220 protein-coding genes, 2 pseudogenes and 1 riboswitch (2 of these 223 only partly in view) are annotated in these 226772 nt (G+C 74.3%); of the genes and pseudogenes, 122 read left to right on the plus strand and 100 right to left on the minus strand.

Features of this window, described 5'->3' with window-relative positions:
• From sigB to DQ240_RS00320, 4 genes are all read right to left on the minus strand, one after another.
• On the minus strand, nt 1-214 hold the 5' end (the start) of the coding sequence (gene sigB / locus DQ240_RS00305; protein ID WP_113837656.1) for an RNA polymerase sigma factor SigB. 770 nt of this gene lie to the left of the window's left edge; 214 of the gene's 984 nt are visible here — the first part of the coding sequence; the start codon lies at nt 212-214; its stop codon lies off the left edge, out of view.
• Nucleotides 215-485: 271 nt separating this feature from the next.
• Complete coding sequence (gene dtd / locus DQ240_RS00310; RefSeq protein WP_113837657.1) at nt 486-917, minus strand: D-aminoacyl-tRNA deacylase; 432 nt, start codon at nt 915-917, stop codon at nt 486-488.
• A gap of 4 nt (nt 918-921) precedes the next feature.
• Nucleotides 922-1734 (minus strand): GNAT family N-acetyltransferase, encoded by an 813-nt coding sequence (locus tag DQ240_RS00315; RefSeq protein ID WP_113837658.1) that lies wholly within the window; start codon nt 1732-1734, stop codon nt 922-924.
• Nucleotides 1727-2629 (minus strand): hypothetical protein, encoded by a 903-nt coding sequence (locus tag DQ240_RS00320; RefSeq protein ID WP_113837659.1) that lies wholly within the window; start codon nt 2627-2629, stop codon nt 1727-1729. The genes DQ240_RS00315 and DQ240_RS00320 overlap by 8 nt, the downstream gene beginning before the upstream one ends.
• Before the next feature lie 122 nt (nt 2630-2751).
• Between DQ240_RS00320 and DQ240_RS00325 the strand changes: the two genes are divergently transcribed.
• Both DQ240_RS00325 and DQ240_RS00330 read left to right on the plus strand, forming a co-directional pair.
• Nucleotides 2752-3336 carry an HhH-GPD-type base excision DNA repair protein gene (locus DQ240_RS00325; RefSeq protein WP_113837660.1) on the plus strand — a complete coding sequence of 195 codons (585 nt, stop codon included), beginning with the start codon at nt 2752-2754 and terminating at the stop codon, nt 3334-3336.
• 136 nt (nt 3337-3472) lie between these two features.
• The gene (locus DQ240_RS00330) at nt 3473-3826 is read left to right on the plus strand and encodes a DUF3099 domain-containing protein (protein ID WP_113837661.1); all 354 of its coding nucleotides are present in this window, start codon (nt 3473-3475) and stop codon (nt 3824-3826) included.
• A 7-nt stretch (nt 3827-3833) separates the two neighbouring features.
• Here the strand turns inward: DQ240_RS00330 and DQ240_RS00335 are convergent, their stop codons facing one another.
• The 6 genes from DQ240_RS00335 to DQ240_RS00360 all read right to left on the minus strand — a co-directional run bounded on the left by DQ240_RS00335 (nt 3834) and on the right by DQ240_RS00360 (nt 9741).
• Nucleotides 3834-4661, minus strand: coding sequence for an ABC transporter ATP-binding protein (locus DQ240_RS00335; RefSeq protein ID WP_113837662.1), 828 nt, complete (start codon nt 4659-4661; stop codon nt 3834-3836).
• Nucleotides 4658-5713 (minus strand): iron chelate uptake ABC transporter family permease subunit, encoded by a 1056-nt coding sequence (locus DQ240_RS00340; protein WP_113837663.1) that lies wholly within the window; start codon nt 5711-5713, stop codon nt 4658-4660. Before DQ240_RS00340 ends, DQ240_RS00335 begins: the two co-directional genes overlap by 4 nt.
• Entirely contained in the window at nt 5710-6753 is a 1044-nt protein-coding gene (locus tag DQ240_RS00345; protein ID WP_113837664.1) for an iron ABC transporter permease, read from the minus strand. The genes DQ240_RS00340 and DQ240_RS00345 overlap by 4 nt, the downstream gene beginning before the upstream one ends.
• Nucleotides 6754-6790: 37 nt before the next feature.
• A complete protein-coding gene (locus DQ240_RS00350; RefSeq protein ID WP_113837665.1) occupies nt 6791-7810 on the minus strand; it encodes an iron-siderophore ABC transporter substrate-binding protein in 1020 nt (339 codons plus the stop codon).
• Between the two features lie 120 nt (nt 7811-7930).
• Nucleotides 7931-8806, minus strand: a complete 876-nt coding sequence (locus DQ240_RS00355; protein ID WP_113837666.1) for a carbohydrate kinase family protein — start codon at nt 8804-8806, stop codon at nt 7931-7933.
• A gap of 5 nt (nt 8807-8811) precedes the next feature.
• Nucleotides 8812-9741, minus strand: a complete 930-nt coding sequence (locus tag DQ240_RS00360) for a pseudouridine-5'-phosphate glycosidase (RefSeq protein ID WP_199588952.1) — start codon at nt 9739-9741, stop codon at nt 8812-8814.
• Nucleotides 9742-9808: 67 nt separating this feature from the next.
• Here DQ240_RS00360 and DQ240_RS00365 point away from each other — a divergent pair, with 67 nt between their 5' ends.
• Nucleotides 9809-10036 (plus strand): DUF3039 domain-containing protein, encoded by a 228-nt coding sequence (locus DQ240_RS00365; RefSeq protein ID WP_113837667.1) that lies wholly within the window; start codon nt 9809-9811, stop codon nt 10034-10036.
• A 119-nt stretch (nt 10037-10155) separates the two neighbouring features.
• On the opposite strand, the gene DQ240_RS00370 is transcribed toward DQ240_RS00365, so the two are convergent.
• From DQ240_RS00370 to ppgK, 5 genes are all read right to left on the minus strand, one after another.
• Nucleotides 10156-11223 (minus strand): YihY/virulence factor BrkB family protein, encoded by a 1068-nt coding sequence (locus DQ240_RS00370; RefSeq protein WP_233498371.1) that lies wholly within the window; start codon nt 11221-11223, stop codon nt 10156-10158.
• 82 nt (nt 11224-11305) lie between these two features.
• On the minus strand, nt 11306-13684 hold the full coding sequence (locus DQ240_RS00375; protein WP_233498372.1) for a VanW family protein: 2379 nt from the start codon (nt 13682-13684) through the stop codon (nt 11306-11308).
• A 158-nt stretch (nt 13685-13842) separates the two neighbouring features.
• Complete coding sequence (locus tag DQ240_RS00380; RefSeq protein WP_029430002.1) at nt 13843-14052, minus strand: hypothetical protein; 210 nt, start codon at nt 14050-14052, stop codon at nt 13843-13845.
• A gap of 436 nt (nt 14053-14488) precedes the next feature.
• Complete coding sequence (locus DQ240_RS00385; RefSeq protein WP_113837668.1) at nt 14489-15799, minus strand: RNA polymerase sigma factor; 1311 nt, start codon at nt 15797-15799, stop codon at nt 14489-14491.
• Nucleotides 15800-16067: 268 nt separating this feature from the next.
• On the minus strand, nt 16068-16811 hold the full coding sequence (gene ppgK / locus DQ240_RS00390) for a polyphosphate--glucose phosphotransferase (protein ID WP_113837669.1): 744 nt from the start codon (nt 16809-16811) through the stop codon (nt 16068-16070).
• A gap of 57 nt (nt 16812-16868) precedes the next feature.
• On the opposite strand from ppgK, the gene DQ240_RS00395 reads away from it, so the two are divergent.
• Entirely contained in the window at nt 16869-17675 is an 807-nt protein-coding gene (locus tag DQ240_RS00395) for an inositol monophosphatase family protein (protein WP_233498373.1), read from the plus strand.
• Here DQ240_RS00395 and DQ240_RS00400 read toward each other — a convergent pair.
• Together DQ240_RS00400 and DQ240_RS00405 are read right to left on the minus strand one after the other, a co-directional pair.
• Entirely contained in the window at nt 17672-18235 is a 564-nt protein-coding gene (locus DQ240_RS00400; protein ID WP_113837670.1) for a LytR C-terminal domain-containing protein, read from the minus strand. The genes DQ240_RS00395 and DQ240_RS00400 overlap by 4 nt on opposite strands.
• A 47-nt stretch (nt 18236-18282) precedes the next feature.
• On the minus strand, nt 18283-19329 hold the full coding sequence (locus tag DQ240_RS00405) for a phosphotransferase family protein (protein WP_113837671.1): 1047 nt from the start codon (nt 19327-19329) through the stop codon (nt 18283-18285).
• Between the two features lie 308 nt (nt 19330-19637).
• On the opposite strand from DQ240_RS00405, the gene DQ240_RS00410 reads away from it, so the two are divergent.
• From DQ240_RS00410 to DQ240_RS00440, 7 genes are read left to right on the plus strand one after another with little or no spacing between them, the layout of a single operon-like run.
• On the plus strand, nt 19638-19937 hold the full coding sequence (locus DQ240_RS00410) for a DUF4193 domain-containing protein (protein ID WP_113837672.1): 300 nt from the start codon (nt 19638-19640) through the stop codon (nt 19935-19937).
• A gap of 23 nt (nt 19938-19960) precedes the next feature.
• Nucleotides 19961-20833 (plus strand): hypothetical protein, encoded by an 873-nt coding sequence (locus DQ240_RS00415; RefSeq protein ID WP_113837673.1) that lies wholly within the window; start codon nt 19961-19963, stop codon nt 20831-20833.
• A gap of 10 nt (nt 20834-20843) precedes the next feature.
• Nucleotides 20844-21347 carry a dUTP diphosphatase gene (gene dut, locus DQ240_RS00420; protein ID WP_233498374.1) on the plus strand — a complete coding sequence of 168 codons (504 nt, stop codon included), beginning with the start codon at nt 20844-20846 and terminating at the stop codon, nt 21345-21347.
• A 1-nt stretch (nt 21348) separates the two neighbouring features.
• Nucleotides 21349-22065 (plus strand): DUF3710 domain-containing protein, encoded by a 717-nt coding sequence (locus DQ240_RS00425; protein WP_113837674.1) that lies wholly within the window; start codon nt 21349-21351, stop codon nt 22063-22065.
• Entirely contained in the window at nt 22062-22847 is a 786-nt protein-coding gene (locus DQ240_RS00430) for a S9 family peptidase (protein WP_113837675.1), read from the plus strand. The genes DQ240_RS00425 and DQ240_RS00430 overlap by 4 nt, the downstream gene beginning before the upstream one ends.
• Entirely contained in the window at nt 22844-23221 is a 378-nt protein-coding gene (locus tag DQ240_RS00435; RefSeq protein ID WP_113837676.1) for an OB-fold nucleic acid binding domain-containing protein, read from the plus strand. The genes DQ240_RS00430 and DQ240_RS00435 overlap by 4 nt, the downstream gene beginning before the upstream one ends.
• Nucleotides 23218-24084, plus strand: a complete 867-nt coding sequence (locus DQ240_RS00440) for a DUF3159 domain-containing protein (RefSeq protein ID WP_233498375.1) — start codon at nt 23218-23220, stop codon at nt 24082-24084. The genes DQ240_RS00435 and DQ240_RS00440 overlap by 4 nt, the downstream gene beginning before the upstream one ends.
• A 4-nt stretch (nt 24085-24088) precedes the next feature.
• Here the strand turns inward: DQ240_RS00440 and DQ240_RS00445 are convergent, their stop codons facing one another.
• Nucleotides 24089-24757, minus strand: coding sequence for a TrkA family potassium uptake protein (locus DQ240_RS00445; RefSeq protein ID WP_113837677.1), 669 nt, complete (start codon nt 24755-24757; stop codon nt 24089-24091).
• Nucleotides 24757-25425 carry a TrkA family potassium uptake protein gene (locus DQ240_RS00450; protein ID WP_113837678.1) on the minus strand — a complete coding sequence of 223 codons (669 nt, stop codon included), beginning with the start codon at nt 25423-25425 and terminating at the stop codon, nt 24757-24759. The genes DQ240_RS00445 and DQ240_RS00450 overlap by 1 nt, the downstream gene beginning before the upstream one ends.
• Nucleotides 25426-25593: 168 nt before the next feature.
• Between DQ240_RS00450 and DQ240_RS00455 the strand changes: the two genes are divergently transcribed.
• The 7 genes from DQ240_RS00455 (at nt 25594) to DQ240_RS00485 (ending at nt 32397) form a co-directional block, all read left to right on the plus strand.
• Nucleotides 25594-27639, plus strand: coding sequence for an APC family permease (locus DQ240_RS00455; protein ID WP_113837958.1), 2046 nt, complete (start codon nt 25594-25596; stop codon nt 27637-27639).
• Nucleotides 27632-29035 carry a class I SAM-dependent RNA methyltransferase gene (locus DQ240_RS00460; RefSeq protein ID WP_113837679.1) on the plus strand — a complete coding sequence of 468 codons (1404 nt, stop codon included), beginning with the start codon at nt 27632-27634 and terminating at the stop codon, nt 29033-29035. The genes DQ240_RS00455 and DQ240_RS00460 overlap by 8 nt, the downstream gene beginning before the upstream one ends.
• A complete protein-coding gene (locus tag DQ240_RS00465) occupies nt 29035-29355 on the plus strand; it encodes a hypothetical protein (protein WP_113837680.1) in 321 nt (106 codons plus the stop codon). The genes DQ240_RS00460 and DQ240_RS00465 overlap by 1 nt, the downstream gene beginning before the upstream one ends.
• Nucleotides 29356-29399: 44 nt before the next feature.
• A complete protein-coding gene (locus tag DQ240_RS00470; protein WP_113837959.1) occupies nt 29400-29627 on the plus strand; it encodes a DUF4177 domain-containing protein in 228 nt (75 codons plus the stop codon).
• A gap of 45 nt (nt 29628-29672) precedes the next feature.
• A complete protein-coding gene (locus tag DQ240_RS00475; protein WP_113837681.1) occupies nt 29673-30038 on the plus strand; it encodes a hypothetical protein in 366 nt (121 codons plus the stop codon).
• Between the two features lie 140 nt (nt 30039-30178).
• Nucleotides 30179-32098, plus strand: coding sequence for a 1-deoxy-D-xylulose-5-phosphate synthase (gene dxs, locus DQ240_RS00480; protein ID WP_113837682.1), 1920 nt, complete (start codon nt 30179-30181; stop codon nt 32096-32098).
• Nucleotides 32095-32397 carry a thiamine-binding protein gene (locus tag DQ240_RS00485; RefSeq protein ID WP_113837683.1) on the plus strand — a complete coding sequence of 101 codons (303 nt, stop codon included), beginning with the start codon at nt 32095-32097 and terminating at the stop codon, nt 32395-32397. The genes dxs and DQ240_RS00485 overlap by 4 nt, the downstream gene beginning before the upstream one ends.
• 76 nt (nt 32398-32473) lie before the next feature.
• On the opposite strand, the gene DQ240_RS00490 is transcribed toward DQ240_RS00485, so the two are convergent.
• From DQ240_RS00490 to DQ240_RS00500, 3 genes are all read right to left on the minus strand, one after another.
• Nucleotides 32474-33016: a hypothetical protein gene (locus DQ240_RS00490; protein ID WP_113837684.1), complete on the minus strand. Its 543-nt coding sequence runs from the start codon at nt 33014-33016 to the stop codon at nt 32474-32476.
• Between the two features lie 146 nt (nt 33017-33162).
• Entirely contained in the window at nt 33163-35238 is a 2076-nt protein-coding gene (locus DQ240_RS00495; protein WP_233498377.1) for a 3-hydroxyacyl-CoA dehydrogenase NAD-binding domain-containing protein, read from the minus strand.
• A gap of 5 nt (nt 35239-35243) precedes the next feature.
• A complete protein-coding gene (locus DQ240_RS00500) occupies nt 35244-36446 on the minus strand; it encodes a thiolase family protein (protein WP_199588953.1) in 1203 nt (400 codons plus the stop codon).
• Between the two features lie 307 nt (nt 36447-36753).
• Here DQ240_RS00500 and chvE point away from each other — a divergent pair, with 307 nt between their 5' ends.
• The 7 genes from chvE (at nt 36754) to araA (ending at nt 46026) form a co-directional block, all read left to right on the plus strand.
• Complete coding sequence (chvE, locus tag DQ240_RS00505; protein ID WP_113837686.1) at nt 36754-37902, plus strand: multiple monosaccharide ABC transporter substrate-binding protein; 1149 nt, start codon at nt 36754-36756, stop codon at nt 37900-37902.
• Between the two features lie 161 nt (nt 37903-38063).
• Complete coding sequence (mmsA, locus tag DQ240_RS00510; RefSeq protein WP_113837687.1) at nt 38064-39602, plus strand: multiple monosaccharide ABC transporter ATP-binding protein; 1539 nt, start codon at nt 38064-38066, stop codon at nt 39600-39602.
• Entirely contained in the window at nt 39599-40864 is a 1266-nt protein-coding gene (gene mmsB, locus DQ240_RS00515) for a multiple monosaccharide ABC transporter permease (protein WP_113837688.1), read from the plus strand. Before mmsA ends, mmsB begins: the two co-directional genes overlap by 4 nt.
• A 111-nt stretch (nt 40865-40975) precedes the next feature.
• The gene (locus tag DQ240_RS00520; RefSeq protein ID WP_113837961.1) at nt 40976-42019 is read left to right on the plus strand and encodes a LacI family DNA-binding transcriptional regulator; all 1044 of its coding nucleotides are present in this window, start codon (nt 40976-40978) and stop codon (nt 42017-42019) included.
• A 117-nt stretch (nt 42020-42136) separates the two neighbouring features.
• A complete protein-coding gene (locus DQ240_RS00525; protein WP_113837689.1) occupies nt 42137-43744 on the plus strand; it encodes a xylulokinase in 1608 nt (535 codons plus the stop codon).
• Nucleotides 43745-43813: 69 nt separating this feature from the next.
• Complete coding sequence (locus DQ240_RS00530; protein ID WP_113837690.1) at nt 43814-44494, plus strand: L-ribulose-5-phosphate 4-epimerase; 681 nt, start codon at nt 43814-43816, stop codon at nt 44492-44494.
• An 11-nt stretch (nt 44495-44505) separates the two neighbouring features.
• Nucleotides 44506-46026 carry an L-arabinose isomerase gene (gene araA / locus DQ240_RS00535; RefSeq protein ID WP_113837691.1) on the plus strand — a complete coding sequence of 507 codons (1521 nt, stop codon included), beginning with the start codon at nt 44506-44508 and terminating at the stop codon, nt 46024-46026.
• Nucleotides 46027-46041: 15 nt separating this feature from the next.
• Here the strand turns inward: araA and DQ240_RS00540 are convergent, their stop codons facing one another.
• Complete coding sequence (locus tag DQ240_RS00540; protein WP_233498378.1) at nt 46042-47202, minus strand: ribonuclease D; 1161 nt, start codon at nt 47200-47202, stop codon at nt 46042-46044.
• A gap of 141 nt (nt 47203-47343) precedes the next feature.
• The gene (locus DQ240_RS00545; RefSeq protein WP_113837693.1) at nt 47344-47982 is read right to left on the minus strand and encodes a DUF3000 domain-containing protein; all 639 of its coding nucleotides are present in this window, start codon (nt 47980-47982) and stop codon (nt 47344-47346) included.
• A 72-nt stretch (nt 47983-48054) separates the two neighbouring features.
• Between DQ240_RS00545 and hemE the strand changes: the two genes are divergently transcribed.
• The gene (hemE, locus tag DQ240_RS00550) at nt 48055-49125 is read left to right on the plus strand and encodes a uroporphyrinogen decarboxylase (RefSeq protein ID WP_113837694.1); all 1071 of its coding nucleotides are present in this window, start codon (nt 48055-48057) and stop codon (nt 49123-49125) included.
• Between the two features lie 4 nt (nt 49126-49129).
• Nucleotides 49130-50506, plus strand: coding sequence for a protoporphyrinogen oxidase (gene hemG / locus DQ240_RS00555; protein WP_113837695.1), 1377 nt, complete (start codon nt 49130-49132; stop codon nt 50504-50506).
• 16 nt (nt 50507-50522) lie between these two features.
• Here hemG and DQ240_RS00560 read toward each other — a convergent pair whose 3' ends face one another.
• From DQ240_RS00560 to DQ240_RS00570, 3 genes are all read right to left on the minus strand, one after another.
• Nucleotides 50523-50711 carry a hypothetical protein gene (locus DQ240_RS00560; protein ID WP_113837696.1) on the minus strand — a complete coding sequence of 63 codons (189 nt, stop codon included), beginning with the start codon at nt 50709-50711 and terminating at the stop codon, nt 50523-50525.
• A gap of 145 nt (nt 50712-50856) precedes the next feature.
• Nucleotides 50857-52092: a DUF222 domain-containing protein gene (locus tag DQ240_RS00565; protein WP_233498379.1), complete on the minus strand. Its 1236-nt coding sequence runs from the start codon at nt 52090-52092 to the stop codon at nt 50857-50859.
• Between the two features lie 130 nt (nt 52093-52222).
• On the minus strand, nt 52223-55036 hold the full coding sequence (locus DQ240_RS00570; protein WP_113837697.1) for an AAA family ATPase: 2814 nt from the start codon (nt 55034-55036) through the stop codon (nt 52223-52225).
• Nucleotides 55037-55202: 166 nt separating this feature from the next.
• On the opposite strand from DQ240_RS00570, the gene DQ240_RS00575 reads away from it, so the two are divergent.
• The 4 genes from DQ240_RS00575 to hemQ all read left to right on the plus strand — a co-directional run bounded on the left by DQ240_RS00575 (nt 55203) and on the right by hemQ (nt 58311).
• The gene (locus tag DQ240_RS00575; RefSeq protein WP_147261916.1) at nt 55203-55739 is read left to right on the plus strand and encodes a hypothetical protein; all 537 of its coding nucleotides are present in this window, start codon (nt 55203-55205) and stop codon (nt 55737-55739) included.
• Nucleotides 55736-56350, plus strand: coding sequence for a YceI family protein (locus DQ240_RS00580; RefSeq protein ID WP_113837699.1), 615 nt, complete (start codon nt 55736-55738; stop codon nt 56348-56350). The genes DQ240_RS00575 and DQ240_RS00580 overlap by 4 nt, the downstream gene beginning before the upstream one ends.
• Before the next feature lie 70 nt (nt 56351-56420).
• A complete protein-coding gene (locus tag DQ240_RS00585; protein ID WP_113837700.1) occupies nt 56421-57392 on the plus strand; it encodes a hypothetical protein in 972 nt (323 codons plus the stop codon).
• A gap of 202 nt (nt 57393-57594) precedes the next feature.
• Entirely contained in the window at nt 57595-58311 is a 717-nt protein-coding gene (gene hemQ, locus DQ240_RS00590) for a hydrogen peroxide-dependent heme synthase (protein ID WP_113837701.1), read from the plus strand.
• A 42-nt stretch (nt 58312-58353) separates the two neighbouring features.
• Here hemQ and msrB read toward each other — a convergent pair whose 3' ends face one another.
• From msrB to DQ240_RS00605, 3 genes are read right to left on the minus strand one after another with little or no spacing between them, the layout of a single operon-like run.
• The gene (msrB, locus tag DQ240_RS00595) at nt 58354-58773 is read right to left on the minus strand and encodes a peptide-methionine (R)-S-oxide reductase MsrB (RefSeq protein ID WP_113837702.1); all 420 of its coding nucleotides are present in this window, start codon (nt 58771-58773) and stop codon (nt 58354-58356) included.
• 33 nt (nt 58774-58806) lie between these two features.
• Nucleotides 58807-59463 (minus strand): response regulator transcription factor, encoded by a 657-nt coding sequence (locus DQ240_RS00600; protein ID WP_113837703.1) that lies wholly within the window; start codon nt 59461-59463, stop codon nt 58807-58809.
• Nucleotides 59460-61571, minus strand: coding sequence for a sensor histidine kinase (locus DQ240_RS00605; RefSeq protein ID WP_199588954.1), 2112 nt, complete (start codon nt 61569-61571; stop codon nt 59460-59462). Before DQ240_RS00605 ends, DQ240_RS00600 begins: the two co-directional genes overlap by 4 nt.
• Nucleotides 61572-61748: 177 nt before the next feature.
• Between DQ240_RS00605 and DQ240_RS00610 the strand changes: the two genes are divergently transcribed.
• Nucleotides 61749-62387 (plus strand): hypothetical protein, encoded by a 639-nt coding sequence (locus DQ240_RS00610; RefSeq protein WP_113837704.1) that lies wholly within the window; start codon nt 61749-61751, stop codon nt 62385-62387.
• Between the two features lie 25 nt (nt 62388-62412).
• Nucleotides 62413-62877: a hypothetical protein gene (locus tag DQ240_RS00615; RefSeq protein ID WP_113837705.1), complete on the plus strand. Its 465-nt coding sequence runs from the start codon at nt 62413-62415 to the stop codon at nt 62875-62877.
• Between the two features lie 81 nt (nt 62878-62958).
• Here the strand turns inward: DQ240_RS00615 and DQ240_RS00620 are convergent, their stop codons facing one another.
• Nucleotides 62959-63162 carry a cold-shock protein gene (locus DQ240_RS00620; protein WP_040339721.1) on the minus strand — a complete coding sequence of 68 codons (204 nt, stop codon included), beginning with the start codon at nt 63160-63162 and terminating at the stop codon, nt 62959-62961.
• A 218-nt stretch (nt 63163-63380) separates the two neighbouring features.
• Here DQ240_RS00620 and DQ240_RS00625 point away from each other — a divergent pair, with 218 nt between their 5' ends.
• From DQ240_RS00625 to DQ240_RS00630, 3 genes are all read left to right on the plus strand, one after another.
• Complete coding sequence (locus DQ240_RS00625) at nt 63381-63647, plus strand: hypothetical protein (RefSeq protein WP_113837706.1); 267 nt, start codon at nt 63381-63383, stop codon at nt 63645-63647.
• 227 nt (nt 63648-63874) lie between these two features.
• On the plus strand, nt 63875-64036 hold the full coding sequence (locus DQ240_RS23495) for a hypothetical protein (RefSeq protein ID WP_199588955.1): 162 nt from the start codon (nt 63875-63877) through the stop codon (nt 64034-64036).
• A gap of 27 nt (nt 64037-64063) precedes the next feature.
• Nucleotides 64064-64336 carry a GlsB/YeaQ/YmgE family stress response membrane protein gene (locus DQ240_RS00630; RefSeq protein ID WP_113837707.1) on the plus strand — a complete coding sequence of 91 codons (273 nt, stop codon included), beginning with the start codon at nt 64064-64066 and terminating at the stop codon, nt 64334-64336.
• Between the two features lie 12 nt (nt 64337-64348).
• On the opposite strand, the gene DQ240_RS00635 is transcribed toward DQ240_RS00630, so the two are convergent.
• From DQ240_RS00635 to DQ240_RS00655, 6 genes and pseudogenes are all read right to left on the minus strand, one after another.
• Entirely contained in the window at nt 64349-64615 is a 267-nt protein-coding gene (locus DQ240_RS00635) for an STAS domain-containing protein (protein WP_113837708.1), read from the minus strand.
• 81 nt (nt 64616-64696) lie between these two features.
• A complete protein-coding gene (locus tag DQ240_RS00640) occupies nt 64697-65293 on the minus strand; it encodes a GerMN domain-containing protein (RefSeq protein ID WP_158548466.1) in 597 nt (198 codons plus the stop codon).
• Nucleotides 65290-66657 (minus strand): cell wall metabolism sensor histidine kinase WalK, encoded by a 1368-nt coding sequence (locus tag DQ240_RS00645; protein WP_113837710.1) that lies wholly within the window; start codon nt 66655-66657, stop codon nt 65290-65292. The genes DQ240_RS00640 and DQ240_RS00645 overlap by 4 nt, the downstream gene beginning before the upstream one ends.
• Nucleotides 66654-66965 carry a winged helix-turn-helix domain-containing protein gene (locus DQ240_RS23810; RefSeq protein WP_233498415.1) on the minus strand — a complete coding sequence of 104 codons (312 nt, stop codon included), beginning with the start codon at nt 66963-66965 and terminating at the stop codon, nt 66654-66656. Before DQ240_RS23810 ends, DQ240_RS00645 begins: the two co-directional genes overlap by 4 nt.
• 118 nt (nt 66966-67083) lie before the next feature.
• Nucleotides 67084-67419: pseudogene (locus tag DQ240_RS23815) on the minus strand (response regulator transcription factor); the annotation flags it as partial.
• A 22-nt stretch (nt 67420-67441) separates the two neighbouring features.
• Nucleotides 67442-67861, minus strand: a complete 420-nt coding sequence (locus tag DQ240_RS00655) for a RidA family protein (RefSeq protein WP_113837711.1) — start codon at nt 67859-67861, stop codon at nt 67442-67444.
• Between the two features lie 111 nt (nt 67862-67972).
• On the opposite strand from DQ240_RS00655, the gene DQ240_RS00660 reads away from it, so the two are divergent.
• The 5 genes from DQ240_RS00660 to DQ240_RS00680 are packed head-to-tail and all read left to right on the plus strand — an operon-like array spanning nt 67973 to nt 73875.
• On the plus strand, nt 67973-68461 hold the full coding sequence (locus DQ240_RS00660) for a cupin domain-containing protein (RefSeq protein WP_113837712.1): 489 nt from the start codon (nt 67973-67975) through the stop codon (nt 68459-68461).
• The gene (locus DQ240_RS00665) at nt 68458-69375 is read left to right on the plus strand and encodes an acyl-CoA thioesterase II (protein ID WP_113837713.1); all 918 of its coding nucleotides are present in this window, start codon (nt 68458-68460) and stop codon (nt 69373-69375) included. The genes DQ240_RS00660 and DQ240_RS00665 overlap by 4 nt, the downstream gene beginning before the upstream one ends.
• 34 nt (nt 69376-69409) lie before the next feature.
• Nucleotides 69410-71068 carry an AMP-binding protein gene (locus DQ240_RS00670; RefSeq protein ID WP_113837714.1) on the plus strand — a complete coding sequence of 553 codons (1659 nt, stop codon included), beginning with the start codon at nt 69410-69412 and terminating at the stop codon, nt 71066-71068.
• 9 nt (nt 71069-71077) lie between these two features.
• Nucleotides 71078-73456, plus strand: coding sequence for a bifunctional salicylyl-CoA 5-hydroxylase/oxidoreductase (locus DQ240_RS00675; protein WP_113837715.1), 2379 nt, complete (start codon nt 71078-71080; stop codon nt 73454-73456).
• Nucleotides 73453-73875, plus strand: a complete 423-nt coding sequence (locus DQ240_RS00680; protein WP_199588956.1) for a thioesterase family protein — start codon at nt 73453-73455, stop codon at nt 73873-73875. Before DQ240_RS00675 ends, DQ240_RS00680 begins: the two co-directional genes overlap by 4 nt.
• On the opposite strand, the gene DQ240_RS00685 is transcribed toward DQ240_RS00680, so the two are convergent.
• Genes DQ240_RS00685 through DQ240_RS00695 form a run of 3 tightly spaced genes read right to left on the minus strand, consistent with a single transcriptional unit; the run spans nt 73872 to nt 76612 of the window.
• Nucleotides 73872-74723, minus strand: coding sequence for a PaaX family transcriptional regulator C-terminal domain-containing protein (locus DQ240_RS00685; protein ID WP_113837716.1), 852 nt, complete (start codon nt 74721-74723; stop codon nt 73872-73874). The genes DQ240_RS00680 and DQ240_RS00685 overlap by 4 nt on opposite strands.
• A gap of 9 nt (nt 74724-74732) precedes the next feature.
• Nucleotides 74733-75869, minus strand: a complete 1137-nt coding sequence (locus DQ240_RS00690) for a phosphotransferase family protein (RefSeq protein WP_199588957.1) — start codon at nt 75867-75869, stop codon at nt 74733-74735.
• The gene (locus tag DQ240_RS00695; RefSeq protein ID WP_113837717.1) at nt 75866-76612 is read right to left on the minus strand and encodes an SDR family oxidoreductase; all 747 of its coding nucleotides are present in this window, start codon (nt 76610-76612) and stop codon (nt 75866-75868) included. Before DQ240_RS00695 ends, DQ240_RS00690 begins: the two co-directional genes overlap by 4 nt.
• 125 nt (nt 76613-76737) lie before the next feature.
• Between DQ240_RS00695 and DQ240_RS00700 the strand changes: the two genes are divergently transcribed.
• Nucleotides 76738-77709, plus strand: a complete 972-nt coding sequence (locus tag DQ240_RS00700; protein WP_113837718.1) for an NADPH:quinone oxidoreductase family protein — start codon at nt 76738-76740, stop codon at nt 77707-77709.
• 62 nt (nt 77710-77771) lie between these two features.
• Here DQ240_RS00700 and DQ240_RS00705 read toward each other — a convergent pair whose 3' ends face one another.
• Complete coding sequence (locus DQ240_RS00705) at nt 77772-78362, minus strand: hypothetical protein (RefSeq protein WP_113837719.1); 591 nt, start codon at nt 78360-78362, stop codon at nt 77772-77774.
• A gap of 176 nt (nt 78363-78538) precedes the next feature.
• Here DQ240_RS00705 and DQ240_RS00710 point away from each other — a divergent pair, with 176 nt between their 5' ends.
• Nucleotides 78539-79837: a HupE/UreJ family protein gene (locus DQ240_RS00710; RefSeq protein WP_113837720.1), complete on the plus strand. Its 1299-nt coding sequence runs from the start codon at nt 78539-78541 to the stop codon at nt 79835-79837.
• 4 nt (nt 79838-79841) lie between these two features.
• A complete protein-coding gene (locus DQ240_RS00715; RefSeq protein WP_113837721.1) occupies nt 79842-80753 on the plus strand; it encodes a hypothetical protein in 912 nt (303 codons plus the stop codon).
• Between the two features lie 22 nt (nt 80754-80775).
• Here the strand turns inward: DQ240_RS00715 and DQ240_RS00720 are convergent, their stop codons facing one another.
• Complete coding sequence (locus DQ240_RS00720; RefSeq protein ID WP_113837722.1) at nt 80776-81423, minus strand: trimeric intracellular cation channel family protein; 648 nt, start codon at nt 81421-81423, stop codon at nt 80776-80778.
• 115 nt (nt 81424-81538) lie between these two features.
• Here DQ240_RS00720 and DQ240_RS00730 point away from each other — a divergent pair, with 115 nt between their 5' ends.
• A complete protein-coding gene (locus DQ240_RS00730) occupies nt 81539-83065 on the plus strand; it encodes an alpha/beta hydrolase domain-containing protein (protein WP_158548468.1) in 1527 nt (508 codons plus the stop codon).
• Here DQ240_RS00730 and DQ240_RS00735 read toward each other — a convergent pair.
• From DQ240_RS00735 to DQ240_RS00780, 12 genes are all read right to left on the minus strand, one after another.
• The gene (locus DQ240_RS00735; protein WP_113837725.1) at nt 83062-84354 is read right to left on the minus strand and encodes a hypothetical protein; all 1293 of its coding nucleotides are present in this window, start codon (nt 84352-84354) and stop codon (nt 83062-83064) included. The genes DQ240_RS00730 and DQ240_RS00735 overlap by 4 nt on opposite strands.
• Nucleotides 84351-85262: an SDR family NAD(P)-dependent oxidoreductase gene (locus tag DQ240_RS00740; RefSeq protein WP_113837726.1), complete on the minus strand. Its 912-nt coding sequence runs from the start codon at nt 85260-85262 to the stop codon at nt 84351-84353. The genes DQ240_RS00735 and DQ240_RS00740 overlap by 4 nt, the downstream gene beginning before the upstream one ends.
• A gap of 168 nt (nt 85263-85430) precedes the next feature.
• A complete protein-coding gene (locus tag DQ240_RS00745; RefSeq protein WP_113837965.1) occupies nt 85431-86939 on the minus strand; it encodes a methyl-accepting chemotaxis protein in 1509 nt (502 codons plus the stop codon).
• Between the two features lie 198 nt (nt 86940-87137).
• A complete protein-coding gene (locus tag DQ240_RS00750) occupies nt 87138-88004 on the minus strand; it encodes an acyl-CoA thioesterase II (protein WP_113837727.1) in 867 nt (288 codons plus the stop codon).
• A 164-nt stretch (nt 88005-88168) separates the two neighbouring features.
• Nucleotides 88169-89710, minus strand: coding sequence for a hypothetical protein (locus DQ240_RS00755; protein WP_113837728.1), 1542 nt, complete (start codon nt 89708-89710; stop codon nt 88169-88171).
• Nucleotides 89711-89806: 96 nt separating this feature from the next.
• Nucleotides 89807-89944: a hypothetical protein gene (locus tag DQ240_RS23180; protein WP_158548470.1), complete on the minus strand. Its 138-nt coding sequence runs from the start codon at nt 89942-89944 to the stop codon at nt 89807-89809.
• A gap of 163 nt (nt 89945-90107) precedes the next feature.
• Nucleotides 90108-91076, minus strand: coding sequence for a sensor histidine kinase (locus DQ240_RS00760; protein WP_233498380.1), 969 nt, complete (start codon nt 91074-91076; stop codon nt 90108-90110).
• 161 nt (nt 91077-91237) lie between these two features.
• Complete coding sequence (locus DQ240_RS00765; RefSeq protein ID WP_113837730.1) at nt 91238-92305, minus strand: DNA polymerase domain-containing protein; 1068 nt, start codon at nt 92303-92305, stop codon at nt 91238-91240.
• Nucleotides 92306-92338: 33 nt separating this feature from the next.
• The gene (locus DQ240_RS00770; RefSeq protein ID WP_113837731.1) at nt 92339-93904 is read right to left on the minus strand and encodes an alpha/beta hydrolase; all 1566 of its coding nucleotides are present in this window, start codon (nt 93902-93904) and stop codon (nt 92339-92341) included.
• Nucleotides 93905-93953: 49 nt separating this feature from the next.
• Nucleotides 93954-94109 (minus strand): hypothetical protein, encoded by a 156-nt coding sequence (locus DQ240_RS23500; protein ID WP_199588958.1) that lies wholly within the window; start codon nt 94107-94109, stop codon nt 93954-93956.
• 10 nt (nt 94110-94119) lie between these two features.
• On the minus strand, nt 94120-94854 hold the full coding sequence (locus tag DQ240_RS00775) for a class E sortase (protein WP_113837732.1): 735 nt from the start codon (nt 94852-94854) through the stop codon (nt 94120-94122).
• Complete coding sequence (locus DQ240_RS00780; RefSeq protein ID WP_113837733.1) at nt 94851-95921, minus strand: ATP-dependent DNA ligase; 1071 nt, start codon at nt 95919-95921, stop codon at nt 94851-94853. Before DQ240_RS00780 ends, DQ240_RS00775 begins: the two co-directional genes overlap by 4 nt.
• Before the next feature lie 124 nt (nt 95922-96045).
• Between DQ240_RS00780 and DQ240_RS00785 the strand changes: the two genes are divergently transcribed.
• Nucleotides 96046-97653: a serine/threonine-protein kinase gene (locus DQ240_RS00785; protein WP_233498381.1), complete on the plus strand. Its 1608-nt coding sequence runs from the start codon at nt 96046-96048 to the stop codon at nt 97651-97653.
• Nucleotides 97654-97661: 8 nt separating this feature from the next.
• Here the strand turns inward: DQ240_RS00785 and DQ240_RS00790 are convergent, their stop codons facing one another.
• From DQ240_RS00790 to glgX, 4 genes are read right to left on the minus strand one after another with little or no spacing between them, the layout of a single operon-like run.
• Nucleotides 97662-98381 carry a dihydrofolate reductase family protein gene (locus DQ240_RS00790; protein WP_113837735.1) on the minus strand — a complete coding sequence of 240 codons (720 nt, stop codon included), beginning with the start codon at nt 98379-98381 and terminating at the stop codon, nt 97662-97664.
• 1 nt (nt 98382) lies between these two features.
• Nucleotides 98383-100137 carry a malto-oligosyltrehalose trehalohydrolase gene (treZ, locus tag DQ240_RS00795; RefSeq protein ID WP_113837736.1) on the minus strand — a complete coding sequence of 585 codons (1755 nt, stop codon included), beginning with the start codon at nt 100135-100137 and terminating at the stop codon, nt 98383-98385.
• Nucleotides 100138-100186: 49 nt separating this feature from the next.
• On the minus strand, nt 100187-102526 hold the full coding sequence (gene treY, locus DQ240_RS00800; RefSeq protein WP_113837737.1) for a malto-oligosyltrehalose synthase: 2340 nt from the start codon (nt 102524-102526) through the stop codon (nt 100187-100189).
• The gene (gene glgX / locus DQ240_RS00805; protein WP_113837738.1) at nt 102523-104628 is read right to left on the minus strand and encodes a glycogen debranching protein GlgX; all 2106 of its coding nucleotides are present in this window, start codon (nt 104626-104628) and stop codon (nt 102523-102525) included. Before glgX ends, treY begins: the two co-directional genes overlap by 4 nt.
• Before the next feature lie 467 nt (nt 104629-105095).
• Here glgX and uvrB point away from each other — a divergent pair, with 467 nt between their 5' ends.
• The 7 genes from uvrB (at nt 105096) to DQ240_RS00835 (ending at nt 112240) form a co-directional block, all read left to right on the plus strand.
• The gene (uvrB, locus tag DQ240_RS00810; RefSeq protein ID WP_113837739.1) at nt 105096-107216 is read left to right on the plus strand and encodes an excinuclease ABC subunit UvrB; all 2121 of its coding nucleotides are present in this window, start codon (nt 105096-105098) and stop codon (nt 107214-107216) included.
• Nucleotides 107217-107277: 61 nt separating this feature from the next.
• Nucleotides 107278-107448: a hypothetical protein gene (locus DQ240_RS23185; protein ID WP_158548472.1), complete on the plus strand. Its 171-nt coding sequence runs from the start codon at nt 107278-107280 to the stop codon at nt 107446-107448.
• 246 nt (nt 107449-107694) lie between these two features.
• Nucleotides 107695-108813, plus strand: a complete 1119-nt coding sequence (locus DQ240_RS00815) for a TerC family protein (RefSeq protein ID WP_113837740.1) — start codon at nt 107695-107697, stop codon at nt 108811-108813.
• Nucleotides 108810-109364 (plus strand): hypothetical protein, encoded by a 555-nt coding sequence (locus tag DQ240_RS00820; protein WP_113837741.1) that lies wholly within the window; start codon nt 108810-108812, stop codon nt 109362-109364. The genes DQ240_RS00815 and DQ240_RS00820 overlap by 4 nt, the downstream gene beginning before the upstream one ends.
• 11 nt (nt 109365-109375) lie before the next feature.
• Entirely contained in the window at nt 109376-110476 is a 1101-nt protein-coding gene (locus DQ240_RS00825) for a TerC family protein (RefSeq protein WP_113837742.1), read from the plus strand.
• Between the two features lie 25 nt (nt 110477-110501).
• Nucleotides 110502-111917, plus strand: a complete 1416-nt coding sequence (locus DQ240_RS00830) for a PD40 domain-containing protein (RefSeq protein ID WP_113837743.1) — start codon at nt 110502-110504, stop codon at nt 111915-111917.
• Nucleotides 111918-111949: 32 nt separating this feature from the next.
• Nucleotides 111950-112240, plus strand: coding sequence for a hypothetical protein (locus DQ240_RS00835; RefSeq protein WP_113837744.1), 291 nt, complete (start codon nt 111950-111952; stop codon nt 112238-112240).
• A gap of 2 nt (nt 112241-112242) precedes the next feature.
• Here the strand turns inward: DQ240_RS00835 and DQ240_RS00840 are convergent, their stop codons facing one another.
• Nucleotides 112243-112911: an MBL fold metallo-hydrolase gene (locus tag DQ240_RS00840; protein WP_113837745.1), complete on the minus strand. Its 669-nt coding sequence runs from the start codon at nt 112909-112911 to the stop codon at nt 112243-112245.
• Between the two features lie 93 nt (nt 112912-113004).
• Here DQ240_RS00840 and DQ240_RS00845 point away from each other — a divergent pair, with 93 nt between their 5' ends.
• Both DQ240_RS00845 and uvrA read left to right on the plus strand, forming a co-directional pair.
• Entirely contained in the window at nt 113005-114381 is a 1377-nt protein-coding gene (locus DQ240_RS00845; protein ID WP_233498382.1) for an amidase, read from the plus strand.
• Between the two features lie 70 nt (nt 114382-114451).
• The gene (uvrA, locus tag DQ240_RS00850) at nt 114452-117343 is read left to right on the plus strand and encodes an excinuclease ABC subunit UvrA (RefSeq protein ID WP_113837747.1); all 2892 of its coding nucleotides are present in this window, start codon (nt 114452-114454) and stop codon (nt 117341-117343) included.
• A gap of 26 nt (nt 117344-117369) precedes the next feature.
• Here the strand turns inward: uvrA and DQ240_RS00855 are convergent, their stop codons facing one another.
• Both DQ240_RS00855 and DQ240_RS00860 read right to left on the minus strand, forming a co-directional pair.
• Nucleotides 117370-118047: a response regulator gene (locus tag DQ240_RS00855; protein WP_113837748.1), complete on the minus strand. Its 678-nt coding sequence runs from the start codon at nt 118045-118047 to the stop codon at nt 117370-117372.
• Complete coding sequence (locus DQ240_RS00860; protein ID WP_113837966.1) at nt 118044-120551, minus strand: ATP-binding protein; 2508 nt, start codon at nt 120549-120551, stop codon at nt 118044-118046. Before DQ240_RS00860 ends, DQ240_RS00855 begins: the two co-directional genes overlap by 4 nt.
• Before the next feature lie 290 nt (nt 120552-120841).
• Here DQ240_RS00860 and DQ240_RS00865 point away from each other — a divergent pair, with 290 nt between their 5' ends.
• The 16 genes from DQ240_RS00865 to DQ240_RS00940 all read left to right on the plus strand — a co-directional run bounded on the left by DQ240_RS00865 (nt 120842) and on the right by DQ240_RS00940 (nt 138352).
• Nucleotides 120842-120934 (plus strand): potassium-transporting ATPase subunit F, encoded by a 93-nt coding sequence (locus DQ240_RS00865; RefSeq protein WP_113837749.1) that lies wholly within the window; start codon nt 120842-120844, stop codon nt 120932-120934.
• Nucleotides 120934-122595: a potassium-transporting ATPase subunit KdpA gene (kdpA, locus tag DQ240_RS00870; RefSeq protein ID WP_113837750.1), complete on the plus strand. Its 1662-nt coding sequence runs from the start codon at nt 120934-120936 to the stop codon at nt 122593-122595. The genes DQ240_RS00865 and kdpA overlap by 1 nt, the downstream gene beginning before the upstream one ends.
• Nucleotides 122592-124646, plus strand: coding sequence for a potassium-transporting ATPase subunit KdpB (gene kdpB / locus DQ240_RS00875; protein ID WP_113837751.1), 2055 nt, complete (start codon nt 122592-122594; stop codon nt 124644-124646). Before kdpA ends, kdpB begins: the two co-directional genes overlap by 4 nt.
• The gene (gene kdpC / locus DQ240_RS00880; protein ID WP_113837752.1) at nt 124646-125248 is read left to right on the plus strand and encodes a potassium-transporting ATPase subunit KdpC; all 603 of its coding nucleotides are present in this window, start codon (nt 124646-124648) and stop codon (nt 125246-125248) included. Before kdpB ends, kdpC begins: the two co-directional genes overlap by 1 nt.
• 92 nt (nt 125249-125340) lie before the next feature.
• Nucleotides 125341-125649, plus strand: coding sequence for a hypothetical protein (locus tag DQ240_RS00885; protein ID WP_113837753.1), 309 nt, complete (start codon nt 125341-125343; stop codon nt 125647-125649).
• Nucleotides 125650-125801: 152 nt separating this feature from the next.
• A complete protein-coding gene (gene uvrC, locus DQ240_RS00890) occupies nt 125802-127865 on the plus strand; it encodes an excinuclease ABC subunit UvrC (RefSeq protein WP_113837967.1) in 2064 nt (687 codons plus the stop codon).
• A complete protein-coding gene (gene rapZ, locus DQ240_RS00895) occupies nt 127862-128794 on the plus strand; it encodes an RNase adapter RapZ (RefSeq protein WP_233498383.1) in 933 nt (310 codons plus the stop codon). Before uvrC ends, rapZ begins: the two co-directional genes overlap by 4 nt.
• Entirely contained in the window at nt 128794-129753 is a 960-nt protein-coding gene (gene yvcK, locus DQ240_RS00900; protein WP_113837754.1) for a uridine diphosphate-N-acetylglucosamine-binding protein YvcK, read from the plus strand. The genes rapZ and yvcK overlap by 1 nt, the downstream gene beginning before the upstream one ends.
• 178 nt (nt 129754-129931) lie before the next feature.
• Nucleotides 129932-130912 carry a DNA-binding protein WhiA gene (whiA, locus tag DQ240_RS00905; protein WP_113837969.1) on the plus strand — a complete coding sequence of 327 codons (981 nt, stop codon included), beginning with the start codon at nt 129932-129934 and terminating at the stop codon, nt 130910-130912.
• 111 nt (nt 130913-131023) lie between these two features.
• Nucleotides 131024-132637, plus strand: a complete 1614-nt coding sequence (locus tag DQ240_RS00910) for a diguanylate cyclase (RefSeq protein WP_113837755.1) — start codon at nt 131024-131026, stop codon at nt 132635-132637.
• Nucleotides 132638-132754: 117 nt separating this feature from the next.
• Nucleotides 132755-133759: a type I glyceraldehyde-3-phosphate dehydrogenase gene (gene gap / locus DQ240_RS00915; RefSeq protein WP_113837756.1), complete on the plus strand. Its 1005-nt coding sequence runs from the start codon at nt 132755-132757 to the stop codon at nt 133757-133759.
• Nucleotides 133760-133767: 8 nt separating this feature from the next.
• On the plus strand, nt 133768-134973 hold the full coding sequence (gene pgk / locus DQ240_RS00920) for a phosphoglycerate kinase (protein ID WP_113837757.1): 1206 nt from the start codon (nt 133768-133770) through the stop codon (nt 134971-134973).
• Nucleotides 134973-135782 (plus strand): triose-phosphate isomerase, encoded by an 810-nt coding sequence (gene tpiA / locus DQ240_RS00925; RefSeq protein WP_113837758.1) that lies wholly within the window; start codon nt 134973-134975, stop codon nt 135780-135782. The genes pgk and tpiA overlap by 1 nt, the downstream gene beginning before the upstream one ends.
• A gap of 35 nt (nt 135783-135817) precedes the next feature.
• Nucleotides 135818-137623 carry an ABC transporter substrate-binding protein gene (locus tag DQ240_RS00930; RefSeq protein ID WP_233498384.1) on the plus strand — a complete coding sequence of 602 codons (1806 nt, stop codon included), beginning with the start codon at nt 135818-135820 and terminating at the stop codon, nt 137621-137623.
• 43 nt (nt 137624-137666) lie between these two features.
• On the plus strand, nt 137667-137900 hold the full coding sequence (secG, locus tag DQ240_RS00935) for a preprotein translocase subunit SecG (RefSeq protein WP_113837759.1): 234 nt from the start codon (nt 137667-137669) through the stop codon (nt 137898-137900).
• 110 nt (nt 137901-138010) lie between these two features.
• Nucleotides 138011-138352 carry an RNA polymerase-binding protein RbpA gene (locus DQ240_RS00940; protein ID WP_113837971.1) on the plus strand — a complete coding sequence of 114 codons (342 nt, stop codon included), beginning with the start codon at nt 138011-138013 and terminating at the stop codon, nt 138350-138352.
• 32 nt (nt 138353-138384) lie between these two features.
• Here DQ240_RS00940 and pgl read toward each other — a convergent pair whose 3' ends face one another.
• From pgl to tkt, 5 genes are read right to left on the minus strand one after another with little or no spacing between them, the layout of a single operon-like run.
• Nucleotides 138385-139197, minus strand: a complete 813-nt coding sequence (gene pgl / locus DQ240_RS00945) for a 6-phosphogluconolactonase (protein ID WP_113837760.1) — start codon at nt 139195-139197, stop codon at nt 138385-138387.
• A complete protein-coding gene (locus DQ240_RS00950) occupies nt 139194-140339 on the minus strand; it encodes a glucose-6-phosphate dehydrogenase assembly protein OpcA (protein ID WP_113837761.1) in 1146 nt (381 codons plus the stop codon). The genes pgl and DQ240_RS00950 overlap by 4 nt, the downstream gene beginning before the upstream one ends.
• Nucleotides 140340-140373: 34 nt before the next feature.
• Nucleotides 140374-141891: a glucose-6-phosphate dehydrogenase gene (gene zwf / locus DQ240_RS00955; RefSeq protein WP_113837762.1), complete on the minus strand. Its 1518-nt coding sequence runs from the start codon at nt 141889-141891 to the stop codon at nt 140374-140376.
• A 43-nt stretch (nt 141892-141934) separates the two neighbouring features.
• The gene (tal, locus tag DQ240_RS00960) at nt 141935-143041 is read right to left on the minus strand and encodes a transaldolase (RefSeq protein ID WP_113837763.1); all 1107 of its coding nucleotides are present in this window, start codon (nt 143039-143041) and stop codon (nt 141935-141937) included.
• Nucleotides 143042-143074: 33 nt separating this feature from the next.
• Nucleotides 143075-145294 (minus strand): transketolase, encoded by a 2220-nt coding sequence (gene tkt, locus DQ240_RS00965; RefSeq protein ID WP_113837764.1) that lies wholly within the window; start codon nt 145292-145294, stop codon nt 143075-143077.
• Nucleotides 145295-145623: 329 nt separating this feature from the next.
• Between tkt and DQ240_RS00970 the strand changes: the two genes are divergently transcribed.
• Nucleotides 145624-146538 carry a heme o synthase gene (locus DQ240_RS00970; RefSeq protein WP_113837765.1) on the plus strand — a complete coding sequence of 305 codons (915 nt, stop codon included), beginning with the start codon at nt 145624-145626 and terminating at the stop codon, nt 146536-146538.
• A gap of 225 nt (nt 146539-146763) precedes the next feature.
• On the opposite strand, the gene DQ240_RS00975 is transcribed toward DQ240_RS00970, so the two are convergent.
• Nucleotides 146764-147735, minus strand: coding sequence for a heme A synthase (locus tag DQ240_RS00975; protein ID WP_233498386.1), 972 nt, complete (start codon nt 147733-147735; stop codon nt 146764-146766).
• A 117-nt stretch (nt 147736-147852) separates the two neighbouring features.
• Between DQ240_RS00975 and DQ240_RS00980 the strand changes: the two genes are divergently transcribed.
• From DQ240_RS00980 to DQ240_RS01015, 8 genes are read left to right on the plus strand one after another with little or no spacing between them, the layout of a single operon-like run.
• Nucleotides 147853-148662: a metalloregulator ArsR/SmtB family transcription factor gene (locus DQ240_RS00980; RefSeq protein ID WP_304548189.1), complete on the plus strand. Its 810-nt coding sequence runs from the start codon at nt 147853-147855 to the stop codon at nt 148660-148662.
• A complete protein-coding gene (gene sufB / locus DQ240_RS00985) occupies nt 148659-150092 on the plus strand; it encodes a Fe-S cluster assembly protein SufB (RefSeq protein ID WP_113837767.1) in 1434 nt (477 codons plus the stop codon). Before DQ240_RS00980 ends, sufB begins: the two co-directional genes overlap by 4 nt.
• Nucleotides 150092-151417 (plus strand): Fe-S cluster assembly protein SufD, encoded by a 1326-nt coding sequence (gene sufD, locus DQ240_RS00990; protein WP_113837768.1) that lies wholly within the window; start codon nt 150092-150094, stop codon nt 151415-151417. Before sufB ends, sufD begins: the two co-directional genes overlap by 1 nt.
• Nucleotides 151417-151755 (plus strand): non-heme iron oxygenase ferredoxin subunit, encoded by a 339-nt coding sequence (locus DQ240_RS00995; RefSeq protein ID WP_113837769.1) that lies wholly within the window; start codon nt 151417-151419, stop codon nt 151753-151755. Before sufD ends, DQ240_RS00995 begins: the two co-directional genes overlap by 1 nt.
• A 14-nt stretch (nt 151756-151769) precedes the next feature.
• Entirely contained in the window at nt 151770-152558 is a 789-nt protein-coding gene (gene sufC / locus DQ240_RS01000) for a Fe-S cluster assembly ATPase SufC (protein WP_113837770.1), read from the plus strand.
• Nucleotides 152555-153898, plus strand: coding sequence for a cysteine desulfurase (locus tag DQ240_RS01005; RefSeq protein ID WP_233498388.1), 1344 nt, complete (start codon nt 152555-152557; stop codon nt 153896-153898). Before sufC ends, DQ240_RS01005 begins: the two co-directional genes overlap by 4 nt.
• 7 nt (nt 153899-153905) lie before the next feature.
• A complete protein-coding gene (sufU, locus tag DQ240_RS01010) occupies nt 153906-154358 on the plus strand; it encodes a Fe-S cluster assembly sulfur transfer protein SufU (protein ID WP_113837771.1) in 453 nt (150 codons plus the stop codon).
• A complete protein-coding gene (locus DQ240_RS01015) occupies nt 154355-154732 on the plus strand; it encodes a metal-sulfur cluster assembly factor (RefSeq protein WP_113837772.1) in 378 nt (125 codons plus the stop codon). The genes sufU and DQ240_RS01015 overlap by 4 nt, the downstream gene beginning before the upstream one ends.
• A gap of 51 nt (nt 154733-154783) precedes the next feature.
• Here DQ240_RS01015 and DQ240_RS01020 read toward each other — a convergent pair whose 3' ends face one another.
• Complete coding sequence (locus tag DQ240_RS01020; RefSeq protein WP_147261917.1) at nt 154784-156511, minus strand: SCO7613 C-terminal domain-containing membrane protein; 1728 nt, start codon at nt 156509-156511, stop codon at nt 154784-154786.
• Nucleotides 156512-156554: 43 nt separating this feature from the next.
• Entirely contained in the window at nt 156555-158678 is a 2124-nt protein-coding gene (locus DQ240_RS01025; RefSeq protein WP_113837974.1) for a DUF2157 domain-containing protein, read from the minus strand.
• Between the two features lie 127 nt (nt 158679-158805).
• Between DQ240_RS01025 and DQ240_RS01030 the strand changes: the two genes are divergently transcribed.
• Nucleotides 158806-160407, plus strand: a complete 1602-nt coding sequence (locus tag DQ240_RS01030; protein ID WP_113837774.1) for an ABC-F family ATP-binding cassette domain-containing protein — start codon at nt 158806-158808, stop codon at nt 160405-160407.
• A 3-nt stretch (nt 160408-160410) separates the two neighbouring features.
• On the opposite strand, the gene DQ240_RS01035 is transcribed toward DQ240_RS01030, so the two are convergent.
• Nucleotides 160411-160785: a VOC family protein gene (locus DQ240_RS01035; RefSeq protein ID WP_113837775.1), complete on the minus strand. Its 375-nt coding sequence runs from the start codon at nt 160783-160785 to the stop codon at nt 160411-160413.
• A 188-nt stretch (nt 160786-160973) separates the two neighbouring features.
• On the opposite strand from DQ240_RS01035, the gene DQ240_RS01040 reads away from it, so the two are divergent.
• From DQ240_RS01040 to DQ240_RS01060, 5 genes are all read left to right on the plus strand, one after another.
• The gene (locus tag DQ240_RS01040; protein ID WP_113837776.1) at nt 160974-161219 is read left to right on the plus strand and encodes a helix-turn-helix domain-containing protein; all 246 of its coding nucleotides are present in this window, start codon (nt 160974-160976) and stop codon (nt 161217-161219) included.
• Nucleotides 161216-161986 (plus strand): enoyl-CoA hydratase/isomerase family protein, encoded by a 771-nt coding sequence (locus DQ240_RS01045; protein WP_113837777.1) that lies wholly within the window; start codon nt 161216-161218, stop codon nt 161984-161986. Before DQ240_RS01040 ends, DQ240_RS01045 begins: the two co-directional genes overlap by 4 nt.
• A 76-nt stretch (nt 161987-162062) precedes the next feature.
• Nucleotides 162063-163943 (plus strand): ABC transporter ATP-binding protein, encoded by a 1881-nt coding sequence (locus DQ240_RS01050; protein WP_113837975.1) that lies wholly within the window; start codon nt 162063-162065, stop codon nt 163941-163943.
• A 44-nt stretch (nt 163944-163987) separates the two neighbouring features.
• On the plus strand, nt 163988-164452 hold the full coding sequence (locus tag DQ240_RS01055) for an SgcJ/EcaC family oxidoreductase (RefSeq protein ID WP_113837778.1): 465 nt from the start codon (nt 163988-163990) through the stop codon (nt 164450-164452).
• Nucleotides 164449-165300: a sulfurtransferase gene (locus DQ240_RS01060; protein WP_199588959.1), complete on the plus strand. Its 852-nt coding sequence runs from the start codon at nt 164449-164451 to the stop codon at nt 165298-165300. Before DQ240_RS01055 ends, DQ240_RS01060 begins: the two co-directional genes overlap by 4 nt.
• On the opposite strand, the gene DQ240_RS01065 is transcribed toward DQ240_RS01060, so the two are convergent.
• From DQ240_RS01065 to DQ240_RS01090, 6 genes are all read right to left on the minus strand, one after another.
• A complete protein-coding gene (locus DQ240_RS01065) occupies nt 165284-165598 on the minus strand; it encodes a multidrug efflux SMR transporter (RefSeq protein WP_113837779.1) in 315 nt (104 codons plus the stop codon). The two genes, DQ240_RS01060 and DQ240_RS01065, sit on opposite strands and share 17 nt — an antisense overlap.
• Nucleotides 165599-165612: 14 nt before the next feature.
• Nucleotides 165613-165677: riboswitch (guanidine-III (ykkC-III) riboswitch) on the minus strand.
• A 24-nt stretch (nt 165678-165701) separates the two neighbouring features.
• Nucleotides 165702-166451 carry a DUF427 domain-containing protein gene (locus tag DQ240_RS01070; protein WP_113837780.1) on the minus strand — a complete coding sequence of 250 codons (750 nt, stop codon included), beginning with the start codon at nt 166449-166451 and terminating at the stop codon, nt 165702-165704.
• 17 nt (nt 166452-166468) lie between these two features.
• A complete protein-coding gene (locus DQ240_RS01075) occupies nt 166469-166960 on the minus strand; it encodes a hypothetical protein (protein WP_147261918.1) in 492 nt (163 codons plus the stop codon).
• A 36-nt stretch (nt 166961-166996) separates the two neighbouring features.
• Nucleotides 166997-167689 (minus strand): sirohydrochlorin chelatase, encoded by a 693-nt coding sequence (locus tag DQ240_RS01080; protein ID WP_113837977.1) that lies wholly within the window; start codon nt 167687-167689, stop codon nt 166997-166999.
• Complete coding sequence (locus DQ240_RS01085; RefSeq protein ID WP_113837782.1) at nt 167689-168444, minus strand: SDR family oxidoreductase; 756 nt, start codon at nt 168442-168444, stop codon at nt 167689-167691. Before DQ240_RS01085 ends, DQ240_RS01080 begins: the two co-directional genes overlap by 1 nt.
• A 7-nt stretch (nt 168445-168451) precedes the next feature.
• Nucleotides 168452-171274 (minus strand): aconitate hydratase, encoded by a 2823-nt coding sequence (locus DQ240_RS01090; protein WP_113837783.1) that lies wholly within the window; start codon nt 171272-171274, stop codon nt 168452-168454.
• Nucleotides 171275-171489: 215 nt separating this feature from the next.
• On the opposite strand from DQ240_RS01090, the gene DQ240_RS01095 reads away from it, so the two are divergent.
• From DQ240_RS01095 to DQ240_RS01105, 3 genes are read left to right on the plus strand one after another with little or no spacing between them, the layout of a single operon-like run.
• Nucleotides 171490-172497, plus strand: a complete 1008-nt coding sequence (locus DQ240_RS01095; RefSeq protein WP_113837784.1) for a phosphatase PAP2 family protein — start codon at nt 171490-171492, stop codon at nt 172495-172497.
• Nucleotides 172494-173243, plus strand: coding sequence for a Sir2 family NAD-dependent protein deacetylase (locus DQ240_RS01100; RefSeq protein ID WP_233498389.1), 750 nt, complete (start codon nt 172494-172496; stop codon nt 173241-173243). Before DQ240_RS01095 ends, DQ240_RS01100 begins: the two co-directional genes overlap by 4 nt.
• Entirely contained in the window at nt 173240-173668 is a 429-nt protein-coding gene (locus DQ240_RS01105; RefSeq protein ID WP_113837785.1) for a DUF1772 domain-containing protein, read from the plus strand. The genes DQ240_RS01100 and DQ240_RS01105 overlap by 4 nt, the downstream gene beginning before the upstream one ends.
• A gap of 49 nt (nt 173669-173717) precedes the next feature.
• Here the strand turns inward: DQ240_RS01105 and DQ240_RS01110 are convergent, their stop codons facing one another.
• The gene (locus tag DQ240_RS01110; protein ID WP_113837786.1) at nt 173718-175091 is read right to left on the minus strand and encodes an FAD-binding oxidoreductase; all 1374 of its coding nucleotides are present in this window, start codon (nt 175089-175091) and stop codon (nt 173718-173720) included.
• A gap of 44 nt (nt 175092-175135) precedes the next feature.
• Entirely contained in the window at nt 175136-175546 is a 411-nt protein-coding gene (locus DQ240_RS01115) for a RidA family protein (RefSeq protein WP_113837787.1), read from the minus strand.
• A 123-nt stretch (nt 175547-175669) separates the two neighbouring features.
• Between DQ240_RS01115 and DQ240_RS01120 the strand changes: the two genes are divergently transcribed.
• From DQ240_RS01120 to DQ240_RS01150, 7 genes and pseudogenes are all read left to right on the plus strand, one after another.
• Nucleotides 175670-176806, plus strand: coding sequence for a response regulator transcription factor (locus tag DQ240_RS01120; protein WP_113837979.1), 1137 nt, complete (start codon nt 175670-175672; stop codon nt 176804-176806).
• A 10-nt stretch (nt 176807-176816) separates the two neighbouring features.
• A complete protein-coding gene (locus DQ240_RS01125; protein WP_113837788.1) occupies nt 176817-178352 on the plus strand; it encodes an AMP-binding protein in 1536 nt (511 codons plus the stop codon).
• 490 nt (nt 178353-178842) lie between these two features.
• A complete protein-coding gene (locus DQ240_RS01130; protein ID WP_233498390.1) occupies nt 178843-180165 on the plus strand; it encodes a DUF222 domain-containing protein in 1323 nt (440 codons plus the stop codon).
• A gap of 81 nt (nt 180166-180246) precedes the next feature.
• Nucleotides 180247-181572, plus strand: coding sequence for a C40 family peptidase (locus DQ240_RS01135; protein WP_113837789.1), 1326 nt, complete (start codon nt 180247-180249; stop codon nt 181570-181572).
• 239 nt (nt 181573-181811) lie between these two features.
• Nucleotides 181812-182870 (plus strand): annotated as a pseudogene (locus DQ240_RS01140) (AAA family ATPase); the annotation flags it as partial.
• 218 nt (nt 182871-183088) lie between these two features.
• On the plus strand, nt 183089-184189 hold the full coding sequence (locus DQ240_RS01145; RefSeq protein ID WP_113837791.1) for a DUF58 domain-containing protein: 1101 nt from the start codon (nt 183089-183091) through the stop codon (nt 184187-184189).
• Nucleotides 184186-185139 carry a VWA domain-containing protein gene (locus tag DQ240_RS01150; protein WP_113837792.1) on the plus strand — a complete coding sequence of 318 codons (954 nt, stop codon included), beginning with the start codon at nt 184186-184188 and terminating at the stop codon, nt 185137-185139. The genes DQ240_RS01145 and DQ240_RS01150 overlap by 4 nt, the downstream gene beginning before the upstream one ends.
• A gap of 49 nt (nt 185140-185188) precedes the next feature.
• On the opposite strand, the gene DQ240_RS01155 is transcribed toward DQ240_RS01150, so the two are convergent.
• The 6 genes from DQ240_RS01155 to DQ240_RS01185 all read right to left on the minus strand — a co-directional run bounded on the left by DQ240_RS01155 (nt 185189) and on the right by DQ240_RS01185 (nt 191582).
• Nucleotides 185189-186670: a glycosyltransferase gene (locus DQ240_RS01155; protein ID WP_113837793.1), complete on the minus strand. Its 1482-nt coding sequence runs from the start codon at nt 186668-186670 to the stop codon at nt 185189-185191.
• A complete protein-coding gene (locus tag DQ240_RS01160; protein WP_113837794.1) occupies nt 186667-187239 on the minus strand; it encodes a hypothetical protein in 573 nt (190 codons plus the stop codon). Before DQ240_RS01160 ends, DQ240_RS01155 begins: the two co-directional genes overlap by 4 nt.
• 318 nt (nt 187240-187557) lie before the next feature.
• Nucleotides 187558-188529, minus strand: a complete 972-nt coding sequence (locus tag DQ240_RS01165; RefSeq protein ID WP_113837795.1) for a zinc-binding dehydrogenase — start codon at nt 188527-188529, stop codon at nt 187558-187560.
• A gap of 712 nt (nt 188530-189241) precedes the next feature.
• Entirely contained in the window at nt 189242-190159 is a 918-nt protein-coding gene (locus DQ240_RS01170; protein ID WP_113837796.1) for a hypothetical protein, read from the minus strand.
• Between the two features lie 101 nt (nt 190160-190260).
• Nucleotides 190261-190773: a peptide-methionine (S)-S-oxide reductase MsrA gene (msrA, locus tag DQ240_RS01175; RefSeq protein ID WP_113837980.1), complete on the minus strand. Its 513-nt coding sequence runs from the start codon at nt 190771-190773 to the stop codon at nt 190261-190263.
• A gap of 74 nt (nt 190774-190847) precedes the next feature.
• Nucleotides 190848-191582 carry an SDR family oxidoreductase gene (locus DQ240_RS01185; RefSeq protein WP_113837797.1) on the minus strand — a complete coding sequence of 245 codons (735 nt, stop codon included), beginning with the start codon at nt 191580-191582 and terminating at the stop codon, nt 190848-190850.
• A gap of 93 nt (nt 191583-191675) precedes the next feature.
• On the opposite strand from DQ240_RS01185, the gene DQ240_RS01190 reads away from it, so the two are divergent.
• Nucleotides 191676-192515, plus strand: coding sequence for a LysR family transcriptional regulator (locus DQ240_RS01190; RefSeq protein WP_113837798.1), 840 nt, complete (start codon nt 191676-191678; stop codon nt 192513-192515).
• Nucleotides 192516-192605: 90 nt separating this feature from the next.
• On the plus strand, nt 192606-193673 hold the full coding sequence (locus tag DQ240_RS24350; RefSeq protein WP_304548192.1) for a transglycosylase family protein: 1068 nt from the start codon (nt 192606-192608) through the stop codon (nt 193671-193673).
• A 42-nt stretch (nt 193674-193715) separates the two neighbouring features.
• Here the strand turns inward: DQ240_RS24350 and DQ240_RS24355 are convergent, their stop codons facing one another.
• A complete protein-coding gene (locus tag DQ240_RS24355) occupies nt 193716-193922 on the minus strand; it encodes a helix-turn-helix domain-containing protein (RefSeq protein WP_113837981.1) in 207 nt (68 codons plus the stop codon).
• 368 nt (nt 193923-194290) lie between these two features.
• On the minus strand, nt 194291-194494 hold the full coding sequence (locus DQ240_RS01205) for a zinc-ribbon domain-containing protein (protein ID WP_113837799.1): 204 nt from the start codon (nt 194492-194494) through the stop codon (nt 194291-194293).
• Nucleotides 194495-194659: 165 nt separating this feature from the next.
• Here DQ240_RS01205 and DQ240_RS01210 point away from each other — a divergent pair, with 165 nt between their 5' ends.
• Entirely contained in the window at nt 194660-195001 is a 342-nt protein-coding gene (locus DQ240_RS01210) for a hypothetical protein (protein ID WP_113837800.1), read from the plus strand.
• On the opposite strand, the gene DQ240_RS01215 is transcribed toward DQ240_RS01210, so the two are convergent.
• Nucleotides 194998-195303 carry a hypothetical protein gene (locus tag DQ240_RS01215; protein WP_113837801.1) on the minus strand — a complete coding sequence of 102 codons (306 nt, stop codon included), beginning with the start codon at nt 195301-195303 and terminating at the stop codon, nt 194998-195000. The genes DQ240_RS01210 and DQ240_RS01215 overlap by 4 nt on opposite strands.
• Before the next feature lie 10 nt (nt 195304-195313).
• A complete protein-coding gene (locus tag DQ240_RS01220; protein WP_113837802.1) occupies nt 195314-195721 on the minus strand; it encodes a RidA family protein in 408 nt (135 codons plus the stop codon).
• A 59-nt stretch (nt 195722-195780) separates the two neighbouring features.
• Between DQ240_RS01220 and DQ240_RS01225 the strand changes: the two genes are divergently transcribed.
• From DQ240_RS01225 to DQ240_RS01240, 4 genes are read left to right on the plus strand one after another with little or no spacing between them, the layout of a single operon-like run.
• Nucleotides 195781-196428, plus strand: coding sequence for a TetR/AcrR family transcriptional regulator (locus DQ240_RS01225; protein ID WP_233498392.1), 648 nt, complete (start codon nt 195781-195783; stop codon nt 196426-196428).
• A 2-nt stretch (nt 196429-196430) separates the two neighbouring features.
• Nucleotides 196431-197135 (plus strand): beta-ketoacyl-ACP reductase, encoded by a 705-nt coding sequence (gene fabG / locus DQ240_RS01230; protein ID WP_113837983.1) that lies wholly within the window; start codon nt 196431-196433, stop codon nt 197133-197135.
• The gene (fabI, locus tag DQ240_RS01235; RefSeq protein ID WP_113837804.1) at nt 197135-197914 is read left to right on the plus strand and encodes an enoyl-ACP reductase FabI; all 780 of its coding nucleotides are present in this window, start codon (nt 197135-197137) and stop codon (nt 197912-197914) included. The genes fabG (DQ240_RS01230) and fabI overlap by 1 nt, the downstream gene beginning before the upstream one ends.
• A 46-nt stretch (nt 197915-197960) precedes the next feature.
• Nucleotides 197961-199097 (plus strand): ferrochelatase, encoded by a 1137-nt coding sequence (locus tag DQ240_RS01240; protein ID WP_199588961.1) that lies wholly within the window; start codon nt 197961-197963, stop codon nt 199095-199097.
• On the opposite strand, the gene DQ240_RS01245 is transcribed toward DQ240_RS01240, so the two are convergent.
• Nucleotides 199055-199696 carry a hemerythrin domain-containing protein gene (locus DQ240_RS01245; RefSeq protein ID WP_113837806.1) on the minus strand — a complete coding sequence of 214 codons (642 nt, stop codon included), beginning with the start codon at nt 199694-199696 and terminating at the stop codon, nt 199055-199057. The genes DQ240_RS01240 and DQ240_RS01245 overlap by 43 nt on opposite strands.
• A 50-nt stretch (nt 199697-199746) precedes the next feature.
• A complete protein-coding gene (locus DQ240_RS01250; protein ID WP_113837807.1) occupies nt 199747-200478 on the minus strand; it encodes a hypothetical protein in 732 nt (243 codons plus the stop codon).
• A gap of 55 nt (nt 200479-200533) precedes the next feature.
• On the opposite strand from DQ240_RS01250, the gene DQ240_RS01255 reads away from it, so the two are divergent.
• Nucleotides 200534-200977 carry an NfeD family protein gene (locus DQ240_RS01255; protein ID WP_113837984.1) on the plus strand — a complete coding sequence of 148 codons (444 nt, stop codon included), beginning with the start codon at nt 200534-200536 and terminating at the stop codon, nt 200975-200977.
• 49 nt (nt 200978-201026) lie between these two features.
• Nucleotides 201027-202199, plus strand: a complete 1173-nt coding sequence (locus DQ240_RS01260; RefSeq protein WP_113837808.1) for an SPFH domain-containing protein — start codon at nt 201027-201029, stop codon at nt 202197-202199.
• Nucleotides 202200-202272: 73 nt separating this feature from the next.
• Here the strand turns inward: DQ240_RS01260 and DQ240_RS01265 are convergent, their stop codons facing one another.
• Complete coding sequence (locus DQ240_RS01265) at nt 202273-203178, minus strand: RNA polymerase sigma factor SigF (RefSeq protein ID WP_113837809.1); 906 nt, start codon at nt 203176-203178, stop codon at nt 202273-202275.
• The gene (locus DQ240_RS01270; protein WP_113837810.1) at nt 203175-203669 is read right to left on the minus strand and encodes an ATP-binding protein; all 495 of its coding nucleotides are present in this window, start codon (nt 203667-203669) and stop codon (nt 203175-203177) included. The genes DQ240_RS01265 and DQ240_RS01270 overlap by 4 nt, the downstream gene beginning before the upstream one ends.
• 210 nt (nt 203670-203879) lie before the next feature.
• Here DQ240_RS01270 and DQ240_RS01275 point away from each other — a divergent pair, with 210 nt between their 5' ends.
• Both DQ240_RS01275 and DQ240_RS01280 read left to right on the plus strand, forming a co-directional pair.
• Nucleotides 203880-205715: a SpoIIE family protein phosphatase gene (locus DQ240_RS01275; RefSeq protein ID WP_113837811.1), complete on the plus strand. Its 1836-nt coding sequence runs from the start codon at nt 203880-203882 to the stop codon at nt 205713-205715.
• Between the two features lie 59 nt (nt 205716-205774).
• Complete coding sequence (locus tag DQ240_RS01280) at nt 205775-206782, plus strand: DNA topoisomerase IB (protein WP_233498393.1); 1008 nt, start codon at nt 205775-205777, stop codon at nt 206780-206782.
• Between the two features lie 63 nt (nt 206783-206845).
• On the opposite strand, the gene DQ240_RS01285 is transcribed toward DQ240_RS01280, so the two are convergent.
• Both DQ240_RS01285 and DQ240_RS01290 read right to left on the minus strand, forming a co-directional pair.
• Entirely contained in the window at nt 206846-207244 is a 399-nt protein-coding gene (locus DQ240_RS01285) for an STAS domain-containing protein (protein ID WP_113837813.1), read from the minus strand.
• A gap of 267 nt (nt 207245-207511) precedes the next feature.
• Complete coding sequence (locus DQ240_RS01290; RefSeq protein WP_113837985.1) at nt 207512-207925, minus strand: hypothetical protein; 414 nt, start codon at nt 207923-207925, stop codon at nt 207512-207514.
• Nucleotides 207926-208096: 171 nt separating this feature from the next.
• On the opposite strand from DQ240_RS01290, the gene DQ240_RS01295 reads away from it, so the two are divergent.
• From DQ240_RS01295 to purU, 5 genes are all read left to right on the plus strand, one after another.
• Nucleotides 208097-208678, plus strand: coding sequence for a DUF1360 domain-containing protein (locus DQ240_RS01295; protein WP_113837814.1), 582 nt, complete (start codon nt 208097-208099; stop codon nt 208676-208678).
• Between the two features lie 104 nt (nt 208679-208782).
• Nucleotides 208783-209772, plus strand: a complete 990-nt coding sequence (locus DQ240_RS01300; RefSeq protein WP_113837815.1) for a Ku protein — start codon at nt 208783-208785, stop codon at nt 209770-209772.
• A 1-nt stretch (nt 209773) separates the two neighbouring features.
• Nucleotides 209774-210754 carry a non-homologous end-joining DNA ligase gene (gene ligD, locus DQ240_RS01305; protein ID WP_233498394.1) on the plus strand — a complete coding sequence of 327 codons (981 nt, stop codon included), beginning with the start codon at nt 209774-209776 and terminating at the stop codon, nt 210752-210754.
• Nucleotides 210751-211671 (plus strand): non-homologous end-joining DNA ligase, encoded by a 921-nt coding sequence (gene ligD, locus DQ240_RS01310; RefSeq protein ID WP_113837816.1) that lies wholly within the window; start codon nt 210751-210753, stop codon nt 211669-211671. Before ligD (DQ240_RS01305) ends, ligD (DQ240_RS01310) begins: the two co-directional genes overlap by 4 nt.
• 25 nt (nt 211672-211696) lie before the next feature.
• On the plus strand, nt 211697-212578 hold the full coding sequence (purU, locus tag DQ240_RS01315; protein ID WP_233498395.1) for a formyltetrahydrofolate deformylase: 882 nt from the start codon (nt 211697-211699) through the stop codon (nt 212576-212578).
• Nucleotides 212579-212581: 3 nt separating this feature from the next.
• Here purU and DQ240_RS01320 read toward each other — a convergent pair whose 3' ends face one another.
• Nucleotides 212582-213601 carry a proteasome assembly chaperone family protein gene (locus DQ240_RS01320; RefSeq protein WP_233498396.1) on the minus strand — a complete coding sequence of 340 codons (1020 nt, stop codon included), beginning with the start codon at nt 213599-213601 and terminating at the stop codon, nt 212582-212584.
• Nucleotides 213602-213619: 18 nt separating this feature from the next.
• Nucleotides 213620-214897, minus strand: coding sequence for an AI-2E family transporter (locus DQ240_RS01325; protein WP_233498397.1), 1278 nt, complete (start codon nt 214895-214897; stop codon nt 213620-213622).
• 73 nt (nt 214898-214970) lie between these two features.
• Here DQ240_RS01325 and DQ240_RS01330 point away from each other — a divergent pair, with 73 nt between their 5' ends.
• The 9 genes from DQ240_RS01330 to DQ240_RS01370 all read left to right on the plus strand — a co-directional run bounded on the left by DQ240_RS01330 (nt 214971) and on the right by DQ240_RS01370 (nt 220502).
• Nucleotides 214971-215438, plus strand: a complete 468-nt coding sequence (locus DQ240_RS01330; RefSeq protein WP_113837819.1) for a PPOX class F420-dependent oxidoreductase — start codon at nt 214971-214973, stop codon at nt 215436-215438.
• 22 nt (nt 215439-215460) lie between these two features.
• The gene (locus DQ240_RS01335) at nt 215461-215934 is read left to right on the plus strand and encodes a hypothetical protein (protein ID WP_113837820.1); all 474 of its coding nucleotides are present in this window, start codon (nt 215461-215463) and stop codon (nt 215932-215934) included.
• 80 nt (nt 215935-216014) lie between these two features.
• On the plus strand, nt 216015-216575 hold the full coding sequence (locus tag DQ240_RS01340) for a hypothetical protein (RefSeq protein WP_113837821.1): 561 nt from the start codon (nt 216015-216017) through the stop codon (nt 216573-216575).
• Between the two features lie 36 nt (nt 216576-216611).
• Complete coding sequence (locus DQ240_RS01345; RefSeq protein ID WP_113837822.1) at nt 216612-217373, plus strand: dienelactone hydrolase family protein; 762 nt, start codon at nt 216612-216614, stop codon at nt 217371-217373.
• A complete protein-coding gene (locus DQ240_RS01350) occupies nt 217370-217771 on the plus strand; it encodes an ankyrin repeat domain-containing protein (RefSeq protein ID WP_199588962.1) in 402 nt (133 codons plus the stop codon). Before DQ240_RS01345 ends, DQ240_RS01350 begins: the two co-directional genes overlap by 4 nt.
• A 71-nt stretch (nt 217772-217842) precedes the next feature.
• Nucleotides 217843-219252, plus strand: a complete 1410-nt coding sequence (locus DQ240_RS01355) for an AI-2E family transporter (protein WP_233498398.1) — start codon at nt 217843-217845, stop codon at nt 219250-219252.
• Between the two features lie 53 nt (nt 219253-219305).
• Nucleotides 219306-219569 (plus strand): hypothetical protein, encoded by a 264-nt coding sequence (locus tag DQ240_RS01360; protein WP_113837823.1) that lies wholly within the window; start codon nt 219306-219308, stop codon nt 219567-219569.
• A gap of 26 nt (nt 219570-219595) precedes the next feature.
• Entirely contained in the window at nt 219596-220042 is a 447-nt protein-coding gene (locus tag DQ240_RS01365; protein WP_113837990.1) for an ATP-binding protein, read from the plus strand.
• 40 nt (nt 220043-220082) lie between these two features.
• Nucleotides 220083-220502: a DUF350 domain-containing protein gene (locus DQ240_RS01370; RefSeq protein ID WP_113837824.1), complete on the plus strand. Its 420-nt coding sequence runs from the start codon at nt 220083-220085 to the stop codon at nt 220500-220502.
• A 55-nt stretch (nt 220503-220557) separates the two neighbouring features.
• Here DQ240_RS01370 and DQ240_RS01375 read toward each other — a convergent pair whose 3' ends face one another.
• From DQ240_RS01375 to DQ240_RS01390, 4 genes are all read right to left on the minus strand, one after another.
• Complete coding sequence (locus DQ240_RS01375) at nt 220558-222189, minus strand: acyltransferase family protein (protein ID WP_113837825.1); 1632 nt, start codon at nt 222187-222189, stop codon at nt 220558-220560.
• A gap of 154 nt (nt 222190-222343) precedes the next feature.
• Nucleotides 222344-223471, minus strand: coding sequence for a DUF4185 domain-containing protein (locus DQ240_RS01380; protein WP_113837826.1), 1128 nt, complete (start codon nt 223469-223471; stop codon nt 222344-222346).
• 94 nt (nt 223472-223565) lie between these two features.
• Nucleotides 223566-225017 (minus strand): glycosyltransferase family 4 protein, encoded by a 1452-nt coding sequence (locus DQ240_RS01385; RefSeq protein ID WP_233498399.1) that lies wholly within the window; start codon nt 225015-225017, stop codon nt 223566-223568.
• Complete coding sequence (locus DQ240_RS01390; protein WP_113837827.1) at nt 225014-225844, minus strand: glycosyltransferase; 831 nt, start codon at nt 225842-225844, stop codon at nt 225014-225016. The genes DQ240_RS01385 and DQ240_RS01390 overlap by 4 nt, the downstream gene beginning before the upstream one ends.
• A 630-nt stretch (nt 225845-226474) precedes the next feature.
• Between DQ240_RS01390 and fabG (DQ240_RS01395) the strand changes: the two genes are divergently transcribed.
• On the plus strand, nt 226475-226772 hold the 5' portion of the coding sequence (fabG, locus tag DQ240_RS01395; RefSeq protein ID WP_113837828.1) for a 3-oxoacyl-ACP reductase FabG. It continues 464 nt past the right edge of the window; 298 of the gene's 762 nt are visible here — the first part of the coding sequence; it begins with the start codon at nt 226475-226477; its stop codon lies beyond the right edge, outside the window.

The raw sequence follows: 226772 nt of genomic DNA on the forward strand, positions 1-226772 counted from the left end.
GCTGGCGCTCGCCCAGGAGCCGCTCGGCGTACAACCCCGCCTCGATGCGCTTGGCCAGCTCGACCTCCTGCTCGGCCGTGAGCAGGGCGGTCTTGCCGATGGTGTTCAGGTACACCCGGACGAGGTCGGTGGACACCAGGCCGCTGGTGTCGGGCTCGCGACGGGGCGAGCGGACCTCGAGGGCGTCGTCGGGGGAAGACTGCAGCAGCGTCACGATGTGTCTTCGTCCTTGCCTCTGGTTCGGATGCCCCAGCCGGACGTCGATGTCGGCGGGGCGACCGGGCGTCGATGTGAGGGTCCCGGTGCCGGCCGGCGGCCCTCGCTCTATCTCGTCTGTCTGTGTGGTACGCCCTGTCCAACGGCCACGACGGGGCCGGGTGTTCCACGTCGGGGCCCTTCACAGCCAACCCACAGGGCGTGTGTTGCGTCACCCGTCCCTACCCGGTCGCGGCCGGGTCGAACTACAGCCGTGGAAGTCCGGCGGATCAGACCTCGAGCAACAGCGTCATCGGCCCGTCGTTGACCGACGAGACGAGCATGCGGGCGCCGAACCGCCCGGTGGCGACCTCCGCGCCCCGGCGACGGAGCTCGGCCACCACCTCGTCGACCAGCGGCTCGGCCACCTCTCCCGGCGCGGCGTCGGTCCAGGACGGACGACGTCCCTTCCTCGTGTCGCCGTAGAGAGTGAACTGGCTGATCACGAGCACCGGCAGGCCGAGGTCCGCGGCCGAGGTCGCACCGTCCTCACCAGCGAAGACCCGCAGCTCGTGCACCTTGCGGGCGAGCGTGCGGGCCGCGTCGACGTCGTCCTCGCGACCCACGCCGACCAACGCCAGCAGCCCGCGGCCGATCTCGCCGACGACGACGTCGTCCACCGTTACAGCCGCTGTAGCGACCCTGCTCACGACCGCGCGCACGTGCTCAGCCCGCGCCCGGGAGGTCCCTGCGCATGTACCCGTAGGCGTAGGCGGGGGAGTAGCCCGCGCGGCGGTAGGCCCGCTTGGCCGCGTCGTTGCCCGCGCCGACCTGCAGGTAGCTCCGTGCGGCGCCGCGGGACCGGCCCCAGGCCGCGATCTCCCGGACGACGGTCCCGATCAGCCCCCGACCGCGGTACTCCACCGCGGTCGCGCAGTTGAAGACCCCCAGCAGGCCGCCGGAGGTGGTGCCGCGCCCGACGGCCGCCGGCACGCCGTCCACCCGCACCGTCACGCCGAGGCCGGGCATGGCGACCAGGTCCAGCGAGCGGCCCAGGACCGCGGTGCGCTCCTCGTCCTCCGCCGTCACCGCCCGCCAGTCCTCGAGCCACTCCGCCGTGGGGGGGCAGTCCACGCGGACCCTGGGCTCACCGGCCCGGCCGGACGCGGCCAGCTCGGCGACCTCGCCGGTGAAGACGTCCGAGGGGACGGCGAAGGTGTAGCCCCGTCCGGCCAGCAGCTCGGCCAGGTCGTCGGTGACCCCGTGGACGACCTGGACGGCCACGGGCAGGTCACGGGCCCGGTAGAACTCCTCGACCATCGCCAGGTCGGTCGCCAGCTGCTCGCCGTCGGGGGGCGGGTCCAGGGGTGGCAGTGCGGAGTTCGGCCGGGTGTTGTGGTCGCGCTCGAGGTGGCGCAGGTGCCAGCCGCGCACCGCGACCGTCTCCAGCGCCGGCCAGGACGCGTCGGCGTGGTGCTCCAGCACGGCGATCCCGGCCGGGGTCGGCGCCGGCCCGGTCACGACGTCGCGGTCAGGCATCGGCCGTCTGCGCCGCGGCGCCGGGCGCCACCCACTCGCCCCGGCGCTTCAGGCTCTCGAACCGCTCCATGGTCCTGCGGATGTCCCCTTCGTTCTCGCTGTGCACGTAGCGCGTCGTCCGGCCGTCGCGGCCGACCTGGTCGCGGTGCATCGCGCGCGACCCGGGGACCTGCCAGTCGAAGATCGTGACGTTCTCACACAGCTCGCCGGGGCAGGTGGTGCGGTCCACGAGCCAGCACTGGACGCCGATGGCGCGGTGCTCCTCGGCCAGCCGGCGCATGTCCTCCTCGCAGTGGGGGTCGGTCAGGAACACCCGCTCGACCTGGAAACCGCGCTGGATCTTCTCCTCGTGCGCCGCCAGGAACGCGCGTCCCTTCTCCGGGGTACGCCACCACTCGAGGTCCCCGCTGTCGGTGACGGCGTGCAGCGTCCGGGTCGCGGCGGCCAGCTTCTGCTTGAGCCAGGCCGGCCCCGGCTGGCTCTCGAAGCGCCCGGAGGCCAGCTCCCGGAGTTCCCGCTCCGCCTCGTGCAGGGCCGTCAGCGCGGCCTTCTGGAGCTGGGGGGAGTAGGCGCGGACGCCCTTCTGGTACTCGAGCACCCGCACCACGAGCTCGCTGACCTCGGGCCGGTGCTCGCGCGGCAGGTCGTTCAGGGCGATCTCGACGTTGCTGCGGATGTCCAGCCGCAGCACCAGCTCCAGGCACAGCCCCAGGACGACGCCCAGCAGACCCAGGCCGAGCGTCGAGAGGTTGACCAGGCCGCTGAGGTCGACCCCGTCCTGGACGGACTGCGGGGACAGCGCGGTCGTCAGGACACCCAGCCCGACACCGGAGACGGCGCCGATGCCGGTCACCATCCACGCGGCCCGGCCCTCGCGCAGGCGCAGTGTGCGCATCGTCCCCCCTCGCTCCGGTGACTCCCCGTGGTGTCCTCCTCCGTGTAACGGCACGATCCCGGCCCGCATCCATCCCTCGGAGGGGTGGTTGCCCCGACGCGGGGCTGCGGCACGATCTCCCCGTGCCCACCCTGACGCTCACCCAGGACCCCGTCGCCGACGAGCTGCTGAGCCGCGACCCGCTCGCCCTGCTGCTGGGCATGCTGTTCGACCAGCAGTTCCCGATGGAGCGCGCCTTCGCCGGCCCGCGGCTGCTGGCCGAGCGGATGGGGGTCGAGACCCTCTCGGCGGCGCAGCTGGCCGACGCCGACCCGGAGCAGGTCGCCGCGTGGTTCCAGGGGCCGCCCGCCGTCCACCGTTACCCGGGCTCGATGGCCGCACGTGCCCAGGCGGTGTGCCGGCTGCTGGTCGAGCGCTACGACGGCCGCGCCGAGGCGCTGTGGGCCGATGCCCCGGACGGGAAGACGCTGCTGGAGCGGATCGGGGAGCTGCCGGGCTTCGGCGCCCAGAAGGCGAAGATCTTCGTGGCGCTGCTCGGCAAGCAGTACGGCGTGACGCCGCCGGGCTGGCGGGAGGCCGCCGGCGAGTACGGCGAGGAGGGCTCGCGGCGGTCGGTCGCCGACATCACCGGGCCCGAGTCGCTGGCCGAGGTTCGGCGGACGAAGCAGGAGAAGAAGCAGGCCGCGAAGGCCGCCGCCGGCTCCTGAGCGGGTCCCGGCGGGTGCCTGCATCGTGCGCGATCCGGTGGCACGATGGGCGCCAGGAGCCGGGGGGCTCCGGGGGCCGACGGACCGCTCGCCGACTCCTCCCCACCACCCCCGGCCGGTCCAGGGAAGGGCACCCGTGGCCTTCAGCCAGCAGTCCGCACGATCCCGGCGAGCAGAGTCGGTCCTCATCACCGAGGCCGCGCCGAGCCTCGCCGAGCAGCACGCCGCCCGGAAACGCCGGTACGTCATCACGATGCTGATCCGCATCGTGAGCGTGGTCCTGGCGGCGGCGTTCTACCAGACCCTGTGGCTGGCGATCATCTTCGCGGTGCTCGGCACCGTGCTGCCGTGGGTCGCGGTCGTCATGGCCAACGACCGGCCGCCGAAGAAGAAGCTCGACCCGCACCGCTACCGTCCGCCGGCGCCGGACCGGATCCTCACCGAGCCGGTGCGCCGCGCGATCGAGCCCGGGCGGGTCATCGAGCACTGACCCGGGGTCAGCCGCGGGGAGCGACCTCGGCCGGTGCCGTCACGTGGTGGCGGCCCAGCGGCAGCATCAGCGGGGCGCCCGAGGTCGGGTCGACGATCACCGTGCTGTCGAGGCCGAACACCGCGCGCACGCAGTCCTCGGTGAGCACCTCGGCGGGCGTGCCGACGGCGTGCACCCGCCCCCCGGCGAGCGCCACCAGGTGGTCGGCGTAGCGCGCGGCGAGGTTCAGGTCGTGCAGCACCATCACGATCGTCGTCCCGCGGGTGCGGTTGAGGTCGGTGAGCAGGTCCAGCACCTCGACCTGGTGGGCGACGTCCAGGAACGTCGTCGGCTCGTCGAGCAGCAGCAGGTCGGTCTGCTGGGCCAGCGCCATCGCGATCCAGACCCGCTGCCGCTGCCCGCCGGAGAGCTCGTCCACGGCGCGGTCGGCGAGCTCGGTCGTGTGCGTCGCCTCCAGGGCGGCGGCCACCGCGGCGTCGTCCTCCCGGCTCCACCGGGAGAACACGCCCTGGTGCGGGTGCCGGCCACGGCCCACCAGGTCGGCGACGGTGATGCCCTCGGGGGCGATCGGGGACTGGGGGAGCAGGCCGAGCGTGCGGGCCAGCTCCTTGGCCGGCATCCGGTGCACCGCGCGGCCGTCGAGCAGGACCTGACCGGCCCGGGGGGACAGCAGCCGCGACATCGACCGCAGCAGGGTCGACTTGCCGCAGGCGTTCGCCCCCACGATCGCGGTGATCCGCCCCGCCGGGACGACCAGGTCCAGGCCCTCGATCACCGTGCGCTCGCCGTACGCGAGCGACAGCCCCTCCGCCGTCAGCGAGTGGGTCGTCGTCACAGGGAGCCTCCGGCGCGGTTTGTGCGGACGATCAGGTAGATCAGGTACGGCGCCCCGAGCACGCCCGTGACGACGCCGACGGGGTAGCGCGTCCCGAGGCCGAACTGCCCCACGAGGTCGGCGACGAGCACCAGCAGGGCGCCGACCAGGGCGGCCGGGACGAGCAGCGAGCCGTTCGGCCCGACGATGCGCGCGGCGATCGGGCCGGCGAGGAACGACACGAACGCGATCGGCCCGCAGGCCGCGGTGGCGAAGGCGACCAGGCCGACCGCGCACACGATGGCGATCAGCCGCGTGCGCTCCACCCGCACGCCCAGCGCCGCGGCGGTGTCGTCCCCGAGCTGCAGCGTCGAGAGGTTGCGGGTCTGCCCGAGCAGGACCGGCCCCAGCACGGCCAGCGCGACCAGAGCCGGCGCCACCGCCGACCAGGTGGTGCCGTTGAGGCTGCCGGTCAGCCAGCGCAGCGCCTCCTGGTAGTCCCACTGCCCGGCCTTGGTCAGGACGTACTGGATGACGCTGTTGAGCATGGCGCCGACGCCGATCCCGATGAGGATCAGCCGGGTGCCGGCCACGCCGCCCTTGTAGGCGAGGCCGTAGATGACCATCGCGACGCCCAGGGCGGCGACGACGGCGAGCGTCGAGACGGTCGCGCCGTCCAGCGACAGGACGACGATGCCGAACACCGCGGCCGCGCTGGCGCCGGAGCTGATGCCGATGACGTCCGGGCTGGCCAGCGGGTTCCGCAGCATCGTCTGGAAGGCGACACCGGCCAGGCCGAAGCTCAGCCCGGCGACGACGGCGAGCACGGCACGGGGGAGCCGCAGCCGCCCGACGGTGAACGTCGCGCCGGGCACCTGCTCGCCCAGGACGACCCGGACGACCTCGTCGATCGGGTAGAAGGTGCGCCCGATCATCAGGGAGGCGACGAACCCGGCGACGACCAGCACCGAGAGCACGGTGATCACCAGGCGCCGGCGGGTCGAGCGGCGCACGCGGTCCCGGGCGACCCGGTCGACGGTGCCTGCGGCCGGGGGCGTTCCGACGGCGGTCACAGCTCGCGCACCTTCTGCCGGCGGACGACGGCGATGAAGAACGGGGCCCCGACGAGGGCGGTGATGATGCCGACGTCGAGCTCGCTGGGGCGGGCCACGATCCGGCCGATCACGTCGGAGGCGACGAGCAGGCAGGCACCGGTCAGGGCGGAGAAGGGCAGCAGCCAGCGGTGGTCTACGCCGACCAGGAGCCGGCACAGGTGCGGCACGACGAGCCCGACGAACCAGATGGGGCCGGCGACCGCGGTGGCCGCGCCGCAGAGCAGCACCGAGCCCAGCGCCGCGAGGCCGCGGGCGAGGGCGACGCGCTCCCCGAGCCCGGCCGCGAGCTCGTCGCCCAGCGCCAGGGAGTTGAGGCTGCGCGCCGAGAGCAGGCTGATGACCAGGCCGGCGGCGAGGAAGGGCAGCACCGGCGTGATGGTCGCGAAGGTCGCGCCACCCACGCCGCCGACCTGGAACGACTGCACGCTGGCGGCGATGTCGCCGCGGGGCAGGGCGATCGCGGTGATGAACGACGTCAGCGCCGCCGACGTGGCGGCGCCGGCCAGGGCCAGCTTCAGCGGCGTCGGACCGCCGCGGCCCAGGGAGCCGACGGCGTAGACGAACACCGCGGCGAGCGCGGCTCCGAAGATCGCCGTGAAGATGATGCTGGTCGCGCTGAACAGCCCGAACCAGGCGATGCCGGCGACCACGGCCAGCGAGGCGCCCATGTTGATGCCGAGGACGCCCGGGTCGGCCAGCGGGTTGCGCGTCACGCCCTGCATCACCGCGCCGGCCAGCCCGAGTGCCGCGCCGACGAGGACGGCCAGCACGGTGCGGGGGATGCGCTTGGTGACCGCTGCCTCCTCGATGGTCTCCTCGGAGCCACCGAGGGCGGCCCAGATGTCGGACCAGCCGACGCCGCGCGAGCCGATCGCCACCGACGCGGCGAAGAGCAGCGCGAGGACCGCCAGGACCACGACCAGCCAGAGGAACCGGACCGACCCCGGACGTCGCCGCGGGGCGACGTCCGGGGTCGGGACGGGGTGGACCGAGGTCACGGGGGAGTGACCGCGGTGCCGGTGGGGGAGCCGATCGTCACGAGGCCGGGGAGCCGGCCTTGTCGGCGGCCTCGGCCAGCATGCTCACGTAGTCCTCGAGCACCCAGGAGATCGCCAGCGGGGTCGGGTTGGCCGCCGTGCCCAGCGGGGTGTCGGGCAGCAGCACGATGGCACCATTGGCCACGGCCGGCATCCGCGACAGCAGCGGGTCGGCGCTGAGCGCGTCGACGAGCTCCTGGTCGCCGTAGGTCACGATGACCTCGACGTCGTCGAGGGTGTCGATCTGCTCGGCGCTGATCGTGCCGGAGAACTGCTCCTCGTCGGTGGAGGCGTCCGCGACGCTCGGCGGGGTGGCCAGGCCGAGGTCCTCGAAGAAGGCGGCCCGGGTGTCGAAGGGTGTGTAGTAGCTGACCTCGCTGAGGTCCGTGGTGTCCACGTGGGTCAGGAACATCGTGTTCCGCCCCTCGAGCTGCGGGAACTCGCCGACCGTCTCGGCCATCTCCTGCTCGAGGTCGGCGACGAGCTGCTCGCCCTCCTCGGCCATGCCCATTCCGGCGGCGTTGATCTCGATCATCTCGCGCCACGGGGTCGCCCAGGGCGCCTCGGGGAAGGCGATGGTCGGCGCGATCTCGCTGAGGGTCTCGTAGTCCTCCTCGGTGAGACCGGAGTAGCCGGCGAGGATGACGTCGGGCTCGGTGTCGGCGACGGCCTCGAAGTCGATGCCGTCGGTCTCGTCGAACAGCACCGGCGTCTCGGCGTCGAGCTCCTCGAGCCGCTCGGAGACCCAGGGGAGCAGGCCGTCGCCGTCGTCGTCACCGAAGTTGGCCGCGGCCATGCCGACGGGGACGACGCCGAGGGCCAGCGGCACCTCGTGGTTGGCCCAGGCGACCGTGGCGACCCGCTCGGGCTTCCCCTCGATCGTCGTCGTGCCGAACGCGTGCTCGACGGTGAAGCTGTCGCCGCTCGCGCTGTCGTCGGAGTCGTCGCCGCAGGCGGCGAGGCCGCCGACGAGGAGCGCGGCGGTGGTCAGGGCGGCCAGTCGCGAGGCGCGGCGCATGGTGTCCTTCCGGTCGGGGGTGCCTCGGCGAGAGTGCCAGGTGAGGCTTGCCTTACCGAACTTAGGGTGTCCTTGCCACTTCGTTGGTCACGATCGCGTCACGGTTGCCGAGACGGCGTCTCATCGCGCGCCGGGCCGGGCCACGGCGGTGGCCGCGAGTGCCAGCCCGGCGTCCAGCAGCCCGGCGGGGGTGGGCTGCTCGTCGGCCAACCACGCGGCCAGCAGGCCGGCGGTGAAGGCGTCGCCCGCCCCGGTGGTGTCGACGACCTCGGTGGGCAGTGCCGGCCGGTGCACGAGGACGTCCCCGGAGCACCACAGCGCACCCTCGGCGCCGAGGGTGACCGCCACGGCCGGGTGGCGGGCGGCCAGCGCCCGCGCAGCGTCGGCGACGTCCGCGCAGCCGGTCAGCAGGCGGGCCTCGTCGGCGTTGGGCAGCACCAGCGTCACGCCGGCGGTGTCGGCCAGCCACCGGTCGACGCCGTAGGCGGTCAGCGGTCCGGTGGAGGCCGGGTCCAGCGAGGTGGTGGCGCCGGCTGCCGCGGCGGACGCCAGGGCGGCCAGGCCGGCGGGTCGCGGACGGGGGTCCAGCAACGTGTAGCCGGAGAGGTGGAGGTGCTCGCCGGACGCCGGCGCCGGCACGTCCCCGGGCGCGAGGTCGAGGTTGGCCCCGCGGTCGGCGAGCATGCTGCGTTGCCCGCCGGGCTCGACCAGGCTCACGATCGTGCCCGTGGCCGCGGCCGGGACGACCCGGACGGCCAGGTCCACCCCCGCTGCGGTGAGCTCACCGAGCAGGGCGGAGCCTGCGGCGTCGGCACCGATGCAGCCGGCGAAGGTCACCGGCACGCCCAGGCGCCCGAGGTGGACGGCGACGTTGGCCCCCGCCCCGCCGCCGCGCGTCCGGATGCTCGCCGGGCGGTCCGACCCGGGTGCGGGCTCCCCGGAGAGGACGGCGACGACGTCGGTGGCGAGGTCGCCGACGACCAGGACCGGCCGCACCGCGCTCAGCCGGGGAGCGCGGCCAGCGCGGCCGCGATCCGGCCGGCCAGCTCGGCGTTGCGGAGTACCAACCTCACGTTGACCTCGAGGGTCGCGCCCTCGCTGGCCCGGTGCAGGTGGTCGAGCACGAACGGGGTCACGTCCTTGCCGCGCACGCCCGCGGCGTCCGCGGCGGCGAGCGCGTCGGCGATGACCCGGTCGTGCAGGTCGGCGTCGAGCTGCTGGTCGACCGGCAGCGGGTTGGCGACGACGACCGCACCCGGGGCCAGCGCGCGGCGGGCGGCGAGGACGGCGGCGGCCTGCTCGGCGTCCTCGACCGACCAGTCCAGCGGCGAGCCGGAGTCGGCCACGTAGAAGCCGGGGAAGGTGCGGGTGCGGTACCCGATCACGGTCACCGACAGGCTCTCCAGCCGCTCGAGGGTGGCCGGGACGTCGAGGATCGACTTCACCCCGGCGCACACGACCGCCAGCGACGTCCGCGACAGCGCGGTGAGGTCGGCGGACTCGTCGAACGTGTCCACCGACTGGCGGTGGACCCCACCGAGGCCGCCGGTGGCGAACAGCCGGATGCCCGCCCGCTCGGCCAGCAACGCGGTGCTGGACACGGTGGTGGCCCCGGACAGGCGGAGGGCGGCGGCCACCGGCAGGTCACGGATGCCGAGCTTGGCGAGGTCGGGGTCGGCGCAGACGCGGTCGACCTGGGCGGGGGTCAGCCCGACGTGGGGGACGCCGTCCAGCACCGCGATCGTCGCCGGCACGGCACCGCCTGCCCGGACCGCGTCCTCGACCTCGTCGGCCGCGGCCCGGTTGTCGGGGCGGGGGAGGCCGTGGGCGAGCAGGGTGCTCTCCAGGGCGACGACGGGCGCGCCGGAGGCGAGGGCGTCGGCCACCTCGGTCGAGAGCTGCAGTGCGGGCGAGGGGGGTGCGGCAGTCACCCTGTCATCATGGACGTCGGTGTCCGGTCGTCCGGACGAGCCCCGTCCCCGATCCAGGGAGTAGCACGTGAGCAGCAGCGACGTCCTCGAGAAGCCCGACGTCCGCGAGGGCGACACCGGGAACGCCAACGAGGTCTTCCACTACGTGCGGAAGAACAAGATCGCGGAGAGCGCGGTCATGGGGACGATGGTCGAGGCGCTGTGCGGCGAGGTCTTCCCGGTGACCAAGAGCCCCAAGCCCGGCAGCCCGGTCTGCCCGGCCTGCAAGGAGATCTACGAGCAGCTCAAGAAGTAGGAGGACCCCCTCGCCCCCCACCGCTCGCGAGCTCGCGGCGGGCCCCGGCGGGTGCGACGGCGAGGCTCCGCGCAGGTCGGGACGGCACGTGGCCGCGGTGTCGTCCGGAGGACGACGGATCACAGAGTGTCGAGGCGGCGGGCGCGCTCGAGCTTCTCCGCCCGGCGCCGTTGCCGCCGCTTCTCGTGCCGGCGCAGCGGTGCGGGCCAGCGCTCCTGGACCGTCGCGTTGAGCTCGGCGCCCAGCAGGATCGCCATGCCGAAGAAGAAGCAGAACAGCAGCACCGCGATCGGGGTGGCCAGCGCGCCGTAGGGCAGCGCCGTGACCAGGATGTCGGCGATGTAGACCCGCAGCAGCGTCGCGGCCACGGAGAAGAAGGCGATCGCCAGGAGCGTGCCGGGCAGGTGCCGCCGCCACGGCAGCCGGCGCGGCAGGATCACGTGGTAGAAGCTCGTGAGCCCCAGGACCAGCCCGATCAGCACGATGGGCCCGTAGACGGCGTTCACGAGCACGGCCGCCGTGCCCTGCCAGTCGGGCGGGAAGAGGTCGACGAGCAGTCCGGGCCCGAGCACGAGCAACGGCAGGGTCAGCACCGCCAGGAGCAGTCCGACGACGAACAGCCACAGCGCCATGAGCCGGGTGGCGATCGGGCCGCGGACGTCGCGCTGGCCGTAGGCGATGACGATCGTGTTCATGAACGTCGCGGTCGCCGACGAGCCCGCCCAGAGGGTGAGCAGGAAGCCCAGGCTCACGACGTCCAGGCGGCCCGAGCCGAGGATGTCGGCCAGCGTCGGGCGGACGAGGTCGTCGACGACGTCGGCGGTCAGCGCGTTGGCCGAGGCGTCGACCAGCTGGTCCTCGATGCGGGTGACCGAGTCGCCGCCGATCCAGTCGCCGAGGTAGCCCAGCGACCCGAGCAGCGCGATCAGCAGGGGCGGGATCGCGAGGACCTGCCAGAACGCCGCCTCGCCCGACAGCCCGAGGATCCGGTCCGACCAGGCCTTGGCGACCGTGCGGCCCAGCAGCTGGAACGGCACCCGGACCGGCGCCGTCCAGCGGGCGCCACCCTCCCGTCCGCGGCCGGAGGCGGTGCTGCCACCGGCCTCCGGCCCGAACCCCACGGCCGCCGGGGCGGGGAGGGGCTCGCCGGCGCGGGCGGGGGGTCCCCCGGGCAGCACGGCGCTCACCGGCCCAGTGTGCACGTCGGCGCTGGTCCGGGCGGGACGGCGAGGGTGTCGTCGGGCACGCCGCCGTCCGCCGGCGCCGGGCTCAGCCGGCCCGGCGCCCACCCGGACGGCGTCCCGCCGGCCCGGTCCCCGGAGCGGGAGCGGGCGCCGGCGGGGGTGCGGCGGGGTCGGCGGGCACCGGCACGCACGTGATCACGGCCTCCGCCGCGTAGGACGTGCGGAAGGTCTCCCGGCGGATCTCCGCGCCGGTCTGCAGGTCCCGGAAGATCCGCGTCACGGTGACGTCGAAGCCGCGGACGCCGGACTGGGCGATGCAGGTGCCGTCGTCCGGGCGCTCGAGCACGGCCGGCTCGCGGAAGTTGGTCCGCGGCCCCTCGACGGCCTCGATCTCGTACCGCTTGGTCCCGTAGAAGGTGACCGTGAGCGATCCGCCGCCACCGGAGCGCGGCGCCCAGGCGGTGTCGACGTAGACGGCGGTGTCGGAGTCGTTGCGCCACTGGAGGTCGATCTGACCCTCGTAGACGGTCGCCTCGCGGCCGGCGGGGTAGCGGCTGATGTAGAAGCTGTGCGGCTTGTGGAAGACGTCCTCGAGCCCGGCGAAGAAGACGGCGTTGAACATCGTGGTGGCGAACTGGCTGATGCCACCGCCGACCGCCGTGGACAACCGGCCGCCGCTGATGACGTTCGCGGGCACGTACCCCTGGGCGGTGCCGCGCGGGCCGGTGAAGGTGTTGAGGCTGAACGTCTCGCCCGGCATGACCAGGGCGCCGTCGACCTCCTCGGCGACCACGCGGATGTTCGTGCCGCTGGCGGAGTTGGTCGTCGTGGTGGTGAAGGTGCTGATCTCCTCGCGGACGCCGAGGCCCTGGGCCTCCTCCGTGGTGAGCTCGGCCGGCACCGGGCCCAGCTCGGCGGTGATCGCGCGCGGGGCGGGCTGGGGGAGGACGTCGAGCAGCTGGGTGGCCAGCGCCGCGGGGTCGATCCCGGTGCCGTCCACCGACGGGACGACCTGGACCGCCCCGCCGACGAGCTCGAAGCGGGCGTCCTGGGCGGGGGTGCCGAAGGCCGTGACGTCGTCGCCCATGGCCTCGGCGAGCAGTGCGGGATCGATGCCCGCCACCAGCTCGCCGTCGTCCCGGGGGCTGAAGGTGAGCGAGGCGGCGATGGCCTCGACGGGGATCTCGACCGTGGTGCTGCCGTCGGAGCTGCTGACGGTGACCGGTGCGGCCAGGCCCGGCGTGACGACCTCGTCCAGGACGCGCTGGGCCTCCTGGACGTCCACCCGCGCCTCGGCCTCCTCGACCGGCAGCTCGATGGGCTGCGCGGGGTCGCCACCGGAGGCGAGGGCCGCGGTGACGGCCTCGGCGGCGCCCTCGCGGTCCAGCTCCCGGCCGACCTCGGCCTGGACGAGGGTGGCGGAGGTGCCGTCGATCGCGATCGTCGCGTCGACCGGCGGGCGGTCCACCTCGGCGGCGATGGTGTCGATCTGCGCGGCGAGCGCGGTCTCGTCCCCGCCGATGACCGGCTCCACCTCGCGGTCGGTGAAGAAGCTGGTGACCCGTGTCCAGGGGTTGAGCGGCTGGCCGGAGGCGGCGTCCACGGTGGCGTCGACGTCGAGGGTGATGCCGGCGGCCGCCGGGGCGAGCGGGAAGTTCTCGTCGGCGGCGACCACGGTGTGGTCGGCGGCGACCCGGGGGGCCAGTTCGCGCTCCAGGGTGGCGGCCGCCTCGTCGGGGGAGAGACCGCCGACGTCGATCCCGGCGATCACGGTGTTGCGCGGGACGTCGTCGCCGGCGACGAGCAGGTCGACGCCGTAGGCGCCGCCCAGGACGACGACCGCGGCCGCCGGGACGAGCACCGCCGGGCGTCGCCACCACGCGCGCGGGGCGGCCGGGGGCAGGTCGTCGGATCCGTGGTCACCGGGACCACGGTCGCCCGGGCCACGGTCCCCCGGGCCACGGTCGTCCGGTCCGTCGGTGCGGGGACCCGCGGGGTTCGGGGCCGGCGGAGCCGGGGTGATCGCGGCCGTCTCGTCCAGCTCGGCCGACGGGGTCGCCGCGCCGGTCACCGCGGGGGAGGTGGCGGTCACCGGAGGAGGAGGCATCTGACCCGGCGCCTGGCCGGGGGCGAAGCGGATGTCGGCGGTCTGGTCCCAGTCGTGCTCGGCCGCCGCGGGCGGGACCGACTCGGTGGTGACCGGTCCGCGGTCACGGGGGACCGGACGGGTGTCGTCGGAGAGCGGCTCCGGAGCCGGCTCCACCACGGTGGTCTGCTCGGCGGCGGGCGCCACGGCCGGCGACCCGGCTGGCGGGACCTCCTCGACCGGGGACCCCACGTCCGGGGAATCCGCAGCGGGGGTCGGGTCGGCGGGGGCCTCCGCGGCGGGCGGCGCGTCCTCCGGGCCGGGGACGGGATCCCCCAGCCGGGCGGTCTCGTCGGAGGTCACGGGGTGCTGGGGCATGGGGTGTTCCTCGGGTGGCCGTCGACCGGGGCTACCCGGGAACGACGGAGCCGCCGGGCCCTCGTCCGCGTCACGCGAACGGGGGACACCGGCGGCGGCGTCGGGTGAGGGCTTCATCGCTGTGCGCGACGATAGCGCCTCGATCAGTCGGGGCGGTGCTACTCGCCGTCGGTCTCGATGATGTCGGCGGCGATGTCACGCAGCTTGCCCTCGTACTCGCGGGCGTGGTGCCCGCAGAAGACGAGGTCGCTGCCACTGGGAAGGACGACCCGCACCTTGGCCAGGGCACCGCAACGGTCGCAGTGGAAGGGGACGACGAGGTCGTCGGCGGGGATCGTCGTCGTCAGCGTCTGGGTCATCTGGCTCATCACTCGCTCTCTGCCGCACGGACCCGCGATTGCGGATCGGCCTCCTGCACAGCGCCAGGATGGCTCCCCGTGTTCCCCGGTCCGGCGGGTCGGAGAGGTGACCCGCCGTGAGACGGGGCACCCGCGACCGGTGGTGCCGGTGGGGTCCAGCAGGGACTCATGCCTGGGTGGTGCTGGTCTGTCGTCGGTCGGTCTCTGATGGGTTCCGTGCGCCGGCCTGGATCCGGCTGGTGGGTCCGCTGCTGTCTGAACATCGCCAACGCTACGCCGGATACCCGACAGGTGTGGCCGTACACCGCCGGTCCGGCACCAGAGGGTGAGATCGTGACCTCGTCGCAACAGAGGTCCCGTCCGGCAACAGTCGCCACACGGGCCCGTCACGGGAACGACGACGGCCCGCCCCCAGCGGGGACGGGCCGTCGTTCGAGGTCCTTCGTCAGTCGAGGTAGTCGCGCAGCACCTGGGAACGGCTGGGGTGGCGCAGCTTCGACATCGTCTTCGACTCGATCTGGCGGATCCGCTCGCGGGTCACGCCGTAGACCTGGCCGATCTCGTCGAGGGTCCGCGGCTGGCCGTCGGTGAGACCGAAGCGCAGGCGGACGACGCCCGCCTCCCGCTCCGACAGCGTCTGCAGGACGCTCGTGAGCTGGTCCTGCATGAGCGTGAAGCTCACCGCGTCCACGGCGACGACGGCCTCGGAGTCCTCGATGAAGTCGCCGAGCTGGCTGTCGCCCTCGTCGCCGATCGTCTGGTCGAGGCTGATGGGCTCCCGGGCGTACTGCTGGATCTCCAACACCTTGTCCGGGGTGATGTCCATCTCCTTGGCCAGCTCCTCCGGGGTCGGCTCGCGGCCGAGGTCCTGGAGCAGCTCGCGCTGGATGCGGCCGAGCTTGTTGATGACCTCCACCATGTGCACCGGGATGCGGATGGTGCGGGCCTGGTCGGCCATGGCGCGGGTGATGGCCTGGCGGATCCACCACGTCGCGTAGGTCGAGAACTTGTAGCCCTTGGTGTAGTCGAACTTCTCGACCGCACGGATCAGACCGAGGTTGCCCTCCTGGATGAGGTCCAGGAACGCCATGCCGCGGCCGGTGTAGCGCTTGGCCAGGGAGACCACCAGGCGGAGGTTGGCCTCCAGCAGGTGGTTCTTGGCGCGCTCGCCGTCGCGGACGATCCAGTTGAGGTCGCGGCGCATCTGCGGGGAGAGCTTCTGGCCCTCCTCCTCGACCTGGCGCAGCCGCTCGGCCGCGTAGAGCCCGGCCTCGATCCGCTTGGCGAGGTCGACCTCCTCCTCGGCGTTGAGCAGCGCGACCTTGCCGATCTGCTTGAGGTAGGCCCGGACCGAGTCCGCCGAGGCGGTCATCTCGGCGTCCTTGCGGGCCTGACGGAGCGCCTCGGACTCCTCCTCGTCGTCCCACTCGAAGTCCCCGCCCTCGGCGGTGGCCTCCTCCGCGGGCTCGGCGACGGCGACGCCGTCGGGGCCGGCGACGACGGTCTCGTCCAGCTTGAGCCCCTCGCCGCCCTCGACGACGGCGACCGCGGTGTCCCCGGTGGCGACGGCGGTCAGGACGGCGCCGCCCTCACCCGCGCCGGGCGACGGCGAGATGCTGGGCTTGGTGCGGCTCTTGGTGCCGGGCTTCGCCGGGGCCTTCTTGCGGGCCGCGGGGGCGGCCTTGCCGGCGGCCGTCCTCGAGCGGGTGGCTGCGCTCGGAGCGGCGGTGTCCGGTGCGGGCGTTTCGGCGGGCACTCAGGGTTCCTTCCCGTTCTGGGTACCGTTCCCCGGGGAACCGATCGGTCCTCGGGTAGCGGCCTCGACCGTGTCGGTGTGCGCGAGATGGGGTCCCGGACCCTGCGCGGCGTTTGACCGGCGCGCGGCTGGGGGAAGCCTCTCGGCTGGTGGCGACGGGGCGGGGCTCCACCATTGTAACGACGCTGCGGCGCGGTTCCACCGGCTTCGTCCCGGCGGCCTCGCCCGGAGGGGCGAGGCGGCCCCCGGTGCGGCGCCGGGAGACGCCTCAGCTGCCGATGTGCTCGACGGCGGCGAGGGCGGCACCGACGATGCCGGCGTCGTTCAGCAGCTGCGCCGGGACCACGGGCGTGCGGGTCGACAGCAGCGGCACCCACTTCTCGGCCTTCTTGCTCACGCCGCCGCCGACGATGATCAGGTCCGGCCAGACACCGGCCTCCAGCACGTCGAGGTAGCGGTCCACCCGGCGGGCCCAGTCGGGGTAGCTCAGGTCCTCCCGCTCCCGGGCGGAGGCGGAGGCGCGCTCCTCGCCGTCCTCCCCGTCGACCTGGATGTGACCGAACTCGGTGTTGGGGACGAGGACGCCGTCGGTGAACAGGGCGCTGCCGATGCCGGTGCCGAAGGTCAGCATCAGCACCACGCCGTCGTGGCCGCGGCCGGCGCCGTAGCGCATCTCGGCGATGCCGGCGGCGTCGGCGTCGTTGAGCGTCTGCACCGTGCCCGGGATCCGCTCCTCCACCCCGACCGCCAGGTTGGTGCCGAGCCAGCTGAAGTCGACGTTGGCCGCCGTGTGCGCCACCCCCTTCTTCAGGACGCCCGGGAAGGTCACGCCCACCCGCTCGGTCCAGTCGAAGGCACGGACGATCTCGGCGACCACGTCGCACACCGGGTCGGGCAGTGCCGGCTGCGGCGTGGGGATGCGCAGGCGCTCGCCGACGAGCTCTCCGCGCTCGAGGTCGACGACGCACCCCTTGATGCCACTGCCACCGATGTCCACGCCGAAGCCCCGCACACCGTCACCCTAGTGATGCCGGCCCGGGGCGGCCGCGTACTGAGGCAGGATCGGCCCGTGACCGATCCGGACGCCCTGCTCGACCTCGCCGTCGCGACCGCCGGCGAGGCCGCGGCGCTCATCGCCCGCGAGCGCGCGGGAGCCGCTGCCGACGTGGACACCAAGTCCAGCCCGACCGACGTCGTGACCGCCGTCGACCGGGCGGCCGAGCTGCTGATCACCCGCCGGCTGCTCGACGCCCGCCCCGACGACGGGCTGCTGGGCGAGGAGGGCGCCGACCGCGCCGGGACGACGGGCGTGCGCTGGGTCGTCGACCCGGTCGACGGCACCGTGAACCTCCTCTACGGCCTGCCGGCGTTCTCGGTGTCGATCGCGGCCGAGGTGGACGGGCAGGTGGTGGCCGGCGTCGTGCACAACGTCCTGACCGGCGAGCAGTACACGGCGACGGCGGGCGGCGGCGCCTTCGCCACGTCACCGGCGCAGCCGGAGCCGGTGCGGCTGCGCGGCAGCAGCCCGGTCTCGCTGGAGCAGACGCTCGTCCTGACCGGCTTCGGCTACCGCGTGGAGCAGCGGCGGGCCCAGGGGGCGGTCGTCGCGGAGCTGCTGCCGGTCGTGCGAGACATCCGCCGGCACGGCTCCTCGGCGCTGGACCTGTGCACCGTCGCCGCCGGCCGGGTCGACGCCTACTACGAGGCGGACCTCAACCCCTGGGACCACGCCGCCGGTGCGCTGGTCGCCGCCGAGGCCGGCCTGGTGGTCACCGGTCTGCCCGGTCGCGCCTTCGCCGATCCGCTGGCGATCGCGGTGCCGGAGTCGGTCGCCGGTCCGTTCGTCGAGCTGCTGGACCGGCTGCACGCGGTCTAGGCGACGGGGGAGTCGCACTCCGCCGCGGCGCTGGAGGCCGGTTCGAGGACGGCGGCGACCTCCTCGGGGCTGGGCAGGGCGGTGAACTCGGGCCCGAGCACGAAGTCGACGCGGTCGTCGGCGCGGGTGTCCCGCCAGTCCTCGGCGCCGGGCAGGAAGACACGGGCGAAGGCGGCGGCGTCGGACCCGCGGGGGCCGTGCCGGAGCTCTCCGACGCCGGTGACCTCGCGGTCGGTGGGGTCGTTGGCGACCTCCTCGACCGCGAACCCGCGGGCGCGGAGCTCGTCGCCGACCTGCTGGGCCAGGCCCGGGGTGTCGGTGGCGTTGAAGACCCGCAGCCGCACGGTGGCGGGGTCCAGCTGCGGCGGGGCGGAGGAGGCCGCGGCGCAGGCCGCCTCCTCCCGGTCCTCCTCGGCGGCGGCGTCGCCGAAGACCTTCCACCAGACGCCCAGCGCCGCGAGCGCCAGGACGAGCAGGAAGACCAGCGGCGCGAGAGGACGGCGGTCGGTGCGGCGCGGACCGCGCGGCCGGAGCGTCGGACGATCGGTGGTCGTGCTCACCGCTGCTCCAGGCCCACGGGGCCGGAGTCTAGGGGCGCCCGGCGCCGCTAGATCGCACCGCCGTCCAGCGCGGCGCGTCCGCGCTCGACGCAGCCGTCGATCCGGTCGGCGTACCCGCTGGTGTCCTTGCCGGCCATGGCGCCGGCCTTCGAGCGGGCGACGATGCCCGCCACGATCGCGGCGAACTTGAAGTAGGCGAAGCCGACGTACCAGGAGAGCTCGCCCAGGTCCATGCCGCTGCGGTCGGCGTACCGCTCGGCGATCTCCTGCCGGGTCGGGAAGCCGGGCAGCGCCGTGACCGCGCTCTGCACCGCCGGCGGGTCCTCGCCGGCCTCGGGCCAGTAGACGAAGAGCATCCCGATGTCGGTGAGCGGGTCGCCGAGGGTGGACATCTCCCAGTCCAGGACGGCGCGGATGCGACCGGGGACGCCGGGGTCGAGCAGGCAGTTGTCCAGCCGGTAGTCGCCGTGCACGATGCCCGACCGCTGGGTGGTGGGCACGGTCTCGGCCAGGCGGGCGGCGAGCGCGTCCATGGCGGGGCGGTCGCGGTCGCGGGTGGCGTCCCACTGCTTGCTCCAGCGCCGGACCTGGCGGGCGGTGAACCCCTCCGGGCGGCCGAAGTCGGCGAGCCCGACTGAGGCGGGGTCGACCGCGTGCAGGTCGACGAGGACGTCGACGAGGCCGTCGCCGATGGCCCGGCGCTGCTCCGGCTCGTCCGCGTAGCCCGGCGGCAGCGCGTCGACGACGTGCACCCCGGTCACCTTCTCCATGACGTAGAAGGGCGCGCCCAGCACCGCGGTGTCGGTGCACAGGTGCAGCGTGCGCGGCACCGGGACGGCGGTCCCGCCGAGCGCGGAGATGACCCGGTGCTCCCGCTCCATGTCGTGGGCGGTGGCCAGCACGGCGCCGGTCGGCGGGCGGCGCAGGATCACCGCGTCGTCGGCGCTGCCACCCTCCGGCGTCACCACGTAGGTGAGGTTGGACATGCCCGCCGCGATGAGCTCGACGGTCACCTGCCGCCAGCGCTGGTCGCCCAGAGCGGTGGCGAGGTAGGGGCCGACGACGGCCGGATCAGCACCCACGGGAGTCGACACCGCCGCAGGGTAACCTCTGGCGCTCTGCGGCCTCCCGGCCCGATCCGGCGCGATGTGTCGGACGGCGACAGCCGGGCACAAACCGGGGCCGCTCGGCGTTGGGGGGCCTGCCGGTCCTCCGCCGCCGCGTACTCCGCCGGTCACGGGTGGCCCGGTGGAGGACCTCCGGTGGTCGGCGTGCACGCGCCGATCGCCGGACCAGACCATCCGGTCGCCACGAGCGGCCGGCCAGGACGGCGACGCACCGCGTCTCCGTCGACCAGGGCGGGCGACAGCCCGACGCACCCCGGAGGAGGGGCACACACACCATGGCCACCGATTACGACGCCCCGCGCCGCAACGAGGCGGACGAGCTCGGCGAGGACTCGCTCGAGGAGCTCAAGGCGCGGCGCGCCGAGGCCCAGTCCTCGTCCGTCGACGTGGACGAGACCGACTTCAACGAGAACCTCGAGCTGCCGGGTGCCGACCTGAGCAACGAGGAGCTCACCGTGCGGGTGCTGCCGAAGCAGGAGGACGAGTTCACCTGCTCGCGCTGCTTCCTGGTGCAGCACCGCACCCGCCTCGCCTCCTCGCGCGGCGACCAGCTGCTCTGCCGCGACTGCGCCTGACGAAGGACCGCGGGGAGGACGCCGTGAGCGAGCGACCCCGGACGGGGCCGGCCCGAGACGTGCCGCCCCCGCGTCCGGTCGGCGCCGCCGTCGCGGCCGAGACCGAGGGCGGGGTGGCTCGCGCGGCCCGGCTGCTCGCCGACGCGGTGACCGGCCTGCTCGGGAACGTCCCGCGGTCCTCCGCCGAGGGCGGGGCCCGCGGGACGGCCGGCGGCCTGCGCGACGTGATCGCCGCGGTCGCCGCCGCGGTGACCTCGGGCCGCGCCGGCTCCGGCGGCAGCGGTTCCGCGGCCGGTTCCCCGGACGACTCCTCGCGGGCGCCCGGCGCCGTGCTGGGCGACCTGCTCGCCGCGGCCGCCCCGCGGCTGCCGATCCGCGACGCCGCCCGGATCCGTGCCGCGTCCCCGGGCGCGACGGACGAGGAGATCGCCGACGCCCTGGTCCAGCGCGCCGCCCGGCTCACCGCCGCCGTCGGCGGGGCCACCGGTGGCCTGTCGGCCGCGCACTGGTTCGCACCCCCGTCGATGATCGCGCTCCCGCTGGAGCTCGCCGCCGAGACCGTGCTCACCGCCGCGGTGGAGATCGTCCTGCTGGGCGAGCTCCACGAGCTGTACGGCCGCGTCCCGGCCGGGGACGCCCGGGAGCGTGCGGCGGCCTACCTGGCCAGCTGGTCGGCCCAGCGCGCCGTCGACCGGACCGGCACCGCCGGTCTGGGCTCGGTGCTGGGCGCCGCGAGCTTCCGGGCGGTGCGCCGCCGGCTCGGCCGCCGGATGGCCCGCAGCGCCCCGGCCGCGGCGCCCTTCCTCGTGGGCGCCGCGCTGGGCAGTCGCGGCAACCGCCGGGCCACCGAGACGCTGGCCCGGCGCGTCCGCGACGACCTGCGCCGGTCCTCCTAGGATCGACGCCGTGGTGACGCCCCCGGTTCTCCCCGGTCCCGCCGAGGTGGAGGTGCCGGTGCGGCTGACCGGATCCGCTCCCGCGCCCCGGTACGCCCTGCCCGGCGACGCCGGCGCCGACCTGACCCTCGCCGAGGACGTCGAGCTGGCGCCCCTGCAGCGCGCGCTGGTCGGCACCGGGGTGGCCGTGGCCATCCCGGAGGGGTACGCCGGGTTCGTGCACCCGCGTTCGGGCCTGGCCCACCGGCTCGGTCTGAGCCTGGTGAACGCGCCGGGGACGATCGACGCCGGCTACCGGGGGGAGATCAAGGTGAACCTCGTCAACCTGGACCCGACGACGCCGCTGACGCTGCGGCGCGGCGACCGGGTCGCGCAGCTGGTGGTGCAGCCGGTGGTCCGCGCCCGGTTCGTGCCCGTGGAGGAGCTGCCGGGCAGCGAGCGCGGCGCCGGCGGGCACGGCTCCACGGGCGTGGGCGCCACCGACGGCACCGTCGACCAGGGCACGGGGGTCTGAGATGCCGCTCGGACGCCGTCGCAACCGCATCGACCGCAGCCTGCGCGAGCGGGGGGTGCCCCCCGAGCCGCAGGTCCGCGTCCGGGAGGTCGAGGAGACCGCCGGCCCCTACGACGAGGCCGACGCGCCCGACGACGGTCGCCCCCGCATCGACCTGGGTTCCCTGCGGCTGCCCGCGGCGGGCGGGATGGAGCTGCGGGTGGACCTGAACCAGCAGCAGAAGGTCGTCGGCGCGACGCTGCGCTACGGCGACTCGCTGCTGCAGGTCTCGGCGTTCGCCGCGCCCCGGGCGACCGGCATCTGGGACGACGTCCGCGCCGACCTCGCGCGCAGCGCCTCCGGCCAGGGCGGTTCCCTCTCCGAGGTCGAGGGCCCCTTCGGCCCCGAGCTGGCCGGCCACGTGCGAGTGACCCCACCGGCTGCGGCCGGGCAGGCGGCGCCGGCCCCCGTGCGCCGGGCCACGCGGTTCCTCGGCGTCGACGGCCCGCGGTGGTTCCTCCGCGGAATGATCAGCGGCCCCGCGGCGGAGAACCCCGAGGTCGCGGCGCCGCTCGAGGAGGTCTTCCGCGGCATCGTCGTCGTCCGGGGGACCGACCCGATGCCGGTCCGCGAGCAGCTGCCGCTCACCCTGCCGCCCGCCGCCGCGGCCCAGGTCGCGGCCCAGCAGGCCGCCCGCCAGCAGGGCGCCGCGAACCCGCCGGCCCAGCCGCCCGCGTGAGCACCGCGGTGGCCTACGGGCCGCACCCGGACCAGTTCCTGGAGCTGACCCTCCCCGAGGGCGGCGGTCCGGCGCCGGTCGTCGTGGTCCTGCACGGCGGCTTCTGGCGGGCCGCCTACGGCGTCGAGCTGGCCCGGCCGCTCGCGGCCGACCTCGCGGCCGCCGGGTTCGCGGCCGTCGCCGTGGAGTACCGCCGGGTGGGCGCCGAGGGCGGCTGGCCGCGGACCGCGGAGGACGTCGCTGCCGCCCTCGACGCCCTGCCCGGCCTGGAGGACGCCGCGCGCCTGGACCTCGACGACGTCACGGTGGTCGGCCACTCCGCCGGCGGTCACCTCGCCGCGTGGGCCGCCGGGCGGGCGCTCCTGCCCGACGGCGCCCCGGGCGCCCGCCCCCGGGTGCGGATCGCGGCCGCGGTGCTCCAGGCCGGCGTCCTCGACCTGGCGCGCGCCGACGAGCAGGGGCTGGGCCGCGGCGCGGTGCGCGAGCTGCTCGGCGGTCCGCCGACCCCGGACCTGCTCGCCCTGGCCTCGCCGGTGCAGCTGCTGCCCACCGGCGCGGAGGTGCTCTGCGTGCACGGCACCGGCGACGACGTCGTCCCCCCGGAGCAGAGCGAGCGCTACGCAGCGGCGGCCGGGCGGGCCGGGGACGCCGTGCAGGTGCGCCTGGTCGACGGCGACCACATGGTGCTGATCGACCCCGCCGGGCCGGCCTGGGCCCTGGTCCGGGAGTGGCTGCGGACACGCCGCGGTCGCGCCGCGGCCGGGACTACCCTGGTGCCGTGACAGAGACCCGGCCGGCCGGCTGGTTGACGCGGACCCTGCAGCGGCTCACCGTCGACGACCAGACCCGTGACGCCGAGCAGCTGCGCGACGACGCGGTCAGCGCCGGCTGCGAGGCGGTGAGCGCCTGCCAGAAGGGCAAGGTCGTCACCGTGACCGGCCGGCTCAAGTCGGTCGTCTACACCCCGCGGGAGACCGTGCCGACGCTGGAGGCCGAGCTGTTCGACGGCTCGGGCTCGGTCACGCTCGTCTGGCTCGGCCGCCGGCGGATCCCCGGCATCGAGCCGGGGCGCACCCTGACCGCCCGCGGGCGCTTCGGCTCCTTCGAGGGCCGCGAGGTCATCTACAACCCCTGGTACGAGCTGGGCCTCGGGTGACGGCTGCGGCCGGCAGCGAGCGCCCCGCCGAGGGCACGACGGGGGAGCAGCCCGGCCCGGACGCGGCCGCCGTGGACGAGGCCGCCGCCGGCCGGGGCACGGTGTTCGACCGGCACCTGGTGCTGGACCAGCTCGGCGGCTGGCGAGGGATGCTCGACGCCACCCTGCCGACCATCGCGTTCATCGTCGCGAACTCCCTGGGCGGGCTGCGGGTCGGGATCTGGAGCGCGCTCGGCGCGGCGCTGGCCGTGTTCGTGGTGCGCCTGGTCCGGCGGGAGAGCGTCCAGCAGGCGTTCAGCGGCCTGTTCGCCGTCGGTGTCGCCGTGGCCATCGCCGCCTACTCCGGCCAGGCCCGCGACTTCTACGTCATCGGCATCATCCGCAACGCCGCGATCGGCCTGCTGCTGCTCGGGTCGGTGGCGGTCCGCTGGCCGCTGGTCGGGGTGATCGCCGAGTTCCTCGCCCCGAGCCACCTCGGTGCCATGGCCACGCACGCGTCCCATCCGCCCGGGCTGCGCGGGCAGCTGTCCCGCGCCTCGGCGCTGCTGCGCCCGGCGGAGCGGGACCCCGAGACGGGGGAGCGGGCGGCCGATCCCGAGGCGGAGTGCCACTGGCGCGACGACCGGCGGCTGGTGCGGGCCTACGGCTGGCTGACCGTGCTGTGGGCCGTCGTCTTCCTGATCCGGGCGGCCATCACCGGCCCGCTGTACTTCCAGAGCGAGGACGGGGACGCCACCGTGCTCGGCGTCGTCTCCCTGCTGCTGGGCATCCCGGTGACCGTCGTCGAGCTCGCCATCACGCTCTGGGTGGTCGCCCGGCTGCACCGGCACCGGGCGCCGACGCCACCGCCGGCCGCGACCTGACCGCTCAGGACCGCGGAGCGGCGGAGAGGACCTCCTGCAGCTGCTCCTCGACGTCCTCGTGGGTCACGAACAGCAGTTCGTCGCCGGCCTCGAGCGGCTCGTCCGGGCTGGGTGTGATCACCCGGTCCCCGCGCAGGATCGCGGTCAGCACGGTCTCCCGGGGCAGCGGCACCTCGCGCAGCGCCTTGCCCACCCAGGGGGTGTCCTCGGCCAGCGTGATCTCGACCAGGTTGGCCGCGCCCTTGCGGAAGGTCATGAGCCGGACGACGTCGCCGACGGTCACCGCCTCCTCGACCAGCGCCGCGAGCACCCGCGGGGTGGAGACCGCGACGTCGACGCCCCAGGACTCGGTGTAGAGCCACTCGTTGCGGGGGTCCTTGACGCGGGCCACCACGCGGTTGACCGCGAACTCGGTCTTGGCCAGCAGCGAGACGACCAGGTTGGCCTTGTCGTCACCGGTGGCGGCGACGACGACGTCGCAGGTGGCCAGCTGCGCCTCCTCGAGGGAGCTGACCTCGCAGGCGTCGGCCTGCACCCACTCGGCGCCCGGGACCGCCCGCGTGCGGACCTTCTTGGGGTCCTTCTCGATGAGCATCACGCTGTGCCCGTTGCTGAGCAGCTCGGTGGCGATCGAGCGGCCGACCGCGCCGGCGCCCACGATGGCGACGCGCATCAGGCCTGCCCTCCCTCGGGGCCGCGCTCGACGACCTCGTGCACCCGCGCCGTGATCGCGTCGGTCGCGGCCAGGACGATCTGGTCGCCGTCCTGCAGCACGGTCGTGTGCGTGGCCAGCTGGGCCTCGCCGAAGCGGACCAGCCAGGCCGCCCGTGCGCCGGAGGCCTTCTCGAGCTCGGCGAGCCGGTGGCCCACCCAGACCTCGGTCACGGTGACCCGCAGCATGAGCACCTGGCCGGTGGGCTCGCGCCACAGCTCGTTGACCTTCACCGAGAGCAGCTCGCGCAGCAGGCGGTTCACCGTCCACGGCACGGTGGCCACGCTGGGGATGCCCATGCGCTCGTAGACCTCGGCCCGCTTGGAGTCGTAGATGCGGGCCACCACGTGCTGGACGCCGAACGTCTCGCGGGCCACGCGGGCGCTGATGATGTTCGAGTTGTCCCCGCTGCTGACCGCGGCGAAGGCGCCGGCGGAGTCGATGCCGGCGTCGAGCAGCGTCTGCCGGTCGAACCCGAGCCCGGTCACCTGGCGACCGCCGAAGTCGGGGCCGAGCCGGCGGAAGGCCTCGGGGTCCTGGTCGATGACCGCGACGCTGTGGCCGACCTCCTCCAGCCGCCGCGCGATGGCCGAGCCGACGCGGCCGCAGCCCATGACGACCACGTGCACGTGTCGCTCCTCGAGACCGGGTGGGCGCGGACGACGGCCGTCCGCACCGCGCGCGAAGCTACACCCGCTCCGGGCCGCGGGGTGGCGCCGCGGGAGGAGGTCCCTCTCACGGGCGGTCTGCGGCGCGGACGCGGCGCGCCCGGCCCCCGCGTCCGTACCATCGCCGCCGTGCCATCGCTGTCCGACCTCGGACAACTCCCGAAACGGCTCGTCCTGGGGCGTCCGGTCCGCAGCGACCGGTTGGGTGAGTCCCTGCTGCCCAAGCGCTACGCGCTGCCCATCTTCGCCAGCGACCCGCTCTCCTCGGTGGCCTACGCCACGCAGGAGATCCTGATCGTCCTGACGCTGGCCGGGACGGCGTTCCTCTACCTGGCCCCCTGGCTGGCCGCCGGGGTCGTCGTCCTGCTCGTCACCGTGGTCCTCAGCTACCGGCAGGTGGTCCGCGCCTACCCCTCGGGCGGCGGCGACTACGAGGTCGCGATGAAGAACCACGGGCAGTTCGCCGGGCTCACGGTGGCCAGCGCCCTGCTCGTGGACTACGTGCTCACCGTCGCCGTCTCCGTGTCCGCGGGGACCGACAACATCATCTCGGCGTTCCCGACGCTCGACGAGCACCGCGTGCTCATCGCCGTCGGCCTGGTGGCGCTGCTGGCCGCGGCGAACCTGCGCGGCCTGCGGGAGTCGGGCCGGGCGTTCGCCGTGCCGACGTACCTGTTCATCAGCGGCATCGCGGTCATGATCGTCACCGGTCTGATCCGCTGGTTCGCGACCGACGGCGGCCTGGTCGCCGAGACGGCGCAGTACACCGTCACCCCCGAGCCCGCCTACGACCAGCTCGGCGGGCTCGCGCTGCTGTTCTTCGCGCTGCGGGCGTTCGCCTCCGGGTGCACCGCCCTCACCGGGGTGGAGGCCATCGCCAACGGCGTCCCCGCCTTCAAGCCGCCGAAGAGCCGCAACGCCGCGACCACGCTCGCGCTCATGGGCGGGATCGCCGCCACCATGTTCGCCGGGGTCACCGCGCTGGCCCTGCTGGCCGACGTCAAGTACGTCGAGCACCCGTGCGACCTGGAGGGCTTCGCCAACTGCGAGACCGAGCCGCAGCGCACGGTCATCGCGCAGATCGCCGCGGCCACGTTCGGCGGCGACAGCTCGGTGGGCTTCTTCTTCATCCAGGCGGCCACCGCGCTGGTGCTGATCCTGGCGGCGAACACCGCGTTCAACGGCTTCCCGCTGCTGGGCTCGGTGCTCGCCCAGGACCGGTTCCTGCCGCGCCAGCTGCACACCCGCGGCGACAAGCTGGTCTTCAGCAACGGCATCCTGCTGCTGGCCGGCTTCGCGGTGCTGCTGATCGTCGCGTTCGACGCCGACGTCACCCGGCTGATCCAGCTCTACATCATCGGCGTCTTCACCAGCTTCACGATCGGCCAGTGGGGCATGGTGCGGCACTGGAACCGCGAGATGGGCCTGGAGCCGGACCCGGCCGCGCGCCGGCGGATGCGCCGCTCGCAGATCATCAACGCCGTCGGCGGCAGCCTGACCACCGTCGTCCTCGTGATCATCGTGATCACCAAGTTCACCCACGGCGCCTGGCTGGTGCTCGTGGCGATGCCGATCCTCTTCGTGCTCATGCGGGCGATCAACCGGCACTACTCGCACGTGTCCGAGCAGCTGGTGCCCGACACGGACTCCCGCCTGCTGCCCAGCCGGGTGCACGCGATCGTGCTGGTCTCCAAGGTGCACAAGCCGACGCTGCGGGCGCTGGCCTTCGCGCGGGCCACCCGCCCCGACGCGCTGACCGCGCTCACCGTCAACGTCGACGACGCCGACCTGAGGGGGCTGCGGGCGGACTGGGAGCGCTACGACATCCCGGTGCCCCTGACGGTGCTGGAGTCGCCGTACCGGGAGATCACCCGGCCGGTCGTGGACTACGTGAAGGCGATCCGCCGCAAGAGCCCGCGCGAGCTGGTCGTGGTGTTCGTCCCCCAGTACGTCGTCGGCCACTGGTGGGAGAACGTGCTGCACAACCAGAGCGCCCTGCGGCTGCGCGCCCGCCTGCAGTTCCAGCCCGGCGTCATGATCACCACGGTGCCCTGGCAGCTGGAGAGCTCGGTCGGCCGGGACGACGACCACCGGAACGGTCCCGCCCCGGGCGACCTCCGGCGGGGGATCACCGGCGACGCCGACGCCGACGCGGACGCCACCCCCTATGGCTGAGGAAGGGCCCCGGCCTCCTCACCCCTCGCAGGCTCGGGGCGAGCCTCGGGCCGGAGCCGACCGCCGGGCACGTGCCGGTCGTCCGTCCCGTCCCGATCGGGGCCTGGGCTGGACCGGCCGGCGCTTCGAGGTCGAGGTCGGGCCGGTGGCGCACGGCGGGCACTGCGTCGCCCGGCACGAGGGCCGGGTCGTCTTCGTCCGCCACGCGCTGCCGGGGGAGCGGGTCGTCGTCGAGGTGACCGAGGACCGGCAGCCCGGTTACTGCCGCGCCGACGCGGTCGAGGTGCTGGTGGCCTCCGACGACCGGGTGGAGCGGCGCTGCCCGTACAGCGGTCCCGGCCGCTGCGGCGGCTGCGACTGGCAGCACGTCTCGCCCGCGGGCCAGCACCGGCTCAAGGCCGCCGTCGTCCGCGAGCAGCTGGACCGGCTGGCCGGGCTGGGGGAGGACCCGGTCGTCGCGGACCTGGTGGTGGAGGAGCTGCCGGGCGGGCCGCTGCGCTGGCGGTCGCGGGCGCGCTTCGCCGTGGACCGCTCCGGGACGCCGGGGCTGCGCCGGCACCGGTCGCACGACGTCGTCCCCCTCGACGACTGCCCGATCACCCTGGAGCCGGCCGCCGCCGTGGTCCTGGGGCGTCGCTGGCCGGGCGCCGGCGCGGTCGACGTCGCGATCGACTCGACCGGCGCGGTCACCACGACCCGGCTGGACCGGCGCGGGACGCCGACGTCCTCGCGGGTGCTCCGCCCCGGCGGCGACCTCCCCGAGGAGCCGTCGGCCCGCGCCGCCCGCTCCGCCGGCGGCCGCGACTGGGAGGTCGAGGGCACCGGCTTCTGGCAGGTCCACCGGGCCGCCGCCGACGCGCTGGTGGCCGCGGTCGCCGGGTTCGCCGGCGTCGCGCCGGGGGAGACCGTGCTCGACCTCTACGCCGGGGCCGGGCTGTTCGGCGGCGCCCTTGCTCCCGCGGTCGGCCCGTCGGGCCGGGTGGTCTGCGTCGAGGCCGATGCCGGCGCCTGCGCGGCCGCCGAGGCCAACCTCGCCGGGCTGCCCCAGGCCGAGGTCTGGCAGGGCGAGGTGGACGCCGAGGGTCTCGCCGAGCTGCTCGGCGAGCTCGACGGGGCGCCCTCGGTGGTCGTGCTCGACCCGCCCCGGGCCGGAGCGGGAGCGGCGGTGAGCGGCGTGCTGGCCGGTTCCGGGGCCCGCGCCGTCGTCTACGTCGCCTGCGACCCGGCCGCGCTGGCCCGCGACGTCGCCGCGTTCGCCGGGGCCGGCTGGCGGCTGGCCGGGCTGCGGGGCTTCGACGCCTTCCCGATGACCGCGCACGTCGAGTGCGTGGCGCTGCTGGTCCCCGGCGAGCCCGGTGCCGCGGACGCCGCGCCGTCGTCGATCATGAGGGCGTGATGGGACGCGCGACCGCCGGGCTGGTGGCGGGGCTGGTGCTGCTGGCCGGGTGCGCCAGCGTCTCCGACGCCGACGCGCGCGCCTGCGACTACCTGTTCACCCAGCAGGACAGCGACCTCGACGAGGACCTCCCCGCCCTCGAGGACGTCGTCGAGGAGCTGGGGCCGGTGGCCGAGGGCGGCACCCTCTCGGCGGACCTGCAGCCGTTCATGCAGCGGGTCGTGTCCGACGCCGAGCGCCTGCTCGACGGCCGCAAGGCCCGGTACCTGAACTCGCACGTGCTCGACGCCCTGTCGGTCTGCATGGACCAGGGCTGGTAGCCGGGGTCCGACGGGCGGCGACGGCGTCCCGCTACGGTCGTGGGGTGACCTCCTGGGAGTACGCCTCGGTCATCACGGCCAACGACGCTCAGTCGCAGCGGGCAGGGGTGAGCGTCAAGCTCCCCGGCGGGACGCTGGAACGTCAGGCAGGGGACACCAGCTCGGTCCTCAACCGCCTCGGCGCCGAGGGGTGGGAGCTGGTCAGCTACCACTCCAGCGGCGCGGGCACCTGGGGCTTCGAGCAGTTCTGGTTGAAGCGCCCCGTCGAGTAGCCGCGCCGGTCGAACACCCGTTCGACGGTGTGGCACGATCCTGGGGTGGACGCGACGCCGCCGGGCTGGCCCGAGGCCGTGCGGCCGCCGGGCGCTCCCGACTGGGAGCGGACCGCGGTCGCCTGGCTGTTCGACCTCGTGCCGCCGGACTACCGCGCGCACGAGGTGCTGCGCCGGTACCCGGTCCTGCTCGCCCGGTTCGCGCGCGACCACGTCGCGGCGGGCCTGGAGGCCGCCCGCGCCGGGTGGCGGACGGTGCGCGTCGAGCTCGCCGACCACCTGCCGCCGGACGCCATGGAGGCGGCGATGACCGCCTACGAGCGGGAGGGTGCCCGCCTGGCCGCGGCGTCCCGCGGGGTGGAGGTCGTGGCCGGCGCGCTGCGCGGCGAGCGCTGGGTACCCCGGTTGTGAGCGGCACTGTGACGCGCATCCGAGTCCTCCGTTCGACCGGAAGTACCGGTCGAGCGCGGATACAGTGGACGACGGCGGCCGCTGTGTTGCCCTGACGTTGCCCTGCACCTGCCGCCGACAGAGAGGACGCTGACCACCTCGTGTCGCTCCTGCGCTCGCTCCGCGGTCCCGCCGACCTCCGGGCCCTGCCCGCCGACCAGCTCCCGGCGCTCGCCGCCGAGATCCGCGACGCGCTGGTCACCAGCGTGGCCCGCACCGGTGGCCACCTGGGCCCGAACCTCGGCGCGGTCGAGCTGACCATCGCCCTGCACCGCGTCTTCGACTCCCCGCGCGAGCCGATCGTCTTCGACACCGGTCACCAGTCCTACGTGCACAAGATGCTGACCGGGCGGGTCGAGGAGTTCGACCGGCTGCGCCAGCGCGGCGGCCTGTCCGGCTACCCGAGCCGGTCCGAGTCCGAGCACGACTGGGTGGAGAACAGCCACGCCTCCACGGCGCTGTCCTACGCCGACGGGCTGGCCAAGGCCTTCGACATCCGCGGCGACGCGCGCCCCGTGGTCGCGGTCGTCGGGGACGGCGCGCTCACCGGCGGGATGTCCTGGGAGGCGCTGAACAACATCGCGTCCGCGCGGGACCGGTCGGTCGTCATCGTCGTCAACGACAACGGCCGCTCGTACTCGCCGACCATCGGCGGCGTCGCCGACGCGCTCGCCTCGCTGCGGCTGCGCCCGGGCTACGAGCAGGCGCTCCTGCAGGTCCGTCAGGCGCTGCACCGCGCGCCGGTGCTCGGCTCGGCGCTCTACGACGCGCTGCACGCGATCAAGAAGGGCCTCAAGGACGTCCTGTCGCCGCAGGGCATGTTCGAGGACCTCGGCCTGAAGTACGTCGGCCCGGTCGACGGGCACGACATCGAGGTCATGGAGTCGGCGCTGCGCCGGGCCCGCTCGTTCGGCGGCCCGGTGATCGTGCACGCCGTCACCACCAAGGGCTACGGCTACGCGCCGGCCGAGACCGACCAGATCGACGCCTGGCACGCCACCGGGATCTTCGACCCCGACAGCGGCGCGGCCGTGCGCAAGACCGGCCTGGCCTGGACCGACGCGTTCGCCGACGAGCTGGTGCGGATCGGTGGCGAGCGGCCCGACGTCGTGGCCGTCACCGCCGCGATGCTGCACCCGACCGGGCTCGCGCCGTTCGCCGAGCGCTTCCCCGAGCGGACCTTCGACGTCGGCATCGCCGAGCAGCACGCGCTCACCTCGGCGGCGGGCATGGCGATGGCCGGCCTGCACCCCGTGGTCGCGGTCTACTCGACCTTCCTCAACCGCGCCTTCGACCAGCTGCTCATGGACGTCGCGCTGCACGGCCAGCCGGTCACCGTCGTCCTGGACCGGGCCGGGGTGACCGGCGACGACGGCGCCTCGCACAACGGCATGTGGGACATGTCGCTGATGTCGATCGTGCCGGGGCTGCGGCTGGCGGCGCCGCGCGACGAGGCGACGCTGCGCGAGGCCCTGCGCGAGGCGGTCGCGGTGACCGACGGGCCGACCGTCGTCCGCTTCCCCAAGGGCGTGCTGCCCCCGGACCTCCCGGCCCTGGAGCGCCGCGGGCCGGTGGACGTGATGCGCCGCGGCGAGCGGCGTGACGTGCTGCTGGTCGCCGTCGGGTCGATGGTGCCGATGGCCCTGGCCGTCGCCGAGCGCGCCGCCGACCACGGCGTGGACGTGACCGTCGTGGACCCGCGGTGGGTGCTCCCGGTCTCCGAGGAGCTCCAGACGCTGGCCGCCGGGTACCGCCTGGTCGTCACGCTGGAGGACGGCGGGCGGGCCGGCGGGGTCGGCACGACGCTCAGCCAGGCCCTGCAGGACCGGCAGTGCGACGTCCCGGTGCGGACGCTGGGCCTGCCGCAGCGGTTCTTCGACCACGGCAGCCGCGGGCAGGTGCTGGCCGACGCGGGGCTGACCGAGCAGGACGTCGCCCGGCGGGTCGTGGAGTGGGCCGCGGTGCTCGCCGACCGCACCGACGCCCGGGTCGCCCAGCCGGTGGACGGCGCGCAGGCATGACGGAGCCGACCGGTGAGTGGGTGATCGCCGAGATCCAGGTGGCGCCCTCGCCGCCCGGTTCTCCGGATAACCCGCACGAGCACGTCGAGGCCGCGATCGAGGTGATCGCGAGCTCGGGCCTGCGCTACGAGGTGGGCGCGCTCGGCACGACCCTCGAGGGCCCGGCCGACACCGTCTGGGACACCCTGCGCGCGACCCACGAGGCGATGCTGCTGGCCGGCGCCCGCACCGGGCTGTCGCACGTGAAGATCGCCTCGGTGCAGCGCGACATGGAGAGCCTCACCCGCAAGTTCCGCTGACCGGAACCCGCCGCCGGAACGGAGCATCGGTCAGCCGGCCGCCGGGCTGTCCGGTGGTCGCGTACCGCGGCGAGGGTCAGCGGAGGACGATCCACCCGCTCGGCTTCTCGTCCACGACACCCTTTCGCTTCAGATCGTGGAGGAGGTCGGCGAGGGGTGGATCGGTGAGCGTCCGTCGGGACCCGAGCTGCTGGGCGTCGATGGTCGTGGAGTAGATGTCGGCATGTCCGCAGTAGGAACGCCAGGCGATCACGAGGTCTCTCTCGGCAGGTGTGAGCCGCACGAATCGCTGCAGCTGGGTCACGGCTCCGCTGATGAGGCCCGCAGGAACACCGGCCGTTACTGAGCCCGACGCCCCCACCCACGCTGCAGAGGCGAGGGTGGCGAATCCGATGAAGCCGACGGGATCGCTGGTGTCGACCCAGTAGTGGTCCCGTGCCATGAGGCTGTGCAGCACCCCGGGGATCGTCACCCGGGGCTGCTGGACCTCATGGGTCTTCGAGAAGATGTCCGATTCCTCGATCAAGGCCTCGAAGAGCGCCTTCTGCGCGTCGGGTGGCACCGCGTCGCCACCGAGATGAGCCGGCAGCCAGTCGCTGGGGTCGAATTCCCTCTCCATGACGCAGGTGTCGACCTCGGGAGCGCCGTCCTTGACCGACCCGCTCCCTCGATCGGGTCGAGTCCGTCCGTCGGGCAGCGGCCGGACGGACGACGGCCCGGACCCCTCGACGCTGAGGGGTCCGGGCCGTCGTGGTTCGCGGTGGGTCAGGCGGGCAGCGAGGCCACGCCCTGTGGCAGGAACCGCGATCCGGTGACCTTCTCCGAGACACCGGCCCGGTCCAGGTAGGCGGAGATGCCGCCCAGCCAGAACGGCCACCCGGCGCCGAGGATCATGCACAGGTCGATGTCCTGCACCGCCTGCACGACGCCCTCGTCCAGCATCAGCCGGATCTCCTGCGCCAGGGCCTCGACGGCCCGGTCGCGCACCTGCTCCTCGGTGAGCGGGGAGTCGCCGGCGTCGATGCCCTCGAGCTCGGGGTCGACGACGCCCGGCTCGCTGTAGACGCTGGTCTTGCCCAGCTCGACCATCTTCCGCAGGCCCTCACCGACGGTGAACCGGTCGGGGAACGCCTCGTGCATGCGCTCGGCCACGTGCAGCGCCACCGCGGGGCCGACGAGCGTGAGCAGCTCGAACGGCGTCATCGGCAGGCCCAGCGGGTCGAGCGCACGGTCGGCGACGGCCACCGGGGTGCCCTGCTCCACCGACGCGGTGACCTCACCCAGGAAGCGGGTGAGCAGCCGGTTGACGACGAACGCCGGCGCGTCCGCGACCAGCACGCAGGACTTCTTCAGGGACCTGCCGACGGCGAAGGCGGTGGCCAGCGACGCGTCGTCGGTCTGCTCGGCCCGCACGACCTCCAGCAGCGGGAGGACGGCGACCGGGTTGAAGAAGTGCAGGCCGACGACCCGCTCCGGGTGCTCGAGCTTCGACGCCATCTCGGTCACCGACAGCGCCGAGGTGTTGGTGGCGAGCACGCACTCGGGGGAGACGATCCCCTCGAGCTCGGCGAACACCTGCTGCTTGACCGACATCTCCTCGAAGACGGCCTCGATGACGAGGTCGGCGTCGGCGAAGACGTCCTTGGACAGCGAGCCGGTGACCAGGCCCTTGAGCTGGTTGAGCTTGTCCTGGTTGAGCCGGCCGCGCTGGGCCAGCTTGTCCAGCTCGCCGTGCACGTAGGCGACGCCCTTGTCGACGCGGGCCTGGTCGATGTCGGTGAGCACGACCGGCACCTTGAGCTGGCGGACGAACAGCATCGCCAGCTGCGAGGCCATCAGCCCGGCGCCGACGACGCCGACCTTGGTGACCTTGCGGGCCAGCGCCTTGTCCGGCGCGCCGGCCGGCCGCTTCGCCCGCTTGTTGACCAGGTCGAACGAGTAGAGGGAGGCCCGCAGCGGGTCGCTCATCAGCAGCTCGGTGAGCGCGTCGTCCTCGGCGGCGGTGCCGGCGGTGAACGCCTCGCCGTCGACGCCGTTGCGGGCCAGGTCGAGCAGGTCGACCGAGCGGACGGCGCCGGGGGACGCGTTCCGCGTCCGGCCGGCCACGATCGCCCGGGCCCGCTCGATCCCGGCGTCCCACGCCGACCGGTCGACCTCGGGCCGGGACACCGTCACCGAGCCGTCGAGCACGCCGACGGCCCACTCCAGCGAGCGCTCGAGGAAGTCGGCCGGCTCGAACAGCGCGTCGGCGATGCCCAGCTTCGCGGCCTTGGGGCCGGGGGTCATCTTGTTCTGCGCCAGCGCGTTCTCGACGATGACCGTGACGGCCGGGTCGATGCCGATGAGGTTCGGCAGCAGCTGCGTGCCTCCCCAGCCGGGGACCAGCCCGAGGAAGGCCTCGGGGAACGCGACGGCCGCGCCGCCGCTGATCGTCCGGTAGTGGCAGTGCAGCGCCAGCTCCAGGCCACCGCCCAGCGCGACGCCGTTGACGAAGGCGAAGGTCGGGACCGTCGAGTCCTTGAGCCGCCGGAACACCCGGTGGCCGGTCTCGGCGATCTCCCGCGCCTGCTCGGCGGAGGTCACCGAGGGCACGCCGGAGAGGTCGGCGCCCACGGCGAAGATGAACGGCTTGCCGGTGACGGCGATGGCCGCCGGCGCCGGGGTGTGGGCCGCGACCTCGTCCAGGGCGGCGTCGAGCGAGGCGAGCCCGCCCGGGCCGAAGGTCGAGGGGCGGGTGTGGTCGTGGCCGTTGTCGAGGGTGATCAGCGCGATCTCCCCGGCAAGCCCCGGGTAGGTCAGGAACCGGACCTTGGCCTCGGTCACGACCTCGTTCTCGGACACGGCGGTCACTTCGCGCCCTCCCAGGTGGGGTTCTCCCAGATCACGGTGGCGCCCATGCCGAGGCCGACGCACATGGCGGTGAGGCCGTAGCGGACGTCGGGGCGCTCGGCGAACTGCCGTGACAGCTGCGTCATGAGCCGGACGCCGGAGGAGGCCAGCGGGTGGCCGACGGCGATCGCGCCGCCCCACGGGTTGACCCGCTCGTCGTCGTCGGCGATGCCGAAGTGGTCGAGGAAGGCGAGCACCTGGATGGCGAAGGCCTCGTTCAGCTCGAACAGGCCGATGTCGTCGATGGTGAGGCCGGTACGGGCCAGCGCGCGCTCGGTCGAGGGGACCGGGCCGATGCCCATGACCTCGGGCTCGACACCGACGAAGCCGTAGCCGACCAGCCGCATGCCGACGTTCAGCCCGAGCTCCTCGGCGACGTCCTCGGCGGCCAGCAGGCAGCCGGTGGCGCCGTCGTTGAGACCGGCGGCGTTGCCGGCGGTCACGTGGCCGTGCGGGCGGAACGGCGTCTTCAGGCCGCCCAGCTGCTCCAGCGTGGTGCCGGGCCGCGGCGGCTCGTCGACGGTCGCCAGACCCCAGCCGTTCTCCTGGCTGCGGGTCGCCATCGGCACCAGCTCCGGGCCGATCTGCCCGTTGGCCACGGCCTTGGCGTACTTCTGCTGGCTGGCCAGGGCGAACGCGTCGGCGCGCTCCTTGGTCAGGTGCGGGAAGCGGTCGTGCAGGTTCTCGGCGGTGGAGCCCATGACCAGCGCGGAGGGGTCGACCAGCTTCTCGCTGACGATCCGCGGGTTGGGGTCCACGCCCTCGCCCATCGGGTGGCGGCCCATGTGCTCGACACCGCCGGCGATGGCGACGTCGTAGGCGCCGAAGGCGATGCCGCTGGCGGTGGTGGTCACGGCGGTCATCGCGCCGGCGCACATGCGGTCGATCGAGTAGCCGGGCACCGACTTCGGCAGGCCGGCCAGCAGTGCGGCGGTGCGGCCCAGGGTCAGCCCCTGGTCGCCCGTCTGGGTGGTCGCGGCGATGGCGACCTCGTCGACGCGGTCGGCCGGCAGCGCCGGGTTGCGCCGCAGGAGCTCGCGGATCACGCGGACGACGAGGTCGTCGGCGCGCGTCTCGGCGTAGATGCCCTTCGGGCCGGCCTTGCCGAAGGGGGTGCGCACGCCGTCGACGAAGACGACCTCGCGCAGGGAGCGGGACATGGGACCTCCGCAGCGATGTGGAACCCGTCCGGGATCCGGGCGGGCCCGCTCAAGTTACCCGCCGGTAACCGACAGGTCGAGCCGGACCGGCGGGTGTCCCCGCTCCGGGGGAGATCGCCGCGCGAGCCGGTGCACCGGCGGCCGCGCACGCCGACGCGGAGGTGTCCGTGGCGTTACAAGACCGTGACGTCGGGATGTGTCCCAGGGCTTGACGCGTCCCGGGTGTTAGCGCTCACACTGGCCCCCGCTCGTTCGATGACGAGCCTGCGCCCGGTCGAGCGGGCAGACATCTCGAGGAGGAGATCACGTGGGTAGAAGGCTCGGCTTCACGGCAGTGGGCGCCACTCTGGCGCTGACCCTGGCCGCCTGTGGCGGCGAGGGTGCGGGCGGCAGCGGAGGCGCGGGGAGCGGCGACTCCGACGACCTCACGATCGGCGTCTCGATGCCGACGCAGACCTCGGAGCGGTGGATCGCCGACGGCGAGAACGTGCAGGAGCAGCTCGAGGCCGAGGGCTACGAGGTCGACCTGCAGTACGCCAACGACGACATCCCGACCCAGTCCCAGCAGATCGACCAGATGATCACCGAGGGTGCCGACATCCTGATCATCGCGGCGATCGACGGAACCGCGCTGGCCGGCCAGCTGGAGAACGCGGCCGCCAACGACATCCCGGTCATCTCGTACGACCGGCTCATCCGCGACAGCGAGAACGTCGACTTCTACGTCACGTTCGACAACTTCGAGGTCGGCGTCGCGCAGGGCACCGCGCTGCTGCGTGGCCTCGGGCTGCAGAACGAGGACGGCTCGCCGGGCACCGCGACCGGTCCGTTCAACATCGAGCTGTTCGCCGGCTCGCTGGACGACAACAACGCCTTCTTCTTCTTCAACGGCGCCATGTCGGTCCTGCAGCCGCTGATCGACAACGGCACGCTGGTCGTCAAGTCGGGTCAGACCGACATCGAGCAGGCCGCGATCCTGCGCTGGCAGCAGGAGACCGCCCAGCGCCGCATGGAGGACCTGCTCACCTCGACCTACAACGACGGCTCCCGGGTCGACGGCGTCCTCTCGCCCTACGACGGCCTCTCCCGCGGCATCATCACCGCGCTCGAGAACGCCGGCTACGGGCCGACGATCGACGCCGCCAACCCGATGCCGATCGTGACCGGTCAGGACGCCGAGATCGCCTCGGTGAAGCTGATCCAGGACGGTGTCCAGAGCTCCACCATCTTCAAGGACACCCGACTGCTGGCCGAGCAGGCCGTCATCGCCGCCTCGGCGTTCGCCGAGGGCGACGAGCCGGAGGCCAACGACACCGAGACGTACGACAACGGCGTCAAGGTCGTCCCGTCGTACCTGCTCCCGGTGGTGACCGTCTTCGCCGACGACATCCAGGCCGAGCTGATCGACACCGGCTACTGGACGGCCGAAGAGGTCGAGGCCGGCCAGGCGGACTGACCTCCGCCACAGGACCCCGGCCGGGTCCGGTAGCACGGCTGCCGGGCCCGGCCGGCTCCACCTCCGCCTCCGCGCGGAGGTGCGTCACCGCAGGGCGACGCACACTCTCTCCACCCCCATGCGGCGCCCCCGACGCGCCGACGACAGGACACCGAGGTCCCATGGACGACCACATCCTGCAGATGCGCTCCATCACCAAGACCTTCCCCGGCGTGAAGGCGCTGGAGGACGTCAACCTGACGGTGCGGCGCGGCGAGATCCACGCCATCTGCGGCGAGAACGGCGCCGGCAAGTCGACCCTGATGAAGGTCCTCTCCGGCGTCTACCCGACCGGCAGCTACGACGGCGAGATCTTCTTCGACGGCCGGCCGGTCACCTTCAACGGCATCCGTGACAGCGAGCACGTCGGCATCGTGATCATCCACCAGGAGCTCGCCCTGGTCCCGTACCTCTCGATCGCCGAGAACATCTTCCTGGGCAACGAGCGGCGCGGGCGCGGCGGACTGATCGACTGGAACCGGGCCAACGCCGAGGCCGGCGAGCTGCTGCGGTCGGTGGGCCTGGACGAGAACCCGGTCACCCCCGTGGGACAGCTGGGCGTCGGCAAGCAGCAGCTGGTCGAGATCGCCAAGGCGCTGTCCAAGGACGTGCGCCTGCTGATCCTCGACGAGCCCACCGCGGCCCTGAACGACACCGACTCCGCCCACCTGCTGGGCCTGCTGCGCCGGCTCCGCGACCGCGGGATCACCTGCATCATGATCTCGCACAAGCTGAACGAGATCACCGCGATCTCCGACAACGTCACGGTCATCCGGGACGGCCGGACGGTCGAGACTCTGAGCCTGCACGCCGGCGAGGTCACCCAGGAGCGCATCATCCGCGGCATGGTCGGCCGCGACCTGGAGAGCTACTACCCCGAGCGGGAGTCGCACCCGGGCGAGGAGGTCCTGCGCGTCGAGGACTGGACCGTCTGGCACCCGACGCAGGACCGCAAGGTCGTCGACTCGGCCGCCTTCACCGTGCGCGCGGGAGAGGTCGTCGGGATCGCCGGCCTCATGGGTGCCGGCCGCACCGAACTGGCGATGAGCGTCTTCGGGCGGGCCTACGGCCGCAACATCAGCGGCCGGATGTTCCTGCACGGGCGGGAGATCCGCCCCCGCAACGTCGCCGAGGCGATCGAGGCGGGCATCGCGTACGCAACCGAGGACCGCAAGCACTACGGCCTCAACCTCATCGAGGACATCCGTCGCAACGTCTCCGCCGCCGCCCTGGGCAAGCTCGCGAGCAAGGGCTTCGTCAACGGCAACGAGGAGGTCAAGGTCGCCGAGGGCTACCGGCGCGACATGAACATCAAGGCGCCGAGCGTCACCTCGGTCGTCGGCAAGCTCTCGGGCGGCAACCAGCAGAAGGTCGTGCTGTCCAAGTGGCTGTACACCGATCCCGAGGTGCTGATCCTCGACGAGCCGACGCGCGGCATCGACGTCGGCGCCAAGTACGAGATCTACACGATCGTCAACCGGCTGGTCGCCGCCGGCAAGGCGGTGCTCGTCATCTCCTCCGAGCTGCCCGAGCTGCTCGGCATCTGCGACCGCATCTACACCCTGTCGGCGGGCCGGATCACCGGTGAGGTCCCGGTCGCGCAGGCCACCCAGGAGAACCTCATGGAGCTCATGACCAAGGAGAAGGAGCAGGCGGCATGACCAGGACCGTGCCCCCGTCGTCGGAGCCCGAGGCCACCTCGGCGACGGAGCCCAAGGACGTCGCCCCCGCCGTCGCCCTGCGTACCGGGACCAGCGACGTCCGCACGCTCATCACGAGCAACCTGCGGCAGAGCGGCATCTACGTCGCGTTCGTCGTCATCGTCGCGCTCTTCGCGATCCTGACCGACGGGACGTCCCTGTCGCCGGGCAACGTCACCAACATCGTCCTGCAGTACTCCTACATCCTGATCCTGGCCATCGGCATGGTCATCGTGATCATCGCCGGGCACATCGACCTGTCGGTGGGGTCGGTGGTGGCGCTCACCGGGGCCGTCTCGGCGGTGCTGGTGATCCGCGAGGGGATGCCCTGGTGGGTCGGCGCCCTCGCCGCGATCGGCGTGGGCCTGGTGATCGGTGCCTGGCACGGCTTCTGGGTGGCCTACGTCGGCATCCCGGCGTTCATCGTCACGCTCGCCGGCATGCTGCTGTTCCGCGGCCTGACGCTGCAGGTGCTGGACAACGTCTCGCTCTCCCCGTTCCCCCGCGAGTACGGGAAGATCGCCAGCGGCTTCCTCAACGGACTGCTGGGTGGCAACGGGTACGACGCGTTCACCCTGCTGATCGGGGCGGTCGCGGTCGCCGGCTACGCGGTCAGCAACTGGCGCACCCGCACGGCCCGGATCAAGTACCAGCAGCCGGTCGAGTCCTTCCCGCTGTTCGTCGCCAAGATCGTGGCCGTCGGCGCCGTCGTCATGGCCTTCGCCTGGCAGCTGGCCCACGCCCGCGGCCTGCCGATCGTGCTCATCATCCTGGCGGTGCTGATCCTGGCCTACGGCGTGATCACCAAGCGGACCGTCTTCGGCCGCCAGGTGTACGCGATCGGCGGCAACCTCGCGGCCGCGACGCTCTCGGGGGTGAAGGTCCGGGCGGTCAACTTCTGGATCTTCGTCAACATGGGCTTCCTGGCCGCGATCGCCGGAGTGGTCTTCTCCGCCCGGTCCAACGGTGCCCAGCCCAGCGCCGGCAACATGTTCGAGCTCGACGCCATCGCGGCCGCCTTCATCGGTGGCGCGGCCGTGACCGGTGGTGTGGGCACGGTCGTCGGCGCGATGGTCGGCGGTCTGATCATGGCCGTGATGAGCAACGGCATGCAGCTCATGGGTGTCGACCAGTCGCTCCAGTCGGTGGTCAAGGGCCTGGTCCTGCTCCTGGCCGTCGCGTTCGACGTGTACAACAAGCGGCGCGCCGGGGCCTCCCGCTGACGCCGCGGGGTGGCTCCGCGGGCCCGGCAGCGGAGCCACCCCACCCCGACCTCGCACCAGTACCCGCACCGTGACCGGTCGTCGGTCGCACCGACGTGGATGGAGCTGATCGTGCAGCCGGACACGGCACCCCGCGCACTGGCCATGTCCGACGTCGCCGCCCGGGCCGGGGTCTCCCACCAGACCGTGTCGCGCGTGGTCAACGGGCACCCCAACGTCGCCCCCGCCACCCGGGAGCGCGTCGAGGAGGCGATCCGGGAGCTCGGGTACCGACCGAACACGGCGGCCCGGGCGCTGGTGACCGGGTCGACGCGGACGCTGGGCTTCGTCACCGTCAGCATCAACCAGTACGGGCCGGCGCAGACCCTCGTGGGTCTGGAGCAGGCCGCCCGTGCGGCCGGCTACTCGCTCAGCGTGACCGTCCTGGACGAGGCGACGGCGGACGAGGTGCGCCAGGCGGTCGACCGGCTCGTCGGCCAGGGGGTCGACGCGGTGCTGGCCCAGGCGACGTACGACGCCGCCGCCGAGGCGCTGCACCACGTGCGGACCACGGTGCCCCTGGTGACCGTGCAGAGCGGCGGGGCGGTGGAGGACCCGGCGGTCGGTGTCGACCAGATCGCCGGGGCCCGGCTGGCCACCCGCCACCTGCTGGACCTCGGGCACCGGACCGTGCACCACGTCACCGGTCCGCCGGACTCGAAGGAGGCCCGCGACCGCGTCATCGGCTGGCAGGCGGAGCTGCGGGAGGCCGGCGCACCCGTCCCGCAGCACCTCGCCGGGGACTGGACGCCGGCGTCCGGGTACGCGGTGGGTCGCGACCTGGCCGCTCGTGTGCGCGGAGGTGAGGAGATCACCGCGGTGTTCCTCGCCAACGACCAGATGGCCCTGGGCCTGCTCGCCGCCTTCCACGAGGAGGGGCTGGACGCGCCCCGGGACATCAGCGTGGTGGGGTTCGACGACCTGCCCGAGGCGCCGTTCTTCACCCCTCCGTTGACCACGGTCCGGCAGGACTTCGCCGAGCTGGGGCGCCGGGCCGTCGAGACGGTCCTCGCTCGGCTGCGTGGCCAGGAGCTGCACCCCGAGCCGGTCCCGCCCGCGCTCCTGGTCCGGTCCAGCACCGGGCTCGCGCCCGTCCGGACCGGCGCCCGGGCCTGATCCCGGGCAGTGGCTCGGGCCACTGTTAGCGTTAACATCCCGGCGGTCGCCGCGTGCTCCAGCGGCCCGTGACCGCCGACACGACATCCACCAGGGCAGGGGAGAGGGGGACGGGCGATGACCACCGACGCCGCCGCGGCGATCGCTGCCGGTCGGACCGCGCTCGGGATCGAGCTGGGCTCGACCCGGATCAAGGCCGTCCTCACCGGCCCGGGCCACGCGCCGCTCGCGGTCGGCAGCTCCGACTGGGAGAACCAGTTCGTCGACCGGCGGTGGACGTACTCGTTGGAGGCCGTCTGGGCGGGGCTGCAGGAGAGCGTCGCGGCGCTGGCCGAGGACGTGCACCGGCGCCACGGCGTGCGGCTCGCCGGGGTCGGCGCGCTCGGCGTGTCGGCGATGATGCACGGCTACCTGGCCTTCGACGCCGACGGAGCGCTGCTCACGCCGTTCCGCACCTGGCGGAACACCGACACGGGCCCGTCGGCCGAGCGGCTGAGCGCGGAGTTCGGCGTGAACATCCCGCACCGGTGGAGCGTCGCGCACCTGTACCAGGCGGTCCTCGACGGCGAGGAGCACCTCGGCCGGCTCGCGCACCTGACGACGCTGGCCGGCTACGTGCACTGGCAGCTCACCGGCGAGAGGGTCCTCGGCATCGGTGACGCCAGCGGCATGTTCCCGATCGAGGCGGGGACCGGCGCCTGGTCGGCGCCGATGCTCGACCGGTTCGACCGGCTGGCCGCCGAGGCCGGCGTGGAGGTCGGCCTGGCCGACCTGCTGCCCCGGATCGCCGTCGCGGGCGAGACGGCCGGCGAGCTCACCTCGGCGGGCGTCGCGCTGCTCGACCCGACGGGCCGGCTGCTGCGCGCCGGGACCCCGCTCTGCCCGCCCGAGGGGGACGCAGGCACGGGGATGGTCGCCACCAACTCGGTCGCCCCGCGCACCGGCAACGTCTCCGCCGGGACGAGCATCTTCGCCATGGTCGTGCTCGAGGGCGACCTCACCGGGACGCACCGCGAGATCGACCTCGTGACCACGCCGGCCGGCGACCCGGTGGCGATGGTGCACTGCAACAACGGGGCCAGCGAGCTCGACGCCTGGGTCGGTCTGTTCACCGAGTTCGCCGGCGCGCTGGGCGCGGCCGCGGACCCGTCGGCGGTCTTCGAGGTGCTGTTCCGCGCCGCACTCGACGGTGCTCCGGACGGCGGGGGACTGCTGGCCTACAACTACCTCTCCGGCGAGCCGATCACCGGCCTCGAGGAGGGGCGGCCGCTGTTCGTCCGGTCGCCGGGGAGCAGGTTCGACCTCGCCACCTTCATGCGGACCCACCTGTTCGCGTCGCTGGCCACGCTGCGCATCGGCATGGACGTCCTGCAGAAGACCGAGGGCGTGCGGCTGGACCGGATGTTCGCCCACGGCGGTCTCTTCCGGACGGAGGGCGTGGCGGAGCGCTTCCTGGCCGCCGCCATCGACACGCCGGTGTCCGTGGGGGACGTCGCCGCGGAGGGCGGTGCCTGGGGGATCGCCGTCCTGGCCGCCTTCGCCGCCGCCGGCGGCGGTCGCCCGCCGGGGCAGAGCCTGGCCGAGTACCTGGACGACGAGGTCTTCGCCGGCGCCGCGCTGCGCACCACCGACCCGGACCCGGACGACGTCGCCGGGTTCGACGCCTTCGTGCAGCGGTACGTCGCCGGGCTCGCGGTCGAGCGCGCCGCCGTGACGAGCCTGTGAGCCCCCGCTGCTGACCACCCGCCGTCCCGTCGTCCCCCCGCCCGCCGCACGTCCCGAGGAGCAGCCGGTATGACCGCCACCCACACCCGGACCGAGCGCGGGACCCACCGCGCACAGCGGGAGCGGGTCGCCGCCCTGCACGCCGAGCTGGTGCGCAGCGAGCTGGTGACCTGGACGTCGGGGAACGTGTCCGAGCGCGTGCCCGGCGAGGACCTGTTCGTCATCAAGGGCAGCGGCGTCAGCTACGACGAGCTGACCTGGCAGGGCATCACCGTCTGCGACCTGGACGGCAACCCGGTCGACGGGCTGATGAAGCCCAGCAGCGACACCGACGCGCACGCCTACGTCTACCGCCACAAGCCGGAGGTGAACGGGCAGGTGCACACGCACAGCCCCTACGCCACAGCCTGGGCCGCGCGGGGCGAGGAGATCCCCTGCGTGCTGACCGCGATGGCCGACGAGTTCGGCGGCCCCATCCCGGTCGGGCAGTTCGCGCTCATCGGCGACGACTCCATCGGCCGCGCCGTCGTCGCGACCCTGTCGGGCTCCCGCTCGCCGGCCGTGCTCATGCAGAACCACGGCGTCTTCACCATCGGGCCGTCGGCGCGCGCCGCGGTCAAGGCGGCGGTCATGACCGAGGACGTCGCCCGGACCGTGCACCTCGCCCGCCAGCTCGGCGAGCCGATCCCCATGGCGGCAGCGGACGTCGACGCCTGCTGGAACCGCTACCAGAACGTCTACGGACAGTGAGGGCCCCGACGATGAGCGAGACCGTGAGCACCGACCCGTTCGAGGGCACCGAGATCTGGTTCCTCACCGGCAGCCAGGGGCTGTACGGGGAGGAGACGCTGCAGCAGGTCGCCGACCAGTCCCGCTGGGTGGCCGACGCCCTCGACCGCGCGGGCGAGGTGCCGGTCCGCGTCGTCTGGAAGCCCGTGCTCACCGACCCGGGCGCGATCCGCCGGGTCATGGGCCAGGCCAACGAGGACCCGGCCTGCCTCGGCGTCATCACCTGGATGCACACCTTCAGCCCCGCGAAGATGTGGATCGTCGGGCTCGACGCGCTGCGCAAGCCGCTGCTGCACCTGCACACCCAGGCCGACGCCGCCCTGCCGTGGGCGACGATCGACATGGACTTCATGAACCTCAACCAGGCCGCGCACGGCGACCGGGAGTACGGGTTCGTCCTCACCCGGCTGCGGATGCCGCGCACGACGGTGGCCGGCCACGTCGAGAACCCGCGGGTGCGGGCGCGGGTCGGCTCCTGGGCGCGCTCGGCCGCCGCGGCCGCCGCGGTGCGGGACCTGAAGCTGGCCCGGTTCGGCGACAACATGCGCGAGGTCGCCGTCACCGAGGGCGACAAGGTCGAGGCGCAGATCCGGTTCGGCGTCTCGGTGAACACCTGGGGCGTCAACGACCTCGTCGCCGTGGTGGACGCGGTGGAGGAGCCGGCCGTCGACGCCCTCGTGGCCGAGTACGGCGACCTCTACGAGTTCGAGCCCGACGCCCGGCCCGGCGGCCCGAAGCACGAGGCGGTCCGCTACCAGGCGCGCATCGAGGTCGCGCTGCGGCGGTTCCTCACCGAGGGCGGCTTCGGCGCGTTCACCACGAACTTCGAGGACCTCGGCGGCCTGCGCCAGCTCCCCGGCCTGGCCGTGCAGCGGCTCATGGCCGACGGCTACGGCTTCGGCGGCGAGGGCGACTGGAAGACGTCGGTGCTGTTGCACACGCTCAAGGTCGCGGGCCGGGGTCTGCCCGGCGGCACCTCCTTCATGGAGGACTACACCTACGACCTCACCGGCACCCCGCGGATCCTCGGGGCGCACATGCTCGAGGTCTGCCCGACGATCGCCGACGGGCGGCCGCGGGTGGAGGTCCACCCGCTGTCCATCGGCGGCCGCGAGGACCCGGCCCGGCTCGTCTTCGACGCGGCCCCCGGTGAGGGCGTCGTCGTCGGCTGGTGCGACCTCGGCGACCGGTTCCGCTGGGTCGCCAACGAGATCGACGTCGTCGCACCGTCCGCGCCGCTGCCCAACCTGCCGGTCGCCCGTGCCGTCTGGGAGCCCCGGCCGGACTTCGCCACCGCCACCGAGGGCTGGCTGACCGCGGGCGGGCCGCACCACACCGTGCTGTCCACCCAGCTCGGCGCCGACGAGCTCACCGACCTGGCGGAGGTGTTCGCCACCGAGCTCGTGCTCATCGACGCCGACACGACCCGCCGCAGCCTGGCCAAGGAGCTGCGCTGGAGCGCCGCCTACCACCGGCTCGCCCAGCGGCTCTGACCCCGGGGGGCCCGCTCAGGCGCGGGTGACCGCGTCGGTCAGCACGTCGCGGGCCAGCTCGACCTGCCACTCGCGCGCACCGCCGGCCCGCAGCGCGGCGGCGACCCCGTCGGCGTCGCGCTGCTCGGGCGGGCTCCACATGAGCCGGCGCACGAGGTCGGGGGAGAGCAGGTTCTCCACCGGCACGGAGTGCTTCTCCGACAGCTCGGCGAGCCCGGCGCGGGCAGCCTGCAGCCGGGTCGCCGCGGCCGGGTCGCGGTCGGCCCAGCGGTTGACCGGGGGCGGTCCGTCGCCGGGGCGGCTGTGCGGCGGGAGCTCGTCCTCGGGGAGGGCCCGGCCCCGGGCCAGGGCGCCGAACCAGGTGCTCACCAGCCGCCGGTTCGCCCGGCCGCGGAACACCGGCAGCTCCAGCAGTGCGCCCTCGCTCTGCGGATCGGCCTGGACCGCCGAGACCATCGCGGCGTCGGGCAGCACGCGGCCGGGGGCGACGTCGCGCTTGCGGGCCTGGTCGTCGCGCGCCTGCCACAGCGACCGCAGCATCCCCAGCTGGCGGCGGTTGCGCAGGCCCTGCACCCCGGAGGTGCGGCGCCACGGGTCGGGCTTGGGAGCCGGCGGGCCGGCGGCCAGGATGGCCTCGAACTCCTGCCGCGCCCACTCCGTCTTCCCCTGCTCCTCGAGCAGGGCGGCCAGCGCGTCGCGCAGGTCGACGAGGACCTCGACGTCGAGGGCGGCGTAGACCAGCCACTCCTCGGGCAGCGGCCGGGTGCTCCAGTCCGCGGCGGAGTGCCCCTTCACCAGCGAGTAGCCCAGCAGCGACTCGACGACGGCGGCCAGCCCGACCCGGGGCAGGCCGGCCAGGCGGGCGGCGAGCTCGGTGTCGAAGAGCCGGCGCGGCACGAGGCCGATCTCGGCCAGGCAGGGGAGGTCCTGGTTGGCCGCGTGCAGCACCCACTCGGCGTCGACGATCGCGTCCTGGACCACCGAGAGGTCCGGCAGCGGGATCGGGTCCAGCAGGCCGGTGCCGGCGCCGGCGCGGCGCAGCTGCACGAGGTAGGCGCGCTGGCCGTACCGGTAGCCCGAGGCGCGCTCGGCGTCGACGGCGACCGGGCCGCTGCCGTTCCGGAGCGCCTCGGCGTACTCGACCAGCGCGGTCGAGGTGTCGATGACCGGGGTCAACCCGTCCCGGGGAGCCAGCAGGGGAGTGGCGGCGGGGGCCTCGTCGTCGTCGGCGGGCGCGGGAGGAGCCGGGTCGAGGGGGTCGGTGCTCAGGACTTGTCCACCTTCTCGACCTCGTCGTCGTCTGTCCGACCCCCGATGTTAGAGAGTCCTGCCCCCGGCGGGCCCGGTGGGACCCAGCAGGTGCACCCCGGGCGGCGGCAGCCCGGCCGCGTTGCCCAGCACCTCGAGCCACGCGGCCAGGTGCTGGTCGAGCGCGGTGTCCTCGGCGGTCCACGAGGCGCGGATCTCGACGTCGACGGTGTGCTCGGGCCCGGCGAGGTCGCCGAAGCGGGTGGAGGCGGTCCGCGTGACGGTGCCGCCCAGGGCGTGCCAGGCCGCACCCGTGTCGGTGAGCGCGTCGGTCAGCCAGCTCCACGCGACCTCGGAGAACATCGCGTCGTCGACCAGGTGCTCGTCGGTCTCGGCGGAGAGGAAGCCGACGCAGCGGGTGGTGCCCTGCCACGCCTCGTGGCCGGCGGGGTCGTACAGGACGATGAACCGCCCGCTGGCGATCTCCTCCGGGTCGTCGGCGTCCTCGGACTCGGGGTCGTCGATCCGGGCGCCCAGCGCGTGCGCCCAGGGTGCGAGCCGGGCGGGGGCCGGGATCCGCTCGACCACGATCTCGGGGCGGACCTGCAGGCCGGTCAGGGCGTCGACGGCAGCGCGGAACGCCGCCGGCGGTTCGTCCCCGGGACCCGCGGCGTCCGCCGGACGCGCGGCCAGGCTGCGTGGCTCCACGTCCGCAGGGTAGGTCCGCACCCGGTGTCGCGTCGCCGACTCGCCGCACGCGGTCTGGGAGGATGGCTGCTCGTGACCACCGTTACCGGCCCCGCGACTGATCCCGCCGACTCCGATCTGGTGCGCGCGGCCCTCGGGCAGCCGGTCCGCCGGACCCCGGTGTGGTTCATGCGCCAGGCCGGCCGCTCGCTGCCGGAGTACCGCGAGCTGCGGGCCGGCACGAAGATGCTCGACTCCTGCCAGGACCCCGACCTGGTCACCGAGATCACCCTGCAGCCGGTCCGCCGGCACGGCGTGGACGCGGCGATCCTCTTCTCCGACATCGTCCTGCCCCTGGTGGTCGCGGGCGTCGACATCGAGATCAAGCCCGGCATCGGCCCGGTCATCGCCTCCCCGGTCCGTTCCGTGGCCGACGTCGACGCGCTGCCGGACCTCGAGCCCGGGCAGCTGGACTTCCTGGCGACCGCCGTCGGCCGGCTCGTCGCCGAGCTCGGGGCCACGCCGCTGATCGGCTTCGCCGGGGCGCCGTTCACCCTCGCCACGTACCTGATCGAGGGCGGGCCCTCCAAGGAGCACGCCCGCACCAAGGCCTTCATGTACGCCGAGCCGGAGGCGTGGAGCCGGCTGCTGGACAAGCTCGCGGTCTCCGCGGCGACCTTCCTGCGCACCCAGGTCGACGCGGGCGCCTCTGCGGTGCAGCTGTTCGACTCCTGGGCCGGCGTCCTCTCCGCCGTCGACTACGCCGAGCGGGTGCTGCCGCACTCCCGGGCGGTCTTCGACGGGCTGGGCAACCGCGAGCAGGGCGTCCGCGACGTGCCGCGGATCCACTTCGGTGTCGGCACCGGGGAGCTGCTGCCGCTGATCGGCGACGCCGGCGCGGACGTGGTGGGGGTCGACTGGCGGGTGCCGCTGGACGAGGCGGTGCGCCGCATCGGGCCGGCGCGCTCGGTGCAGGGCAACCTCGACCCGGCCGTGCTGCTCGCCGACCGCGACACCGTGGAGCGCGAGGTGCGCCGGGTCGTCGAGCAGGGCCGCGCCGCCCGCGGCCACGTGTTCAACCTGGGCCACGGCGTGCTGCCCGACACCGACCCGGACGTGCTGACCCGGGTGGTGGAGCTCGTCCACGAACTGACGGAGCGCTGACCCGGTGACCCGCCGTCTGGTCGTCGTGGGCGCCGGCATCGCCGGGCTCGCGGCCGCGTTCGAGTGGCGTCGCCGGCGGCCGGACGACGAGATCGTCGTCCTGGAGGCCGGCGGCCGGATCGGCGGCAAGCTGGACCGGGTCGACCTGGCCGGCCACTGGTACGACACCGGTCCCGAGGCGATGCTCGCCCGCGTGCCGGAGGCGGTGCGCCTGGTGGAGCGCCTGGGCCTGGAGCACGAGCTGGTCCGGCCGGCCACCACGCAGGCGTCCGTCGTCCTGCCGGACGGGCGCTTCCCGCTCCCGCCGGGCACCGTGCTCGGTGTGCCCGCCTCGGCCGAGGGGCTGGACGGCGTGCTGTCCCCGGCCGGGGTGGCGCGGGTCGCGGCCGAGGCGGAGCTGCCGCCGCTGCGGCTCGACGGCGACGTCGCGGTCGGTGCGCTGCTGCGCGAGCGGCTCGGCGACGAGGTGGTCGACCGGCTGGTCGAGCCGCTGCTCGGCGGCGTCTACGCCGGCCGGGCCGACGAGCTGTCCCTGGCGGCGACGATGCCGCAGCTGGCCGCGCACCTGCCGGCCGCGGGCTCGGTGCTGGGTGCCGCCGCGGCCGCCCGGGACGCCGGGGCGCGGAGCCGGTTCGACACCGACGCCCCCGTCTTCGTCACGCTGCGGGACGGGATCGGCTCGCTCCCGGCGGCCCTGGTCGCCGCCGCCCGGGCCGACGTCCGGCTGCACACCCCCGCGCACCGGTTGACGCGCACCGCGACCGGCTTCGAGCTGGCCGTGGGCCCGTCGGCCGCACCGCAGACGGTGCACGCCGACGCCGTCCTCGTGACCAGCCCGGCGCCCAAGGCCGCCCGCCTCCTCGCTGGGGTCGCACCGGGCGCGGTCGCGCCGCTGGAGGGCATCCCGTACGCGTCGATGGCGGTCGTGGCCATGGCCTTCCCGGCGCAGGAGGTCGCGGCCGGCTCGGGCCTGCTCGTCCCGCCGGTGACCGGCCGGCTGGTCAAGGGCGTGACCGTGTCGTCGGCGAAGTGGCCGCACCTCGCTCCCGGTCCCGGTGAGCCGCTGCTCGTCCGGTCCTCGGTGGGCCGCTTCCGCGCCGAGGCCGAGCTCCAGCGCGACGACGACGACCTGGCCGCCGCCGTGGTCGCCGACGTCGCCGACCTGCTGCAGCTCTCGGAGCCCGAGCCCATCGCAACCCGCGTCGTTCGCTGGGGCGGGGGCCTGCCGCAGTACCTGGTCGGCCATCTCGACCGCGTCGCCGCCGTGCGCGCGGCCGTCGAGGAGGTGCCGGGCCTCGCCGTCGCCGGCGCGGCCTACGAGGGCGTCGGGGTCCCGGCCTGCATCCGGACGGCCGAGCGGGCCGTCGAGACGCTGGTCTGACGTGACCGCGGCAGGGCTACTCCTTCAGACGCCGCCTCGGGTCGAGAGGCTGACTCATGAGGCGTAGTTGCGCTTCGGTCACCGGCATCGCTGCTGGGGACGATTCGGGTCTCTCCGCGAGGTAGAGCTGCTGGAGGAACTGCTGCTTCTCCTTGGCATCGCGCATCTTCTGGCGGTCGGCATCGGTGAACCACCGGATCGTCATGGCGACGAGGCTTCTCGCTCGAGTTCCCAGGCGCAACGCCCGACCGGTCATCGGAGCCGTTCCAGCACGCGAGCCGCGGCGGACGAACGGAGGAGGCCGCGCCTGTGCCCCGCGGCCCGTGGTGGGCGGCGGGGATGGGCACGGCTCAAGGCGTCAGGTGCGCAGCGGTGCGTGGATGACGATCTCGGTGCCGTCGGGGCGGTAGGTGCGCCATCGGGCTCCGGGTGGTGCGGTGTCGTCGCGTTCGACGCGGTAGCCGTGGTGGACCTTGGTGTGGTGGCGTTCGCATCTTCCTGCGATGGCCCCCGTGCAGGGGCCCGCCGCGAGCCTGCGAGGGGCGGGGGGCACGGGGGTCCTTCCTGTCGCAGAACCATCTCGGGGCCTCGCAGCCGGCGAACACGCACGTCTGGTCGCGGAGTTCGACGGCCTTGCGGATGTGCGCGGGGACGATCCGCTGTTCGCGGCCGACGTCGATCGGGAGTCCGTCGGGGTCGAGCACGATGCGGGTGACGGTGGAGTCGCACGCCTGCCATCGGGCGCGGGCGGCGGACAGGGTCGCCCCGAGGCCGGTGTCGGCGGTGGCAGGGCCGGTGTGTGGGTCGACGAGGTCGTCGATGCCGATGGTGACGATGACGTGTGGCTTCACGGTGCGCAGCACCGGCAGCTGACCGGAGGCCAGCGCCAGGTCGGCCAGCTGGACGATCGCGTCACCGCCGCGCTGGGCGCGGGTGCGGGTGTCCCCGGCGCAGCGGCTCGCAGCGGACATGGACTCCAGGGCGGTGGCGAGTTTCTCCCCGCCGGCCTGGTCGAGGGTGCCGTGCACGGTCCAGGTGCCGTCGGGGTGCTGCACGAGGGTGAAGGACCGCTCCTCGGTGGGATCGGGCTCGGGGCCGTCGGGGTCGAGCTTGGCCAGGTAGTCGGTCACGGCCTGCCGCAGATCGCGGTGGGTGCCGTGGGTGGCGACCAGCAGCAGCGCGGCCTCGACCGCGGCCAGGTCGATGCCCTGGGCGGCGGCTCTGTCCCGGTTCTTCGGCTCGACGATCTTCGCGATCACCTCGACGCAGTCCGCGCTCAGCTCCCCGTCGCCGAACAGGCCCTCGGTGAGTGGCAGGTGATCCAGCGCCCGGCCGTGGCCGACCAGCCGGCCGGCGGCGTGGTCGGCCAGCCGCAGGTGGCCGCGCAGCCACGACTGCATCGTCTTGGCCGCGTCGTGCTCGCTGGCGCTGCGGACGTCCGCGCGGCGGGTCGCACGGGTCAGTGCGGCGGTGATCCGGTTCCGTGCCACCACCAACTCGCGGACGTGGTCCAGCAGCGGCCCGTCCGGCAGCCCGTCCAAATCCAGGCCGGCGAGCTCGTCCAGGACCGACTGCAGCTCGCCCATGCCGCCCTCCTGACCGCTTCGAATGTGTGTTCGATCCTACCGGAGCGGGGCGCCCCCGGCTAGCCATTTCCCCAGGTCAGGGCGCCGTCCACAGATCCCGACATGGCCTTGCGCCGGTCGCCGGCCGGGGCTACGAGCGCCCCACCAAGGTGGCCAGCTCCGTGCGGTTGGCGGCCCCGAGCTTGGCTAGGATGTTGCGGACGTGGCTCTCCACGGTCCGCTCGGAGAGCACGAGCTCCTCGGCGATCTGCCGGTTGGTCAGCGCGCGCGCCACCAGCGCGGCGATCTCCCGCTCGCGTGCGGTCAGCGGATCGGCCACCCGCGCCGCCCGACCCGCCTGCTCCGCCAGCGCGGCGGCTTCCCGTTCCGGCCCGGGCATGCCCAGCCGCCGCGCCTCGGCGGCGGCCGCCCGGGCGAGCTCCCCGGCGCGGGCGACGTCCCCGTCGCCACCGCGGGCGAGCAGGGCGCCGGCGAGCCCGACCCGATCGGAGACGGCGGCCGGGCGTGCGCCCGTCCGGAGGTCGACGGCCAGCGCATCGGTGAACCAGTCGATCGCCTCGTCGAGCCGGCCGCGCAGCACCGCCAGGCGGCCCAGCAGCGAGTGCCACGAGCCCTGGCAGTAGACGCCGGCCCCGCCGGCCACCAGGGGGCGCGGGGCCAGTTGCGCGTGCAGGAGCTCCGCGGCGTCGGCGTCCCCGAAGGCCTCGACCAGCGGCACGAGGTTCAGCGGCACGCCCGAGGAGGCGACGAAGTCCGGGTCGCTCATCCGCTGCCGGATCTCCTGGTAGCGGACGGCGGCCTCGTCGCGGCGCCCCTCCAGCATGGCGACCAGCGCGCGGGTGACGACGACGATCGGCACGTCGCCGGCCCGGTCCAGGGTCCCCACCGCCTTGCCGTCCCACCCGGCCGTGGAGCCGGTGACCAGGGCGTGCTGCATCCCGAACGCGCCGGACATGCCGACCAGAGAGAGATCCCCGGCCAGCTCGGTGCGGCCGATGGTCCGGGCCTCGTCGTTCAGCGCGATGGCCTCGGGGAACCGGCCCAGCAGCGCCGCGACGGACGCGCGCAGCCGCCGGTCGTGCCACCGGACCAAGGGCAGCCGGGTGCGCGCGGCCAGGGCGGAGACCCGGTCCAGCTCGTCGCGGACGACGTCCATGTCGCCCACCTCCAGGCCGGCGTCGATCCGCCACTTGGCGCCCCAGAGCTCGGCCAGCGGCTGCCCGCTCGCCGCGGCGTGCTCGATCGCCAGCCGGCCCAGGTCCAGGCGCTCGCCGACCTCCAGCGCCGTGGGCGCGGCCTTCATCCGGGCGCGGACCGCGTCCAGCACCGCCTCGGGGCTGCCGCACCGCCGGGCGAGGTCCAGGGCCTCGGCGGCGTGCCCGGCCGCCACCCCGAGGCGTCCGGCGTCGGCCAGCGCGGACGCCGCCTGGGAGAGCAACCGCGAGCGGAGCTCGGGGGAGGCGTCGGCGTCGAACGCGGCCAGTGCCCGCTCGCACATCCGCACCAGGACCGGCGGGAACCCCGGGGCGTTGACGTCGTGGACGGCGAGGGCGGCGGCGGCCAGCAGGTCGGTGCGCCCGGCGGCGGCCGCGGCCTCGGAGGCGGCCACGGCGTGCTCGAGGGCGTCGTCGAACCGGCCGGCGCGGTACTCGGTCGTCGCCAGGTCGACGAGCAGCCCGGCTCGTTCGCCGTCACCGGCGCCCGCCCGGCGGACCGCGTCCAGCGCCGTCGCGAGGAGGCGGGCGGCCTCCGCGAAGGCGAGCAGCCGCGTCGCGGTGACGGCGGCCCGCCGGGCCCAGCCGGCGGCACGGCGCAGGGAGCCGGGGTCGGACGAGGCCCGCAGCCAGTGGCCGGCCACCAGTCCGGCCGTCGCGTCGTCGTCCGCGGCCCGGTGCTCGAGCGCCTCGGCGGCGCGGCGGTGCAGCTCCTCGCGGACGCTCGGGAGGAGGTCGGCGTACACCGCGTCGCGGACGACGGCGTGGGCGAAACGGCGGTGGCCGGGAGCGTCCGGGACGGTGGTGAGGACCCCGGCGCGGACCGCGGCGTCCAGGCCGGCGGTCACCTCCGGCGCCGGGTGGCCCGTCACGGTGGTGAGCAGGCCGGCGTCGAGCTCCTCCCCGAGCACCGCCGCCGCGTCGAGCAGGTCGAGGGCGGCCGGTGGGAGGGCGGTCAGCGTCGTCCGGACCAGCGCGCGCAGCTCGTCGTGCCCGCCGGCCGTGCTCCCGGCCGCCGGTGCCCGCGCGACCGCCCGCAGGTAGAGCGGGACCCCGCCGCTGCGCCGGTGCACCGATCGCACGACGTCCGCGGTCCGTGCGTCCGTCGCGAGATAGGCACGGACGTCGTCCTCGGTGAGCGGCGGCAGCCGCAGCGTCCGGACGCCGGGCTCGCGCAGCAACTCCGGCAGCGCGGTGTCGAGCGCCCGGCCGGCCGGGTCGCGGTGGGTGCCCACGACGAGCAGCCGGGACCGCGGCAGGTCCCCGGCGAGGTGCCGGAGGAGGCGCAGCGAGGACTCGTCGGCCCAGTGCAGGTCCTCCAGGACGACGACGAGACCGGCCGGGGCGGCGCACTCGACGAGGGCGTCGGCGGTGGCGCTCGCCAGCCGGAACCGCGCGGCGTCGGGATCGGCGCCCTCCCCGGCCCGGTCGACCTCGGCCAGGGCGCCGGCCACCGCCGCCCCGACCGCGGGCAGCGCGCGCAGCACCCGCCGCCACGGCCACAGCGGAGGGGCGCCGGGGTCGTCGACGCACCGGCCCCACGCCGCCGCGACCGGCGCACCCGCGAGCGCCTCCTCCACGGTGCGCGTCTTGCCGATGCCCGCAGGCCCCGCCACCAGGACCAGCCCGCCGGCGCCGTCGGCGGCCGTGGCGATCCGGGCGGTCAGCTCCGCCAGCTCGGCCCGGCGCCCGACGAAGGGGCTCCCGGAGCCGGCCGTCGGCGTGGACATGGCGCGGAGTATCCGCGCGGAGGGGCCCGCCGGGAACGGTGCCGGGCGCCCCCGGGCGCAGGTGCGTACCGGGGTCCCGTGGTTCCACGGATGTCCCGACGGCGCCGCCGCCGGATCGTCCTCCGCGCCGGGACCGGAACCGCCGGTCCCCGGAGGGAGGGATCCCATGCACGCCACCATCCGCGCGGTTGACGTGGCCGCGACCGCCGCCACGACCGGCGACGGCGACCCGCTGGGCACCGTCGTCCTCGCCTCCTCCGACGGACCGGGCGGGACGCGCCTGGACCTCTGGCCGGACGCGGCGTCCGCCGCGCGGACCGGAGCCGACCGCGTCTACCGGGTGACCGACGTGATGCACGGCCTCGCCGCCGGACGCCGGCCGCTGTTCGCGCAGGTCACCTGGATCAACGGGGACGGCGACCCCGCCCGGGCCGACGCCGCGGAGTACGCCGGTCGGCACCGGATCCGGCCCGCCGTCCACGGGATCGAGGGCGTCGTGGAGGTGCTGGTCCTGCGCAGCGACGACCACCGGGTCGTGGTGGTCGGTCTGGCCACCGGCCGGGAGACGCACCAGGAGGTCCAGCGCACGATCATGGCGACGGCGCTGCTGCCGGACGAGGACCCGGCCCTGCTGACCGGCGCCGACCGGATCGACCTCGTCCGCGTGCTCTCCGCCGAGCTGCCGACGGCGGTGCGGTCGTGACCGCCGGCCCGCGGATGGCCGCCGGGACGTGGTCGGTCTCCGACTCCCGGACCCGTCTCGGGTTCGCCGTCGGCAACCTCGGCCGCACCGTGCACGGCTCGCTGCCGTGCAGCTGGGGCGACGTCGTCGTCGACGGATCGGGCGCCCCGGTGCGCGCCTCCGTCGGGATCGACCTGCGGGGCGTCGCCACCGGCATCGCCCGGCGCGACGCCGACCTGTGCCGCCCCCGCTTCCTCAACGCGGAGCGCCACCCGACGATGACCTGGACGGCGGAGCGGTTCACCCCCGACGCCGACGGCGGGTGGACCGCCGAGGGGACGCTGTCGCTGCGCGGGACGAGCGCGCCCCTGACGGTCACCGGCCGCGTCGAGAGCGCCGACCCCGCCGGCGGCTGGGCGCGGCTGCGGGGGGCGGCCGTGCTCGACCGCACCGCCGTCGGCATCCGGGTGCCCGCCGTGCTCGTCGGCCGGTCGGTCCACATCACGATCGACGCCTGGCTCAGCCCGGTCGGGGCGGGACGGGGGATCGGCGGGTCGTCCTCCGTCGCGGCGGACGGGACCGCGGCGCCGCACGTCCGGTCCGGGATGGTCGCCCCCCTCACGGTTCTCTGACCTGCGGTGGCGGGGTCGGGCGGACTCCCGCCGGCTTGCCCTCCCCGCCGCCGCCCACCAGGGTCGGGGGATGCCCGGAACCCTGTCGCGGGGGCTGGTCGCGGGCGCGGCCGGCACCACCGTCCTGAACGCCGTCACGTACCTCGACATGGTCCTGCGGGGTCGCCCGGCCAGCACCACGCCGGAGCGGACCGTCGACGCGATCGCATCGGCCACCGGGGTGGAGGTGCCGGGCCGCGGGCAGGTCCGCGAGAGCCGCCGCACCGCCCTCGGGGCGCTGGCCGGGATCGGGACCGGGCTGGGGACCGGCGTGCTCGCCAGCGCGGCGCGCTCCGCGGGGATCCGGCTCTCCGGTCCCGTGGGCGCCGTCGTCACCGGGGCCGCCGCGATGGCGGCCAGCGACGTCCCGGCCACGCTGCTGGGGGTCGGCGACCCGCGGACCTGGAGCCGCACCGACTGGCTGGCGGACGCCGTTCCGCACCTGGCCTACGGCGCGACGGTGCACGCGGTCGTCCGGTCCGTCCCGACCGACCGGGAGCGGGCGGTCCCGCGCGCCGCGGCGAGCGCCGGCCTGACCGTCCGCTCGGCCCTGCTCGGCGTGGCGGCCGGCAGTCGCAGCGCGCTGGGGTTCGCGGCACCGGCGCTGACCGCCCCCACCAAGCCCGGCCGGCTGGGCAGCAGTTCCGTGCCGGCCCGTCTCCTCGGCGCCGCCGCGCTCGTCGGTGAGCTCGTGGCCGACAAGTCCCCCGACGCGCCGGACCGAACCGGCGCCGCGGGACTGGCCCCACGGCTGGCCGGTGCCGCCGCGGGCGCGACCCGGCTGGCCGAGCGCGAGCGGGCCAACGCCGCGCTCCCGGCCGCCGCTGCGACGACGGGTGCCCTGGCGGGCGCGTTCGGCGGCCTGGCCTGGCGCCGCTGGGCGGCGGACCGGCTGCCCGCCTGGCAGGCCGCCGTGCTGGAGGACGGCGTGGCGCTGACCCTCGCCGCCCTCGCCTGCGTGCCCGGCCGGAACCGCCGTCCGCTGGCCGTCGTGCCCCGCTGACCGGGCATCCCCGGACCCCCGCCGCTGTTGCAGACGGGGTGAGCACCACGCACGACCGATCCGTCCCGACGACCACCACCGACCCCCGCCGGCCTCCTCGCTGCCTCCGCCACCGCGTGTGGATGGCCGCGTGCGGTGACTGCCGCGACGCCCACCGGGAGCTGCTGACCGATCCCCGGCGGGTGCGGGAGAGAATGGGCGCATGAGCGAGCAGACCGAGCAGAAGAGCATCGGCAAGCGGGCCAACGAGCTCAACGCCCAGATCCGCTACACGATGTGGTCGGTGTTCCGCCTGACCCGGCCGCTGGCCGACGAGCAGCGCACCGCGCTCGCCGACGAGCTGCAGGGGCTGTTCGACGAGCTCGCCGGCAAGGACGTCGTCGTCCGCGGCACCTACGACGTTGCCGGCTTCCGGGCCGACGCCGACCTCATGGTGTGGTGGCACGCGCCCAGCGCCGAGGTGCTGCAGGAGGCCTACACCCGGCTGCGCCGCACCGGTCTGGGCCGGCACCTGGAGCCGGTGTGGTCGCAGTTCGCCCTGCACCGGCCGGCCGAGTTCAACCGCAGCCACATCCCGGCGTTCCTGGCCGACGAGGAGCCGCGGAAGTTCGTCTGCGTCTACCCCTTCGTGCGCTCCTACGAGTGGTACCTGCTGCCCGACGAGGAGCGGCGGGACATGCTCAAGGAACACGGCATGCAGGCGCGCCCGTACCCCGACGTGCGGGCCAACACGGTCGCCTCGTTCGCGCTCGGCGACTACGAGTGGATGCTCGCCTTCGAGTGCGACGAGCTGCACCGCATCGTCGACCTGATGCGCGACCTGCGCGCCAGCCGGGCCCGCCGGCACGTGCGCGAGGAGGTGCCGTTCTACACCGGCGTCCGCAAGTCCGTCGCCGAGCTCGTCACCGACCTGGCGTAGTGGAGTCGCCGGGGAACGGATCCCGTTCCCCGGCGACTCCGATCAGGCCCGGGGCCGCAGCCGGACGGAGACGCTGTTGATGCAGTAGCGGTCGCCGGTGGGGGTCTGCGGGGCGTCGGCGAAGACGTGCCCGAGGTGGCTGTGGCAGGTGCCGCAGAGCACCTCGGTGCGGACCATCCCGTAGGAGCGGTCCTCGCGGAGGACGACGTTGTCCGCGGCGGTCGGCTCGTAGAACGACGGCCACCCGCAGTGGCTGTCGAACTTGGTCTCCGACGTGAACAGGTCGGCTCCGCAGGCCCGGCAGGTGTAGACGCCTTCGGTCTTCGTGTCGACGTACTCACCGGTCCACGCCCGCTCGGTGCCGGCCTGGCGCAGCACCGCGTACTCCTCGGCGGAGAGCTGCTCGCGCCACTCGGCGTCGCTCTTGGTGACCTTCGGCTGCTGCTCCGCGGACGTCGTCATGCCTCCACGGTACGGCGGTGGCGCCACCCGCGGTCAGCGTCCGAGGCCGGCCTCGCGGGCCCGGACGATGGCCTGCGCCCGGTCGGTGACCTGCAGCTTCGTGAGCACGTTGGACACGTTGTTGCGGACCGTCTTCGGGGACAGGAACAGCGCCGCGGCGATCTGGGCGTTGGAGCGGCCGGCGGCCACGAGGTCCAGCACCTCCCGCTCCCGGGCGGTCAGCTGCGGGAACGCGGCGTCGGGACCGCTCGGGCGGGCCGCGAAGAACTCGGCGATCCGCCGCGCGAGCGACGCGCCGAAGACCGCTCCGCCGGCCGCGACGGTGGTGATCGCGCGGACGACCTCCTCCTGGTCGGCGCCCTTGAGCAGGTAGCCGCGGGCCCCGGCGCGCACGGCGGCGAAGACGGTGCCGTCGTCCTCGCTCATGGTCAGCACCACGACGCCGACCGACGGGCTCTCGGCGGTGATCCGCCGGGTCGCCTCGATCCCGTCGAGCACCGGCATCTGCACGTCCATGACGACGACGTCGGGCTGCTCCTCCAGGGCCATCGTCACGGCGGTCGCCCCGTCGGCGGCCGTGCCGACGACGTCCAGGCCGGGCACGGAGCCCAGCAGCACCGCCAGTCCGTCGCGGTAGACCGGGTGGTCGTCGACGACCAGCACCCGCAGCGGCTCGTCGGCCTCGCTCATCCCAGAACCCCTCCTCCGACGGGCAGCTCCGCCCGCACCACGGTCCCGCCCTCCGGCGGGCAGGTGACCGAGCACCGGCCACCCAGCTCCGCCGCGCGCTCGCGCAGCGAGACCAGCCCCACCCCTGCCGGGGCGGCCGGCTCGATGCCGACGCCGTCGTCGGCGACGGTCACCACGAGCCGGCCGCCGTCGCACGCGAGGCAGACCCGCACCGCTCCGGCGCGGGCGTGCCGCGCGACGTTGGCCAGCGCCTCGGACGCGATCCGGTAGGCGGCCACCTCGACGGCGGCGGGCAGGCCGACGGTGCCAGGGCCGGCCTCGACCGTGACGGCCACGCCCGGCGCGAGCAGCCGCTCGGCCTGCTGACGCACGGCACCGGCCAGGCCGAGGTCGTCCAGGGCCGGCGGGCGCAGGTCGTGCACCAGCCGGCGGACGTCGGCCAGTGCCGCCGCCACGTCGTCGCGTGCCTGGCGCAGCACCGAGTCCGCGTCGTCCGGTCTGGTCCGCGCCAGGTTGCGGGCGGTGTCGATGCGCAGGACGACGGCGCCGAGGCTCGGTCCCAGCCCGTCGTGCAGGTCCCGGCGCAGCCGACGCCGCTCCTCCTCGCGGGCGGTCACCAGCTGCTCCCGGCTGGCCTGCAGCTGCGCGGCGAGCGCGCTGGCCCGTGCCGCGGCGGCGGCCTGGCGGACGACGTCGGCGAGCAGCCGCTCGTCCCGGGTGACCAGCTGCGCGCGCACGCCGTCCCGGGGGAGCAGCAGCCGGCCGACCTGCTCGCCGCGGTAGGCGATCGGCAGGGACTGGACCGCGGACGGCCTCGTGCCGTGCTCGGCGACGAGGTGCCGACCGCCGGCGGACTCGACCTCGACGCCGACGTAGGGGGACCGGAATGCCTCGGCCACCGCCGCCGCGACGGCCATGAGCTGCTCGTCGGTCCCGTCGCTGCGCTCCAGCCGCTCCGCCAGGCCCGAGACCACCCGGTAGGGGTCCTCCCGCTCGCCGAGCACCCAGCGGCGCACGATCCGCCACAGCGCCGACCGCAGCGGTACGTACAGGGCGGCGACCAGGAGGAGCGTGAGCAAGGTGGCGTCCCGCTCGCCGAGCCGGTCGCCGACCAGCGCACCGACCCCGGCCAGCACGGCGAGGTCCAGCAGGACCACCCCGGCCGCCAGCCCGCCGTAGACCAGCGTCCCGCCCAGCAGCCGGTCGATGTCGACGATCCGGGGACGCAGGATGCCGAGGGTGACCGCCAGCCCGGTCAGGCCGACGGCGAGGGGCAGGTCGTAGCCGAGGGTGGAGGCGGGGAAGAGGACCGCGGTGAGCATGACCAGCCCGTCCACGGCGCCGGCCCACAGCAGCCACCGCATCCGCCGGCGGTCGTCCCCGGACGCCTCTCGCAGGCGGTGGACCACGACCGCCACGGGCAGGAGGACGCCGAGCACCCCCAGGGGGAAGGCGAGCTCGAGCAGGGGGAGGAGCAGCCCCTCCGGCAGCGGCAGGCTGGTGGGGTCCAGGTCGAGCGACCGGTAGATCGCCGGGACGGGCTCGCCGGACCGGCGTTCGGCGATCGCCGACGGCGTGATGAGCAGGAGCACCGGCAGCAGGGCGGCGCAGGCGATCCCGGCGTACGACACCGTGCGCCACCGGCCCGAGGGGAGCCGGCCGTCGGGGTAGAGCAGGAGCAGCAACGGCAGGCACAGCAGCAGCCAGGCGCCCAGCCGGGACACGAACCAGAAGGCGGCCGAGGCGCCCGGCAACGCCGGATCGCTCTGCACGGCGTAGGTCAGCCAGGACGACGCGAGTCCGTCCAGGGCCCAGAACAGGCCGGTCCCGGCCACGACCCACGAGACGGCGTTGCGCCGCGCGCGGTGCAGGAGCAGGGCGCCCGGCACGGCGAGCAGCAGGCCGGGCAGGGCGATCTCCCAGCCGGGGCCGGACTCGGCGACGACCCGCGCGGCCTCGGGCGTGGCCACGTCCAGGGCGATGGTGCCGGCCGCGGCGAGCAACGTCGCCGCCATCGAGGCCCAGCCCAGCACCGGGGCGACGCGGCCGGAGGTGGCCGTCGGAGCGGCGGCAGCGGGCGTCGCCGCCTGCCGATCCCGCACCGCCACGCGGGGATCATGCCGGGCCCGGTGTCCCGGAGGACAGGGCTCGGTGTCCCGTCGGAGCCGGGATGGGGAGCGGGAGAAGAGGACCGCGGCGGCCCTGGCCGCCCAGGACGCCGTCGCCCGACGGTGGGCCGCGGCGGCGCCAGGAGGCGCCGCACCCGCACCCCTCCCGGAGGACCGATGTCCCTGAACGTCACCCCGCCCCCTGCCCGCACCGACGTGCCGCCGGCCGCCTCGGCCCGGCCGGCGCCGGCGACGCCGGTCCGGCTGGCCGGCCTGGCCACGGCGGCCGGTGCCGCCTCGTGGGCGGTCGGCACCCTGGTCTTCGAGCTCGACCCGGTGTCCGACGACTTCCCGCTGCTCTACAAGGCCAGCTCGCTGCTGTTCCAGCTGGGGCTGGTCGCGCTGGTCGCGGTCCAGCTGAGGACCCGGGCCACCGGGACCGGCCGGCTGGCGCGCGGCTTCCTGCACGCCGAGCACGTGATGCTCGGGCTGGCGATCGCCTCCTCGCTGCAGTGGATGGTCGCGCCCGACCTGTCGGAGAACGCCTTCTTCCTGGCGCTGGACCTCTTCTGGCCGCTGTCGATGCTGGGCATGGCGGCCATCGGCATCCGCATCGCCGTCGCCGGCCGGTGGCGGGGTGCGGCGCGGGTGTGGCCGGCGATCGCCGAGACGTGGGCGCTGGTCATGTTCCCGGCGATGGCGGTGCTCGGCGAGGACACGGCCACCTACGTCTCGGCCGGTCACCTGCTCCTGGGCTACACGGCGCTGGGCCTGATCCTGGCCGTGCGGCCGGAGCTGACCGGCGCACGCGACTGAGCGACGGGCGAGGAGACTCTCCTGCATGACCGCCCCCGACGGACCGCTGCCCGACGTCTGGTTCACCCGCGACCTGCCGGTGCTGCGGGCGATCGCCCGGCTGGTGGACGGGCCGGAGCACGGGGCGTCGCCCTACCTGCTCGGGGCGGTGGTGCCGGCCAGCGGCCTGCCCAAGGCCGAGGTGGTCGCGGCGGCGAAGGCGCTGGCGTCGGCTGGTTACATCGAGCCGCTGACCAACCACGCCGGGGACATCGTGCGGATCACCGCCATCTCGGCGGAGGCCCGCCGGCTGGCCGGCCTCTGGCCCACCCCGCGGGGGGAGTGGGAGCGACTGCTCGAGCAGCTGCGGGTCCGGGCGGCCTCCGCGCCCACCGACGTGGAGCGGCAGCGCTGGCAGGCCCTCGCCGACGCGGCCGACGCCGTCGGGGAGGACGCCGGCGCCCTGCTCATGCAGGCGCTGGTCGGCGGCTACGTCCCGCGGGCCCGCTGAGCCCGGGTACCGCACCCCGCACAGCACAGCGCCCCCGCCCGGCGATGCCGGACGGGGGCGCTGCGGACTGATCGGGGAGGATCAGAGGGGGGTGACGTTCGCCGCCTGCGGGCCCTTCTGGCCCTGCTCGATGTCGAACGCGATCCGCTGGCCCTCGTCGAGCGAGCGGTACCCGCTGGTCTGGATGGCCGAGTAGTGGACGAAGACGTCCGGTCCGCCACCGTCGGGGGTGGCGAAGCCGAACCCCTTCTCAGCGTTGAACCACTTCACTGTTCCTTCGGGCATTGCTCGCTCCTAGCTGCGATGGTGCATCGGGGTCCTGCCATATCGCAGGGCCTTCCCGACGACCCAGACACTAGCCGTTCGGACCGGTCCGGGGGAGCGCCGCCCGCCTCCGGCTTCTTGCGCCGATCCTGCGGATTCCCGGCGGGACCCCTGCGTCGCGGCCCGGAGAGTCGTCCCTGCCGGAGGAGCCGGCCACGGACACGCAGGGAGCACCCGTCATGGACATCACCGCCCTCATCACCGCCGAGCCGCAGCCGCTGGCCCTCGTCGACGTCGACGACCTGGAGGACGGCGACCTCGCCGCCCGCCTGGCCGAGATCGCCATGCCGGCCGTCGCCGCGCCGCGCCGGATCGGGTACCTGCCGGTCGCCGAGCGGCAGGCCGGGGTGGACGCGGTGCTCGCGGCCCGGGCCGTCGTCCGGGACGGTGGGGACGCGGTCTCGGCGCACCGGCTGGGTGCCGGCGCTGCCGCTCTGGTCGCCTGAGCCCGACGCCCGTCGTGCGGGCCGGGTCGCGGCCAGCGGTGGACCGGGCAGCTGGCCATCCACCCCGCCGGCGCGCGGGCCGAGCGCCAGCACGTCGCCGACCCGGTCCCGCTCCGCGGGCCCGCCGGCCGCGTGACGATCGTGTGACGACGGGTCCGCGACCGTATCGCCGGCAAGGGCCCGGGTAGCGCCTCCTCGACCCCACTGGGATAGAGAAGGAGGCACTCGTGCTCGGCTTCATCGCACTGCTGCTGGGCGTCTGGCTGGCGTTCGTCGTCATCGGGGCGGTCGTCGAGGGGCTGTTCTGGCTGCTCGTCATCGGCGCCGTCCTGTTCGTCGCCACCGCCGCGTTCGGCTGGGTTCGCCGCAAGGCCGGCACCCGGGTCTGACGGCGACGAGGGAGAGGAGACCGAGTCATGGAGGTCACCGGACTGGTCACGGCCCTGGTCATCGGCCTGGTCATCGGCGCGCTGGGCCGTCTCGTCGTGCCCGGCCGGCAGCGGATCGCCCTGTGGCAGACCCTGCTCGTCGGCGTGGCCGCCGCGGTGCTCGGAACCCTGGTGGCCACCGCGCTCGGCGTGGCCGACACCCGGGGCGTCGACTGGATCGAGCTCGCGTTCCAGGTCGGCTTCGCCGCGCTCGGGGTGGGCGCCGTCGCGGGTACCTCGGGACGGCGCACCCGCGTCTGAGAGCCGGCAGGGTCAGTCCAGCGGCGGCCGGACCACGAGTTCGGCGCCGCGGGCGGCCACCACCCGCTCGACGTCGCGCAGCACGTGGACCCCCGCCGGATCGGTCCCGCGGACGTCGCCGAGGTCGACGAGGACCCGGCGGTGGCCGCCGCGGAACAGGCTCTCCACGGTGCCGCGCAGCAGGTCGGCGCCCTGAGAGGTGAGGTGCCCGCTCACGCGGACCGAGCCGCGGCGGACGTCGACGACCTCGTGCATGGCGGGGGCGGGGCGAGTGGTCATGCTCCCGAGCCTGGCACCGGTGGCGGCCCCGAGGGGCTCCTCCGACGACTCGTCACGTGCTCGTCATGTCCGGGGCGCTGCTCAGGGAGGCGGGGCGACCAGCAGCGCGGCGTAGTCCGGAGCGGTGAGCGGCCGGGTGGTCAGCTCGCCGGTGGGCAGTGGCGCCTCCAGCGGCTCCCCGTCCTGCGTCAGGAGCACCGCCGCGACGCCGGGGAGGGTGGCCGCCGTCAGCACGATCTGGCCCACGGCGAGCCGGCTCTCCTGGCCGGTGGGCGGCTCTCCGGGCCCGGTCAGGTCGAGGGTCACGGTGTCGCCGTCGACCGCGGTGACCGTCAGCCCGGTGCCCGGGGCGAGCACGGTCGTCAGCCCACCGGCCCGCTCCTCGGCGGTCGGCCCCGCCGCGAGGTGGCCGAGCAGGTCCTGCAGCCGGTCGGACACCCCGGTGCCGGTCACCTCCCGGCCACTGGGCACCAGGACGTCGTCCGGGCCGAGGAGGTAGACCTGCGTCCCCGCCCCCTGCGGTTCGGACGACGAGGCGGGCGGGGTGGGCGGGGATGACAGCAGCCCGTAGGGGACCTCGGAGGTCGGGATCGTCTCGGCGTCCCCGCCGCTGGGCAGCCCGCACCCGGTGAGCACCGCGAGCCCGGCGGCCACCAGCAGCCGGGCGGTGCGCCTCACGACTCCGCCAGGGGGAGGGAGAGGCTGAGGCGGGCACCGCCGCCGGGGCTCGTGGTGCACCACGCCGAGCCGCCGTGCCGCGCGGCGATGTCGGCGACGATCGCCAGGCCGAGCCCCGCCCCGGCCAGGGACCCGCGCGCGGCCCCCGAGCCGCGGGCGAACCGCTCGAAGACGCGGGCGCGATCCTCGGGTGGGATCCCCGGCCCGTCGTCGTCGACGCTGAGGACCACGGCGTCGTCCCCGCGCTCGACCCGCACCGCACTCGGCCCGCCGCCGTGCCGGTCGGCGTTGTCGAGGAGGTTGCGCACGGCGCGCTCCAGCCACAGCTTGTCGCCGCGGACGACGGCCGGCTCCCCGGTCGTGTGCAGGAGCCCGGCGGGCCGGCCGGTGACGGCGAGGACCTCCCGTACCAGCGCCGGCACGCTCACCGGGTCGCGCCCGGGAGCGAGCGGGGCGTCGTCGAGGCGGGCCAGCTCCAGCAGGTCGTCCAGCGTGGCCCGGAAGCGGGCCAGCTGCTGCTCCACGAGGTCGAGCGCCTGCGCGCCGCGGGGGCTGAGCTCGTGCCGCCGGGCGGCGACGACCTCCACGCTCGTGACGAGGCTGGTGAGCGGGCTGCGCAGCTCGTGGCTGACGTCGGCGACGAAGCGCGCGTCCCGCTCGATGCGGGCCGACAGCGCGTCGACCATGGCGTTGAAGCTGCCGACGATGGCGACCAGGTCCGGGTCGTCCGTGGCCGGGAGCCGGGTGGTGAGCTCGCCGGAGGCGATCCGGGTGGCCGCGCCCGCCACCTGCTCCAGCGGAAGCACGACCCGGCGGCTGGCCCACAGGCCGGACGCCGCGCCGGCCGCGGTGGCGACGAGCGCGCCGGCGCCCAGCACCCAGGACAGCGTGCGGAGCACCGAGTGCAGCTCGGCCAGCGGGACGATCTCGTAGACGTCGAGGTCGGGGCCGGCCACGGGGATCCCGATGACCAGCCGGGGGCCGGCGGGGGAGTCGTCGAGCACCCGGCCGGCGGACCCGTCCTCGACGATGCGCCGCAGCGACGCCGGCACGTCCCGCGTGCCGACGTCCAGGCCGGTCGAGTACCAGGACCCGCCGCTGCGGACGACGACGTCGGCGCCGTCGGTGGAGACCTCGGCGAGGACGTCGTCCACCTCGACGCCGGCGGTGCCCAGCCGGCTGCGCAGGAAGTCGGCGTCCAGGTAGGCCTCGGCGGTGGCGGCGTCCTCCTGCTGGTCGAGCAGGTACCCGCGGGCCAGGAGGAAGGTGGTGGCGGCCAGGACGGCGGAGACGAGCAGCGCGCCGGCGCCGAAGGCGACGACGATGCGGGCGCGCAGGCCGCGGGGCCCGGCGCGGAACCTCACTGCGGGTCCAGCCGGTAGCCCAGTCCGCGGACGGTCACGACGAGCTCGGGCGCGCCCGGGTCCAGCTCCACCTTGGTGCGCAGCCGGCGGATGTGGACGTCGACGATCCGCTCGTCGCCGAAGTAGCCGTGCTGCCACACCCGCTCCAGCAGCTCGGGGCGGCTCAGGACCCGGCCGGGGACGGCGGCCAGCTCGCACAGCAGCCGGAACTCGGTCACGGTCAGCGGGAGCTGGGCGTCGCCCCGGGAGGCGGTGCCGGCCGCGGCCCGCAGGACCAGGGGTGCCGGCGGGCGGCTGTCCAGGACCACCTCGCGCGGCCGCCCCTCGTCGGCGGAGCCCGCGCCGGCCCTCCGCCGCAGTGCCCCGCAGGCGGGCGGTGATCTCCTTGACCGCGAACGGCTTGGTCACGTAGTCGTCGGCGCCGGCCTCGAGGGCGGCGACGATGTCCTGGGTGTCGGCCCTCGCGCTGACGACGATGATCGGCAGGTCGTGTGCCCGCCGGACGTGGCGGACGACGCCGTAGCCGTCCATCCGGCCGAGCATCAGGTCCAGCAGCATCACGTCGGGCGGGTCGCGGTCAACCTGGCCGCAGGCGTCCTCGCCGTCGACCGCCTCGGCGACGTCGTAGCCCTCGTCCTCCAGGGCCCACCGCAGCGCGGTGCGGATGTGGTCGTCGTCCTCGACGACGAGCAGGCGCGGGGACACGACCGTCCATGCTGCCACCGGTCCGGCGCGGGGACCGGTCCGGCGGCGGACCGTCACGGAACCGCAAAGGTGCGGCCGGTCAGCCCGCCGGCGGCCGCAGGCGGTCGTCGGGGATGACGGCCACGCCGAGGATCTCGATGAGGGCCTCGGGCTGCCACAGCGCCGTGCAGCCGATGCCGGCCATCGCCGGGTAGACCGGCCCGGCGAGCTCCCGCCAGACGCGCCCGATCTCGCGGCCGTGCGCCTGGTAGTCGGGGATGTCGGTCAGGTAGATGGTCACCGTCACCAGGTCCTCCGGGCGGCCGCCTGCCTCGCGGAGCGTGGTGAGCAGGTTGCCGAACGCCTGCCGGAACTGCTCGACGATGCCGCCCTCGACGATCCGCATGTCCGCGTCCAGAGCGGTCTGGCCGCCCAGGTAGAGGGTGTTGCCGGCCAGCGTCCCGTGCGAGTAGCCGCTGGGCGCGGGCAGGGCGGCCGGGTTCACCGGGATGGGGTGCATTCCGCCTCCATGGACTCGGGGACCGACGGCGCCGGACCGCGTATTGACATCCTGTGACGACGGTGAAGAATAGGGCATACACCCGATCGGGCGACACCCCGAGGAGCCGACATGCAGCCCAGCGACGACGACCTCCTCCTGCCGGACGGGGACAACTCGAGGTACGCCGACGACCGCGGGCTCGTCGTCCCGTACGTGACCCGGGGTGGGCTGGAGTCGCTGAGGACGGGCCAGTCGGAGGGCGCCTCCCGCATCGCCGGCGTGAGCCCGGAGCACACCCCCGCCACCCGGATCTGGTTCGGCAAGGTCAGCAACGAGCCCGGCTACCGCTCCGTCCCGCACCACCACGGCGTGGCCGAGACCGGTGGCTACGTGCTGTCGGGCCGGGCCCGCATCTACTTCGGCGAGAAGTACGAGGACTACATCGACATGGAGGAGGGCGACTGGGTCTTCGTGCCGCCGTACATGCCGCACGTCGAGTGCAACCTCGACCGCAACCGGCCGCTCACCTGGATGACCACGCGGACGCCGGACAACATCGTGGTGAACCTGGCCGACGTCGCCGACGCCGCGCTCAAGCACTGGGCCGACCGCCCGTGAGCGGGTCGCCCACCTCCGCCGTCTTCACCGCCGCCGTCACCCTCGACGAGCGCCGGCCGGAGCACCTCGACGTCGCCTACGCCGCGACGACGCAGCCGTGCCCGTGGCCCAAGGCCTACGGCGGGGACCTCGTCGCGGCGGCGGCGGCCGCGGCGATGCGGACGGTCCCGGACGCCGGCGACGGCGCGAAGTCCATGCACTCCATGCACTCGTACTTCATGCGCCCGGCCGACATCGGCGCCGAGGTGGTCTACGAGGTGGAGGTGCTGCGCGACGGCCGCGGCTACAGCACCCGCCAGGTGCGCGGCTACCAGAACGGCAAGCCGGTCTACGTCGCGCTGGCCTCGTTCGCCGCGGGGGAGTCGGGCGGCAGCTACGCCGTCGAGCCGCCCGCGGTGCCGGACCCGGAGACGCTGCCGTCCGCCGCGGAGTACCTCGCCGACCGCTCGGGCGGCTCGATGACCGAGGTGTCCAAGGCCTACTGGATGGGTGGCCGCAGCTTCGACATGCGGCACGTCCCCGGCCCGGTCTACCTGACCGTCGAGGGGGAGCGGGCGCCGCACCAGGCGATCTGGGTCCGCCCGTTCGACGCCCTCCGCGAGGTGCCCGGGCTCTCCCGGGCCCAGCGCGACCTCGCCGCCCTGGCCTACGTCTGCGACTACACGATCCTCGAGCCGGTCCTGCGGGTGCTCGACCTGCCGTGGGCCCGCGAGGACCTGGTCACCGCCAGCCTCGACCACGCGATGTGGTTCCACGAGGTCCCCGCCGAGGGCGTCGTCGACGACTGGCTGCTCTACGCGCAGGACGCCGGCCACGCCGGCTCCGGCCGCGGCCTCGGTCAGGGCCGCTTCTTCACCCGCGACGGCCGCCAGCTGGCCACCGTCGTCCAGGAAGGCATGACCCGGCTCGTCTGACGCACCGCTCTCCTCGCCGCCGAGAGGAACCCCGATGGAGCTCAGCCCCTCCGCCCACGTCGACACCTTCCCCCGGGACTCCCTGCCGCCGGCCGACCAGTGGCCGCGCCTGGAGTTCCCGACGCCCGAGCTGCAGTTCCCCGAGCGGCTCAACGCCGCCGCCGAGCTCCTCGACGCCGCCATCGCCGTCTCCGGTCCGGACCGCCCGGCGATCCGGACCGACACCGGCGAGGTCTGGTCCTACGGCGAGCTCCGCACCCGCGCCCGGCAGGTCGCCGAGGTCCTGACCGGGGACCTCGGCCTCGTCCCCGGCAACCGGGTCCTGCTGCGCTCGCCCAACAACCCGTGGACCGTCGCCGCCTGGCTCGGGGTGCTCCTGGCCGGGGGCGTCGTCGTCACCACCATGTGCGCCCTGCGCGCCCGGGAGCTCGGCCCGGTCGTGGCCCGCACCAGGCCGGCGTTCGCCCTCGTCGACTCCCGGTACCTCGACGACGTGGAGGAGCTGCGGGCCACCGAGGCCCCCGACCTGGTCGTGCTGCCCGTCGGTGGGGACGGCGGGGGAGACCTGGTCGCCCGCTGCGCGACGAAGCCCGGGGAGTTCACCGCGGTCGACACCGCCGCCGACGACGTCGCCCTGTTCGGCCCGACGTCGGGCAGCACCGGCGTCCCGAAGATCACGACGCACTTCCACCGCGACCTGCTCGCGATCGACGCCACCTTCGGCCGGCACCTGCTGCGGCTGCGGCCCGACGACCTGGTCGCCTGCACCGCTCCGCTGGGCTTCACCTTCGGGCTGGGGATGCTCGTGGTCTTCCCGTTCCGCGCCGGCGCCTGCGCCTTCCTCGCCGAGGCGGCCCCGCCGGCGCGACTGGCCGACCTGGTGCAGGAGCACGGCGTCACGGTGCTGGCCACGGCGCCCACCGGTTACCGGCAGATCCTCAAGTCCGGGAACGTCGGCCGGCTGCGCGGCCTGCGGGCGGCGGTCAGCGCGGGAGAGCACATCCCGCAGGTCGTGTGGGAGGCCTACGAGCGGGAGCTGGGCCTGCGGATCATCGACGGCATCGGCGCCACCGAGCTGCTGCACATCTTCGTCTCGGCCGCCGGCGACGACATCCGCCCGGGCACCACCGGCCGGCCGGTCCCCGGCTACCGGGCCACGGTCCTCGGGCCCGACGGCGAGGAGCTCCCGCCCGGCGTCGAGGGCCGGCTCGCCGTCATCGGCCCGACCGGCTGCCGCTACCTGGACGACGAGCGGCAGCGCAGCTACGTCGTCGACGGCTGGAACGTCACCGGCGACACCTTCAGCCGGGACGCGGACGGGTACTTCACCTACCGCTCGCGCACCGACAACATGATCGTCTCGTCCGGCTACAACATCGGCGGGCCCGAGGTCGAGGCCGCCATCGACACCCACCCCGACGTCGTCGAGTCGGCGGTCGTGGGGGAGCCGGACCCCGAGCGCGGGTCGATCGTCTGCGCGTTCGTGGTGCTCCGCGACGGCGTCGCCGGCGATCCGGCGACGGCCCGCGCCATCCAGGACCACGTCAAGCAGCAGCTCGCGCCGTACAAGTACCCGCGCGACATCCGCTTCTGCCCGTCCCTGCCGCGCAACAGCAGCGGCAAGCTGCAGCACCACGTGCTGCGCCGCATCGTCGAGGACGAGGGGGCGGCCCGGCTCGCCCCCTCGTCGTGAGGGGGAACCGTGAGGATCGCGATCGCCGGAGGCGGGCCGGGCGGCCTGTACCTCGCCGCCCTGATGAAGCAGCTGGACCCGCGGCACGAGGTCACCGTCTGGGAGCGCAACGCCCCCGACGACACCTTCGGCTTCGGCGTCGTCTTCTCCGACGAGACGCTCGGGGCCATCGAGGGCGCCGACATGGTGATCCACGAGCAGATGGCCCGCCGCTTCGCCCGGTGGACCGACATCGACATCGACGTCGACGGCACGGCCTTCACCGTCGGCGGGCAGGGCTTCGCCGCCATGGGCCGCAAGGACCTGCTGCACCTCATGCAGCAGCGGGTGGCCGACCTCGGCGTCACCGTCCACTACCGCACCGAGGCCCCCGACGTGGAGGAGCTGCGCGCCACGCACGACCTCGTCGTGGCCGCCGACGGCCTGAACTCCCGGATCCGCACCCGGTACGCCGACGTCTTCCGCCCGACGCTGGACCGCCGGCACAACAAGTACATCTGGCTGGGCACCGACCTGGTGTTCGAGGCCTTCCAGTTCGTCGTCAAGCAGACGGAGTGGGGGACCATGCAGATCCACGGCTACCCCTACTCCGACGGCGCCTCGACGTTCATCGTCGAGATGCACGCCGACGTGTGGCGCCGCGCCGGCTTCGACGCCACCGAGCACGAGACCTTCCCGCCGGGCGTCTCCGACGAGTACGCCGTCGCCCGGATCGCCGAGATCTTCGCCGACGAGCTGGCCGGCCACCGGGTGCTGACCAACAACTCCAAGTGGCTGGACTTCGTGACCGTCCGCAACGAGTGCTGGCACTCCGGCAACGTCGTCCTGCTCGGCGACGCCGCGCACACCGCGCACTTCTCCATCGGCTCGGGCACCAAGCTGGCGATGGAGGACGCGCTGGCGCTGGCCGCGTGCCTGCACGAGCACCCGACGGTGGACGCCGCCCTGGAGGCCTACCAGCTGGAGCGCAAGCCGGTCGTCGAGTCGACCCAGCGCGCGGCGCAGGCCTCGCTCGAGTGGTTCGAGAACATCGGCATGTACAGCGGGCAGGACCCGGCGCAGTTCTGCTTCAACCTGCTGACCCGGTCACGGCGGATCACCTTCGCCAACCTCGAGGAGCGCGACGCCGACTTCGCCGCCCGCATCGAGGCCGACTACGCCGCGGCCACCGGCTCGCCCGAGGTCGCACCGGCGATGTTCCAGCCGGTGGACATCGGCCCGCTCCGGCTGCGCAACCGGGTCATCCTGTCGCCGATGGACATGTACAGCGCGGTGGACGGCGTCCCGAACGACTTCCACCTCGTGCACCTGGGCTCCAAGGCTCTGGGCGGCGCGGGTCTGGTGATGACCGAGATGGTCTGCGTCTCGCCGGAGGGCCGGATCACCCCCGGCTGCACGGGCCTGTGGACCGACGAACAGCGCGACGCCTACCGCCGGATCACCGACTTCGTGCACGAGCGCAGCGCGTCGAAGATCGGGCTCCAGCTCGGGCACTCGGGCCGGAAGGGCTCGACCCGGCTGATGTGGGAGGGCATCGACGAGCCGCTGCCGGAGGACAACTGGGAGGTCATCGGCCCCTCGGAGCTGGCCTACGGCGAGGGCTGCCACATGCCGCGCGGCGCCACCCGCGAGGACCTCGACAAGGTGGTGGCCGACTTCGTCGCGGCCGCCGAGCGCGGGGTCGCCGCCGGCTTCGACCTCATCGAGGTGCACGCGGCGCACGGGTACCTGCTGTCGTCGTTCCTCTCCCCGGTCTCCAACCGGCGGACCGACGAGTACGGCGGCCCGCTGGAGAACCGGCTGCGGTTCCCGCTCGAGGTCTTCGACGCCGTCCGCGCCGTCGTCCCGGACTCGATCCCGGTCACCGTCCGCATCTCGGCCAGCGACTGGCTGCCCGACGGCAACACCGAGCACGACGCGGTGGAGATCGCCCGGGCCTTCGTGGAGCACGGCGCGGCCGCCATCGACGTCTCCTCCGGGCAGATCGCCAAGGACGAGAAGCCGCTCTTCGGGCGGTCCTACCAGACGCCGTTCGCCGACCGGATCCGCCAGCTGGTGGCCGCGCCGGCCGGGGTGAAGGTCATCGCCGTCGGCGCCATATCCAGCCACGACGACGTCAACTCGATCCTGCTGGCCGGCCGCGCCGACCTCTGCGCGCTGGGCCGCACGCACCTCTACGACCCGCAGTGGACGCTGCACGCGGCCGCCGAGCAGGACTACGACGGCGAGGGGGCGCCGTGGCCCGACCCCTTCCGGGCCGGCCGGCGCAAGCCCCCCACCTCGCGCACGGACAAGGTCCCGCCGCGGCTGGCGCTGCTCCGGGACGAGGATCCCGGGCCGGTGCACCTGCGCTGGACGCCGGACCGGGCCCGGACCCCGGTCGCGTGAGCACCCCGGAGGGCACCGCCCCGACCTCGGTCACGTACCGGACCCGGATCGGCTGGTCGGACACCGACGCCAGCGGGCACTACCACAACAGCACGGTCATCCGGCTCGTCGAGGCGGCCGAGGCGCTGCTGGTGCGGGAGCGGGGGATCACGGACTGGTTCGGCGTCACCCCGCGGGTGCGCACCGAGATCGACTTCGCCGGCCGGCTCTGGTTCGACCAGCCGGTGTCCTGCGAGCTCGTCCTCGAGCGACTCGGGACGAGCTCGGCGACGTTCACCTTCACGGTGACGGGGGAGGCCGTCGGTGACCGCCCGGGTGGCCGGGCGGCGTCCGGCCGGGTCGTGGTCGTGTACTCGCCGGACACCGCGGGCCGGTCCGCGCCGTGGCCGGACGCGTGGCGAGCGGCGCTGACGGACTAGGCCGTGGCGGAGCGGTCGTCCCCGTGGACGACCGCCATGGCGTGCTCGTGCGCCAGCGGGCCGAGCACCTGGTCGAGCTCGTCGAACAGCGCCCCCGCGGCCTCCCCGGCCCACTCCGCGGGGAGCACCGACAGCGGCAGCCCCGGGTCGCGGTAGGGCAGCCGGCGCCAGTGGGTCAGCATCGGCACGTAGGTCGCGAACGCCTCCCGCGGATCGGTGCCCGACGAGGCGCGGTCGAGGACGGGCCGGTAGCGGTCGAGGAACTCGGCGTAGAGCCCGGTCAGCTCGTCGAGCGGCCACCACGCGCGCACCTTGTCCCGGGGGTCGCCGAAGGCGAGGTACTCGCCGCGGAACATGTCGACGTACCCGGTCAGGTGCCGGCGCTCCAGGGTGTGGCGTGCCTCGGCCTCCAGGTTGCCCGGCGCCACCCACACCCCGGGCGCGGCCGTGCCGAGGCCCAGCCGGGTGAGGCTGGTCCGCAGCGCGTGCCGCTTGTCCCGCTCGGACTCGGGCACCGAGAACACCACCAGGAGCCAGCCGTCCTCGGCCCGCGCGCGGCGACGCTCGAAGATCCGGACGTCACCCTCGGCCAGGACCTCCAGCGTCTCCGGGGCGAGGGTGTATCCGGCCGCGCCCCGGGAGCGCTCGCTCAGGACGACGCCGCGGCGCTTCAGCCGGGAGATCGACGACCGGACCGCCTGGGGCTCGGCGCCGATGTCGGCCATGAGCGAGATCAGCGACGCGACGGACAGCCAGTTGCCCTCGGGCCGCGCGTAGAGGGCCATCAGGGTGGTGATCAGCGGGGCGAGACGGGCGTCGCGGCCGGTCGAGCCAGGAGGCGCCGTCATGGCCGGAGGTTATCCAACGGTCCCGGTCCGGCCGACCGGCGCGGCGGCCCGCTCCGGCGACATCCGGCGGGTGCGGGCGATGATCCGGCGGCAGCGCAGCTCGAGCGCCACGACGGCGACGCCGAACAGCCGGAACTGCCTGTTGGTCGTCTGCCCCGCCATGTACCGCGCGTAGACCTGCTGGGCGATCACGGCGACCCGGAAGAGCCCGAACACCTCGTACCAGGCCCACTCCGCGGAGGTGACCCGCCGGCCGGTCCGCTCGCCGTAGTGGGCGACGACCTCCTCGCGGGTCATCATCCCGGGCAGGTGGGTGGGCTGGCGGCGGAACGCCTGCATGAGCCGGCCGTCGTCGGCCTGCACCCAGTAGCCCAGCGAGCTGGCGAGGTCCATCAGCGGGTCGCCGACGGTGGCCAGCTCCCAGTCGAGCAGCCCGATCGGGCGGGTGGGGTCGGCCGGGTCCAGGACGACGTTGTCGAACCGGAAGTCGTTGTGCACCAGCGTGTGCGGCCGGTCGGCGGGCTGGTTCTCGGCCAGCCAGCGCATCACGCCCTCGAAGCGGCCGACGTTCCAGGTGCGGGCCCGCCGGTAGCGCTCGGACCAGCCCTCGACCTGCCGGCGCACGTAGCCCGGCCCCCGGTCGAGCCCGGCCAGGCCGGCGGCGTCCACGTCGACCGCGTGCAGGTCGGCCAGCAGGTCGACGACGTTGCGGCACAGCGCGGCGACCTGCTCGCGGTCGAGCTCCACGCCGCGCGGCAGCTCCTTGCGCGGGATCGGCCCCTCGATCCGGCGCATCACGTAGAACGGCGTGCCGATCACCGCGGTGTCCTCGCAGAGCGCCACGGTCCGCGGGACGGAGGGGAGGACCCGGCCCAGCGCCTCCTGGACGCGGTGCTCGCGCGCCACGTCGTGCGCGCTGCCGCGGTGGGTCCCCTTCGGTGGGCGGCGCAGGATCAGGTCGCCGTCCGGGTAGCGCAGCAGGTAGGTCAGGTTGGAGACGCCACCGGAGAACTGCCGGACCTCGGGGACCGCGGTGAGGTCGATCCCGGCGCGCTCGGCGTCGGCGTGCGCGGCCAGCCACGCGGCCATCGCGGGGACGTCGAAGGCGTCCTCGGTGCGGACGGGGCGCGAGCCGTCGGAGCTCACGTCAGCTTCCGGACGACCGACAGCGGGAGCACCCGCATGAGCCGCGCGATCGGTGCCCACGGCCAGGCGGGGACGTAGGCCTTCACCCGGCGGGCCTCGATCGCCGCGACCACGGCCCGCACCCCGGTGGGGGTGTCGACCATGAAGCGGGTCTTCTGCTGCACGTGCTCGTTCATCTCCGAGCGGATGTACCCGGGGTACACGACGGAGACGTCGAGGCCGGGGATGCGCTCGGAGCGCAGCCCCTCGGCCAGCGCGGCGACACCGGCCTTGGTCGCGGCGTAGGTGGTCATCGACTTCCGCATCCCGCGCAGGGCGGAGATCGAGGAGATCACCACGAGGTGGCCGCGGCCCTGGCGGCGGAAGACCTCGACCGCGGCCTCGCACTGGGCCAGGGCGCCGACGAAGTTGGTCATCGCGGTCTCGCGGTTGGCGTCGGCGCGGCCGGTGCCCAGCGGGGCGCCCTTGCCCAGGCCGGCGTTGACCACGACCCGGTCGAGGGTGCCGAAGGAGTCGGCGAACCGGGTGAACACCGCGGGGACGGCGTCGGCGTCGGTCACGTCCAGGGCGGCGGTCTCGACCCGCCGTCCGGAGGTGCGGCGGATCTCCTCGGCCAGCGCGTCGAGCCGCTCGGTGCGCCGCGCGCAGAGCGCCAGGTCGTACCCGAGGGCGGCGAACTGGCGGGCCATCTCGGCACCGAGGCCCGAGCTGGCGCCGGTGATCAGGACGACGCCGCTGGTCATGGATGCTCCGTTCCGTCCGGACCCGTCCCGGTTCGGGGTCCGGCGCGAGGGTAGGCGCGGACGACGCGGCTCCGGCTCTCGGGTAGACACAGGGCACCACCGGCGATCGAGCTCGAGGAGTCCACGTGCGCGCAGTCCAGATCCAGACCCTCGACGGACCCGGCGCGCTGCGCGTCGTCGAGGTCGACGAGCCCGCCGTCGGCGGGGACCAGGTCGTGATCGACGTGCACTCGGCCGGCGTCACCTTCCCGGAGGTGCTGCAGAGCCGCGGGCAGTACCAGATCAAGCCGCCGCTGCCGTTCGTGCCGGGGTCCGAGGTCGCCGGGGTGGTCCGGTACGCGCCGGAGGGCGCCGCCGTGCGCGAGGGGGACCGGGTGGCCGCCTTCCCCGGCTCCGCCGGCTACGCCGAGGTCGTCGCGACCGACCCGCGCATGGTGTTCCCGCTGCCGGACCGGCTGAGCTTCGCCCAGGGTGCCGCGCTCCCGATGAACTACCTGACGGTGCACTTCGGGCTCGTGCAGCGGGGCGAGCTCCGGGAGGGGCAGACGGTCCTGGTGCACGGCGCCGCCGGTGGCATCGGGACGGCGGCGGTGCAGCTGGCCGCGGCGCTGGGCGCCCGTGTCATCGCCGTGGTGTCGTCGGAGGCCAAGGGCGAGACGGCCCGCGCCGCCGGCGCCTCCGACGTCGTCCTCGCCGACAACTTCCTCGACCGGGTCAAGGAGCTCACCGGCGGCCGCGGCGTCGACCTCGTCGTCGACCCGGTGGGTGGCGACCGGTTCACCGACTCGCTGCGCAGCCTCGCCGTGGAGGGGAAGCTCCTGGTCATCGGCTTCACCGGCGGGGAGATCCCCACGGTCCGGGTCAACCGGCTGCTGCTGAACAACATCTCCGTCGTCGGCGTCGGCTGGGGCGCGTACTGGATGCGCCGGGGCGTGGAGTACCTGCAGGAGCAGTGGGCCGACCTGCTGCCGCTGCTCGAGGCCGGGAAGCTGGACCCGGTGCTCGGCGCGCAGTTCCCGCTGGAGGAGGCGACCGCGGCGCTCGAGGAGCTCGACGAGCGCCGAGCCCAGGGCAAGGTCCTGCTCACCGTCCGCTGACAGCGGAGTCGCTCGAGTGCGCTTTCCGCACTCGAGCGACTCCGCATCCCCGGCGGCGCCGGTCAGGCGTCGAGGCCGGCGAAGGTGGGCGTGGCCTCCTCGCCGTCCCAGGTGACGCGGAAGGTGAAGGCCTCCTCCAGGGCGGCGCGGTACTGCTCGGCCTCGTCCTCGGTGATGGTGCCGGCGGCGAGCAGGGTGTCGATCGCCGGACTCCAGGACTCGACGAGCGCGTCCACCAGCGTCTGCGGGTCGACGCCCAGGTCCTCGGCGACGGCGGCCAGGTTCTGCCCGGCGTCCATCCGGACGTGCAGCTCGTCGTGGCTGATGGTCAGCACCTCGTCGAGGACGTCCTGCACCGGCTGGTGGCCGCGGTGCAGGTCGAGCCCGGCGTCGCCGTAGGCCTCCTGGATGAGCTCGACGAGCTGCTCCTCGGTGGTGACCGAGGAGACGTCGACGGCGCCGGGGCCACCGCCCATGCCGCCCGCCGGGCCGCCCTGCGGCGCGGTGTCCTCGACGGTGGCGGTCCCGGTGTCGGTCGTGCCGCTGCTCGTGCTGGTCGTGGTCGAGGCGGCCTCGGCGGTCGTGCCGCACGCGGCGGCGATCGGGACGACGGCGGTCAGGAGGACGGCGGCGAGGGTCGTGCGGAGCTTCACGGCTGGCTCATCTCGATCGGGGTGAGTCGGTCGGGAGCCACGTTCCGGGTCCGTTCCGCGCCGGAGCTGGACGCCCGCTGTGGAGACGCTGTGACACCTCGCGATCGCGCATCGTGAGGGGCAGCTCCCAGCCGGCATCCAGCGACCTCCCAGGTCCGGTCCCCAGGCTCCGGTCCATGCGACTCCTCCGACGCCGCACCCTCGCCGCCGGCGCCGCTCTGGCAGGTGGGCTGGTCCTGCTCACCCCGTCCGCCGCCGGCGCGCACAGCCTGGACAGCAGCACGCTGTCGGTCCGCGTCGGCGAGGACTCCGTCGACACCACGATCAGCATCGCGGTCGACACGCTCGAGGCCGCGCTCGGCACCGAGCTGGGGACCACGGCCGACACCGCCGACGCGGTGGCCGCCTACGTCGGAGAGCACCTGACGGTCACCGGGACCGACGGGTCGGTGTGGGCCGAGACCCACACCGAGGTCACCCGCGCGACCGTCGAGGGCATCGACTCCCTGAGCGTTGATGTGTCGCTGGACCCGGCAGGCGCCGACCCGTCGAGCTTCACGCTCTCCTACGACGGCGTGATCGAGGCCGACCCGTCGCACGAGGCGGTCGTCGTCCTCACCGACGCGGCCGGCGACATCTCCACCGCCGGTGTCCTCACCGCCGCGGACGACAGCCTGCGGATCGGCGATAGTGCGGGCACCGGGGTGCTGGACATGGTGGGGCTGGGCCTGCACCACGTGCTCGAGGGCGCGGACCACCTGCTGTTCCTGCTCACCCTGCTCCTGGTCGCGCCGGTCGCGGTGGTGGCCGGGCGGTGGCGCCGCCGCGACGGCGTCGTCCCGACGCTGCGGCGGGTACTGGCCGTCGTCACCGCCTTCACCGCCGGCCACTCGCTGACCCTGATCGCCTCCGCGCTGGGCTTGGTCAGCGCGCCGAGCGCGCCGGTGGAGGTGCTGATCGCCGTCTCCGTGGGCGTCGCGGCGGTGCACGCCGTGCGCCCGCTGGCCGGTTCCGGCGAGGTGCTCATCGCCGGCGCCTTCGGCCTGGTCCACGGCCTCGCTTTCGCCGGCATCCTGGCCGACCTCGGGCTGGACGGCTCGGCCTCCGTGCTCTCGCTGCTGGCGTTCAACGTCGGCGTCGAACTCGCCCAGCTGGTCACCGTGGCCCTGGTCTTCCCCTCGCTGTACCTGCTGTCCCGCACGCGGGCCTACCCGGCGGTGCGGCTGACCGGCGCGGCGGTGGCGCTCGTCGCCGCCACCGGCTGGGCGCTGGACCGCCTCGGCGTCCTCGCCGACCCGCTGGCCGGTGCCGAGGAGGCCGTGATCGGCTCCCCGTGGTGGGTGGTGGCGGGGCTGGCGGCCCTGGCGGTGTGCTGCCTCCTCGTGGACCGGCGGCGGGCTGCCGCGGTCACGACGTCCCCGGATCGGCCGCCGGTACGGTCCACCTCGTCCACCGAGGGGCTCCTGGAGGTCTGACCACGTGCTGTTCGACACCGAGTTGACGATCACCGGGCCGTGGCGCTCGCCGGCCCAGATGCTGGTCGAGCAGGAGGTGCGCGCGGGGGAGCGGAGCGTGCACGACCCGGCCACCGCCGGGGCGCTGGGGCTGGCCGGCGCCCCCATCGAGGGGCCGACGCACCTCAGCCAGATCGACCCGCTGGCCGCCGCGGTGTGGGGCGAGCGGTGGTTCACCTCCGGCTGCGTCAGCGCGCACTTCCGGACGATGGTCGTCGAGGGCCAGCAGGTGCAGGCAACGCTCACCACCGACGGGCGCACCGGCACCGTCTCCGCCACCCGCGACGACGGCGCCCCGGTGCTCACCGGGACGGCGACGGTCGGCCCGGCCGGCGAGGACACCGAGGTGCGCCGCCGCCTGGCGCGGGCCGGCGACACCGGCCGGCTGTACGTCCTCGACCGGCTGGAGGTCGGCGCCGTCCACGCCGAGCCGGAGCCCGTCCGCATCCGGCGCAGCGGAGGCCACGGCCCGCTGTACCCCTTCTCCCTCGACGAGAAGCTCGCCCGGATCACCGAGCCGCACCCCTGGTACACCGACGAGGGTGCGGCGGGCTCGCCGTGGGGCCGCGCGATCGTGCCGATCGAGATGCTGAGCGTGCTGGCGCACCAGCGCCCGTCGCCCTGGCCGGTGCGCTCTCCCTCGACCGGCCTGTTCCTCGACCTGGAGGTGCAGCTGGTCGCCGGGCCGGTGTTCGCCGAGCACGACTACCTGCTGGAGCACCGGCTGGAGGCGCTGGGGGAGAGCCGGCGCACGGAGTCCTACTGGACCTCGACCCGCATCGTCGACGCCGCGACCGGGGAGCTCGTCGCCACGACGCTGCTGCACGCCGGGGTGTTCAAGGACTCCTACCCCGGCCACCCCGACGCGGCGGCCTGAAGGCGCGGCCCGAGGTGGTGGCTCAGCCGTCGTCCGGCGTCCAGCCCGGTGCCGGGCGCGGCCGCGGGGCGTGCAGGTCGTAGCGGACGCCGGCCATCCGGATGAGGAAGCAGAGCACCGCCGCCCCGATCGCCGTCCCCACGCTCTCGACGTCCAGCTCGACCACGACCGCGGTCACGGTGGCGGCGACCAGGGCGGGGATGGCGTAGAGCCCGCTGCTGAGCACCGAGGGCACCTGCCGGACCAGGACGTCGCGCAGCGTGCCGCCGCCCACGCCGGTGACCGTGCCGAGGATGGCGGCCTGCGCCGGGCCCAGGCCCAGGTCGAGCGCCTTGCCCGCGCCGGTGACGGCGAACAGGCCCAGTCCCGCGGCGTCGAGCACGGTGATCGGCCGCGTGAGCCGCTCGAGGTGCCGGCCGGCGACGGCGGCGATGCAGCCTCCCGCGGCGGCGACGGCGAGGTAGCGCCAGTCCCGGAACGTCGCGGGCGGGAGGTCACCGAGGAGGACGTCGCGGATCACGCCGCCGCCGAGCGCGGTGATCATGCCGAGGGTCACCACGCCGACGACGTCGAGCCGGGCGACCCGCAGCGCGGTCAGCGCGCCGTTGAGCGCGAAGGCGAAGACGCCCACGAGGTCGAGGACGAGGAGCACGGGCGCTCCGGTCGTCATGCGGCGGTTCTACCAGCTGCGCCCGGCGGGCCCGGCTCCGCGTCCGACTCCCCGCTGTGGCTCAATCGTTCCGAGCCCGCCCGGTCTCCTCCCGACGACGAGAGGAACGCCCTCGATGTCCCCGCTGTCCCGCCGCACCGCCGCCGGCACCGTCGGCCTCGCGCTGCTCGCCACCGCGGCCTGCACCTCGGACCCCGACGAGGAGCCGGCCGCCGCGAGCAGCACCAGCCCGAGCGCGGCACCGGAGCTCGACTCGGCGATCACCGGTGTCGAGGCGACGGTCGCGCCGGTCACCGTCGGCGGGGAGCAGTGGCGCCGGATCTCGGGCACGCTGACCGGCGTCGTCGACCCGGACGAGGAGGTCGCCGGCCTCGACGCGCAGCCGGCGGACGCCGACGGCCGCTACGCCTACACCGCCACCTTCGAGGTGGTCACCCCCGAGACGCCCGCCGACGACGGCGTCGTCCTCGTGGAGGCCGAGAACCGCGGGCTCGCGCTGTTCCTCCGCGCCCTGCAGCCGGCGCAGGCCGGCCCGGCCGACCTGGGGGACGGCGCCCTGGCCACCGGCGGGCTCTCCTACGCGCGGGTGCAGTGGCAGACCGGCATCGCCGCCGGCGTGCCGGAGGACGCCCAGGGCGTGGGCGAGGTGATCGTCCGCGACTTCGGCCGCCTCCTGGAGGGCTCGGCCGACCGCCCGGACGGCGCCGCGGACGTCCCCGAGTTCGGCGGGTCGATCCTCGCCGGTGTCAGCCAGGCCGGATGGTTCGTCGACACCTTCGTCGCCGAGGGCTTCAACGCCGGCCCTGAGGGCGGGGTGTACGACGCGGCGATCGCGCTCGACGGCACCGGCAACTGGCTGGCGATCAACCAGCTCGCCGACGGCGCGGCGCAGACGCCCTACGCGCTCCCGGACGGCGAGCCGCTGACCTACGAGGAGATGCTCACCCGGCCCGACACCGACCCGCTGTTCGTCGACGTCGCCGCCTACACCGACTACTACCGGCTGCGGGCCAGCGTCACCGCCGGGGACGCGCTCCCCGAGGGCGTCGTCCGCTACGACTGGCCGGCGCCGCACGCGTCGACCGTCGCCGGGCCGGGCCTGGTGTTCGGCGCCGCGGACGCCGGCGGCTTCGGCTGCAACGGCGGCGTGCAGGTGCCGCTGAACCCGGTGGACTACGGCCCGTTCCTGCGCACGCTCGTCGTCGGTGTGGGCGAGGTCGTGGCCGGGGACGGCGAGCTGCCCGAGCCGGCCCAGTTCGAGCTGCAGGACGCGCCGGCCAGCTCGCCGGAGTCGTTCAACGGCCTGCCCGGTGTCGACCTGCAGGTGCCCGCGGTCGACGAGGACACCCTGCAGCCGGTCGGCGGCGTGCGGTTCCCGGACGCCGAGGCGCCGCTGGGCCGCCCGACGCCGGTCTCGCTGCCGCCCGTGGAGGTCGCCGGCATCACGAGCATCTGCGGCAACTTCGGCGGCTGGCAGCCGTTCACCGCCGCGGAGCTCGCGGAGCGCTACGGCGACGTGGAGGGCTACCTGGCCGAGTACTCGGCCGCGCTCGACGCCGCCGTCGAGGACGGCCACCTGCTGGAGTCCGAGCGCGAGGGCATGCTCGCCGTGGCCCGCACGGCGTTCACCGCGGCCGGCTAGAGCGAGCGCACGAGGTCGCCCAGCCGCAGGGACTCCCACAGGCTCAGCGTCTTGACGGCCATGTGCAGCTGGATGCGGGCGTTCTCGTGCCGGCTGAGGCGCGGGTCGCGGGAGCTCTCCACCTCGTCGAGGTCGGCGACCTCCCGCGGCACCGCGACCGGGGCGCCCAGCGAGTGGGGCAGCCCGGAGGCGGCGATGAGCAGGACGTGCAACCGCAACGTGTCGAGGTCGACCGCCGGTCCGCCGGCGGCCGCGTACTCCTCGACGAACACCGTCAGCAGCCGGTCGAGGTGTTCCTCCCAGAGGGGCACCTCGGCGCAGCTGAGCGCGCCGCTGACCGACTGGGCGACGCTGAGCTGCCCGGCGTTCGCCCAGTCCAGGAAGCCGGCCTCGAGCCGGCCGTCGGCCCCCCGCCGGAACCAGCAGTTGTCGATGTTGGCGTTCCAGTGCGCGAACGCGATCAGATCGGGGTCGCCGTGCAGGATCTCGCCGATCCGGTCGGTCGCGGCCAGGACCACGGGGACGTCGGCCAGGAACCGCTCCCGGAACGCGGCGTCCCGGGCGTGCGCCGGGAACAGCTGCGGGTACCGGTCGGCGAAGGCGAACAGCCGGGTCGCCCACTGCACGACCTTCTCCTCCGGCACCCGGCGGCCGAACCCGGCCGCGGCCCGCGTCCGGTCGTAGGGGAAGACCCGGTCGAACTCGGGGGACAGCCGGCCGGCGCGGTGGGCGCCGGAGAGCCGGGCCAGGCCCCGGAGGATGGCCTCGTAGTGGCCGGCCTGGTCCGGGATCTCGTGGTCGAGGCACTTGGGGTGGTGCGGCTCGACCCCGTCGCGGCCATAGGGGACGCACGCGGTGACCAGGAGCCCGGTCGAGGTCTGCGGGTCCACGTCGGCGAACACCATCGTCGGCACGGGGACGGGGAAGTCCGGCGCCCGGGAGAGGACCGCGAACGCCACCTCGGAGACCATCTGGAACCGGCCGCTGTCGCGCAGCTCGTCGTCGTGGTTGCGGGAGAACTTGACGAACAGCTCCTCCGGCAGCCCGGCCGGGGGCCGGTCGTACTCCACCGTCAGCAGCAGCTTCTTCCCGGTCCCGCCGCCCTCGAACTCCCGCGCGGCGACGACGCGGCGGACGCTGCCCTCCGGGCCGAGGGAACCGGCGGCGCGGAACGCGCGGGTGAGGAAGCCCGGGCCGTCGGCGAGCAGCGTCGCGGCGTCGCTGGGGACCTCGAGGCCGAAGTGCGCGCCCGGCGCCCAGTGCCCGGCCGCACCGCCCTCCGACGTCACGCCTCGCCGCGGGCCATGCCCAGGAACTTCGTGAACTGGGCCGGGCCGTTCTCCAGGACGTCGACGTAGCCGCCGGCGCGGATCTCGTCCCAGTGCGCCCGGACGTCCTCCGGCTGCGCGTCCCGGCCGAGGAAGACGCCGCGGGTCTCGGGGAGCTCGGTGGTGGAGAAGGCGCCGCCGCCGGCGTTGAGGATCACGCCGTTGGGCGCGTCCTCGCCGACGAGGTACAGGACGCCAGCGGTGACCGACTCCGGCGGCAGGCTCTCGGCGTCCTGCTGGTCGCCGATGATCGTCCCCTCGGTCATGCGCGAGCGGGCGACCGGCACGATCGTGTTGGTGTGGACGCCCTTCGAGGCGCCCTCGATCGCCAGCACCTTCATCAGCCCGAGCACCGCGGCCTTGGCGGTCGCGTAGCCGGCCTGGCCGAAGTTGCCGTACGTGCCGTTCTGCGAGGACGTGAAGAGGACCCGGCCGTAGCCCTGGTCGCGCATCAGCGGCCAGACGGCGTGCGTGCACCGCAGCGTCCCGGTGAGGTGGACGTCGAGCACCGCGAGCACGTCGTCGAGGTCCACCTTGTGGAACGACCGGTCCCGCAGGATCCCCGCGTTGTTGATCAGGATGTCCACGCGGCCGAACGCCTCGAGCGTCGCGTCGACCATCGCCTGCACCCCGGCGGGGTCGGTGACGCTGGCGCGGTCGGCGATCGCCTCGCCGCCGGCGGCCCGGATCTCGGCCACGACGCTGCCCGCCGCGTCCTCGGTGCTCGCGCCGCCGTCCACCGAGGAGCCCGGGTCGTTCACGACGACCTTCGCACCGCGCGCCGCCAGGGCCAGGGCGTAGCTGCGCCCCAGGCCGCGTCCGGCGCCGGTGATGACGGCCACCCGGCCCTCGAAGTCGTCGGTCGTCACGTCACTCCCTCGCTGAGATGTCCGGCGGGAGCCTAGGTCACCGGCAGGGCCATGCCGGGCCGGGAGACGGGGCCGAGCACGCCTCGGGGCGCCACGGACGCAGGCGGAGCAGGCCGGGGACCGACCTGTTCACCAGCCGCCGCCGCCCGCAGCGCAGGACCCGCCCGGTCAGGTGGACATCTCCTGGAAGGCCGTCGCCATCCCGGCCTGCTCGTCGAGCACCTCGACGATGCGGGCCTGGACCGCGTCCAGCTGTCCGATGATGTCGCTGGTCGCGCTGATGCCCTGGGTGACGCTGCCGCTGGTCGACTGGATGGCCGCGATCTGGTCCGCGACGCGCTTCGTGGCGCTGGCCGTCTCGCGGGCGAGGTCCTTCACCTCGCTGGCGACGACGGCGAACCCCTTGCCCAGCTCGCCGGCCCGGGCGGCCTCGATGGTGGCGTTGAGGGCGAGCAGGTTCGTCTGCTCGGCGATGCCGGAGATGATGCGGATGACCTCGCCGATCGCGTTGGACGCCTGGGCGAGGGCGTCCACCTCGGTGCGCATGCTCGAGGCCTGGCCCACGGCGAGCTCCGCGACGCGGCCGGCCTCACCGGCGGCGGTCCGCAGACGGGAGACGGTGTCGAGCAGCTCGCGGGCGCTCTCGGCAGAACCCTCGGTGCGGCGCAGGACGTCCAGGCGCTGGGAGACCAGCTGCTGCACGTTGCGCAGCGCGGCGGCGCGCGACTCCGACAGCTGGATCGTCTCGGTGACGAAGAAGTCCATGGTCCCGACCACGCGACCACCGACGATGAGCGGGAAGCAGACCCCGGAGCGCACGCCCGCGCGCTGGGCCGCCGGTGCGCGGACGCAGTCGGTCATCTCCCCGATGTCGCGGACGAAGAACAGGTCCCGCGACCGCCACGCCCGCCCCGACAGCCCGACGCCCTCCGCGAAGGACGCCGCGAGGGTCACCCGGCGGAACTCCTCGCCGGCCGAGCCCGACTCCTGGCTGAACCGGAGCAGCTGGGACTCCTCGTCGAGGGCCCAGTACGAGCCGTAGGCCCAGCCGAAGGCGGTCCGCACGGTGTCCAGGGCGACGCGCAGGGCTGCGTCCGCGTTCGCGGCCGTGCCGATCTCGGTGACGACGGTGGTGACCGCGGCGCGGTCGCTCAGGGTCTCGTGCAGCGCCGCCTTGTCGAGGGCGGCGGCGCGGGCGTGTGAGAGCAGCCGCCCGAGCGCCTCCCACTTCTCGCGGCGGTTCCCGCCGTAGGGCACCGGCCCGTCGTTGTAGTACTCCGACAGGGCGACGATCCGGTTGCCCTCGACGGAGGGGATGAGGACACCCTCCTTCGCCCCGGCCGCCCAGGCGGCCTGCCAGCGCAGGCAGCGCCGGGTGTCGCTCTCGGCGTCCACGAGGACCACGTGCCGTGTCCGGAGCGCGTCGCCGGCGAAGCCCTCGCCCGCCCGCAGCCGGTCGACACGGGCCGCCGGCGAGGCGCTCATGCGCGGAGCCAGGGGACCGAACTCGCCCGCCAGCGCGAACGAGCCGTCGTCGGTGGGGAGCCAGATGGCGCCGTAGCCCAGGCCGAGCTCCTCGACCATCGTGGCGACCTTCGTCCGGTGCGCCGTCACGGCGTCACGGACGCCGTCCAGGGCTGCGATCACCTTCTCCACGGCCTCGACGTCGCGGGGCATCTGCACCACGGGCTTCGTTGTAGTGGCAGGCCGACGGCGCACGCGTCACCTCTCGGAGGAGTCGGGGGGCGTCGCCCGTCGCCTGGTCGGCAAGCGGATCGTGCACCACACGGTCATCTCCACCATCGGCGTCCCGCGGGCGATGTTGACCCCAGCAGGGGACCGTGTCCGGGCAGGTCCCGGCCGGTGTGGTCGAGCTCAGCTGCGCACCGGTCGGCGCCGGATCATGCCCTCCTGGACGACGGTGGCGACCAGCCGGCCGGCCCGGTCGAACAGGCGCCCCTGGCCGAGCCCCCGGCCGCCCGCGGCCCACGGGCTCTCCTGGTCGTAGAAGAACCACCGGTCGGCCCGGACGGGCCCGTGGAACCACACGGCGTGGTCGAGGCTCGCGGCCGAGACGCCGGGGGCGCCGATCATCGTCGCGTGTGGCGCCAGGGTGGTCGAGAGCATCAGGATGTCCGAGGCGTAGGCCAGCGCGCAGGCGTGCACGAGGTCGTCGTCCGGGAGGGGGTCGCGGGCGCGCAGCCACAGGCGCTGCCGCGGCGGGGCGCTCTCGCCGCGCCCGGCGGCCAGCCGCGGCAGCTCGCTGGCGAACCTGATCTCGAAGGGGTGCCGGCGGGAGACGGTCTCGAACCAGTTGCGGACCGCGCCGTCGGCCGCGGCCCCCGCCTCCGCCGTTCCCGGGGAGTCCTCGGGGGAGGGCGCGTCGAGCTCGGCCACCTGGTGTTCCATGCCGTCCTCGGGGACGGAGAACGAGGCGGTCAGCCGCAGCACCACGCCGTGCCCCTGCTCGGTGGTCACGCTGCGCGTCGTGTAGCTGCCGCCGTCGCGGATCGGCTCGACCCGGAACGTGGTCGGCGCGGTCGCCTCGGCCCCGCGCAGGAAGTACGCGTGCAGCGAGTGGACCACCCGGTCGGGGTCGACCGTCCGGGCCGCCGCCATCAGGGACTGGGCGATCGCCGCGCCGCCGAACGCCCGGTCCGCGCCCGTCCGGCCGTGCCCTGCCGCTCGGAACGTCGTCTCGCCGGTGCGCTCGAGCCGGAGCAGCTCCTCGATCCCCGTCACCCCGGGATCATCCGTCAGCGGCGGGCTGCTCCGCTCGGCCGGGCTGCACCTGCATCGGCTCGTCCGACGTCCTCGGGCGCCCCGGCCTGTCGGCGTCCCCGCGTCGTTGAGTCTGCGGCCTCTCGATGCCGCTCGAGGGTACGCGTCGCACGCGCAGCCTCCCGTCAATCCAGCACAACCACCGCTCTGGCCTTCACTCCGGCGAGTCCCAGCAGGGTTACGGCCATCACGTAGACCCCGTGGACAAGTGATTCACCGAGGATGCCCACTGGAAGTACGAGCAAGGTGACAGGCCGTCCGGCGACCCGGGCGCTGGTCGTGAAGGAGGTATTCCGCCGCGCCCATAAGGCGAACGAGCGCGACGTCGGATCTCCATGCGAGATGACGAGGTGACCTTTCGCCGACATCGGGCTGTCTTGGATGGAACGCCCGTAGCCCAAGGAGAGATGCGTGACCTCGTGCAGCAACGCCCTCCAGTCGCCGTCCATGGCTGCAGATGTGAGCGTTGGCCCTTTCGCGCAACTTCCGGTCACGGAGGAGACGAAAGCCGTCCCGAGGCTCAGCGGCTGATCCTCCTTGGCGAACCAGGCGGTGGTGGCGGTGGCGTAGCCACGGTCTCGACGGGGAAGCAGGACATTGACGCCGAATTGGACGGCGCCGTCCGCTGTCACGCGGGTGTCACGTGGCTCGAAGGGGCCGAGTAGCGCGCCGCACAGGAGATGAGACAGCAACTCAGCGTCACCAGTCCGCCCCAACAAGTATCCGGCCGAAGCGAAGCCGCTCCACTTCTGGTCAGCCTGGCCGGGGTCCAGGCAGTACGTGCGGACCTTCTCCACGACGCGATCGAAGCTAGGAAATTGAAGGGCAGTGGGTGGCAACCGAGTCCAACCCGCCCGGGACTGATCGTCGCGCGGACTGATCCTGCGGGTCTTCGTGGTGCCCAGGGCGGCCAAAGCGGTCTGAACCGGTGACAACTGGCGATCGTGAGAAGGCGACAGGTCGCGGCGGCGGGCAGCGGGTAGGTCGGCCGGCAGGGGGACACCGGAGAATCGCTTTTCGGCGATGATGTCGCCGAACTCGTAGAACTGTCCCCGCGTCGGGTCGTGAGCAGTCGGTGAGCTGGCCGGGATCACGAAGATCCGCCCGTTCTCGTCCTCGCCGAATCCTTCTGGCCCGTCCTCTACGGATGTGAGGAGGACGCCTGACGACAGGACCGCCGTCAAAGGCAGTCGATCCCAGAGGTACAGACGTGGCAACTCCGCATAGTGGACCCAACTGGCGGCGGCCACAACAAGGCCACCAGTCAAGAGGTCGTCAGCGAGTTCTGTGTATGCAACGTCGGGCAAGGCCGAGACGGAGATGCAGTCCAGCGTCTGGGTTGGGTCGCCCAAGTCCAGTGAGAACTCGTCCTCGCGGTGGATCTCCAGTGAGTCAAGCAAGTCCCTGCGTCGGCGTACTTCCTCGTCCGCCGCAACGCCGAGCGTCTGACTCACCAGCCGTCGTCCCTCCGTCTCCGCGTATGCGGAGTAGGTCGCGGCGACAACGCGGTCCGTGGTCGTCGTGATGGTCCCACCCCTGACTCGGGCGTGAATCTCGATCCTTCGCTGCGCTTGCAGGAAGGTGAGGAGCCGTTCGCGGGCGTCGACGTACGTGTTCCGGATGAAGAACGTGCGAGGACCACGCGGTCCGTCGAGCGTGGGGTTCACGAACTACTTCTCCGATGAAAGTGCGTCATGAGACACGTGCCGATCTGGGTTGCGGGGACTACGTTCGTCCCAGTCGAGCACGCCGGTCACCCGGTCTTAGTCGAAGGTGCCGATCCCGGCTGCGGACATCGCCGGCTCGGCGCGCAGGACGGTGGCGATCTCCTGCACTTCCTGCCGCCGCGGGTCCACCGGCGCTGCCCCGTCCCCGCGGTGCGTCGGGCCCGGGTCATCCATCAGCGCGTCCTCGTCGTCCCCCGGCCCGCCGTCGCCGACGTCCGCCTGGTCGCGGACGGCGCGCTACGGATCGGTCGCGCTCCACAGGTCGAGCGCGGCGCCTCAGCGTAAGGCCGCCTGACGACCGTGCCGGCGGAACCGACGGGACGGGCCCCGGCCGTGGTCAGCGCAGGTGGGCGATCAGCCGCACCGACGTCCGTCCGCCGTCGTGGGAGACGTCGACGTGGTCGCAGAGCTGGCGGGCGAGCCAGAGCCCCATGCCGCCGCGCGACAGGTCGTCGCCGTGTGCGGGTCCGTAGCCGGCGAACGGGTCGTCGATGCCCGAGCCGTGGTCGGTGATGCGACAGACCAGCTTCCCGCTCGACACCCACAGCAGCAGGTCGACCGGAGGGCTCCCGTGCCGGACGGCGTTGGAGGTCATCTCGTCCACCGCGAGGGTGAAGTCCTCGACGACGTCGCGTGGGCCCGGCGTCGTCGCGAGCTCGCCGGCGACGGCGTGCCGCAGGCCGATGAAGTCGGTGACCCCTCGCACGGCGAGCTGAGGCGGGGCCTGCTCCAGTGCCTCGTGCGGCGCGCTGAGCCCGCGCAGGTACGAGGCGGGGTCCACGAACTCCTCGTTCGCGACCCGGCGGCCCGCCGTGACGAGCGTCGGATGCGTCCGCCGGGCGGCCTCGAGCACCGGCTCCGGCAGGCGCTGCGTGTCGAAGACGCACAGGCCCCAGAGCGGCCACGGCGCGAGGGCGTGGTTGATCACCGCCTCGTAGCGCTGCCATTCGACGCGGTCCTGCTCGGTGCTGCCGAAGTCGACCTCACCCACCACCCGGACCCGGGTCACGCCCTCGCCGACGTACCGGTCGGCGAGCTGGCGGAACGCGGCGATGGCCACCGGCGTGCGGGACCGGTAGGCGTCGGCCCGGTCGACGACGTGCAGGCGCGGGTCGTCGCCCACGGCGTCCCGGATGACGCCGGTGGCCCAGGAGCCGGCGGCGACGACGGCTGCCTCGTCTGCACCGAGCCCCTCGGCGAGGAACGCCCCCGCCGACTCGGCCAGCTGACCGGCGTCGTCGTAGAGGAGCGCGTCGTGCACGAAGGAGGTGGACGAGGCGTTCTGTCCGTGCACCGCCGACGACACGCCGCGACTCCCTTCGGGTGCTCGATCGGTCCCGTCGCCACTCGGGGGCGCGCAGCCAGCACACGAGTGGGGAACTGACATGAACGGTACCCGCCCGTCCGCCGTGCGGCGGATCGGAGAGACGGGTTCGCACCCCGCTACGACCGCGGGAGGCCCGGTGCTCAGGCTCCGTCGGCGGCCGGCTTCTTCGCGCGGCTGGGCTGGACCCGCATCGGCTCGCCGGGCATCTTCGGGTAGTCCGGGGGATAGGGCATGTCGCCCAGCCCCTCGTCGGCGGCCTGCCGGTCGGCGAGCTCCAGCAGCGGCTCGATGCCGAACGCGTGGTCGGCCAGGCCGGCGTGCTTGTCACCGACCGCGGCGAACCGCTCCGGCATGGTCAGCACGGTGAAGTCGTGCGGGTGCACGTCGGGCAGCTCGTCCCAGTCCAGGGGCGCGGACACCGGCGCATGCGGCTTGGGCCGGATGGAGTACGCCGAGGCGATCGTGCGGTCCCGGGCCATCTGGTTGTAGTCGATGAAGATCTTCTCGCCGCGTTCCTCCTTCCACCACGACATCGTCACGCGGTCGGGGAGGCGCCGCTCCAGCTCGCGGCCGAAGGCGATCACCGCCCGCCGGACCTCGGTGAACGTCCACCGCGGCTGGATCGGCACGTAGATGTGCACCCCGCGCCCGCCGGAGGTCTTCGGCCAGCCCTGCATGCCGAACTCGGCGAGCAGCTCCCGCACGTGCGGGGCGACCCAGACCGCGTCGGAGAAGTCGGTGCCCGGCTGGGGGTCGAGGTCGATGCGGATCTGGTTCGGCGACTCGACGTCGTCCTTGCCGACCGGCCACGGGTGGAACGTCAGCGTGCCGAGGTTGGCGCACCAGGCGACGACCGCCACCGAGTCCGGTGCGATCTCGTCCGCCGTCCGCCCGCTGGGGAAGGTGATGTGCGCGGTCGGCACCCAGTCGGGGGCGTTCTTGGGCACCCGCTTCTGGTAGAAGGCGTCGCCGGTGTTGTCCATCCGCGTCGACAACCGGGCGCCCTCGAACACCCCGCCGGGCCAGCGCTCGAGGGTGGTCGGCCGGTCCCGCAGGGCGAACAGGATGCCCTCGCCGACCGACACGAAGTAGTTGACGACGTCGATCTTGCGGATGCCCAGCTCGGCGAAGTACGGCTTCTCCGGGTTGGAGACGCGCACCTCGTGACCGGCCACCTGCAGGACCACGGCGTCCTTGCTGGAGGCCATGCACGCCCTTCCGTCGAGGTCAGCGCCCCGGCGTCAGGCCGGGCACACCAGCCCATCCTGCGGGACGACGAGGTCGATCAGGTAGGCGTTCACGGCACCTGTCACACAATCGGTCTTCGGGTAGGCGGTGTGGCCCTGCCCCTGCCAGGTCAGCAGGACGCCGGACTCGAGGTCCTCGGCCATGTCCACGGCACCGGGGAGCGGGGTGACCGGGTCGCCCTGGTTGCCCACCACGAGGATCGGCGCGCTGCCGGCGGCGTCCCGCTCGGGCAGCGGCGTCCGCGGGGCCTCCCACGGGGTGCACGCGTAGAGGCCGGCCGCGGCGTCGGCGCCGAACAGCGGGTAGCGGGCGCCCCAGTCCGCGGCGAGCGGGGCGATCTCCTCGGGGGTGAAGGAGACGTCCTCGGGGGCGTCCGCGCAGTTGATCGCGAGGTTCGCGTCGAACAGGTTGGAGTACGTCCCGTCGTCCAGCCGCTGGGCGTAGCTGTCGACGAGGGACAGCAGCCCGGCGGCGTCCCCGTCGCGGGCGGCGCGCAGGGCCTGGGAGAGCTGCGGCCACGAGCCGGGGTCGTACATCGCCGAGACGACGGCGGTCAGGACGATGCCGGGGGTGCCCTGGCGGGTCTCGCCGGCCTGGCTGCTCGCGATCGGCGCCGTGCCGGCCTGGGTGAGCAGGTCGTTGACGAACAGCCGCGGGTCGTCGCCGACCGGGCAGCCGGAGATCAGGCTGGTGCAGTTGGCCGCGAAGGCGTCGAAGCCGGCCTCCAGCGCGGCGGCATCGGCCTCGGCGTCGGCCTGGATCTCGTCCTTGGTGGCGGGGTCGGGGTCGACGGCGGCGTCGAGCACGAGCGCGCGGACGCGGTCGGGGAAGAGCTCGGCGTAGGTGGATCCGAGCGTCGTCCCGTAGGAGTAGCCGAGGTAGGTGAGCTGCTCGTCGCCGAGCGCCTCGCGCAGGCGATCCATGTCCCGGGCGGTGTCGGTGGTGTTGAACGCGCCGAGCGCGTCGCCGTACTCCTCGGCGCAGCCGGCGGCGACGTCGTCGTAGACCGCGAGGACGGCGTCCAGCTGCTCCGGGGTGGTGGGCCGCGGCTCGTCGGAGAAGAAGGTGTCCTTCTGGGCGTCGGTGAAGCACTCGACCGGCGTGGTGAGACCGACGCCGCGCGGGTCGAAGCCGATCACGTCGAATCGGCGCAGCACGTCCTCGGGGAGGGACTGGGAGAGGTCCAGCGCGGCGTCGGCGCCCGACCCGCCCGGACCGCCGGGGTTGACGACGAGCGAGCCGATCCGCTCGGTCTGACCGGGGAAGCGCGCCCGGAGCACGAACATCGGCAGCGTCTCGCTGTCGGCCTCCTCGTAGCTGATCGGCACGTCGAGGTAGCCGCACTCGTAGGCGATCGACCGGGGGTTGGGCACGCCCAGGCCGAGGATGTCGTCGGTGCAGTCCTGCAGCTCGATCGGCTCGACCTCGGCCGGGGCCGTCGACGACGGGGCAGCGGAGGAGGAGCCGCTGTCCGGCTCGTCCGAGTCTCCGGAGGTGCAGCCGGAGAGGGCGAGGAGCAGGCCGGACGCGGCGGCCAGCAGACCGCGGGAGGCACGCATGATCAACGAGGGTAGGCAGGCTTCCTGGGAGCCGCGAGGCCGATGGGCCCTAGTCGACGGTCACGTCGGTGAACGGGAGCAGGTGCTCGACCCGCGGGAAGACGACGAACAGCAGCAGCGCGCTGACCGCCAGGACCAGCAGCAGGGCGAGGAACGCCTTGCTGCCGGTGCCGCCGGGCAGGTGCCGCCAGATCCACGAGTACACGCCGTCTACCTCAGCCTTCCTGCAGTGCGGGCGGGCCGTCCGGGGCGTCGGCCCGCAGCACCGGACCCCCCTCGAGGACGGCGTGCACGATCAGTCGCTGCCGTGCGGAGTACTCCGGGTGGCAGGTCGTCAGGGTCAGGTACGCGCCCGTCGGCGGCGCCTCCGCAGGGGCCAGCGGGGTGGGGGAGATCACCGAGACGTTCGTCGGGTCGACGATCTGCTGACCGGGTACCGGCCCGGTGCCGAAGTCGCCCGTCGCCGGGTCGCCCAGCACCCGGTAGACGTACCAGGCGTCGGCCGTCTCGACGACGACCGGGTCACCGGGCTGCAGCTCGTCGATCTCCAGGAACGGCGACCCGCGGCCGACCCGGTGGCCGGCCACGGCGAAGTTGCCCTGCTGACCGGGCAGCGCCGTCCCGATGTAGTGGCCGGGCCCCTGCGCCAGCTCGTCCTGCCCGGTGCCCTCGACGATCGCCCGCTCCCAGCCGGCGCCCAGCCCGGGGATGTGCAGGAACGCGAAGGGCTCGCCCTCGACCGGCGTGATCGGCGCCGGGGCGGCACCGGGCACGGCGCCGTCCCACTCGTCGCGCAGCTCGTCCTGCAGCTCGTCCTGCGCCTGGCCGGCCAGGATGTCGGTGACGTACAGCTCGTAGACGACGAACAGCAGCATCACGAAGCCGACGGTGAGCAGCAGCTGCCCGATCCCGCGCAGGCCGGTGCGGACCAGGTCCCCGGCGCGGCTCACCCGGCGAGCACCTCGGCCAGGTCGTAGCGGACCGGCACGTCGAGCTGGTCGTAGGTGCAGCTGCGCGGCTCGCGGTCGGGCCGCCAGCGGAGGAAGTGGCCGGTGTGCCGCAGCCGCCGTCCCTCCAGCTGGTCGTACTTGATCTCCACGACCAGCTCCGGCCGCAGCGGCACCCACGAGAGGTCCTTGCCGGCGTTCCAGCGACTCTGCGCGCCGGGCATCCGGTGCTCCCCGTCCGCGCCGGTCTGCGCGTTCGCCCAGTCCTGCCAGGGGTGGCCGTCCAGCGCCTCGGCCCGGTAGGGGGCCAGCTCCTCGACCAGCTCGGCGCGGCGGGCCATCGGGAAGGACGCCGCGACGCCGATGTGCTGGAGGTCGCCCTCGTCGTTGTACAGCCCGAGCAGCAGCGAGCCGACGATCGGCCCGCTCTTGTGCCAGCGGAACCCGGCGACGACGCAGTCGGCCGTCCGCACGTGCTTGACCTTGGTCATCAGCCGCTGGTCGGGCCCGTAGGGCAGGTCCGCGGCCTTGGCGACGACGCCGTCGAGGCCCGCGCCCTCGAACTCGTCGAACCAGCGCTGGGCGGTGCCGGGGTCCTGGGTGATCGCGGTGGTGTGCACCCGGTCGGTGGTGCGGACGACCTCGGTCAGCCGCGCCCGGCGCTGCGCGAACGGCACCTCCATCAGCGACTCGTCGCCCACGGCCAGCAGGTCGAAGGCGACGAAGGAGGCCGGGGTCTGCTCAGCCAGGAGCGTGACCCGGCTGGCGGCGGGGTGGATCCGCTGGAGCAGGGCCTCGAAGTGCAGCCGGTCCCCGGCCGGGACGACGATCTCGCCGTCGACGACGCAGCGCTCGGGCAGCGCCGCCTTCACGGCCTCCACGACCTCGGGGAAGTAGCGGGTCAGCGGCCGCTCGTTGCGGCTGCCGAGCTCCACCTCGTCGCCGTCGCGGAAGACGATGCAGCGGAACCCGTCCCACTTGGGCTCGTAGAACAGTCCGTCGGCGGTGGGCAGCTTCGTGGCCGCCTTGGCCAGCATCGGCTTGACCGGCGGCAGCACGGGCAGGTCCATGCCCGTCAGTCAATCAGCCCGGCCCCGGCGAGCGCGGTCATCCGATCGGCGGCGCCGAATGGTCGCCGGGCCGCGGGTCGGCGACCATGACGAGTCGGAGCAGGACCGAGCAGGGGAGGGGTGCGTGCAGCCGGGCACGAGCACGATCGCCGACCGCTACGAGCCGCGCGTGCTCCTGGCGACCGGTGGCATGGGCCAGGTCTGGCGCGCGCACGACACCCGGCTCGGCCGGGACGTCGCGCTGAAGGTGCTGCGCAGCGAGTTCACCGGTGACCCGTCGTTCCTCGCCCGGTTCCGGGCCGAGGCCCGGCACACCGCCGTCCTGAGCCACCCGAACATCGCCACCCTGTACGACTACGGCGAGGTGCCGGCCGGCCCGGACTCGCCGGAGCACCTGGCCTACCTGGTGATGGAGCTGGTCGAGGGCGAGTCGCTGTCGCAGCTGCTCGCCCGGGAGGGCCGGCTCGAGCCCCGCCGGGCCGCCGACGTGCTCCGGCAGACCGCTGCCGGGCTGGGCGCCGCCCACGCCCTGGGCGTCGTGCACCGCGACGTGAAGCCCGGCAACGTCCTGGTCGCGCGGGACGGGACGGTCAAGCTCACCGACTTCGGGATCGCGTCGTCGGCGGCGAGCGTGCCGCTCACCGGGACCGGGCAGATCATCGGCACCGCGCACTACCTCTCGCCCGAGCAGGCGCAGGGGGCGTCGGCCACCCCGGCCAGCGACGTCTACGCCCTCGGTCTGGTCGGCTGGGAGATGCTCGCCGGCCGCCGCGCGTTCGACGGCGAGAGCTCGGTCCAGGTGGCGCTGCGGCAGATCACCGACTTCCCGCCGCCCCTGCCCGACGAGGTGCCCGTCGGCCTCCGGAACCTCCTCGACCGGGCGATGGTCAAGGACCCCGCCCAGCGGATCCCGGACGGCGCCGCCTTCCGGCAGGAGGTCGAGGGGGTGCTCGCCGGCCGGGTGCCCGACCCGGTCGACCGCGCGGCGACCGCCGTCCTCCCGCCCCACCTCGTCGCGGCGCCACCGGACGGCACGCGGGTGCTGCCCCCGGTGGGTCTCGCCGCGGCGTCCGGAGGTCCTGCTCCGCGCCCGGCCGCGCACTCCCGCCGGGGCCTCGCCGCGGCGCTCGCCGCCCTCGCCCTGCTGGCGGCACTCGCCGTCGTCCTCGTGCTGACCCTGGGCGACGACGACCCGCGGACCGGCGACGCCGGCCCGACGACGAGCGCCCCGTCGACCAGCGCCCCCTCGACGACCGCCGCGCCCGAGCCCGAGGTCGTCGAGATCGACGAGAGGGACTACCTCGACCGGCCGGTCGGCGAGGTGCAGGCGGAGCTGACCCTGCTGGGCCTGACGGTGCAGCTGCGGCCGGTGACCACCGGCGACGCGGCGGACGGCGCGGTCCTGGCCGTGTCGCCCGACGGGGAGCTGGCCGTCGGCGACACGGTCACGGTCACGCACGTCGTCGCCCCGCCGCCCCCGCCCGCCCCCGCGCCCGCTCCCGCGCCGTCGGACGACGACGGAGGGGACGACGACTCCGGCGGAGGCGACGACGACGGCGGCGGGAACGGCAACGAGGGTGGCGGGAACGGCACCGAGGGCGGCGGGAACGGCACCGAGGGGAACCAGGGCAACGGCAACGGCAACGGCGGTGGCAACGACATCGCCCGGGGCGCCGTGAACGGCAACGGCGGCGGGAACGGCAACGGCAACGGGGGCCGCGGGAACGGCTGAGCGCGGTCTCAGCGCAGCGCGTAGCGGGTGAAGAGGACGCCGTCCTCCTCGAGCACCTGCACCAGCCTCGGCCGCACCACCTCGGGCAGGGTCGCCGGGAGCAGCCGGGTCTCGCCGCCGACCAGCGCCGGGGCGATGGTCAGGTCGAGCTCGTCGACGCAACCGGCCGTGAGTGCGGCGGCGAACAGCGCCGGTCCGCCCTCGCAGACCACCTGCTCCAGCCCGCGGTCGGCGAGGGCGTCCAGCGCGGTCGGCAGGTCGACGTCGTCGTCGCCGCAGACCAGCACGGTCACCCCGGCCTCGGCCAGGGCGGCCCGGCGGTCGGCGTCGGAGGCCGAGCAGGTGACCAGGATCGTGGAGTCCACCGCCAGCCGGTCGCCCGGCGCGATCGACCCCCGCCGGGACACCACCGCGATCGGCGCGGTCGCCGGCCGGCCCAGCGCCGTCCGGAGCGCGCCGACGGCGGAGTCGGCGGCCACCGGCCGGTAGCCCTCCGCGTTCGCCGTCCCCGCGCCGACGAGGACGACGTCGGCCAACGCCCGCAGCGTCCGGAACACCCGCTTGTCGCCGGGGGAGCCGAGCCCGCCGCTGCGGCCCTGGATCGCGATGGCGCCGTCCAGGGAGCCGACGAAGTCCGCCCGCACCGACCGGCCGGGGAGCCGGTAGGCGTCGGCCAGGGCGGCGTCGTCGAGCTCGACCGCCTCCGGGTCCGGCAGCAGGCGGCGCACGTCAGGCGGTGGTGACCACGGCCGCGCTCTCGGCGGGCAGCGTCACGGTCGGTCCGTCCAGCGCGGGGTCCTCACCGGTGGAGAAGAGCACCCTCGTGGCGGTCCGGTCCAGCTCCACCGCGCGCGTCCCGCCCGACAGGTTGGCCACCACCCGCAGCGCGCCGCGGTGCACGACCAGCCAGCGCTCCTCGTCGTCCCAGCCGACCTCGACCGTCGACAGGTCCGGGTCGAGCAGGTCCGGCTCGGCCTTGCGCAGCGCGAGCAGGGCGCGGGTGGTCGCCAGCAGCCGGTCGTGCGGCTCCCTCGCCGGCTCGGACCAGTCCAGCTTGGAGCGGGTGAACGTCTCCGGGTCCTGCGGGTCGGGGACGACGTCGGCGTCCCAGCCGTGCTCGGCGAACTCGCCGATCCGGCCCTTCGCCGTGGCCTCGCCGAGCTCGGGCTCGGGGTGGCTGGTGAAGAACTGCCACGGGGTGGTGGCGCCCCACTCCTCGCCCATGAAGAGCATCGGCGTGAAGGGGCTGGTCAGCACGATCGTCGCGCCGACGGCGAGCAGGCCGGGGGAGAGCGAGGCCGAGATCCGGTCGCCGACCGCGCGGTTGCCGATCTGGTCGTGGTCCTGCAGGTAGCCGAGGAACTTCCAGCCGGGAAGCAACGCGGTGTCGACCGGCCGGCCGTGGTGGCGGCGGCGGAACGACGACCACGCGCCGTCGTGGAAGTAGGCCCCGGTCAGGGTCTTGGCCAGGCCACCCAGCCCCGCCTCGGCGAAGTCGGAGTAGTAGCCCTGCCCCTCGCCGGTCAGCGTCGAGTGCAGCGCGTGGTGGAAGTCGTCGCTCCACTGCGCGGTCAGCCCGAGGCCGCCGGCCACCCGCGGCGTCACCATGCGCGGGTCGTTGAGGTCGCTCTCGGCGATCAGCGTCAGCGGCCGGCCGACGGCGACCGACAGCTTGTCGACCTCCTGCGCCATCTCCTCCAGCACGTGGGTGGCGCGCTCGTCGACCAGCGCGTGGACGGCGTCCAGCCGCAGCCCGTCGACGTGCATGTCGCGCAGCCACATCAGCGCGTTGTCGACGATGTAGCGGCGCACCTCGTCGGAGTCCGGGCCGGACAGGTTGACCGAGTTGCCCCAGGTGTTCGCCCCGCCCTCGGCGAAGATCGGCATGAACAGCGGCAGGTAGTTCCCCGACGGGCCCAGGTGGTTGTAGACGACGTCCTGGATCACGCCGAGACCGCGCTGGTGGCAGGCGTCGACGAACCGCTGGTAGGCCGCCGGACCGCCGTACTCCTCCTGCACCGTGTACCAGAGGACGCCGTCGTAGCCCCAGTTGTGGGTGCCGTTGAAGCCGTTCACCGGGAGCAGTTCGACGAAGTCGACGCCGAGGTCCACCAGGTGGTCGAGCCGGCCGACGGCGGCGTCGAGGGTGCCCGCGGGGGTGAACGTGCCGACGTGCATCTCGTAGACGACGCCACCGGCCAGCGGACGGCCGGTCCACGCCCCGTCGGCCCAGCCGTACGAGGCCGGGTCGTAGCGGCGGGAGAGGCCGTGCACCCCCTCGGGCTGGCGGCGCGACCGCGGGTCCGGCCGGGGCGTGTCGTCGTCGCCCAGCAGGAACCCGTAGTCGGCCTCGGGAGAGGTCTCCACCGAGACGCGCCACCAGCCGTCGTCGTCCCGCTGCATGTCGTGGACGGCGCCCTCGACCTGCAGGCGGACCCGCCCCGGGATCGGCGCCCAGACGGCGAACTCGACGGGCTCGGACATGCGGGCGCCTCCAGCGGCGGGTTCGGGGGTGCGGATGATCATGCCGGTTCTAGGCGCGGACGAGCAGGGCCACCGGCAGCCGTGCCAGCAGCTGGTCGGCGCGCAGGCCGCCGGCGTCGGACACCAGCCGCTCGCCGGTCAGCACGTCGCGCCAGGCACCGGTGGGCAGCTGCAGGGCGGTGTCGCCCCAGCCCGAGCGGGCGAGCGCGACCGGCAGCCGGGTCGCCACGGTCACCGCACCGCCCCGGTCGAAGGCGAGCAGGTGCTCCGCGGCCGACCCGGTGGCGGTCACCGGCGTGTAGCCGGCGAACAGCTCGGGGGAGTCCCGGCGCAGTCGCAGCGCCCGCGACACGACCAGCAGCTTGGCCGCGCCGGTGTCGTCGACCTCCGGCACCCAGCCCTCGTCGAGGCGGGTGAGCAGCTGCCGGCGCAGGTCGTAGTCGACCGGCCGCCGGTTGTCCGGGTCCACCAGCGAGTGGTCCCACAGCTCGGTGCCCTGGTACACGTCCGGGACGCCGGGCATCGTCAGCTGCACGAGCTTCTGCGCCAGCGAGTTGGACCAGCCCGGGAGCGCGATGCGGTCGGCGAACGCGTCGAGTTCGGCGCGGGTGGTGGTGTCGTCGAACGCGGCGTCGACCACCGCCTGCAGCTGCGCCTCGAACTCGGCGTCCTGGTCGGTCCAGGTGGTGGAGAGGCCGGCCTCGCGGGCCGCCTTCTCCGCGAACGCCTGGGCCCGCTCCCGCGAGAGCGGCCAGGCGCCGACCAGGTTCTGCCAGACGAGGTGGGCCAGCGGCCGGTCGGGCAGCGGGTGCCGGTCCAGCAGCCCGCGGACCAGGTCGGCCCACTCACCGGGCAGCTCGGCGAGGACGGCCAGCCGGGCACGGGTGTCCTCGCTGCGCTTGGTGTCGTGGGTGGAGAGCGTCGTCATCGCCTGGGGCTTGCGCGCCAGCCGGTGCGCCTGCGCGGCGTGGAACTCCTCCACGCCGCTGCCGAACCGCGCCGGGTCACCGCCGACCTCGTTGAGCATCGCGAACCGCGCCCACCGGTAGTAGGCGGCGTCCTCCACACCCTTGGCCATGACCGGCCCGCTGGTCTGCTCGAAGCGGGTCGCCGCCTCGGTGCCGGCCGAGGACAGCACCGGGTGCAGGGCGTCCAGCGCGGCGGTCAGGTCCGGCCGGCGCGCGCGGACGGCGGCGACCGTCGCGTCCAGGTGCTCGCGGCCGTCGGGCAGGTAGCTGCGGTAGACGTCGAAGGAGGCCAGCAGCTCGGCCAGCGCCTCGGTCTGCTGTGTCGTGTCGACGCCCGGGAGCTCGCCGATCACCCGCACCAGCCGGGCGACCTCCGAGCCCAGGATGCCGTCGGTGACCTCGCGCTTGGAGTCGTGCACCAGCTGCGCGTAGTCGACCGGGGCGCCGGCCAGCTCGGTGTCCAGCTCGGTCAGCACCGCCTCGCCGGCCGGGTCGACCAGCACCTGGTCGACCTCGCTCAGCGCGTCGTACCCGGTCGTCCCGGCGGTCGCCCAGCTCTCCGGCAGGTCCTCCCCGGGCTCGAGGATCTTCTCCACGACCGTCCACCGGCCGCCCGACGCCTCGGCGAGCCGGTCGAGGTAGCCCTTGGGGTCGGCCAGCCCGTCCGGGTGGTCGATCCGCAGCCCGTCGACCGCGCCGGCGTCGACCAGCTCCAGGACCAGCCGGTGCGTCGCCGCGAAGACCTCCGGGTCCTCGGCGCGCAGCCCGGCGAGGGTGTTGATCGCGAAGAAGCGCCGGTAGTTGAGATCGGAGTCCGCCCGGCGCCAGTCGACCAGCTCGTAGTTCTGCCGCGCGTGCACCTCCTGCGGGGTGCCGCTCCCGGTGCCGGGGGCGAGCGGGAAGCGGTTGTCGTAGTACCGCAGCTCGCCGGCTCCGCCGCCCCCACCCTCCCGGCCGACGACCTCGAGCTTCTCGACGTCGTCCGCGGAGCCCAGCACGGGGATGCGGACCCGCCCGCCGCCGAAGTCCCAGTCGATGTCGAAGGCACCGGCATGGGCGCTGTTCCGGCCGTGCTGCAGCACGTCCCACCACCACGGCGCCTCGGCGGGGTCGGCGACGCCCATGTGGTTGGGCACCAGGTCCAGGACCAGGCCGAGACCGCGCTCGTGCAGCGCGGCGACCAGGCGGTCGAACGCCTCCCGGCCGCCGCGTGCCTCGTCGATGTGCTCGTGGTCGACGGTGTCGTAGCCGTGGGTGCTCCCCGCCGCCGAGCGCAGCAGCGGCGAGGAGTACGCGTGGCTGATCCCCAGGGCCGCCAGGTGGTCGACCACGGCGGCCGCGTCGTCCAGGGTGAAGTCGGCCGTCACCTGCAGCCGGTACGTCGCCGTGGGGACGGCGCGCCGGTCCTCGGTCGAGGTCACGGAGCGGCCTGCAGGACCACGGTCGCCCGGGCGGCCACGGTCAGCGTCTCGCCGGCCTTGACCACCACGGGCTCGACCTCGTCCAGCTCGGCGGTGTCGACCACGACCGTCCAGCCCTCGGCGTACTCCGCGGGCGGCAGCGTGAACTCCATCGGCTCGTGGTGGGCGTTGAAGGCCAGGTAGAAGCAGTCGTCGACGACGTCCTCGCCCCGCTCGTCGGTCTCCCGGATGCCGTGGCCGTTGAGGTACATGGCCAGCGACTTGGCGAAGCCGACGTCCCAGTCCTCGTCGCTCATCAGCTCGCCGCCGGGGGTGAACCACGCGACGTCCTGGACCGGGTCGCCCTCCTCGCGGCGCACCGGCCGGCCGTGGAAGAACCGGCGGCGGCGGAACGTCGGGTGGTCGTTGCGGAGCTTGGTCACCATCTTGGTGAACTCCAGCAGGCCCTCGTCGACGTTCTCCCAGTCGATCCAGGTCAGCTCGGAGTCCTGGCAGTAGCCGTTGTTGTTGCCGTTCTGGGTGCGACCGAGCTCGTCGCCGTGCAGCAGCATCGGCACGCCCTGGCTGAGCATGAGCGTGACGAGGAAGTTCCGCTGCTGCCGGGCGCGGAGCGCCAGGATCTCGGCGTCGTCGGTCTCGCCCTCGACGCCGTGGTTCCAGCTGCGGTTGTGGCTCTCGCCGTCGTTGTTGCCCTCGCCGTTGGCCTCGTTGTGCTTCTCGTTGTAGGAGACGAGGTCGCGCATGGTGAAGCCGTCGTGGGCGGTGACGAAGTTGATGCTCGCCACCGGCCGGCGACCGGAGTGCTTGTAGAGGTCGGCCGAGCCCGAGATCCGGCTGGCGAACTCGCCGATGGTGGCGTCCTCGCCCCGCCAGAAGTCGCGGACGGTGTCGCGGTACTTGCCGTTCCACTCGGTCCACAGCGCCGGGAAGTTGCCGACCTGGTAGCCGCCGTCGCCGACGTCCCACGGCTCGGCGATCAGCTTGACCTGGCTGACCACCGGGTCCTGGTGCACGAGGTCGAAGAACGCCGAGAGGCGGTCGACCTCGTGGAACTGGCGGGCCAGCGTGGAGGCCAGGTCGAAGCGGAAGCCGTCGACGTGCATCTCGGTGACCCAGTAGCGCAGCGAGTCCATGATCAGCTGCAGCGACTGGGGGACGCGGACGTTGAGCGAGTTCCCGGTGCCCGTCGTGTCCATGTAGTACTGCTCGTCGCCCTCGACCAGCCGGTAGTACGTCCGGTTGTCGATGCCCTTCATGGACAGCGTCGGGCCCATGTGGTTGCCCTCGGCGGTGTGGTTGTAGACGACGTCGAGAATGACCTCGATGCCGGCCTCGTGCAGGGCCCGGACCATGCCCTTGAACTCCTGCACCTGCTGCCCGTCGCTGTTCTGCGCGTACTCGTTGTGCGGCGCGAAGAAGCCGATCGTGTTGTAGCCCCAGTAGTTGCGCAGGCCCTTCTGCAGCAGCGTGTCGTCCTGGACGAACTGGTGCACGGGCATGAGCTCGATCGCGGTGATGCCGAGCTCCTGGAGGTGCTCGATGACCGCCGGGTGGGCGATGCCGGCGTAGGTGCCGCGCAGCTCCTCGGGGACCCGCGGGTGGGTCATCGTCAGGCCCTTGACGTGGGCCTCGTAGATGACGGTCTTGTTGTAGGGGATCCGCGGCGGCCGGTCGACGCCCCAGTCGAAGTACGGGTTGACGACGACGGACTTCGGCATGTGCGGCGCGGAGTCGTCGTCGTTGCGGTCACCGGACCCGAAGCGGTAGCCGAAGCAGGCCTCGTCCCAGTCGATCGAGCCGTCGATCGCCTTGGCGTAGGGGTCCAGCAGCAGCTTGTTGGGGTTGCAGCGGTGCCCGTTCTCGGGCTCGTACGGGCCGTACACGCGGAAGCCGTAGCGCTGGCCGGGCTGGATGCCCGGGAGGAAGGCGTGCCAGACGTAGCCGTCCATCTCGGGGAGCCGGATGCGCTCCTCGTTGCCCGCCTCGTCGAACAGGCAGAGCTCGATCTTCTCGGCGACCTCGCTGAAGATCGCGAAGTTGGTGCCGGTGCCGTCGTAGGTGGCACCCAACGGATAGGCGCTGCCGGGCCACACCTGGGTCATGCGGGGATCCTCCTGCGAGATGCCCCCGTCGTCTCCGGGGGCGGTGGCCTCCTGCCGCGGCCGTCGGCGGGAGGTCGGGGCGCTGCCGCCCCGGACGCCCCGTGCCCCCGCCGGGTGCCCCGCACACCTCCGGGTGGTGTCGGAACGGACACGTCACCCTGCGTCGTCGCAGCCGTCACGCGGCGCGGACGACGACGCCCCCCACGGCGGTGCCGTGGGGGGGCGTCGTACGCAGAAGGGGCGGTCCCGCCGGGGTCCGACCTCGCCCGGGACCCGGGTGGCGCTGGTCCCCGGCCGGGACCGCTCCTGCGCGCGGGACACTATCGGTCCCGGGGGCCGATGACGAGCACCCTCGTCGCGCGGATGCAACCCGCGGACCACTCCCCGTCCCACCCGGCCCGGACGTCGCAGGCGACCGGTCCCGTCACAGCCGCCGTTCTGTCGTACCTCCGTCGTACCGTCGTCGCGTGCGAGCGAAGACCGACCTCAAGCGGCCCACGCGGGGGCGCTTCCGCGTCGTCAGCGAGTTCCAGCCCTCGGGCGACCAGCCGGCGGCGATCAAGGCACTGGCCGAGCGGGTGAACGCCGGCGAGGAGCACACCGTCCTGCTCGGTGCGACCGGTACCGGCAAGTCGGCGACGACCGCCTGGCTCGTCGAGCAGGTGCAGCGGCCCACGCTGGTGATGGCGCCGAACAAGACCCTCGCCGCGCAGCTGGCCAACGAGTTCCGCGAGCTGTTCCCGGACAACGCCGTCGAGTACTTCGTCAGCTACTACGACTACTACCAGCCCGAGGCCTACGTCCCGCAGACGGACACCTACATCGAGAAGGACTCCTCGATCAACGAGGAGGTCGAGCGGCTGCGGCACTCGGCGACCAACAGCCTGTTCACCCGGCGCGACGTGATCGTGGTCGCCACCGTCTCCTGCATCTACGGCCTGGGGACGCCGGAGGAGTACGTCGAGCGCTCGCTGAAGATCAAGGTGGGGGAGGAGCGCGACCGGGACGAGCTGCTGCGCACCCTCGTCACCGAGCAGTACACCCGCAACGACCTCTCCTTCACGCGCGGCACGTTCCGCGTCCGCGGCGACACGATCGAGGTCTTCCCGGTCTACGAGGAGCTCGCGGTCCGGATCGAGATGTTCGGCGACGAGGTCGAGCGGCTGTACTACCTGCACCCGCTGACCGGTGAGGTGGTGCGCGAGGTCGACGAGCTCTTCGTCTTCCCGGCCACCCACTACGCCGCCGGCCCGGAGCGCATGGAGCGGGCCATCGGCTCGATCGAGGCCGAGCTCGAGCAGCGGCTGGCCGAGCTGGAGCGGCAGGGCAAGCTGCTCGAGGCCCAGCGGCTGCGCATGCGCACCACCTACGACATCGAGATGATGCGCCAGGTCGGCTTCTGCTCCGGCATCGAGAACTACTCGCGGCACATCGACGGCCGCGCCCCCGGCTCGGCCGGTTCCTGCCTCCTGGACTACTTCCCGGACGACTTCCTGCTGGTCATCGACGAGTCGCACGTGACCGTGCCGCAGATCGGCGGCATGTACGAGGGCGACATGAGCCGCAAGCGCACCCTCGTGGAGCACGGCTTCCGGCTGCCCTCGGCGATGGACAACCGCCCGCTGAAGTGGGAGGAGTTCACCGACCGGATCGGGCAGGTCGTCTACCTGTCGGCCACCCCGGGCCCGTACGAGCTCGGCCGCACCGGTGGGGAGTTCGTCGAGCAGGTCATCCGCCCGACCGGCCTGATCGACCCCGAGGTCGTGGTCAAGCCGACCAAGGGCCAGATCGACGACCTGGTGCACGAGATCCGCACCCGGGTCGAGAAGGACGAGCGGACCCTGGTCACCACGCTGACCAAGAAGATGGCCGAGGACCTCACCGACTACCTGCTCGAGATGGGCATCAAGGTCCGCTACCTGCACTCGGAGGTCGACACCCTGCGCCGGGTCGAGCTGCTGCGCGAGCTCCGGCAGGGCGAGTACGACGTGCTGGTCGGCATCAACCTCCTGCGCGAGGGCCTCGACCTGCCCGAGGTCTCGCTGGTGGCGATCCTGGACGCCGACAAGGAGGGCTTCCTCCGGTCGGGCACCTCGCTCATCCAGACGATCGGCCGCGCGGCGCGCAACGTCTCCGGCCAGGTGCACATGTACGCCGACAAGATCACCCCGTCGATGGCGCAGGCGATCGAGGAGACCAACCGCCGGCGCGAGAAGCAGGTCGCCTACAACACCGAGCACGGCATCGACCCGCAGCCGCTGCGGAAGAAGATCGTCGACATCCTCGACGGCATCTACCGCGAGGCCGAGGACGGCACGGCCGGCGAGCTGCTCGGCGGCTCCGGCCGGCAGCAGTCGCGCGGGAAGTCGCCGGTGCCGGGGCTGTCGTCCAAGGCCAAGGCAGGCAAGGCCGGAGCCATCGACGTGCAGGGCCTCCCGCGCAACGAGCTGGCCGACTTGATCACGCAGATGAACGAGCAGATGCTGGCCGCCGCCCGCGAGCTGCAGTTCGAGGTGGCCGCCCGGCTGCGCGACGAGCTGACCGAGCTCAAGAAGGAGCTGCGCCAGTTCGACGCCGCCCACGCCTGAGGAAGGACCCCGCTGCCCCCACCACTCCCAGGCTCGCGGCGGGCCCCTGCAGTCGGGCCGGGTGGCGCGACGGCACCCCGGCGCTGTCACGGTCAGCGCCTGCGTCGGCCGGTACGGGTGGAACGCCGCCGACGTCGCCGGTCGGGTGCCAGGCAACGAGGTGCGCGAGCTGGTCGACGCCTGCTGCGACGCCGTCGTCGCGGCGCTGGCGAGGAGCAGGCGCCCGAGCTGAGACCGGCCTCACATCGTCGTGGGGAACCCGCCGAGGGGGCGGGCCGTTGCACCCGTCGAGACCGCCTGACGCGACGGCCCGGTGCCGCATGCCCGGACGGTCTCGCCGTGGAGGGGAGTATCCCCAGCGGCAGTGTCGTCAGTACGAGGCCCCATGGCCTCCGGCGCTGCCGGTCGCGGGCCCCTCGGGCCGCGGCGGGAGAGACCTCCGGTACCGACACCCGTCTGTCGACCGGAGGAACTGCTCATGGACGTCCCCACCTGGGTGTGGGCCCTCACCGTCACCGGCATCGTCGCGATGCTCGCGTTCGACTTCGTGGGCCACGTGCGCACGCCGCACGCGCCGACCCTGCGCGAGTCGGCGATCTGGTCCGCCGTCTACGTCGGCATCGCCCTCGTCTTCGGGCTCGGCGTCATCTGGTTCGCCGGTGCCGAGTACGGCGGCGAGTACTTCGCCGGCTACATCACCGAGAAGAGCCTGTCGGTAGACAACCTCTTCGTCTTCGTCCTGATCATGGCCAGCTTCGCGGTGCCTCGTGAGCTGCAGCAGAAGGTGCTGCTGTTCGGCATCGCCTTCGCGCTGGTCCTGCGGACGGTCTTCATCCTGGTCGGCGCCGCCGCCATCGAGAACTTCAGCTGGGTCTTCTACCTGTTCGGCGCGATCCTGATCTACACCGCCTACGCGCAGGCGAAGAGCGGCGGTCACAGCGACGACCACTACGAGGAGAACGGCGTCCTGCGCCTGGTGCGCCGCGTGGTCCCGACCACCGAGGAGTACCACTCCGACAAGCTCGTCACGAAGGTCTCCGGCAAGCGCTACATCACCCCGCTGATGATCGCCCTCGTCGCCATCGGCAGCGCCGACATCCTCTTCGCCGTCGACTCGATCCCGGCGATCTTCGGGCTCACCCAGGAGACGTTCCTGGTCTTCACCGCCAACGCGTTCTCGCTGCTCGGCCTGCGTCAGCTGTTCTTCCTCATCGACGGCCTGCTCGACCGGCTGGTCTACCTGGCCTACGGCCTGGCCGTGATCCTCGGCTTCATCGGCCTCAAGCTGGTGATCCACGCGCTGCACACCAACGAGTTGCCGTTCGTCAACGGCGGCGAGCACGTGACGCTGATCCCGGAGATCCCGACCTGGCTCTCGCTGGCGGTCATCCTCCTCACGCTCCTGGTCACCACGGTGGCCAGCCTGGCCAAGAACCGGCGCACCGCCGTCGCGGAGGGCACCGCCGTCCCGGCCGACACGGACGGCAGGCGGGCTGCCGTGACCGGCGCCGGGACGACGGCCGGGGGCGCTGCTCCCGGCGAGGACCGGGACGTCGACCCCGTCGGCGCCGGCGAGGGCGCGCCGGGACCCCGGTGACGGCACCGTCGCTGGGGCGTCCGCGCCCGGCCGAGGGCCCGGGCGCCCGGCTGGCCACCGTGCTCCGGCTCGTCGACGAGCTCGACGACGTCACCCGCGCGGCCACCGACGTGGCCGCGCGGGTGGAGGAGGCCACCGGGCTGCGGCGGGGTGAGCTGGCCGCGCTGTCGGCCGTCGCCGACGGCGCCCGCTCCGCCCGGGAGGTGGGCCGGCGCTGCGGTCAGGCCGACGACGCCGCGGCGGTGACCACGGAGGCGCTGGTGCGCCGGGGGCTGCTCCGGCGCACCGGCCACCCGCGGGCGCCGTCCGGAGCGTCGGGCGGAACGGCGCTGGCGATCACCGAGGTGGGCCGCGTCGTCGTGCAGCAGGCCGAGGGCCTGCGCATCCGACTGCTGGACTCCGTGGTGGGTGCGCTCGGCCCCGACGAGACGGACCGGCTGCGTGCCGCCGTCCAGGCGCTGACCGGGGTGCTCGACGGGACTGCTGCCCCCCGCCACGCGGACTGTCGCGAAAACGACTCCCGGAAGGTCGCCGCCCGCCTCGGCCCGTAGAGTTCCCAGACGTGCACGAGCTCCCCGTCTGGTTCGAGGTCGCGACCTTCGTGGGGCTCACCGTCCTGCTGCTCGCGGACCTGCTCTACGTTGTCCGCCGGCCCCACGAGCCGTCCTTCAAGGAGGCCGGGCTCTGGGTCAGCTTCTACGTGTCGCTGGCGGTGGTGTTCGGCGCCGTCTTCTGGGCCATCACCGATGCCCAGTTCGCCACGGAGTTCTACGCGGGCTGGTTGACCGAGTACTCGCTCTCGGTCGACAACCTCTTCGTCTTCGTGATCATCATGGCGCGGTTCCGCGTGCCCCGGCACCTCCAGCAGGAGGTGCTGATGATCGGCATCATCATCGCGCTCGTGCTGCGCGGGATCTTCATCCTGCTCGGTGCCGCGCTGATCACCCGCTTCACCTGGGTCTTCTACATCTTCGGCGTCTTCCTCGTGTACACCGCGATCAACCTGGTGCGGCACCGCGGCGAGGACGAGGACTACGAGGAGAACGCCTTCATCCGGTCGATGCGCCGGGTGCTGCCGATCACGAGCGACTTCCACGGCGCCAAGCTGAGGGTCCTCGAGGGCGGCAAGAAGTTCTGGACGCCGATGATCATCGTCATCCTGGCGCTCGGCACCACGGACCTCGTCTTCGCGCTCGACAGCATCCCGGCGATCTTCGGCCTGACGAAGGAGCCGTTCATCGTCTTCACGGCCAACGTGTTCGCGCTGATGGGGCTCCGGCAGCTGTACTTCCTGCTCGGCGGCCTGCTGCAGCGGCTGGTCTACCTGTCGCTGGGCCTGGCCGTGATCCTGGCCTTCATCGGCGTCAAGCTGGTGATGGAGGCGCTGCACGAGAACACGCTGCCGTTCATCAACGGCGGCGAGCACATCGACGCGGTGCCCACCATCCCGATCTGGCTGTCGCTGACGATCATCCTCGGGGTCATCCTCGTCGCCACGGTCGCGAGCCTGATCAAGACCCGCGGGCAGTTCACGACGGCGCCGGACACGACCGAGGTCGCCGACAGCACCACCGCCGTCGGCCCGGCGGCGTCGGCCGAGGCGGAGTCCACCACCGCCGCGGCGGCCGAGGAGGCCGGCCGGGACGGACGTCCGCAGCGCTGATCCCCGCCCGCTAGCGTCGGCGCCCGTGCGCCCCGACGACCTCGCCCTCCTGCGCACGCCGGGCACCCCGGCGGTCGCGCCGGACGGGCGGATCGCGGTCGTCGCCGTGACCCGCCCCGACGTCGCCGGGAACGGGTACCGCAGCCAGCTGTGGGCGGTCCCCACCGACGCGTCGGCGCCGGCCCGGCCGCTCACCTCCGGCGGGCGGGACAGCGATCCGGCGTTCTCGCCGGACGGTCGCTGGCTGGCCTACCTGGCGGCCCTCGGCGACGGCGCGCCCCAGGTGCACGTCCTGCCGACCGCGGGCGGTGCTCCGCGCCGGCTGACCGACGCCCCGCTGGGGGCGGGGGCGCCCGTCTGGTCCCCGGACTCGCGCCGGCTGGCCTGGGCCGCGGTCCCCGGCGGGGCGCCGGAGCCGGATGCCCCGCGGCTGATCACCCCGCGCCGGCCACGGCCGGACGACCTCGGCCCGCTCGCCGACCGCCCCCTCCGGGTGCACGTCCTCGACCTGCCCGACCTGCTCGCTGACGACGACGCCCCCGTGCCGGTCCCCGTGCTCGTCGGCGACGCGGACCCCGACCCGGTCGCCCTCTGGCGCAGCAGGGACGGCGAGCTGGTGCGCGTCGCCCGGGGCGGTGCGGTCGAGCTGCGGCGGGCCCTCTCGAACGCCGACCCGGAGGTGCTGGTCGACGGCCCGTTCACGGTGCACGGCGCGGCGTGCGGCGGCGGGGTCGTCGTCGCCTCCGTCGGCCACGACGGGTCCGCGGGGGAGCTCATCGCGATCACCCCCGGTCGCCGGCGGCTGCTGACCGCCTTCGGCAGCGCGCTCGCGGCGACGGGGCGGGTGCACCGCGCGACCGCGGTCGGGGCGTCCGCTCCCGACGGGACGCCGGTGGACGGCCGGATCACCGTGCCGGCGGGGCCCGGTCCGCACCCGGTGCTCGTGCTGGTGCCCGACGACCGCCCCGGCTGGTCGCTGCAGGAGGACGTCCAGGTCGCCGCCACCGCCGGGGTCGCCGTCGTGCAGTGCGACCGGGCGGAGCCCGAGGCCGTGCTGGCCCTGCTCGACGCCGCCGTCGATGACCCGCGGCTCGACGCGGACCGGATCGGCGTGGCCGGGGGCGCGGCGGCGGTGGAGCTGCTCGGCCGCAGCGAGCGCTTCGCCGCCGCCGTCGTGGAGTTCGGACGCGTGGACGAGCCGCCCGCCGGAGCGGTCCCGGTGCCGACCCTGGTGCTGCACGGCGAGCAGGACCTCCGCGGTCCGGGAGTGGCCCTCCACGCCGCCCTCGAGCGCCGCGGTGTGCCTGCCGAGCTGCTGCTGTTCCCGCGCGGGGGCGCGGAGGTGGCCCGGACCGGCCGGCCGGCCGACCGCGTCGCCCGCCTCGAGCACCTGGTGCGCTGGTGGCGCCGCTGGCTGACCCCGGCGGCCGTCGTCGACTGACGCCGACGCCGGGCGACCACTAGCGTTCCGGCATGGCGCTCATCTACCCCGTCGCGGCCGACCTCCCCGAGCCGGAGGACGGCTCCGAGCCCGACTTCGCCGAGCTCGCCGCGGACCTCTCCGACACGTGGCTGGTGGAGGTGGCGGTGGAGGAGGACGGCGACGACGCCTGCTTCGGCCCGCTCACCGCCCGGGCCGCGTGGGACCTCGCCGTCGACGTCGACGAGCGCCGTCCCGACTGGCTGGTCTCCGTCGTGCCGCTGCACGTCGCCGGCACCGCCGACGAGCTGGTCGCCCTCTTCGACGAGGACGACGAGGGGTAGCGCTACCAGCCGCGGGCGCGCCACTCCGCCAGCGACGGGCGCTCGGCGCCGAGGGTGGTGTCGCCGCCGTGGCCCGGGTAGACCCACGTCTCGTCGGGGAGCGGGCGGAACAGCCGCTCCTCGACGTCGTCGAGCAGGCTGGTGAACCGCGCCGGGTCCTTCTGGGTGTTGCCCACCCCACCGGGGAAGAGGCAGTCGCCGGTGAACAGGTGCGGGCGGGTATCGCCGCGGCCGCGCCAGAGGAGGGCGATGCTGCCCGGCGTGTGTCCGCGCAGGTGGATCACCTCGAGGCTGTGCTCGCCCACCTGCACGGTGTCGCCGTGCTGCACGGGCCGCTCGACCGGCACCGGCAGGTCGGCGGCGTCGGCGGGGTGGGCGACGGTCAGCGCGCCGGTCGCCTCGACCACCTCGGGCAGCGCCCGGTGGTGGTCCCAGTGGCCGTGCGAGGTGACGACGGTGCGCAGGTCCGCGTCGCCGATCAGCCGCAGCAGCGCCTCGGCGTCGGTGGCCGCGTCGATGAGCAGCGCCTCGCCGGTGGCCTCGTCGCGCAGCAGGTAGGCGTTGTTGTCCATCTCGCCGACGGCGAGCTTGGCGACGGTCAGCCCGGGCAGCTCGCGGACGGCGGCCGGGCCCCCCACGCGGACGTCCCCGGTGTACGGATCGGCGCTCATCCTGACTCCCTCGGGGAACTGTCGGCGACCGCGGCTACGGTCCTGGGCATGGACGCTAGCGGAGGTCTGCCCGGCTCTCAGGACCGTCGCCTGGTGGGGCTCCCCGCCACCGAGCTGGCGGCCCTCGTGCGGTCGGGGGAGGTGACCGCGGTCGAGGTCGTCCGCGCCCACCTGGTCCACCTCGAGGCGGTCGAGCCGCGGATCGGCGCCTTCCGCGTGGTCCGCCGGGAGGCGGCGCTCGCCGAGGCCGCGGCGGTCGACGCGTCGCCCGACCGCGAGCGCCTCCCGTTGGCCGGGGTACCGGTCGCGATCAAGGACAACGTCGCGGTCGCCGGCGAGGTCGCGACCGACGGCTCGTCGGCGGGCCGGCCCGTCCCGGCGACCGAGGACCACGAGGTCGTCGCGCGGCTGCGGGCGGCCGGCGCGGTCGTCGTCGGCATCACCCGCGTGCCCGAGCTGTGCCTGTACGCCTCGACCGACTCCGCCGGTGCGGTCGCCCGCAACCCCTGGGACACCGCCCGCTCGCCGGCCGGGAGCTCCGGGGGCAGTGCGGCGGCCGTCGCGTCGGGGTCGGTGCCCCTGGCGCACGGCAACGACGGGATGGGCTCGCTGCGGCTGCCCGCCGCGGCCTGCGGCCTGGTCACGGTCAAGCCGGGCCGGGGTGTGCTGCCCGGCGGGATCGGCGCCGACGACTGGTCGGGCATGGCCGTGAACGGCGCGCTGACCACCACCGTGGCCGACCAGGCCCTGGCCTTCGCGGTGCTGGCGGGGGAGGAGCCCGCCCCGCCGACCGAGCCGGGCCGGCCGCTGCGGATCGCGGTGAGCCTGCGCTCCCCGGTCCAGGGGGTGCGCGCCGACCGCGCCGCGCGCCGGGCGGTCGAGGAGACCGCGGAGGTGCTGGAGGCTGCGGGGCACACGACCGTCCGGAAGGACCCGGTCATCCCGACCGACGCCGCCCTCGCCGCGCTGGTCCGCTGGTTCGCCGGCGCGGAGGACGACGCCGCCTTCCTCGGCCTGGACCGGGCGGCGCTCGAGCCGCGCAGCCGCACCCACGCCCGGCTCGGCCGGTGGGTCCGCCGGCTGGGGCTGGTCCGGCCGGGGCCGGTCGAGCGGTTCCGCGCCCGCACCGAGCGCTTCTTCGACGACGTCGACGTCCTGCTCATGCCCGTCGTGACCGGTCCGCCGCTGGCCGCGCGGCCGTGGCACGAGCGCGGCTTCCTCGCCAACGTGACGGCCAACGCACGGTGGGCGCCGTTCGCCTCGCCGTGGAACCTGGCGGGCGTCCCGGCGGCGTCCGTCCCGGCCGGCACCCGGCCCGAGGGGTGGCCCCTGGCGGTCCAGCTGGTCGGCCCCCCGGGTGCCGAGCAGCGACTACTCTGGCTTGCCGGAGAGCTGGAACGCGTGCGGCCGTGGCGCCGTCACGCGCCGGTCTTCGACCCCCTTGCGTCGCCGGCCGCGGCGACCGCCTGAGCAGCGGCGCTCCGTCCCGCTGACCCGGCCCCCGGCCGACCGCCCGAGCACACCGACCGACAGGACACCCATGGACCGCCTCGTCGTCCGCGGCGCCCGCGAGCACAACCTCAAGGACGTCGACCTCGACCTGCCGCGCGACGCGCTGATCGTCTTCACCGGCCTGTCCGGCTCGGGCAAGTCGAGCCTCGCGTTCGACACGATCTTCGCCGAGGGCCAGCGGCGTTACGTCGAGTCGCTGTCGGCCTACGCCCGGCAGTTCCTCGGCCAGATGGACAAGCCGGACGTCGACTTCATCGAGGGCCTGTCCCCGGCGGTCTCCATCGACCAGAAGTCGACCAACCGGAACCCGCGCTCGACGGTCGGCACGATCACCGAGGTCTACGACTACCTCCGGCTCCTGTACGCCCGCGCCGGCCAGCCGCACTGCCCCAACTGCGGCAAGCCGATCTCCCGGCAGACGCCGCAGCAGATCGTCGACCAGGTGCTCGCCATGGAGGAGGGCACCCGCTTCCAGGTGCTCGCCCCGGTGGTCCGCGCGCGCAAGGGCGAGTACGTCGACCTGTTCAGCTCGCTGCAGACCCAGGGCTTCTCCCGCGTCCGGGTCGACGGCACGGTGCACCCGCTGACCGAGCCGCCGAAGCTCAAGAAGCAGGAGAAGCACTCCATCGAGGTGATCGTCGACCGGCTCACCGTCAAGGAGAGCGCCAAGCGGCGGCTCACCGACTCGGTGGAGACCGCGCTCGGCCTGGCCGGCGGCCTCGTCGTCCTGGACTTCGTCGACCTGCCCGAGGGCGACCCGCACCGCGAGCGCACCTTCTCCGAGCACCTGGCCTGCGTGGACGACGGGCTGTCGTTCGAGGCCCTGGAGCCGCGCAGCTTCTCCTTCAACTCGCCCTTCGGCGCCTGCCCCGAGTGCACCGGCATCGGCACCCGCAAGGAGGTCGACCCCGAGCTCGTCGTCCCCGACCCCGGCAAGAGTCTGGCGCAGGGCGCGATCGCGCCGTGGGCCGGCTCGATGAGCAACGAGTACTTCACCCGGCTGCTCACCGGCCTCTCCCAGCAGCTCGGTTTCTCGATGGACGACCCGTGGGAGCGGCTGCCGGCCAAGGTGCAGAAGGCCGTCCTGCACGGCTCGCCGGACCAGGTGCACGTCCGCTACAAGAACCGCTACGGCCGCGAGCGCAGCTACTACGCCGCGTTCGAGGGTGTCCTGCCGTTCCTGGAGCGCCGGCACGAGGACACCGACAGCGAGTACATGAAGGACAAGTACGAGGGCTACATGCGGGACGTCCCGTGCCCCGTCTGCCACGGCACCCGGCTCAAGCCGGAGATCCTCGCCGTCAAGCTCAACGACCGGTCGATCGCCGAGGTGACCGGGCTGTCCATCGGCGAGGCGTCGGAGTGGCTCAACGCGCTCGAGCTGGGGGAGCGGGAGCGGGCGATCGCCGACCGCGTGCTCAAGGAGATCCAGGCGCGGCTGTCGTTCCTGGTCGACGTCGGCCTGGACTACCTGTCGATGGACCGGCCCGCGGCGACGCTGGCCGGTGGTGAGGCGCAGCGGATCCGGCTGGCGACCCAGATCGGCTCCGGCCTGGTCGGCGTCCTCTACGTCCTCGACGAGCCCTCGATCGGCCTGCACCAGCGGGACAACACCCGGCTCATCGAGACGCTCGTGCGGCTGCGCGACATGGGCAACACCCTCATCGTCGTCGAGCACGACGAGGACACGATCAAGATCGCCGACTGGGTGGTCGACATCGGCCCGGGTGCCGGGGAGCACGGCGGCGAGGTCGTGGTCAGCGGAACCGTCGACGACCTGCTCGCCAGCGAGCGGTCGCTGACCGGCCAGTACCTGTCCGGCCGCAAGGAGATCACCGTCCCGGCGAAGCGGCGGGAGCCGACGCCGGGCCGGGAGCTGGTCGTCAAGGGCGCCCGGGAGAACAACCTCAAGGGCGTCGACGTCGCGTTCCCGCTGGGGGTGCTCGTCGGCGTCACCGGCGTCTCCGGCTCGGGCAAGTCGAGCCTGGTCAACGACATCCTCTACACGGTGCTGGCCAACGAGCTGAACCGTGCCCGGCAGGTCCCCGGCCGGCACCGGACGATCACCGGCCTGGAGCACCTGGACAAGGTGGTGCACGTCGACCAGTCGCCGATCGGCCGCACCCCGCGGTCCAACCCGGCCACCTACACCGGGGTCTGGGACGCCGTCCGCAAGCTGTTCGCCCAGACCACCGAGGCGAAGATGCGCGGGTACCTGCCCGGCCGCTTCTCCTTCAACGTCAAGGGCGGTCGCTGCGAGGCCTGCTCCGGTGACGGCACGCTCAAGATCGAGATGAACTTCCTGCCGGACGTGTACGTGCCGTGCGAGGTCTGCAAGGGCGCCCGGTTCAACCGCGAGACCCTCGAGGTGCACTACAAGGGCAAGACGGTCGCCGAGGTCCTGGACATGCCGATCGAGGAGGCCGCGGACTTCTTCGCCGCCATCCCCTCGATCGCGCGGTACCTGCGCACCCTCACCGACGTCGGCCTCGGCTACGTGCGGCTCGGGCAGCCGGCCACCACGCTCTCCGGCGGTGAGGCGCAGCGCGTCAAGCTCGCCAGCGAGCTGCAGAAGCGCAGCAACGGCCGCAGCATCTACGTCCTCGACGAGCCCACCACCGGGCTGCACTTCGAGGACATCCGCAAGCTGCTGCTGGTGCTCCAGGGCCTGGTCGACAAGGGCAACTCGGTGGTCGTCATCGAGCACAACCTCGACGTGATCAAGAGCTGCGACTGGCTCATCGACATGGGCCCCGAGGGCGGGTTCCGCGGCGGCACGGTCGTGGCGGAGGGGCCGCCGGAGTTCGTGGCGTCGGTGCCGGAGAGCCACACCGGCCGGTACCTGGTGCCGCTGCTGGACGCCGAGGCGATCGAGGCGGCCGCCGCCCCGAAGAAGCGGACCCGCAAGAAGGCCAGCTGACCGGTCGACCCGGCCGGACGGCGCGGTCAGGGCGTGAAGCGGTAGCCCATGCCGGGCTCGGTGCGCAGGTAGCGCGGGTGCGCCGGGTCCGGCTCCAGCTTGCGGCGGAGCTGGTTGAGGTAGACCCGCAGGTAGTTCGTCTCCCGCTCGTAGGCCGGTCCCCACACCGCCTGCAGCAGCTGCCGCTGCCCGACCAGCCGCCCGGGGGCTCGTACCAGTTCGGCCAGCAGCCCCCACTCCGTCGGGGTCAGCCGGACCGGCTCGCCGCGCACCGTCACCTGGCGGGCGGCCAGGTCCACGCAGAAGTGCTCGGTCTCCACCACGGGCTCGCCGGGCCCGCTCCCGGCTCCCCGGCGGGACAGGGCCCGCAGCCGCGCGAGCAGCTCGCCCATGTCGAACGGCTTGGTGACGTAGTCGTCCGCGCCGGCGTCCAGCGCCTCGATCTTGTCCGTGCTGTCGGTCCGGGCCGAGAGGACGAGGACCGGCCCGGAGAACCAGGGGCGCAGCCCGGCCAGCACCTCCGTCCCGTCCAGGTCGGGCAGGCCGAGGTCGAGGACGACGGCGTCGGGATGCGCGGTGGCGGCCTCCTGCAGCGCCGTCCGCCCGTCGGCCGCCACCACGACCTCGTGCCCGGCCGCGCGCAGCGTGATCCGCAGGGCGCGCAGCAGCTGGGGGTCGTCGTCGACGACGAGGACCCGGCTCACGCGGCGGCCACCGGGACGGCCGCGGCGCGCAGGGACAGCACCATCGTCAGCCCGCCGCCGGGGGTGTCCTCCGCCGCGAGCGCGCCGCCCATGGCCTCGGTCAGCCCGCGGGCGACCGCCAGCCCCAGCCCGACGCCGTGCCCGCGGGGCGCGTCCCCGAGCCGCTGGAAGGGGGCGAAGACTCGCTCCCGGTCCGCCGGGGGCACCCCCGGCCCCCGGTCCACCACCCGCACCTCGACGCGGTCGCCCAGCGACCCGGCCCGCACGGTCACCGGCCCTTGCGGCGCGTGCCGGACCGCGTTGCCGACGAGGTTGGCGAGCACCCGCTCGAGGAGGCCGGGATCGGCCTGGGCCGCCGGCAGGTCGCCGGACCAGTCGCACGTGATCCGCGCCCGGTCGCCGGGGTCGAGCTCGTCCAGCGCCCGGTGCACCACCGCGGGGACGTCCGTGGCCACCAGGGAGGGGCTCACCGCCCCGCCCTGCAGCCGGCTCATGTCGAGCAGATCGTCGACCAGTGCGGTCAGCCGGTCGGCGGACTCGTCCACGGTGGCGACCAGCTCGTCCCGGTCGCCGGGGGAGAGGTCCAGGCCGCCGGTGCGCAGGGCCGACGACGCGGCCTTGATCCCGGCCAGGGGGGTGCGCAGGTCGTGGCTGACCGCGGCCAGCAGCGCCGTCCGCATGCTGTTGCCGGCGGCCAGCCGGTCGGCCTCGGCCGCCTGGGCGGCGAGCCGGCCGTGCTGCAGGGCGACGGCGGCCTGCTCGGCGAACGCCACGAGGACCCGCCGCTCACCGGCCCCCAGGCCCCGACCGCACCAGCGCAGCACCAGCCGGTCGGTGAGCCGTACCTCGTCGACCGCCGTCCCGCCGGGGTCCCCGCAGGAGCCGACGACGGTCTCGTCGCCGTCCCCCTGCTCGGCCATGGTCACCGACCGCAGCCCGAACGCCTCGCGGATCTGCTCCAGCAGGCTGGGCAGCGCCCGGTCCCCGGCCAGCACCGAGCGGGACAGCGATGCCAGCATGGCCGTCTCCGCCTGCGAGCGCGCCGCGGCGGTCGCCCGCCGTGCCGAGCGGTCGACCAGCGTCGCCACCGTCAGCGCGACGACGAGCCCACCGAGCAGCGCGACCACGTCCTCGAGCCGGTTGATGGTGAGCCGCCCGGTGGGGGAGACGAAGAACCAGTTCTCGGCCAGCCCGCCCAGCACCGCCGCGACCAGCGCCGGCCACAGCCCGCCGAGCAGGGCCACGCCCAGCACGAGCAGCAGGAACGCGAGGAGGACGACCGGGAGCGAGGCACCGGCCGCCAGGCTCAGCGCCGTCACCGCGGGCACCCCGGCGACGGCCAGGCCGAGGCCCAGCCACCGCCGGCGGGCGGTGAGCGCGCCGGTGAGCGGCGGCAGTCGCCAGCCCGGTGGCCCGGCCGCGGCGTGCGTGACGATGTGCACGTCGATCTCGCCGGCGCCGGCCACGACCTGCGCGCCGATGCCGCCGCGCACCGCGCGTGCCCACCGCGAGCGCCGACTGGTGCCGATCATCAGCTGCGTGGCCCCGACGCCGCGCGCGAACTCCAGCAGCGCCGGCGCGACCTCGCCACCGACCACCTGGTGGTAGGTGCCGCCCAGGCTGTCCACGAGGGCCCGCTGGGCGACGAGCTCGTCGGGGGAGGCCCCGGCCAGCCCGTCGGCGGCCAGCACGTGGACGGCGATCAGCTCGCCACCCGAGCGCTGCGCCACCCGCGAGGCGCGGCGGACCAGCGTCTCGCCCTCGGGCCCGCCGGTCAGCGCCACGACCACCCGCTCGCGGGCCTCCCACACGGAGTCGATGTCGTGCTCGGCCCGGTAGCGCTGCAGGCCCTCGTCGACCCGGTCGGCCAGCCACAGCAGGGCGAGCTCGCGCAGCGCGGTCAGGTTGCCGACGCGGAAGTAGTTGCCCAGCGCGGCGTCCACCCGCTCGGCCGGGTACACGTTGCCGTGCGCCATCCGGCGGCGCAGGGCCTCGGGCGACATGTCGACCAGCTCGATCTGGTCGGCCCGGCGGACCACCGCGTCGGGCACCGTCTCCTGCTGCGCGATGCCGGTGATCGACTCGACCACGTCGTTGAGGCTCGCCAGGTGCTGGACGTTCACCGTGGTGAGGACGTCGATCCCGGCGTCGAGCACCTCGTCGACGTCCTGCCACCGCTTGGCGTGCCGCGAACCCGGGGGGTTCGAGTGCGCGAGCTCGTCGATCACGACCACCTCGGGCCGCCGGGCCAGGACCGCGTCGACGTCGAGCTCGGCGATCGTCACCCCGCGGTGCGCCACCTGCCGCCGGGGCAGCACCTCCAGGCCCTCGAGCTGGTCGGCCGTGCGCGGGCGGCCGTGCGTCTCGACCAGGCCGACGACGACGTCGGTCCCGCGTGCCGCACGCCGGTGCGCCTCGCCGAGGACGGCGAACGTCTTGCCGACGCCCGGGGCGGCGCCGAGGTAGATGCGCAGCGTCCCGCGAGCGCTGCCTCCCGAGGTCATGCCGACCATGAGCGCCCGCTCCGGCGGGGGTCCGGCGGCGCGCGGCGTCAGGATCCCGTCAAGGAGTGAGGGTGCCGCGTCAGGAGCTCGTCAGGACGGCCGCCGGCGGGTCCGGGCGCTCCTAGCGTCCCGATCCGGTGCGGACGGCGAGGGGTCGTCCGCCGGGACGGATCGAGGGTCGTGCGTCGTGCGTGACGTGGTGTTCGTGCTGCTGACGCTGGGGGTCTCCGGACTGCTGGCGCTGGCCGCACGCGGGGTGGAGCGGCTGGTGGGCGACCGGTGAGGAACCGATGAGCGACATCGCGCAGTGGGTCGGGCTCGGCGTGGCGGCGGCCCTGGTGCTGTACCTGCTCGCCGCGCTGCTGCTCCCGGAGCGGTTCTGATGAGCGACACCGCCTCGGGGTGGCTGCAGGTGGCGCTGCTCGTGGCCGCGCTCGTCGCGGTGCACCGACCGCTCGGCGACTGGATGGCCCGGGTCTTCACCGACGCGCGGCACTGGCGGGTCGAGCGGCTGGTGTACCGGGCGGTGGGCGTCGACGCCGGCACGGAGCAGCGCTGGCCGGTGTACCTGCGCAGCGTGCTGACGTTCTCCGCGGTCGGCGTGCTGTTCCTCTACCTGCTGCAGCGGGTGCAGGGCCGGCTGCCCTGGTCCAACGGGATGGCGGCGGTCGAGCCGTCCTCGGCGTGGAACACCGCCGTCAGCTTCGTCACCAACACGAACTGGCAGGGCTACGCCGGCGAGTCGACGATGGGCCACCTCGTCCAGATGGCCGGCCTCGCCGTGCAGAACTTCGTCTCGGCCGCCGTCGGGATCGCCGTGGCGATCGCGCTGGTCCGCGGGTTCGCCCGCACCCGCACCGACGTGCTGGGCAACTCCTGGGTCGACGTCACCCGGGCGGTCACGCGGATCCTGCTGCCGCTGTCGGTCCTCGGCGCGGTCGTGCTGGTGCTCGGCGGCGTCGTCCAGAACCTGTCGTCGGGCACCGACGCGACGACGGTCGCCGGCGCCACCCAGTTCCTGCCCGGCGGGCCGGTGGCCTCCCAGGAGGTCATCAAGGAGCTCGGGACCAACGGCGGCGGCTTCTACAACGCCAACTCGGCGCACCCGTTCGAGGGCCCGAGCGCCTGGGTGTCGCTGTTCCAGGTCTTCCTCATCCTGCTGATCCCCTTGACACTCCCGCGCACCTTCGGGCGGATGGTCGGCGACCGGCGGCAGGGCCTGGCGATCGCCGGGGTGATGGCCGCCCTGGCCGCGGCGTCGCTGGCGCTGACGACCTGGGCGCAGGCCCGGGCCGGAGGAGCGGCGACCCAGCTGGCCGGTGCGGCGCTGGAGGGGCAGGAGGTCCGCTTCGGGAGCCCGCTGTCCTCGCTGTTCGGCGCCGCCACGACGCTCACCTCGACCGGCGCGGTGAACTCGATGCACGACAGCTACACGCCCGCCGGCGGCCTGCTGACGATGGCGAACATGATGCTGGGCGAGGTCGCGCCCGGCGGGGTCGGCTCGGGCCTCTACGGGATGCTCGTGCTGGCGCTCGTCACCGTGTTCGTCGCCGGGCTGATGGTCGGGCGGACGCCCGAGTACCTGGGCAAGAAGCTCGGCCGCCGCGAGATGACGCTCGCCTCCCTCTACGTGCTCGCCACGCCCACGCTCGTGCTGGTCGGCACCGCGGTCGCGATGTCCACCGACGCCGGACGCGGATCGATGCTCAACGACGGCCCGCACGGGCTGTCGGAGGTGCTCTACGCCTTCACCTCGGCGGCGAACAACAACGGCTCGGCCTTCGGCGGGCTCTCGGCGAACACCACCTTCTACGACGTCGCCCTCGGCCTGGCCATGGCGTTCGGCCGCTTCCTGCCGATCGTGCTGGTCCTGGCCCTGGCCGGTCGGCTCGCGAGCCAGGGCCGCGCCCCGGCGACCGCCGGGACCCTCCCCACCCACCGGCCGCTGTTCGCCGGTCTCCTGGGCGCCGTCGTCCTCGTGGTCGTCGGCCTCACCTACCTGCCCGCGCTCTCGCTCGGGCCGATCGCGGAAGGACTGTCATGACCACCGCACTGGAGCGCCCTCCCGCGCCCGCGGGGGAGCCGCGGGCACCCCGGCGGCCGGAGGTCCGGTGGGGACCGACGCTGGCCGGCGCCGTCCGCAAGCTGGACCCGCGCGGCCTCGTCCGCCAGCCCGTCGTCTTCGTCGTGTGGGTCGGCTCGGTCTTCTCGACCGTGCTGGGCATCGCCGAGCCGTCGGTCTTCGGCTGGCTGGTCACCGGCTGGCTGTGGGCCACCGTGCTCTTCGCCAACGCCGCCGAGGCGGTGGCCGAGGGCCGCGGCCGGGCCCAGGCGGCCACGCTGCGCGCGGCCCGCACCACCACGGTCGCCGTCCGGCCGGACGGCACCGAGGTGCCCGCGGCGGACCTGCGCCCGGGTGACCGCGTCGTCGTCGTGGCCGGCCAGGTGGTCCCGGGGGACGGCGACGTCGTCGAGGGCATCGCCAGCGTCGACGAGTCGGCCATCACCGGGGAGTCCGCGCCGGTGATCCGCGAGTCCGGCGGCGACCGCTGCGCGGTGACCGGCGGGACGACGGTGCTGTCGGACCGCATCGTCGTCCAGATCACCAGCCGGCCGGGGGAGACCTTCGTCGACCGGATGATCGCCCTGGTCGAGGGCGCCGAGCGGCAGCGGACGCCGAACGAGATCGCGCTGAACATCCTGCTGAGCTCGCTGACGATCGTCTTCCTGCTCGCCGTCGTCACCCTGCAGCCGCTGGCGCTGTACTCCGGTGCCGGGCAGTCGACGATCGTGCTCATCGCCCTGGTCGTCTGCCTCATCCCGACGACGATCGGGGCACTGCTCTCGGCCATCGGCATCGCCGGGATGGACCGGCTGGTGCAGCGCAACGTGCTGGCCATGAGCGGCCGCGCCGTCGAGGCGGCCGGCGACGTGAACACCCTGCTGCTGGACAAGACGGGCACCATCACGCTCGGCAACCGGCAGGCCGCCGAGTTCGTGGCCGCCCCGGACGTCGACGAGCGGGAGATGGCCGACGCCGCTCAGCTCGCCTCGCTGGCCGACGAGACGCCGGAGGGGCGCAGCGTCGTGGTGCTCGCCAAGCACCGGTACGGCCTGCGGGAGCGGACCGACCTGCCCGGGGCGGAGTTCGTCCCGTTCACCGCGCAGACGCGCATGAGCGGCGTGGACCTGCCCGACGGCCGGACGCTGCGCAAGGGCGCGGCCGGCGCCGTCACCGGCTGGGTGCGCGCCCTCGGCGGCACGGTGGCCACGGAGGTGGGCGACGTCGTCGACGGCATCTCCGCCGCCGGCGGGACCCCGCTCGTCCTCGCCGAGCACGGCCCGGCCGGTGCCCGGGTGCTCGGGGTGATCCACCTCAAGGACGTCGTCAAGGCCGGCATGCGGGAGCGGTTCGACGAGCTCCGCCGGATGGGCATCCGCACCGTGATGATCACCGGCGACAACGAGCGCACCGCCCGCGCGATCGCCGCCGAGGCCGGCATCGACGACGTGCTCGCCGAGGCCACCCCCGAGGACAAGCTCGCTCTCATCCGGCGCGAGCAGGAGGGCGGCCGGCTGGTCGCGATGACCGGCGACGGCACCAACGACGCCCCCGCGCTGGCGCAGGCCGACGTCGGCGTGGCCATGAACACCGGGACGACCGCGGCCAAGGAGGCCGGGAACATGGTCGACCTGGACTCCGACCCGACGAAGCTGATCGAGATCGTGGAGATCGGCAAGCAGCTGCTGATCACCCGCGGATCGCTGACCACCTTCTCGATCGCCAACGACCTGGCGAAGTACTTCGCGATCCTCCCGGCGATGTTCGCCGGCTCCGTCCCCGGGCTCGCGGCGCTGGACGTGATGCGGCTGGCCTCGCCCGAGTCGGCGATCCTCTCCGCCGTCGTGTTCAACGCGCTGGTGATCGTGGCCCTCGTGCCGCTCGCCCTCCGGGGCGTGCGGTTCCGGCCCGGTCCGGCGGAGGCGGTGCTGCGCCGCAACCTGCTGGTCTACGGCATCGGCGGCGTCCTCGCCCCGTTCGCCGGGATCAAGCTCATCGACCTGCTCGTCTCCCTCCTCCCCGGGATCGCGTGATGCCTGCCCTGCGCTGGGGCCGCCAGCTGGTGGCCGCCGTCCGTCTGCTGCTCGTCGCCACCGTCGTCCTCGGCCTGGGCTACCCCCTGGCCGTCACCGGCATCGCCCAGTTCGTCGCGCCCGGGCGGGCCGACGGCTCGCTGGTGGAGGTGGACGGCGAGGTGGTGGGCTCGTCCCTGATCGGCCAGGCGTTCACCGACGCCGACGGGGCACCGCTCCCGCAGTACTTCCAGACCCGCCCTTCGGCATCGGGCTACGACGGCGCCGCGTCGGGCGGTTCCAACCTCGGACCCAACTCGGCCGAGCTCGCCGACCTCGTCCAGCAGCGCCGGGCGGCGGTGGCGGCCTTCAACGGCGTCGACCCCGCGGACGTACCGCCGGACGCGGTCACGGCCTCGGCCTCCGGACTGGACCCGGACATCTCGCCGGCGTACGCGGCGATCCAGGTGGACAGGGTGGCGCAGGCCCGCGGGCTGGACGCCGGCACGGTCCGGCGGCTGGTGGCCGACGCGACCGCCGGCCGGGACCTCGGGTTCGTCGGGGCGCCGCACGTCCGGGTGCTGGAGCTGAACCTGGCGCTGGACCGCGCAACCGGCCGTTGACGCCGATGACTTGTGAGAGACATCACGTGGGCGTATCGTCGCTTGTGACTGACGTCACCAGGGCACGTCTGTGCCCGTGCGAGGAGGCCGCGATGAGCGCACTCACTCCCGACTGCGACCCCGACATGAGCCACTGCGGGCAGCCGTGGCAGGGCAAGGGCAAGCCGGGGTCGGGTGTCCTCTCCGCCGTCGTGCTGGTGGCGGTCCTGGGCCTGTCGGTGCTGGTCGTGACCAAGGACGTCGTCGCGGACGCGTTCGACTTCGCGGCCGTGCCGATCGGGCTGCTCGCGGCCGTGGCGCTCACCCGCCGCGCCGTCCGCCTGGCATCCCGGGGCGCTGCCGCGGTCGCCGCGCACGTGCCCACCGCCGTCGCCGTGCGGCGGTCCCAGCCGGTCGGCTGACCGCCGACACCACCTGACCTGCGCACCGGGGAGCGGGGCCCGACGGGCCTCGCTCCCCGTCGTGCGTCCCGTCGCCGGCCGGCTGTGACGGGTGGGACGGACGGGTCCGCCGGGGGGACGACGTGTCGTCCCCGCGACCTAGTGTGGAGGGCATGCCCGACCCGTCCTCGTACCGCCCAGCGGTCGGCAGCATCCCGGAGAGCCCGGGGGTCTACAAGTTCCGCGATCCCAACGGCCGCGTCATCTACGTGGGCAAGGCCAAGAGCCTCCGCCAGCGGCTGAACAGCTACTTCGCCGACATCGCGGGCCTGCACCCGCGCACCCGGCAGATGGTCACGACCGCGTCCAGCGTCGAGTGGACCGTCGTCGGCACCGAGGTCGAGGCGCTGCAGCTCGAGTACAACTGGATCAAGGAGTTCGACCCGCGGTTCAACGTCCGCTACCGCGACGACAAGAGCTACCCGTCGCTGGCCGTGACGCTCAACGAGGAGTTCCCCCGGCTGCAGGTCATGCGCGGCCCGAAGCGCAAGGGCGTGCGCTACTTCGGCCCGTACGCGCACGCCTGGGCCATCCGGGAGACGCTCGACACCCTGACCCGCGTCTTCCCCGCCCGGACCTGCAGCACCGGGGTGTTCAAGCGGGCCGGCCAGATCGGCCGCCCGTGCCTGCTGGGCTACATCGGCAAGTGCTCGGCGCCGTGCGTCGGCCGGGTCAGCCCCGAGGAGCACCGGGCGATCGTCGACGACTTCTGCGACTTCATGGCCGGCCGGACCGACGCCATGGTGAAGCGCCTCGAGCGCGAGATGGCCGAGGCCGCCGAGGCGATGGAGTACGAGAAGGCGGCGCGGCTGCGCGACGACCTGGGCGCCCTCAACCGGGCGATGGAGAAGCAGGCCGTCGTCCTCGGTGACGGCACCGACGCCGACGTCGTCGCCTTCGCCCAGGACGACCTCGAGGCCGCCGTCCAGGTCTTCCACGTGCGCGGCGGCCGGGTCCGCGGCCAGCGCGGCTGGATCATCGACAAGGTCGAGGAGATCGGCACCGGCGAGCTCGTGGAGCAGTTCCTCCTGCAGGTCTACGGCGGGGTCGACGAGCAGACGGGTGTCGCCGAGGCCGGGGAGACGGTGCCCAAGGAGGTGCTCGTCCCCGAGCTGCCGGCCGACGCCGACGTCTACGAGGAGCTGCTGAGCGAGCTGCGCGGCAGCCGGGTGAGCCTGCGCGTGCCGCAGCGGGGGGACAAGCGCTCCCTGCTGGAGACGGTGGAGCGCAACGCCAAGGAGGCGTTCGTCCGCCACCGGGTCAAGCGCTCCAGCGACCTGACCGCGCGCTCGCTGGCGCTGGCCGAGCTCCAGGAGGCCCTGGAGCTCCCCGAGGCGCCGCTGCGGATCGAGTGCATGGACGTCTCCCACGTCCAGGGCACCAACGTGGTGGCCTCGATGGTGGTGTTCGAGGACGGCCTGGCCAAGAAGTCCGACTACCGCCGGTTCTCCGTCACGCACGGAACCGACGACACCGCGGCCATGGCCGAGGTCGTCCGCCGCCGGTTCGCCCGCCACCTCAAGGAGGAGGCCGACCGGCAGGACGAGCAGGGGATCGCCGCGGAGGAGGGCCGGCCGCGCCGGTTCGCCTACCCGCCGAACCTGCTCGTCGTCGACGGCGGCGCCCCGCAGGTGGCCGCGGCCGCCCGGTCGCTGGACGAGCTGGGCGTCGTCGACGTCGCCGTCTGCGGGCTGGCCAAGCGCATGGAGGAGGTGTGGCTGCCGGGGGAGTCCGACCCGGTGATCCTGCCGCGCACCTCGGAGGCGCTGTACCTGCTGCAGCGGGTCCGCGACGAGGCGCACCGCTTCGCGATCACGTACCACCGGCAGAAGCGGTCGGCCAGCATGCTGGTCTCCCTGCTCGACGACGTCCCGGGCCTCGGCGACACGCGCCGCAAGGCCCTGCTCAAGAGGTTCGGCTCACTGAAGCGGCTGCGCGCCGCCACGCTGGAGGAACTCATGGAGGTGCCCGGCATCGGCCGGCGGACGGCGGAGGCCGTCCTGGCCGCGGTGGCCGAGCCGGAGGTGGGGGAGGCGGCGGAGGCGGAGCCGGTCGAGACCACGCTCGGCCCGGACGGCCCCGCCGAGCTGGGCTCCCCCCGGCCCGACGCCGGCGGGACCGCCGAGGTCGGCAAGGTGGACCTCGCCGGATCGGGCGTCGCCGGGGTGGCCTCGTGAGCGTGCCGCCCCAGGGCAGCGGCCCCCAGCGGGACGTCGCGCCGCCGCTGGACCCCGCGAGCACCGAGACCGCGCCGCTGGACGTCGTCGTCGTCACCGGCCTCTCCGGCTCCGGCAAGAACACCGTCGGGCGGGTGCTGGAGGACCTCGGCTACTACGTCGTCGACAACCTCCCGCCGGCCCTGCTGCAACCGATGGTGGAGCTGGGCGCCCGGGGCGACCTGCGCCGCTTCGCCGCCGTCGTGGACGTCCGCAGCCGCGCCTTCTCCAGCGACCTGCAGGAGTCGATCAGCGCGCTGGACACGGCCGGGCACCGGCCGCGGGTGCTGTACGTGCACGCCCGCGACGAGGTCCTCGTCCGCCGCTACGAGTCCAACCGCCGCGAGCACCCGCTGCAGGGCAGCGGCCGGCTCGTCGACGGCATCGCCGCCGAGCGGGCGCTGCTCACCGGCATCGCCGGCGACGCCGACCTGTGGGTCGACACCAGCGATCTCAACGTCCACCAGCTGCGCGCCACCCTGGAGAACGCCTTCGCCCGCGAGGGGCAGACCCCGCCCCTGACCGCGACCGTGCTCAGCTTCGGCTTCAAGTACGGCCTGCCGCTGGACGCCGACCTGGTCGTGGACGCCCGGTTCCTGCCGAACCCGCACTGGGTCCCGGAGCTGCGCCCCCGGACCGGCCAGGACCCGGACGTGCGCGACTACGTGCTCGGGCAGGAGGACGCCGCACCCTTCCTCGACCGCTACGTCGACGTGCTCCGGCTGCTCATCCCCGGCTACCGCCGCGAGGGCAAGCGCTACCTGACCCTCGCCGTGGGCTGCACCGGCGGGAAGCACCGCAGCGTCGCGATCGCCGAGGAGTTCGCCCGCCGGCTGGCCCTCGACGGCGTCCAGGCCGTGGCGCAGCACCGCGACCTGGGGCGCGAGTAGTGGGTCGGCCCGACGCGCCGCCGCGGGTGGTGGCCTTCGGCGGCGGCCACGGCCTGGCCGCCGCCCTCGGCGCCTGGCGGCGCCTGACGCCGGAGCTGACGGCGGTGGTCACCGTCGCCGACGACGGCGGGTCCTCCGGGCGCATCCGGCGCGAGATGCCCGTGCTGCCGCCCGGGGACCTGCGCATGGCCCTCGCGGCCCTGGCCGGAGACGACGAGCAGCGCTCGGAGATGACCGAGCTGCTCCAGCACCGCCTGGGCGGCTCCGGGGTCCTCGCCGGGCACCCGGTGGGCAACCTCGTCCTGACCGGGCTCACGGAGCTGCACGGGGGCGACACGGTGCGGGCCCTGGACAGCCTCTGCCGGCTGCTGGGCGCCTGCGGACGGGTGCTGCCGATGGCGGACGTCCCCCTCGACCTCGTGGCCCGGGTGGAGACCGTCGACCCGGACGACCCCGCGCGCACCCGCACCATCCGCGGGCAGGCGGCCATCGCCTCGACCCCCGGCCGGGTGCGCGACATCCTGGTCTCGCCGGCCGACCCGCCGGTGCACCCCGCGGTGCTGCAGGCGATCGCCACCGCCGACGTCGTCTCGCTCGGCCCCGGCTCCTGGTACACCTCGGTGCTCCCGCACCTCCTGGTGCCCCGGCTGCGGGCCGCGCTGGCCGCGACCCCGGCCCGGGTGGTCGTCGTGCTCAACCTCGAGCCGCAGCCGGGGGAGACGGACGGGTTCTCGCCGGAGGAGCACCTGCGGGTGCTCCAGGCGCATCTGGGCGGAGTGGCGCTGCACACCGTGGTCGCCGATGTCGACTCGGTGGTTGACCGCTGTGGTCTGCTGTCAGCGGTCCGCGCGTGCGGCGCCGAGCTCGTCCTGGCCCCCGTGGCCGAGCCGGGCGGTGCGCCGCGGCACGACCCCGAGCGCCTCGCGACGGCGCTGGCGGACGTGCTCGGGCCACGGTGACGGATGGCGGCACGGGGCGGGGTACCGGGAGGATCACGTTCCGGGACGGACCGATCCGCCCCGGACGACCGGGGATCGGCGTGGGGATCGGTGTGGGGATCGGTGTGGGGGAGGACGAGGTGGGGATGACCCCTGGGGGAACGGGCGGTCCTGCAGTGACCGAGCGGGGGTGGACGACATGGCGATGACGGCGATGGTCAAGGACGAGCTCTCCCGCGTGGAGTGCTCGCGGACCTCCGAGCGCAAGGCGGAGGTCACGGCGCTGCTGCGCTTCTCGGGCGGCCTGCACATCGTGGGCGGCCGGGTGGTCATCGAGGCCGAGCTCGACACCGGCTCGGTGGCTCGCCGGCTGCGCCGCGACATCAGCGAGGTCTACGGCTACACCAGCGGCGTCAGCGTCCTGGCCGGCGGCAACATCCGTCGGGGCGTCCGCTACCTGGTGCGCATCGCCAAGCACGGCGAGGGCCTCGCCCGCCAGACCGGCCTGGTCGACCAGCGCGGCCGTCCGGTCCGCGGGCTGCCGCCGTCGGTGGTCTCCGGGGGCATCGGCGATGCCGAGGCCGCCTGGCGAGGCGCGTTCCTCGCCCACGGCTCCCTCACCGAGCCCGGCCGGTCCTCCTCGCTGGAGGTCACCTGCCCCGGGCCGGAGGCCGCGATGGCCCTGGTCGGCGCGGCCCGCCGGCTCGGGATCGCCGCCAAGGCCCGCGAGGTCCGCGGCGCCGACCGCGTGGTGGTCCGCGACGGCGACGCGATCAGCGCGCTGCTCACCCGCATGGGCGCCCACGACGCCGTCCTGGCCTGGGAGGAGCGGCGGATGCGCCGCGAGGTCCGGGCCACCGCCAACCGGCTGGCCAACTTCGACGACGCCAACCTGCGCCGCTCGGCCCGCGCCGCGGTGGCCGCCAGCGCGCGGGTGGAGCGGGCCCTGGAGATCCTCGGCCAGGACGCGCCCGAGCACCTGCTGGTCGCCGGCCGGCTCCGGCTGGAGCACGGTCAGGCCTCGCTGGAGGAGCTCGGCCAGCGGGCCGACCCGCCGATGACCAAGGACGCCGTCGCCGGCCGCATACGGCGTCTCCTCGCCATGGCCGACAAGCGGGCCAAGGACCTCGGCATCCCGGACACCGAGTCCGTCGTCACCGACGACATGCTCGCCCAGTAGCCGGCCTCCGCCTCCCCCCTCGGGGGGAGGCGGGTCCAGCAGACCCCCGATCCGACCGATCCCCCCGGGAGTGGCGGGCCGTCCAGCGCCCGCCGGCCGAGAGGACCCGGGATGGCGCTGCAGACGTGGTGGCCGGTCTTCGCGTGCGCGGCGCTGGTCGCCGTGCTCACCGCGACACTGGCCTGGCGCCGTCGCGCCCGGACCCCGGCCGCGACCGCGCTGGCGGCCGCGATGGCCGGGACCGCCGTCTGGTCGACCGCCGACGCCGTCGTGTACGGGATCGACGCCGAGGTGGTCCGCACCGTCTACCCGTCCGTGCTCATGGCCGGGGCGGGGCTGGTGGTGGCGTCCGTCTGGGTGCTCACCCGCGTCGTCTCCGACCCCTCGTGGCGGCTCACCCGCCGCACCGCCGCCCTCCTGGCCGTCGTGCCGGTGCTGGTGGTCACGACGGCCACCGTCCCGGCCACCCACGAGCTCGTCCTGGACGGGGCCGACTCCGGGCCCGTCGTGGACGTCGCCTTCGGCCCGGTGTTCCTGGCCAACGCCGCCTACAGCTACGTCGTGCTGGGCGTCGCCTACGCGCGCCTGGTCCGCCGGTGGCGGGCGACGGCCGGGATCTTCCGCCGTCAGGTCCGGGTCCTGCTGCTCACCTCGCTGCTGGCGACCGTGGGCAACGTCGTCACGATCGCGGCGCAGGGCGAGGACGGTCGGATCGACGTCACCCCGCTGTTCTTCCTGCTCACCGGGCTCGTCGACTGCTGGGCGATCTTCCGCCTGGGGCTGCTCCAGGTGGTCCCGGTGGCGCGCGACCGGGTCGTCGACACCCTCCCGGACGCCGTCCTCGTCGTCGACCCGGAGGGCCGGGTGCTCGACCTCAACCCGGCGGCCGTGCGGCTGCTGGAGCGGACCCGCCCCGGCGGCTCCGACGGCATCCTCGGCCGGGTCCTGCACGAGATCGCCGGCCCGGAGGCCGTGGCCCTCGGCCGGGTGACCGACGAGGACGGTCACCGGGTCGCCGAGGTCGCACCCGGCGTGTGGCTCGACGTCCGCGCCTCCGCGATCAGCGATCCGCGCGGCCGGGCCCTCGGCCGGATCGTCGTCGTCCGCGACGTCAGCGAGGAGCAGGGCCGCAGGCTCGCCGTCGAGGAGCTCAACCGGCAGCTCGCCGAGCAGGTCGAGGAGATCGAGCGGCTGCGCGCGGCGCTCGCCGAGGAGGCGGTGCGGGATCCGCTCACCGGCCTGCACAACCGCCGGCACCTCGACCGGGTCCTCGACCGGGCGCCCCTGGCCCCCCTCGATCCCGCGCCGGTGAGCGTCCTGGTGGTCGACGTGGACCACTTCAAGACGGTCAACGACCGGTTCGGGCACGCCACGGGCGACCAGGTGCTCCAGGCGATCGCCGGGGTGCTGACCGGGGCGGCGCGGGCGGGGGACACGGTGGCCCGCTTCGGCGGCGAGGAGTTCGTCGTCGTCCTGCCGGGTGTGGGTCGCCACGAGGCGGCCGAGCGGGCCGAGCTGATCCGCGGCCGGTGCGCGGCGCTGCGGCACGACGGCCCCGACGGCGCGCTGGGCGTGACGGTCAGCGTCGGCGTCGCCACGGCCCCGGACGACGGGACCGGTCCGGCCGCCCTGCTCTCCGCCGCGGACCGCGCCGTGTACGCGGCCAAGGCGGCGGGGCGCGACCGCGTCGTCCAGTCCCCGGGTCTGGCCGCCCCGGTCGGGTGACCGGGCAGCACCGCGGAGGAGACCTCGCCGCGGTGCCGATAGGCTCGCCGCCGACGCGCGGCCGGGCGATCCCGCACGGCCGCCGCTGCACGCGACGGGATCTCGGGAGGTCCAGCAGTGACGGTACGGGTCGGCATCAACGGTTTCGGGCGCATCGGCCGCAACTTCTGGCGGGCCGCGGCCGCCAGCGGCAAGGACATCGAGATCGTGGCGGTGAACGACCTCACCAGCCCGGCGACGCTCGCCCACCTGCTCAAGTACGACAGCATCCTGGGCGTCCTGCCGCAGGACGTGGAGGCCACCGACGACGGCATCTCCGTCGGCGGCGCGAGCATCAAGGTGCTCTCCGAGCGCGACCCCGCCGCCCTGCCGTGGGGCGACCTGGGCGTCGACGTCGTCGTCGAGTCCACCGGCTTCTTCACCAAGGCCGACGACGCGCGCAAGCACGTCGACGCCGGTGGCGCCAAGAAGGTCATCATCTCGGCGCCGGCCTCCGGCGACGACCTGACCATCGTCATGGGCGTCAACCACGAGAAGTACGACGGCTCGCAGACGATCATCAGCAACGCGTCCTGCACCACCAACTGCCTCGCGCCGCTGGCCAAGGTGCTGCACGACGAGTTCGGCATCGAGCGCGGCCTGATGACGACGATCCACGCCTACACCGCCGACCAGAACCTGCAGGACGGCCCGCACAAGGACCTGCGCCGTGCCCGCGCCGCGGCCCTCAACATGGTGCCCACCTCGACCGGTGCCGCCAAGGCGATCGGCCTGGTGCTGCCGGAGCTCAACGGCAAGCTCGACGGCTACGCCGTCCGCGTCCCCGTGCCGACCGGCTCGGCGACCGACCTCACCGTCCAGGTCTCCCGGGAGGCCTCGGCCGACGACATCGACGCCGCCTACCGCGCCGCCGCCGAGGGCCCGCTCAAGGGCTACCTCAAGTACACGAACGCGCCGATCGTCTCCAGCGACATCGTCACCGACCCGCACTCCTGCATCTATGACGCCGGCCTGACCAAGGTCTTCGGCCCGATGGTCAAGGTGCTCGGCTGGTACGACAACGAGTGGGGCTACTCCAACCGGCTCGTGGACTCGGTCGAGCTCGTCGGCGCCTCGCTCTGACGCTGACGATGCGTTCTCTCGACGACCTCCTCGCCGAGGGCGTCTCGGGTCGGCGCGTGCTCGTGCGCGCCGACCTGAACGTCCCGCTCGACAAGCAGACCCGCGAGATCACCGACGACGGCCGGATCCGGGCGAGCCTGCCCAGCATCCAGGCCCTGCGCGACGGCGGCGCCCGCGTCGTCGTCGCCGCGCACCTCGGCCGGCCCAAGGGCACGCCGGACCCGCAGTTCTCCCTGGCCCCGGTCGCCGCCCGCCTGGGCGAGCTGCTCGGCACCGACGTCGAACTCGCCGCGGACGTGGCCGGGGACGACGCCCGTGCGAAGGCCGCCGCCCTGGGCGACGGCGACGTCCTCCTGCTGGAGAACGTCCGCTTCGAGGCCGCGGAGACGTCGAAGGACGACGCCGAGCGCGGGGAGCTGGCCGACCGGCTCGCGGCCCTGGCCGACGTGTACGTCGACGACGCCTTCGGCGCGGTCCACCGCAAGCACGCGTCGGTGTACGACGTCGCGCTGCGGCTGCCGCACGTCGCCGGCCGGCTCGTCGCCACCGAGCTCGACGTCCTCACGCGGCTGACCAGCGACCCGGCGCGGCCCTACGTGGTCGTCCTCGGCGGGTCCAAGGTCAGCGACAAGCTCGCGGTCATCGAGGCGCTGCTGCCGAAGGTCGACCGGCTGCTGGTCGGCGGCGGGATGTGCTTCACCTTCCTCGCCGCGCAGGGCCACGGCGTGGGCACCTCGCTGCTCGAGGCCGACCAGGTCGACACCTGCCGCCGGCTGCTCGCCGAGGCCGGCGACCGGATCGTGCTCCCCGTCGACGTCGTCGCCGCCTCGGCGTTCAGCGCCGACGCGGAGACCGCCGTCGTCGACGTCGACGCCATCCCCGACGACCGCATGGGCCTGGACGTCGGCCCGCGGACCGTCGAGGTCTTCGGCCGCGAGCTCGGCGGTGCCCGGACCGTCTTCTGGAACGGACCGATGGGCGTGTTCGAGATGGCCCCCTTCCAGGCCGGGACCCGCGGGGTCGCACAGGCGGTCGCCGCGGTCGACGGGCTCTCCGTCGTCGGCGGTGGGGACTCCGCCGCCGCTGTCCGCACGCTGGGGCTGGACGAGGCCGCCTACGGCCACATCAGCACCGGTGGCGGCGCGTCGCTCGAGTACCTCGAGGGCCGGGAGCTCCCCGGCCTCGCGGTCCTGACCGAGGGTGGGGCCGCCTGATGGCCCGCACCCCGGCACCGGCGAAGCGCGAGGGGCGCCGGCCGCTCATCGCCGGCAACTGGAAGATGCACATGACGCACCTCGAGGCCATCGGCCTGGTGCAGAAGCTGGCGTTCTCCCTCAAGGAGCCGCAGCTGCAGGCCGCCGAGGTCGTCGTCGTGCCGCCGTTCACCGCGCTGCGCAGCGTCCAGACCCTGGTCGCCGGCGACAAGCTGGAGATCGGCTACGGCGCCCAGGACCTGTCGCTGCACGACTCCGGCGCCTACACCGGCGAGGTCAGCGGCGCGATGCTCGCCGCGCTGGCCTGCACCTACGTGGTGGTCGGCCACTCCGAGCGGCGCGCGCTGCACGGGGAGGACGACGCCGTCGTCGCCGGCAAGGTGCAGGCCGCGCAGCGGCACGGACTGGTGCCGATCCTCTGCGTCGGGGAGGGCCTGGAGGTCCGCCGCGCCGGTGAGCACGTCGCGCACTGCACCGCCCAGCTCGACGCCGCGCTGGAGGGCCTGACCGCCGAGCAGGTGCAGCAGGTGGTGATCGCCTACGAGCCGGTCTGGGCGATCGGCACCGGCGAGGTGGCGACCCCGGAGGACGCGCAGGAGGTGTGCGGGGCACTCCGGTCCCGGCTCGCCGAGCGTTTCGGCCCGGAGACCGCCGCGGTCGTCCGTATCCTCTACGGCGGGTCGGTGAAGGCCGCGAACACGGCCGGGATCCTGGCCGGGCCGGACGTCGACGGTGCGCTCGTCGGCGGTGCCAGCCTGGACGGCGACGAGTTCGCGCAGATCTGTCGGGTCGCCGCCGACGGGAGCTGACCGCTCCCGGCCGCGGCGGAGCGGAAGCGGGGGACGTGGGGATCAGCAGCACGCTGGAGCGGGTGGCCGATGGGCGACCCGCCTGGCTGCGCGGGACCCCCGGCCGCCTCGTCGGCCTCGCCCTCGTCGTGGCGCTCGTCGTGGCCGTCGTCGTCAGCTGCAGCGGCGGGCGGGACGCCGGAGCCACCGTGCCGGTCCTCGGTGACGGCCCGGACGCCGGACTCACCGGCGTCCGGGCCTCGTCGGACGCCGACGGCGGCACCCTGCGCGTCGTCGCCGGCGAGGTCGACAGCCTCGACCCGCAGCGCTCCTACGCGCCCGGCGTGTGGAACCTCATGCGGCTGTACACCCGCACGCTGGTGACCTACTCCCCGACGCCGGGGGAGACCGACACCCTCGTGCCGGACCTGGCCACCGACCTCGGGATCACCGAGGACAACGGGCTGACCTGGACCTTCACCCTCCGTGAGGGGATCCGGTTCGAGAACGAGCAGCCGATCACCTCACGGGACGTGAAGTACGGCATCGAGCGCTCCTTCGCCTCCGACGTGATCGTGGGCGGCCCGACCCGCGCCGTCGAACTCCTCGACGACCCGGCCAACCCGTACCCGGGGCCGTACCAGGACGAGGCCCCGGACCGGCTGGGCCTGCCGTCGATCGAGACGCCGGACGACCGGACCATCGTCTTCCGGCTGCGCGCCGCCACCCCCGACTTCCCGTACGTGCTCGCGCTGCCCTCCAGCAGCCCGGTGCCGATCGCCGCCGACACCGGCGCGGCCTACGGCGCGGACCCGGTGAGCTCCGGGCCGTACGCCATCACCTCGGTCGACCCGCAGACCGGGATCGTGCTCGACCGCAACCCGCAGTGGGACCCGGCCACCGACGAGGTCCGCACCGCGCTGCCGGACCAGGTCGTCGTCCGCACGGGCCTGTCCGGCCTGGAGCGCGACCAGGCGCTGCTCGCCGGGTCCGCCGACGTCGACATCTCCGCCACCGGCATCCAGCGGGCCACCGAGGCCCGGCTGGCCGACGGCGCCGGCGGTGACGTGCCGCTGGAGGACCGGGTCGACGAGGTGCCCACCGGGGCGGTCCGCGTGCTGGCACTGCCCACCGACGTCGCGCCGATGGACGACGCCAACTGCCGGGCCGCGGTCGCCGCCGCGGTCGACCGCGGGGGAGTGCAGGAGGCGCTCGGCGGCAGCGCCGACGCCCGCGCCACCGCCCGGCTCTGGCCGGCCGGCCTGGAGGGCGGCCCGGAGGAGCCCGACGCGGGGCCGGACCTCGACGCGGCGCGGGAGTCCCTCGCGGCCTGCGGGGTGCCCGACGGGTTCAGCACCGTGCTCGCCGTCGTGGACGCCCCGGCCAGCATCGCCGTGGCCGAGGTGCTGGCCGACCAGCTCGCCGAGGTCGGGATCACCGCGGAGGTCCGCCCCCTGCCGGCCGCGAGCTTCTACGCCCGCGACGTCGGCGACCCGGAGAACGTGCGGGCGCAGGGCTTCGGGATGGTGCTCGCCAGCTGGACGGCGGTCGTCCCCACCCCGTCGGCCTTCCTGGTCCCGCTGGTCGACGGCCGGTCGGTGAGCCGGGTCGGGAACACCAACTACGCCCGCCTGGCCGACCCCGCGATCGACGCCCTGGTCGACACCGCCGTGGCCGCCGGTACCGATGCCGGTGCCGCCCGGGGTGCGTGGCGCGAGGTCGCCGCCGCGGCCGGGGCCACCAACGCCTACGTCCCGCTGGCCGAGGCGCACCTGCAGGTGCTGTCGGGGCAACGGCTGCGCAACGGGCTCGTGATGGCGCCCTACGGCAGCTACGACCTCGCCACCGCCGGGGTGCGCTGAGTCGGTGCGCTGGAGCGGCCCGCCGCTCGGCTACGCTGGACCCATGGTCGAGCTCGGTCTCAACGTGCTGCTGGTGCTCACCAGCGTGCTGCTCGTGGTGCTGATCCTGCTGCACCGGGGCAAGGGCGGCGGCCTCTCCTCGATGTTCGGCGGTGCGGCGTCCTCGTCGCTGTCGGGCTCCTCGGTGGTCGAGAAGAACCTCAACCGGCTGACCGTCATCACCGGCCTGATCTGGGCGGTCTGCGTCGTCGGCCTGGGCATCCTGATCAAGGTCTGAGCGCCGAGCGCCCGGATCCGGGGCGAAAACGTGACCAAGAACCCCTTTCCGACGCCCTAGACTCCCGTCGGCGGCGCGTCCGGCGCCGCCGGGTCTGAGTGGGGGCGCTCGTGGCTGGTGGGAACGCGATCCGGGGCACGCGGGTCGGTGCGGGTCCGATGGGTGAGGCCGAGCGGGGCGAGGTCGCGCCGCGCAACCGGGTGGCCTTCTGGTGCGCCCAGGCGCACGAGACCCGGGTGTCGTTCGCCTCGGACGCGGACGTGCCGGAGCTGTGGGACTGCCCGCGCTGCGGCCTCCCGGCCGGCCAGGACCAGTCGGCCCCGCCGCCGGCCCCGCGCAACGAGCCCTACAAGACGCACCTGGCCTACGTGCGCGAGCGGCGCACCGACGCCGACGGCGACGCGCTCCTCGAGGAGGCGCTCGCCAAGCTCCGGGCCCGCCGCGGGGCCTGAGCCACCGCCCCGGGCGTGCTGATCCGGAAGACCTAGCGCCCGGGTAGCCGGCTCGCCGCGGCCGCGTCGAGCAGCCAGCGGGTGGCGCGCCGCCCGTGCGCGCCGGCCGCCGGTAGCTCCTCGCGCGCAGCGCCGTCCAGCGCCCGCGCGACGGCCTCGGCCTTGCCGTCGCCGGACACGACCAGCCACACCTCCTCGGCGGCGGTGATCGCCGCGAAACCGAGGCTCACCCGGGTCGGCGGCGGCTTGGGGCAGTCGCGTACCGCCACCACCGGCCGCTCGTCCCGCACGGCCGGCGAGTCGGGGAAGATCGACGCCACGTGGCCCTCGGGTCCCATGCCCAGCAGCAGCACGTCGAAGCGCGGCAGGGACGAGCCCTCGGGAGCCGCCGCGGCCAGCTGCCCGGCGTACCAGTCGGCGGCCTCCTCCGGGGTGCCGAACCCCGCGTCGGAGGCCGGCATGGCGTGCACCCGCTCGGCCGGGACGCCGACCGGGTCGAGCAGCGCCTCGCGCGCTCCGCGCTCGTTGCGCTCCGCGTCGTCGGCCGGCACGAAGCGCTCGTCGCCCCACCAGACGTCGACGGCGGACCAGTCGACGTCCTGACCGGGCCCGGGCTCGGCGGCCAGCCCGGCCACGTGCCGCAGGACCGCCGTCCCGACCCCGCCGCCGGTGAGGACCACCGAGGCGGTGCCGTGCACGGCCTGCGCGGCGGCCAGCCGGGCGACCAGCGCCGAGGCGACCGCCCGGGCGAGCACGTCGGCGTCGGGCTGGACGACCACGTCGGCGACCGGCCGGCCGTCGGCGGCGAGCTCGGCGGCGACGCGGTCGCCGGGGGAGAGGCTCACGCGACCGGTGCGGAGGGGTCCGCGGGCTCGTCCGCGTTGCGCTCCCCGTTCAGCGCGACGTCGTCGGTGCCGACGGAGTCACCCGGCACGGTGGGCGCATCGGCCGCCGCGCCGTCGCCCTCGGTCCGGCGGCGGTCGTCCCCGTCGTCCGGGCGGGCGGGGTCGAACCACACGTGCTCGCGCTCGGCGGAGCGGGCGGCCAGCCCCTGCACGCCGGTGGCCGCCTCGAGCGCCTCGGCATAGGGCTCGTCGGGGTCCAGCCGCCGCAGCTCCTCGCCCAGCAGGTCGCCCAGCGGCCGGTCGGGAAGGGCCACCTTGGTGTCGGGCCGGTACGGCTGAGTGAGCAGGGCGCCACCGTGGCGGTCGGCGCGCACCGTCACCTCCTCGTCCTGGTCCAGCTGCAGGAGGACGGCGCCCACACCGCTGGGCCCGGGGCGGCGGTCGCCCTCGACGACCTCGACCTCGCACCCGCACCGCGAGGTGAGCCACCCGGCCAGCAGGCGGGCCGAGGCGTTGCCGGGATCGCCCTCGACCCGGCCGCCCTGCACCCGCACGGAGTCGCCCCGCCGTCCGGAGACGGCGTCGAGCGTGGAGGCCAGGGCCGACCGCCAGGCGGTGGTGCGGGTCCACGCGAGGTCGGTGTCGCCGGGGGCGTAGTCGTTGGCCCGGGTGCGCAGCGCGGCCAGGTGGTCCTCGGCGATCGAGCTGTCGGTGATCCGGCGGTCGGCGATCACGGCCAGCGCATCGGTCTGCAGTCGCTCCGGCGCCGGCGCGTGCCACCAGGCGACGACGGGCGCGTCGGCGGCCAGCAGCGGCAGGACGACGGACTCGGCGTGCAGCGCGAGGCGGCCGTACATCCGCATGACGACCGCCTCGCCCGGGCCCAGCCTGCCGCCGATCAGCACCTCGGCGTCCAGCCGCGGCACCGGCGCCTCGATCTGCCGACGGACGACGAGCAGGATCCGGCAGGGGTGCTGCTCCGCGGCTGCGGTCGCCGCCTCCTCGGCCTCGGCGACGCGGTCCTCGTCGGCGACGACGACCAGGGTCAGGGCGACTCCGGAGAGCACCGCACCGCCGGTGCGCCGCTGGGCGGCCAGCTCCTTGACGACGGCCGAGCCGGTGGTGTCCCAGAGGGTGGTCATGCGATCTCCTCGGCGGGGGTCGGGCGGTCGGCGGTCACGGTCGACGCCACCGCCGGCCCTCGGCGGCCAGCATCTCGTCGGCGGCGCGGGGTCCCCACTCCCCGGCCCGGTACGGGTGCGGACTGCTCCCGGCCCAGAACTGCTCGAGCGGGTCGATCACCGCCCAGGAGGCCTCGACCTCGGCGTTGCGGGGGAACAGCGTCGCGTCGCCCAGCAGGACGTCGAGGAGCAGCCGCTCGTAGGCCTCGGGGCTGGCCTCGGTGAACTGCTCGCCGTAGAGGAAGTCCATGGAGACGTCCCGGACCTCCATCACGCTGCCCGGCACCTTCGACCCGAACTTGAGGGTGACCCCCTCGTCGGGCTGCACCCGCACGACGAGCTGGTTGTTGCCCAGCTCCTCGGTGTCGGTGTCGGCGAAGGGCAGGTGCGGCGCCCGCTTGAAGACCAGCGCGATCTCGGTGACCCGGCGGGGGAGCCGCTTGCCGGTGCGCAGGTAGAACGGCACCCCGGCCCAGCGGCGGGTCTCCACGCCGAGGCGGACGGCGGCGTAGGTCTCGGTCGTGGACTCCGGGTCGACGCCCTCCTCCTGGCGGTAGCCCTGTGCCCGCTGGCCGGCCAGCCAGCCCTGCTCGTACTGCCCGCGGATGGCGGCGGTCGGCAGGTCCTCGGGCAGCGAGATGGCCCGCAGCACCTTGAGCTTCTCGGTACGGATCTCCTCGGCGGAGAACTCGACCGGCTCCTCCATGGCGGTCAGGGCGAGCAGCTGCAGCAGGTGGTTCTGGAGCACGTCGCGGGCCGCGCCGGTCTTCTCGTAGAAGCCGGCCCGCCCGCCGATCCCGACGTCCTCGGCCATGGTGATCTGCACGGAGTCCACGTGGTGGCCGTTCCAGATCGGCTCGAACAGGCTGTTGGCGAACCGCAGCGCCATCAGGTTCTGGACGGTCTCCTTGCCCAGGTAGTGGTCGATGCGGAAGACGTCCTCGGCGCTGAAGACCGAGTCCACCAGCTCGTTGAGCTCCCGGCTGGACGCCAGGTCGGTGCCGAACGGCTTCTCGACGACGACCCGCCGCCAGCGGTCCGGCGTGCTCTCGGCCATGCCGGTGCGCTGCATCTGCTTCAGCACCACCGGGAACATGGCCGGCGGGATCGACAGGTAGAACGCCGCGTTGCCGCCGATGCCGTGGCTGCTCTCCAGGTCGGCGAGCGCGGCGGCCAGCTCGTCGAAGGCGTTGTCGTCGTCGAAGGACCCCTGCACGAAGTGGACGCTGCCGGCCAGCCGCTCCCAGACCTCCTCGCGCCACGGGGTGCGGGCGGCCTTGCGGGCCGCGTCGCGGGCGAGCTCGGCGAAGTCCTGGTCACCCCAGTCCCGGCGGGCGAAGCCCAGCAGCGCGAAGTTGGTCGGCAGCAGCCCGCGGTTGGCCAGGTCGTACACCGCGGGCAGCAGCTTCTTGCGGGCGAGGTCGCCGGTGATGCCGAAGACGACCAGCGCGCACGGGTCCGGAACGCGGGGCAGCCGCCGATCCCGAGGGTCGCGCAGCGGGTTGACGATCAAGGGTTCCGTCCTCGGGGGCTGGAGGGACGCGGGGGAGCTGCGGCTACTTCTTGTCCTCGAGCTCGCTCTTCACCGACGCGGTCAGCTCGTCCCAGGAGTCGACGAACTTCTGCACGCCCTCGTCCTCGAGCACGCGGAAGACGTCGTCCAGGTCGACCCCGGCGTCGCGGACCGACTGCATGACCGCGGCCGCGTCGTCGTAGGCCTTCTGCACCGGGGTGCCGGGCGTGCCGTGGTCGGCGTAGGCCTTGAGGGTCTTCTCCGGCATCGTGTTCACGGTGCCGGGCGCGATGAGCTCGCTGATGTAGAGCGTGTCCGGGAGCTCCGGGTTCTTGACGCCGGTCGAGGCCCACAGCGGCCGCTGCGGGCGGGCGCCCTTGGCCTCCAGCGCCTTCCAGCGGTCGGAGGAGAACACCTCCTCGTAGGCTTGGTAGGCCAGCTGGGCGTTGGCGACGCCGGCCCTGTTCTTGAGCGAGGCGTCGGCGCCTGCCTTGTCGAGCCGCTTGTCGATCTCGGTGTCGACGCGGGACACGAAGAACGACGCGACGGAGGCGATGCCGGAGAGGTCGGCGTCGGGCTCCTCGGCCAGGCGGTCCTCGAGCCCGCCCAGGTAGGCGTCCATGACCGCGCGGTAGCGCTCGGGGCTGAAGATCAAGGTGACGTTGACACTGATGCCGCGCGAGATCGACGTCCGGATGGCCGGCAGGCCCTCCTCCGTCGCCGGGATCTTGATGTAGAGGTTCGGCCGGTCGACCAGCCACCACAGGTGCGCGGCCTCGGCCGCGGTGGCGTCGGTGTGGTGGGCCAGGCCGGGCGCGACCTCCAGCGACACCCGCCCGTCACCGGGCCGGTTGGCGGCGACGGGGGCCAGCAGGTCGCAGGCGTCGCGGACGTCCGCGGCGGTGATGGTCCGCAGCGCCTCCTCGACGCTCACGCTGCGCACCGCGAGGGCGTGCAGCTGGTCGTCGTAGGACTCCGACCCGCTGATCGCCGCAGCGAAGATGGTCGGGTTCGTGGTGACGCCCACGACGCTGTGCTCGTCGACCAGCGCCTGCAGGTTCCCGCTCCGGATGCGGTCTCGCGACAGGTCGTCGAGCCACACGGCGACCCCGGCCTCCGACAGCTCGGCGAGGTTCTCGTTCTGTGCCATGACAGATGCCTTCCGATCGGTGGTGGCGGCCGCTCAGCGGTCGCCGGTGGGGTGGGGGAGTCCCCCGGTGGCTGCAACCGGCCCGGCGGGCACGGCGTTCCCGCTCGCGGCGGCCTCGATGCTCTCGCGCGCCGCGGCGACGACGGCCTCGTCGGTCAGGCCGAACTCCTCGTAGAGGACCGAGTAGGCGGCGCTCGCGCCGTAGTGGGTCAGGCCCACGATCCGGCCGGCGTCGCCGACGAACTCGCGCCAGCCCAGCGGGACGCCGGCCTCGACGCTCACCCGCGCGCGCACCGTGGGCGGCAGGACCTCGTCCTTGTACGCCTGGTCCTGGTCGGCGAACCACTCGACGCAGGGGACCGAGACCACCCGCGTCGGCACGCCGTCGGCCTCGAGCCGCTCGCGCGCGGCCATCGCGATCTGCACCTCGGAGCCGGTGCCGAGCAGGATGACCTGCGGGCTGCCGTCCGACGCGTCGGCCAGGACGTAGGCGCCACGCGCCGTCCCCTCGGCCGAGCCGAACCGCTCGCGGTCGAACACCGGCAGGTTCTGCCGGGAGAGCAGCAGGCCGGCGGGGCGGTCGTTGTTCTCCAGGATCGTGCGCCAGGCCACCGAGGCCTCGTTGGCGTCCGCCGGGCGGACGACGTCCAGGCCGGGGATGGCCCGCAGTGCGGCGAAGTGCTCGATCGGCTGGTGCGTCGGGCCGTCCTCGCCGAGGCCGATGGAGTCGTGCGTCCACACGTAGGTGACCGGCAGCTGCATGAGCGCGGCCAGCCGGACCGCGCCGCGCATGTAGTCGGAGAACGTGAGGAACGTGCCGCCGTAGACACGGGTGCCGCCGTGCAGCGCGATGCCGTTCATGATCGCGCCCATGGCGTGCTCGCGGACGCCGAAGTGCAGGGTGCGGCCGTAGGGGCCGCCGGACCACATCTTCGTCTGGCGGTCGGCCGGCAGGAACGACGGTTCGCCCTCGACCGCGGTGTTGTTGCTCTCCGCGAGGTCGGCCGAGCCGCCCCACAGCTCCGGCAGGGCCGGGTACAGCGCCGCGAGCGCCTTGCCGCTGGCCTTGCGGGTGGCGACGCCCTTGTCGTCGGCCGGGTAGGTCGGCAGGTCGGCGGCGAAGCCCTCGGGCAGCCGGCGCTCGCGCATCCGGTCCAGCAGCGCGGCGCGCTCCGGGTTCGCCTGCGCCCAGGCGTCGAACCGCTCCTGCCACTCGGCGTGCGCCTGCCGGCCGGTCTCGACGACCGAGCGGGCGTGGGCCAGCACCTCGCCGTCCACCTCGAAGGTCTGCTCCGGGTCGAAGCCGAGGACCTCCTTGGTGGCGCGGACCTCGTCCTCGCCGAGCGCCGAGCCGTGCGCGGCGCCGGTGTTCTGCTTGTTCGGGGCGGGCCAGCCGATGATCGTCCGCAGCACGATGATCGACGGCCGCGCGGTCTCGGCCTTGGCGGCGGCGAACGCGGCGTCGAGCGCGGCCAGGTCCTCGCCGTCGTCGACGTGCTGCACGTGCCAGCCGTAGGCCTCGTAGCGCTTGCCGACGTCCTCGGTGAAGGCGACGGTCGTGTCGTCCTCGATCGAGATCTTGTTGTCGTCGTAGACGAGGACGAGGTTGCCCAGCTTCTGCGTGCCGGCCAGGGAGGAGGCCTCCGCGCTGACGCCCTCCTCCAGGTCACCGTCGGAGCAGAACGCCCAGATGGTGTGGTCGAAGAGGCTCTCGCCCTCGGGGGCGTCGGGGTCGAACAGGCCGCGTTCCCGGCGGGCGGCCATCGCCATGCCGACCGCGTTGCCGACACCCTGGCCCAGCGGACCGGTGGTGGTCTCGACGCCGGGGGTGTGGTTGACCTCGGGGTGGCCGGGGGTCTTGGAGCCCCATGTGCGGAGAGCGCGCAGGTCGTCGAGCTCGAGGCCGTAGCCGGCGAGGAACAGCTGCACGTACAGCGTCAGGCTCGAGTGCCCCATCGACAGGACGAAGCGGTCGCGCGCCACCCAGTTCGGGTCCGACGGGTCGTGCCGCAGCCACTTGTGGAACAGCAGGTAGGCCGTGGGCGCCATGCTCATCGCCGTGCCCGGGTGGCCGTTGCCCACCTTCTGGACGGCGTCCATGGCCAGGACGCGGGCGGTGTCGATGGCGCGGCGGTCCAGGTCGCCGAAGCCCTCGGGCAGCGTCGGCCGGGGCTGGCGCGGGTCCCCGGTGGGGCTGTCGGTCGCGGCCTCGGCGGGGGCCTCGGCGGCCGTGCTCTTCGTGTCGCCTGTCATCGTGGCGGTGCTCCCTCGGTCGGCCGGTTACTCGCGCCGGGTCGGGAGGACCGAGCCCGGGCGGCGGGCGGTGTGCGGTGCGGGTGCGCGGCGGCCGGCCGAACCGGGCCGCGGCCCCGACGCCGGACCGACGACAGCGCCGTCGTCGACTCCCTCGTCGCGACCCGGCCCTACCCGCTGCGCGCGCAGCACCAACCTGTCCGACCCTAGTCATCGGTGCCCGGGCCCCGGACGGGCGCGGGCTACAGTGGCTGCGTTCGACCACCGGCCGGAAGGGACGCCGTGCTGTCTCGGTCCCCGGTGCACCCCACCGTTCGGGAGGTCCTCCGGTGACGGCCGTCTCCGAGCGTCCCGCCGTCGCGGCCCGCCGGCTCTCCGCCGTCGTCGGCGCCTACGTCGCGCTGACCAAGCCCAAGCTCGTGGAGCTTCTGCTCGTCACGACGCTGCCGGCGATGATGCTCGCCGCCGACGGCTGGCCGTCCTGGCGGCTGGTGATCGCCACCATGGTGGGCGGGATGCTCGCCGCCGGCGCCGCGAACACCTTCAACTGCTGGTACGACCGCGACATCGACCGGCTGATGTCCCGCACGGTGAACCGGCCGATCCCCTCGGGTGCGGTCTCGCCGACCGCCGCGCTGGTCTTCGGGCTCGTGCTGGCGGCGGCGTCCCTGGCCATCCTGTGGATCGAGACCACGCCGCTGGCCACCTGGCTGGCCGCGGTGGCGATCCTCGCCTACTCCGTCGTCTACACGATGGTGCTGAAGCGGCGGACCCGGCACAACACCGTCTTCGGCGCCTTCCCCGGCGCCGCGCCGGTGCTCATCGGCTGGGCCGCGGTGACCGGGTCGCTGGACTGGCCGGCGGTCCTCTTCTTCGCGATCGTCTTCTGCTGGCAGATGCCGCACTTCTGGGCGCTGGCCAGCCGCTTCCGCGAGGACTACGCCCGCGCCGGCGTCCCGATGCTCTCGGTGGTCGCCGGACCGGAGAGCGTCGGCCGGCAGTCGGTCGCCTGGGCCTGGGCCACGCTCGGCGCCACCCTGCTCATGGGGTCGATCACCCCGGTGCTCGGCTGGGCGTTCGCCATCGGCGGGGGCGCGCTGGGCGCCTGGTACGTCGTGGAGTCCCACCAGTGGCTGGACCGGATCCGCAGCGCCGTCCCCGACCGGCCGATGCGGCTGTTCACGGTCTCGATCACGCACATGACGCTGCTCTCGATCGCGATCGCGATCGACGTGCTGCTCTGACTGCGGTCCTCCGGACCGCACCGCGACCACGTGCCGTGCCCCTGGTGCGCTGAGCCGTTGCCCGTGTCCCGGTCGGGGACCCTCCGGACCCCGCGACCGCGCCACCCCGGCTGACTGCCGTCCCCGGCTCGGCTCGACCGTCCCGACCACGGGCAGTGTGCCGGGAGGGCCCGTTCCGCCTCGGGAACGGGCACTGGGCGCACGGTGCTCGTGCCGTGCGCCCGATCAGCGGGAGGCGGGGACCTCGTCGCGGGCGGGCTGCTGCTCGAGGGGCAGCTCCGAGGCCGGGCCGCGGACCGACCACACCAGCCGCGCGGTGTAGGCGGTGACCAGCACCGCGCCCAGCATGTGCACCAGCACGAGGACGGCGGGCAGGTGCAGGAAGTACTGCACGTAGCCGACCACGCCCTGCAGCAGGACGACGACGAGCAGGTCCCGCGCGGCCCGGCGGGTGCGGCCGGCGGTGTCCGTCGCGTACAGCGCCACGAGCAGCGCCACCGTCAGCCCGACGAGCAGGAACACCACGTCGGCGTGCAGCTGGCTCACCAGCTCCGGGTCGAAGCCCATCCGGTCGACACGCAGCTCGCCGTCGGCGTCCTCCTGCAGGTCACCGCTGTGCGGCCCGCTGCCGGTCACGATCGTGCCGAGGACCAGGACGGCGGCCGTGGTCGCGGCGATGCCGGTGACCAGCAGCGCGAACGGCCGGCGGACCAGGAGCTGGCCCACGCCGGGCTCGCGGCTGCGCAGCCACAGCACGGTCATCAGCGCCACGAGGACCGCCGACAGCAGGAAGTGCGCCGCGACGGTCCACGGGTTCAGGCCGGTCAGGACGGTGACGCCGCCCAGCGCCGCCTGCACCGGGATGCCCAGGAAGCCGAGGACGGCGAGCGGGCGCAGGTCCCGCCGCGGGGAGCGGAACACCACGACCAGGGTGGCGAGGGCGATCAGGGCGAGGACGCCGGTGAGCGTGCGGTTGCCGAACTCGATCAGCCCGTGCCCGGCGAGCTCCTCGGTGGGCACGAAGCTCGCGTCGGTGCAGTTGGGCCACGTCGGGCAGCCGAGGCCCGAGCCGGTGAGGCGGACCGCGCCACCGGTGACGACGATGAGCCCGTTGGCCACGGCGTTGGCCAGGGCCACCCGGGAGATCGTCCGGGCGCTGAACGAGCGGGAGGCGAGCGAGGCGGGCAGGACCGGCACGCTCCGATGCTAGGCGGTGCACCGGCGCGTGAGGTCCGTCACGAGCAGGACGGACGTCACGCTGCGGGTTAGGCCGACCTTGGTTGCGGGGTCCCCGAAATAGGTCACACTCGTGTTGTGGAAAGCGAGGACCGGAGCACGCGGCACCGCGTGACGGCCCTGCTGCTCGAGCACGGCCCGCAGACGGCCAGCGAGCTGGCAGGGCGTCTCGGCGTCTCGCCCGCCGCCGTCCGCCGGCACCTGGACGCCCTGCTCGGCACCGGCCGGGTCGAGGAGCGGCAGGCTCCGGGGACCCGGCGTGGCCGCGGTCGCCCCGCGCGGCAGTACCACCTGACCGACGTCGGCCGCTCGACGTTCCCGCACGCCTACGACGACCTCGCCCTCACCGCGCTGCGGCACATCGCCAGCTCGCAGGGGCCCGAGGCCGTGCGCGTCGTCGCCGAGGCGCAGCTGTCGGGCCTGGAGCAGCGCTGCTCGACGGCGGTGGAGCAGGCGACCGCCGGCAGCGGTGACGCCCCGGTGGACCGCGCCCAGGCGCTCGCCACCGCCCTGACCGCCGAGGGCTACGCTGCCGCGGCCTCGACCATCGCCGGCGGGGGCCAGCTCTGCCAGCACCACTGCCCGGTGGCGCACGTGGCGGCGGAGTTCCCCCAGCTGTGCGAGGCCGAGACCGCCGTCATCGGCCGGCTCGTCGGCACCCACGTGCAGCGGCTGGCCACGATCGCCCACGGCGACGGGGTGTGCACCACGCACATCCCGGGTCCCCGCCCCGCGGCCGCCCTCCGGGGCGTCGCGGGCCACACCCGCGCGGGGAACAGAACGACCTCCGCACGCCCTGTACCTGGTGAGTCGAGAGCGCCGCGCGCAGCGATCGCCGCACCGTCCACCAGCCCCACCCAGACCCACCGGGAGAGGACGCCCGCATGACCAGCACCCAGCAGCCCGTGCCGCTGACCCAGGACGAGCAGATCGACCAGCTCGGCCGTTACCAGTACGGCTGGGCCGACGCCGACGTCGCCGGGTCCTCGGCCAAGCGCGGCCTGAACGAGGACGTCGTCCGCGACATCTCGCGGCGCAAGAACGAGCCCGAGTGGATGCTCGAGCGCCGCCTCAAGGCCCTGAAGCTGTTCGGCCGCAAGCCCATGCCCGACTGGGGTTCGGACCTCTCCGGCATCGACTTCCAGAACATCAAGTACTTCGTGCGCTCCACCGAGGCCCAGGCGGCCTCGTGGGAGGAGCTGCCCGAGGACATCAAGAACACCTACGACAAGCTGGGCATCCCGGAGGCCGAGAAGCAGCGGCTGATCGCCGGTGTCGCGGCCCAGTACGAGTCCGAGGTCGTCTACCACAAGATCCGCGAGGACCTCGAGGAGCAGGGCGTCCTGTTCCTCGACACCGACACCGCGCTCAAGGAGCACGAGGACCTCTTCAAGGAGTACTTCGGCTCGGTGATCCCGGCCGGCGACAACAAGTTCGCCGCGCTGAACACCGCGGTGTGGTCCGGCGGCTCGTTCATCTACGTGCCCAAGGGCGTCCACGTCGAGATCCCGCTGCAGGCCTACTTCCGGATCAACACCGAGAACATGGGCCAGTTCGAGCGGACCCTCATGATCATCGACGAGGGCGCGTACGTGCACTACGTCGAGGGCTGCACCGCGCCGATCTACAAGTCGGACTCGCTGCACTCCGCGGTCGTCGAGATCATCGTCAAGAAGAACGCCCGCTGCCGGTACACGACCATCCAGAACTGGTCGAACAACGTCTACAACCTGGTCACCAAGCGGGCGATCGCCCACGAGGGCGCGACCATGGAGTGGGTCGACGGCAACATCGGCTCCAAGGTGACGATGAAGTACCCGGCCGTCTGGATGACCGGCGAGCACGCCAAGGGCGAGGTCCTCTCCATCGCCTTCGCCGGCGAGGGCCAGCACCAGGACGCCGGCGCCAAGATGGTCCACGCCGCGCCGCACACGTCGTCGAACATCATCAGCAAGTCGGTGGCCCGCGGCGGTGGCCGCACCTCCTACCGCGGCCTGGTGCAGATCGACGAGGGCGCGTACGGCTCGAAGTCGACCGTCAAGTGCGACGCCCTGCTGGTCGACACGATCAGCCGCTCGGACACCTACCCCTACGTCGACGTCCGCGAGGACGACGTCTCCATGGGGCACGAGGCGACGGTCTCCCGCGTCAGCGAGGACCAGCTCTTCTACCTGATGAGCCGCGGCATGACCGAGGACGAGGCCATGGCCATGGTGGTCCGCGGCTTCGTCGAGCCGATCGCCCGTGAGCTGCCGATGGAGTACGCCCTCGAGCTCAACCGCCTCATCGAGCTGCAGATGGAAGGTGCCGTCGGCTGATGTCGGTTCCACACGACACGGGTACGGACGACCAGACCACCCTCACGACCGACTCCGCGGCGCTCGCCGGCGAGCTGTTCGCTCCCGGCGTCGGGGCCCAGGCCGGCCCGCCGACCACCCCGGCGGCCGGCACCGGCACCGCCGGTGAGGCGGCGCCCGGCGCGCACAGCCACGGCGGGCCCGCCCCGACCGGCTCCCCGGCCGAGCGGTTCACCTCGCTCGACCCCGAGGCGTTCGGCGAGCCGACCGGCCGCGAGGAGGACTGGCGCTTCACCCCGATGCGCCGGATCCGCCCGCTGCTGGCCGGCACCGACACCGGCGTGCACCCGCAGTGGGAGACCGACCTGCCCGACGGCGTCGAGCTGACGACCGTCGAGGCCGGCGACCCGCTGCTCAAGGGCCTGCCCGAGCCGGTCGACCGGCTGGCCGCCCTCACCCGGCAGCGCAGCGGGGGAGCGGCCGTCGTCCGCATCCCGGCCGAGGCGCAGCTGGACCGCCCGGTCACGCTGCGGCTCACCGGCACCGGCTCCGAGGACGTCGTCTGGGGCCAGCTCGTCGTCGAGGTCGGCCGGTTCGCGAAGGCGACCGTCGTCCTCGACCACACCGGCTCCGGCCGCTACTCCGGTGGCGTCTCGGTGCTCGCCGGGGACGGCGCCCAGGTGACGCTCGTGTCGGTGCAGGACTGGGCGCCGGGCAGCGTGCACGCCGGCCAGCACGACACCGTCGTCGGCCGCGACGCCTCTGTCAGCCAGGTCGTGGTGACCCTCGGCGGTGACCTCGTCCGGCTGGTGAGCAACGTGCAGTACGCCGGTCCGGGCGGCTCCGCGGAGCTCTCGGGCGTGTACTTCGCCGACGAGACCCAGCACCAGGAGCACCGGCTCTGGGTCGACCACGCGGTGCCGAACTGCCGCAGCGACGTCCTCTACAAGGGCGCGCTGCAGGGCGAGGAGGCGCACACGGTGTGGGTCGGCGACGTCCGCATCCGCCCGGCCGCCACGGGCACCGAGACCTACGAGCTGAACCGCAACCTGGTGCTCACCGACGGCGCCCGCGCCGACTCGGTGCCCAACCTGGAGATCGAGACCGGCGAGATCGTCGGCGCCGGCCACGCCAGCGCCACCGGCCGGTTCGACGACGAGCAGCTGTTCTACCTGTGCTCGCGGGGCATCGACGCCGAGACCGCGCGCCGCCTGGTCGTCCGCGGCTTCTTCGCCGACGTCGTCCAGCGGATCGGGATCCCGGAGCTGCAGGACCGGCTCATGGGGTCGGTCGAGACCCGCCTCGGCGCGCTCCCGGGGCTCGCCGAGCAGCCCGTGGAGGCCTGATGGCCTTCACCCGCCTCTGCTCGCTGGCCGACGTGAAGGAGCCCGGCGCGCTGCGCGTGGAGCTCGACGGTCGCGAGGCCGTCGCGGTCGTCCGCTTCGAGGGCGAGGTGTTCGCCATCGAGGACCTCTGCTCGCACGCCGAGGTCCCGCTGTCGGAGGGCGACGTCGAGGAGTACAAGGGCGCGCCCACCATCGAGTGCTGGCTGCACGGGTCGTGCTTCGACCTGACCAGCGGCCGCCCCACCAACCTGCCGGCCACCGAGCCGGTCCCCGTCTACCCGGTCCGCGTGGACGGCGACGACGTGTTCGTCGACGTCGACACCCCGATCGGCAACTGAGGAGCGAGAGAACAGTGTCCGTGCTCGAGATCCGCGACCTGCACGTCAGCGTCGGCGAGGGCGACCCCGCTTCCGGAGGCACTGCCAAGGAGATCCTCCGCGGCGTCGACCTCACCATCCGCTCGGGCGAGACCCACGCGATCATGGGCCCCAACGGGTCGGGCAAGTCGACCCTGGCCTACTCCATCGCCGGCCACCCGAAGTACACCGTCACCGGTGGCTCGGTGACCCTCGACGGCGAGGACGTCCTCGCCATGAGCGTCGACGAGCGCGCCCGCGCCGGCCTCTTCCTGGCCATGCAGTACCCGGTCGAGGTGCCCGGCGTCTCGGTGTCCAACTTCCTGCGCACCGCGGCGACCGCGGTCAAGGGCGAGGCGCCGAAGCTGCGCACCTGGGTCAAGGACGTCAAGTCCGAGATGGCCGGCCTGGAGATGGACCCGGCCTTCGCCGAGCGCAACGTCAACGAGGGCTTCTCCGGCGGTGAGAAGAAGCGCCACGAGATCCTGCAGATGCGGCTGCTCAAGCCGAAGATCGCCGTCCTCGACGAGACCGACTCCGGCCTCGACGTCGACGCGCTGCGGATCGTCTCCGAGGGCGTCAACCGCACCCGCGAGGACAGCGACATCGGCGTCCTGCTGATCACGCACTACACGCGGATCCTCAAGTACATCCAGCCCGACTTCGTGCACGTGTTCGTCGCCGGCCGGGTGGTCGAGCAGGGCGGCGCCGAGCTCGCCGACAAGCTCGAGTCCGAGGGCTACGCGGCCTACGTCAAGGACGTCGCGGAGGCGACCCAGGCATGACCGCTGTCGCCCAGGTCCCGAGCGGACCGCGTCCCGGCTCCGGGGCGCAGCAGAAGCCCCTGCCGCTGGACGTCGAGGCGATCCGGGCGGACTTCCCGATCCTGTCGCGCACCGTGCGCGACGGGAAGCGGCTGGTGTACCTCGACTCCGGCGCCACCTCGCAGAAGCCGCGCAGCGTCCTGGACGCCGAGCGCTGGTTCTACGAGAACGTCAACGCCGCCCCGCACCGCGGCGCGCACCAGCTGGCCGAGGAGGCGACCGGCGCCTACGAGGAGGCCCGCGAGACGATCGCGCGCTTCATCGGCGCCCGTACCGACGAGGTCGTCTTCACCCGGAACTCGACCGAGTCGATCAACCTGGTCGCCTACGCGCTCTCCAACGCCGCCACGGCCAAGGAGCCGGAGTTCCGCCGGTACGCCGTCGGCCAGGGCGACGAGATCGTCGTGACCGAGATGGAGCACCACGCCAACCTGGTGCCCTGGCAGCAGCTGTGCGAGCGCACCGGCGCCACGCTGCGCTGGCTCGGCCTGACCGACGACGGCCGGCTCGACCTGTCCGACCTGGCGACCGTGGTCAACGAGCGGACCACGCTCGTCGCGGTCACCCAGCAGTCGAACATCCTCGGCACGATCAACCCGCTCGGGGAGATCATCGCCCGGGCGCACGAGGTGGGCGCCCTGGTGCTGGTGGACGGCGCCCAGTCGGTGCCGCACCAGCCGGTCGACGTCACCGAGCTCGGCGCGGACTTCCTCGTGTTCTCCGGGCACAAGATGCTCGGGCCCACCGGGGTCGGCGTCCTCTGGGGCCGCTACGACGTGCTCGACGCGCTGCCGCCGTTCCTCACCGGCGGCTCGATGATCGAGGTCGTGCGGATGGAGGGCAGCACCTTCATGCCCCCGCCGCAGCGGTTCGAGGCCGGGGTCCCGATGACCGCGCAGGTGATCGGTCTCGGCGCAGCAGTCGAGTACCTGCAGCGGCTGGGCATGGACAACGTGCTGGCCCACGAGGAGGCGCTGACCGCCTACGCGCTGGAGAAGCTGGCCGAGATCCCCGGCGTCACGGTGATCGGCCCGCCGGACACCGTCGCCCGGGGCGGGGCGATCTCGTTCACCGTCGAGGGCATCCACCCGCACGACGTCGGCCAGGTCCTCGACGACCAGGGCATCGCCGTCCGGGTCGGCCACCACTGCGCGTGGCCGGTGGTGCGCCGCTACGGCGTCCCGGCGACCACGCGGGCGACCTTCTACGTGCACACCGGCTACGACGACGTCGACGCGCTGGCCGACGGGATCCGGAAGGCCCAGCAGTTCTTCGGTGTTGTGCCTGCCGAGGAGGCCTGATCCCACGATGCAGCTCGAGGCGATGTACCAGGAGATCATCCTGGACCACTACCGGAACCCGCACGGCCGCGGACTGCGCGAGCCGTTCGAGGCCGAGGTGCACCACGTCAACCCCACCTGCGGTGACGAGGTGACCCTGCGCGTCCACCTGGACGGCGACACCATCGCCGACGTCTCGTACGAGGGCATGGGCTGCTCGATCAGCCAGGCGTCGGTCTCGGCGATGTACGACCTGGTCATCGGCAAGTCCGTGCCGCAGGCGCTGGAGACCGGTGACCACTTCATGACCCTGATGCAGGCCAAGGGCGACCCGTCCGTGGCCGAGAAGCTCGAGGACGAGCTGGAGGACGCCGTCGCGTTCGCCGGCGTCTCGAAGTACCCCGCGCGCATCAAGTGCGCCCTGATGAGCTGGATGGCTCTCAAGGACGCCAGCGCCCGAGCCCTGGGAGCCCAGTCGTGAGCGAGACCACCGAGACCCCCGGCACCTCGGCCGAGCTGCCCGCCTACAAGTCGGCGCTGATCGAGGACGTCGAGGAGGCGATGCGCGACGTCGTCGACCCCGAGCTCGGGGTGAACGTCGTCGACCTGGGCCTGGTCTACGGCCTGGACGTCGACGAGAACAACGTCGCCGTCATCGACATGACGCTGACCTCGGCGGCGTGCCCGCTGACCGACGTCATCGAGGACCAGGCGCGGACCGCGCTCACCGGTGGCCCCGGCCCCGGGCTGGTCGACGACATCCGGATCAACTGGGTCTGGATGCCGCCGTGGGGCCCGGACAAGATCACCGACGACGGCCGCGAGCAGCTGCGCGCCCTCGGTTTCCGCGTGTAACCAGCACCCCCAGCCGTCGAGAGCCGGTCCGCCATCACGGCGGGCCGGCTCTCAGCGCATGTCGGCCAGTCTGTCGGCGAACCCACCGACCGGGCGGAGCTCGCGGCGGGCGCCGAGGACCAGCAGCGCCGTGCCTGCGACGAGAGCGCCGGCCAGGGTCAGCGGCAGCGCCGTGACCGCCAGGCCGATTGCCAGTGCCACCGCCGTGCCGGCCCCGACGAGCAGGGGCGTCCGCACTCCGGCTGCCGCGCCGGCGACCATCGCGGCCGCGGCCCCGGCCAGCACGAGCAGCGGCCGCTCGGCCCCCGCTTCGACCACGGCCAGCACCGTCGACGGGACGGCGGCCACGAGCAGCCCCGGACCCCAGGCCGGTTCGGACGGGCCGGTGGCCAGCCGGGGGCCCGCGGCCAGCAGCAACCCGAGCGCGGCGGGCAGCGTGTAGGCCTCCACCGCGCCGGCCCCGGCCGACGCGACGGCCACCCACGCCGCCACCACGAGTTGCGCCGCCCCGACCGCCCGCGTCGTCCCCCCGCTGCGCCGCCCGTCCCGGTGGCCCCAGAGCCAGGTCAGCCCGCCCTGCACCGCCAGGTGCCCCACCAGCGGCCCGAGGCCGTCGGCGGCAACGGCGAACCCGATCGCGGCCGCGGCGGCACCCGCACCGACTCCCAGCGTGTGCCGACGCGTCTCCGCCGTCAGGCCGGTGGCGGCGGCGAGCGTGCCGGCGTACAGCGCGGTGAGCGCGACGGCGGCGCCCGCCGGCCGGACCAGGTGAGCGGGGACGGCCAGCGCCGCGGCGACCGCGAAGCAGGCCACCGCGGCCGGCACGGCGGCCGGCCGGTCCTCGCGCCGCAGCCGGCCCACCACGGCGGCCGGGAGGGCCGTCAGCACCAGCAGCAGCGCCAGCTCCCGCCACGCCGCGGCGGCGACCAGGTGCGCCAGCGCGGAGGCCAGCAGCACGACCCCGGCGGCGAGGGCGGACGGCAGGAACAGCCCCCGTCGCCACCCGTCCAGCACCGCAGCGGCGCCCGCGGCCAGGACCACACCCGCCAGGCCCGCGACGACCGCGCCGGCCGGACCGCCGGACAGAGCTCCGGCGACGGCTGCTCCGCCGACCGCTCCCGCGAGCACCGGAACGGCGCGCGGCGGGCCCAGCAGCGGCGAGACGTCGGGCTCGAGACGCATGACCAGCAGCCCGGCGGCGGCGACGACGGTCAGGGCGGCGGAGGCCCACGCGGCGTCGTCGGCCGACCAGGCTGTCCCCATCCCACCCACCACCCCGGCGACCCACCAGGGCACCGTGGTGAGCAGGGCGATGCGGGCGAGGGTCCGCCGGGCGCCGAGCACGACAGCGAGACCGGCCAGCGCCACGGCGAGCAGCGCACAGGTGCGCACCACGCCCGCCGGGGCGTCCGCGACGGCGCGCACCGCGGCGATCTGGAAGACCGCCCAGGCCCCGAGCGGCCACGCCCGCGTCGCCGGCTGCACGCGGCTCGCCAGCACGAGCACGGATGTCAGCAGGAGGGGCGCCACCGGGCCGCTGGACAGCAGCCGACCCCCGTCGGCGAGGCCGGCCACCGCCAGGACGACGGCGGTCGCGGCGAGCGTCTCCCGGGTGACCGGCAGCCTCGCCGCGGCGGCCGAGATGACTGCGGCGGCGAGGGCACCGACCAGGAGGCCGGCGCGACCGCCGGCCGGGGCGACGGCGCCGACGACCAGCAGCACCGCGCCGACCGCGAGCAGGACGTGCGGCGGCCGCACGCGGGAGTCGAGGGCCGGCACGCCGTCCACGCTAGGGGCCCCGGGCCCGCCCGGCAGGCCGGCGTCAGCCCATCTGCGCCACCCAGGCGACGGCCTCGCGGGCCTGCTGCCGGCGGCGCTCGTAGGTGGCGCCGAGGACGAGCAGCAGCAGGCCGACGGTGCCGAGCGTGATCCAGCGGGGGAGCAGCGGCGCGTAGGGGGCCAGCCGGGCCAGCACGACCCAGGCGAGTGCCGCGGCGCCCAGCACGAACGGGGCCTGCCGGTGGACGAACGCCCCGATCGCCGCGGCACCGCCGGCCGCGACGACGACGAGCACGAAGCGGACGGCGGAGGGGTCGGCGACGGCCGCGAGCGCGGACGGCAGCAGCGCGACGCCCAGTGCCGGGCCCTCGCCGGACCACGAGGGGGCGTTCCGGCGCAGGCCGGGGAGCGCGACGAGCAGGAGCCCGAGGGCGGCGGGCAGCGTGTAGGCCTCGACCGTCTCGATGCCGGCGCCGCCGACCGCGATCCAACTCGCCACCACGAGCTCGCCCACGGCCAGCGCCGCCACCGGACGGCGCCCGGCGACCAGCCCGTACGCGACCGCGGCGGCGCCGACGACCGTCAGCTGGACGGCGACCTGACCCCAGGCGCCCGTCGTCGACGTGGTCAGCCCCGCGAGGAGTCCGCCCACCGCGGCGGCGCCGGCGGCCACCGGCTCCTCGGGACGGTCCGCCCGCGTGGCGGCGATCCCGAACGCGACCGCCCCGACGACCGCGAGGACCAGCCCGGCGGCGCTGGGCCCGACCACCCCGCCCTCGGTCGCCAGCAGGGCGGCGGCCATCGGCGCGCCGAGCGCGACGCCCACCGCGGCCGACCGCAGCTCCGGCAGCCGGACGGCGGCCAGCGCCGCCGGGACCGCCAGCGCCAGGACGAGCGGGGACAGGGCCGCGAACCGGTCGGCGTCCAGCAGCAGGGCCGTGCCGCCGAGGGTGAGCGTGCCGCCGGCGGCGAGCGTGCCGGCCAGGGGGACGGGGGAGCGGGCGAGCACCACCGCGGCGGTGAGGAGCACCAGCCCGGCCGCGGTCGCGACGACCGCACCGGCCGGGCCCGTCCCGTGCAGCGAACCGGTGAGCGCCACGGCCGGCACGGCGGCCGCGGTACCGGCCAGGGGGACGGCGCGCGGCAGGGCGGCCGCGAGCTCGGGACGCCACCTGGTCAGCAGCGGCACGAGCAGTGCGGCGGCGCCCGCGGCTGCGAGCAGGGCGGTCGCCGTCCAGGACTGCGCCGGCGGGCGGTCCCACGCCGCCGCGATCGCCACCACCGCGCCGGCACCGGCGGCGAGGAGGGCGAGCGTGCGGGCGACGGGCCGCAGCAGCGGCCGGACGGCCGGGAACGCCAGCAGGTCGGCCGCGGCCAGCGCGAGCAGGACCGCGGCGCCGGCCGGGTCGTCGAGCGCGCCTCCGGGCAGGAGCAGCAACGGCACCGGTTGGGCGGCGAGCAGCGCGACCAGCGGCCAGGTGACCGTGCTGCTGGTGACCCGGCCGAGCACCAGCGCCACGACGACCACCACCGCGCACGACAGCGCCCACCACAGCCGCAGGGGCATCGCGTCGATCCCGGCCAGGCCCAGCGCGTGGGCGGCGCCGAGGTCGACGGCCAGCAACGCCGCGCCGGCCGCGGCCAGGGCCTCCTCGGTGGCCCGCAACCCGCGCCGCGCCGTCCACGCGGAGGCGCTGCACAGGGCTGCCGTCACGGCGAGCAGCACGGCGGCCTGCCCGGCGACACCGAGCCGGTTCCAGGCGACGGCGACGAACGCCAGCGCGCCGGCGACGAGCAGGACCGCGCCGAGCCCGACCAGCACCTGCTGCGGGCTCAGCCGCCGGACCGGCGGGACGTCCTCGGCGCGGGCCGTGTCGCCCGGCGACCACGGTGGTGGCGGCGGGACCACCACCGGGGGCGGGAGCGGGGCCGCCGGAGGCGGAGGCGCCGGCCACGTCACCGGCGCCGGGCCGGGAGCGGCGGCGCGCAGGGTCGCCAGCAGCCGTTCCCGGTCGCGGGTCAGCTCGCCGATCGTCGCGCCGATCCGGGCGACCACGAGGGCGGCCTCGCCGACGGCGGGGAGCCCGCAGGCGGGACACGGCGCCGGGCCGGCGCCGGCGGCGGGCAGGCCGCAGACGGGGCAGGGCAGGCCGGGTGGTCGGGTCATGGCGGGCATGGTGACCGCTGAGCGGGCGTCCCGGTACCGGATCGGTCGTCCTGTGGACGACGACTGCAGTCGATGTCACCCGCGATGTGGTCGAGAGAACACCCGGGGAGCGCCTACCCTGGGATCAGTGATCACGACGACCGGCCTCGAGCTGCGTGCCGGTTCCCGCATCCTCATCAGCGGGGCCGACCTCCGTGTGCAGCCGGGTGACCGGATCGGCCTGGTCGGGCGCAACGGCGCCGGCAAGACCACCACCCTGACCACGCTGGCCGGCGAGCGCGTGCCGCACGCGGGGAAGGTCGACGTCACCGGGGAGCTCGGCTACCTCCCGCAGGACCCGCGCAGCGGCGATCTCGACATCACCGCCAGCGATCGGGTGCTCTCCGGCCGCGGCCTCGACGTCCTCAAGGCGAAGCTGACCAAGGCCCAGATCGCCATGGCCGAGCCGGCCGACGACGCCGAGCGCGACCGGGCCGTGCGTGCCTACGGGCGGCTCGAGGACCAGTTCGCCGCACTGGGTGGGTACGCCGCGGAGAGCGACGCGGCGCGGATCTGCACCAACCTCGGTCTGCCGGACCGCGTCCTCGAGCAGCCGCTGCGCACGCTCTCCGGTGGCCAGCGCCGCCGCGTCGAGCTCGCCCGCATCCTGTTCTCCGACGCCGACACGCTGCTGCTCGACGAGCCGACCAACCACCTCGACGCCGACTCGATCGTCTGGCTCAAGGGCTTCCTCGCGAGCCACAAGAGCGGCCTGGTCGTCATCAGCCACGACGTCGAGCTGCTCGAGGCCGTCGTCAACAAGGTGTGGCACCTGGACGCCAACCGGGCCACGGTCGACGTCTACAACCTCGGCTGGAAGCGCTACCTGGACGCCCGGGAGACCGACGAGCGCCGCCGCAGGGCCGAGCGGGCCAACGCCGAGAAGAAGATCGACGCGCTGACCTCGCAGGCGGACAAGATGCGCGCCAAGGCCACCAAGGCCAAGGCGGCGCAGAGCATGGACAAGCGCGCCCAGCGGCTCGCCGCCGGTCTCGAGGCGGTGCGCACCCAGGACCGGGTGGCCAAGCTGCGCTTCCCGACCCCCGCGCCGTGCGGCCGCACGCCGCTCACCGCCGAGCACCTGAGCAAGAGCTACGGCTCGCTGGAGATCTTCACCGGCGTCGACCTGGCCATCGACAGGGGCACCCGCGTCGTCGTCCTCGGGTTCAACGGCGCGGGGAAGACGACGCTGCTGCGGATGCTGGCCGGCACCGAGACCCCCGACACCGGCGAGGTCAAGGCCGGGCACGGGCTGCGCATCGGGTACTACGCGCAGGAGCACGAGACGATCGACATGGACCGCACGCTGCTCGAGGTGATGCGGTCCGCGGCGCCGGACTCCACCGACACCGAGCTGCGGCGGATCCTCGGCGCGTTCCTGTTCTCCGGCGAGGCGGTCGACCAGCGCGCCGGCACGCTGTCGGGTGGTGAGCGGACCCGGCTGGCGATGGCCACCCTGGTGGTCTCCGGGGCGAACGTGCTGCTGCTCGACGAGCCGACCAACAACCTCGACCCGGCCAGCCGCGAGCAGGTGCTCGACGCGCTGCGCACCTACACCGGGGCGATCGTGCTGGTCACGCACGACGAGGGCGCCGTCCGTGCCCTGAACCCGGACAAGGTGATCATCCTGCCCGACGGCACGGAGGACACCTGGAGCGAGGACCTCGCCGACCTGGTCTCGCTCGCCTGACGCTCAGCGCTCGGACCAGACGCCGAGCTCGGTGCCGTCCGGGTCGGTGAAGTGGAACCGGCGACCGCCGGGGAACTCGTAGGGCCCGTCCACCACCCGGCCGCCGGCGCGGGTCACGGCCTCCAGCGTCGCGTCGAGATCGGTGGAGAAGAGCAGGACGAGCGGTCCGCCACCGGTCCGGACGGCGTCGGCCAGGGCCAGCCCGCCGGCCTCCGCGGCACCGCCCCGGGCGTCCCGGAAGCCGGCGTAGCCGGGGCCGTAGTCGGTGAACTCCCACCCGAAGGCCTCGGCGTAGAAGCGCTTGGACCGGTCGAGGTCGGTGACGGCGAGCTCGACGTAGTCGATGGCGTGGTGGCGCTGCGGCGTGGGGTCGGTCATGCCCGGATCGTGCCGGGCGGGTACGACGAACGGCACCGGCCGGGCTCGCCGCGCGCGCGGGTGGCCGCTGGGTGATCATGTGACGCGGGATGCCGTGGTCAGCGGGACGGCGGCGCCAGGGCGACGAGCGGCCGTCCGGACCGGGCCCGTGGGCACCGGTCGCGGAGGGCTGCTGACGGAGGGGAGTCATGGCCGACTCGAGCACGGACCTGGGCAAGGGCAAGCGCATCACCGGCGGGGACCGCACGTCCCTCGCCGACGACCTGCGCAAGCGGTACGACGGCGGCGAGAGCATCCGGTCGCTGGCGGCGTCGACCAACCGGTCCTACGGGTTCGTGCACCGGCTCCTGTCGGAGTCGGGTGCCAGCCTGCGCAGTCGTGGGGGAGCCAACCGCAACGCCACCAAGAACGCCGCCGCCGAGAAGAAGGCGTGACCTCCGCCGACCAGGGGTGGGTCCGGACGGCGCGCGAGGGCGCCGTCCTCACCGTCACGCTCGACCGGGCCGACCAGCTGAACGCCCAGACGCCGGCCACCTGGGCGGCGCTGGCGGCGGTCGGCGCCTCGCTGGACGACGACGTCCGCGTCGTCGTGGTCCGTGGCGAGGGCCGGTCGTTCTCGGCCGGCCTGGACCGCAGCCTGTTCAGCGCCGACCCGTCCACGACCGGCGGGCTCGGCGAGCTCGGGCGGATGCCCGCCGAGCTGGCCCAGGAGCGGATCCGCGAGTACCAGGGCGGCTTCCGCTGGCTGCGCTCGCCGGGGATCGTCTCGATCGCCGCGGTGCAGGGGCACGCGATCGGCGCGGGTGCGCAGCTCGCCCTGGCCTGCGACCTCCGGGTGCTGACCGACGACGCCAGCCTGCGGCTCCCCGAGACCACGCTGGGCCTCGTGCCCGACCTGACCGGCACGAGCACGCTGGCGGAGCTGGTGGGCTACTCGCGGGCGCTGGAGATCTGCCTGACCGGGCGGCCGGTGGGTGCCTCCGAGGCGCTGGCGCTGGGCATGGCCAACGCGGTCGTGCCCCGGGACGGCCTGGACGCCGCGGTGGCGCAGTTCGTGGCGGCCGTGACCGGCCCGCCGGTCGGGGCGGTGCGCGAGACCGCGGCGCTGGTGCGCTCCGCCGTCCGCAACGACCCGGCGACCCAGGACGCCGCGGAGCGGGCCGCCCAGGCCCGCCGGCTGGCGGAGCTGGTGGGGGGCTGACCGCGGCAGCGGAATCCCCGGCGGCCGGGCGGAGTTGCCCGGTAGCGAGAGAGAAGGAGGTCGGTGCGTGAACAACATGACCTCCATGGCGGCGATGCGGTCGTTCAAGCGCGATCCGTCGGTCACCGAGCGGCAGCTGCCGAAGGGGACGGTCCGCCGGATCCTGGGCATCGCGCGGCCCTACCGCCGCGAGCTGAGCTGGTTCCTGCTGCTCGTCGTGGGCTCGTCGCTGATCGGCGTCGTCACCCCGCTGCTGGCCGGCCGGATCATCAACCGGATCGCGTCGCTGGAGGGGACCTCCGGCGACATCGTCCGCATCGCGCTGCTCATCGCCGGGCTGGCCGTGGTCGACGCCGGGATCTCCCTGGCCACCCGCTGGTACTCCTCGCGGATCGGCGAGGGCGTCATCTACGACCTGCGTTCGCGGGTGTTCGAGCACGTCCAGCGGATGCCGGTCGCCTTCTTCACCCGGACGCAGACCGGTGCGCTGGTCAGCCGGCTGAACAACGACGTCATCGGGGCGCAGCAGGCCTTCACCTCGACGTTGTCCGGCGTGGTCTCCAACGTCATCGGCCTGGTCCTGACCGCCGGCGTGATGCTCACGCTGTCGTGGCAGATCACCCTGCTGTCGCTGGTGATGGTCCCGCTGTTCGTGCTGCCCGCCCGCCGGATCGGCCGGCGGCTGCAGGAGATCACCCGGGAGTCCTACGCGCTCAACGCGTCGATGAACGCCACGATGACCGAGCGGTTCAACGTGGCCGGCGCCCTGCTCGTCAAGCTCTTCGGCCGGCCCGCGGTGGAGGCCGAGGGCTTCCGCGGCCGGGCCGCGCGCGTCCGCGACATCGGCGTGCTGTCGGCGATGTACGGCCGCACCTTCTTCACGGCGCTGACGCTGGTCGCGGCCCTCGCCACGGCGCTGGTCTACGGCCTCGGCGGCACGCTGGCCTTCGACGGCTCGCTGAGCCCGGGCGACGTCGTCGCCCTGGCCCTGCTCCTCTCGCGCCTCTACGGGCCGCTGACGGCGCTGTCGAACGTCCGGGTCGACGTCATGAGCGCGATGGTGAGCTTCGACCGCGTCTTCGAGGTGCTCGATCTGCCGCCGATGATCCGCGAGGCCCCCGACGCCGTCCCGGTGCCCGCGGACGACCGGTCCATCGAGTTCGACGCCGTGTCCTTCAGCTACCCCGCCGCCAGCGATGTCTCCCTGCCGTCGCTGGAGGAGGTGTCCCTGCCCGAGCACGGCGGGCCGACGGCGGTGCTGCACGACGTCTCCTTCCGGGTCGAGCCCGGCCAGCTGGTCGCGCTGGTGGGGCACTCGGGCGCCGGCAAGTCGACGATCGCCAACCTCGTGCCGCGGCTGTACGACGTCACCGACGGGGCGATCCGCGTCGGCGGGGTCGACGTCCGGCAGGCGACCCTGGAGTCGCTGCGCGACACGATCGGCGTCGTCAGCCAGGACGCGCACCTGTTCCACGACACGATCCGGGCCAACCTGCTCTACGCCCGCCCCGACGCGACCGAGCAGCAGATCTGGGACGCCCTGACCGGGGCGCGCATCGCCGCGCTGATCGGATCCCTCCCCGACGGGCTGGACACCGTGGTCGGCGACCGCGGCTACCGGCTCTCCGGCGGGGAGAAGCAGCGCCTGGCCATCGCCCGCGTGCTGCTCAAGGCGCCGGGCATCGTGATCCTCGACGAGGCGACCGCCCACTTGGACAGCGAGTCGGAGGTGGCCGTGCAGCACGCACTGGACACCGCGCTGGCGGGGCGGACCTCCCTGGTGATCGCCCACCGGCTGTCGACCATCCGCAGTGCAGACCAGATCCTGGTGGTCGACGGCGGTCGCATCGTGGAGTCGGGCACTCACGAGGAGTTGCTGGCACTCGGACACCGGTACGCCGAGCTCTACCGGACCCAGTTCGCCGACGGCGAGCGTCGGACGGTCGGCGCCGCCTGACCACTACCGTTCCTCCTGTCCCAACAGCACCACAGGGGGAATCGTTGACTTCAGCCCATCCGCAGGACGCCCAGATCCGTGCCCTGTACGCCGCGTTCCTCGAGGCCTGGAACCGGCGCAGCGGCGCGGCGGTGGCGTCCACCTTCGCCGACGACGGGGACATCGTCGGCTACGACGGCACGCACACCAGCGGGCGCCTGTCGATCGCCTCGGAGCTGCGCCGCGTCTTCAGCAGCCACCCGACCGCGACCTACGTCGGCCTGGTCCGTTCGGTCCGCCAGATCGCGCCCGGCGCGGCCGTGCTGCACGCGCACGCCGGCGTCATCCCGCCCGGCGAGGAGGACCTGGACCCGGTGCTGCACTGCCAGCAGACGGTCGTCGCCGTGGAGGAGGCCACCGGCCGCTGGAAGATCTCGCTCTTCCAGATCACCCCGGTGGCCTTCGCGGGCAAGCCGGCGGCGCGCGAGGCGCTGACCACGGAGCTGCGCGGCCTGCTCGCCGTCCGGTGAGCAGGGACGCCGTCCTCGTCCCCGCGGCGGGGCTCCTCGCCGAGCCCCGCCGCGTGGTGCTGCTCGACGTCCGCTGGGCGCTGGGTGAAGACCGCGGGCGCGAGCGGTACCTCGAGGGACACCTGCCCGGTGCGGTCTTCGTCGACCTCGACACCGAGCTGGCCGATCCGCCGTCGGCCGAGGCGGGCCGGCACCCGCTGCCGTCGCTACAGCGACTGGAGGCAGCGGCCCGCCGGTGGGGGATCTCCGCCGGCGACCGGGTCGTGGCCTACGACGACAGCGGCGGCCTGGCCGCGGCGCGGGCCTGGTGGCTGCTGCGCTGGGGCGGCCTGGCCGACGTCCGGCTGCTGGACGGCGGGCTCGCCGCCTGGCGTTCCGCCGGCGGTCCGGTCGAGTCCGGCGACGTCGTCCCGGCGTCGGGGGACGTGACGCTGACCGGCGGCGGGATGCCCATCCTCACCGCGGACCAGGCGGCCGCGCTGCCCGGGCGCGGTGGCGTGCTGCTCGACGCCCGCGCGGCCGAGCGGTACCGCGGCGAGGTGGAGCCGGTCGACCCGCGGGCCGGCCACGTGCCCGGCGCCCGGAGCGCTCCGACGACGGCGAACCTCGGGCCGGACGGCACCTTCGCTCCAGTCGCTGTACTGGGTGAGCGGTTCGCGGCGCTGGGGGCGGTCCCGGGAGCGAACGTGGGCGTCTACTGCGGCTCCGGCGTGACCGCCGCCCACGAGGTCGCGGCGCTCGCCGCGGCCGGTGTGGAGGCCGCGCTGTGGCCCGGGTCGTGGTCCCAGTGGTCCGCGGACCCGCAGCGGCCGGTCGCGGTCGGCGACGACGTCAGTGCAGCGCCTTGAGCCCGATCACGCAGCCGACGATCCCGGCGACTAGCAGCAGCCGCAGTGCGCTGACCGGCTCGGCGCCGGTGACCATGCCGATCAGGACGGTGAGGGCGGCGCCGATGCCGACCCAGACGGCGTAGGCGGTCCCGGTCGGCAGCTCGCGCAGCGCGTAGGCCAGCCCGGCCATGCTCAGCACCAGCGCGACGGCGAAGACCACCGAGGGCCACAGCCGGGTGAAGCCCTCCGAGCGGCCGAGCGCGGTGGCCCACACCGACTCCAGGACTCCGGACACCACGAGCACGAGCCAGGACACGACGACCTCCAGGAAGGTCGCCGTCTTGTCGCTGTCCGGGTACGGCGCCGCTCGTCCGGGGGACCGGGTGGTCCTCCCTCCAGGGTCGCACGGACGGCGGCCGTCAGCGGGAGAAGTGGGTCACCGGACGCTCCTGCCGGACGCCGTCCAGCACGACGTCCACCTCCTCGTCGAGGAAGGCCACGAGCCCGGCGATCGGCAGCACCGCGGCGGCGGGGGAGTCGTAGCTCCAGGCCACGTCCGCCGGGCCGCCGGGGACGGACCAGTAGCCGCTCGTGCGTCCCTTGTAGGGGCACCGGGTGCGGGTGTCGCTGGGGGCGAGCTGCTCGAACCGGACGTCGGTGCGCGGCAGGTAGTACCGGGTGGGCAGCCCGGTCTCGAACAGCAGCACGGGGGACGACGACTCCGCGAGGACGGCGCCGCCCAGCTCGATCCGCACCCGCCGCTGGGACCGGAGTGCGTCGACGCGGGCGTAGGGGCTGCGCGGGTGGACGACGACCTCCTCGTCCTCCTCGAACCAGGCGTCCAGCGCCGACCACTCGAACCGCAGGTAGCCGGCCAGCGGCCCGTCGGTGTAGCGCCATCCCGCGGCCGGCCGGACGGTGCCGCCGTCGCGCAGCCCGTACCGGCGGGCCCGCCCCAACGGGCGGTCCTCGTCGACCCCGTCGTCGACGAGGACGGCGGGGTCGACGTCCGCCGGCGGGACGTGGAACTGCGGGTACGGCGGCCACTCCCACCCGTAGCGAGCCCGGGTGGTGTCGAGGACGAACCGGCCGCCCAGGAGCGCCCGGACCCGCCGCGGCACGGGCTCGACGTGCCCGACGGGGACGATCGCCCGCGGATACCCGCTCATGCCGGTGCCGGAGGCGGTCAGGGGCAGTTCTCGTCGATCCACTCGTTGACCCGTTGGAAGGCCGGGCCGACGGTCGTCTCCCCGGCGGAGATGATGTCCACCGCCTGTTGCTCGGCGTCCGGTGCCGCGGGGTCGATCGCCGCCACGGTGTCACGCAGCCCGGCGAAGCCGTCGCGGGACTCCTCCCAGTCGTCGGCGATCTCCTCCGGCGGCTCGAGCGCGTCGAACGCGTCGACGGCCTGCTGGAGCACCTCGGCGTAGGCCGCGCTGCCCGTGCCCTCGGCGGCGTCGAACGCCTCGTCGACCTCGTCGAACAGCGCCTCCCCGTCGGTGCAGAACTCCTCGTACTCCTCGTTGCCGGTGGTCGGCGCGCTCGACGACGAGGAGCTCCCGGAGGTGGAGGGCGTCGTGGCCGGGGCGGCGGTTCCCCTCACCTCGTCGCTGCAGCCGCTCAGCAGCAGGCCGGCGGCGAGGACGACGGGCACGAGGACGCGAGGCAGACGGCGCACCGCCCCACGCTATCCACCGGGCTCTCCGGGTGCAGGTCAGCGCCGCGCGGCGTCGTACCGGTCGAGCAGGACCGCGGCGATCCGCGGGTCGGGCAGCAGGGGAGCGGTGACCAGGTCGGCGCCGGCGCCGGCGAGCTTGCCGGCGAAGTGGCCGGGGGCCAGCAGGTAGGCGGCGACGACCACGCGTTGGGCACCGGCTCGCCGTGCGGCGGAGACGGCCTCGGGCACCGGCGGCTGTGCGGCCGACCCGTACCCGGTGGTGACCGGTCCGGCCCAGGAGCGCTGCAGCAGGGCGGCCGTCTCCTCGACGTCGGCCACCGCGCGCGGGTCACTGGACCCGGCGCCGGCCAGCACGACGGCGGTCCGGGCGTCCCCCGGGTCGGCGCCGGCCTGCCGGAGCCGGTCGTCGAGCACCTCCGCCAGCCGGGGGTCCGGCCCCAGCGGCCGCGCGGCCACGACGCCGTCCGACCCGGCGACGGCGGAGGCGATGTCGACGTGCACGTGGTAGCCGCCGGACAGCAGCAGCGGGACGACGACCGCGCGCCGTCCCTCGGCGGCCAGCCCGGCGACGACGTCGGCCACGGTCGGCGGCTGGACGTCGACGAACGCGGCGGTGGTGTCGAGGCCCGGGCGCTGCTCGCGGGCGGCGAGGGCGAGCTCGGCGATCAGCCGCCGTCCGGTCGGGTTGCGGGTGCCGTGCGCGCAGGCGACGAGGACGGGGTCCTTCATCACAGGGCGCGGGTGACGCCGCCGTCGACGGCGACCATCGTGCCGGTGACGAACGAGGCGGCGGGGGAGAGCAGGAAGGCGGCGACCCGGCCGAACTCCTCCGGCCGGCCGACGCGGCGCAGTGGGATCCCGGCCTCGGTGGCGGCCCGCATCGCGGCCGGGTCGCCGGAGGCGCGCTCGATGTCGGTGATCCGGTCGGTGGCGATGGTCCCCGGCATCAGGCCCACCACGCGGATGCCGCGGGGGCCGAGCTCGTCGGCGAGGGCCTTGGCGGTCATGGCCAGCCCGGGACGCAGCCCGTTGGAGATGGCCAGGTGGGGGATCGGCTGACGCACGGAGGTGGAGAGGACGAACCCGATGGCCGAGCCCTCGCCGAGGTGGGGGACCAGCGCCCTGACCAGTCGGAGCGGGCCGAGCAGGACGCTGTCGACCGCGGCCCGCCAGGCGTCCTCGGGCGCCTCCAGCGCGGTGCCGGGTGCCGGGCCGCCCACCGAGATCAGCGCGCCGTCCACCCGGCCCAGCCGCTCGAGCGCCTCGGCGACCAGGCGCTCGGCGGCGTCCGGGTCGGCCAGGTCGGCCGCCGTCCCGGAGGCGGCGTCGCCCAGCTCCGCCGCCGCGCGGGCGACCGAGCCGGCGTCCCGGGAGCTGACGAGCACCCGGGCCCCGTCGTCGACGAGGGCCCGGGCGGCCGCGTACCCCAGTCCCCGGCTCGCGCCGGTGAGGAGGTAGCCGCGGCCGCCCAGGCCCAGGTCCATGCGGGGATCAGCCCTGCCGGAGCGAGCGCAGGACGTACTGCATGATCCCGCCGTTGCGGTAGTAGTTCGCCTCGCCGGGGGTGTCGATCCGGACCCGGGCGTCGAACTCGACGTCCCCGGCCTTCACCTTCACGGTCCGCGGGGTCTCGCCGTCGTTCAGCGCGGTGATCCCGGTGATCGTGAACTCCTCGTCCCCGGTCAGGCCGAGGGACTCGCGGTCCTGGCCCTCGGGGAACTGCAGCGGCAGGACGCCCATGCCGATGAGGTTGGAGCGGTGGATCCGCTCGTAGCTCTCGGCGATGACGGCCTTGACGCCCAGCAGCGCGGTGCCCTTGGCGGCCCAGTCACGCGAGGACCCGGAGCCGTACTCCTTGCCGGCGAGCACGACCAGCGGGATGCCGGCGTCGATGTAGGCGCGCGAGGCGTCGTAGATCGTCGTCGTCTCGCCGGTCAGGTGGTTCTTGGTGACGCCACCCTCGGTGCCGGGCACCAGCTGGTTGCGCAGCCGGATGTTGGCGAAGGTGCCGCGGATCATGACCTCGTGGTTCCCGCGGCGCGAGCCGTAGGAGTTGAAGTCACGCCGCTCGACGCCGTGCTCGGACAGGTACTTGCCCGCAGGGGAGTCGGCCTTGATCGAGCCGGCCGGCGAGATGTGGTCGGTGGTCACCGAGTCGCCCAGCACCGCGAGGGTCCGGGCGCCGGTGATGTCGGAGACCGGGGCCGGCTCGGCCGGCATGCCCTCGAAGTACGGAGGACGGCGGACGTAGGTGCTCTCGGCGTCCCAGTCGAACGTCCGGCCGGTGGGCGTGGGCAGGTTCTGCCACTGCTCGGTGCCGGCGAAGACGTCCTCGTAGCTGCGGCCGAACTGCTCCGCGGAGACCGCCTGGTCGATGGTCCGCTGGACCTCCTGCGGCGAGGGCCAGATGTCGCGCAGGAAGACGTCCTGCCCGTCCTTGCCCTTGCCGAGCGGCTCGGTGGTGATGTCGATGTCCATCGACCCGGCCAGCGCGTAGGCGATGACCAGCGGCGGCGACGCCAGGTAGTTCATCTTGACGTCGGGGTTGATCCGGCCCTCGAAGTTCCGGTTGCCCGAGAGCACCGAGACGACGGCCAGGTCGGCCTCGTTCACCGCGGCCGACACCGGCTCCGGCAGCGGGCCGGAGTTGCCGATGCAGGTCGTGCAGCCGTAGCCGACCAGGTAGAAGCCGAGCTTCTCCAGGTACGGGGTGAGGCCGGACTTCTCGTAGTAGTCGGTGACGACCTTGGAACCCGGCGCCATCGTCGTCTTCACCCACGGCTTGGACGTCAGGCCGGCCTCGACGGCCTTCTTGGCCAGCAGGCCCGCGCCGATCATGACCTGCGGGTTCGAGGTGTTGGTGCAGGAGGTGATGGCGGCGATGACCACGTGGCCGTTGTCCACGTAGGTCTCGGTGCCGTCCTCCATGACCACCTTGGTCGGCTTCGAGGGCCGGTCCGGCACGCGGTCGGGGACGACGGTGTGCGGCTTGCCGGCCTCGCCGTTGCCCGAGGCGAACGGGCTGGCCGGGTCGGACGCCGGGAAGGACTCCTCGGAGGCCTCGTCGACGGCGGACTCGGCCTCGGCGGCCTGGTCCTCGTCGCCGCTGACGTCGTGCGAGGCGTAGGTCGGCAGGACCTCGCGGAAGGCGGCCTTCGCGTCGGACAGCGAGACGCGGTCCTGCGGCCGCTTCGGGCCGGCGATCGAGGGGACGACGGTGGCGAGGTCCAGCTCGAGGTACTCGGAGAAGGCCGGCTCGCGCGCCGGGTCGTGCCAGAGGCCCTGCTCCTTGGCGTAGGCCTCGACCAGGGCGACCTGGGCGTCGCTGCGGCCGGTCAGCTTCAGGTAGGTGATGGTCTCCTCGTCGATCGGGAACATCGCCGCCGTGGAGCCGAACTCCGGGCTCATGTTGCCGATCGTGGCGCGGTTGGCCAGCGGCACCGCGGTGACGCCCTCGCCGTAGAACTCGACGAACTTCCCGACCACGCCGTGCTGGCGCAGCATCTCGGTGATCGTGAGGACCAGGTCGGTGGCGGTGGCGCCCTCGGGCAGCTCGCCGGTCAGCTTGAAGCCGACGACGCGGGGGATGAGCATCGAGACGGGCTGGCCGAGCATCGCGGCCTCGGCCTCGATGCCGCCGACGCCCCAGCCCAGGACGCCCAGGCCGTTGACCATCGTGGTGTGCGAGTCGGTGCCGACGCAGGTGTCGGGGTAGGCGACGACGCGGTCGCCCTCCTGCCGCGGGAACACCACGCGGGCCAGGTGCTCGATGTTGACCTGGTGGACGATGCCCATGCCCGGGGGGACGACCTTGAAGTCGTCGAACGCGCCCTGGCCCCAGCGCAGGAACTGGTAGCGCTCGCCGTTGCGCTGGTACTCGATCTCGACGTTGCGCTCGAAGGAGTCCGGCGTGCCGAAGACGTCGGCGATCACGGAGTGGTCGATGACCAGCTCGGCCGGCGCCAGCGGGTTGATCTTGTCCGGGTCGCCGCCGATCTCGGCCATGGCCTCGCGCATGGTGGCCAGGTCGACGATGCAGGGGACACCGGTGAAGTCCTGCATGACCACGCGGGCCGGGGTGAACTGGATCTCCTCGCTCGGCTCCGCCGAGGGGTCCCAGTTCGCGAGCGTCCGGATGTGGTCGGCGGTGATGTCCGCGCCGTCCTCGGTGCGCAGCAGGTTCTCGAGGAGGACCTTGAGGCTGAAGGGCAGCTTCTCGGAGCCCTCCACCGCGTCGAGCCGGTAGATGTCGTAGTCGGTGCCGTCGACGCTGAGCGTCGCCCGAGCCCCGAAGCTGTCCTTGCTGGCTGCCACTTCTTCTGCGCCTACCCCTCGCTGGTTGCGTCGCGGCGTCTGCGTCGCGCTCGTTGCCACCCCCGATCATCCCAGTTCCCGCAGCGCGGCGTGCAGGTGAGGCGACCCTTCCCTCACCCGTGACGTGCGTTACGGCAGGTGCGGGACTGCCGCCGGGTGTGGCTCGCGCGAGCCGTCCGTCACCGGCGGGCCACCTGCCGTTAACGTCCCCCGCCATGACCGCGGTGGACCTGCCGTTCCCGGCTGCCGCCGCCCCGGCCCTCGTCGTCCCCGGGACGGCGGACGCGCCCTTCCCGGCCCGGGCGCGCGTGCGCGTCCTGACCGTGGTGCTCTGGACGGCGCTCGCGGGAGCGTTCGCGGCGACCTGCGCCACGGCCGGGCTGCCGACCGACCGGGTGGTCCTGCTCGGCTGGGTGCTGGCCGCGCTCGGCGTGCACGCGGCCGGCGCCGGCCTGCGACGGATGGGCCGCCTGCTCGCCGACTGGCTCCCGCTCGCCGCCGTCCTGCTGGCCTACGACGCGAGCCGGGGACTGGCCGACGGGCTGGGCATGCCGGTGCACGTCGCCGAGCTGGCCGACGCCGACCGGTGGTTCACCGGCGGCGTGCTGCCCACCGTGTGGCTGCAGGAGCACGTGCAGGCGGAGTGGTGGCTGGCACTGGCCTCGCTGGTCTACAGCAGCCACTTCGTGGTCACGCCGCTGGTCCTCGGGGTGCTGTGGGTGCGCGACCGCCGACGCTGGGGGCGCTGCGCCCGCGCGGTGGTGGCCCTGTCGGTCGCCGGGCTGGCCACCTACGTGCTCTATCCCGCCGCGCCGCCGTGGCTGGCCGCCCGCGAGGGGGTCATCCCGCCCGTGGAGCGGCTGAGCAGCGCCGGCTGGGAGGTGCTGGGCCTGCCGCGCGCCGGTGCGCTGCTGGACTCGGGACAGGGGCAGGTCAACCTGGTGGCCGCCGTGCCGTCGCTGCACACCGCCTTCGCCGTCCTGATGTGCGGTGTCCTGTTCCCCCTGGCACGCCGGTGGTGGCAGCGCACCGCCCTGGTCGCCTACGCGGTGCTGATGCCGGTCGTGCTCGTCTGGGGCGGCGAGCACTACGTCGTCGACACCCTGCTCGGCGGGGCCTACGCGGCCGGTGTGCTGCTCGTCCTGCCGTCGCTGGAACGTGCCGGCCGGGCCGGGCTGCGCCGGGCGGCGGCCGCCCGACCCGCCCTACCGTGGCGGTCGTGAGCGATCGGATCGACGTCCCCGAATGGCTGACCGGGGCCGGCCGGATCACCGTCCTGACCGGCGCGGGGATCTCCACCGACAGCGGCATCCCCGACTACCGCGGCCCGAACGGCGTGTGGACGCGCGATCCGGACGCCGAGAAGCTGGTGACGCTGTCCTACTACGTCTCCGACCCCGGCATCCGTCGTCGCGCCTGGCTGATGCGCCGCGACCTCGGCGTGGGTGAGGTGCGGCCGAACGCCGGTCACCGCGCGCTGGTCGAGCTGGAGCGGCAGGGCCGGCTGCGGGCGCTGGTCACGCAGAACGTCGACGGGCTGCACCAGGCGGCCGGCTCGTCCCCGGGGACGGTGCTGGAGCTCCACGGCACCGTGCACGAGGTCGAGTGCCTCTCCTGCGGCGACCGGACGACGACGGCGGAGGCGTTGGCCAGGGTCGACGCCGGCGACCCCGACCCGGCGTGCCTGGTCTGCGGCGGCATCCTCAAGACCGCGACGATCAGCTTCGGCCAGGCCCTCGACGCCGCCGTGCTCGACGCGGCGGTCGTTGCGGCCGGCGACTGCGACGTCTTCCTGGCGGTCGGCACCTCGCTCGGCGTGCACCCCGCGGCCGGGCTGACCGACGTCGCCGCCTCGGCGGGGGCGAAGGTGGTCGTCGTCAACGCCGAGCCCACGCCCTACGACTGGATGGCTGCGCTCGTCGTCCGCGAGCCGATCGGCACCGCCCTGCCCGGGCTGCTGGCCTCGTGACCCTGCTCGCCGTCCACCTCGGACTGGTGGCCGCCTACGCCGGGTTCCAGTGGACCGTGCGGGCGCTGGTCTACCCGCAGATGTCGATGGTGCCGCCGAAGGCGTTCCCCTCCTACGAGCACCGCCACCAGCGGCTGGTGACCCGCGTGGCTGGCCCGCTGTTCCTCGGGCAGGCGGTCACCACGCTGTGGCTGCTGGCCGACCGGCCGCCGGGCGTGCCGCTGCTCGCCGTCCTCGCCTCGGCGGCCTGCCTCGCCGTCGTCCTGCAGCTCACCGCGCTGGGCGCGGTGCCCCAGCACCGGGTGCTGGACCGGGGCTGGGACGAGGCGGTGCACCACCGCCTGGTACGCGTGGACACGCTGCGGGCCGTCACCGCGACCGCCGGTGTCGCCGCGGCCCTGTGGCTGCTCCTGTCCGCGACCTGAGCACGCCGCGGCCCGCCCCCGGGGAGGGAGCGGGCCGCGCCGCCTGCGGTCACCCGACGACGTGCCCGTGGGTGAACAGGCCGGCGGGGTCGACCCGCCGCTTGACGGCGAGCAGGCGCCGGCGGTCCGTCTCGTCCCACAGCGCCGCCACCTGCGCACCGGTGACCGCGCCCGCGAAGTTGAGCAGCGAGTGCCCGGTCGACCAGGGGGCCAGCGACGCCACCACGGCGTCCACGACCGCGGGCACCACCGCGGCGACGGGCGGGAACATCGGCCCGAGCACCCAGAAGGAGAAGGCGGCGTCCCGTCCGACGACGGCGTTCGGGACGGCCGGCGCCCGGCCCACGGCCCCGCCCAGGTGCCGCAGCTCCGCGAGGACCAGGGGCACCTCCACCTCGGGGCCCGCCGCGGACAGCAACGCGTCCACGGTCTCGGCGGTGAGCTCCCGCAGCAGCGTCCCCCGGTCGTACGTCGGCATGGGGTCCGTCGGGTCCATGTGGATGGCGTCGACCGCGCCGAACGGCATCTCGCCGAGCGCGTCGAGCAGCGCCGGCGCCACCGCGCGCATCGGTGCGACGAGCGCGGCGCCCTCCGCCGCGTCGCCCAGGTGGGCCACGCGCAGGTGCACCACGGTCTGCCCGCGCAGCGGCTCGGGCAGCGCCGGGTCGGGCGGGAGCCGGAGGACGGCGATCGAGGTCGTCGTCTCCTCCGGGAGGGTCGGCGCCCACTCCCGGTAGGCGTGCAGGAGGTCGCGGGTGGCGGACCCGGGGAAGAAGACGCCGCCGCCGTAGAGCCGGGCCACCGGCACCAGGTCGAACTCCAGCGCGGTGACGACGCCGAAGCTGCCCTTGCCGCCGCGGAGCGCCCAGAACAGCTCGGGGTCGCTGACCGCGTCGACCGTGCGGATCTCGCCGTCGCCGGTGACGATCTCGGCGCTGCGCACGTGGTCGGCGGCGAAGCCGTGGCGGCGGGCCAGCGGGCCGAGGCCGCCGCCCAGGGTGTAGCCGACCGCGCCGACGTGCGACGACGACCCCGACAGCGGGGCCAGGCCGTGCGGGGCGGCGGCGTCGATGACCGCGCGCCAGCGGACGCCGGCGCCGACGCGGGCGGTGCGGGCCACCGGGTCGACCGTGACCTCGTCGAGGCGGGACGTCGTGACGAGGACGGCGCCGGTCAGAGCCGAGGTCAGCCCGTGACCGGTGGCCTGCACGGCGACCGACAGGCCTCGCTCGGCGGCCCAGCGGACCGTGGCGGCGACGTCGGCGGGGCAGGTGGCGCCGACGACGACGGCGGGGGCAGGGGTGTGGGTCGTGGTGAACGGTGCGACCTCGGTGTCGAGGCCGGGGTCGCCGGCGCAGAACACGGGGCCGGTCACGGCGAGCTCGAGCTCGGCGCTGGACAGGTCGGGGACGGTGCTGGTCATGGCGGGACTCCTCAGGTGGGTGGGGGAAGGGGTGGTGTGGGCGCTCAGCGCCCGGCGGAGACCTCGACCTCGACGGCCATGCCGGGGATGGCGAGCCGGGAGACGCCGAGGAGGGTCGTGGGCGGGGTGGCTCCGGCGGCGGCCAGCCGCTCGCCGAGCACGTCCCAGGCGGCGAGGACGGCGTCCAGGTCGACGGCGTAGACGGTGAGCCGCAGGACGTCGGCCCAGTCCATGCCGGCCGCCGCGAGGACCGACTCGACGTTGGCCACGGTCAGCGCGAGCTGGGCGGCCGGGTCGTCCTCGTGCAGGAGGGCACCGGCGGCGTCGACCGGCCCCTGGCCGGCCACGGTGAGCAGCTGCGCGGGGGCGGGGCGCAGCTGGCCGTGGTCGAATCCGAAGGCCGCGCTCCACGGCGTGGGGTTGATCCGCTCGACGTGAGCGGTGGTGGCTGTCATGGCGACCAACCTGGGCCGCCGCGGTCCCGGCGCCCATCCCAGCGACTTGGGGACTTCGCCCCCCAGGACTCTGGGGGTTCCCGGCGGCGGCCGACAGGGCCACACTGCTGCGCCGTGACGACGATGCTGGCCGAGCGCGTGCGGGCGCAGGTCGACGGGCTGGCCGCGAGCGGGCTGGACGTCGACACGTTCACCGCGACCGCCTTCGACGTGCTGCGCCGGGCCGTGCCCTTCGTCGCGGGGTGCGTCGGCAGCGCCGACCCGGCGACCGGGCTGATCACCGGGACGGTCAAGTACGGCGTGCTCACCCACGAGACCGACGACGAGTGGGCGCACTACGAGTACGAGGTCGACGACCCGACGGCCTTCCTGCGTGTGGCGCGGCTCCCGGGCGGGGTGCTGGCGCTCGGTGAGGCGGGCAGCGGCCTGGTCGGCCGGTCCCCGCGGTTCCAGGACTTCCTCCGCCCGGTCTGGGGTTTCGACGACGAGGTCCGGCTGGCCCTGCGCGCCGAGGACAGCACGTGGGGGTTCATGGCCCTGTTCCGCGAGGGCAACGGGGGGTTCACGGCCGCCGACCAGGCGTTCCTCAGCAGCGTCGCGCCGTCCCTGGCCACGGGCCTGCGCGCCGGGCTGCTGGTGACGGCGGCCGGCCGCGCCACGGAGGTCGACGGGCCGGCCGTGGTGGTCGTGGACGCCGCCGGAGAGGTCGTGTCGGCCAGCCTGGGCGCCGAGGCGCGGGTGGCCGACCTCGGCGGCGGGCCGCTGGGCCGCTCCGCGCTGCCGATGGCGCTGCTGACCCTCGTGCGGGCGGCGCGGCGGGCCACGGTCGAGGGGCGTCCGGCGCTGCCGCGGATGCGCCTGCGGACCGCGTCCGGCTCGTGGGTCGTCGCGCACGCCTCGCCGCTGCTCGGCCGGGACGGCACCGGCACCGACGTCGTCGTCACCATCGAGGACGCGCGGCCGCCGGAGATCATCCCGCTCGTCGTGGCCGCCTTCGGCCTCACGCCACGGGAGCGGGACGTCGTCGCGCTGGTGCTGCAGGGCGTCGACACCACCGCGATCGGCCGTGCCCTGCACCTGTCGGCCTACACCGTCCAGGACCACCTGAAGTCGGTCTTCGACAAGGCCGGGGTCCGCAGCCGCCGGGAGCTGACCGCCCGCGTCTACCACGACCAGTACGCGCCGCGGCTCGCCGCGGGCAGCGACGTCGCCGCGTCCGGGTGGTTCGCGACGGCTGCCGGAACGGCCGTCGCGCACTAACGTCCGCCCCATGCGCGTGCCCCTGACGACCCGCGACTTCCTCGACCGCGCCGAGCTGGTCTACGGCGACCGCATCGGCATCGTGGACGAGCCGGCCCAGCCGGCGCCCTCGCTCGGCGAGGTGACCTGGCGGGAGGTCGCCCGCCGCGGCCGCGCCCTCCAGGCCGGCCTCGACGCCCTCGGGGTGGGGGCGGGGGAGCGGATCGCGGTGGTGAGCCACAACGCCGCGCGGCTGCTGGAGGTGCTGCTCGCCGTCCCGTCCTCCGGCCGGGTGGCGGTGCCGGTGAACTTCCGGCTGTCGCAGGAGGAGGTCCGCTACATCGTGGGCCACTCCGGTGCGCGGGTGCTGATGGTCGACCCGGAGCTGGAGCCGGCGCTCGGCGGGGTGTCGGCCGAGCACCGGCTGGTGATCGGCGAGGAGTACGAGCAGCTGCTGCGCTTCGACGCGGAGCCGGTGCCGTGGGCCGAGCCCGACGAGGACGCGACCGCGACGATCAACTACACGAGCGGGACGACGGCGCGGCCCAAGGGCGTGCAGATGACCCACCGCAACCTGTGGGTCAACGCGGTCACCTTCGGCATGCACATGCAGGTCAGCGACCGCGACGTCTACCTGCACACGCTGCCGATGTTCCACTGCAACGGCTGGGGGCTGCCGTACACGATGGCCGGGCTGGGTGCCCGCCAGATCGTGCTGCGCAAGGTGGACGGCGCGGAGATCCTGCGCCGCGTCGAGCAGCACGGCGTCACGATGATGTCCGGGGCGCCGGCGGTGTGGAACGCCGTCCTGGAGGCGGCCGAGCAGTGGGACGGCGAGATCCCCGGCCGCGACCGCGTGCGGGTCGTGGTGGCCGGAGCGCCGCCGCCCTCGCGGACCATCGCCCGCATCGAGGCCGAGCTCGGCTGGGAGTTCAACCAGATCTACGGCCTGACCGAGACCGCGCCCCTGCTGACCATCAACCGTCCGCGCGCCGAGTACGACGACCTCGAGCCGGAGGAGCGGGCCAAGCGGCTGTCGCGGGCCGGGGTGCCGGCGCTGGGCACCCGCATCGCGATCAGCGAGTCGGGCGAGGTCCTCGCGCAGGGCAACACCGTGCTGGCGGGCTACTGGGAGAACCCGGACGCCTCCGGCGAGGCCCTGGAGGGCGGCTGGTTCCACACCGGTGACGGCGGCACGGTCGACGACGGCGGCTACGTCACGATCTCCGATCGCAAGAAGGACGTGATCATCACCGGTGGCGAGAACGTGTCCTCCATCGAGGTGGAGGACGTGCTCTTCAGCCACCCCGCCGTCGCCGAGGTGGCCGTGATCGGCGTGCCCGACGACAAGTGGGGGGAGATGGTCACCGCGCTCGTCGTCCTCGCGGAGGGCGAGGAGGTCGGCGAGGCCGAGCTGGTCGCCCACTGCCGCGCCAGCCTCGCCGGCTACAAGGTGCCCAAGCGGGTGGAGTTCCGCGACGAGCTCGCGCGTACCGCCACCGGCAAGATCCAGAAGTTCAAGCTGCGCGAGAGCTTCTGGGCCGACTCGGAGCGCCAGGTCAACTAGGTGGCCGCGGGGCCGGCCCGCCCTCGGCGGCCGCTGACGAGTGACGAGGCGGCGCTCCACGATGCGTTCCTCCGCCTCGAGTTCACGGGGTCGGAGCGCTGCGCGGGCAGGCCCCGCAGGTCAGCGCGGCGCCCGGCTGCACCTGCGGGTGCGGGACCCTCGACCTCCACGTCCCCCTCGACCCGCCGCGCTCGCCGGCACCGAGCCCGCTGCCGGTCGAGGGCCTGGTGGTCGATGCGGACGGCGAGCCGCGCGGGGGCCTGATCGTCTTCCTCGACGGTGGCCTGCTCTCCTCACTCGAGGTCTACTCCTGGGCCGATGCCCCGTTGCCTCTGCCACTGGTGGACCGGGTGCGGTGGAACGGGCCTTCAGGCGCTGTCAAGGGCCGCCGCTCATGTGTGAATAGGCGTCTGAGCTGGGGAAACGCCTCGCCGGACCACCGCTGACCCGCTAGAATCGAACACACATTCGAAGGGGTGAGGAGGCGGTCGTGGGCGAGCTGCGGTCGGCACTGGACGAGCTCGCCGGCCTGGACCTCGACGAGCTCACCGACGGGCCGCTGCTCGATCACGTGCGTGAGCTGGTCATGACGTCCCACCGTCTGTCGGCGGCGCTGACCCGGGCGGTCCGCCGGGCCGACGTGCGGCTGGCGTGCGAGCACGACGGCGCCAAGACGATGCAGTCCTGGCTGCGCGGGCACCTGCGGGTCTCCGGTGCGCTGGCCAAGGACCTGGTGGTTCACGCGCGCGTCCTCGACCAGCTGCCGGCCACCGAGGCCGCGTTCGCCGCCGGACTGATCGGGGTCGATCAGGTCGAGGTGATCGCCGAGATCGCCAAGCCGGCCAATGCTGAGCTGGCCGCCGAGCAGGGCATCGACATCGCCGCGGTGGAGGCCGCGCTGGTGGAGCTGGCCTGCCGCGGCACCCACCGCGATCTCCAGCTGGCCGTCGGGGAGTACCTGGCCAAGCTCGACCCCGACGGGAAGGAGCCCGACCCCACCGAGGAGCGGGCGTTCACGATGGTCCAGCACCCCGACGGCACGTGGACCGCGGGCGGCAGCTTCGACGCCGTCGGCGGGCAGAAGATCGCCACCGCGCTGGAATCGATCTCCGCCGCGGGTCGCTGCGCCGGCGACACCCGCAGCCGCGCCCAACGCGGCGGCGACGCCCTCGTCCAGCTCGCTGACCTCGCGCTGGCCTCCGGGCAGCTGCCGGTGCTACGCACCGTCAAGCCGCACGTGATCGTCACGATCGGCATCGACGACCTCGTTGACCCGACCACCGGCCCCGCCGCCGCCGACACCGGCCTCGGCGCCACCATCTCCGCCGCCCGCGCCCGCTGGATGGCCTGCGACTCCACCGTCAGCCGCATCGTGCTCGAACCTGACAGCCTCCCCACCGACCTGGGCCGCGACCACCGCGTCGTCCCACCCCACATCCGCGGAGCCGTCGAGCTCCGCGACCAGACGTGCGTCTTCGCCGGCTGCGAGGCCCCGAAGTGGTTCTGCGACAGGAAGGACCCCCGTGCCCCCCGCCCCTCGCAGGCTCGCGGCGGGCCCCTGCACGGGGGCCATCGCAGGAAGATGCGAACGCCACCACACCAAGGTCCACCACGGCTACCGCGTCGAACGCGACGACACCGCACCACCCGGAGCCCGATGGCGCACCTACCGCCCCGACGGCACCGAGATCGTCATCCACCCACCGCTGCGCACCTGACGCCCTCCAGCCCCGACCACCCCGCGGCCGAACCCGGCCGCGGGGCACCAGCGCGTGCCCTGCCGGGTGCCGTCGGGACTCACCCCGACGGGTGAGGGGCGGTCAAGGGTGAGGTCGGGGGCGCCGTTCCCGAAAGGGTGAACAGCGCTGCGCGGACGAGGCGACGACCAGCACGGATGTCCCGATGGGCCGTCCGGGGAGCAGGCACCGGCATCACCGCACTGGTCCTCCTCGGGATCGCCCCGGGCGTGGCCTCGGCCGCGCCGAGCGCCTCGGAGGTCGCCGCGGCACAGGCCGAGCGCGACGCCGCTGCCGCCCAGGTGGGTCAGCTGAGCGCGGAGCTCGCCGCCGCCGAGGCCGCCGCCGCGCAGGCGAGCCAGAACGCGCAGATCGCGCTGCAGGACTACGAGGAGACCCAGGCCGCCCTCGAGGCCGCCCGCGCCGCCGAGGCCGCCGCCCAGGCCGCCGTCGACCAGGCCCAGGCCGAGCTCGCCCAGGGTCAGGCGGAGGTCGCCGACTTCGCGCGCACCAGCTACATGCAGGGCACCACGGCGCCGGGCATCACCGCGCTGCTCACCTCCGGCAGCCCCACCGAGCTGATGGAGCGCGCCGCCCTGCTCGAGGCGGCCGGCACCCACCGGGTCGACGTCGTCGGGCAGCTCACCGTGCTGGAGGAGCAGGCCACCGCCGCCGAGCAGGAGGCCACCGCCTCCGCCCAGCAGGCAGTCGAGCTGGAGGCCCAGGCATCGGTGCAGCTGGATGCCGCCGTCGCCCAGGAGACCGCCGCCCGCGAGCAGACCGCCGCCCTCACCGAGCAGCGTGCGGTCGTCGAGCAGCAGCTGCAGGTCGCCGAGTCAGAGGTCGGCCGGCTGACCGCGGAGCAGCAGGCTGCCGCCCGCCAGGCCGCCGCGCAGCAGGCCGCCCGGCCCGCGCCGAGCGCGCCGTCGTCCGGTGGCTCCGCGCCGCAGGGCTCGTCCGGTGGCGGCGCGCCGCAGAGCCAGGGTGGCGGTGGCAGCAGCGCGCCCGCGCCGGCGCCGCCGAGCAGCAACCCCGCACCGGTGAGCACCACCGCGGGCACGCCGTCCGGCTCGGTCGTCGACCGGGCGATCGCCGCCGCGCGCAGCCAGCGCGGTGTGGTCTACAGCTGGGGCGGCGGCAACGCCAGCGGCCCGACGTACGGCATCCCGCCGGACACCGACGTCTACGGCTTCGACTGCTCGGGTCTGATGCAGTACGCCTACGCGCAGGCCGGCGTCCAGGTCGGCGGGACCAGCCGCGACCAGTACTACCGCTTCCGCGACCGCACGGTGGCCCGCAGCGACCTGCAGCCCGGCGACCTCGTGTTCTGGGGGAGCGGCGCGTCCTACACGACGATCTACCACGTCGCGCTGTATCTCGGCGGCGGCCGGATCATCGCCGCGCCGCAGAGCGGGGACGTCGTGCGCGAGATGAACATGTACTACGGCAACGACTACTACGGCGCCGTCCGCCCCACGGGCTGACGCCGCAGGGCCCACCGGCCCCGGAGACGGATCAGGGCCTCGCGCGGTGCGCGAGGCCCTGGACGTCAGGGCGTCGGGCAGCCACGGGGGGAGCTGCCCGACGCACCGGCGAGGTTAGCAGCCTCCTGGCCCGCGGGGCAGGGGGACGGCGTGTCGCGTCGCGTCGCGGCCGTCCTGACCGGCTCGGGCCGCAGGTGTAGGACACTGGGCCGGGGACGGGTACGCCGTCCCCCGCCGGCCTGCCCAGGCCGGACCCGGCACGAGCAGGGAGCGCAGTGACCCAGGCCGCCAGCACCTCCGCCGACAGCCCCCAGGGCGCCACCGCTGCGAGCGGTCAGCCCGTTCCGCCGGCGGCCGACGCGGCCCGCATCGAGCGGGCCCTGTTCGAGATCAAGCGGGTCATCGTCGGCCAGGACCGCCTGGTCGAGCGGATGCTCGTCTCGCTCCTGGCCCGCGGCCACGTGCTGCTGGAGGGCGTGCCCGGCGTGGCCAAGACCCTCGCCGTCGAGACGCTGGCGACCGTGGTCGGCGGCAAGTTCGCCCGCCTGCAGTTCACCCCCGACCTGGTGCCGGCCGACATCGTGGGCACGCGCATCTACAAGGCCGGGCTGGACACCTTCGACACCGAACTGGGCCCGGTGTTCGCCAACTTCGTCCTCACCGACGAGATCAACCGCGCGCCGGCCAAGGTGCAGTCGGCGCTCCTCGAGGTCATGGCCGAGCGCCAGGTCTCGATCGGCGGGGTCACCCACCCGCTGCCCGACCCGTTCCTCGTGCTGGCCACCCAGAACCCGATCGAGTCCGAGGGCGTCTACCCGCTGCCCGAGGCGCAGCGCGACCGGTTCCTCATGAAGGTGCTCGTGGACTACCCGAGCCCGGAGGAGGAGCGCGAGATCATCTACCGGATGGGCTCCACGCCCCCGGTGGCCGAGACGGTCCTCGGCCTGGACGACCTGCGCCGCATGCAGCGCACCGCCTCGCAGGTGTTCGTCCACCACGCGCTGGTCGACTACGTCGTCCGCCTGGTGGTCGCCACCCGCGCCCCGCGCGAGCACGGCATGGACGACGTCGCCTCGTGGGTGACCTACGGCGCGAGTCCGCGTGCCTCACTGGGTCTGATCTCCGCCAGCCGGGCGCTGGCGCTGGTCCGCGGGCGGGACTACGTGCTGCCCCAGGACGTCCTCGACATCACCGCCGACGTGCTGCGCCACCGGCTGGTGCTCTCCTACGACGCGCTGGCCGACGGGGTGCCGGCCGACCACGTGGTCAAGCGGATCCTGCAGACGGTGCCGCTGCCGCAGGTCACCCCGCGCCAGCGCTCGGGCGGCTTCGGGCCGTCGGTGCCCGGCGGGCCCACCGTGCCCGGCTTCGGCGGGCCCGGGCCGCAGTTCGGCCCGCCCGGGCCGGCGCCGCAGTTCGCCCCGCCCGTGCCCGGCCAGGCTCCGCACGCACCCGCCGCTCCGGCCGGCCCGCAGGGTCCCGGCAGCAACGGCTACGGGCACGGGCCGCAGTCGGCGTGAGACTCCGGCGCAGGGCGGCCGCCGAGGCGGCCCCGCCCGAGCAGGACGCCGCCGAGGCGCCGCGTGACGAGCAGCCGGCCGAGGACGGCGACGCCGAGCAGCCGGACGGCGGTGCGGAGGCGACTCCCGACGCGCCTCCGGCCGAGGAGACGCCCACCTGGGTGACCGACCGGGGGAACGGCGCACCGCCGAACTTCGCCGAGGGGCCGGCCGACGTGCTGCTCCAGCGGTTGGAGCTGACCGTCCGCCGGCGGCTGGACGGCCTGCTGCAGGGCGACCACCTCGGTCTCGTCCCCGGCTCCGGCACCGAGGCCGGCGACTCCCGGACCTACCACCCCGGCGACGACGTCCGTCGGATGGACTGGCCCGTGACGGCGCGCACCCAGGTCCCGCACGTCCGCGAGACGGTCGCCGACCGCGAGCTGGAGACCTGGGCGGTGGTCGACCTCTCGGCGAGCCTGGACTTCGGCACCGCCAACTGCCAGAAGCGCGACCTCGCCATCGCGGGGCTCTCGGCGGTCAGCCACCTCACGGTGCGCGGCGGCAACCGGCTGGGTGCCGTGGTCACCACCGGAGAGCGGGTCGACCGCTACCCGGCGGCCGGTGGACGGCTGGCCGCCGACAGGCTGCTGCGCTCGGTCGTCGCGACGCCCCGCGCCGCGGGCGGACGCCGCGGTGACCTGGCCGCGGCGCTGGAGAGCCTGCGCCGGCCACCGCGCCGCCGCGGGCTCGTCGTCGTCATCTCCGACTTCCTGGGCGACAGCGACTGGGAACGGCCGTTCCGGCTGCTGTCGGCCCGCCACGAGCTGCTGGCCATCGAGGTCGTCGACCCGCGCGAGCTGGAGCTGCCCGACGTCGGGCTGCTGACCGTCGTCGACCCGGAGACGGGCCAGACCCTCGAGGTGCCGACCGGCGACGCGGAGTTCCGTGCCCGGTTCGCCGCCGGGGCCGCCGCCCAACGCCAGCAGATCGCGCGGGCGCTGCGTCGGGCGGGCGCGGGTCACCTGCAGCTGCGCACCGACCGTGACTGGCTCATGGACGTCGTCCGTTTCGTCGCCGACCGCCGGCGCGCCGGTTCCGGAGGGGCCTCCCGATGACCTTCCAGACGCCACTCTGGCTGCTCGGCCTGGCGGCGGTCGCGGCCCTGGTGGCGCTGTACGTCGTCCTCCAGCTGCGCCGCAAGAAGTACGCCGCGCGCTTCACCAACGTGGCGCTGCTGGGCACGCTGGTGCCCAAGCGCCCGGGCTGGAAGCGGCACGTCGCCTTCGGCCTGGTGACGCTCGCGCTGGCCGTGCTGATCGTGTCGCTCGCCAAGCCCAGCACCGAGGTCCGGGTGCCGCGCGAGCGGGCGACGGTCGTCATGGCCGTCGACGTGTCGATGTCGATGGAGGCCACCGACATCGAGCCCACCCGGTTCGAGGCGATGCAGGTGGCGGCCAAGGAGTTCGTGGACGTCCTCCCCGAGGAGATCAACCTCGGTCTGGTGGCGTTCTCCGGCACGGCCACGACGCTGGTCACGCCCACCACCGACCGGGGCCAGGTCCGCGCGGCCATCGACAACCTGGAGCTGGCGGAGGCGACCGCGATCGGTGAGGCCGTGTTCGCCTCCCTGCAGGCGATCGCGAACTTCCAGTCGGCGCTGGGGGAGTCCGAGGAGGAGGTGCCGGCGCGGATCGTGCTGCTCTCCGACGGCTCCAACACGGTCGGCCGCAGCACCACCCAGGCGGTCGACTCGGCGCTGGACGCCGGGGTGCCGGTGTCCACGATCGCCTTCGGCACCGACTACGGCAGCGTCGAGATCGAGGGCGACTCGGTCCCGGTGCCCGTCGACCGGGCGGCGCTGGAGGAGATCGCCGAGGAGACCGGCGGCAGCTACAGCGAGGCGGCCAGCGCCGCGGAGCTGGAGGAGGTCTACAGCGACCTCGGCAGCCAGATCGGCTACACGACCGAGCCGCAGGACGTCAGCTACTGGTTCGTCCGCGGCGGCGTGCTGCTGGCGCTGCTCGGCTGCGTGATGAGCCTGCTGTTCACCAACCGCCTGCTGTAGCGGAGTCGCTCGAGTGCGGTTTCCGCACTCGAGCGACTCCGCTCGTGCTTCAGACGGTGAAGCCCCGCTGGCGGCGCAGCAGCTTCTTGATCATGAACAGCGTCTGCAGGACGGTCACCAGGTAGAGGACCGGCCAGCCGATGGACAGGATCGCCGACTGCACGCCGACGTCCTGCTGGCTCCACGCGTAGATCAGGACCAGGAACGTGGCCAGCGCGCAGACCGCCGGCATCACGTACGCCGACCCCCGGCCCTTCTCGGCAGCCGCCTGCGCCGCCCAGTTGTCCTTCTCCGACCGCGAGAGGAACTGCACCCAGGCGCTCACGAAGTGCCCCATGCGGATCCACATGTAGAGCTCCGCCGGGGCGAAGAGGAACGCGTAGAGGATGTCCGAGGCGCTCTTGTCGTGCATCGACAGGGCGATCCGGAGGTTCAGCAGGGTGGCGACCGCCGGCGGGATGAGCCAGATCGGGTTGAACACGAACGCGTCGATCGACAGCGCCGCGGCCAGCAGCAGCAGGAACGACATGCGGGTCCCGATGTTGAAGACCATCGAGATGTTCTCGTACCAGCGCAGCCGCAGGTTGGGGTGCAGGGGCTGGCCCTTGGTGTCCCCGCGCTGACCCGGCCACAGCAGGTCGAGCCCGCCGAAGTTCCACTTCACCTGCTGGCCGTGCAGCGCCCGCAGCGTCGTCATCGGACCGACGAACGCCCGTGCGTGGGCGCTGATCTTGGTGCTGAAGCCGGCGTCCTTGATCTGCAGGGACAGCTTCGAGTCCTCGACCTCCGAGTCGCGCACCCACGGGGCGGCCTGGTGGTTGCGGTACATCACGGCCTCGAGCGCCCGCATGCTGAAGAGGCTGCACTGCCCGCCCAGCACGGCCATGTTCCGGCCGCGGACGAGGTTGTCCATGTTGAAGCCGGCGAACTGGGCGCGCTGCCCGGCGACGAGGTACCTCGCCATGGCGCCCTTCACCTGCGACTTGTCGAAGGTGTAGATCGCCGACAGGCCGCCGATGCGGGGGTCGGTGACGATCTCCTTCTCGAGCCACTCGACGCAGCGGCGGTCGAGGGTCGTGTCGCCGTCGACGCCGAGGATGTAGTCGTGGCCGCGGCTCACGTAGTAGCCGAAGTTGAGCGCGCCGACCTTCTTGTCCGGGTTCTCGCCGATGTCGTGGACGTGGACCACGGTGTGGTACGCCTCGCCCTTGACCACCCGGAAGTGCTCGCCGGCGAACTGGCCGGCGATCTCCGGGGTGTCGTCGTCGGTGTTGTTGATGACGACGTGGATGGCGTCCGGCGGCCGGGTCTGCGACAGCAGCGAGGTGAGGACGTCGGCGATGGTCGACTCCTCGTTGTACGCCGGGATGACGCAGCTGATGGTGGCGGTGCGGCGCTGCTCCTCGTGGACCGCGCCACCGAACTCGGCGGGCACCAGCGAGGTGATGTCGGGGACGCCCTGCTCGGAGCGGGCGAGCAGGTGCACGCGGTCGGTGGCCCGACGCATGCCGTGGACGACGAGCTCGGTCATGCGGAGGCCTCCTGGAGGAGCGGCAGCTCGAGGGTGTCGAGCACCGTCTGGCGGTAGTAGCGCTGGGAACCCGGCTCGGTCTCGACGAGCAGGTCGAACTGGACGTAGAGCGTCACCGCGTCGGCGGTGGGCGCGGACTCGGGCACGGTGAACGCGGTGCTGTAGCTGAACGGCCGCATGAGCGCGAACTCGCCGCGGTCCTCGACGGCCACGGTGCGGCTGACGCCGTCGTCGGCGGTGACGACGAAGCGGGTCACGAGCACCTCGGTGTCCTCCTCCGAACCGCCCTCGACGTGGGCCGAGAGCTGGAGGTTCTTCTCGCCGGTCGTCGTCCAGGCGGTGGCCTGGTCGGCGGTCCAGTAGTCGATGACGACGTCCTGGGCCCCGGCGGCGAGGACCCGGGTGAGCGAGCCGCTGTCCAGGTCGCCCGCAGGGCGGACCGGGGCGGTGGACGTGGCCGAGGCCACGGCACTCGCGGCGTCGGTGGACCCGGCGTCGGTGGACCCGGCGTCGGTCGCCTCGGCCGGGCTGGACTCGGCGGCCGAGTCCGGCGTCAGGTCCGGGCTCATGCTGAGGTCGGGCAGCTCGCAGCCGGTGACCCCGGCGAGCAGAGCGAGTGACAGTCCGAGCGTTGCGGCACCTGGTCCGAGGCGCCCGGATCTGAGCGTGCGTCGTGACACGAAATCCCCCCGTGTTCGATCGATGACGACCGCACGAGGAGAGAAACGGCGCTGTCCCCCAACTGCGGCCGTGACCGACCGTAGGGACGGGCGGGGGAGCTGTGGGGCGTCTCCACCCGATCAGGCGAGGGCGTTCGTCCGAGTGGGTGAGACGCGCGCCACGGGGGTTTGGTCGCCGGTCACCCGCGGTGACCGGCGGCCCCCGGATCAGCGACGAGGGTCGAGGACCAGCTTGCCGGTCGTGCGGCGGGCGCGGAGGTCCTGGTGGGCCTCGCGGACGGCCGACAGCGGGTACTTCCCGCCGATGACGGGCTCCAGCGCGCCGTCGCCGACCAGCTGCAGGAGCTCGGTCATGGCGTCGTCCATCATCTGCGGCCGCGCCATGCAGTGGGCCAGCCAGAAACCGATGACGGCGCGGCTGCGCTGCATGAGCGCGCCCGGCGGCACCGCTGCGGTCTCCTGGCGGGCGGCCATGCCGTAGGTGACCAGCCGGCCGAACGGCGCCAGCGCCGACAGCGACCCGGCGAAGACGTTGCCGCCGGTCATCTCGAGCACGATGTCGACCGGCTTGCCGCCGTTGGCCTCGCGCAGCGCGCCGGCGAAGGCCTTGGGGTCGTCGTCGGCCAGCGCCGGGTCGACGGAGGCGTCCGCGCCGAGCTCCTCGGTGAGCGCGCGCTTCTCCGGGCTGGAGGCGGTGGCGATGACCCGGCCGGCGCCCCAGCGCTTGGCCAGCTGGATGGCCAGCGAGCCGACCCCGCCGGCGCCGGCGATGACGACGACGGTCTCGCCCGCGGCCAGGTGAGCGCTGGTGCGCAGCAGGTGCCACGCGGTCGAGCCCTGGAGGACGACGGACAGCGCCTGCTCGTCGGAGACGGGGTCCGGGACCTGCCAGGTGAGCCGCGGGTGCGCCGACACCTTCTCCGCGTAGCCACCGCCGTCGAGCAGACCGACCACCCGCGGCCCGCCGCCCGCGAGCGAGCCGACGAACTCCGCGCCCGGGATCAGCGGCAGCGTCTGCGGCGCGAGGTAGCTGTTCTCGGCCTGGTGGGTGTCGGCGTAGTTGATGCCCGCGGTGGAGACCTCGAAGAGCTGCTCACCGTCCCCGGGCGTCGGGTCGGGCAGGTCGACGACGTTCATGACCTCGGGTCCACCGAACTCGGTGATCTGGACTGCGCGCATGGAGAGGACGCTAGGGGACGACGTCGGCGGAGCGGTACGCGGCCGAGTGCCGCCCCAGACCGGCCGGACCGCCAGGTCGTGCACTCCGCTGGTAGCGACCACCTCCTCTCCTGCGTCGCTCCTCGCCGTGCTGAGCGGGACGGCCGCACGACGTGTGGCTCGCGCGCCGCGTCCACTGGCAACCGTCGTACGTCGAACGTATGTTCGATACATGCCCCCGATGCCAGTACTGCTCCGCGGTTGCCTTCGGGGGAGCGCGCTCCAGGTGCCGGATCTCGCCGGAGGTGTGTCATGACGATGTCGACGCTGAATCGACCCCAGGAAGTCGCCCGTTTCGTCCTCTACGACGCCGGGCGGCAGCACACGCCGCCCATCCCCGTGCCGATCGAGGTCGACGAGGACCTGCCGGCGGGCTGGCGGCGCGACCCGGCGAACCCCCGTCGCGTCCGCCTGCCGGACCCGGGCCGTTGTCCGCACGGCTCGTTCCTCCGGTACGCGGCGCGGAACTGCTGTGCTCGCGGTCGGGGGACCGCCGACACCGGACCGGCGGTCGCTCGCCGGCCCCTTAGATCCGCGTGCCGGGCGGTCGGCGACGCCGTCGACGATCTGGGCTGGAGCCCACGGTCACGGACGTCGAGCGCGTCCGGTCCGAGGAGTGTGCTGGCCGAACGCCGTGCAGGGTGACGACGACCGGCAGACGTGCAGCCGCTCGTCAGATCACGGGCAACGCGGCGAGCCGGGCCGCCAGGTCCGCGTTACGACGTAGGAAGGGCGCCCACCCGTCGGGCGCCCTGCTGCCCGGCCGCGACCGTGTGCAGGTCTCCTGCTCCCAGGCGCGGAGCCGGCCGTCCCGGATGCGCAGCCGCACCACGACGTCGTCCGCCCAGGCGGTGACGGTCCGGTCGCCCTCCTCGGCGGGCACGGTGACCCGCTGCGGCGCCACCACCCACTCCAGGGCCTCGATCTCCTCCTGGAGACGGGCGGCGGCCTCGTAGGCCTGCGCCTCGGCCGCGGCGTCGCGCCGGGCGGCCAGTGCCGCGAGTGCGTCGGCGACCGCCGTCGGCTCGCGGTCCAGCACGGACTCCACGGCCCTCGCCAGGTGCGCCACGGGCCGGTCCTGCCCACCGCGCAGCCGGGCGAGCTCCCGCGCGCCGGCGCTGCGCGTGGGGCCGGCATGTGCGATCGGGTACAGCCGGTTCAGTCCGGACACGGCCAGCTTCACCTTGCGGGCCCCGAGGTAGGGCCCGAAGCAGCGGGCGCCGGGTGCGGGATCGGAAGCGGGGGCGAGGCCCAGTCGGGGCGCCTCCGGGAACGGGTCCAGCCGTATGCTGACCGGCACCTCCAGGCCGCCGACGATCCGGTTCCACGGTGGCATCGACCGCTCGAGCAGGTTGCGTTCGGCCCAGGCGGCCTCGTGCGGGGAGTCGCAGACCAGCGCCTCGATCCGGGCGACCCGCACCACCATCCGCCGCAGGTGGCGGCGGTCGCGAAGCTCGCCCCAGTACGAGCTGACGCGGGAGCGCAGCTGTCCGGCCCGCCCGACGTAGAGCACGCGGCCGCCGTCGTCCCGGAATCGGTACACGCCCGGAGCGGCCGGCAGCACGGCGACGGCGTCCGGTCGGGCGGGCATGCCCCATCGTGCGCACGGGACGGGCGCCGGTGGGGGCGCCACGCCCCACGGCTCCCCGGTGCCCCACCGGTCACATCCGGGACCGGTGGGGCCTCAGGTCGTCAGGCGGTCTGCGCCTCGCGACGCGGGAGCACCCAGTCGGGTCGCACGTAGTGGCAGGTGTAGCCGAAGGGGATCTTCTGGAGGTAGTCCTGGTGCTCCTCCTCGGCCTGCCAGAACGGGCCCGCCGGCTCGACCTCGGTGACGACCTTCCCCGGCCACAGGCCCGAGGCGTCGACGTCGGCGATCGTGTCCAGGGCGACGAGCCGCTGTTGCTCGCTGGTGTAGAAGATCGCCGAGCGGTAGCTGCGGCCCACGTCGTTGCCCTGCCGGTCCTTCGTCGACGGGTCGTGGATCTGGAAGAAGAACTCCAGCAGCTCCCGGAACGAGATCACCTCGGGGTCGAAGACGATCTCGACCGCCTCGGCGTGGTCGCCGTGGTTGCGGTAGGTGGCGTTCGGGGTGTCGCCGCCGGAGTAGCCGACCCGGGTGGTGAGGACGCCGGGGCGCTTGCGCAGCAGGTCCTGGGCGCCCCAGAAGCAGCCGCCGGCGAGGATCGCGGTCTCAGTGGTCACGTGTGCCTCCTTCTCGTCGAGCACACCCGGTGAACACCGCGACCGGGGCCGGTGTTTCCACCCGGGCGCGACGCTCACCAGGGGACGACGCCGGCGTCCTCGAAGAACCCCCCGGTCGGGCCGCCGTCCGGCAGGGTGGCCAGGCGGATCGGGGTCCGCGCGCCCTCCTGCGGGGTGCGCACGCCGCGGAAGCCGTTGAGGTCGGTGGCGACGAAGCCGGGGCACGCGGCGTTGATCAGGATGTTCGTGCCGGCCAGTTCCCGCACGTACTGCAGCATCACGGCGTTGAGGAACGTCTTCGACGGCGAGTAGGCCACCGCCACGGGCCCGGTGGTCAGCGCGCCGTCCGGGCCGGACTGCCGCGTCAGCGACCCGACACCGCTGGACACGTTGACGATGCGCGGCGACGGCGCGCGGCGCAGCAGCGGGAGCATCGCGTTGGTGACCCGGATGACCCCGAGGACGTTGGTGTCCACGACCGACCGGAGGACGTCGAGGTCGGCGGTGCTCGGGGTCTGCCCGTGGACGTCCCCGGTGATGCCGGCGTTGTTGACCAGGGCGTCCAGCCGGCCGGTGTGCCGCTCGATGAGTTCCGCCGCGGCGGCCACGCCGGCGTCGTCGGTCACGTCCAGCGGGACGCCGAACGCGTCGACGCCGGTGTCGCGCAGCCGGGCGACCGCTGCGTCGCGACGGTCGGCGTCCCGCGCGCCGACGCCGACGGTGTAGCCGAGCGCGCCCAGACCCGCTGCGATCTCGTAGCCGATGCCCTTGTTCGCCCCGGTGACCAGGGCTGTCTTCTGCTCGCTCATGATGTCGAGCCTGCGACCGGCCCGCTGCCGCGTCCACGACCGTCTCGTCCGCCGGCGATACCCCAGGGGTATGGACGGGCCTACCCTCGGGCGGTGGACACGCGCGAGCTGCGGTACTTCGTCGCCGTCGCCGAGGAGCTGCACTTCGGCCGGGCGGCGCAGCGGCTGAACATGGCGCAGCCGCCGCTGTCGCGGGCGATCAGCCAGCTCGAACGCCGCCTCGGGACGTCGCTGCTGGAGCGCAGCAGCCGCTCGGTCTCGCTGACCGACGCCGGTGCGGTGCTCCTGCGCGAGGGTCGGATCGCCCTCGACGCCCTGGAGGCGGCCGAGCAGCGGACCCGCCGCGCCGCGCTCGCCACGCCCGGGGTCGTGCTCGCCACCAAGGCCGGCGCCTCCGAGGAGCTGCTCGCCAAGCTGCTGCACGCCTACGCCGCCGAACCCGGAGCCGTGCCCGTCGACGTGGTGCTCTGCGGGCCGGGACAGCAGGAACGGCTGCTGCGGAGCGGCCGCGCGGACGTGGCCCTGCTGCACCGGCCCTTCGACGGGACGGCGGGACTGGACACCGAGGAGCTGCTCACGGAGGGGCAGGTGGCGGTCCTGCCGTCCGGTCACCCGCTGGCCGGCCGCCGGCAGCTGCGCCTCGCCGACCTCGCGCACGTGCCGGACCTCCCGCACCCGCGCTGGCCCGACGCGGACGGCTCCTACGCGCCCGGACCCGGACCGGAGGTCCGCGACCACACCCAGCTCCTGCAGCTCGTCGCGCTCGGCCGGACGTCGGTGGTCCTCCCCGACTCGGTCCGGTCGATGCTGCGCGAGGGCGTCGTCGCCGTGCCCGTGGTGGACGCCCCGCAGGTCACGACCGTCATCGCGTGGCCGCCGCACAGCCGGTCCCTCGCCGTCGCCGGGCTGGTCCGGACCGCGCTCCGCCTCTGACGACGACCGACCTGTCGGACGCCGGGGCGGCGCATCCCCCGATCGGGGCGCACCATCGACGAGGTGTCCGGCCAGGGGAGAGGAGACGGCGTGCAGGTGGGGGAGCGGAGAGGGCGTCGGCGCGCCGGCGGCCTCGGCATCGTCGTCGTCCTCGCGGTGCTCGGCGGTGCGGGACCGGCCACGGCCGCACCCGCGGACGACGCGCGGCAGGCCGCCGAGGCGGCCGCGGGCGAGGTGGAGCGGTCCCTCACCGAGATCGGGACGGCGCAGGCGGACCTCGCCCGTGCCGACGCCGACGTCGCGCTGGCGGCGGGTCGTGCCGCGGAGGCGCAGCAGGCGTACGAGCAGGCGCAGGCCGACGTGCAGGCCGCCGACTCCGCCGCCCGCACGGCGCAGGACGGCCTCGACGCGGCCCAGGCCTCGGTCGGCGAGTTCGCCCGGAGCAGCTACATGTCCGGGAGCACCTCGCCGACCCTGGAGAGCCTGCTCACCTCGGGCAGCCCCGCGCAGATCGTGGAGCGCGCCGCGCTGCTCGACGCGGTGGCCGACCACCGGTCGGCCGTGGTGGAGCAGTCGGTCGCGGCCCAGCAGCAGGCGGAGGCGGCCACCTCGGCCGCCGACACCGCGGTCTCCCGCAGCGAGGAGCTCCGGCAGGAGGCGCGGACCGCGCTGGCCACGGCCGAGACGGTGCGGACCGAGGCGGTCGCCCGCGTAGCCGACCTGCAGGCCCGCCAGGCGGAGCTGCAGGCGCAGCTCGATGCGGCGCGGGAGTCGCTCGTCGCGCTCGAGGCCCAGGCCGCGCCACCACCGCCGCCGCCCGCGCCGGCTGCGCCTGCGCCCTCGTCGACGTCGACGTCGGCACCCCGACCGGCTCCCGCGCCGGCGCCGGCGCCGGCGCCGGCGCCGCCGGCCGCGTCTCCGGGGAACGACTGGGACGCCGTCGCCCGCTGCGAGTCCGGCGGGAACTGGAGCATCAACACCGGCAACGGCTACTACGGCGGGCTGCAGTTCAGCCAGCGCACCTGGGACGGAGCAGGCGGGCGGGCCTACGCCCCGCGCGCCGACCTGGCCACCCGGGAGCAGCAGATCGCGGCCGCCGAGGTGGTGCTGGCGCGACAGGGGCCGGGTGCCTGGCCGACCTGCGGCCGGCTGCTCTGATCCGTCCGGCCCCCGCGCCCTGACGGATCAGGCGCTGGGGGATCAGGCGACGTCGGTGCGGGCGTCGGAGAGGTACTCGCGGACGGCGGTCTCCGGCACGCGGAACGACCGGCCGACCCGCACGGCCGCCATCTCGCCGCCGTGCACGAGGCGGTAGACGGTCATCTTCGAGACCCGCATGATCGCCGCGACCTCGGCCACGGTCAGGAACGAGACGGCGGGACGCGGCGCCGGGGCCACCGGGCGCATGCCCTGCGGCTGGGCCATCGGGCGCATGCCGGCCGGGCGCTGGCCCTGGAGGCCCGCGACGGGCAGCCGGCCACCGGCGGGCGCGTAGCCGGCGGGGCGCTGGCCCGGGACGGCGGGGCGGGTCTGGGCGGGGGTGGCGTAGCGCTGGGGCAGGGACACGGGGTTCTCCTCGGGGAAGTCCAGGGGGCGTCGGTCCGCGTTGCCGGTTGCAACGCTGAGCGCCTGTGCTGATACAGACGGTAGGGGGACTTCCCGGGTCGCCGACAGTACGAGGAGGACGAGACGGACCGGTCCCATTCGTCAACTGTTGACCGTGCGCCGTGCGGGGGACGTGCGATGCGTGAGGTCGGCGGGACGACCGTCCGGCCTCAGACCTCGACGGCGGTGCCGCAGACCGTGCAGATCTCCAGCTCCCGTCGGCCCCACCGCGCCAGCGGCACGAAGAAGACCGTGAACTGCTTCGACTCGCGCACCCGCGCCCAGGCGGTGGTGTTGCCGCAGTTCGGGCAGGTCCGGACCGCGCCGGGGCCGAGCTCCCGCTGCTTCGTGCCGAACCCGAAGAGGAAGAACATCGAGCGAGCGTAGGTCCGGGCCGACCGCCCCGCCGGACGGCGGACCTCACCCGTGGGAGGAGTGCCGACGCCCGATGGCCTGCAGGAGGGGGGCGGGACGGTCGATGCTCTCCGCAGTGCCCCCGCACCAGCGGGGCACGAGCACCACCGACGTGAGGAGAAGACGTGAAGGTCCAGTGCCGGGCCAACGCGCCCGCCAGCGACCTCACCGTCCTGGGCGAGACGGCCGAGGTCCTGACGACTCGCGGTGCGATGGCGAGCGCGCCGGTGACCCTCGCGGTCTCCGACCGCGTGGCGCTCGGCATCGCCACGATGTTCCGCAGCTCGACGCCGTCCGGTCAGGTGCTGGACCGGTTCTCCCGGACCGGGACCGCCGACAGCGCCGAGCTGCTCGACGCCGTCCGGACCGAGCAGGGGTACGCCTCGGCCGAGGGGCACGCCGTGCTGCACTGCCTCGCCGGCTGGGTGCGCAAGCAGCTCTACCTGAAGACGACCACGAGGGTCTAGCCGACCTCGCGGGCGGCGGCGAGGGACCGGTCCGCCGCCGCCGAGGAGCGCAGGGCGGCCGGGCGTCCGCTGCGCCGCGCCACCTCGAGGTGGTCCAGCACGATCTCCCGGCCCGACGGCGACAGGGCGGTGACCGACCCGGCGTCGACGACCGCCACCCGGGCCGGCTCGCGCCCGTAGCGCCGGACGAAGTCGGTCACGGCCGCGGCGTCCACCTCGCCGGCCAGGCACAGCACCCCGCCGGCGCTGCTGTTGAGCAGCCGGATGACGCCGCGGGCGGTGCGCAGGTCGGTGAGGGTCACGGCCCCAGTGTCAGTCGCAGACGGCGACCGCGTCGATCTCGACGAGCAGATCGGGTTCCCCGAGGGCGCTGACCCCGATCAGCGTCACCGGCTTGACCGGGTCGATGCCCAGCCGGGCTGCGGCCCGGCCGGCGCCCTCGCCGAACGCGGCGAACTTCGACGGGTCCCAGTCCACGACGTACACCGTCAGCTTGGCGACGTCGGCGAAGCTCGCGCCCGCGCCGGCCAGCGCGGTGGCGACGTTGAGGAACGCCTGCTCGGTCTGCGCCGCGAGGTCCCCGGCGCCGACCGGCTCGCCGTCCGCGGTCCGGGCCACCTGCCCGGCGAGGTAGACGGTGCGGCTGCCGCGCGCGACGGCGACCTGGGCGTAGACGTCGGGGACCGGCAGGCCGGCGGGGTTGATCAGCTCGATGGACATGAGTGCCTCCTCGGTGTGGAGCTGAAGCATTGCATAGCAATGCCATGTATTGTCAACCCGTGCCCAGGACCGCCGATCCCGACGTCCGCCTCCGTCTCGTCGAACGCGCCGCCGCGATGCTGGCCGCCCGCGAGACCGTCACCCTCCGCTCGCTCGTCGAGGGGACCGGCGCCTCGACGATGGCCGTCTACACCCACTTCGGCGGCATGCCGGGGCTGTGGCGGGCGGTGCGGCAGGAGGGCTTCACCCGGCTGCACGAGCGGCTGGCCCGGGTCCCGCGCACGGCCGACCCGGTGCACGACGTGGCCGCGCTCGCCGTCGCCTACGCGGCCAACGCACTGGACTCCCCGGCGCTGTACCGGGCGATGTTCGACGCCGTCGCGGACCTGGAGGACCCGGCCGGGGCCGACCGCGGTCTCGCCCTCCTCGTTGCGGCCGCCGCCCGTGCCCGCGACGAGGGCCGGCTCGCGCCGGCGGCCGACCCGTCCGCCGTCGCCACCCGGCTCTGGGTGGCCGGGCACGGGCTGCTGTCCCTCGTCGTCCAGGGCGTCCTCCCCGCCGACGTCGTCCCCGCGCACTCGGTGGAGACGGCGGTGGCGCTGCTGACCGCGGCCGGGGACGACCCCGGTGCCTGCCGCGCCTCGGTGGCCCGGGCATGGGCGCTAGGTTCGGGAGCGGACACGGGGAGCGTCGGCACAGGGGAGTGATCGTGGGCAGGTCCGTGCTGGTGACCGGCGGGAACCGCGGGATCGGGCTGGCGATCGCCCGGGCCTTCGCCGCGCAGGGCGACGCCGTGGCGGTGACCCACCGCGGCAGCGGGGCGCCCGACGGGCTGTTCGGCGTGACCTGCGACGTCACCGACGCCGAGGCCGTCGACCGCGCCTTCACCGAGGTCGAGCAGCACCAGGGGCCGGTGGAGGTCCTGGTCAGCAACGCCGGGATCACCCGCGACGGGCTGCTCATGCGGATGAAGGAGGAGGACTTCACCGACGTCGTCGACGCGAACCTCACCGCCGCCTACCGGGTGGCGAAGCGCGCGACGCCGAAGATGGTGCGCGCCCGCGCCGGCCGGATGGTCTTCGTGTCCTCGGTGGTCGGCCTGCTCGGCTCGGCCGGCCAGGTGAACTACGCGGCCAGCAAGTCCGGCCTGGTCGGCCTGGCGCGGTCCATCGCCCGGGAGCTCGGCGGGCGCGGCATCACCGCCAACGTGGTGGCGCCGGGCTTCGTGGAGACCGACATGACGGCGTCGCTGCCCGAGAAGCGGCAGCAGGAGATCCTCGGCCAGGTCCCGCTGGGGCGGTACGCCTCGGCGGACGAGGTGGCAGGGGTCGTGACGTTCCTCGCCGGCGAGCACGCCGGCTACATCACCGGGGCGGTCGTCCCGGTCGACGGCGGACTGGGGATGGGGCACTGATGAGCGGTACGGGCCTGCTGACGGGCAAGAAGATCCTGGTCACCGGCGTCCTCACCGAGGCGTCGATCGCGTTCGCCACCGCGCGGATCGCCCAGGAGCAGGGCGCCACCGTCGTCCTGTCCAACTACGGCCGCACGCTGTCGCTGTGCCGGCGGATCGCCAAGCGGCTGCCGCAGGAGCCGCCGGTGATCGAGCTCGACGTGACCGATCCCGAGCACCTGGCCAGCCTCGCCGACCGGCTGCGCGCCGAGGGCTTCGACAGCCTCGACGGCGTCGTCCACTCCATCGGCTTCGCGCCCCAGGAGGCGATGGGCGACGGCTTCCCGGAGGTCGCCTGGGAGCACGCGGCCACCGCGTTCCAGGTCTCGACCTGGTCGCTGGCCTCGCTCACCCAGGCCTGCCGGCCGCTGTTCGGCGAGCAGGCCTCCGTCGTCGGGCTGACCTTCGACGCCTCCGTGGCCTGGCCCGTGTACGGCTGGATGGGTGCGGCCAAGGCGGCGCTGGAGTCGACCTCCCGCTACCTGGCCCGCGAGCTCGGGCCGGAGGGGGTGCGCGTCAACCTGGTCGCCGCCGGGCCGCTGCGCAGCATGGCCATGAAGTCGATCCCGGGCAGCAAGCAGTTCGAGGAGGCCTGGGAGGGCCGCGCGCCGCTGGGCTGGTCGGTCACCGACACCGAGCCGGCCGGCAAGGCCGTCGTCGCGTTGCTGTCGGACTGGTTCCCGGCCACGACCGGCGAGATCGTGCACGTCGACGGTGGGTTCCACGCCGTCGGCGTGTGATCCTCCCGAACCGCATCCGCCGGGCTCCCGGCGGAGAATGACGGTCGTGCCCCTCGCGACCGACGTCGACATCCACCCCGGCCAGGCCCCCGACGACGACCCGTCGCTCGCCGTCCGCAACAACGGCGGGCGCGAGCCGGCCGCGCAGCCGGCGCCGGCCGGGCGGCGCGAGGCGCTGCTCGTCCTCTCGTTCGGTGGCCCGCGCGGCCCCGAGGACGTGATGCCGTTCCTGGAGAACGTCACCCGCGGCCGGGGCATCCCGCGCGAGCGGCTCGAGTCGGTCGCCGAGCACTACCACCACTTCGGCGGGGTCAGCCCGATCAACGAGCAGAACGAGGCGCTGATCGCCGCGGTCGAGGCCGACCTGGCCGCGCACGGCGTCGACCTGCCGGTCTACTGGGGCAACCGCAACTGGGCGCCCTACGTCGAGGACGCGTGGCGGCAGATGGCCGAGGACGGCATCGAGCACGTCTACGTCTTCGCGACCTCCGCCTACGCCTCGGCGTCCGGGTGCCGGCAGTACCACGAGGACGTCGCCCGGGCGCGTGCCGTGCTCGGGCCGGGTGCGCCCACCGCGGAGAAGCTGCCGCACTACTTCGACGCCCCCGGCTTCGTGCGGGCCAACGCCGACGCCCTGGCCGCGGCGCTGGCCGAGCTGCCCGAGGAGGTGCGCGGTGCCGCCCGGCTGGTCGCCACCGCCCACTCGATCCCCGACGCGATGGCCGCCGTCGCCGGGCCGGACGGCGGCGCCTACCAGGACGAGCTGCACGCCGCGGCCCGGGCGGTCGTGGACGCCGTGGACCCCGGCCGGCCCTTCGACCTCGTGTGGCAGAGCCGCAGCGGCCCGCCCTCGGTGCCGTGGCTGGAGCCCGACGTGAACGACCACCTGCGCACGCTGGCCGCGGCGGGGGAGACGGCGGTCGTGCTGATGCCCGTCGGGTTCGTCAGCGACCACCTCGAGGTCGTGTGGGACCTCGACAACGAGGCGTGCGAGACGGCCGCGGAGCTCGGGCTGACCTTCGTCCGGGCCGGCACCGCCGGCATCCACCCGGCCTTCGTCGCCACCGTGCGCGAGCTGCTCGAGGAGCGCCGTGCGGGCGCTCCGCCGCGGCTGGGCACGAACTGCCCGGCCGCCTGCTGCTACGTGGCGCGGCCCCAGACGGGGGCGACCTCGCGCCGGTAGCCGCGGCCGAGCACCCTGCCCAGCACGAACACCACCGGCGCGGGGACGGTCGAGCGCAGGTAGGCCCGGTGCTCGGGGGTCATGCCGTCGGTGATCCAGGCGAAGAAGCGGCCGGTGTCGGCGGCGGGCTGGGCGCGGAGCTGCTTCTCCACGCCCTTCCAGCCCGGCGACTCCATGTGCGGGACGATCGCCGGCACGACGTCGTTCTCCTCGTGGTCGAGGTGGGTGTCGACGACGCTGCGGGTCCGCGCGACCGACGCGCGGGCGGCGGCCAGGTCCGCCGCCGACCCGCTCGCGGCCAGTGCCTGCAGGGCGGCGTCGGTCTCGTCGAGGGCGGCGGACATGGCGGCGTGCTCGGCCTCCATGACCGGGAGCAGGTCGGTCGCCAGGCCCTGGCCGGCCATCCACGGGAAGACGAGCGCGTCCTCGCTCTCGTGGTGGTGCCTCAGCTCCCGGCGGAGGTTCGCGTAGGCGCGGGCCAGGTCCCGGGCGCGGGTGGTGTCGCCCTCGCGGAGCACCTCGAGGGCGTGGGCGAGCCGGTCGAGATCCCGGCGGACGGCGCCGTGGATCACCGAGTTCATCGTGATCGGAGCGGTCATGGCCGCGGACCGTAGACCCGCCGGCCGCCGGGCGGGAGGGCCCGCGGGCTCTAGCGGGGGACGGCGTTGTAGGCCGCGGTCAGTGCGTCGCGGACGGCGTCGGACAGCGGCCGCAGCGCCTCGTCGCGGGCCGCGGCCTGGCTCGTGGTGACGGCGGCGCCGGGTGCGTCGGCCATCGCCAGGTCGAGGACACGGGCCAGCCGCTGCGCGCGGGACAGCACCGAGAGCGCGAGCGGGTCGGTGTCGGCCGGCATGCCCGGCGCGGCGGCGGCCTTCGCCAGCCCGGCCAGCAGCGCCGGCACCTCGGGGTGCCAGCGGGCGAGGTCCAGCCCGACGAGCGTGCGGGCGGCGTCGCCGACGGCGAGGTCGAGCGCACCGGACGCCGCCCGCAGGGTTCCCTCGACCGGTGGCGGGGCCGGGGAGCTGAGCGGGAACGCCGTCCAGGCGACCATCTCGCTGCCCAGCGGCTGCGGCACGAGCGCGAGGGTGCTGCCGACCGCCACCTGGCCCGCGGCCAGCGCCGGCTCGGGAAGCCCACGAGCGCGGGGGAGTCCACGCACGTCGCCGGGGACCGGGAGCACGAGGGAGAACCGGCGCTCGCCGCGCCCGCGGAGAGCGGCCAGCGCGGTGCCCAGCGGGACCGCCCCGTCGGCGCCGGGCAGCTCGGACACCGAGTGCGCGGTCTCACCGGTCAGGGCGTCGAGGGCCTCGTCGAAGGAACAGCGACCGGACAGCCAGGCGGTGGACCAGGCCGCGAACCGGCCGGCGTGGAGCTCGTGCACGCCGCGAGGCTACGTCGCCGGCCGTGTCGGGCCCCGGGATGCCAGAGTGGGCCCCGTGGATCCCTGGGTGCTGTGGCTGATCGCGTCGGGCCTCTTCGTGGCCGGCGAGCTCGCCGGCGGTGACCTGTTCCTGCTGATGCTCGGCGGCGGCGCGCTGGGCGGCATGACCGTCGCCCTGCTCGGCGGCCCGCTGTTCCTGCAGCTCATCGCCTTCATCGTGGTGAGCGCCGTCCTGCTCGCGCTGGTCCGGCCGCTGGCCAAGCGGCACCTGGTGGACCGCACGCCCGAGCAGCTCGACGGCGTCGCGACCCTCATCGGCCGCACCGCGAAGGTGACCCGGCCGGTCGACGGGCACGGTGGCCGCATCCAGCTGGGCGCCGACGAGTGGACCGCCCGCAGCCAGTACGGCGGCGACACCTTCCCGGTGGGGGCGACCGTCCGGATCCTGCAGGTCGAGGGCGCGACCGCCGTCGTCGGCGACGCCCTGGAACTGGAATGACCGCACCCGAGCTGATGTCCCGTCCGACCCCGACCGAGGGAGCTCTCCCGTGACCCCCGCCCTGATCGCGCTCCTCGTGATCGCACTGCTCGTGGCGTACGTGCTGGCCAAGAGCGTGACGATCGTCCCCCAGGCGCAGGCCAAGGTGGTCGAGCGGCTCGGCCGCTACAGCCGCACCCTGTCGCCGGGCCTGTCGCTGCTCGTGCCCTTCATCGACCGCGTGCGGGCCACCATCGACCTGCGCGAGCAGGTCATCTCGTTCCCGCCGCAGCCGGTCATCACGGCCGACAACCTGCAGGTCGGCATCGACACCGTCGTCTACTTCCAGGTCACCGACCCGCGGCTGGCCGTCTACGGCATCGCGAACTACATCACCGGCATGGAGCAGCTGACCACGACGACGCTGCGCAACGTGGTTGGCGGGCTGAACCTCGAGGGCGCCCTGACCGGGCGCGACGGGATCAACAGCCAGCTGCGGTCGGTCCTCGACGGCACCACCGGCCCGTGGGGGCTGCGGGTGGCCCGGGTGGAGATCAAGGCGATCGACCCGCCGGCGTCGATCCAGGACTCCATGGAGAAGCAGATGCGCGCCGACCGCGACAAGCGGGCGCTCATCCTCCAGGCCGAGGGCCAGCGGCAGTCCCAGATCACCACGGCGGAGGGGCAGAAGGCCGCGGCCATCCTCTCGGCCGAGGGCATGAAGCAGGCGGCGATCCTCGAGGCCGAGGCCGAGCGGCAGAGCCGGATCCTGCGGGCCGAGGGCGAGCGGGCGGCCCTGTACCTGCAGGCGCAGGGCCAGGCGAAGTCCATCGAGACGGTCTTCCAGGCGATCCACGACGGCAAGCCCGACCAGGGCCTGCTGGCCTACCAGTACCTGCAGACGCTGCCGAAGATCGCCCAGGGCGACGCCAACAAGATGTGGATCGTCCCGAGCGAGTTCAGCAAGGCGCTGGAGGGTCTGGCGAAGCTGGGCGGGGCCGACGGCGAGGGCGGGTCCTGGATGGACGTCGGGGCCGGCGACGGCAACGGCGCGGCCCGGCCGGCGCGCGAGATGGACACCAGCGACTGGTTCGAGTCCCAGCTCCCGCCCGCCGCCGCCCAGCCGGAGGCGAAGATCGAGCTGACCAGCATCGCGGACACGATGCCGGCCGTCCCCTCGCCCGCGATGCCCGCGGTGCCGGAGCCGCCGCGGCAGGACGGGCCGCCGCCGCCGTCCTCCTGACCTCTGGGCATGGGTACCGATACGTGCGTCCGGACACCCCGGTACGCGGGTATCGGTACCCATGCCCAGGGGCTCAGTCCTTGAGCAGGCCCTCGCGGAGCTTGGCCAGGGTCTGGCTCAGCAGCCGGGACACGTGCATCTGCGAGATGCCGATGTCGGCGGCGATCTGGGACTGCGTCATGTTGCCGAAGAACCGCAGGATGAGGATCCGCCGCTCGCGGGCGGGGATCGTGGCCAGCAGCGGCTGCAGCGACTCGCGGTACTCCACGCCCTCCAGCGCGGCGTCCTCCTCGCCGAGGGTGGCGGCGAGGGTGGGGGAGTCGTCCTCGCCGGAGAGCCGCTCGTCCAGGGAGCTGCTGCGGTAGGCGTTCGCGACGGCGAGGCCCTCGAGCACCTCCTCGCGCGGGATGCCCAGGTGCTCGGCGAGCTCGCTGGGCGTCGGCGCCCGACCGTTCTTCTGCGCCAGCTCGCCGACCGCGGAGTTCAGCGACAGGTGCAGCTCCTGCAGCCGCCGCGGCACCCGCACCGACCAGCCCTGGTCGCGGAAGTGCCGCTTGATCTCACCGGTGATCGTCGGGACGGCGAAGGAGAGGAACTCCACCCCGCGGGTCGGGTCGAACCGGTCGATGGCCGCGATCAGCCCCAGCGTGCCGACCTGCAGCAGGTCGTCGAAGGGCTCGCCGCGGTTGCTGAACCGGCGGGCGAAGTGCCGCACCAGCGGCAGGTGCTCCTCGACCAGGATCTCCCGAAGCCGCTCGCGGCGCGGGTCGTCCTTGTCCAGGGTGGCGAGCTCGGCGAACAGCGGGGCGGTCCGCTCGGCCCGGCGCCGGTTGTCCGACACGGGCGGGGTGTCGTCGGCCTCGGTGCGCGGTGTGGGCGCGACCGGGGTGGGAGTGCCGGGAACGTCGTCGGCCACGACGACCTCGATCTCGGGATCGGTGTCGGGGGTCGGGTGTCCGGTGGCGGCCCCCGGGGTCACCGCGCGACCGAGACGTTGCGCTCCGAGCCACCCAGGGTGCTCGGGGAGTGGCCGGGGAGGTACTTGTCGACGGAGATCACCGCGACCGCGGCGGCCGAGCCGTCGCCGCCCGGGACCTCCGCCTGCGTGGCGGGCCCGGCCTCCACGCCGTCGACCAGGGCCTGCAGCACCGCCCAGCCGAAGCCGTCACGGGGGACCTCGGTGCCCTCGGTGGTGGGCACCCACGCGTCGATGTGCAGGCCGCTGCGCGTGGTCTCGAAGACGACCGTGAGCGGCTCGTCGGTCAGGGCGATCGCGGCGAGGGTGGCGCAGACCTCGTCGACGGCCAGGCGCAGGTCCTCGACGGAGTCCAGGTCGTAGTCCATCCGGATGGCGAGGTCACCGGCCATCGCCCGCACCGCCGGCAGCTGGGTCGGCGTGGTGGGCACCCGGAGCTCCAGCCGTTCGGCGCGCCGCCCGTCCTGCGCGAGGGCACCCCTGCGATCCACCATGCGTCGTCACTCCTGACCGTCGTCCGGACCGGGCCACCTGTGCGGCTCCGGTTCCGGGCCTCCATCCTGCCCGAACGGCACCCCGGGCCCGGCCCACGGGGCCGTCCCGGCCCTCGCGCCGACCGGGTCGACTACCCCCGTCGCCGGCGCGGCAAACCCCCGCTCCGGCGCGGTTGCCGGACCCCAGGGGCTGGTGTCCACTGGCCGGGGATGGACACCAGCCAGGGCGCCCGACCGCCGCACCACCTGCCCGCCGAGGACGCCGGCGCCGCGGGCCTCGTGGCGGCCCTCGAGCACGCGCCCGTGGCCATCTACTGCCTGGCCGGGGCCGGCCTCGAGCCGGTGTGGACCAACGCGCGGGCGCGGCAGCTGGGCACCGACCGCGAGCAGCTGCCCCAGGTCGGTGGCCGCCCGGTGGGCCAGCTGGCCGGCGAGGCGCTGCGCACCGGCCGCACCGAGACCGTGACCGGCGTGCTCGGGACCGACGGGCCGCCGGCCACCCTGGTCGTGCAACCGCTGTCGGTGTCCGGCGAGCCCGGTGTGCTGCTGGTCCTGGAGGCCGGCGCCGACGGGAACCGCGGGGCCGACCCCGTGGAGCAGGCGCAGTCCGCACTGCTGCCGCCGTCGCTGCCGTTGCTGCCGGACCTGCGCCTGTCCGGCAGCTACGTCCGGGCGACGTCGGAGGACGCGGCCGGCGGCGACTGGTACGACGCCGTCCCGCTCGGGCACGGCCGGCTCGCCCTGGTGATCGGCGACGCGGTCGGGTCGGGCGTTCCGGCGGCCGCCGCGATGAGCCGGCTGCGCGGCGCCATGCGCTCGCTCGCCATGCGCGACCCCTGGCCCGCGGCGGTGGTGAGCGCTCTCGACGAGTTCGCCGCCCAGATGGAGGACGTGGAGGGCGCCTCGGTCTTCTACGGCGTCCTCGAGGCCGCCACCGGCCGGCTCTCCTACGCCGCGGCCGGTCACCCGGCGCCGCTCGTGGTGGCCGCGGACGGGGGGACGCGGTTCCTGCCCCTCGCGCCCCGGCCGCCGCTGGGCAGCGTGCCGGGCACCCGCACGGAGGTCTCGCACGCCGTGCTGGAGAAGGGCGCCACGCTGGTCCTCTTCTCCGACGGCGCCGTGACTGCCTCCGGGCCCCCGCCCACGCAGGGGCTGACCCACCTGGCCGAGGTGGCCCGGTCGGTCGTCGCCTCCAGCGACCCCCGGGACGGGATCGGCTCGGCGGAGCTCGCCGCCGCCGTCGCCGGGATGCTGCCGGGGCCGCAGGGGCGGCCCGACGACGTCGCCGTGCTCGTGGCCCACCGGCTGGCCGACACCCCGGCCCCGCTGCGGCTGGACCTGCCGGCAGTCCCCTCCTCGCTGCCCGCCGTCCGCCGCCAGCTGGGCGCCTGGCTGGACCACCTCGGGATGGGGGAGCAGGACCGGGTCGGGGTCATGGTCGCGGTGGGGGAGGCGGCGGCGAACGCCGCGGAGCACGCCTACCGCGACACCGAGGCCGGACCGATGCACGTCTCCGCGGCGGTCGACCTCGACGGCGTGCTCACCGTGACCGTCCGCGACGAGGGCACGTGGCGGCCGCCGGACCGCGATCCCGGCAGCCGCGGCCGGGGCCTGCTGATCATGCGGCAGCTGGTCGACGGGGTCGTCCTGCAGGGCGAGGTCGGGACGACGGTCACGCTGCGGCTGCGGCTGCGACGCACCCCGGACGTCGACGTCGAGCACCTGTCGGGCACGAGCTCCGCGACCGTGGTCGTCGACCGCAGCGGGGAGCGGCCGGTGGTCCGCGTGGAGGGCGCCCTCGACATGCTCAGCGCGGAGCAGCTGCGGATCCGGCTGCTGGAGGCCAGCCACGGCGGCACCGGCCGGGTCGAGCTCGACCTGACCACGGTGACGCTGTTCAGCAGCGCCGCCGTCCGGGTCGTGCTGGCGATGGCGCGCATCGCCCGCGACGAGGACTGGCAGCTGGTCGTGCACGCCCCCGCGGGCGGCGTCACCCGGCACGTCCTGGAGATCAGCGGTCTGGACGGGCTGGTCGACATCCGCTGAGCGGGTGATCGGTGTCGCGCAACGGTTTGGGGAACGGTGCCGGTGCGCATCCAGCGGGGGTGAGACTGCGGCGCAGCGACGTGCACGGCCCGGGCTGGCGGCGCCGGCGCGCCGGGCGGGGGTTCGCCTACCACGACGAGGACGGCGTCCTCATCAAGGACGACCGGCTGGACCGGGTGCGCGCGCTGGCCATCCCGCCGGCGTGGAAGGACGTCTGGATCTGCCCGTGGCCCAACGGCCACATCCAGGCCACCGGCGTCGACGCGGCCGGCCGCCGCCAGTACCGCTACCACGACCAGTGGCGCGCCCGGCGCGACGCGGAGAAGCACGAGCGGGTGCTCGAGATCGCGCACCAGCTGCCCGACGTGCGGGACTCCGTGGTCGACGCCCTGCACACCCGCGGGCTGAACCGCGAGCGGGTGCTCGCCTGCGCGATCCGGCTGCTGGACCTCGGCGCCTTCCGCGTCGGCAGCGAGCAGTACGCCGAGGACAACGGCACCTACGGGCTGGCCACGCTGCGGCGGGAGCACGTCTCGGTGCGCGGGGAGCGGACCTTCTACTCCTACACCGCCAAGGGCGGCCTCGACCGCGAGGTGGAGATCACGGACAAGCCGACCGCCGACGTCGTCCGCGCGCTGCTCAAGCGCCCGGAGGGCACGGGGGAGGAGCTGCTGGCCTACCAGCTGGAGGACGGCACGTGGCGCGACGTCACCAGCGGCGAGATCAACGCCTACCTGAAGGAGATCAGCGGCGCGGAGATCACGGCCAAGGACTTCCGCACCTGGACGGCGACCGTGCTCATGGCCGCCCAGCTGGCCGAGGCGCCGCCGCCGACGAGCCGGACGGGCCGCAAGAAGGTCATCAGCACCGCCTACAAGGCGGTCTCGGAGCAGCTGGGCAACACCCCCGCGGTGTGCAAGGCCAGCTACGTGGACCCGCGGGTGGTCGACCGCTACGAGCACGGCGAGACCGTCGCCCCGGCGCTGCAGGAGGCGGCGGAGGCCGACAACGACCGTGACGCCCAGCGGGTCCTCGAGCAGGCCGTCTGCCAGATGCTGCACGCCTGACCGACGAGGGCCCCCACCGGAGATCTCCGGTGGGGGCCCTCGTCGGTCAGGCGGGAGGCGCCTCTAGCGGGCGCTGCCGTCCACGATGGTGAACAGGTCGATCAGGCCGGTCACCTCGAGCGGCCGGGTGACCGCGCGGGTGGTGGCGACGAGCCGCAGCTCCACGTCACGGCTGCGTGCGGACTTCTGCGTCTCCACGAGCACGGCGAGACCGGCGGAGCCCAGGAACTGGACACCGGACAGGTCGATCACCAGCTCGCGCGGCTGCTGCTCCAGCTGGGTGTCCAGCGACGAACGGAGGACCGGCGCGGTGAACGTGTCCACTTCGCCGACGACCGTCACCGTGACGACGCCGTCCTCACCCGTGGTGGTGGAGAGCGTGATCACGTCGTCGAAGGGGGCCTCGGTGCCCTCGTTCGGCACGTCGGACTGACCCTCGGCGGGCAGGTCGGGTGTGGTCACGGGCGAGCTCCTCTCAACGGCAGTGCCCGGCGGCACGACCGCGCGGTCAATCTACCGCTGTGCGGGGCACCGGTCTCGGCGCCCCCGGGCACTGGCCCGGTCGGACGGTGTCCGCGCCGGGGAGGACCCCGGTGCGGGTGCGGCTGCCTGCTCAACCGCGCTTACAACGTAGACACCCGGACCGACCGCCGCCAACCCGCCTCCCCGAGGACGTCGGGGAGGCGGGTCGGGGGAGGACCTCGACGGAGGGGTTCGACGGCTCCGGCGTCAGCCGTCCGTGACGTGCATGGCCGCTTCCTCGGGGCCCTCCCCGCCGGCCGGCGCGTCGGCGGTGGCCTCGACGTCGTCGGCGGTGGTGTTGGTCCCGGAGTCCGACGACGGCGAGGTCGAGGTGTCCTGCTCCAGCTGCATGGTGGCGCGCTGCGGGTCCTCCGCGGCCCGGACGCCGGGCTGCACGTCGGGCTCCTCGCGGTCCAGCCGGCCGCTGAGCGACTCGCCCTCGGACTGCTCGAAGGCGGTGGTGCCGAAGTCGACCGAGGCGCCGGGACGCTCGCCGGGCAGCGGGGCGAACTCCGGGTCCTCGTTCCAGGTCTGGGTGGGGGAGTCGTCCTGCGAGACCTCGGGGATGCCCTCGTCCTCGGGGTGGACGTCGCGGGCGGTCTGGCCCTCGGGGTTGGTCATGGGTGCTGCCTCCTCCTGCGCGCGGTGCGCGCCGCTGGCGTGGGCGGCCGGGTGCACGGCCGCGGTCCCTCCCCGCCTACCCGCAGTCCTCCGGACCATGCGGCGGCGGTCGTCAGGGGGGCGTGACCTCCGGCATGGGTCGAACGGGGCCGGGGCGGGTAGCGCGCCCCCATGGCGATCGGCGAAGACCTGCAGCGGGCGACCGCACCCCTCCGGCGATGGGTGCGCACCCAGGGCAGCGCGTACTCCCCGGACGAGCCCCGTCCGCTGGCGGGGGACCTGGGCGCGATGGGGGTGTACCTCGGCCTGGTGACGGCCGGCGCCGCCGCCGTCCGCGCCTCCGGGCGGGAGCTGCCCGACCGGATCCCGCCGGGGGACGCGGCCCTGCTGGCCGTCGCCACGTTCCGGCTGGCGCGGCGGATCGCCAAGGACCCGGTGACCGCCCCCCTGCGCGCGCCCTTCACCTCCTTCCAGGGCCCGTCGGGGCACGCGGAGGTGGCCGAGGAGGTGCGCGAGCACGGTGGCGTCAAGCACGCGGTGGGCGAGCTGCTCACCTGCCCGTTCTGCCTGGCGCAGTGGGTCGCCACCGGTCTCGTGTTCGGCTACGCGACCGCCCCGAAGGCGACCCGGCTGGCCGCGCTGACGATGACGCTGGTCGCCTCCTCCGACGTCCTGCAGTTCGTCTACGACGCGATCCAGAACGGCGGCCTCGAGCCGGCGCCCAAGGAGGACCCCCAGGGGGTCGAGGCGTAGTCGTTGCCCCGTCCGGGGGAGAGCCGCCCGCGTCGACCTGCCGGAGGCCCGGTACCCGGCCTACGCTGCGGGTTCGGGTACCGGGGGGCGGGAGGAGGCACGGCGTGCCGAGGTCGATCTGGCGGGGTGCGGTCTCCTTCGGGCTGGTCAGCATCGGGGTGAAGCTCTACTCCGCGACGGAGGACAAGGACGTCCGCTTCCACCAGGTGCACGCCACCGACGGCGGCCGGATCAAGTACAAGCGGGTCTGCTCGATCGACGGCGAGGAGGTCGAGTACTCCGAGATCGCGAAGGGCTACGAGCTGCCCGACGGCCAGCTGGTGATCCTGACCGACGAGGACTTCGAGGACCTGCCGCTGTCCAGCCGCCGGGAGATCGACGTCCTGCAGTTCGTCGACGCCGAGGAGATCGACCCGATCCACTTCGAGAAGACCTACTACCTCGAGCCCGACGGCCCGGCGACCCGCCCCTACGTGCTGCTGCGCGACGCGCTGGTCAACGCCGGCCAGGTCGCGATCACCAAGATCGCGCTGCGCCAGCGGGAGTCGCTGGCCGCGCTGCGGGTGCGCGACGACGTCCTGGTCCTGCACACCATGCGCTGGCCGGACGAGATCCGCCGTCCCGACTTCGCGTTCCTCGACGAGGACGTCACCGTCCGGCCGCAGGAGCTGCAGATGGCCGAGGCGCTGATCTCCTCGATGTCGGGGGCCTTCGACCCGACCGAGTTCACCGACGACTACCGCGAGGCCATGACGGCCCTGCTCGAGGCCAAGCAGACCGGCGGCGAGGTGCAGCCGGTCCCGGAGACCGCCGACCCGGGCGCGGCCGTCGTCGACCTGATGAGCGCCCTGCGGCGCAGCGTCGAGAAAGCCCGCGGCGGCAGCGCCGACGACGAGGCGCCGGCGAAGCGCGCCCCCGCCAAGAAGGCCACGGCGCCGCGCAAGGCCGCCGCCGAGGAGAAGGCCCCGGCGAAGAGGACGACCGCCGCGAAGAAGACGGCCGCGGCGAAGACCCCGGCCACGAAGACCCCCGCGGCGAAGAAGACGACCGCGACCGACAAGGCCCCGGCCAAGCGGACCCGCCGCAGCGCCTGAGGTGGCCCGTCCCGACCCGCCGCCGGTGCCCGCGCCGATGCTGGCCACGCCCGGTGAGCTGCCGCCGGCGGCGGAGGACGCCCGCTGGGGCTACGAGTTCAAGTGGGACGGCGTCCGGGCCGTGTCGCTCGTCCACGACGGCCGGCTGGGCCTGTGGGCGCGCAGCCGGACCGACATCACCGTGCGCTACCCCGAGCTGGCGCGGCTGCCCGCCGTCCTCGCCGGCCGCGACGCGGTGCTCGACGGCGAGGTCGTGGCCATGGACGCCCTCGGCCGGCCCGACTTCGGCGCGCTGCAGGGCCGCATGCACCGCACCGGTCCGGAGGTGCGCGGGATGGCCGCGGCGGCGCCGGTGACCTACCTCGTCTTCGACGTGCTGGCCCTCGACGGGGAGGACCTCACCGGCCTGCCCTACGAGCAGCGGCGGGAGCGGCTGGACGACCTGCAGCCGTCGGGGGAGCGGTGGGTGGCCACCCCGTGGTTCCGCGGCGGCGGGGCCGACGTGCACGCCGCCAGCCGGGAGAACGGGCTGGAGGGCGTGGTCGCCAAGCGGCTGGACAGCGTCTACCGCCCCGGGGTGCGCGCCCCGGAGTGGCGCAAGGTCAAGCACCTGCGGATGCAGAGCGTCGTCGTCGGCGGCTGGCGCCCCGGCCAGGGCCGGCGGGCCGGCGGCGTCGGCTCCCTGCTGGTCGGCGTGCACGACGACGACGGACGGCTGGTGTACGCCGGGCACGTGGGCACCGGGTTCACCGACGCCGCGCTGCGGGACCTCGACCCGCTCCTGACGGCGCGGAGCACGTCCCCGTTCGCCGACGCCCTCCCGCGGGAGGTCACCCGCGACGCCCACTGGGTCGAGCCGGAGCTGGTCGGGGAGGTGGCCTTCGCCGGGTGGACCGCCGAGGGTCGGATGCGGCACCCCTCGTGGCGAGGCCTGCGCGACGACCTCGACCCGGAGGACGTGACCGAGGAGTGGCAGGGATGAGCCGGCAGCGGGTGCGGGTGGACGGCCGGCAGCTGGAGGTCTCGAACCTCGAGAAGGTGCTCTTCCCGGAGGTGTCGTTCACCAAGGCGCAGGTGATCGACTACTACGTCCGGATCGCGCCGGTGCTGCTGCCGCACCTGTCCGGCCGGCCGGTCACCTTCACCCGCTGGCCCGACGGGGTGGAGGGGCAGGCGTTCTTCGAGAAGAACAGCGCCCGGCACGCCCCGGACTGGGTGCGCCGGGTGACCATCCCGAGCCCTGGCAGCTCCACGGGCCGCGAGACGCTGGACATGGTCGTGCTGGAGACCGTCGCCGACCTCGCCTGGGCGGCCAACCTCGCGGCGCTGGAGCTGCACGTGCCGCAGTGGCAGGTCGGCAGCAGGCTCCAGCCGACGCTGCCGGACCTGCTCGTCCTGGACCTGGACCCCGGACCCGACACCGGCATCCGCGAGTGCTGCCGGCTGGCCGAGCGGCTGCGGGAGCGCCTGGTCGACGACGGCCTGGACCCGGTCGTGAAGACGTCGGGCTCGAAGGGCATGCAGGTCTACGCCCCCATCCGGGTCACCGACCGCGAGCACCCCAGCCGGTACGCCAAGGCGCTGGCCCAGGAGCTGTCCGCGCAGACCCCCGACGAGGTCGTGTGGCGGATGGAGAAGGTGCTGCGCCCGGGCAAGGTGCTCATCGACTGGAGCCAGAACAACCCGGCGAAGACGACGGTCGCGCCCTACTCGCTGCGCGCCCGGCCCGACGCGACGGTCTCCACCCCGATCGGCTGGGACGAGGTCGACGCGGTCAACGCCGGCGCCGACCCCGGTCTGCTGCGGTTCCGCACCGAGGAGGTGCTGCACCGGGTCGAGGACTACGGCGACCTGTTCGACATCGCCGACCGCACCCGCGCCCGCCTGCCGGATGCCTGAGGACCGTCGGGGACAATCGCCGATCGTGCTGCCTGCCGCCCCTGCCGATCCCGCCACCGCCGACGTCGGCCGCCTCGTGGTGCGCTGCCCCGACCGGCCCGGCATCGTCGCCGTCCTCTCCCGGCTGCTGGCCGACGTCGGGGCCAACATCACCGACTCGCAGCAGCACTCGTCCGACCCCACGGGCGGCACCTTCACCCTGCGCCTGGAGTTCGTCCTCGCCGACCTGGCGCAGCGCCGTCCGCAGCTGGAGGGGGCGCTGGACCTGCTGGCCCGGCAGTGGGAGATGACCTGGCGGCTCACCGAGGCCGCGCACCGGCCGTCGATCGCCGTCTTCGTCAGCAGGACCGACCACGCGCTGCAGGAGCTGATCTACCGGGTGCGCGCCGGCGACCTGCGGGCCGACATCACCGCCGTCGTCTCCAACCACCCGGACCTGGAGCCGGTGGCCCGCGCGGCCGGGATCCCCTTCCACCACGTGCCGGTCACGCCGGCGACCAAGGCCGAGGCAGAGGCGCGTGCCCTGGAGGTCGTCGGGGACGCCGACCTGGTGGTGCTCGCCCGCTACATGCAGATCGTGTCGGCGGACTTCTGCAGCCGGTTCCCCGAGCGGCTGATCAACATCCACCACAGCTTCCTGCCGGCCTTCGTCGGCGCGAACCCGTACCAGGCGGCGCACGACCGCGGCGTGAAGCTCATCGGGGCGACCGCGCACTACGTGACCCCCGAGCTCGACGCCGGCCCGATCATCGAGCAGGAGGTCGCCCGGGTGGACCACCGCGCCACCGTCGAGGACATGCGCCGGGTCGGCCGCTACGTCGAGCGGCAGGTGCTCGCCCAGGCGGTCACCTGGCACGTCGAGGACCGCGTCATCGTCGAGGGCGACCGGACGATCGTCTTCGCGTAGCGGTCAGTCCCCGCGGCGCTTGTCCTGCTCGGCGAGGAACCGCTCGAACTCGTCGGCGATCTCCTCGCCGCTGGGCACCTCGCCGCGGGTGCCGAGCAGCCCGGTGTCGCCGTGGACGGCGGTGAACTCGTCGTACTGCTGCTCCAGCGCCGCGACGACGGCGGTGTTCTCCGGCGAGCGGGCGATCTGCTCGTCGACCTCGGTGCGGTTGGCCTCGGCGGCCTCGCGCAGCGCGTCGGTCGGCAGGTGCAGCCCGGTCAGCCGCGACATGTGCTCCAGCAGCGTCAGGGACGCCGCCGGGTAGGTCGCCTGCGACAGGTAGTGCGGCACGTGGACGCCGAGCCCGTAGGCGTCGACCCCGGCCTCGCCCATGCGGAGCTCCAGCAGCGCGCCGATGCTCCCGGGGATGCGGACCTGCCCCCAGTAGACGGGGTAGCTCTCGATCAGCTGCCGCCGCGTGGCGTGCGCGGTCAGGGTCACCGGCCGGGTGTGCGGCACCGGCATGGGGATCGCGTGCAGGGCGACCACCGACGTGACCCCCAGCCGCTCGACCAGGTCCCGGACGGCGGCGACGAACCGCTCCCAGGCGAAGTCCGGCTCGGCGCCGTGCAGCAGCAGGAACGGCTCGCCGGCGTCGTCCTCCAGCGCGTACAGGACGATCTCGGGCAGCGTGACGTCGGCGTAGCTGTCGCCGGTGAACGTCATCCGCGGCCGGTGCGCGCGGTAGTCGACCAGCGCGTCGGCGTCGAACCGGGCGATCACCTCGTGCGGCAGGCTGGCCAGCAGGTGCGCGCCGGCCAGGGAGCCCGCCCGGGCCGCGTCGAAGTCGCCGGCCAGGTCGTGGACCAGCACCAGCCCGCGGCGGGCCCCGGCCGGGTCGGCGTGCTGGGCCAGCGCGCTCTCCCGCTCCAGGAACGGTCCGGCCGCGGGCAACAGCTCCACGAGGTCCTCAGGTCTGTGCGCCACGTGGTGCTCCTCCTCGAACGACGTCACGACCACCAGCCGCGCGAGCGGTCCGGGCATTCCCACGATCGCGGGGGATCACTCCCCGGCGTCCTCCTCGGGTGCCGGACCGCGGTCCGTGGGCGGGGCCACCGGCTCGGCGGTCATCCGGACGCCGGTCTCGTCGCCGGTGACCTGGGCCCGCATCCCGCCGTCGGTCACCTCGGGTGACTTCCCGTCGAGCTGGTCGCGGGTGTACCGGTAGGTGACGGCGATCAGCGCGGCCACCGGCACGCCGAGGAACGCCCCGGTGATGCCGGCCAGGCTGCTGCCGGCGGTCACGGCGAGGATGACCACCGCGGGGTGCAGGTTGAACCCGCGGCCCTGGATGATCGGCTGCAGCACGTTCCCCTCGATCTGCTGCACGACCAGCACGATGACCAGCACGGCGATCGCGGTGCCGAAGCCCTGGTCCACCAGCGCGACGAGGACGGCGAAGGCGCCGGCCACGAACGCACCGATGATCGGCACGAACGCGGCGAAGAACGTGATCACGGCCAGGGGCAGCACGAGCGGCACGTCGAGGACCCACAGGCCGATGCCGATGAAGAGCGCGTCGATGAAGCCGACGAACGCCTGCTGGCGGATGAACTCCGACAGCGTCGACCAGGCCTTGTCCGACAGGGCCGCGACGTGCGGTGCCGCCCGGCGGCTGGTCTGGGCGGCCAGCCACGGCACCCACCGCGGCCCGTCTTTGAGGAAGAAGAAGACGAGCACGAGCGCCAGGACCAGGTTGATCAGCGCGTTGCCGATCGCCGACGCACCGGTCGCGGCGTACCCGGCGATGTCGCCGGCACGGGACTGCAGCTCGTTGATCGCGTTGTCGACGGCGTCGCCGATCTGCGCCTCGTCGATGTTGAACGGCGGGCCCTGAAGCCACTCCTGGACGTCCTGCAGGCCCCCGCCCACCTGGTCGGCCAGGGTCTCCACCTGGTCGACGACCTGCGGGGCGATGACGGCGATGACGCCGCCGAACACCCCGATGGCACCGAGCAGGACCGTCGCGGCGGCCAGCGCCGGCGGCCAGCCGTGCCGGCGCAGGAAGCGGGTCGGCGGCCAGAGCACGGTCGTGATCAGCAGGCCGAGCACGATGGGCAGCAGGACCACCCAGAGCATGCCGAGGACCTCGCCGAGCACGTACAGCGCCAGCACGATCAGCAGCAGCTCGGCCGAGAAGATGGCCAGCGTGCGGATGCCGCGCTGCAGCTTCGCGCCCCGCTCGTCCGAGGGCGCCGGAGCGGACGTCGCGGCCCCCGGGACGTCGGTGACGGTGGGCGCCGCTTCGGCGGACGGCGCACGTCGGGGCAGCAGCTTCATGCCCGTCATCGCAGCACAGACGGCCCACCCGCACCGGACGACGGGGCTGTGACGTCGCACTACCGTGACCTGCATGCCCCGAGCCGCCACCGCCGACCGGGTCGAGCGCGACGCGCTGCTGACCTTCCTCCGCCCCCGCCACAAGGCCGTTCTGCTCACCCGCCGCGGCTCGGGAGGGCCGCAGCTGTCGCCGGTCACCTGCGGAGTGGACGCCGAGGGCCGGGTCGTGGTCTCCACCTATCCCCAGCGCGCCAAGGTGGCCAACGCCCGCCGCGACCCCGCCGTCTCGCTGTGCGTCCTGTCCGACGACTGGGACGGGCCCTGGGTGCAGCTGGACGGGACGGCGGAGGTGCTGGACCTGCCCGAGGCGCTGGAGCCGCTCGTCGAGTACTTCCGGTCGATCAGCGGCGAGCACCCCGACTGGGACGAGTACCGGGCCGCGATGGCGAAGCAGGGCAAGTCGCTGCTGCGGATCACCGTCGACGCGTGGGGGCCGATCGCCACGGGCGGTTTCCCCGCCGAGGTGCTCGACAAGCTCTGAGGCCTGCCGCACGCTGCGCAGCGTGCCGTTCGTGCTCAGCGTCGCCGGCGAGGAGGACGTCGTCCTGGCCGACGCCGGGGGCGTCGTCGAGGCGGTGCTGCGCCTGGTGCGGGCGGGCCGGCGGCCGATCGGCGTCGGCGCGGGGCTCCTGAGCGGGGCCCCCGGCCGCGGTGGGCCGGCCGTGCTCGCCGCGTCCCGCGCTCTGGTGGTGGCCGCCCGCCGTCCCGGCCGGGTCGCCGTCCGCGGGCCGCAGCCGGCGGAGGCGCAGGACGCCGAGGCGGTGCTCTCCGCGCTCGCGGTCCTGGTGGCGCGCCGCAGCGCCGCGGCGTGGGCCGCGGTCGACCTGCTCGTCGCCGGCCGCACCCAGGCCGCGGCGGCCGCGGAGCTGGGCGTGAGCCGGCAGGCGGTGGGGCAGCGGCTGACCGCCGGCGGCTGGGACCTCGAGCGCGACCTGCGCCCCACCGCCACGCGCCTGCTGGCCCGCGCCGAGGCCTGAGTGGGGGCCGCCACCGAGCGGGGTGATCATCGGGCGGCGAGAATGGGCGGGTCCGTGTCCGGCCGCCCCCTGGAGGCCCCGTGTCCGAGCCCACTCCCACCGGGTCCGCCGCCTCCGGCGGGCTCCGCAACGCCGAGCTGCTCGGGATCTACGTCAACGACCACCTCGCGGCCGCGACCGGTGGGGTGGAGCTGGTCTCGCGGATGCTGTCGCGGCACAGCGGCACGCCGTACGAGCCGAAGCTCGAGCAGCTGCTCGACGAGCTGCGGGAGGAGCGGTCGGCGCACGTCGCCATGGCCGGTGCGCTGGGCATCCCGGTGCGCGCCTACAAGCAGCTGGGCACCTGGGTGGCCGAGAAGCTGTCGCGGGCCAAGCTCAACGGCCGGCTGTTCTCCCGCTCGCCGCTCAGCGACCTGGTCGAGTTCGAGTTCATCGCGACCGCCGTCCTGGCCAAGCGCGCCGGCTTCGAGACGCTGCTCGAACTCGCCGCCGTCGAGCCGCGCCTGGACCGCGCGCTGCTGGAGCGCCTGGTCGCCCAGGCCGACGACCAGCACAAGTGGCTGGCCGACGCTCGCCGGGAGGTCGCCGCGCGCGTCTTCGGCGGTGCCCCCGGGGCGGCCGACGCCGCCGCCGACACCTGAGCTGCCCGGACGTCGGGCGGCTGGTAGGCAGAGGGCATGTGCCACGACACCGACAGCCGCCCGCCCGCTCCGCCGTCGGCCGGTGAGGTCGCCGAGCGGGGTCTGCTGACGCTGACCTCCGCGGACGGTACGGAGTTCGACGCCGCGTACGCCGCGCCCGCGGGCGAGGCCCGCGCCGGGGTGGTCGTGCTGCCGGACGTCCGGGGCCTGCACCCGTACTACGTGGCCCTGGCCGAGCGCTTCGCCGAGGCCGGGTTCCCCGCGGTGGCGGTCGACTACTACGCGCGCACCGCTGGCCGGGCCGGGCACGGGACGCGCGACCAGGACTTCGACTGGAAGACCCACATGGCGCAGGCCACCGCGGAGGGGATCGACGGCGACACCGCCGCGGCCGCCGCCTACCTGCGGGAGCGCACGCGGGCCGACCTCCCCGTCGTGACCGTGGGCTTCTGCTTCGGCGGCAGCAACGCCTGGCGGCAGGCAGAGGGTGCGCTGCCACTGGCGGGCACGGTCGGGTTCTACGGCCGACCGCAGATGGTGGGGGAGTCCGCCGGGAAGGCCCGCCTGCCCGTGCTGATGCTCATCGCGGGGGACGACGCCGCCACGCCCGTCGCCGACCAGCTCGAGCTGGCCGAGGCGATGCGCGCGGCCGGGGCGGAGGTGGAGACGGCCGTCTACGACGGGGCGCCGCACTCGTTCTTCGACCGCGCGGCCGACGAGTGGGCCGAGGCCTCGGCCGACGCCTGGCGCCGCATCCTGGCGCTGCTCGACCGGATCGCGCCGGACCGGGCGGCGTGACCTCGGCCGGGATCGACCCCGAGGTCCTCGAGCTGGCCCACCGGGTCTTCGACCTGGCCCGCGGCGGCGCGACCGAGGAGCTGGCGGCCTACGTGGATGCGGGGGTGCCCGCGAACCTGACCAACGACAAGGGCGACACGCTCCTGATCCTCGCGGCCTACCACGCCCACGCGGAGACCGTCGCGGCCCTGCTCGCCCGCGGCGCCGACCACGCCCGGGTGAACGACCGGGGGCAGACGGCGCTGGCCGCCGCGGTCTTCCGGCAGTGCACCGACGCCGTCCGCGCCCTCCTCGACGCCGGTGCCGACCCCGACGGCGGCGGCCCGAGCGCCCGCGACACCGCCGCCTTCTTCGTGCTCCCGGAGATGACCGCGCTGTTGGAGGCTCCGAGGAGCTGAGCGCACGACCGGGGCGTGACACCCTGGGGCAGGGGCGCGGCGCTGGCCGCACGGGGGAGAGCGGAGAGCAGATGGTGGCCCGATCGGAGCTGCCGGAGGGGGCGTCCGTCGCCGTCCCCGCCCGCCGGGCCGGCGACCCGACGTCCGACGCCGTGGAGCCCGACGGAGTCGTGGCGGTCGTCGAGGCCGTCGCGGCGCCCGAGGTCGCCGAGGAGGTCTCGGCGGAGGTCGCCAAGGCCGCCGAGGTGCAGGAGACCCGGGGCGCTCCAGAACCTCCCGGCGGACTGCCGCGCTGGCTGGTCCTGCTCGTCGGCGGCGCGGCCGCCACCATCGCGCTGAGTGGTGTCCGCACCCTGGCCTGGCTGATCGGGCCGGTGCTGCTCGCGCTGGTCATCGTGGTCGCGCTGATGCCGGTGCAGCGGTGGCTGCTGCGGCACGGCTGCCCGCGGTGGATCAGCGCCACGGTGCTGCTGCTGCTGGTGTGGTCGATCCTGCTGTCGTTCGTGGCGCTGCTGGTCGTCTCCGTCGCCCAGCTGGCGGACCTGTTGCCCGACTACGCCCCCGAGTTCAACGCCCTGCTGCAGTCGGTGCAGGACGACCTCAACGACGCCGGCGTGGTGTCCGGCCAGATCAGCGATCTGGTCTCGGAGATCGACTACGGCCAGCTGGTCGGCGTCGCCACCGGCCTGCTCTCCAGCCTCACCGAGGCCGCCTCCACCCTGCTGCTGCTGCTCTCGGCCCTGGTCTTCCTCGCCATCGAGTCCGGCGGCTTCGGTCGGCGCCTGGCGCTGATCGCCGCCGAGCGCCCGCACCTGCTCATCGCGATGGGGCTGTTCGCCCGCGGCACCCGCAGCTACCTGCTGGTCAGCACCGTGTTCGGGTTCTTCGTGGCGGTCGGGGACACGATCGCCCTCGCGATCATCGGCGTGCCGCTGCCGCTGCTGTGGGGCCTGCTCTCGTTCATCACCAACTACGTGCCCAACATCGGCTTCGTGCTCGGGCTGCTGCCACCGGCCCTGCTGGCGCTGCTGGACGGCGGCTGGTCGGACATGTGGGCCGTCGTCATCGTCTACTCGGTGCTGAACTTCGTCATCCAGACGCTGATCCAGCCCCGCTTCGTCGGTGACTCCGTCGGGCTGTCCATGACCGTCACGTTCGTGGCCCTGCTGTTCTGGGGCTGGGCGCTGGGCGCGCTGGGCGCGCTGCTGGCGATCCCGTTGACCCTGCTGGTCAAGGCGTTGCTCGTGGACGTCGACCCGCGCGGCCACTGGCTGGACGCACTGCTGCGCGAGGAACCCCGGGCGCCGCGGACCAGCCGGGCCCGCCAGCGCGCCCAGGCCCGTCGCGCGGCCCTCGCGTCGGTCCGCGCGCTGCACGTGCCCCGGCCGCACGTCCCGCGTCCGCACCGCCGTTCGCAGAGCGCCGGCGTCGGTGCCGGACCCGATGTCGAGGCCGGCGTCCAGGGCGCTGACCAGGACTGATCCGGAATGCGGCCGCTCCTGCCGGCGTTGTCCAGACGTCGAGAGGAGCACCCATGAAGGGCGATCGGGTCGAGGTCGTGATCGACGCCGGCGGCATTACCCGCACGTACGAGATCGAGGCCACCCGGGCGGGCCGCCGGGTGGACGTGACCCACGGCCGCGGCGTCGTGGAGGTCACCGAGAGCACCCGCGGCGGCACCCCGGTGCGCACCGCGCGGTTCATGGCCGGCCGGGTCCTGGCCCTGGTCGAGCACCCGGCCCCGCGGCCGGCGCTTGAGGACGACGCCGCGGTGACCCGGCTGCGGAGGAGCGCCTGAGCGGACCGGCCCAGGAGCTGGTCGTGATGGTCGGCCTCCAGGGTGCCGGCAAGACCACCTGGGTGGCCGGCCACCTGGCCGGCACGCACGAGGTGGTCAGCAAGGACCGGTGGCCCAGGGCCCGCCGGCGCGAGGCGCGCCAGCAGCGGGTGGTCGCCGAACTGCTGTCCGCCGGCCGCAGCGTGGTGGTCGACAACACCAACCCGTCCCCGGCCGAGCGCGAGCCCCTCGTGGCCGCGGCCCGCGCCGCCGGCGTGCCCGTCCGCGCCGTGTGGGTGGACACCCCGCCGAGCGTCGCGGCGGACCGGAACGCCGCCCGCACGGGGACGGCCCGGGTCCCCGAGGTCGGCCTCGCCGCCACCCGCGCACGCTTCGCGCCGCCGACCGCGGCGGAGGGGTTCGACCGGGTGGACGTCGTCCGACACGCCCCCGACCGGGGTGCGCCCGCGTCGCCGCGGGGGCCGGTGCGGTAGACACATGGGGCCGCGTCCCCGTCCTGGAGGTCCCCGCCCCATGCTGGCCAGCATCGGCTACGCCGTCGCCTACACCGGCGTGGGCATCGCGCTGCTCGTCCTGGGCTTCTTCGCCCTCGACCTGCTCACCCCGGGGCACCTGGGGCGGCACATCTACGAGCACCGCTCCATCAACGCGGCGATCACCCTGGCCGCGGGATTCCTCGGCCAGGGCGCGATCGCCTTCGCCAGCATCTGGACCAACGCGACCAGCGGCTTCGGCGAGGCGCTGGGCTACACCGTCGTCTTCGGTGTCCTGGGGGTGCTGCTGCAGGCCGTGGCCTTCGTGGTGCTCGACCTCGTGACCCCCGGACGGCTGGGTGTCCACCTGACCGAGCCGCAGTTCCACCCGGCGAGCCTGGTGAGCGCCGCGGCGCAGCTGTCGGTGGCCGCGATCATCGTCGCCAGCATCTGGCCCTGACGCGGCGACCGTCCCCGGCCGGCGAGCTCGGGAGCGGGGACGAGCAGCGACCTCCTCAGCGAGGAGCGCCCTCCAGCAGTGCAGTCATGTCGGGCAGGCCGAAGTAGAACGCGGTGGCGCGGGCGCTCGGCCCGCCGGCGTCCGGGTCGGCGCCGGCGACCAGCAACTGACGGACCGTCTCGGCCGACTGGCGGAAGACGGCGAGGCCCAGTGCCGTCTGGCCGCGATCGTTCACAGCGGAGTGGTCAGCCCCGCGTGCGAGCAGGAGGGCGACGGTCCCGGCATGCCCCTGAGCCGCCGCGATCATGAGCAGACTGTCGCCGTCGTCGTTCCTCGTGTCCACGGAGGCGCCGGCATCCAGCCGTGCGGCCAGGCGCTCGGCATCTCCCACGCGCGCCAGCTCGTGCAGCGTCGCGGTGGAGCGCTCCGTCGGACGCGTCTCAGATCCGGGTCGCCGGTCGTCGGTGCCCGTCGTCGCGATCGGTGCCCGGCCGTCCCGGCGGGGAACCCCGGCGCTCGCGGGGTCCGACACCAGCGAGCGCCAGCGCCGAACCGGCCGCTCGACCCCGACGTACACCAACGCGGCCACGGCGACGGAGGCCAGCCACACGATCGGGGCGACCAGCCAGAGGTCTCCCGTGAAGATCGTGGCGTCCAGGGTGTCGTACAGACCCACCAGCACCAGGAGGTGGAACAGGAAGAGCCCGTAGGAGATCTCACCCAGGTACCGGGCCGGCTTGCTCGACAGGGCCCGGCGTACCGGACCCTCGTGAGGGCCGGCCAGTACGAGGGGGAGCACCATCAGCAGCGCGGTCCCCATGTACAGGAGGCTCCGGGTCACCGCCTCGACCGGCGTCGACACGCCGAAGCTGTAGGGGCCGGCCAGCGGAGTGCACGCGAGACCGAACAGGACTGCGGCGGCGGCCCAGCAGAGGCCGAGGTTGGACCCCAGCCGCCGGGCGAGCCGGACGGGGCCCCACTCGGTGTCGCTGACGCTGAGGAGCGCGAGGGTCATGCCGCCGGCGAACCACCCGGCGAAGGCCGGGAGCCACAGGTTGGTGGGCACGAACTCCACGTCCCCCATCCAGACCCCGTAGAGGTACGCCGCTCCGGCGACGGTGAGGACGCCGAGGCCGACGAGCGTCGGCCACGGCCGCAGGCCGTGCCTGCGGGACATGCTCAGGAGGACGAAGGCGAGGAACGGCAGCACGAGGTAGAAGGCGGCCTCGACGCACAAGCTCCAGGTGTGCTCGAGACCCACGGAGAAGCCGCCGTCGTCGTAGATGTGCGCCAGCGCCAGATTGCGCACCCAGGTGCTGCGGTCCGCACCGTCGTTCGCCGGCAGGAGGATCAGCGCCGCGGCGACGGCGAGCCAGTAGGGGGGGAGGATCCGCAGCGCCCGCCGCCAGAGGTACGCGCCTGCGCTCGGGGCGCGTTCTCCCCGCGTCGCAGCGTGGGCGAAGGGGCGGAAGAGCAGGAAGCCGGACAACACGAAGAACACCGCGACACCGACGTCGAGGTGGGCGAGCACACGGCCGACCGCGTCGCCGGTGTGGTCGCCGGTCCAGAAGGCGGCATGGGTGACGACGACGGTCGTGGCGGCCAGTGCGCGGATACCGTCGAGGGCGGGGAACGCGCGTTCGGTGGCTCCGAGCGCCCCACCGTCCAGCGATGCCGATGCCGTCATCGAACCCTCCGTCCACCAGGCCCGCCCCGTACGGGCCGGGACGCAGGGTAACCAGTCAGGGGCCCCAGCGGAACCGCAGGAGCCGGTGCTGAGGCGGGGGATCGTCGCCAGGTCACGCTGCGTGTCCTTCCCTCGCCCTCTCCCGGCTGCGTGGTCATCCTGGGAGGGGGACGCGGAGGAAGCGGGGCCGGTACAGCCGCGGGTCGTCGAGGACGGTCCCCAGGTCCGTGTTGTTGCGGCTGTAGGACACCACCACCGACCCCGGCTCGGGCAGCAGGGCCGGGTGGGCGAGAGCCATGTACTGCAGCGTCCCGGTCGCTCCGTCGGAGGGGATCTGCGCCACCGTGGAGGCCACCGAGAAGGGACCGGTGGGTGCGGGCGCGGACCAGATCGTCATGTCCGTGCCCAGGACCTCGCCCCGCTTGCTGACCGCGTACCAGCGTCCACCCGCCTCGAAGACGCTGAGGGTCTGGGAGACACCTCCCCAGGCGTGGATCAACTCGACCGCCGCACTGGGATCGGTCTGCCAGTCGCTGCCGTCCCAGTACTCCCATTGCTCCTGGTCCACGAGGGCGGCCGGCCGGGTGCGCGCCACCTGCAGGGAGAAGCCGTACGTCCCCGTCGGCGGTCGGGCGGTTCCGTAGAGGTACAGCCAGCCGTCCGCGGCGGCGGTCGCGGCACCCCAGACGGGCCGGGTGGTGTCGGCGACGTCCGGCCCCAGGTCCCGGACGCCGAGCAGGCGTGGCGGGTCGCCCGCCGGCACGGCGAAGAACGCGACCGACGGGCCGAGGATCTCGAAGGCGAACACGCCGTCGGCCTCGGCATCGGTCGACCGCACCCGCTGAGCCGTCACCGCGAGGAGGTCCCGGCCCGCGTAGACCGCGGACATGGGCCAGTAGCCGACGTCCCCGCGGTCGGGGATGACGGCTCCACCGTGGTCGGACGGGACCACGCGAGCACACCAGCCGTCGAACAGCAGCATCGAGTTGCGGATCAGCTGCCGGCCGCTGAAGGGTGCGCTCCGGAGCGTGTCGGCGAAGACGAACAGGTCGCGACCGTCCCTCAGCTCCACGCTCGCACCGACGTCCCCGCCCTGGAACAGCGGGGTGTGCAGGACGTCGGTCATGAAGGTGTCGAGCTCCTCGACCGTGTTGAGGGAGCCGGTGTACAGGCACGCGCTCTCCCGGCCACCGGAGGTCACGGCGGGGACCAGGGCGAGCGTGAGGAGCAGGACGCTCCCGGTGACCGCCAGGAGCGTCCGGGCCCGCGAGATCGAGGACATCGGCGCTCCTGTCCGGTGTCGGCGTCACCGGCGTCGTGTCGGTGGCTGACGCGTGGACGACCGCCGGGACGGGCCCGGCGGTCGCCCGCATCGGTCAGGCGGTGTCGAGGCCCAGCTGGGCGAGGGCCCGCTCCGGTGCCAGCGGAGCTGCGGGTCCGGCCAGCATGAGCCGGTTGTCCACCAACTGGAGGGAGTCCGCCTGCATCCCCACACGGCGCAGCACGGCCGTGGCGGCGGGTTCGTCGCACCCGTTCAGCATCACGGCGGTCCGGTCGCCGAAGTGCACGACCTCGTCGACGGTGCGCAGCCGTGCCTGCACGTCGGGTTGCCGCTGGTCGGACACGGCGAGGACCGCGATGTCCGACCGTGCCTCCCGATGCTCGACGGACGAAGCCGGTGCGGACTCCCGCATCCGGGCCATCTCGCTGTGGAGGATGCCGGCCAGCAGGTTGGCGCTGCGGTCCCAAGAGAAGCACCCCGCCCAGGTCCGGCAGGTGTCGGCGACCGCCTCGGCCCGCACGGGGTCACGCAGCTCGTTCAGCGCGCGGACCAGCGCCGAACCGAGGTGGCGTGCGTCGTCCACGAGCCAGCCGGTCTCACCGTCGAGCACCGAGTCGCGGACCCCGGGGACCCGGAGCGCCAGGCAGGGGACGCCCCAGGCCGCCGCCTCGAGGATCGTGCACCCCCACCCCTCCGCCTGCGAGGTGGAGGTCGTCAGCCAGGCGCTCGCGAGCAGCTGGTCCCGGGCCTCGTTCGACACCCGCCCGTGGAACGTCACGGTCGAGTGCAGGTCGAGTTCGTGCACGAGGCTCTGCAGGCGGGCCCGGTCCGGCCCGTCCCCCACGATCTCCACGCGCAGCCCCGGCACCTGATCGGCGACCATGCCCAGATGACCGAGCAGGAGGTCGATGCGCTTGTGCGGTACCAGGCGGCTGACCACGACGATGGTCGGATCGGGGGCGCGGAGCGTGGTGTCCGCCGGGAGGGGGACCGTCCCGTTGGGGACGACGAAGATCGGGCCCCGGTAGCCGAGCCGGGAGCGCAACTCGTGACGGGTCGACGGGGACACGGCGGCGATCGGCCGTCGGCCGTACACCCGGCGCGCCGCCGGCCCCTCCAGCCACCGCCCCAGGGCGGCCATCGGCGCGGAGAAGTGCGTGGAGAACTGGTCCTGGTGCACGTGGTGGACGATCTGCACGATCGGCGCACGGCGGCCGGCGAACAGCGGCGAGAAGAACGGCGTGCCGTTCTGGCAGTCCACGATCGCGTCGAAGTGACCTCGTAGCCTCAGCAGGCGGGCCGCGACCCGCGGGTACACCGACAGCTCCCCGCCGGCACGCACGACGTGCATCCCGTCCAGCCGGTCGCGCGCGGGCTGACCGGGCACAGCCGCCGTGAGCCAGGTGACGTGGGCGCCGGAGGCGACCCATCGCTTGCCGATCTCGTGCATGTACTGCTCGGCGCCTCCGGCGAGAGGATGGCGGACGTCCCGCCAGTTGAGGACGAGCAGGCGCATGCCGCGCAGGGCGGCCGAGTGGTCGCTCACGAGGCGCGGCCGATCGCGCAGCGCTGCAGCTGGAGGACGGTGCGGAACGCGGACATGCCGTCCTTCAGGGGCGAGAACGAGGATCCGCTCGCGTGACTCCAGGCCACCGGGACCTCGACGATGTCCAGACCGGCCTCCTGCAGGTGGCGGAGTAGCTCGACGTCGAAGGCGAAACCGGAGGTCCGACAGCTGACCAGCGCAGGGACGATCGCGGCGCGCTCGAAGAACTTGAAGCCGCACTGCGTGTCCTGGACGCCCTTGACCAGGCTGCGGGTCATCAGCCGGAACGCTGCCCCACCCAGTCGCCTGCTCGCCGGCTGCGCGTGCACGAACTGCGCCCCGGCGGTGTACCGGGACCCCACCACGGCGGCAGCACCTGCCTCGAGGTGCTGCATCGCGATGGACAGGGTCTCCACCGGCGTGGCGAGGTCTGCGTCGAAGAAGCCCACGAACCGGGCACGGCTGTGCAGCAGGGCCCGGCGGACCGCGGCGCCCTTGCCCGGCCGTGCGCAGCCCACCAGCTCGACGGGAACCTTGCTGCCGGACGTGCGGATGTGGGCTCGGACGACGTCGGCCGTCCCGTCGGAACTGCCGTTGTCGACCACCACCAGGCGTGCGCTCCACGGCTGCTGCGCCAGGAACTCCACGGTGCGCTCCAGGGTGCGCGGCAGTCGGCCGGCCTCGTTGTACGCCGGGATGGACACCTCGAGGTCGACCGGTCGGGCGGCGCGGGCCGACGGCTGCTCGGAGCGCGACACGGTGGACGTCGCCCGGCCGCCGTGCACGGGGACCAGGACCGGACGCCTGAGCGGGGCCCGGACGTCCATGGCTATGTCGCCCGGGGGTGCGCTTCTAGTCATGTGACGGTTCCTCCGTGCAGGGGTCGGGGGCTGTCAACGACGGACGAGGAGCCATGACGCGCTCCGGTGGTGTCGGCGGGCCGGCGCCGTGCTGCCCGCGGTCGTGCCGGACGCAGGGTGAGGCCGGGGTCGCACGGTGCGACCTGCGGGACGGAATGGTGCGGCCGGAAGAGTCGGGGCGCCAATCGGGGGATCCGCAGCACTCCAGCGCACGTCCCCCGCCTCCTCAGCTGTCGGGGACGAATGAGGAAAGCGGCCCCCGTGGTCGCGAGGCCGTTAATATGAGGCGCGTCTCATGCCCGGGTCAACCCCTGGCCTGCAGCGATGTCACGCCGGTCGTTCTCGCTGCCCCGTTCCGGCTCCCGAGCGTCCCGCCGGCGGCCCGGTCGTTCGCCGCCGATCCGGCGGGCACGCGGCCCTGCGTCGAGCTGGCCGGTCGGGCCACGACGCCCTCGCGACCGCCCCGCGAGGGTCCTGCGACGGCCCGTCCCGCCGCCGCCGTGGTCCCCCCGGCGCCCGCGCGGAGGCAGAAGTATGGTGACCGGCGACCCATGGGGGAGGACCGGCGCGTGTGGCGCCGGCAGGAGAAGGAGCGACATGACCGACGCACAGCCCCGCGTGGCGATCGTGACGGGTGCAGCCCGCGGGATCGGGGCGGCCACGGCGCAGCGGCTGGCCGCGGACGGCTTCGCCGTCGCCGTGGTGGACCTGGACGAGGCGGCGGGCAAGAGCACCGTCGAGGCCATCGAGGCCGCCGGTGGACGGGCCCTGGCCGTCGGCGCGGACGTGAGCGACGCCGACCAGGTGACCGCCGCCGTGGACCGGATCGCAGCCGAGCTCGGCCCGCCCGTCGTCCTGGTGAACAACGCCGGCGTCCTGCGGGACAACATGCTGT

Source organism: Blastococcus sp. TF02A-26, assembly GCF_003319125.1.
Taxonomy (GTDB): domain Bacteria; phylum Actinomycetota; class Actinomycetes; order Mycobacteriales; family Geodermatophilaceae; genus Trujillonella.

What these genes read in the sequence shown, in the direction of transcription:
- DQ240_RS00315 (WP_113837658.1), bottom strand. Translation starts at nt 1,734, where the DNA reads ATGCCTGACCGCGACGTCGTGACCGGGCCGGCGCCGACCCCGGCCGGG.
- DQ240_RS00320 (WP_113837659.1), bottom strand. Translation starts at nt 2,629, where the DNA reads ATGCGCACACTGCGCCTGCGCGAGGGCCGGGCCGCGTGGATGGTGACC.
- DQ240_RS00350 (WP_113837665.1), bottom strand. Translation starts at nt 7,810, where the DNA reads ATGCGCCGCGCCTCGCGACTGGCCGCCCTGACCACCGCCGCGCTCCTC.
- DQ240_RS00375 (WP_233498372.1), bottom strand. Translation starts at nt 13,684, where the DNA reads ATGCCCCAGCACCCCGTGACCTCCGACGAGACCGCCCGGCTGGGGGAT.
- DQ240_RS00380 (WP_029430002.1), bottom strand. Translation starts at nt 14,052, where the DNA reads ATGAGCCAGATGACCCAGACGCTGACGACGACGATCCCCGCCGACGAC.
- DQ240_RS00410 (WP_113837672.1), top strand. Translation starts at nt 19,638, where the DNA reads ATGGCCACCGATTACGACGCCCCGCGCCGCAACGAGGCGGACGAGCTC.
- DQ240_RS00425 (WP_113837674.1), top strand. Translation starts at nt 21,349, where the DNA reads ATGCCGCTCGGACGCCGTCGCAACCGCATCGACCGCAGCCTGCGCGAG.
- DQ240_RS00445 (WP_113837677.1), bottom strand. Translation starts at nt 24,757, where the DNA reads ATGCGCGTCGCCATCGTGGGCGCCGGCGCGGTCGGCCGCTCGATCGCC.
- DQ240_RS00460 (WP_113837679.1), top strand. Translation starts at nt 27,632, where the DNA reads ATGGCTGAGGAAGGGCCCCGGCCTCCTCACCCCTCGCAGGCTCGGGGC.
- DQ240_RS00465 (WP_113837680.1), top strand. Translation starts at nt 29,035, where the DNA reads ATGGGACGCGCGACCGCCGGGCTGGTGGCGGGGCTGGTGCTGCTGGCC.
- DQ240_RS00485 (WP_113837683.1), top strand. Translation starts at nt 32,095, where the DNA reads ATGACGGAGCCGACCGGTGAGTGGGTGATCGCCGAGATCCAGGTGGCG.
- DQ240_RS00490 (WP_113837684.1), bottom strand. Translation starts at nt 33,016, where the DNA reads ATGGAGAGGGAATTCGACCCCAGCGACTGGCTGCCGGCTCATCTCGGT.
- DQ240_RS00500 (WP_199588953.1), bottom strand. Translation starts at nt 36,446, where the DNA reads ATGTCCCGCTCCCTGCGCGAGGTCGTCTTCGTCGACGGCGTGCGCACC.
- mmsA (WP_113837687.1), top strand. Translation starts at nt 38,064, where the DNA reads ATGGACGACCACATCCTGCAGATGCGCTCCATCACCAAGACCTTCCCC.
- mmsB (WP_113837688.1), top strand. Translation starts at nt 39,599, where the DNA reads ATGACCAGGACCGTGCCCCCGTCGTCGGAGCCCGAGGCCACCTCGGCG.
- DQ240_RS00525 (WP_113837689.1), top strand. Translation starts at nt 42,137, where the DNA reads ATGACCACCGACGCCGCCGCGGCGATCGCTGCCGGTCGGACCGCGCTC.
- DQ240_RS00530 (WP_113837690.1), top strand. Translation starts at nt 43,814, where the DNA reads ATGACCGCCACCCACACCCGGACCGAGCGCGGGACCCACCGCGCACAG.
- araA (WP_113837691.1), top strand. Translation starts at nt 44,506, where the DNA reads ATGAGCGAGACCGTGAGCACCGACCCGTTCGAGGGCACCGAGATCTGG.
- DQ240_RS00560 (WP_113837696.1), bottom strand. Translation starts at nt 50,711, where the DNA reads ATGACGATCCGGTGGTTCACCGATGCCGACCGCCAGAAGATGCGCGAT.
- DQ240_RS00565 (WP_233498379.1), bottom strand. Translation starts at nt 52,092, where the DNA reads ATGGGCGAGCTGCAGTCGGTCCTGGACGAGCTCGCCGGCCTGGATTTG.
- DQ240_RS00570 (WP_113837697.1), bottom strand. Translation starts at nt 55,036, where the DNA reads ATGTCCACGCCGACGGCCGGCTCCGGGAGCCCCTTCGTCGGGCGCCGG.
- DQ240_RS00575 (WP_147261916.1), top strand. Translation starts at nt 55,203, where the DNA reads ATGCACGCCACCATCCGCGCGGTTGACGTGGCCGCGACCGCCGCCACG.
- DQ240_RS00585 (WP_113837700.1), top strand. Translation starts at nt 56,421, where the DNA reads ATGCCCGGAACCCTGTCGCGGGGGCTGGTCGCGGGCGCGGCCGGCACC.
- hemQ (WP_113837701.1), top strand. Translation starts at nt 57,595, where the DNA reads ATGAGCGAGCAGACCGAGCAGAAGAGCATCGGCAAGCGGGCCAACGAG.
- msrB (WP_113837702.1), bottom strand. Translation starts at nt 58,773, where the DNA reads ATGACGACGTCCGCGGAGCAGCAGCCGAAGGTCACCAAGAGCGACGCC.
- DQ240_RS00600 (WP_113837703.1), bottom strand. Translation starts at nt 59,463, where the DNA reads ATGAGCGAGGCCGACGAGCCGCTGCGGGTGCTGGTCGTCGACGACCAC.
- DQ240_RS00610 (WP_113837704.1), top strand. Translation starts at nt 61,749, where the DNA reads ATGTCCCTGAACGTCACCCCGCCCCCTGCCCGCACCGACGTGCCGCCG.
- DQ240_RS00615 (WP_113837705.1), top strand. Translation starts at nt 62,413, where the DNA reads ATGACCGCCCCCGACGGACCGCTGCCCGACGTCTGGTTCACCCGCGAC.
- DQ240_RS00620 (WP_040339721.1), bottom strand. Translation starts at nt 63,162, where the DNA reads ATGCCCGAAGGAACAGTGAAGTGGTTCAACGCTGAGAAGGGGTTCGGC.
- DQ240_RS00625 (WP_113837706.1), top strand. Translation starts at nt 63,381, where the DNA reads ATGGACATCACCGCCCTCATCACCGCCGAGCCGCAGCCGCTGGCCCTC.
- DQ240_RS00630 (WP_113837707.1), top strand. Translation starts at nt 64,064, where the DNA reads ATGGAGGTCACCGGACTGGTCACGGCCCTGGTCATCGGCCTGGTCATC.
- DQ240_RS00635 (WP_113837708.1), bottom strand. Translation starts at nt 64,615, where the DNA reads ATGACCACTCGCCCCGCCCCCGCCATGCACGAGGTCGTCGACGTCCGC.
- DQ240_RS00655 (WP_113837711.1), bottom strand. Translation starts at nt 67,861, where the DNA reads ATGCACCCCATCCCGGTGAACCCGGCCGCCCTGCCCGCGCCCAGCGGC.
- DQ240_RS00660 (WP_113837712.1), top strand. Translation starts at nt 67,973, where the DNA reads ATGCAGCCCAGCGACGACGACCTCCTCCTGCCGGACGGGGACAACTCG.
- DQ240_RS00670 (WP_113837714.1), top strand. Translation starts at nt 69,410, where the DNA reads ATGGAGCTCAGCCCCTCCGCCCACGTCGACACCTTCCCCCGGGACTCC.
- DQ240_RS00685 (WP_113837716.1), bottom strand. Translation starts at nt 74,723, where the DNA reads ATGACGGCGCCTCCTGGCTCGACCGGCCGCGACGCCCGTCTCGCCCCG.
- DQ240_RS00695 (WP_113837717.1), bottom strand. Translation starts at nt 76,612, where the DNA reads ATGACCAGCGGCGTCGTCCTGATCACCGGCGCCAGCTCGGGCCTCGGT.
- DQ240_RS00710 (WP_113837720.1), top strand. Translation starts at nt 78,539, where the DNA reads ATGCGACTCCTCCGACGCCGCACCCTCGCCGCCGGCGCCGCTCTGGCA.
- DQ240_RS00720 (WP_113837722.1), bottom strand. Translation starts at nt 81,423, where the DNA reads ATGACGACCGGAGCGCCCGTGCTCCTCGTCCTCGACCTCGTGGGCGTC.
- DQ240_RS00730 (WP_158548468.1), top strand. Translation starts at nt 81,539, where the DNA reads ATGTCCCCGCTGTCCCGCCGCACCGCCGCCGGCACCGTCGGCCTCGCG.
- DQ240_RS00745 (WP_113837965.1), bottom strand. Translation starts at nt 86,939, where the DNA reads ATGCCCCGCGACGTCGAGGCCGTGGAGAAGGTGATCGCAGCCCTGGAC.
- DQ240_RS23180 (WP_158548470.1), bottom strand. Translation starts at nt 89,944, where the DNA reads ATGGATGACCCGGGCCCGACGCACCGCGGGGACGGGGCAGCGCCGGTG.
- DQ240_RS00765 (WP_113837730.1), bottom strand. Translation starts at nt 92,305, where the DNA reads ATGGCCTCCAGCAAGGACGCCGTGGTCCTGCAGGTGGCCGGTCACGAG.
- DQ240_RS00770 (WP_113837731.1), bottom strand. Translation starts at nt 93,904, where the DNA reads ATGCGTGCCTCCCGCGGTCTGCTGGCCGCCGCGTCCGGCCTGCTCCTC.
- DQ240_RS00780 (WP_113837733.1), bottom strand. Translation starts at nt 95,921, where the DNA reads ATGGACCTGCCCGTGCTGCCGCCGGTCAAGCCGATGCTGGCCAAGGCG.
- treZ (WP_113837736.1), bottom strand. Translation starts at nt 100,137, where the DNA reads ATGTCCGAGCCCGTCGAGTTCGCCGTCTGGGCGCCGATCCCGGGGCGG.
- glgX (WP_113837738.1), bottom strand. Translation starts at nt 104,628, where the DNA reads ATGACCCAGGTGTGGCCCGGCAGCGCCTATCCGTTGGGTGCCACCTAC.
- DQ240_RS00815 (WP_113837740.1), top strand. Translation starts at nt 107,695, where the DNA reads ATGGACGTCCCCACCTGGGTGTGGGCCCTCACCGTCACCGGCATCGTC.
- DQ240_RS00835 (WP_113837744.1), top strand. Translation starts at nt 111,950, where the DNA reads ATGGCGCTCATCTACCCCGTCGCGGCCGACCTCCCCGAGCCGGAGGAC.
- DQ240_RS00840 (WP_113837745.1), bottom strand. Translation starts at nt 112,911, where the DNA reads ATGAGCGCCGATCCGTACACCGGGGACGTCCGCGTGGGGGGCCCGGCC.
- uvrA (WP_113837747.1), top strand. Translation starts at nt 114,452, where the DNA reads ATGGACCGCCTCGTCGTCCGCGGCGCCCGCGAGCACAACCTCAAGGAC.
- DQ240_RS00860 (WP_113837966.1), bottom strand. Translation starts at nt 120,551, where the DNA reads ATGACCTCGGGAGGCAGCGCTCGCGGGACGCTGCGCATCTACCTCGGC.
- DQ240_RS00865 (WP_113837749.1), top strand. Translation starts at nt 120,842, where the DNA reads ATGAGCGACATCGCGCAGTGGGTCGGGCTCGGCGTGGCGGCGGCCCTG.
- kdpA (WP_113837750.1), top strand. Translation starts at nt 120,934, where the DNA reads ATGAGCGACACCGCCTCGGGGTGGCTGCAGGTGGCGCTGCTCGTGGCC.
- kdpB (WP_113837751.1), top strand. Translation starts at nt 122,592, where the DNA reads ATGACCACCGCACTGGAGCGCCCTCCCGCGCCCGCGGGGGAGCCGCGG.
- kdpC (WP_113837752.1), top strand. Translation starts at nt 124,646, where the DNA reads ATGCCTGCCCTGCGCTGGGGCCGCCAGCTGGTGGCCGCCGTCCGTCTG.
- DQ240_RS00885 (WP_113837753.1), top strand. Translation starts at nt 125,341, where the DNA reads ATGAGCGCACTCACTCCCGACTGCGACCCCGACATGAGCCACTGCGGG.
- uvrC (WP_113837967.1), top strand. Translation starts at nt 125,802, where the DNA reads ATGCCCGACCCGTCCTCGTACCGCCCAGCGGTCGGCAGCATCCCGGAG.
- whiA (WP_113837969.1), top strand. Translation starts at nt 129,932, where the DNA reads ATGGCGATGACGGCGATGGTCAAGGACGAGCTCTCCCGCGTGGAGTGC.
- DQ240_RS00910 (WP_113837755.1), top strand. Translation starts at nt 131,024, where the DNA reads ATGGCGCTGCAGACGTGGTGGCCGGTCTTCGCGTGCGCGGCGCTGGTC.
- pgk (WP_113837757.1), top strand. Translation starts at nt 133,768, where the DNA reads ATGCGTTCTCTCGACGACCTCCTCGCCGAGGGCGTCTCGGGTCGGCGC.
- tpiA (WP_113837758.1), top strand. Translation starts at nt 134,973, where the DNA reads ATGGCCCGCACCCCGGCACCGGCGAAGCGCGAGGGGCGCCGGCCGCTC.
- secG (WP_113837759.1), top strand. Translation starts at nt 137,667, where the DNA reads ATGGTCGAGCTCGGTCTCAACGTGCTGCTGGTGCTCACCAGCGTGCTG.
- DQ240_RS00950 (WP_113837761.1), bottom strand. Translation starts at nt 140,339, where the DNA reads ATGACCACCCTCTGGGACACCACCGGCTCGGCCGTCGTCAAGGAGCTG.
- tal (WP_113837763.1), bottom strand. Translation starts at nt 143,041, where the DNA reads ATGGCACAGAACGAGAACCTCGCCGAGCTGTCGGAGGCCGGGGTCGCC.
- tkt (WP_113837764.1), bottom strand. Translation starts at nt 145,294, where the DNA reads ATGACAGGCGACACGAAGAGCACGGCCGCCGAGGCCCCCGCCGAGGCC.
- sufB (WP_113837767.1), top strand. Translation starts at nt 148,659, where the DNA reads ATGACCAGCACCCAGCAGCCCGTGCCGCTGACCCAGGACGAGCAGATC.
- sufD (WP_113837768.1), top strand. Translation starts at nt 150,092, where the DNA reads ATGTCGGTTCCACACGACACGGGTACGGACGACCAGACCACCCTCACG.
- DQ240_RS00995 (WP_113837769.1), top strand. Translation starts at nt 151,417, where the DNA reads ATGGCCTTCACCCGCCTCTGCTCGCTGGCCGACGTGAAGGAGCCCGGC.
- DQ240_RS01005 (WP_233498388.1), top strand. Translation starts at nt 152,555, where the DNA reads ATGACCGCTGTCGCCCAGGTCCCGAGCGGACCGCGTCCCGGCTCCGGG.
- sufU (WP_113837771.1), top strand. Translation starts at nt 153,906, where the DNA reads ATGCAGCTCGAGGCGATGTACCAGGAGATCATCCTGGACCACTACCGG.
- DQ240_RS01025 (WP_113837974.1), bottom strand. Translation starts at nt 158,678, where the DNA reads ATGACCCGACCACCCGGCCTGCCCTGCCCCGTCTGCGGCCTGCCCGCC.
- DQ240_RS01035 (WP_113837775.1), bottom strand. Translation starts at nt 160,785, where the DNA reads ATGACCGACCCCACGCCGCAGCGCCACCACGCCATCGACTACGTCGAG.
- DQ240_RS01040 (WP_113837776.1), top strand. Translation starts at nt 160,974, where the DNA reads ATGGCCGACTCGAGCACGGACCTGGGCAAGGGCAAGCGCATCACCGGC.
- DQ240_RS01050 (WP_113837975.1), top strand. Translation starts at nt 162,063, where the DNA reads ATGACCTCCATGGCGGCGATGCGGTCGTTCAAGCGCGATCCGTCGGTC.
- DQ240_RS01070 (WP_113837780.1), bottom strand. Translation starts at nt 166,451, where the DNA reads ATGAGCGGGTATCCGCGGGCGATCGTCCCCGTCGGGCACGTCGAGCCC.
- DQ240_RS01080 (WP_113837977.1), bottom strand. Translation starts at nt 167,689, where the DNA reads ATGAAGGACCCCGTCCTCGTCGCCTGCGCGCACGGCACCCGCAACCCG.
- DQ240_RS01085 (WP_113837782.1), bottom strand. Translation starts at nt 168,444, where the DNA reads ATGGACCTGGGCCTGGGCGGCCGCGGCTACCTCCTCACCGGCGCGAGC.
- DQ240_RS01095 (WP_113837784.1), top strand. Translation starts at nt 171,490, where the DNA reads ATGACCGCGGTGGACCTGCCGTTCCCGGCTGCCGCCGCCCCGGCCCTC.
- DQ240_RS01110 (WP_113837786.1), bottom strand. Translation starts at nt 175,091, where the DNA reads ATGACCAGCACCGTCCCCGACCTGTCCAGCGCCGAGCTCGAGCTCGCC.
- DQ240_RS01115 (WP_113837787.1), bottom strand. Translation starts at nt 175,546, where the DNA reads ATGACAGCCACCACCGCTCACGTCGAGCGGATCAACCCCACGCCGTGG.
- DQ240_RS01120 (WP_113837979.1), top strand. Translation starts at nt 175,670, where the DNA reads ATGCTGGCCGAGCGCGTGCGGGCGCAGGTCGACGGGCTGGCCGCGAGC.
- DQ240_RS01125 (WP_113837788.1), top strand. Translation starts at nt 176,817, where the DNA reads ATGCGCGTGCCCCTGACGACCCGCGACTTCCTCGACCGCGCCGAGCTG.
- DQ240_RS01135 (WP_113837789.1), top strand. Translation starts at nt 180,247, where the DNA reads ATGTCCCGATGGGCCGTCCGGGGAGCAGGCACCGGCATCACCGCACTG.
- DQ240_RS01150 (WP_113837792.1), top strand. Translation starts at nt 184,186, where the DNA reads ATGACCTTCCAGACGCCACTCTGGCTGCTCGGCCTGGCGGCGGTCGCG.
- DQ240_RS01155 (WP_113837793.1), bottom strand. Translation starts at nt 186,670, where the DNA reads ATGACCGAGCTCGTCGTCCACGGCATGCGTCGGGCCACCGACCGCGTG.
- DQ240_RS01160 (WP_113837794.1), bottom strand. Translation starts at nt 187,239, where the DNA reads ATGAGCCCGGACCTGACGCCGGACTCGGCCGCCGAGTCCAGCCCGGCC.
- DQ240_RS01165 (WP_113837795.1), bottom strand. Translation starts at nt 188,529, where the DNA reads ATGCGCGCAGTCCAGATCACCGAGTTCGGTGGACCCGAGGTCATGAAC.
- DQ240_RS01170 (WP_113837796.1), bottom strand. Translation starts at nt 190,159, where the DNA reads ATGCCCGCCCGACCGGACGCCGTCGCCGTGCTGCCGGCCGCTCCGGGC.
- DQ240_RS01185 (WP_113837797.1), bottom strand. Translation starts at nt 191,582, where the DNA reads ATGAGCGAGCAGAAGACAGCCCTGGTCACCGGGGCGAACAAGGGCATC.
- DQ240_RS24355 (WP_113837981.1), bottom strand. Translation starts at nt 193,922, where the DNA reads ATGCGCCCGGTGGCCCCGGCGCCGCGTCCCGCCGTCTCGTTCCTGACC.
- DQ240_RS01205 (WP_113837799.1), bottom strand. Translation starts at nt 194,494, where the DNA reads ATGTTCTTCCTCTTCGGGTTCGGCACGAAGCAGCGGGAGCTCGGCCCC.
- DQ240_RS01220 (WP_113837802.1), bottom strand. Translation starts at nt 195,721, where the DNA reads ATGTCCATCGAGCTGATCAACCCCGCCGGCCTGCCGGTCCCCGACGTC.
- fabI (WP_113837804.1), top strand. Translation starts at nt 197,135, where the DNA reads ATGAGCGGTACGGGCCTGCTGACGGGCAAGAAGATCCTGGTCACCGGC.
- DQ240_RS01245 (WP_113837806.1), bottom strand. Translation starts at nt 199,696, where the DNA reads ATGACCGCTCCGATCACGATGAACTCGGTGATCCACGGCGCCGTCCGC.
- DQ240_RS01270 (WP_113837810.1), bottom strand. Translation starts at nt 203,669, where the DNA reads ATGGTGGATCGCAGGGGTGCCCTCGCGCAGGACGGGCGGCGCGCCGAA.
- DQ240_RS01275 (WP_113837811.1), top strand. Translation starts at nt 203,880, where the DNA reads ATGGACACCAGCCAGGGCGCCCGACCGCCGCACCACCTGCCCGCCGAG.
- DQ240_RS01290 (WP_113837985.1), bottom strand. Translation starts at nt 207,925, where the DNA reads ATGACCAACCCCGAGGGCCAGACCGCCCGCGACGTCCACCCCGAGGAC.
- DQ240_RS01295 (WP_113837814.1), top strand. Translation starts at nt 208,097, where the DNA reads ATGGCGATCGGCGAAGACCTGCAGCGGGCGACCGCACCCCTCCGGCGA.
- ligD (WP_113837816.1), top strand. Translation starts at nt 210,751, where the DNA reads ATGAGCCGGCAGCGGGTGCGGGTGGACGGCCGGCAGCTGGAGGTCTCG.
- DQ240_RS01320 (WP_233498396.1), bottom strand. Translation starts at nt 213,601, where the DNA reads ATGCCCGGACCGCTCGCGCGGCTGGTGGTCGTGACGTCGTTCGAGGAG.
- DQ240_RS01325 (WP_233498397.1), bottom strand. Translation starts at nt 214,897, where the DNA reads ATGAAGCTGCTGCCCCGACGTGCGCCGTCCGCCGAAGCGGCGCCCACC.
- DQ240_RS01330 (WP_113837819.1), top strand. Translation starts at nt 214,971, where the DNA reads ATGCCCCGAGCCGCCACCGCCGACCGGGTCGAGCGCGACGCGCTGCTG.
- DQ240_RS01345 (WP_113837822.1), top strand. Translation starts at nt 216,612, where the DNA reads ATGTGCCACGACACCGACAGCCGCCCGCCCGCTCCGCCGTCGGCCGGT.
- DQ240_RS01355 (WP_233498398.1), top strand. Translation starts at nt 217,843, where the DNA reads ATGGTGGCCCGATCGGAGCTGCCGGAGGGGGCGTCCGTCGCCGTCCCC.
- DQ240_RS01360 (WP_113837823.1), top strand. Translation starts at nt 219,306, where the DNA reads ATGAAGGGCGATCGGGTCGAGGTCGTGATCGACGCCGGCGGCATTACC.
- DQ240_RS01365 (WP_113837990.1), top strand. Translation starts at nt 219,596, where the DNA reads ATGGTCGGCCTCCAGGGTGCCGGCAAGACCACCTGGGTGGCCGGCCAC.
- DQ240_RS01370 (WP_113837824.1), top strand. Translation starts at nt 220,083, where the DNA reads ATGCTGGCCAGCATCGGCTACGCCGTCGCCTACACCGGCGTGGGCATC.
- DQ240_RS01375 (WP_113837825.1), bottom strand. Translation starts at nt 222,189, where the DNA reads ATGACGGCATCGGCATCGCTGGACGGTGGGGCGCTCGGAGCCACCGAA.
- DQ240_RS01380 (WP_113837826.1), bottom strand. Translation starts at nt 223,471, where the DNA reads ATGTCCTCGATCTCGCGGGCCCGGACGCTCCTGGCGGTCACCGGGAGC.
- DQ240_RS01390 (WP_113837827.1), bottom strand. Translation starts at nt 225,844, where the DNA reads ATGGACGTCCGGGCCCCGCTCAGGCGTCCGGTCCTGGTCCCCGTGCAC.